182 protein-coding genes, 12 tRNA genes, 1 other RNA gene, 1 pseudogene and 1 riboswitch (1 of these 197 running past the window's edge) are annotated in these 230,686 nt (G+C 72.2%); of the genes and pseudogenes, 115 read left to right on the top strand and 81 right to left on the bottom strand.

Going from position 1 to position 230,686, the window contains the following annotated elements; all coding sequences use genetic code 11:
• Positions 1 to 324: 324 nt before the first annotated feature.
• A complete protein-coding gene (locus tag DTL70_RS14005) occupies positions 325 to 723 on the bottom strand; it encodes an ArsI/CadI family heavy metal resistance metalloenzyme (protein ID WP_114022271.1) in 399 nt (132 codons plus the stop codon).
• Between the two features lie 81 nt (positions 724 to 804).
• Between DTL70_RS14005 and DTL70_RS14000 the strand changes: the two genes are divergently transcribed.
• Both DTL70_RS14000 and arsB read left to right on the top strand, forming a co-directional pair.
• On the top strand, positions 805 to 1,197 hold the full coding sequence (locus DTL70_RS14000; protein WP_114022217.1) for an ArsR/SmtB family transcription factor: 393 nt from the start codon (positions 805 to 807) through the stop codon (positions 1,195 to 1,197).
• Positions 1,194 to 2,363 carry an ACR3 family arsenite efflux transporter gene (gene arsB / locus DTL70_RS13995; protein WP_114022216.1) on the top strand — a complete coding sequence of 390 codons (1,170 nt, stop codon included), beginning with the start codon at positions 1,194 to 1,196 and terminating at the stop codon, positions 2,361 to 2,363. The genes DTL70_RS14000 and arsB overlap by 4 nt, the downstream gene beginning before the upstream one ends.
• A 393-nt stretch (positions 2,364 to 2,756) precedes the next feature.
• Here the strand turns inward: arsB and DTL70_RS13990 are convergent, their stop codons facing one another.
• Positions 2,757 to 3,107, bottom strand: a complete 351-nt coding sequence (locus tag DTL70_RS13990) for a hypothetical protein (protein ID WP_181860919.1) — start codon at positions 3,105 to 3,107, stop codon at positions 2,757 to 2,759.
• A 573-nt stretch (positions 3,108 to 3,680) separates the two neighbouring features.
• A tRNA-Gly gene (locus tag DTL70_RS13985) sits at positions 3,681 to 3,751 on the bottom strand.
• A gap of 649 nt (positions 3,752 to 4,400) precedes the next feature.
• Here DTL70_RS13985 and dcd point away from each other — a divergent pair.
• The 3 genes from dcd (at position 4,401) to DTL70_RS13970 (ending at position 7,273) form a co-directional block, all read left to right on the top strand.
• Complete coding sequence (gene dcd / locus DTL70_RS13980) at positions 4,401 to 4,976, top strand: dCTP deaminase (protein WP_114022215.1); 576 nt, start codon at positions 4,401 to 4,403, stop codon at positions 4,974 to 4,976.
• A 38-nt stretch (positions 4,977 to 5,014) separates the two neighbouring features.
• Positions 5,015 to 5,512 (top strand): phosphoribosyltransferase, encoded by a 498-nt coding sequence (locus DTL70_RS13975; RefSeq protein ID WP_114022214.1) that lies wholly within the window; start codon positions 5,015 to 5,017, stop codon positions 5,510 to 5,512.
• 225 nt (positions 5,513 to 5,737) lie between these two features.
• On the top strand, positions 5,738 to 7,273 hold the full coding sequence (locus tag DTL70_RS13970) for a ricin-type beta-trefoil lectin domain protein (protein WP_114022213.1): 1,536 nt from the start codon (positions 5,738 to 5,740) through the stop codon (positions 7,271 to 7,273).
• A gap of 128 nt (positions 7,274 to 7,401) precedes the next feature.
• Here the strand turns inward: DTL70_RS13970 and DTL70_RS13965 are convergent, their stop codons facing one another.
• From DTL70_RS13965 to DTL70_RS13955, 3 genes are all read right to left on the bottom strand, one after another.
• Complete coding sequence (locus tag DTL70_RS13965) at positions 7,402 to 8,364, bottom strand: Yip1 family protein (RefSeq protein ID WP_114022212.1); 963 nt, start codon at positions 8,362 to 8,364, stop codon at positions 7,402 to 7,404.
• A 160-nt stretch (positions 8,365 to 8,524) separates the two neighbouring features.
• On the bottom strand, positions 8,525 to 8,929 hold the full coding sequence (locus tag DTL70_RS13960) for an ATP-binding protein (protein ID WP_114022211.1): 405 nt from the start codon (positions 8,927 to 8,929) through the stop codon (positions 8,525 to 8,527).
• Between the two features lie 471 nt (positions 8,930 to 9,400).
• Positions 9,401 to 11,722 carry a (Fe-S)-binding protein gene (locus DTL70_RS13955; protein WP_114022210.1) on the bottom strand — a complete coding sequence of 774 codons (2,322 nt, stop codon included), beginning with the start codon at positions 11,720 to 11,722 and terminating at the stop codon, positions 9,401 to 9,403.
• 348 nt (positions 11,723 to 12,070) lie between these two features.
• Between DTL70_RS13955 and dnaK the strand changes: the two genes are divergently transcribed.
• From dnaK to DTL70_RS13935, 4 genes are read left to right on the top strand one after another with little or no spacing between them, the layout of a single operon-like run.
• On the top strand, positions 12,071 to 13,939 hold the full coding sequence (gene dnaK, locus DTL70_RS13950; protein ID WP_114022209.1) for a molecular chaperone DnaK: 1,869 nt from the start codon (positions 12,071 to 12,073) through the stop codon (positions 13,937 to 13,939).
• Positions 13,936 to 14,682, top strand: coding sequence for a nucleotide exchange factor GrpE (gene grpE / locus DTL70_RS13945; protein ID WP_114022208.1), 747 nt, complete (start codon positions 13,936 to 13,938; stop codon positions 14,680 to 14,682). Before dnaK ends, grpE begins: the two co-directional genes overlap by 4 nt.
• Before the next feature lie 27 nt (positions 14,683 to 14,709).
• Positions 14,710 to 15,912, top strand: coding sequence for a molecular chaperone DnaJ (dnaJ, locus tag DTL70_RS13940; protein ID WP_114022207.1), 1,203 nt, complete (start codon positions 14,710 to 14,712; stop codon positions 15,910 to 15,912).
• A 1-nt stretch (position 15,913) separates the two neighbouring features.
• A complete protein-coding gene (locus DTL70_RS13935) occupies positions 15,914 to 16,402 on the top strand; it encodes a heat shock protein transcriptional repressor HspR (RefSeq protein WP_423835459.1) in 489 nt (162 codons plus the stop codon).
• Positions 16,403 to 16,434: 32 nt separating this feature from the next.
• Here the strand turns inward: DTL70_RS13935 and DTL70_RS13930 are convergent, their stop codons facing one another.
• A complete protein-coding gene (locus tag DTL70_RS13930; protein ID WP_114022206.1) occupies positions 16,435 to 17,379 on the bottom strand; it encodes a D-alanyl-D-alanine carboxypeptidase family protein in 945 nt (314 codons plus the stop codon).
• A 189-nt stretch (positions 17,380 to 17,568) separates the two neighbouring features.
• Between DTL70_RS13930 and clpB the strand changes: the two genes are divergently transcribed.
• Complete coding sequence (clpB, locus tag DTL70_RS13925; RefSeq protein ID WP_114022205.1) at positions 17,569 to 20,199, top strand: ATP-dependent chaperone ClpB; 2,631 nt, start codon at positions 17,569 to 17,571, stop codon at positions 20,197 to 20,199.
• Positions 20,200 to 20,430: 231 nt separating this feature from the next.
• The gene (locus tag DTL70_RS13920; RefSeq protein ID WP_114022268.1) at positions 20,431 to 20,967 is read left to right on the top strand and encodes a type III secretion system chaperone family protein; all 537 of its coding nucleotides are present in this window, start codon (positions 20,431 to 20,433) and stop codon (positions 20,965 to 20,967) included.
• 291 nt (positions 20,968 to 21,258) lie between these two features.
• Here the strand turns inward: DTL70_RS13920 and DTL70_RS13915 are convergent, their stop codons facing one another.
• Positions 21,259 to 22,473: a pyridoxal phosphate-dependent aminotransferase gene (locus DTL70_RS13915; protein ID WP_114022204.1), complete on the bottom strand. Its 1,215-nt coding sequence runs from the start codon at positions 22,471 to 22,473 to the stop codon at positions 21,259 to 21,261.
• 511 nt (positions 22,474 to 22,984) lie between these two features.
• Between DTL70_RS13915 and DTL70_RS13905 the strand changes: the two genes are divergently transcribed.
• The 12 genes from DTL70_RS13905 to DTL70_RS13850 all read left to right on the top strand — a co-directional run bounded on the left by DTL70_RS13905 (position 22,985) and on the right by DTL70_RS13850 (position 35,606).
• A complete protein-coding gene (locus tag DTL70_RS13905; protein WP_114022203.1) occupies positions 22,985 to 23,545 on the top strand; it encodes a DUF2617 family protein in 561 nt (186 codons plus the stop codon).
• Between the two features lie 39 nt (positions 23,546 to 23,584).
• Positions 23,585 to 25,165, top strand: a complete 1,581-nt coding sequence (locus DTL70_RS13900) for a polyamine aminopropyltransferase (protein ID WP_114022202.1) — start codon at positions 23,585 to 23,587, stop codon at positions 25,163 to 25,165.
• 150 nt (positions 25,166 to 25,315) lie between these two features.
• Positions 25,316 to 26,374 (top strand): SRPBCC family protein, encoded by a 1,059-nt coding sequence (locus DTL70_RS13895; RefSeq protein ID WP_114022201.1) that lies wholly within the window; start codon positions 25,316 to 25,318, stop codon positions 26,372 to 26,374.
• Between the two features lie 22 nt (positions 26,375 to 26,396).
• Positions 26,397 to 27,248: an aldose epimerase family protein gene (locus DTL70_RS13890; RefSeq protein WP_114022200.1), complete on the top strand. Its 852-nt coding sequence runs from the start codon at positions 26,397 to 26,399 to the stop codon at positions 27,246 to 27,248.
• Positions 27,249 to 27,360: 112 nt separating this feature from the next.
• Positions 27,361 to 27,900 carry an orotate phosphoribosyltransferase gene (pyrE, locus tag DTL70_RS13885; RefSeq protein ID WP_114022199.1) on the top strand — a complete coding sequence of 180 codons (540 nt, stop codon included), beginning with the start codon at positions 27,361 to 27,363 and terminating at the stop codon, positions 27,898 to 27,900.
• A 186-nt stretch (positions 27,901 to 28,086) separates the two neighbouring features.
• Positions 28,087 to 29,118 carry a class II fructose-bisphosphate aldolase gene (gene fbaA, locus DTL70_RS13880; RefSeq protein WP_114022198.1) on the top strand — a complete coding sequence of 344 codons (1,032 nt, stop codon included), beginning with the start codon at positions 28,087 to 28,089 and terminating at the stop codon, positions 29,116 to 29,118.
• A gap of 161 nt (positions 29,119 to 29,279) precedes the next feature.
• On the top strand, positions 29,280 to 30,950 hold the full coding sequence (malX, locus tag DTL70_RS13875) for a maltose/glucose-specific PTS transporter subunit IIBC (RefSeq protein WP_281278682.1): 1,671 nt from the start codon (positions 29,280 to 29,282) through the stop codon (positions 30,948 to 30,950).
• Positions 30,947 to 32,107: a MalY/PatB family protein gene (locus DTL70_RS13870; RefSeq protein WP_114022196.1), complete on the top strand. Its 1,161-nt coding sequence runs from the start codon at positions 30,947 to 30,949 to the stop codon at positions 32,105 to 32,107. The genes malX and DTL70_RS13870 overlap by 4 nt, the downstream gene beginning before the upstream one ends.
• A gap of 71 nt (positions 32,108 to 32,178) precedes the next feature.
• Positions 32,179 to 32,592, top strand: a complete 414-nt coding sequence (locus DTL70_RS13865; RefSeq protein WP_114022195.1) for a DUF3151 domain-containing protein — start codon at positions 32,179 to 32,181, stop codon at positions 32,590 to 32,592.
• Between the two features lie 200 nt (positions 32,593 to 32,792).
• Complete coding sequence (locus tag DTL70_RS13860) at positions 32,793 to 33,614, top strand: tryptophan 2,3-dioxygenase family protein (protein WP_114022194.1); 822 nt, start codon at positions 32,793 to 32,795, stop codon at positions 33,612 to 33,614.
• Positions 33,607 to 34,872, top strand: coding sequence for a kynureninase (kynU, locus tag DTL70_RS13855; protein ID WP_114022193.1), 1,266 nt, complete (start codon positions 33,607 to 33,609; stop codon positions 34,870 to 34,872). The genes DTL70_RS13860 and kynU overlap by 8 nt, the downstream gene beginning before the upstream one ends.
• Positions 34,869 to 35,606, top strand: coding sequence for an alpha/beta fold hydrolase (locus DTL70_RS13850; RefSeq protein WP_114022192.1), 738 nt, complete (start codon positions 34,869 to 34,871; stop codon positions 35,604 to 35,606). Before kynU ends, DTL70_RS13850 begins: the two co-directional genes overlap by 4 nt.
• 114 nt (positions 35,607 to 35,720) lie before the next feature.
• Here DTL70_RS13850 and DTL70_RS33240 read toward each other — a convergent pair whose 3' ends face one another.
• The gene (locus tag DTL70_RS33240) at positions 35,721 to 35,981 is read right to left on the bottom strand and encodes a hypothetical protein (protein WP_147266778.1); all 261 of its coding nucleotides are present in this window, start codon (positions 35,979 to 35,981) and stop codon (positions 35,721 to 35,723) included.
• 206 nt (positions 35,982 to 36,187) lie between these two features.
• Here DTL70_RS33240 and DTL70_RS13840 point away from each other — a divergent pair, with 206 nt between their 5' ends.
• Positions 36,188 to 36,730: an HXXEE domain-containing protein gene (locus tag DTL70_RS13840; protein WP_114022190.1), complete on the top strand. Its 543-nt coding sequence runs from the start codon at positions 36,188 to 36,190 to the stop codon at positions 36,728 to 36,730.
• A gap of 1,251 nt (positions 36,731 to 37,981) precedes the next feature.
• Here DTL70_RS13840 and DTL70_RS13835 read toward each other — a convergent pair.
• Together DTL70_RS13835 and DTL70_RS13830 are read right to left on the bottom strand one after the other, a co-directional pair.
• Positions 37,982 to 38,566, bottom strand: a complete 585-nt coding sequence (locus DTL70_RS13835) for a Uma2 family endonuclease (protein ID WP_114022189.1) — start codon at positions 38,564 to 38,566, stop codon at positions 37,982 to 37,984.
• Positions 38,567 to 38,738: 172 nt separating this feature from the next.
• Positions 38,739 to 40,022, bottom strand: coding sequence for an adenylosuccinate synthase (locus DTL70_RS13830; protein WP_114022188.1), 1,284 nt, complete (start codon positions 40,020 to 40,022; stop codon positions 38,739 to 38,741).
• Positions 40,023 to 40,657: 635 nt separating this feature from the next.
• Between DTL70_RS13830 and DTL70_RS13825 the strand changes: the two genes are divergently transcribed.
• Complete coding sequence (locus DTL70_RS13825) at positions 40,658 to 41,539, top strand: diacylglycerol kinase catalytic domain-containing protein (RefSeq protein ID WP_181860918.1); 882 nt, start codon at positions 40,658 to 40,660, stop codon at positions 41,537 to 41,539.
• 70 nt (positions 41,540 to 41,609) lie between these two features.
• On the opposite strand, the gene DTL70_RS13820 is transcribed toward DTL70_RS13825, so the two are convergent.
• Complete coding sequence (locus DTL70_RS13820; RefSeq protein ID WP_245979359.1) at positions 41,610 to 42,074, bottom strand: GbsR/MarR family transcriptional regulator; 465 nt, start codon at positions 42,072 to 42,074, stop codon at positions 41,610 to 41,612.
• A gap of 249 nt (positions 42,075 to 42,323) precedes the next feature.
• Between DTL70_RS13820 and DTL70_RS13815 the strand changes: the two genes are divergently transcribed.
• Together DTL70_RS13815 and DTL70_RS13810 are read left to right on the top strand one after the other, a co-directional pair.
• Positions 42,324 to 43,397, top strand: a complete 1,074-nt coding sequence (locus DTL70_RS13815; protein WP_114022187.1) for an ABC transporter ATP-binding protein — start codon at positions 42,324 to 42,326, stop codon at positions 43,395 to 43,397.
• Complete coding sequence (locus DTL70_RS13810; RefSeq protein ID WP_114022186.1) at positions 43,394 to 45,115, top strand: ABC transporter permease; 1,722 nt, start codon at positions 43,394 to 43,396, stop codon at positions 45,113 to 45,115. The genes DTL70_RS13815 and DTL70_RS13810 overlap by 4 nt, the downstream gene beginning before the upstream one ends.
• A gap of 76 nt (positions 45,116 to 45,191) precedes the next feature.
• On the opposite strand, the gene DTL70_RS13805 is transcribed toward DTL70_RS13810, so the two are convergent.
• The 3 genes from DTL70_RS13805 to DTL70_RS13795 form a co-directional block, all read right to left on the bottom strand.
• The gene (locus DTL70_RS13805; protein ID WP_114022185.1) at positions 45,192 to 47,270 is read right to left on the bottom strand and encodes a serine/threonine-protein kinase; all 2,079 of its coding nucleotides are present in this window, start codon (positions 47,268 to 47,270) and stop codon (positions 45,192 to 45,194) included.
• A gap of 186 nt (positions 47,271 to 47,456) precedes the next feature.
• Positions 47,457 to 47,939: a MarR family winged helix-turn-helix transcriptional regulator gene (locus DTL70_RS13800; protein WP_425470363.1), complete on the bottom strand. Its 483-nt coding sequence runs from the start codon at positions 47,937 to 47,939 to the stop codon at positions 47,457 to 47,459.
• Between the two features lie 77 nt (positions 47,940 to 48,016).
• Positions 48,017 to 48,601, bottom strand: coding sequence for a DJ-1/PfpI family protein (locus tag DTL70_RS13795; RefSeq protein WP_114022184.1), 585 nt, complete (start codon positions 48,599 to 48,601; stop codon positions 48,017 to 48,019).
• A gap of 146 nt (positions 48,602 to 48,747) precedes the next feature.
• Between DTL70_RS13795 and DTL70_RS13790 the strand changes: the two genes are divergently transcribed.
• Positions 48,748 to 49,494, top strand: a complete 747-nt coding sequence (locus DTL70_RS13790; RefSeq protein WP_114022183.1) for a DUF4956 domain-containing protein — start codon at positions 48,748 to 48,750, stop codon at positions 49,492 to 49,494.
• Positions 49,494 to 50,408 carry a VTC domain-containing protein gene (locus tag DTL70_RS13785; RefSeq protein WP_114022182.1) on the top strand — a complete coding sequence of 305 codons (915 nt, stop codon included), beginning with the start codon at positions 49,494 to 49,496 and terminating at the stop codon, positions 50,406 to 50,408. Before DTL70_RS13790 ends, DTL70_RS13785 begins: the two co-directional genes overlap by 1 nt.
• Before the next feature lie 13 nt (positions 50,409 to 50,421).
• Here DTL70_RS13785 and DTL70_RS13780 read toward each other — a convergent pair whose 3' ends face one another.
• Entirely contained in the window at positions 50,422 to 50,874 is a 453-nt protein-coding gene (locus tag DTL70_RS13780) for an Lrp/AsnC family transcriptional regulator (protein WP_114022181.1), read from the bottom strand.
• 112 nt (positions 50,875 to 50,986) lie between these two features.
• Here DTL70_RS13780 and DTL70_RS13775 point away from each other — a divergent pair, with 112 nt between their 5' ends.
• The gene (locus DTL70_RS13775; RefSeq protein WP_114022180.1) at positions 50,987 to 51,631 is read left to right on the top strand and encodes a LysE family translocator; all 645 of its coding nucleotides are present in this window, start codon (positions 50,987 to 50,989) and stop codon (positions 51,629 to 51,631) included.
• 113 nt (positions 51,632 to 51,744) lie between these two features.
• Here DTL70_RS13775 and DTL70_RS13770 read toward each other — a convergent pair whose 3' ends face one another.
• Positions 51,745 to 53,133, bottom strand: coding sequence for a sensor histidine kinase (locus DTL70_RS13770; RefSeq protein ID WP_114022179.1), 1,389 nt, complete (start codon positions 53,131 to 53,133; stop codon positions 51,745 to 51,747).
• A complete protein-coding gene (locus tag DTL70_RS13765; protein ID WP_245979349.1) occupies positions 53,133 to 53,900 on the bottom strand; it encodes a response regulator transcription factor in 768 nt (255 codons plus the stop codon). The genes DTL70_RS13770 and DTL70_RS13765 overlap by 1 nt, the downstream gene beginning before the upstream one ends.
• Positions 53,901 to 54,030: 130 nt before the next feature.
• Here DTL70_RS13765 and DTL70_RS13760 point away from each other — a divergent pair, with 130 nt between their 5' ends.
• From DTL70_RS13760 to DTL70_RS13745, 4 genes are all read left to right on the top strand, one after another.
• Entirely contained in the window at positions 54,031 to 54,672 is a 642-nt protein-coding gene (locus DTL70_RS13760; RefSeq protein ID WP_114022178.1) for a hypothetical protein, read from the top strand.
• A gap of 149 nt (positions 54,673 to 54,821) precedes the next feature.
• A complete protein-coding gene (locus DTL70_RS13755; protein WP_245979348.1) occupies positions 54,822 to 56,249 on the top strand; it encodes an aspartate aminotransferase family protein in 1,428 nt (475 codons plus the stop codon).
• A complete protein-coding gene (locus DTL70_RS13750; protein ID WP_114022177.1) occupies positions 56,246 to 57,082 on the top strand; it encodes a GntR family transcriptional regulator in 837 nt (278 codons plus the stop codon). The genes DTL70_RS13755 and DTL70_RS13750 overlap by 4 nt, the downstream gene beginning before the upstream one ends.
• 147 nt (positions 57,083 to 57,229) lie before the next feature.
• Entirely contained in the window at positions 57,230 to 57,889 is a 660-nt protein-coding gene (locus DTL70_RS13745) for a hypothetical protein (RefSeq protein ID WP_114022176.1), read from the top strand.
• A gap of 28 nt (positions 57,890 to 57,917) precedes the next feature.
• Here DTL70_RS13745 and DTL70_RS13740 read toward each other — a convergent pair whose 3' ends face one another.
• On the bottom strand, positions 57,918 to 58,613 hold the full coding sequence (locus DTL70_RS13740; protein WP_245979347.1) for an SLATT domain-containing protein: 696 nt from the start codon (positions 58,611 to 58,613) through the stop codon (positions 57,918 to 57,920).
• A gap of 264 nt (positions 58,614 to 58,877) precedes the next feature.
• On the opposite strand from DTL70_RS13740, the gene purD reads away from it, so the two are divergent.
• The 4 genes from purD to DTL70_RS13720 all read left to right on the top strand — a co-directional run bounded on the left by purD (position 58,878) and on the right by DTL70_RS13720 (position 65,648).
• Positions 58,878 to 60,155 carry a phosphoribosylamine--glycine ligase gene (gene purD, locus DTL70_RS13735; protein WP_114022174.1) on the top strand — a complete coding sequence of 426 codons (1,278 nt, stop codon included), beginning with the start codon at positions 58,878 to 58,880 and terminating at the stop codon, positions 60,153 to 60,155.
• A 281-nt stretch (positions 60,156 to 60,436) separates the two neighbouring features.
• The gene (locus DTL70_RS13730) at positions 60,437 to 62,788 is read left to right on the top strand and encodes a hypothetical protein (protein ID WP_425470360.1); all 2,352 of its coding nucleotides are present in this window, start codon (positions 60,437 to 60,439) and stop codon (positions 62,786 to 62,788) included.
• 130 nt (positions 62,789 to 62,918) lie between these two features.
• On the top strand, positions 62,919 to 64,517 hold the full coding sequence (locus DTL70_RS13725; RefSeq protein WP_114022173.1) for a N,N-dimethylformamidase beta subunit family domain-containing protein: 1,599 nt from the start codon (positions 62,919 to 62,921) through the stop codon (positions 64,515 to 64,517).
• Between the two features lie 213 nt (positions 64,518 to 64,730).
• Entirely contained in the window at positions 64,731 to 65,648 is a 918-nt protein-coding gene (locus tag DTL70_RS13720; protein ID WP_114022172.1) for a phosphoribosylaminoimidazolesuccinocarboxamide synthase, read from the top strand.
• 97 nt (positions 65,649 to 65,745) lie between these two features.
• Here DTL70_RS13720 and DTL70_RS13715 read toward each other — a convergent pair.
• The 8 genes from DTL70_RS13715 to DTL70_RS13680 all read right to left on the bottom strand — a co-directional run bounded on the left by DTL70_RS13715 (position 65,746) and on the right by DTL70_RS13680 (position 71,894).
• Positions 65,746 to 65,818, bottom strand: a tRNA-Gly gene (locus DTL70_RS13715).
• An 88-nt stretch (positions 65,819 to 65,906) separates the two neighbouring features.
• Complete coding sequence (locus tag DTL70_RS13710) at positions 65,907 to 66,545, bottom strand: response regulator transcription factor (RefSeq protein ID WP_181860916.1); 639 nt, start codon at positions 66,543 to 66,545, stop codon at positions 65,907 to 65,909.
• Positions 66,538 to 68,145, bottom strand: coding sequence for a sensor histidine kinase (locus DTL70_RS13705; RefSeq protein WP_114022171.1), 1,608 nt, complete (start codon positions 68,143 to 68,145; stop codon positions 66,538 to 66,540). Before DTL70_RS13705 ends, DTL70_RS13710 begins: the two co-directional genes overlap by 8 nt.
• Before the next feature lie 96 nt (positions 68,146 to 68,241).
• Positions 68,242 to 69,066, bottom strand: a complete 825-nt coding sequence (locus DTL70_RS13700; protein ID WP_114022261.1) for an ABC transporter permease — start codon at positions 69,064 to 69,066, stop codon at positions 68,242 to 68,244.
• Complete coding sequence (locus tag DTL70_RS13695; RefSeq protein WP_114022170.1) at positions 69,063 to 70,049, bottom strand: ABC transporter ATP-binding protein; 987 nt, start codon at positions 70,047 to 70,049, stop codon at positions 69,063 to 69,065. The genes DTL70_RS13700 and DTL70_RS13695 overlap by 4 nt, the downstream gene beginning before the upstream one ends.
• Positions 70,050 to 70,239: 190 nt before the next feature.
• Positions 70,240 to 70,312 (bottom strand) — tRNA-Gly (locus tag DTL70_RS13690).
• Between the two features lie 78 nt (positions 70,313 to 70,390).
• Positions 70,391 to 70,462 (bottom strand) — tRNA-Gly (locus tag DTL70_RS13685).
• Positions 70,463 to 71,576: 1,114 nt separating this feature from the next.
• Positions 71,577 to 71,894: a histone-like nucleoid-structuring protein Lsr2 gene (locus tag DTL70_RS13680; protein WP_114013907.1), complete on the bottom strand. Its 318-nt coding sequence runs from the start codon at positions 71,892 to 71,894 to the stop codon at positions 71,577 to 71,579.
• 550 nt (positions 71,895 to 72,444) lie between these two features.
• Between DTL70_RS13680 and purS the strand changes: the two genes are divergently transcribed.
• The 6 genes from purS to purM all read left to right on the top strand — a co-directional run bounded on the left by purS (position 72,445) and on the right by purM (position 80,054).
• A complete protein-coding gene (purS, locus tag DTL70_RS13675; protein ID WP_114022169.1) occupies positions 72,445 to 72,750 on the top strand; it encodes a phosphoribosylformylglycinamidine synthase subunit PurS in 306 nt (101 codons plus the stop codon).
• Entirely contained in the window at positions 72,747 to 73,424 is a 678-nt protein-coding gene (gene purQ, locus DTL70_RS13670) for a phosphoribosylformylglycinamidine synthase subunit PurQ (RefSeq protein WP_114022168.1), read from the top strand. Before purS ends, purQ begins: the two co-directional genes overlap by 4 nt.
• Positions 73,421 to 75,718: a phosphoribosylformylglycinamidine synthase subunit PurL gene (gene purL, locus DTL70_RS13665; RefSeq protein ID WP_114022167.1), complete on the top strand. Its 2,298-nt coding sequence runs from the start codon at positions 73,421 to 73,423 to the stop codon at positions 75,716 to 75,718. Before purQ ends, purL begins: the two co-directional genes overlap by 4 nt.
• 213 nt (positions 75,719 to 75,931) lie before the next feature.
• A complete protein-coding gene (locus tag DTL70_RS13660) occupies positions 75,932 to 76,816 on the top strand; it encodes a sterol carrier family protein (RefSeq protein WP_114022166.1) in 885 nt (294 codons plus the stop codon).
• Between the two features lie 291 nt (positions 76,817 to 77,107).
• On the top strand, positions 77,108 to 78,658 hold the full coding sequence (purF, locus tag DTL70_RS13655; protein ID WP_114022165.1) for an amidophosphoribosyltransferase: 1,551 nt from the start codon (positions 77,108 to 77,110) through the stop codon (positions 78,656 to 78,658).
• Positions 78,659 to 78,986: 328 nt separating this feature from the next.
• Entirely contained in the window at positions 78,987 to 80,054 is a 1,068-nt protein-coding gene (gene purM, locus DTL70_RS13650) for a phosphoribosylformylglycinamidine cyclo-ligase (protein WP_114022164.1), read from the top strand.
• Between the two features lie 78 nt (positions 80,055 to 80,132).
• Here purM and DTL70_RS13645 read toward each other — a convergent pair whose 3' ends face one another.
• Together DTL70_RS13645 and DTL70_RS13640 are read right to left on the bottom strand one after the other, a co-directional pair.
• Positions 80,133 to 80,390 (bottom strand): DUF3073 domain-containing protein, encoded by a 258-nt coding sequence (locus DTL70_RS13645; RefSeq protein WP_114013914.1) that lies wholly within the window; start codon positions 80,388 to 80,390, stop codon positions 80,133 to 80,135.
• Between the two features lie 304 nt (positions 80,391 to 80,694).
• Entirely contained in the window at positions 80,695 to 81,816 is a 1,122-nt protein-coding gene (locus DTL70_RS13640; RefSeq protein WP_425470362.1) for a Leu/Phe/Val dehydrogenase, read from the bottom strand.
• A gap of 225 nt (positions 81,817 to 82,041) precedes the next feature.
• Here DTL70_RS13640 and DTL70_RS13635 point away from each other — a divergent pair, with 225 nt between their 5' ends.
• Both DTL70_RS13635 and bldC read left to right on the top strand, forming a co-directional pair.
• Positions 82,042 to 82,917: a DUF8083 family protein gene (locus DTL70_RS13635; protein ID WP_114022162.1), complete on the top strand. Its 876-nt coding sequence runs from the start codon at positions 82,042 to 82,044 to the stop codon at positions 82,915 to 82,917.
• Between the two features lie 532 nt (positions 82,918 to 83,449).
• Positions 83,450 to 83,656, top strand: a complete 207-nt coding sequence (gene bldC / locus DTL70_RS13630) for a developmental transcriptional regulator BldC (protein WP_003949541.1) — start codon at positions 83,450 to 83,452, stop codon at positions 83,654 to 83,656.
• A 459-nt stretch (positions 83,657 to 84,115) separates the two neighbouring features.
• Here bldC and DTL70_RS33530 read toward each other — a convergent pair whose 3' ends face one another.
• The 3 genes from DTL70_RS33530 to hrpA form a co-directional block, all read right to left on the bottom strand.
• Positions 84,116 to 84,286 carry a DUF6274 family protein gene (locus DTL70_RS33530; RefSeq protein WP_181860915.1) on the bottom strand — a complete coding sequence of 57 codons (171 nt, stop codon included), beginning with the start codon at positions 84,284 to 84,286 and terminating at the stop codon, positions 84,116 to 84,118.
• Positions 84,287 to 84,509: 223 nt separating this feature from the next.
• Positions 84,510 to 84,584 (bottom strand) — tRNA-Asp (locus DTL70_RS13625).
• Positions 84,585 to 84,649: 65 nt separating this feature from the next.
• On the bottom strand, positions 84,650 to 88,762 hold the full coding sequence (gene hrpA, locus DTL70_RS13620) for an ATP-dependent RNA helicase HrpA (RefSeq protein ID WP_114022161.1): 4,113 nt from the start codon (positions 88,760 to 88,762) through the stop codon (positions 84,650 to 84,652).
• 332 nt (positions 88,763 to 89,094) lie between these two features.
• Between hrpA and DTL70_RS13615 the strand changes: the two genes are divergently transcribed.
• The 5 genes and pseudogenes from DTL70_RS13615 (at position 89,095) to DTL70_RS13595 (ending at position 93,688) form a co-directional block, all read left to right on the top strand.
• The gene (locus tag DTL70_RS13615) at positions 89,095 to 89,667 is read left to right on the top strand and encodes a hypothetical protein (protein ID WP_114022160.1); all 573 of its coding nucleotides are present in this window, start codon (positions 89,095 to 89,097) and stop codon (positions 89,665 to 89,667) included.
• 121 nt (positions 89,668 to 89,788) lie between these two features.
• On the top strand, positions 89,789 to 90,292 hold the full coding sequence (locus DTL70_RS13610; RefSeq protein ID WP_114022159.1) for a hypothetical protein: 504 nt from the start codon (positions 89,789 to 89,791) through the stop codon (positions 90,290 to 90,292).
• Positions 90,293 to 90,340: 48 nt separating this feature from the next.
• The gene (locus DTL70_RS13605) at positions 90,341 to 91,195 is read left to right on the top strand and encodes a DsbA family protein (RefSeq protein WP_114022158.1); all 855 of its coding nucleotides are present in this window, start codon (positions 90,341 to 90,343) and stop codon (positions 91,193 to 91,195) included.
• Positions 91,195 to 92,025, top strand: a pseudogene (locus DTL70_RS13600) (cytochrome c biogenesis CcdA family protein); the annotation flags it as partial. The gene DTL70_RS13605 and the pseudogene DTL70_RS13600, both read left to right, overlap by 1 nt.
• Positions 92,026 to 92,575: 550 nt before the next feature.
• Positions 92,576 to 93,688: an ABC transporter permease gene (locus tag DTL70_RS13595; protein ID WP_114022157.1), complete on the top strand. Its 1,113-nt coding sequence runs from the start codon at positions 92,576 to 92,578 to the stop codon at positions 93,686 to 93,688.
• A gap of 94 nt (positions 93,689 to 93,782) precedes the next feature.
• Here DTL70_RS13595 and DTL70_RS13590 read toward each other — a convergent pair whose 3' ends face one another.
• Positions 93,783 to 94,250 (bottom strand): VOC family protein, encoded by a 468-nt coding sequence (locus tag DTL70_RS13590; RefSeq protein WP_114022156.1) that lies wholly within the window; start codon positions 94,248 to 94,250, stop codon positions 93,783 to 93,785.
• A gap of 102 nt (positions 94,251 to 94,352) precedes the next feature.
• Between DTL70_RS13590 and DTL70_RS13585 the strand changes: the two genes are divergently transcribed.
• Entirely contained in the window at positions 94,353 to 95,348 is a 996-nt protein-coding gene (locus DTL70_RS13585; protein ID WP_114022155.1) for a helix-turn-helix transcriptional regulator, read from the top strand.
• A 65-nt stretch (positions 95,349 to 95,413) separates the two neighbouring features.
• Here the strand turns inward: DTL70_RS13585 and DTL70_RS13580 are convergent.
• From DTL70_RS13580 to DTL70_RS13545, 8 genes are all read right to left on the bottom strand, one after another.
• Positions 95,414 to 95,487, bottom strand: a tRNA-Phe gene (locus DTL70_RS13580).
• Between the two features lie 20 nt (positions 95,488 to 95,507).
• Positions 95,508 to 95,582: transfer RNA gene (locus DTL70_RS13575), tRNA-Asp, on the bottom strand.
• 784 nt (positions 95,583 to 96,366) lie between these two features.
• A complete protein-coding gene (locus DTL70_RS13570) occupies positions 96,367 to 97,689 on the bottom strand; it encodes an RNA polymerase subunit sigma-70 (RefSeq protein WP_114022154.1) in 1,323 nt (440 codons plus the stop codon).
• A gap of 13 nt (positions 97,690 to 97,702) precedes the next feature.
• Positions 97,703 to 98,302 carry a hypothetical protein gene (locus DTL70_RS13565; RefSeq protein WP_114022153.1) on the bottom strand — a complete coding sequence of 200 codons (600 nt, stop codon included), beginning with the start codon at positions 98,300 to 98,302 and terminating at the stop codon, positions 97,703 to 97,705.
• Positions 98,299 to 99,978 carry a DEAD/DEAH box helicase family protein gene (locus DTL70_RS13560; RefSeq protein ID WP_114022152.1) on the bottom strand — a complete coding sequence of 560 codons (1,680 nt, stop codon included), beginning with the start codon at positions 99,976 to 99,978 and terminating at the stop codon, positions 98,299 to 98,301. Before DTL70_RS13560 ends, DTL70_RS13565 begins: the two co-directional genes overlap by 4 nt.
• Positions 99,975 to 102,356 carry an ATP-binding protein gene (locus tag DTL70_RS13555; protein WP_181860914.1) on the bottom strand — a complete coding sequence of 794 codons (2,382 nt, stop codon included), beginning with the start codon at positions 102,354 to 102,356 and terminating at the stop codon, positions 99,975 to 99,977. The genes DTL70_RS13560 and DTL70_RS13555 overlap by 4 nt, the downstream gene beginning before the upstream one ends.
• Before the next feature lie 457 nt (positions 102,357 to 102,813).
• A complete protein-coding gene (locus tag DTL70_RS13550; protein ID WP_181860926.1) occupies positions 102,814 to 103,275 on the bottom strand; it encodes a very short patch repair endonuclease in 462 nt (153 codons plus the stop codon).
• Positions 103,276 to 103,607: 332 nt separating this feature from the next.
• Complete coding sequence (locus tag DTL70_RS13545; RefSeq protein ID WP_114022151.1) at positions 103,608 to 104,957, bottom strand: DNA cytosine methyltransferase; 1,350 nt, start codon at positions 104,955 to 104,957, stop codon at positions 103,608 to 103,610.
• 148 nt (positions 104,958 to 105,105) lie between these two features.
• Here DTL70_RS13545 and DTL70_RS13540 point away from each other — a divergent pair, with 148 nt between their 5' ends.
• The gene (locus tag DTL70_RS13540) at positions 105,106 to 105,954 is read left to right on the top strand and encodes a GIY-YIG nuclease family protein (protein ID WP_114022150.1); all 849 of its coding nucleotides are present in this window, start codon (positions 105,106 to 105,108) and stop codon (positions 105,952 to 105,954) included.
• 783 nt (positions 105,955 to 106,737) lie between these two features.
• On the opposite strand, the gene DTL70_RS13535 is transcribed toward DTL70_RS13540, so the two are convergent.
• Both DTL70_RS13535 and DTL70_RS13530 read right to left on the bottom strand, forming a co-directional pair.
• A tRNA-Glu gene (locus tag DTL70_RS13535) sits at positions 106,738 to 106,810 on the bottom strand.
• A 117-nt stretch (positions 106,811 to 106,927) separates the two neighbouring features.
• Positions 106,928 to 108,646 (bottom strand): metallophosphoesterase family protein, encoded by a 1,719-nt coding sequence (locus DTL70_RS13530; protein WP_114022149.1) that lies wholly within the window; start codon positions 108,644 to 108,646, stop codon positions 106,928 to 106,930.
• A 170-nt stretch (positions 108,647 to 108,816) separates the two neighbouring features.
• Here DTL70_RS13530 and DTL70_RS13525 point away from each other — a divergent pair, with 170 nt between their 5' ends.
• From DTL70_RS13525 to DTL70_RS13510, 4 genes are all read left to right on the top strand, one after another.
• Positions 108,817 to 109,173, top strand: coding sequence for a metallopeptidase family protein (locus tag DTL70_RS13525; protein ID WP_114022258.1), 357 nt, complete (start codon positions 108,817 to 108,819; stop codon positions 109,171 to 109,173).
• 225 nt (positions 109,174 to 109,398) lie between these two features.
• The gene (locus DTL70_RS13520; protein ID WP_147266777.1) at positions 109,399 to 110,085 is read left to right on the top strand and encodes a hypothetical protein; all 687 of its coding nucleotides are present in this window, start codon (positions 109,399 to 109,401) and stop codon (positions 110,083 to 110,085) included.
• Positions 110,086 to 110,458: 373 nt separating this feature from the next.
• Positions 110,459 to 112,645, top strand: coding sequence for a DEAD/DEAH box helicase (locus DTL70_RS13515; protein ID WP_114022147.1), 2,187 nt, complete (start codon positions 110,459 to 110,461; stop codon positions 112,643 to 112,645).
• 112 nt (positions 112,646 to 112,757) lie between these two features.
• Positions 112,758 to 112,830, top strand: a tRNA-Lys gene (locus tag DTL70_RS13510).
• Positions 112,831 to 112,975: 145 nt separating this feature from the next.
• Here DTL70_RS13510 and DTL70_RS13505 read toward each other — a convergent pair.
• The gene (locus DTL70_RS13505) at positions 112,976 to 113,362 is read right to left on the bottom strand and encodes a nuclear transport factor 2 family protein (protein WP_114022146.1); all 387 of its coding nucleotides are present in this window, start codon (positions 113,360 to 113,362) and stop codon (positions 112,976 to 112,978) included.
• Between the two features lie 152 nt (positions 113,363 to 113,514).
• On the opposite strand from DTL70_RS13505, the gene DTL70_RS13500 reads away from it, so the two are divergent.
• The 3 genes from DTL70_RS13500 (at position 113,515) to DTL70_RS13485 (ending at position 116,046) form a co-directional block, all read left to right on the top strand.
• A complete protein-coding gene (locus DTL70_RS13500; RefSeq protein ID WP_114022145.1) occupies positions 113,515 to 114,099 on the top strand; it encodes a TetR/AcrR family transcriptional regulator in 585 nt (194 codons plus the stop codon).
• Positions 114,100 to 114,453: 354 nt separating this feature from the next.
• The gene (locus DTL70_RS13490; RefSeq protein WP_245979345.1) at positions 114,454 to 115,026 is read left to right on the top strand and encodes an ABATE domain-containing protein; all 573 of its coding nucleotides are present in this window, start codon (positions 114,454 to 114,456) and stop codon (positions 115,024 to 115,026) included.
• Between the two features lie 216 nt (positions 115,027 to 115,242).
• Positions 115,243 to 116,046, top strand: a complete 804-nt coding sequence (locus DTL70_RS13485) for a DUF4232 domain-containing protein (protein ID WP_114022143.1) — start codon at positions 115,243 to 115,245, stop codon at positions 116,044 to 116,046.
• A 124-nt stretch (positions 116,047 to 116,170) separates the two neighbouring features.
• Here DTL70_RS13485 and DTL70_RS13480 read toward each other — a convergent pair whose 3' ends face one another.
• Entirely contained in the window at positions 116,171 to 117,748 is a 1,578-nt protein-coding gene (locus tag DTL70_RS13480) for a carboxylesterase/lipase family protein (RefSeq protein ID WP_114022142.1), read from the bottom strand.
• A 152-nt stretch (positions 117,749 to 117,900) separates the two neighbouring features.
• Here DTL70_RS13480 and DTL70_RS13475 point away from each other — a divergent pair, with 152 nt between their 5' ends.
• The gene (locus tag DTL70_RS13475; protein ID WP_114022141.1) at positions 117,901 to 118,488 is read left to right on the top strand and encodes a TetR/AcrR family transcriptional regulator; all 588 of its coding nucleotides are present in this window, start codon (positions 117,901 to 117,903) and stop codon (positions 118,486 to 118,488) included.
• A 130-nt stretch (positions 118,489 to 118,618) separates the two neighbouring features.
• Positions 118,619 to 119,092, top strand: coding sequence for a hypothetical protein (locus tag DTL70_RS13470; RefSeq protein ID WP_114022140.1), 474 nt, complete (start codon positions 118,619 to 118,621; stop codon positions 119,090 to 119,092).
• Positions 119,093 to 119,123: 31 nt separating this feature from the next.
• Here the strand turns inward: DTL70_RS13470 and DTL70_RS13465 are convergent, their stop codons facing one another.
• The 3 genes from DTL70_RS13465 to DTL70_RS13455 all read right to left on the bottom strand — a co-directional run bounded on the left by DTL70_RS13465 (position 119,124) and on the right by DTL70_RS13455 (position 122,535).
• Entirely contained in the window at positions 119,124 to 120,899 is a 1,776-nt protein-coding gene (locus tag DTL70_RS13465) for a bifunctional phosphatase PAP2/diacylglycerol kinase family protein (RefSeq protein WP_245979343.1), read from the bottom strand.
• A 72-nt stretch (positions 120,900 to 120,971) separates the two neighbouring features.
• Positions 120,972 to 121,850, bottom strand: a complete 879-nt coding sequence (locus tag DTL70_RS13460) for a phosphatase PAP2 family protein (RefSeq protein ID WP_114022138.1) — start codon at positions 121,848 to 121,850, stop codon at positions 120,972 to 120,974.
• Positions 121,851 to 121,968: 118 nt separating this feature from the next.
• Positions 121,969 to 122,535 carry a rhodanese-like domain-containing protein gene (locus DTL70_RS13455; RefSeq protein ID WP_114022137.1) on the bottom strand — a complete coding sequence of 189 codons (567 nt, stop codon included), beginning with the start codon at positions 122,533 to 122,535 and terminating at the stop codon, positions 121,969 to 121,971.
• An 87-nt stretch (positions 122,536 to 122,622) separates the two neighbouring features.
• Here DTL70_RS13455 and DTL70_RS13450 point away from each other — a divergent pair, with 87 nt between their 5' ends.
• The gene (locus DTL70_RS13450) at positions 122,623 to 122,904 is read left to right on the top strand and encodes a metal-sensitive transcriptional regulator (protein WP_114022136.1); all 282 of its coding nucleotides are present in this window, start codon (positions 122,623 to 122,625) and stop codon (positions 122,902 to 122,904) included.
• Between the two features lie 164 nt (positions 122,905 to 123,068).
• On the opposite strand, the gene DTL70_RS13445 is transcribed toward DTL70_RS13450, so the two are convergent.
• A complete protein-coding gene (locus tag DTL70_RS13445; protein WP_114022135.1) occupies positions 123,069 to 124,445 on the bottom strand; it encodes an MBL fold metallo-hydrolase in 1,377 nt (458 codons plus the stop codon).
• A 293-nt stretch (positions 124,446 to 124,738) separates the two neighbouring features.
• On the opposite strand from DTL70_RS13445, the gene DTL70_RS13440 reads away from it, so the two are divergent.
• The 3 genes from DTL70_RS13440 (at position 124,739) to DTL70_RS13430 (ending at position 128,020) form a co-directional block, all read left to right on the top strand.
• Positions 124,739 to 125,113 carry a helix-turn-helix transcriptional regulator gene (locus tag DTL70_RS13440; RefSeq protein ID WP_220183616.1) on the top strand — a complete coding sequence of 125 codons (375 nt, stop codon included), beginning with the start codon at positions 124,739 to 124,741 and terminating at the stop codon, positions 125,111 to 125,113.
• Between the two features lie 10 nt (positions 125,114 to 125,123).
• A complete protein-coding gene (locus DTL70_RS13435) occupies positions 125,124 to 125,534 on the top strand; it encodes a VOC family protein (RefSeq protein WP_114022134.1) in 411 nt (136 codons plus the stop codon).
• Positions 125,535 to 125,677: 143 nt separating this feature from the next.
• On the top strand, positions 125,678 to 128,020 hold the full coding sequence (locus DTL70_RS13430; RefSeq protein WP_245979355.1) for an ATP-binding cassette domain-containing protein: 2,343 nt from the start codon (positions 125,678 to 125,680) through the stop codon (positions 128,018 to 128,020).
• A gap of 118 nt (positions 128,021 to 128,138) precedes the next feature.
• On the opposite strand, the gene DTL70_RS13425 is transcribed toward DTL70_RS13430, so the two are convergent.
• Positions 128,139 to 128,903, bottom strand: a complete 765-nt coding sequence (locus DTL70_RS13425; protein WP_114022132.1) for a S1 family peptidase — start codon at positions 128,901 to 128,903, stop codon at positions 128,139 to 128,141.
• Positions 128,904 to 129,285: 382 nt separating this feature from the next.
• Between DTL70_RS13425 and DTL70_RS13420 the strand changes: the two genes are divergently transcribed.
• Positions 129,286 to 130,407 carry a hypothetical protein gene (locus DTL70_RS13420; RefSeq protein WP_147266776.1) on the top strand — a complete coding sequence of 374 codons (1,122 nt, stop codon included), beginning with the start codon at positions 129,286 to 129,288 and terminating at the stop codon, positions 130,405 to 130,407.
• Between the two features lie 28 nt (positions 130,408 to 130,435).
• The gene (locus tag DTL70_RS13415) at positions 130,436 to 131,719 is read left to right on the top strand and encodes a hypothetical protein (RefSeq protein ID WP_114022130.1); all 1,284 of its coding nucleotides are present in this window, start codon (positions 130,436 to 130,438) and stop codon (positions 131,717 to 131,719) included.
• A gap of 378 nt (positions 131,720 to 132,097) precedes the next feature.
• Here the strand turns inward: DTL70_RS13415 and DTL70_RS13410 are convergent, their stop codons facing one another.
• Positions 132,098 to 132,562 (bottom strand): DUF4913 domain-containing protein, encoded by a 465-nt coding sequence (locus DTL70_RS13410; protein ID WP_245979341.1) that lies wholly within the window; start codon positions 132,560 to 132,562, stop codon positions 132,098 to 132,100.
• A 193-nt stretch (positions 132,563 to 132,755) separates the two neighbouring features.
• On the opposite strand from DTL70_RS13410, the gene DTL70_RS13405 reads away from it, so the two are divergent.
• Positions 132,756 to 133,391 carry a hypothetical protein gene (locus tag DTL70_RS13405; protein ID WP_114022129.1) on the top strand — a complete coding sequence of 212 codons (636 nt, stop codon included), beginning with the start codon at positions 132,756 to 132,758 and terminating at the stop codon, positions 133,389 to 133,391.
• A gap of 2,110 nt (positions 133,392 to 135,501) precedes the next feature.
• On the opposite strand, the gene DTL70_RS13400 is transcribed toward DTL70_RS13405, so the two are convergent.
• Positions 135,502 to 135,586: transfer RNA gene (locus tag DTL70_RS13400), tRNA-Ser, on the bottom strand.
• Positions 135,587 to 135,693: 107 nt separating this feature from the next.
• On the opposite strand from DTL70_RS13400, the gene ffs reads away from it, so the two are divergent.
• The 9 genes from ffs (at position 135,694) to DTL70_RS13355 (ending at position 145,330) form a co-directional block, all read left to right on the top strand.
• An RNA gene (gene ffs, locus DTL70_RS13395) (signal recognition particle sRNA small type) lies at positions 135,694 to 135,788 on the top strand.
• A gap of 120 nt (positions 135,789 to 135,908) precedes the next feature.
• Positions 135,909 to 138,404 carry a DNA polymerase III subunit gamma and tau gene (locus DTL70_RS13390; protein ID WP_114022255.1) on the top strand — a complete coding sequence of 832 codons (2,496 nt, stop codon included), beginning with the start codon at positions 135,909 to 135,911 and terminating at the stop codon, positions 138,402 to 138,404.
• Positions 138,405 to 138,529: 125 nt separating this feature from the next.
• Positions 138,530 to 138,865, top strand: coding sequence for a YbaB/EbfC family nucleoid-associated protein (locus DTL70_RS13385; RefSeq protein WP_114013962.1), 336 nt, complete (start codon positions 138,530 to 138,532; stop codon positions 138,863 to 138,865).
• A 310-nt stretch (positions 138,866 to 139,175) separates the two neighbouring features.
• Entirely contained in the window at positions 139,176 to 139,775 is a 600-nt protein-coding gene (recR, locus tag DTL70_RS13380) for a recombination mediator RecR (protein ID WP_114013963.1), read from the top strand.
• A 50-nt stretch (positions 139,776 to 139,825) separates the two neighbouring features.
• Positions 139,826 to 140,494, top strand: a complete 669-nt coding sequence (locus DTL70_RS13375) for a DUF5063 domain-containing protein (protein ID WP_114022128.1) — start codon at positions 139,826 to 139,828, stop codon at positions 140,492 to 140,494.
• A gap of 210 nt (positions 140,495 to 140,704) precedes the next feature.
• On the top strand, positions 140,705 to 141,985 hold the full coding sequence (locus DTL70_RS13370) for an aspartate kinase (RefSeq protein WP_114022127.1): 1,281 nt from the start codon (positions 140,705 to 140,707) through the stop codon (positions 141,983 to 141,985).
• A gap of 465 nt (positions 141,986 to 142,450) precedes the next feature.
• Positions 142,451 to 143,026 carry a SigE family RNA polymerase sigma factor gene (locus tag DTL70_RS13365; RefSeq protein ID WP_181856251.1) on the top strand — a complete coding sequence of 192 codons (576 nt, stop codon included), beginning with the start codon at positions 142,451 to 142,453 and terminating at the stop codon, positions 143,024 to 143,026.
• Entirely contained in the window at positions 143,023 to 144,315 is a 1,293-nt protein-coding gene (locus DTL70_RS13360; RefSeq protein WP_181860913.1) for a hypothetical protein, read from the top strand. The genes DTL70_RS13365 and DTL70_RS13360 overlap by 4 nt, the downstream gene beginning before the upstream one ends.
• 61 nt (positions 144,316 to 144,376) lie before the next feature.
• Complete coding sequence (locus tag DTL70_RS13355) at positions 144,377 to 145,330, top strand: SURF1 family protein (RefSeq protein ID WP_114022126.1); 954 nt, start codon at positions 144,377 to 144,379, stop codon at positions 145,328 to 145,330.
• On the opposite strand, the gene DTL70_RS13350 is transcribed toward DTL70_RS13355, so the two are convergent.
• Positions 145,263 to 147,110, bottom strand: coding sequence for a S9 family peptidase (locus tag DTL70_RS13350; protein WP_425470359.1), 1,848 nt, complete (start codon positions 147,108 to 147,110; stop codon positions 145,263 to 145,265). The two genes, DTL70_RS13355 and DTL70_RS13350, sit on opposite strands and share 68 nt — an antisense overlap.
• 93 nt (positions 147,111 to 147,203) lie before the next feature.
• Between DTL70_RS13350 and cbiE the strand changes: the two genes are divergently transcribed.
• Together cbiE and cobM are read left to right on the top strand one after the other, a co-directional pair.
• On the top strand, positions 147,204 to 148,592 hold the full coding sequence (cbiE, locus tag DTL70_RS13345) for a precorrin-6y C5,15-methyltransferase (decarboxylating) subunit CbiE (protein ID WP_114022125.1): 1,389 nt from the start codon (positions 147,204 to 147,206) through the stop codon (positions 148,590 to 148,592).
• Complete coding sequence (cobM, locus tag DTL70_RS13340) at positions 148,589 to 149,338, top strand: precorrin-4 C(11)-methyltransferase (protein WP_114022124.1); 750 nt, start codon at positions 148,589 to 148,591, stop codon at positions 149,336 to 149,338. The genes cbiE and cobM overlap by 4 nt, the downstream gene beginning before the upstream one ends.
• 83 nt (positions 149,339 to 149,421) lie before the next feature.
• Here cobM and DTL70_RS13335 read toward each other — a convergent pair whose 3' ends face one another.
• Positions 149,422 to 150,543, bottom strand: coding sequence for a cobalt-precorrin-5B (C(1))-methyltransferase (locus DTL70_RS13335; protein ID WP_114022123.1), 1,122 nt, complete (start codon positions 150,541 to 150,543; stop codon positions 149,422 to 149,424).
• 128 nt (positions 150,544 to 150,671) lie between these two features.
• On the opposite strand from DTL70_RS13335, the gene DTL70_RS13330 reads away from it, so the two are divergent.
• Positions 150,672 to 151,433 carry a cobalt-precorrin-6A reductase gene (locus DTL70_RS13330; protein WP_114022122.1) on the top strand — a complete coding sequence of 254 codons (762 nt, stop codon included), beginning with the start codon at positions 150,672 to 150,674 and terminating at the stop codon, positions 151,431 to 151,433.
• Between the two features lie 772 nt (positions 151,434 to 152,205).
• Here the strand turns inward: DTL70_RS13330 and DTL70_RS13325 are convergent.
• From DTL70_RS13325 to cobG, 4 genes are all read right to left on the bottom strand, one after another.
• Positions 152,206 to 153,837, bottom strand: a complete 1,632-nt coding sequence (locus DTL70_RS13325; RefSeq protein WP_114022121.1) for a PH domain-containing protein — start codon at positions 153,835 to 153,837, stop codon at positions 152,206 to 152,208.
• Positions 153,838 to 153,940: 103 nt separating this feature from the next.
• Entirely contained in the window at positions 153,941 to 155,506 is a 1,566-nt protein-coding gene (cobJ, locus tag DTL70_RS13320; protein ID WP_245979354.1) for a precorrin-3B C(17)-methyltransferase, read from the bottom strand.
• Between the two features lie 161 nt (positions 155,507 to 155,667).
• A complete protein-coding gene (locus DTL70_RS13315) occupies positions 155,668 to 156,294 on the bottom strand; it encodes a precorrin-8X methylmutase (RefSeq protein WP_114022120.1) in 627 nt (208 codons plus the stop codon).
• Positions 156,295 to 156,328: 34 nt separating this feature from the next.
• Positions 156,329 to 157,861: a precorrin-3B synthase gene (gene cobG, locus DTL70_RS13310; protein WP_425470358.1), complete on the bottom strand. Its 1,533-nt coding sequence runs from the start codon at positions 157,859 to 157,861 to the stop codon at positions 156,329 to 156,331.
• Between the two features lie 95 nt (positions 157,862 to 157,956).
• Positions 157,957 to 158,049, top strand: a riboswitch (cobalamin riboswitch).
• 115 nt (positions 158,050 to 158,164) lie between these two features.
• Between cobG and cobN the strand changes: the two genes are divergently transcribed.
• Positions 158,165 to 162,094 carry a cobaltochelatase subunit CobN gene (gene cobN, locus DTL70_RS13305; RefSeq protein ID WP_114022118.1) on the top strand — a complete coding sequence of 1,310 codons (3,930 nt, stop codon included), beginning with the start codon at positions 158,165 to 158,167 and terminating at the stop codon, positions 162,092 to 162,094.
• 54 nt (positions 162,095 to 162,148) lie between these two features.
• Here cobN and DTL70_RS13300 read toward each other — a convergent pair whose 3' ends face one another.
• Together DTL70_RS13300 and DTL70_RS13295 are read right to left on the bottom strand one after the other, a co-directional pair.
• A complete protein-coding gene (locus DTL70_RS13300) occupies positions 162,149 to 162,805 on the bottom strand; it encodes a response regulator (protein ID WP_114022117.1) in 657 nt (218 codons plus the stop codon).
• Entirely contained in the window at positions 162,802 to 164,292 is a 1,491-nt protein-coding gene (locus DTL70_RS13295; protein WP_114022116.1) for a sensor histidine kinase, read from the bottom strand. Before DTL70_RS13295 ends, DTL70_RS13300 begins: the two co-directional genes overlap by 4 nt.
• 251 nt (positions 164,293 to 164,543) lie before the next feature.
• Here DTL70_RS13295 and DTL70_RS13290 point away from each other — a divergent pair, with 251 nt between their 5' ends.
• Positions 164,544 to 165,377 carry a TetR/AcrR family transcriptional regulator gene (locus DTL70_RS13290; protein WP_181860912.1) on the top strand — a complete coding sequence of 278 codons (834 nt, stop codon included), beginning with the start codon at positions 164,544 to 164,546 and terminating at the stop codon, positions 165,375 to 165,377.
• A gap of 231 nt (positions 165,378 to 165,608) precedes the next feature.
• On the opposite strand, the gene DTL70_RS13285 is transcribed toward DTL70_RS13290, so the two are convergent.
• Positions 165,609 to 166,280, bottom strand: coding sequence for a DUF3159 domain-containing protein (locus DTL70_RS13285; RefSeq protein ID WP_114022115.1), 672 nt, complete (start codon positions 166,278 to 166,280; stop codon positions 165,609 to 165,611).
• A gap of 292 nt (positions 166,281 to 166,572) precedes the next feature.
• Between DTL70_RS13285 and DTL70_RS33525 the strand changes: the two genes are divergently transcribed.
• Positions 166,573 to 166,731: a hypothetical protein gene (locus DTL70_RS33525; protein ID WP_181860911.1), complete on the top strand. Its 159-nt coding sequence runs from the start codon at positions 166,573 to 166,575 to the stop codon at positions 166,729 to 166,731.
• A 214-nt stretch (positions 166,732 to 166,945) separates the two neighbouring features.
• Here the strand turns inward: DTL70_RS33525 and DTL70_RS13275 are convergent, their stop codons facing one another.
• From DTL70_RS13275 to DTL70_RS13265, 3 genes are all read right to left on the bottom strand, one after another.
• Entirely contained in the window at positions 166,946 to 167,665 is a 720-nt protein-coding gene (locus DTL70_RS13275) for a TetR/AcrR family transcriptional regulator (protein ID WP_114022113.1), read from the bottom strand.
• 509 nt (positions 167,666 to 168,174) lie between these two features.
• Positions 168,175 to 168,248: transfer RNA gene (locus tag DTL70_RS13270), tRNA-Pro, on the bottom strand.
• Between the two features lie 81 nt (positions 168,249 to 168,329).
• Positions 168,330 to 169,274: a metallophosphoesterase gene (locus DTL70_RS13265; protein ID WP_114022112.1), complete on the bottom strand. Its 945-nt coding sequence runs from the start codon at positions 169,272 to 169,274 to the stop codon at positions 168,330 to 168,332.
• Positions 169,275 to 169,388: 114 nt separating this feature from the next.
• Between DTL70_RS13265 and DTL70_RS13260 the strand changes: the two genes are divergently transcribed.
• Positions 169,389 to 169,853: a GatB/YqeY domain-containing protein gene (locus DTL70_RS13260; RefSeq protein WP_114022111.1), complete on the top strand. Its 465-nt coding sequence runs from the start codon at positions 169,389 to 169,391 to the stop codon at positions 169,851 to 169,853.
• A gap of 174 nt (positions 169,854 to 170,027) precedes the next feature.
• Here DTL70_RS13260 and DTL70_RS13255 read toward each other — a convergent pair whose 3' ends face one another.
• A complete protein-coding gene (locus DTL70_RS13255) occupies positions 170,028 to 172,340 on the bottom strand; it encodes a transglycosylase domain-containing protein (RefSeq protein WP_114022110.1) in 2,313 nt (770 codons plus the stop codon).
• Between the two features lie 566 nt (positions 172,341 to 172,906).
• On the opposite strand from DTL70_RS13255, the gene DTL70_RS13245 reads away from it, so the two are divergent.
• On the top strand, positions 172,907 to 173,260 hold the full coding sequence (locus tag DTL70_RS13245) for a WhiB family transcriptional regulator (protein ID WP_114022109.1): 354 nt from the start codon (positions 172,907 to 172,909) through the stop codon (positions 173,258 to 173,260).
• 279 nt (positions 173,261 to 173,539) lie between these two features.
• Here the strand turns inward: DTL70_RS13245 and bagB are convergent, their stop codons facing one another.
• Together bagB and bagA are read right to left on the bottom strand one after the other, a co-directional pair.
• Complete coding sequence (bagB, locus tag DTL70_RS13240) at positions 173,540 to 175,051, bottom strand: ATPase BagB (RefSeq protein ID WP_114022108.1); 1,512 nt, start codon at positions 175,049 to 175,051, stop codon at positions 173,540 to 173,542.
• 207 nt (positions 175,052 to 175,258) lie between these two features.
• Positions 175,259 to 176,257 (bottom strand): ATPase BagA, encoded by a 999-nt coding sequence (gene bagA / locus DTL70_RS13235; RefSeq protein WP_114022107.1) that lies wholly within the window; start codon positions 176,255 to 176,257, stop codon positions 175,259 to 175,261.
• A gap of 274 nt (positions 176,258 to 176,531) precedes the next feature.
• On the opposite strand from bagA, the gene sp36 reads away from it, so the two are divergent.
• The 4 genes from sp36 (at position 176,532) to DTL70_RS13215 (ending at position 179,140) form a co-directional block, all read left to right on the top strand.
• Complete coding sequence (gene sp36, locus DTL70_RS13230) at positions 176,532 to 176,693, top strand: Sp36 family protein (RefSeq protein WP_003975360.1); 162 nt, start codon at positions 176,532 to 176,534, stop codon at positions 176,691 to 176,693.
• Positions 176,690 to 177,154, top strand: coding sequence for a RidA family protein (locus DTL70_RS13225; protein ID WP_114022106.1), 465 nt, complete (start codon positions 176,690 to 176,692; stop codon positions 177,152 to 177,154). Before sp36 ends, DTL70_RS13225 begins: the two co-directional genes overlap by 4 nt.
• Positions 177,155 to 177,248: 94 nt before the next feature.
• The gene (locus DTL70_RS13220) at positions 177,249 to 178,313 is read left to right on the top strand and encodes an NUDIX hydrolase (protein ID WP_245979339.1); all 1,065 of its coding nucleotides are present in this window, start codon (positions 177,249 to 177,251) and stop codon (positions 178,311 to 178,313) included.
• A complete protein-coding gene (locus DTL70_RS13215; RefSeq protein ID WP_114022105.1) occupies positions 178,310 to 179,140 on the top strand; it encodes an MBL fold metallo-hydrolase in 831 nt (276 codons plus the stop codon). Before DTL70_RS13220 ends, DTL70_RS13215 begins: the two co-directional genes overlap by 4 nt.
• Before the next feature lie 156 nt (positions 179,141 to 179,296).
• Here DTL70_RS13215 and DTL70_RS13210 read toward each other — a convergent pair whose 3' ends face one another.
• Positions 179,297 to 179,971, bottom strand: a complete 675-nt coding sequence (locus tag DTL70_RS13210; RefSeq protein WP_114022104.1) for a Crp/Fnr family transcriptional regulator — start codon at positions 179,969 to 179,971, stop codon at positions 179,297 to 179,299.
• Positions 179,972 to 180,235: 264 nt separating this feature from the next.
• Between DTL70_RS13210 and nth the strand changes: the two genes are divergently transcribed.
• The 3 genes from nth (at position 180,236) to DTL70_RS13195 (ending at position 183,566) form a co-directional block, all read left to right on the top strand.
• Complete coding sequence (nth, locus tag DTL70_RS13205) at positions 180,236 to 181,453, top strand: endonuclease III (protein WP_114022103.1); 1,218 nt, start codon at positions 180,236 to 180,238, stop codon at positions 181,451 to 181,453.
• Positions 181,454 to 181,560: 107 nt separating this feature from the next.
• The gene (locus DTL70_RS13200) at positions 181,561 to 182,232 is read left to right on the top strand and encodes an NUDIX hydrolase (RefSeq protein ID WP_114022251.1); all 672 of its coding nucleotides are present in this window, start codon (positions 181,561 to 181,563) and stop codon (positions 182,230 to 182,232) included.
• A gap of 134 nt (positions 182,233 to 182,366) precedes the next feature.
• Positions 182,367 to 183,566, top strand: a complete 1,200-nt coding sequence (locus DTL70_RS13195) for a MarP family serine protease (RefSeq protein WP_114022102.1) — start codon at positions 182,367 to 182,369, stop codon at positions 183,564 to 183,566.
• Between the two features lie 48 nt (positions 183,567 to 183,614).
• On the opposite strand, the gene DTL70_RS13190 is transcribed toward DTL70_RS13195, so the two are convergent.
• The 6 genes from DTL70_RS13190 to DTL70_RS13165 form a co-directional block, all read right to left on the bottom strand.
• On the bottom strand, positions 183,615 to 183,773 hold the full coding sequence (locus DTL70_RS13190; RefSeq protein WP_423835464.1) for a hypothetical protein: 159 nt from the start codon (positions 183,771 to 183,773) through the stop codon (positions 183,615 to 183,617).
• Positions 183,774 to 184,036: 263 nt separating this feature from the next.
• A complete protein-coding gene (locus tag DTL70_RS13185) occupies positions 184,037 to 184,972 on the bottom strand; it encodes an alpha/beta fold hydrolase (RefSeq protein ID WP_114022100.1) in 936 nt (311 codons plus the stop codon).
• The gene (locus DTL70_RS13180; RefSeq protein WP_114022099.1) at positions 184,969 to 185,436 is read right to left on the bottom strand and encodes a phage holin family protein; all 468 of its coding nucleotides are present in this window, start codon (positions 185,434 to 185,436) and stop codon (positions 184,969 to 184,971) included. The genes DTL70_RS13185 and DTL70_RS13180 overlap by 4 nt, the downstream gene beginning before the upstream one ends.
• A gap of 226 nt (positions 185,437 to 185,662) precedes the next feature.
• On the bottom strand, positions 185,663 to 187,153 hold the full coding sequence (gene nhaA, locus DTL70_RS13175; protein ID WP_114022098.1) for a Na+/H+ antiporter NhaA: 1,491 nt from the start codon (positions 187,151 to 187,153) through the stop codon (positions 185,663 to 185,665).
• Between the two features lie 251 nt (positions 187,154 to 187,404).
• Positions 187,405 to 189,369, bottom strand: a complete 1,965-nt coding sequence (gene acs, locus DTL70_RS13170) for an acetate--CoA ligase (RefSeq protein ID WP_114022097.1) — start codon at positions 189,367 to 189,369, stop codon at positions 187,405 to 187,407.
• Between the two features lie 165 nt (positions 189,370 to 189,534).
• A complete protein-coding gene (locus DTL70_RS13165; RefSeq protein ID WP_114022096.1) occupies positions 189,535 to 192,444 on the bottom strand; it encodes a bifunctional SulP family inorganic anion transporter/carbonic anhydrase in 2,910 nt (969 codons plus the stop codon).
• Between the two features lie 522 nt (positions 192,445 to 192,966).
• Here DTL70_RS13165 and DTL70_RS13160 point away from each other — a divergent pair.
• Positions 192,967 to 194,208 (top strand): polysaccharide deacetylase family protein, encoded by a 1,242-nt coding sequence (locus tag DTL70_RS13160; RefSeq protein ID WP_114022095.1) that lies wholly within the window; start codon positions 192,967 to 192,969, stop codon positions 194,206 to 194,208.
• Positions 194,209 to 194,465: 257 nt separating this feature from the next.
• Here the strand turns inward: DTL70_RS13160 and DTL70_RS13155 are convergent, their stop codons facing one another.
• On the bottom strand, positions 194,466 to 195,482 hold the full coding sequence (locus DTL70_RS13155) for an ATP-binding protein (RefSeq protein WP_181860910.1): 1,017 nt from the start codon (positions 195,480 to 195,482) through the stop codon (positions 194,466 to 194,468).
• A 106-nt stretch (positions 195,483 to 195,588) separates the two neighbouring features.
• On the opposite strand from DTL70_RS13155, the gene DTL70_RS13150 reads away from it, so the two are divergent.
• Positions 195,589 to 196,452 (top strand): Fic family protein, encoded by an 864-nt coding sequence (locus DTL70_RS13150; protein ID WP_114022094.1) that lies wholly within the window; start codon positions 195,589 to 195,591, stop codon positions 196,450 to 196,452.
• 551 nt (positions 196,453 to 197,003) lie between these two features.
• On the opposite strand, the gene DTL70_RS13145 is transcribed toward DTL70_RS13150, so the two are convergent.
• The gene (locus DTL70_RS13145) at positions 197,004 to 197,855 is read right to left on the bottom strand and encodes an HAD family hydrolase (RefSeq protein WP_114022093.1); all 852 of its coding nucleotides are present in this window, start codon (positions 197,853 to 197,855) and stop codon (positions 197,004 to 197,006) included.
• 452 nt (positions 197,856 to 198,307) lie between these two features.
• Between DTL70_RS13145 and ssd the strand changes: the two genes are divergently transcribed.
• The 7 genes from ssd to DTL70_RS13110 all read left to right on the top strand — a co-directional run bounded on the left by ssd (position 198,308) and on the right by DTL70_RS13110 (position 204,132).
• Positions 198,308 to 199,465 carry a septum site-determining protein Ssd gene (ssd, locus tag DTL70_RS13140; protein ID WP_114022092.1) on the top strand — a complete coding sequence of 386 codons (1,158 nt, stop codon included), beginning with the start codon at positions 198,308 to 198,310 and terminating at the stop codon, positions 199,463 to 199,465.
• Positions 199,462 to 200,889: a TadA family conjugal transfer-associated ATPase gene (locus DTL70_RS13135; protein WP_245979338.1), complete on the top strand. Its 1,428-nt coding sequence runs from the start codon at positions 199,462 to 199,464 to the stop codon at positions 200,887 to 200,889. Before ssd ends, DTL70_RS13135 begins: the two co-directional genes overlap by 4 nt.
• Positions 200,886 to 201,884 carry a type II secretion system F family protein gene (locus tag DTL70_RS13130; RefSeq protein WP_114022091.1) on the top strand — a complete coding sequence of 333 codons (999 nt, stop codon included), beginning with the start codon at positions 200,886 to 200,888 and terminating at the stop codon, positions 201,882 to 201,884. The genes DTL70_RS13135 and DTL70_RS13130 overlap by 4 nt, the downstream gene beginning before the upstream one ends.
• An 11-nt stretch (positions 201,885 to 201,895) precedes the next feature.
• Entirely contained in the window at positions 201,896 to 202,741 is an 846-nt protein-coding gene (locus tag DTL70_RS13125) for a type II secretion system F family protein (RefSeq protein ID WP_181860909.1), read from the top strand.
• Positions 202,742 to 202,839: 98 nt separating this feature from the next.
• The gene (locus tag DTL70_RS13120) at positions 202,840 to 203,073 is read left to right on the top strand and encodes a DUF4244 domain-containing protein (RefSeq protein WP_114022248.1); all 234 of its coding nucleotides are present in this window, start codon (positions 202,840 to 202,842) and stop codon (positions 203,071 to 203,073) included.
• Positions 203,074 to 203,164: 91 nt separating this feature from the next.
• Positions 203,165 to 203,722 (top strand): TadE family type IV pilus minor pilin, encoded by a 558-nt coding sequence (locus DTL70_RS34950; protein ID WP_114022090.1) that lies wholly within the window; start codon positions 203,165 to 203,167, stop codon positions 203,720 to 203,722.
• On the top strand, positions 203,719 to 204,132 hold the full coding sequence (locus DTL70_RS13110) for an Rv3654c family TadE-like protein (RefSeq protein WP_114022089.1): 414 nt from the start codon (positions 203,719 to 203,721) through the stop codon (positions 204,130 to 204,132). The genes DTL70_RS34950 and DTL70_RS13110 overlap by 4 nt, the downstream gene beginning before the upstream one ends.
• A 287-nt stretch (positions 204,133 to 204,419) precedes the next feature.
• Here DTL70_RS13110 and DTL70_RS13105 read toward each other — a convergent pair whose 3' ends face one another.
• Positions 204,420 to 207,230: a DEAD/DEAH box helicase gene (locus DTL70_RS13105; RefSeq protein ID WP_425470357.1), complete on the bottom strand. Its 2,811-nt coding sequence runs from the start codon at positions 207,228 to 207,230 to the stop codon at positions 204,420 to 204,422.
• Between the two features lie 189 nt (positions 207,231 to 207,419).
• On the opposite strand from DTL70_RS13105, the gene bldG reads away from it, so the two are divergent.
• The 5 genes from bldG to DTL70_RS13080 all read left to right on the top strand — a co-directional run bounded on the left by bldG (position 207,420) and on the right by DTL70_RS13080 (position 214,032).
• Entirely contained in the window at positions 207,420 to 207,761 is a 342-nt protein-coding gene (gene bldG, locus DTL70_RS13100) for an anti-sigma factor antagonist BldG (RefSeq protein ID WP_016473000.1), read from the top strand.
• 143 nt (positions 207,762 to 207,904) lie between these two features.
• Positions 207,905 to 208,456, top strand: coding sequence for an ATP-binding protein (locus DTL70_RS13095; RefSeq protein WP_114022087.1), 552 nt, complete (start codon positions 207,905 to 207,907; stop codon positions 208,454 to 208,456).
• A 396-nt stretch (positions 208,457 to 208,852) separates the two neighbouring features.
• Complete coding sequence (locus tag DTL70_RS13090) at positions 208,853 to 211,312, top strand: sodium-translocating pyrophosphatase (protein ID WP_114022086.1); 2,460 nt, start codon at positions 208,853 to 208,855, stop codon at positions 211,310 to 211,312.
• 241 nt (positions 211,313 to 211,553) lie between these two features.
• Positions 211,554 to 212,102, top strand: a complete 549-nt coding sequence (locus DTL70_RS13085) for a small secreted protein (RefSeq protein ID WP_114022085.1) — start codon at positions 211,554 to 211,556, stop codon at positions 212,100 to 212,102.
• Positions 212,103 to 212,481: 379 nt separating this feature from the next.
• A complete protein-coding gene (locus DTL70_RS13080) occupies positions 212,482 to 214,032 on the top strand; it encodes a DUF7059 domain-containing protein (protein WP_484421899.1) in 1,551 nt (516 codons plus the stop codon).
• A gap of 99 nt (positions 214,033 to 214,131) precedes the next feature.
• Here DTL70_RS13080 and DTL70_RS13075 read toward each other — a convergent pair whose 3' ends face one another.
• Complete coding sequence (locus tag DTL70_RS13075; RefSeq protein WP_114022083.1) at positions 214,132 to 214,557, bottom strand: DUF2752 domain-containing protein; 426 nt, start codon at positions 214,555 to 214,557, stop codon at positions 214,132 to 214,134.
• A gap of 55 nt (positions 214,558 to 214,612) precedes the next feature.
• A complete protein-coding gene (locus tag DTL70_RS13070) occupies positions 214,613 to 215,011 on the bottom strand; it encodes a TM2 domain-containing protein (protein ID WP_181860908.1) in 399 nt (132 codons plus the stop codon).
• 206 nt (positions 215,012 to 215,217) lie between these two features.
• Here DTL70_RS13070 and topA point away from each other — a divergent pair, with 206 nt between their 5' ends.
• From topA to DTL70_RS13040, 6 genes are all read left to right on the top strand, one after another.
• A complete protein-coding gene (gene topA, locus DTL70_RS13065; protein ID WP_114022082.1) occupies positions 215,218 to 218,169 on the top strand; it encodes a type I DNA topoisomerase in 2,952 nt (983 codons plus the stop codon).
• Positions 218,170 to 218,265: 96 nt separating this feature from the next.
• A complete protein-coding gene (tmk, locus tag DTL70_RS13060; RefSeq protein WP_245979353.1) occupies positions 218,266 to 221,598 on the top strand; it encodes a dTMP kinase in 3,333 nt (1,110 codons plus the stop codon).
• Between the two features lie 141 nt (positions 221,599 to 221,739).
• Positions 221,740 to 222,951, top strand: coding sequence for a DNA polymerase III subunit delta' (locus tag DTL70_RS13055; protein ID WP_114022080.1), 1,212 nt, complete (start codon positions 221,740 to 221,742; stop codon positions 222,949 to 222,951).
• Positions 222,952 to 223,112: 161 nt separating this feature from the next.
• Complete coding sequence (locus DTL70_RS13050; protein WP_114022079.1) at positions 223,113 to 224,744, top strand: alpha/beta hydrolase; 1,632 nt, start codon at positions 223,113 to 223,115, stop codon at positions 224,742 to 224,744.
• Between the two features lie 80 nt (positions 224,745 to 224,824).
• Positions 224,825 to 224,898, top strand: a tRNA-Thr gene (locus DTL70_RS13045).
• 165 nt (positions 224,899 to 225,063) lie between these two features.
• Positions 225,064 to 225,687 (top strand): hypothetical protein, encoded by a 624-nt coding sequence (locus tag DTL70_RS13040; RefSeq protein WP_181860907.1) that lies wholly within the window; start codon positions 225,064 to 225,066, stop codon positions 225,685 to 225,687.
• A 219-nt stretch (positions 225,688 to 225,906) separates the two neighbouring features.
• On the opposite strand, the gene DTL70_RS13035 is transcribed toward DTL70_RS13040, so the two are convergent.
• On the bottom strand, positions 225,907 to 227,631 hold the full coding sequence (locus DTL70_RS13035; RefSeq protein WP_114022246.1) for a chloride channel protein: 1,725 nt from the start codon (positions 227,629 to 227,631) through the stop codon (positions 225,907 to 225,909).
• A 274-nt stretch (positions 227,632 to 227,905) separates the two neighbouring features.
• Here DTL70_RS13035 and DTL70_RS13030 point away from each other — a divergent pair, with 274 nt between their 5' ends.
• Together DTL70_RS13030 and DTL70_RS13025 are read left to right on the top strand one after the other, a co-directional pair.
• Positions 227,906 to 228,439, top strand: coding sequence for a MarR family winged helix-turn-helix transcriptional regulator (locus DTL70_RS13030; protein WP_114022077.1), 534 nt, complete (start codon positions 227,906 to 227,908; stop codon positions 228,437 to 228,439).
• A 533-nt stretch (positions 228,440 to 228,972) separates the two neighbouring features.
• Positions 228,973 to 230,388 carry an FG-GAP repeat domain-containing protein gene (locus tag DTL70_RS13025; RefSeq protein WP_114022076.1) on the top strand — a complete coding sequence of 472 codons (1,416 nt, stop codon included), beginning with the start codon at positions 228,973 to 228,975 and terminating at the stop codon, positions 230,386 to 230,388.
• Positions 230,389 to 230,432: 44 nt separating this feature from the next.
• Here the strand turns inward: DTL70_RS13025 and DTL70_RS13020 are convergent, their stop codons facing one another.
• A protein-coding gene (locus DTL70_RS13020) for a helix-turn-helix domain-containing protein (RefSeq protein ID WP_245979337.1) crosses the window boundary here: on the bottom strand, positions 230,433 to 230,686 show its end. 616 nt of this gene lie beyond the right edge of the window; the window shows 254 of its 870 coding nt (coding positions 617-870); its start codon lies beyond the right edge, outside the window; the stop codon is at positions 230,433 to 230,435.

The raw sequence follows: 230,686 nt of genomic DNA, 5'->3' as shown, positions 1-230,686 counted from the left end.
GGCCAGGCGCCGGGGGTCCCGCGCCCCGACGCCTTGGAACCCCGCGCCCCGGGCCCCCACCCGGCACGACACCGCCCCGATGACGCGTCGGCCACGTCAAGGCGGGACCCACAGTCGGATCGGCGGCCGTGGGAATCCGTCCGGGAACGACTGACCACCGTGCCGAACCCCGTGCAGGTCAGAGCAGGCCGACTCAGTAGCGCGCGAGGCAGGACAGGACAGACGAGGGCTATCGCACGGTCCGTCAGCCTGTCCTCGTTGTCCTCACTGTCCTCACTGCCCCCACTGCCTTCCTGGGGAGCCTTGCCGACGGTGCCGTCACCGTCATCGTCGACGGTCTGGTCCGTCACTGTCGCCGGCGTCGGCCTTGACGACGTAGACCTCCCAGGGCTCGCGGCCGGGGCCGTGGACCCAGACCTTGTCCTGGAGGGCGTAGCAGCAGGTGGTGTCGTTCTCCTCGAAGGTGGCCAGTCCGGCCTCCTTCAACCTGTCGGTGGCGTTGGTGACCTGCTCGGTGTTCTCGACCTCGACGCCCAGGTGATCCAGACGGGTGTCCTGGCCGGCCTCGCCTTCGATGAGGACCAGTTTCAGCGGTGGCTCGGCGAGGGCGAAGTTGGCGTAGCCGGGGCGGCGCTTGGCGGGTTCGACGCCGAAGAGCTTGGAGTAGAAGGCCACCGATCCTTCCAGGTCAGGAACGTTCAGTGCGAGCTGGAGACGTGACATGGAAACCTTCCCGAACAGGTTGCATCGAGGGATGTCGATGAAGAGCTTGCGCCTCGGATCGAAGAACGTCAACATAGAAGCATGTCGAATCAGGAGCTCAGGGTGCTCGGCCGGGACGTCGAGGAATGTTGCCCGGCGCTGTTGACCGCCCCGCTGGCGGAGGACCAGGCCACGGAGCTGGCGAAGGTGTTCAAGGCTCTGGGCGACCCGATCCGGCTGCGCCTGCTGTCGATGATCGCTTCGCGCGCGGGCGGTGAGGTGTGCGTGTGCGACCTGACGCCGCACTTCGACCTGTCCCAGCCGACCGTGTCCCACCACCTCAAGTTGCTGCGGCAGGCCGGGCTCATCGACTGCGAGCGGCGCGGTACGTGGGTGCACTACCGGCTGATCCCCGAGATGACCGATCGCCTGGCCGGCATCCTCACCCGCCCTTCGGGTACCCCGCTTCCGGAGCGCGCCGAGGCCCGCTCATGACCGCCGAAGGCTCCGCTGACGGATCCGCCGAGGGGACCGTCGAGGTGTCCGCCGCCGGGTCCGTTGACGCGTCCGCTGGAGGGCCGGTGGCCGGGAAGCTGTCGTTCCTCGACCGGTGGCTGGCGGCGTGGATCCTGGGCGCGATGGCGACCGGTTTGGTCCTGGGGCGCCTCGTGCCCGGTATGGGAGACGCACTGGCCAAGGTGACCGTCGCCGGTGTCTCGCTGCCGATCGCGCTGGGACTGCTGACGATGATGTACCCGGTCCTGGCCAAGGTCCGCTACGACCGGTTGGAGACCGTCACCCGGGACCGCCGGCTCCTGCTCCCCTCCCTGTTGCTGAACTGGGTGCTCGGACCCGCGGTGATGTTCGCCCTCGCGTGGGCCTTCCTGCCGGACCTGCCCGAGTACCGCACGGGGCTGATCATCGTGGGGCTGGCCCGCTGCATCGCCATGGTCATCATCTGGAACGACCTGGCCTGCGGAAACCGTGAGGCCGCCGCCGTCCTCGTCGCGCTCAACAGCGTCTTCCAGGTGATCGCTTTCTCCGCGCTGGGCTGGTTCTACCTCTCCGTCCTCCCCGGCTGGCTCGGTCTGCCGCAGACGGCGCTCGACGTGTCGGTGTGGGAGATCGCCCGCAGTGTGCTGATCTTCCTCGGCATCCCGCTGCTCACCGGATACGCCACCCGGCGCCTGGGTGAGAAGGCCAGGGGGCGCGCCTGGTACGAGGCCGAGCTGGTCCCCCGCATCGGACCGTTCGCCTTGTACGGGCTGCTGTTCACCATCGTCGTCCTCTTCGCCCTGCAGGGGGAGGCGATCACCTCCACACCGCTGGACGTCGCCCGGATCGCGCTGCCCCTGCTGGTGTACTTCGCACTCATGTGGACCGGATCGATGGCCCTGGGGCGCGCGGTCGGTCTGGACTACCCGAAAGCGACGACGCTGGCCTTCACCGCGGCGGGAAACAACTTCGAGCTGGCCATCGCGGTCGCCATCGCCACCTTCGGCGCCACCAGCGGCCAGGCCCTCGCCGGAGTCGTCGGCCCCCTCATCGAGGTCCCCGTCCTCATCGGCCTCGTGCACGTCGCCCTCGCCGCCCGCCGCCACTTCCCCCAGTCGGACAACGGAACTCCCGCCGCCGCGCAGGAGGGCCCTACCCGTGTCTGAGCCTCACTCGAACCCGTCGGTGCTGTTCGCGTGCGTCCACGATTCGTGTGCGCCCACGATTCGTGTGCGTCCACGATTCGTGTGCGTCCACGACGGCGCATCCGCGGCCTGTCGGCCCACTCGGCGTCGAGGCCCGTGGCCCGGACATCCCCGGACATGACGGCCGCTGCGGGCGTACGCGTCGCGCCCCTGCCCCGAACACGCCGAACAGGTACTGACGAGCCGCCAACCCGGCATCGACGAGGACGACGCCACCTTCGCATTCCGCGTCAGGCGCCTCCGGCTCGGTGACCGGTGGGCGGCGGTCACTCCGCCCACCAGGGGACGACTGCCGACCGGGAAGGTCAGCGCCCCGTGTTCGGAAATGCAGCCTGTGTGCGGGAGTGCTCGGTGTCAGGAGAAGACGACCGAGCGCAGTTGCAGACGGTCACCCGCACCCTTTCCAGGCGGCAGGACGTAGGAGGCGCCTTCGCAGCCGGCGTTGACGAAGACCGTGGCGGTGGCGTCCGTGCGGTTCTTCGGTGCCCTGGAAGCGGAGCCGGGAGCGGACCCCGGCGCGGGGAGGTCGATGCACTTGCCGCTGTCCGGACGGTTCAGGAAACCGACGGCCTCGTACCCCTCCTCGGTGGTGTACGTGTAGCGGAACTGGCCGGTCGCGGCCGAGGCCGAGCCCGGCAGGGCCATGACGAGAACGAGAGCGCTGGCCGATGCACCGAGGGCCGCGGTGGCAGAACGAAGGAACATGGGAAAGGGACCTCTCGTGAAGAGCGATCTGGTCAACGCCAGCAATGCCCAGTCCTGTTCGTGCTACGCACAATGTCCCCCTAACGGACTTACCGTACGGATGTGTTCCAACATGTGCCCCCCGTAATCGCCGTCTGCTGGCGTGCCGCCATGGCCCTGCCCTGGCCACTCACACGCGTGGTTTCACTGACCCGCGTTCGTACGGCGGCCACGGCACGCGGCACACGGCCAAGCGGTTGCCGACCCCCCCTTGCGGAGTGCGTGAACAACCCGTCGAACGTGGCCGGTTACGCGAGGACGCTCTCCCCGATCAGCAGTCGGCACTGCCTGGCGCCCGCGGGGGGTCGGGCTGGGGCGCGATTGTTGCCGCTGGCGCGCCACCTCAGGCCTTTTGGGGACTCGGGTAATCACGGCGCTGGGGCGCCTCCTCGATCTCGCACACACGGAGAAGTCTCTGGTGCAGCCGAGTGGGACAGAGCTGGCGCATCGGCCTCGCCGACCATCGGGCCCGGGCCACGAACCCGCCCTGACAACAAACAACCCCCGGGCCTCTGGCCTGGGGGTTTGTCTCTGAGCGGGCGACGGGAATCGAACCCGCGCTCTGAGCTTGGGAAGCTCATGTTCTACCATTAAACTACGCCCGCGAGGAGCCGATGAGGGGTTGGCTCTTCGCGAGACAGTGTACCGCATGGGAGGCCCGGGCCGCATATGGCCTGGGCCTTTTTGCTGTTGGCCAGCTGCTGTCCACGCCCCCGGCAGGGGAGTTGAGGGGCGTACGGTGGTGGCGGAGTGCCGACGGTGAGGGCGTCGGACTCATCCCCTAACGTGGCTTTTGTCGTCCACGCATCCACGTAACTGGGGAGAGGGAAGCGATGGAAACCACCGTCGTCCGGTGTGCCGAGGGCCATGTGTTCAGCACCTCGACGTTCCCGATGCAGCATCTCGGATCCTCCCGGATCGGCCCTGGGCGGCTGTTGCGCTGCCCGCGCTGCGGGCGGTTGCGGCAGGCGGTTCCCGTGGGCCGGCAGCGCAAGGGATGAGCGGCTGACCGGTGAGGGGCCGACGGTGGCGGTCGGCGGTCGAGTGCCTGGTGGTGGTCGGCCGTGGCCGCCGTCCCGAGCCTCCCTCACGCCTCACGTGAGGGATCGGACGCTCGGGAGGGGTCCGCGAAGACGGAAGCGAGACGGAAGCAAGACGGAAGCAAGACGGGAGTGGAGGCGGGAGTGAGGTGCTCGCCGCCATCGGGGCCGGTCCGATTGGGCCGGCCCCGACTCGTGCGCGTAGTCTCGGCCCGTGCTTCTCTCAGACAAGGACATCCGGGCCGAGATCGACGCCGGCCGGGTGCGGATCGATCCGTACGATCCGGCCATGGTGCAGCCGTCCAGTATCGATGTGCGGCTGGACCGCTTCTTCCGGGTGTTCGAGAACCACCGCTATCCGCACATCGACCCGGCCGTCGAGCAGCGTGATCTCACGCGTGCGATCGAGGCCGAGGGGGACGAGCCGTTCATCCTGCACCCCGGGGAGTTCGTGCTGGCGTCCACGTACGAGGTGATCTCGCTTCCCGGCGATGTCGCCTCGCGGCTGGAGGGGAAGAGCTCGCTGGGCCGGCTCGGTCTGCTCACGCACTCGACCGCAGGGTTCATCGACCCGGGCTTTTCCGGGCACGTGACGCTGGAGCTGTCGAATGTGGCGACGCTTCCCATGAAGCTGTGGCCGGGGATGAAGATCGGCCAGCTGTGCATGTTCCGGCTGACGTCCCCGGCCGAGTTCCCGTACGGGTCGCCGCAGTACGGCTCCCGTTATCAGAACCAGCGCGGGCCGACGCCCTCCCGTTCGTACCAGAACTTCCACCGGACCCACGTCTGAGCGCCGGGTCCGACAGTGAGCAAGCAAGAGAGATTCCTGTGAGTGACGAGCGCGAGAACCTGACGTACAGCCTCTTCGGCCAGGCCATCCGGGAGCTGGCGCGCAGCGTGGCCGACGACGGGTACGAACCCGACATCATCCTCTCCATCGCCCGTGGTGGTCTCTTCGTGGCGGGCGGGCTCGGTTACGCGCTCGACGTGAAGAATCTCCATGTCATGAACGTGGAGTTTTATACCGGTGTGGGCGAAACGCTCGCTATGCCGGTGATGTTGCCGCCCGTTCCCAACATCGTCGATCTGAGCCGTAAGAAGGTGCTGATCGCCGACGACGTGGCCGACACCGGGAAGACTCTCAAGCTGGTGCAGGACTTCTGTGCGGAGCACGTGGCCGAGGCGCGCAGCGCGGTGATCTACGAGAAGTCGCAGTCGCTGGTGAAGTGCGACTACGTCTGGAAGCGTACCGATCAGTGGATCAACTTCCCGTGGTCGGTCGAGCCCCCGGTCGTCCACCGGGAGGGGCAGGTCCTCGACGCCTGAGAGCGGTGGGGCCGAACGGCACCCCTGAGCCGTACGGGTACCGGCACGGGCCGGGGCCGGTGCCGCGTCCTCGTCCCGTCCATCGGGACGAGGACGTTTGCGCGCTGCGTAGTGATCCCTGCACGGGTGGTTCCCTTTTCGGGTACCAGCCGGTAAGAACCGCTGGTAACAACAAGTTGCCGGCCGTAGGGAGACCACCTCATGGCTCGTGTGAGACCCGCGCTCATGGCTCGTGTGAGACCCGCGACAGCGCTCGCGGCGGCTCTGGTCGTGGTGCTCGGAGGGGCGGGTGCGGCGGCGGCCGCGCCCGTGAGTGGGGGAGACGCGAAGGTGGCGGCGAAGGCGGCTGGTACGCCGTTGCCGCCGGAGCTGGAGGAGATCCGGGCGAAGGAGGCGCAGGAGCTCTACGGCAGTCCGGAGGCTCCGCCGTTGGACGAGCGCAAGGCCGGTGTGATCTCGCTCGGGGACAGTGAGATCTCCGGCGAGGGCGTGGGCACGTACGAGCCGGGGACCGACGGGCCCGACAACTGGTGTCACAGGTCGCCGGATGCGGCCGTGCACCGTACGGGCATCGACGTGGACGTCTCGTACAACGTCGCCTGCTCGGGGGCGAGCACCGAGAACATCCGGATCGGCGGCACCAAGCAGTACCCGGATGAGCTGGTGCAGAGCGACAGCCTGGCCATCAAGGCCCGCAACACGCGGCTCAAGCAGATCGAGCTGGTCGTCGGCGCCAACGACGATCTCCAGTTCGGGCCGGTGATGACGGACTGCGTCACGCGCTACCTGACGCTCCAGGGCCGGTGCGAACCCAAGTACGACGCCGGCTGGGACGCCAGGGTCGACGGGCTCGTGCCCAAGGTCGTGGGCACGATCGACGACCTGCGGACGGTGATGCGCGAGGCGGGGTACGCCGACGACGACTACCAGCTCGTCGTCATGGGCTATCCCAGCCCGATCGGCCCCGACGTCAAGGACAATCCGGATTTCCCCGGCAAGTTGATCGGCGGCTGCGTCGGATACACCAGTGACGCCGCCTGGGGCCGCAACACGGCGGTGCCCAAGTTCGAAAAGGGCATCCGCGAGGCCGCGCAGCGCACCGGGGCGAGCTACCTGGACGCCTCCCGGCTCTTCCACGGGCACGAGGTGTGCATGGAGAACACCTGGGCGCGCGGCCTGTACGTGGACCTGTCCAACCCGATCCCGCCGGACGCCAACTCGGTCCGGCAGTCCTTCCACCCGAACGAGCGGGGCCACGGTGCTTTCGCCACGTGCTTCACGAAGATGTACCAGGCCGGCCGGCAAGGTGCCCGTGAAGCCTCCTGCGCCGACCCGCGGGGCGCGGGGAAGCCCCGGCTGTACGAGCTGGCCTGGGACGACGCCTTCGAGCGGCTGCGCAACGAGGACACCGGCACCTGCCTCGACGCGGACGGCGGCCAGAGCACCGTGGGCACCGACGTACGCGGCTGGTCCTGCAAGCCGGGCCAGCGCAACCAGCTGTGGTGGTACGACGCGGAGGGCGAGTCCCTGTACGCGGGGCAGACCCACGACCGGTGCGTGCAGAGCGAGGGCGAGGCCAGGGACGGGGCCGGGCTGGAGCTCGGCAACTGTTCCGACGCCGCCGCCCAGCGGTTCGTGCGGGACGGCGCGACGCTGCGGCCCGCCTCCGACGCCGGGCTGTGCGTGACACTGGCGGGGCTGGAGGACCGCGCGAAGCTCGCGCCCTGCGACGGGTCGGCGGCTCAGCGTTTCTCCAGCTGAGCCACGCGGTAGCCGAGCCACGCGGCAGCTGAGCCACTCGGTAGCTGAACCACGCGATAGCTGAACCGCTGAACCGTGCGGTCAGGCGGCGGCGCCCCTTCTCACTTCCCGGCGCGCCGCCTGGCCGCTTACAGCGTGCCCAGCTTGATCAGGAAGAGCAGGGCGAGGAGCTGGATGGCGCTGGCGCCCAGGGCGCGGGGCCAGGGGAGGTCGTGCGAGCGGCTGACCATCGAGGTGAACAGGAACCCGGCGAGTACCCAGGTCGCCCAGCCGATGACCTGGACCACGGGCGCCGTTCCGCCCAGGAAGAGGGCGAACAGCAGCCGGGGCGCGTCCGTGAGCGACATGATCAGCATGGCGAGCCCGACGGTGGGCTGCCACGCGCCGTCCCCGCCGAACTGGCGGGCCAGCGTGTGGGTGACGGCGCCGAGGATGAGCCCGGCGATGACGACGGCGATGCCGGTCGTCAGCACGTACGGGATGGCCTGCCCGATCGTCGTGTTGATGACGTCCTCGCGGGCCTGGTCGAGGCCGAAGACCGCGAGCAGCCCGTAGACGAAGGTGACGATCAGCGCGGGGCCCCACACCGGGTAGTCGCGCATCTGCCAGAACGTGGCGTGGGGGCGCGTGACGATTCCGGCCAGCAGGTCCTTCCAGTGCAGCCGGGGCCCGGCGGGCGGGGCCGGGGAGTTGCCCGCGTGGTAGGTGGCGCCGTCGCCGTAGTAGCCGCCGGGGCCGCCCTGGGGGCCGTACGGCTCGTTGACGCTGAACGACTGGGTGTGGCCCGGGTTGTTGGCGCGGGGATCCTGCCCGTGCCACCCCTGCGGCGCGCCGGGTCCGCCGGGGCCCGCGGGGGCGCCGTACGGTGCCCCGTGCTGCGGGTAGGGGCGCGGGGGCTGCGGCTGCGGCTCGCCGAAGTACTCGGGCTCGCCGTGTCCTGGGCCGCCGCCCTGCCAGGCGCCCGGTCCCGCACCGGCGCCGGGGCCGTGGCCCTGTTGCGGGTACGGCGGACCCGAGGGGTGCTGCGGGTACTGCCCATGCTGCTGCGCGTCCCGGGAGCCCCGGCCGCGTCCGCTCCTGAATCCAGCCACGTTCTCGAACGTACCCTCTCACGCCGACCGCGTGCGCCACAGCCGGGTGAGATGGCCGGACATCGCTGCTGAGCTGTGACATCCCCTAGGGGGACCCGGTGGTGCCAGGCCCACCCCGGGGTGGAGCGGGGCCCACCAGGGGGTGGAGCCGGAGGGGTGCTCAGCCCTCGGGGAGCTTGATGGCGAAGGTGACGACGGAGCCCTGTTCTGCCGCGTCGGCGACGGTGAGCCGGTCGGTCACCAGTTTGGCCAGCCACAGCCCGCGGCCGCTGGGGGCGCCGTCGAGGCCGGGGAGCAGTTCGGGGATGACGTCCTCGGTGAATCCCGGTCCCGAGTCGGCGACCTCGCACTCCAGCTCGTTGCCCAGGTTGCGCAGGACGAGGCGGCCGCCGCCGCCCGCGTGTTCGACGGCGTTGGTGGCGACGGCGTCGACCGCGACCACGAACTCGCCGCGGCGCGGCTCGCCGAGTCCCGCGGAGGCCGCGCACGCCTCGACCTCGGCCCGGAGCCGCGGCAGGGTGCGGAGGGTGAAGCGGAGCCGGCACAGGAGTTCGGGACTCAGCATGTGTCCCCCTCCTCCCGGCAGCGGCCCGCCCGGTCTTCCCGGCGGCGCCGCCCGCGGCGCGCGCGAAGCCCGCGGCGCCCGTGGCCCGCGCGCCGCCCATGACACTCGTGAGGCCCGTCCTCGGCCCTGGGTTCCGGGGCCTCGCGGTCCGCCACCTGGTGTTCCTCCTCGCGTTCCGGTCCGCTCCGCGAGCGCGCCCGCGCGTGCTACCGCGTACCGCCGCGCCACGTGCGTGCGCGATGAGGCGAGGCTAGGCCCGGCACGCGGCTATGGGTATACCGCGACAGCGGTTTGGCTCGTGTGGTGCGGTAACTGATCGCATTTGACCACGACTTGCCGGAAAACGCGCAATGGCCGGTCCCGTGGGTACGGGACCGGCCATCGGCAGCCGGGAGGGCGAGGCCGGGGCCGACGCGGGGTCGGCGGGCGGACGATACGGGGTCCGGCCACGGCCCCCGCCCCGTCCGCGGACTACTTCGCGGGTTCCGGTTCGGGCTCCGGGTCCGGGTCGGCCGCGGTCTCGCCGTCGTCGGCGGGCGGGTCGGTCGGCGGCGTCCTGACGGAGTCGAGCAGGAGCTGGGCGACGTCGACGACCTGGAGGTTCTCCTTGGCCTTGCCGCCCGTGGCGGAGTCGTCCTCGGCCGCGCCCTTCTTGCCGTTGACGGAGTCGGTGAGCATGACGAGGCAGAACGGGCAGGCCGTGGAGATGATGTCCGGGTTCAGGGACAACGCCTCGTCCACGCGCTCGTTGTTGATGCGCTTGCCGATGCGCTCCTCCATCCACATGCGCGCACCGCCGGCGCCGCAGCAGAAGCCGCGCTCCTTGTGCCGGTGCATCTCCTCGTTCCGCAGGCCCGGCACGCGCCCGATGATCTCGCGCGGAGGCGTGTAGACCTTGTTGTGGCGGCCCAGGTAGCACGGGTCGTGGTAGGTGATCAGCCCCTCGACGGGGGTGACCGGCACGAGCTTGCCCTCGTCGATGAGGTGCTGGAGCAGCTGGGTGTGGTGGATGACCTCGTAGTGGCCGCCCAGCTGCGGGTACTCCTTGGAGAGCGTGTTGAAGCAGTGCGGGCAGGTGGCGACGATCTTCTTCTTCGACGTCTCCACGGTGACGCCCTCGTCCGCGTCCTCACCGAACGCCGCGTTGAGGTTGGCGACGTTCTCCTCGCCCAGCTGCTGGAAGAGGAACTCGTTGCCCAGGCGGCGGGCCGAGTCGCCGGTGCACTTCTCGTCGCCGCCCATGATCGCGAACTTGACGCCCGCGATGTGCAGCAGTTCGGCGAAGGCCTTGGTGGTCTTCTTGGCGCGGTCCTCCAGGGCGCCGGCGCAGCCGACCCAGTACAGGTACTCGACCTCGGTGAGGTCCTCGACCGTCTTGCCGACGATCGGCACCTCGAAGTCGACCTCCTTGGTCCACTCCAGGCGCTGCTTCTTGGCCAGGCCCCAGGGGTTGCCCTTCTTCTCCAGGTTCTTGAGCATCGTCCCGGCCTCGGAGGGGAACGCGGACTCGATCATCACCTGGTAGCGGCGCATGTCGACGATGTGGTCGACGTGCTCGATGTCGACGGGGCACTGCTCGACGCAGGCGCCGCAGGTGGTGCAGGACCACAGGACGTCCGGGTCGATCACGCCGTTCTCTTCGGCCGTACCGATGAGCGGGCGCTCGGCCTCGTCGAGGGCGGAGCGCGGTACGCCGGCGAGCTGCTCGTCGGTGGCCTTCTCCTCGCCCTCCATCGTCTTGCCGCCGCCGGCCAGCAGGTAGGGGGCCTTGGCGTGCGCGTGGTCGCGCAGCGACATGATCAAAAGCTTCGGGGAGAGCGGCTTGCCGGTGTTCCAGGCGGGGCACTGCGACTGGCAGCGGCCGCACTCGGTGCAGGTGGAGAAGTCGAGGATGCCCTTCCAGGAGAAGTCCTCGACCTGGGAGGCGCCGAAGCGGACCTCTTCCTCGTTGTCGTCGTCCAGGGCGGTCTCGAAGTCGATCTCCTTGCCGCCGGACATCATCGGCTGGAGCGCGCCCAGGGCCGTGCCGCCCTGCGCGTCGCGCTTGAACCAGATGTTGAAGAAGGCCAGGAACCGGTGCCAGGCGACACCCATGTTGGTGTTCAGGCTGACCGTGATCATCCAGATCATGGTGGTGCCGAGCTTGATCAGTGCCCACAGGTAGACGAGCGTCTGGAGAGTGCCGACGTCCAGCCCGTCGAACGCGGCGACCAGCGGGTACGAGACGAAGTACGCCGGCTCGTAGCCGTCCACGTGGTGCAGCGCGCCCTCCAGGCCGCGGAGCACGAGGATGGCCAGGCCGATGACGAAGATGACGTACTCGACGAAGTAGGCCTGCCAGGCCTTCGAGCCGGCGAAGCGGGACTTGCGGCCGGCGCGGGAGGGCAGGCTCAGCAGCCGGATCACCATGAGGACGGCGATGCCGACGGTGGTCGCCGCGCCGATGAACTCGATGTACATCTCGTACGGCAGCCAGCCGCCGATGACGGGCAGCGTCCAGTCGGCCTGGAAGAGCTGGCCGTAGGCGTTGATGATCGTCGGCGGGAGGGTGAGGAAGCCGATCGCCACGAACCAGTGGGCGACGCCCACCACGCCCCACCGGTTCATCCTCGTGTGCCCGAGGAACTCCTTGACGAGGGTGGCCGTTCGCTGCTTGGGACTGTCCTTGCGCGTGCCCGCGGGGAGTGGCTGTCCGAGCTTCACGAAGCGGTAGATCTGCGCGACGGCGCGGGCGATGAGCGCAACGCCGACCGCGCTGAGGACCAGCGTGATGACGATGGCGGCGAGTTGCATATCGGCTCCTCGGAGCACGGAGGTTTTTACTAAGCAGTAACTTATCCAGTCCGTATGAGACTACCCACTCGCCGCGGCTTGCCGCACCGCGTGTCCCGGTGATTTGCGTCGCCCCCGGGACAGGGGCGCCGCGCCCCGGCCTTCCGCCCGTTTCCGCGGGGTCCGCCGCGGGCCCGCACCTGCCCGCCGCGCCCCGCGCGCCTTTCCTCGCAGTCGGCCATGCGCGCACCGTAAGCACAAGCATTGAGTCTGCTCGACTCAGGCTTGTTGACGCGTCGGCTTCCGTGAGGCACTCTTGAGCCAGCTTCACTCAAGACGAAAGTCAGCAGACAGCTGGAGGAAACCGAAATGGCACGTGCGGTCGGCATCGACCTGGGTACGACGAACTCCGTCGTCAGTGTTCTCGAGGGCGGTGAGCCCACCGTCATCACCAATGCCGAGGGCGCCAGGACCACGCCGTCCGTCGTGGCCTTCGCGAAGAACGGCGAGGTCCTCGTCGGTGAGGTGGCCAAGCGCCAGGCCGTCACCAACGTCGACCGGACGATCCGGTCGGTCAAGCGCCACATGGGCACCGACTGGAAGGTCGGGATCGACGAGAAGGACTTCAACCCGCAGCAGATCAGCGCGTTCGTGCTGCAGAAGCTGAAGCGGGACGCCGAGTCCTACCTGGGCGAGAAGGTCGCGGACGCCGTCATCACCGTGCCGGCGTACTTCAACGACGCGGAGCGCCAGTCCACCAAGGAGGCCGGCGAGATCGCCGGCCTCAACGTGCTGCGGATCGTCAACGAGCCGACCGCCGCCGCGCTCGCGTACGGCCTGGAGAAGGAGGACCAGACGATCCTGGTCTTCGACCTCGGTGGCGGTACGTTCGACGTCTCGCTGCTGGAGATCGGCGACGGCGTCGTCGAGGTGAAGGCCACCAACGGTGACAACCAGCTCGGTGGTGACGACTGGGACCAGCGCGTCGTCGACTACCTGGTCAAGCAGTTCCAGTCCGGGCACGGCGTGGACCTGTCCAAGGACAAGATGGCTCTCCAGCGCCTCCGCGAGGCCGCGGAGAAGGCGAAGATCGAGCTGTCCTCGTCCACCGAGACGACGATCAACCTGCCCTACATCACGGCGTCCGCCGAGGGCCCGCTGCACCTGGACGAGAAGCTGACGCGCGCCCAGTTCCAGCAGCTGACCCAGGACCTGCTGGAGCGCTGCAAGACGCCGTTCCACAACGTGATCAAGGACGCGGGCATCCAGCTCAGCCAGATCGACCACGTCGTCCTCGTCGGTGGCTCCACCCGGATGCCGGCCGTCGCGGAGCTGGTCAAGGACCTGACCGGCGGCAAGGACGCCAACAAGAGCGTGAACCCGGACGAGGTCGTGGCCATCGGTGCCAGCCTCCAGGCGGGTGTGCTCAAGGGTGAGGTCAAGGACGTCCTGCTGCTGGACGTGACGCCGCTGTCGCTCGGTATCGAGACCAAGGGCGGCATCATGACCAAGCTGATCGAGCGGAACACCACGATTCCGACGAAGCGCTCGGAGACCTTCACGACGGCCGAGGACAACCAGCCGTCGGTGCAGATCCAGGTCTTCCAGGGCGAGCGGGAGATCGCGGCGTACAACAAGAAGCTGGGCATGTTCGAGCTGACGGGGCTGCCGCCGGCGCCGCGCAACGTGCCGCAGATCGAGGTCACCTTCGACATCGACGCGAACGGCATCATGCACGTCTCGGCGAAGGACCTGGGGACGGGCAAGGAGCAGAAGATGCAGGTCACCGGCGGGTCCAGCCTGCCGAAGGACGACATCGAGCGCATGATGCGCGAGGCCGAGCAGTACGCGGAGGAGGACCACAAGCGCCGCGAGGCCGCCGAGACCCGCAACCAGGCCGAGCAGCTGGTCTACACCACCGAGAAGTTCCTCCAGGACAACGAGGAGAAGGTCCCCGCCGACACCAAGTCGGAGGTCGAGACCTCCCTCACCGACCTGAAGGAGAAGCTCAAGGGAGAGGACACCGCGGCCATCCGCGAGGCGTCCGAGAAGGTCGCGGCCACCAGCCAGAAGCTGGGCCAGGCGCTGTACGCCGACGCGCAGCAGGCCCAGGCCGGCGGCGCCGAGGCGGGTGCCGGCGCGGCGGACGCGGGCAAGCCCGAGGGCGGCGCCGAGGATGACGTCGTGGACGCCGAGATCGTCGACGACGAGCAGAAGCCCAAGGGCGGTGCGGCGTGACGGAGGAGACCGCGGGCGCCGGCAAGAAGCCGACGCCCGACGTCCCCGCCGACGCCGGCGAGCAGACGGCAGCCGGGGCCGCCTCCGAGCAGGAGGCGGCCCCCGGGCCGGCGGCCGGGGACGCCCAGACCCTTGAGAACGCAGAGGGCGATGTGAGCGCGCAGGACATGTCCAAGCCCGAGGACACCACCGAGGAGCAGGGCGCCGAAGGCGCCACCGAGGGCGGCGGCAGCGAGCTGGAGGCCGCCCGTAAGGCGCTGGGCGAGCGCACCCAGGACCTCCAGCGGCTCCAGGCGGAGTTCCAGAACTACCGCCGCAGGGTCGACCGGGACCGGGCCGCGGTCAAGGAGATCGCCGTCGCGAACCTGCTGACCGAGCTGCTGCCGGTGCTCGACGACATCGGCCGGGCGAGGGACCACGGCGAGCTGGTCGGCGGCTTCAAGTCGGTCGCCGAGTCGCTGGAGATGGTCGCCGCCAAGATGGGCCTGATGCAGTTCGGCAAGGAGGGCGAGCCCTTCGACCCGACGGTGCACGAGGCGCTGATGCACTCCTACTCTCCGGATGTCACGGAGACGACGTGCGTGCAGATCCTCCAGCCCGGGTATCGGATCGGCGAGCGGACCATCCGTCCCGCACGGGTCGGCGTCGCCGAGCCGCAGCCGGGCGCGTCGGGCGGCAAGAGCGAGGGCGGATCCGACGCCTCGGCAGCAGAAGAGGAGACCGGTGGCCCGGAAGAGGGCTGACCGCGGACGGGAGGAGGGACGTCGAGGATGAGCACCAAGGACTTCATCGAGAAGGACTACTACAAGGTCCTCGGCGTCCCCAAGGACGCCACCGAAGCCGAGATCAAGAAGGCGTACCGCAAGCTGGCGCGGGAGAACCACCCGGACGCCAACGCCGGCGATCCCAAGGCCGAGGAGCGCTTCAAGGACGCCTCCGAGGCGTATGACGTCCTCGGTGACCCCAAGCGGCGCAAGGAGTACGACGAGGCGCGCACCCTCTTCGGCAGCGGCGGGTTCCGGCCCGGCGGCGCCGGCGGCGCCGCCGGCCAGGGCGGCGCGGGCTCGTTCAACTTCGACCTGGGCGACCTGTTCGGCGGCGGCCAGGGCCAGGGCGGCGGCGCGGGAGGACCCGGCGGCTTCGGCGGCGGCCTCGGCGACGTCTTCGGCGGGCTGTTCAACCGCGGCGGCACCGGCACCCGCACCCAGCCGCGGCGCGGCCAGGACATCGAGTCCGAGGTGACGCTCAGCTTCACCGAGGCGGTCGACGGGGCCACGGTCCCGCTGCGGATGTCCTCCTCCGCGGCGTGCAAGGAGTGCGCCGGTACGGGTGACAAGAACGGCACCCCGCGCGTGTGCCCCACCTGTGTGGGCACCGGGCAGGTCTCGCGCGGTACGGGCGGCGGTTTCTCGCTGACCGACCCGTGCGTGGACTGCAAGGGGCGCGGGCTGATCGCGCAGGACCCCTGCGACACCTGCAAGGGCTCGGGGCGTGCCACCAGCTCGCGGACGATGCAGGTCCGCATCCCCGCCGGCGTCAGCGACGGGCAGCGCATCCGGCTGCGCGGCAAGGGCGCACCGGGTGAGCGGGGCGGTCCTGGCGGCGATCTGTACGTCGTCGTGCACGTGGACAAGCACCCGGTGTTCGGGCGCAAGGGAGACAACCTGACGGTCACCGTGCCGGTGACCTTCGCGGAGGCCGCGCTCGGCGGCGAGGTGAAGGTGCCCACGCTCGGCGGCCCGCCCGTCACCCTCAAGGTTCCGGCGGGCACCCCGTCGGGGCGCACGATGCGGGCGCGCGGCAAGGGCGCGGTCCGCAAGGACGGCACCCGGGGCGATCTGCTGGTGACGGTGGAGGTCACGGTGCCGACGGAGCTGGACGACAAGGCGCGGGACGCGCTGGAGACCTTCCAGGACGCCCTCGCGGACGAGGATCCGCGGGCGGCCTTGTTCAAGGCGGCGAAGGGAGACTGAGGTGGACGGCCGGGACGCACGCAGACGGACATTCGCCGCGGGCGGAGCGCGCGCCTCGCGTGCCGCGGCGTACGAGCTGACTGACGAAACCCCGGTCTACGTCATCTCGGTCGCCGCGCAGCTCTCCGGCCTGCACCCGCAGACCCTGCGGCAGTACGACCGGCTGGGTCTGGTCTCGCCCGACCGCACGGCCGGGCGGGGCCGCCGCTACTCGGCCCGCGACATCGAGCTGCTGCGCGAGGTGCAGCGGCTCAGTCAGGACGAGGGCATCAACCTCGCCGGGATCAAACGCATCATCGAGCTGGAGAACCAGGTCACGGCGCTCCAGTCGCGGGTCGCCGAGCTGTCGGCGGCGGTCGAGGGCGCGGCGGCCGCGATGCGGCAGCGGGAGGCGCAGGTGCACGCCTCCTACCGGCGCGACCTCGTGCCGTACGAGGACGTGCGGCAGTCCAGCGCGCTGGTGGTCTGGCGCCCCACGCCCCGCCAGTAGCCCGCCCCCGGGGTGCGGGGGCGGGCGGGGGATTACTTGGCGAAGCCGTAGTTCAGCAGCTTCTTGGCGTCCTTGGTCCGGTTGGCGGACGAGGTGGAGGCCAGGACGGTACCGATCACGGTCTTGCCGTCGCGCTTCGCGGCGAAGACGAGGCAGTACTTGGCCTCGGGGCCCGAGCCGGTCTTGACGCCGAGCGCTCCGGAGTAGCCGCCCAGCAGCGGATTGGTGTTCGTCCAGTTCATGTAGCGGTAGCCGCCGGAGCGGGTGACGGTCTTCTGCTTGGTGGAGCGGGTCTTCACGATCGAGCGGAAGGTGGTGTTCTTCATGGCGTCCCGGGCGAGCTTCGTCAGGTCGCGCGGGGTCGAGTAGTTGCTGCCCTTGCCGATGCCGTCGAACGAGTCGAAGTGCGTGTTCTTCAGGCCGAGGCTCTTGGCCGAGGCGTTCATCTTGCCGATGAAGGACTTCACCCGGGCGGTGCGCGTGGAGCCGCTGCCGAAGGTGTCGGCCAGCGCGTAGGCGGCGTCGCATCCCGAGGGCAGCATCAGCCCGTACAGCAGCTGGCGGACGGTGACCTTGTCGCCGACGATCAACCGCGCCGAGGAGGCGGTGTTGCGGACGATGTAGTCGCTGTAGGCCTTCTGGATGGTGACCTTGCGGTTCAGGTTCAGGTTCTTCTGGGCCAGCACCACGCGGGCCGTCATGATCTTGGTGGTGGATCCGGTGGACCGCCGGGTGTCGGCGGCCTTGGTGTAGAGGCTCTTGCCCGTGCCGCTGTTCATCACGTAACCGCCCTTGGCGGTGACGGACGGTTTCTTCGCCGCGGCGGCCAGGGCCTGCGCCTGTGCCGGTGCGGCGGCGGTCGCCTGTGCGGGCGTCGAGGCCTGGGCGGGGGCGGTGAGGAGGCCGGTGGTCAGCACGGCCCCGGAGGTGAGGGCGACCGTGGCGACACGACGGGTGCCGGCGATGCCGAGTTTCACTGTCAGCTCCATGTGCCGCCACAGGGCGGCTGGTTGGGCGGGATCCGCGGCCGGGAACGGCCGGGAACTAAGTCGGATAGTAGACCGTTTGGCAGCTTGAGTGGAATAGACTCAACTTGTTGCATGCTGTAGATAGCAAGCGCCGGAGGCAGGGCGCCCGAGGCGGCACCGGAGGAGGAACGCACGACAGTGGACGCGGAGCTGACGAACAAGAGCCGGGAAGCGATCAGCGCGGCCAACGACCGCGCGGTGGCCGGCGGCCACCCCGACATCACCCCTGCCCACCTGCTTCTCGCCCTGCTCACGGGCGAGGAGAACGAGAACATCCAGGACCTCATCGCCGCCGTCGAGGCGGACCAGGCGGCACTGCGTTCGGCGGCCGAGAGCCGGCTCGCGGCACTGCCCACCGTCCAGGGCTCGACGGTCAGCAGGCCGCAGGCCGACCGCGACCTGCTCGCCGTCATCTCCGACGCCGCCCAGCGCGCCAAGGAGCTGGGCGACAGCTACGTCTCCACCGAGCACCTGCTGATCGGCCTGGCCGCCAAGGGCGGAGCGACGGCCGACCTGCTGGCGGAGCAGGGCGCCAGTGACAAGAAGCTGCTGGCCGCCTTCCAGGAGCAGCGCGGCAGCCGCCGGGTCACCAATCCCGACCCCGAGGGCACCTACAAGGCGCTGGAGAAGTTCGGCACCGACCTGACGGCCGCGGCCCGCGAGGGCAAGCTGGATCCGGTCATCGGCCGGGACCACGAGATCCGCCGCGTGGTGCAGGTGCTCTCGCGCCGCACCAAGAACAACCCCGTCCTGATCGGCGAGCCCGGCGTCGGCAAGACCGCCGTCGTCGAGGGCCTGGCCCAGCGCGTGATCAAGGGCGATGTGCCCGAGTCGCTGCGGAACAAGCGCCTCGTGGCGCTCGACCTGGGCGCCATGGTGGCCGGCGCGAAGTACCGCGGCGAGTTCGAGGAACGCCTCAAGACCGTCCTCGCGGAGATCAAGGAGAGCGACGGGCAGATCATCACCTTCATCGACGAGCTGCACACCGTCGTCGGCGCGGGCGCGGGCGGCGACTCGGCGATGGACGCGGGCAACATGCTCAAGCCGATGCTGGCCCGCGGCGAGCTGCGCATGGTGGGCGCCACCACGCTGGACGAGTACCGCGAGCGGATCGAGAAGGATCCGGCGCTGGAGCGGCGCTTCCAGCAGGTGCTGGTCGCCGAACCGACGGTGGAGGACTCCATCGCCATCCTGCGCGGCCTCAAGGGGCGCTACGAGGCGCACCACAAGGTGCAGATCTCCGACAGCGCGCTGGTCGCCGCCGCCTCCCTCTCGGACCGCTACATCACCTCGCGCTTCCTGCCCGACAAGGCCATCGACCTGGTCGACGAGGCGGCCTCCCGGCTCCGCATGGAGATCGACTCCTCGCCCGTCGAGATCGACGAGCTCCAGCGCTCCGTCGACCGGCTCAAGATGGAGGAGCTGGCCCTGGACAAGGAGACCGACCCCGCCTCCGTCGAACGCCTGGAGCGGCTGCGCCGCGAGCTGGCCGACAAGGAGGAGGAGCTGCGCGGTCTCACGGCGCGCTGGGAGAAGGAGAAGCAGGGCCTCAACCGGGTCGGTGAGCTCAAGGAGAAGCTCGACGAGCTGCGCGGCCAGGCCGAGCGCGCCCAGCGCGACGGCGACTTCGACGCGGCCTCCAAGCTGCTGTACGGCGAGATCCCCGCGACCGAGCGGGAGCTGGCGGCCGCCACCGAGGAAGAGGAGGAGGCCAAGAAGGCCGAGCAGGAAGCCGCAGCCGGGCCGGGCGACAAGCGGGACAAGATGGTCAAGGAAGAGGTCGGCTCGGACGACATCGCCGACGTCGTCGCCTCCTGGACCGGCATCCCCGCGGGACGTCTGCTGGAGGGCGAGACGCAGAAGCTGCTGCGCATGGAGGACGAGCTGGGCAAGCGGCTGATCGGCCAGGCCGAGGCTGTGCGCGCCGTCTCCGACGCCGTGCGCCGCACCCGCGCCGGCATCGCCGACCCCAACCGCCCCACGGGCTCCTTCCTCTTCCTGGGCCCCACGGGCGTCGGCAAGACGGAGCTGGCCAAGGCGCTCGCCGACTTCCTCTTCGACGACGAGCGGGCCATGGTCCGCATCGACATGAGCGAGTACGGCGAGAAGCACTCGGTGGCCCGCCTCGTCGGCGCGCCTCCCGGCTACGTCGGCTACGAGGAGGGCGGCCAGCTCACCGAGGCGGTACGGCGGCGCCCGTACAGCGTCGTGCTGCTGGACGAGGTCGAGAAGGCGCACCACGACGTCTTCGACGTGCTGCTCCAGGTGCTCGACGACGGGCGGCTCACCGACGGCCAGGGCCGCACGGTCGACTTCCGCAACACGATCCTCATCCTCACCTCCAACCTGGGCAGCCAGCACCTGACCGACCCCCTGGAGAAGGAGGCGGAGAAGCGGGAACAGGTGCTCGCCGCCGTCCGGGCCGCCTTCCGCCCCGAATTCCTCAACCGCCTCGACGACCTGGTCGTCTTCTCCGCCCTCGCCGGGGACGAGCTGCGGCGCATCGCGCAGCTCCAGGTCGACGCGTTGCAGGCCCGGCTGGCCGAGCGCCGCCTGACGCTGGACGTCACCCCCGCGGCGCTCGACTGGCTGGCCGCCGAGGGCAACGACCCCGCCTACGGGGCCCGGCCCCTGCGCCGCCTCGTCCAGACCGCCATCGGCGACCAGCTCGCGAGGGAGATCCTCGCGGGGGACGTCCGCGACGGTGACGTGGTCCGGGTGGACCACGTCGAAGGCTGGGACGGCTTGGCGGTCGGCTCCGCCGGCTAGTCCCCTTCCCTGCACTCCTCAATCGCCGGAGAGGCTGATTCCAGCCCCTCCGGCGATTGAGGGGCGGGGGTCTGGGTTGGGGGTCCCCCCGGACGGAGTCTGGGGGAGGAGCCCCCAGGAAACGGTGAAGGGGCGGGACCGGGGCCAAACAGGGGGCCGACCTTCCAGGGTTGTCATCGCGGGGGGCCCGTGCGGGAGGATGGCCGAAGCCGTATGAAGGGAAACACCCACGTGAGCATCGACCCGTCCTCGATTCCGAACTTCGGGGGCCAGCCCGAGGAGCCGGAGGGATCTGGTCCCACCGGTCCGATCCTCCCCGACCAGGACCTCGTCAAGCAGCTGCTGGACCAGATGGAGCTGAAGTACGTCGTCGACGACGAGGGAGACCTCGCGGCGCCGTGGGAGGAGTTCCGCACCTATTTCATGTTCCGCGGTGAGGCGGAGCAGCAGGTGTTCTCGGTCCGTACGTTCTACGACCGGCAGCACTCCATCGAGGACAAGCCCAAGCTCCTCGAGGCGATCGACGACTGGAACCGGCGCACGCTGTGGCCGAAGGTCTACAGCCACACCCACGACGACGGCAGTGTCCGCCTGATCGGCGAGGCACAGATGCTGATCGGTACGGGGGTCTCGCTGGAGCACTTCGTCTCCAGCACCGTCAGCTGGGTGCGGGCCTCCATCGAGTTCGACAAGTGGCTGGTGGAGCAGTTCGGCCTGGAGAAGGAGATCGACTCCTCCGAGGGCGACGGTGAGGGCGAGGGCTCCTAGCCCGAGCGCCGTCCCCACCACGGCCGCGGTACGAGGGCCGGGGCGCACGCCCGTACGGCGCGCGCCCCGGCCCTCGTGCGGCTGTGGGTCCCTCGCCGGCGGGCGCCACCCCTGACACCTGTCAGGTACCGGGTGCTCGCCGTTGTGGGAAGACTCGTCGCCAGCAGCGGAGGACCACCGCGCACACGGGGGAAGACGGCCGGACCACGGGGGACCGGCTGACGGGGGAGGGCGGCCGGCCGACGGGGGACGGCCGCCCCTCTCCGTTCTCGCCTTCCGCCTCCGTCCCGCTCAGTTCCCGGAGAGCCCGGCGTGCCCTTGGAGCCGCCTGACCGCTTCCGTCAGGACGTCCTCCCTCTTGCAGAAGGCGAAGCGCACGTAGGGCGCGCCGGCGGGTTCGTGGTCGTAGAAGACCTGGGTGGGCACCGCGACCACGCCCACCCGTTCGGGGAGGGACAGGCAGAAGTTGATGCCGTCGGTGGCGCCGAGGGGGCGGATGTCGGTGGTGATGAAGTAGGTGCCCGCCGGGGCGAAGACGCCGAATCCGGCTTCGCGCAGCCCGGCGGCGAGCAGGTCGCGGCGGGCGCGCAGTCCGTCCCGCAGGCCGGTGTAGTAGTCGTCCGAGAGGGCCAGGGCCTCGGCGACGGCGTACTGGAAGGGCCCGGCGGACACGTACGTCAGGTACTGCTTGGCCGAGCGCACGGCGGTCACCAGAGCGGGGGTGCCGGTGACCCAGCCCACCTTCCACCCCGTCAGCGCGAACGTCTTCCCGCTCGAAGAGAGCGTCACCGTGCGCTCGCGCATGCCGGGGAAGCCCGCGAGCGGGTGGTGGGCGCCGTCGAAGACGAGGTGTTCGTAGACCTCGTCGGTGACGGCGAGCAGGTCGCGCTCGACGCACAGCTCGGCGACGGCGGCCAGCTCGTCGCGGGTCAGGACGGTGCCGGTGGGGTTGTGCGGGGTGTTGAGGAGGATGAGGCGGGTGCGTTCGGTGACCGCGTCGCGCAGCTCGTCCAGGTCGAGGCGGTACGTTCCCGAGGCGGCGTCGGGGCGCAGGGTGACCGGCACCCGGGTGCCGCCCGCCATGGCGATGGAGGCGGCGTAGGAGTCGTAGTACGGCTCCAGCGCGATCACCTCGTCACCGGGTTCGACGAGGGCGAGCAGCGAGGCCGCGATGGCCTCGGTCGCCCCCGCGGTGACCAGCACCTCGGTGTCGGGGTCGTAGCGCAGCCCGTAGAAGCGGTGCTGGTGTTCGGCCACGGCCCGGCGCAGCTCGGGGATGCCGGGTCCCGGCGGATACTGGTTGCCCCGCCCGTCCCGTACGGCGCGCACCGCGGCCTCCCGGACGGCTTCGGGGCCGTCGGTGTCGGGAAAGCCCTGGCCGAGGTTGATCGCGCCGGTCCGTACGGCGAGCGCGGACATCTCGGCGAAGATGGTCGTGCCGAACTCGGCGAGGCGGCGGTTGAGCAGCGGACGCCCGCCCGGGGCAGCAGCGTGGCCAGCAGTCATGGCCGTCATCCTCCGGCAAGCTCTGGTCTTCCTCAACTCCGCTTCGCCCGCGTTCCCCTTCGGCAGGAGATGCCGGAGTGCGCACGATCTGCGGCGGGCGGCGGGGCAGAGCAGCTCCTGTGGTGCTGCAGCCGTGGGCGACGGCACGGCGGGCGGCGACGGCCCCTCCGGCGGTGACCGCCCCTCGTGCGGCGGAAGTTCGTCGTGCGGCGGTGGTTCCTCCTGCGGTGGCGGAGGGGGTGGCCGCGGTGGTGGAGGGGGCGGTGGCTGACCGTCGGCCGGGCGGGGCCGACCCGTCGGCGGGGCAAGAAAGGAACACCTGACCTGTTCTATACCTATGGGATGGAAATCTGGAGAACATGGGTAAAAGCGCTGAGGACGCAGCGCATTCCGTGATTCGGTGAATCGTGAACTGTCGTCCCCGAACACTTCCGGGCTGTCCTGCCCGGTGGTGTCGGGTGATCGAGGGGTGGGCCGGCCCACCCTCCCTGCGTGTTTGCGGAGCCGACGCATGCTCACCACCCTGAAGACCGCCTTCACCGACACCCGCGCACACGAACTCGCCTGGGCGCTCGGCCGCGAGCCCCTGCCCGCGCTCGCCTGCATGGACGTCGAACTGAGCGGAGTCCACGTGCAGTTGAGGCTGCTCGGAGCCTCGCACCAGGTGCTGCTCGACGAGGAGTACGGCAGCTTTTCCGAGACGGTCGCCTGCCTGCCCGGCAGCACCGCTCCCCTCCCGCTGGGTGTCTCCAAGCACTTCGGTGCCTGGGAGTACGAGTTCGCGGCGCGGGTCGAACGGCTCTCGCCCGGCTCGTTCGCGGGGCGCGCGCAGGAGTTGCTCGCGCTGGTCGCCGAGCATCCGCACGGGCTGGCGGGCACCTTCCCCGGCGATCCGTGCGCGTTCACCGCGCTGCTCGTCCAGCGCCACGAGGGGCAGATCCGCTGGCGGACCTGGCACGCCTATCCGCAGGAGGGGTCGCTGGTGGCCACCCGCACCCGTGTGGCCACCAGCGAGCTCGCCGGAAGAGGGGTGGACTGTTCGGGATTGAACGCCGTGGAAGCACCCATGTGAGTGACGGATGGTGTTCGGCGTGTGACGTAACGTGCCTTCATGATCGACCGTTCCCCGCCCGGCGCCCGGACCACCGCGAGCAGTGCGCGGCTGCCCGTCGCCGCCGGGCTCGGACGCGGATTCGTCCTCGCCTCGGTCTTCGTCTGCGCGGCCTGCGGGCTCGTCTACGAACTCGAACTGGTCGCCGTGGCCTCCTCGCTCGTCGGGGACTCGGTCACCCAGGCCTCCGTCGTGCTGTCCGTCATGGTCTTCGCGATGGGGGTCGGCTCGCTGCTCGCCAAGCGGCTGCCCTGCCACGCCGCCGCCGGCTTCGGCTACGTGGAGGCGCTGCTCGCACTCGCCGGCGGCGGCTCGGCGATGGCGCTGTACGCCTGCTTCTCCTGGCTGGGCGAAGCCCGCATCGCGCTCGTCGCCATCTCCTTCACCATCGGGGTGCTGATCGGCGCCGAGATGCCGCTGCTGATGACGCTCATCCAGCGCATCCGCCAGCAGGACGCGGGCGGCGCGCTCGCCGACCTGTTCGCCGCCGACTACGTGGGGGCGCTCGTCGGCGGGCTCACCTTCCCCTTCCTGCTGCTGCCGCTCTTCGGACAGTTGACCGGCGCGCTGCTCACCGGCGTCGTCAACGTGCTGGCCGGCGGCCTGGTCGTCCAGTGGCTCTTCCGCCACGACCTGCCCACCAGGGTGCGGTGGCGGCTGCTGGGCGCCAACGGCTGCGTCCTGGCGCTGCTGTTGTGCGGCACGGCGTTCGTCGCCCCCTTCGAACGCGCCGCGCGGCAGGCCGTCTACGGCGGTGACGTGCGGGTCGCCGTCCGCTCCGGCGAACAGGAACTCGTGCTGACCGGCGGCGCCACCCGCGCCGCCTGGCCCGACGCGGGCGAACTGCGGCTCTTCCGGGACGGCCGGCTGGCCGTCCGCGGGCCACGCGCCCGCGAGCGCCACGAGGCGCTCGCGGGACCCGCCATGGAGAGCGGACCGCACGGGCGGGTGCTGGTCCTCGGCGGCGGCGACGGGCTCAGTGCGCGGGAGGTGCTGCACCACACTGGCGTGGAGCGGGTCACCGTCGTCGAGCCCGACTCCGCGCTCGTCCGGCTGGCCCGGCGCGATCCCGGGCTGCTGGCCCTCAACGACGGGGCGCTGGACGACCCGCGGGTCCGCGTGGTGACCGTCGACGCCTTCGACTGGCTGCGCGACCGCGCCGCCTCCGGCAGGCTCCCCTACGACGTGATCGTCGCCGCGCTGCCCGCCCCCTCCGACGCCGCCACCAGCAAGCTGTACTCGCAGGAGTTCTACGGGCTGGCCGCCCGCGCGCTGTCCGCCGAGGGCCGGCTCGCCGTCCGGGCCGGCTCGCCCGACGCGGACCCGCACGCGTTTTGGACCGTCGACGCCACGCTGCGCGCCGCGGGCCTGACGACGTGCCCGTACGCGCGCGAGGCCGAGGACCGCGGCTACCTGCTGGCCCGGCGGGCCGGCGGCCCGTCCGGGCCCGCGTCCGAAGCCGTGCCCCGGCGGTGCGGTCCGCCGGGGGGACGCTTCACCGCCGGGGCGCGGCTCGCCGAACGCGCCGACGGCGAAGAACTGCCGCCCTCCACGCTGATGCACCCCCGCTATCCGGGCTGACGCACCCGCGCCGCCCGGCGTGGGCCGCGTGGCCGGGCGGTCCGAGGGACGCGCCCGTCAGGCGGGAGAACCTCCTGCGGAGGAGCGAACAGGGGAAAGATCCGGCGCAGTCATATGTGCCGCGGACCGAGGGGTAATAGGCTCCGCCCCATGGAGCACGAGGTGTACGTTCCTTTTTCCGTCGGCTCTGTACGGGCCGCACTGGCCGACAGCGCGCGCGTCGCCCGCTGCGTCCCCGGGTTGCAGCCGGAACGCCCGGAGGACGCCGGGTCGTCCACGGGCGGGGACGCCGGGTCGTCCACGGGCGAGGGTGCCACCCAGCGGGTGGCGGGCCGGCTGAAGGTGCGGATCGGCGGCTCGACCATCACCTACCGCGGCTCTGTCTCGCTCACCCCGCACGCCTCCACCGGCACCGCCGCGGCGCTCGACGGGCTGGAGCGGCTGGAGGTGGAGGGCAGCGGCAGCGAGGCGCGGGGCGAGGGCACCGTCGAACTCGCGCTGAGCGTCGAACCCCGTGCGGCCGATGACGGCGAGGGCACGGCGCTGGTGTGTGTCGGCACCGTGACCGGCACCGGGCGGCTGGCCGGGATCGAGGAGAAGACCGCCTCGTCGGCGGGCGTCAGGATGCTGGATCGTTTCGCCGCGGCGCTCGGCGACAGCATCCGTGACGAGCCGCCACCGGGCAGCCCGGAGGCCGAGGCCGCGGGTGGTGCGGGCGCCGTGTCCGCCGGGGACGGTGGTCCTGGCGGGGGCGCGGAGGAGGACGTGCGGCCCGTCGCGGGCGGTATCGGGGCCCCCGACGACAACGAGCGCGCCATTCCCGGCATCCCGGAGCCGGAGGCCGAGCCCGATCGTGCTTCCGGCCGCGCCGCGCGTGAGGACGAGGCGGAGGCGACGCCGTTGTTCGAGACCGAGATTCCGCCGTCCTCCCTCGGTCGCGACGACGAGGACGAGGCCGCACTGGCCCCGGGCGACGGCGCACCCTCCGGTTCGGGCGCGCTCGGCGCCGAAGCGGCGCACGCCCGGCGCACGATGATCGGGCGCAGCGCGGAGGAGGTCGACCACGCCCCACCGCGCGGGAGGTACGCGCCCGTACCCTCTCCGGAGCCGAACTCCGCCACCGAGACCCTCCGCTGGGCGGCGCCCGCGGCCGCCGTCGCGGTCGCCGGCGCCGTGGTCATCGGCCGGGTCTTGCGGCGGCGCCGTTGAAACCGCCGTTATGGTCGCTGTTATGACTGATCTGCCCACCCCCGCAGAAGCCACGACCGTCGTGCTCAGCGCCCATGGGACCGAGGTGACGATCGAACCCCAGCACGGGTGCCGGCTCGCCTCCCTCCGGGTGGGCGGCACGGAACTCCTGCGCCAAGGGCCGAAATTCGGCTCCTTCGTCATGGCGCCCTGGTGCGGACGCACCGCGCAGGGCCGTTTCCGCAACGGCGGGGAGATGTTCCAACTCCCCGTCGACGGGGGCACCTCCCGGCCGGAGGCCGGGGGAGGGCCGCACGCCATCCACGGCACCGTGCGGGACGCCGCGTGGCAGCAGGCGCCGGGCGCCACCGGGACGAAGGCCGCCTTCACCTACGACCTCACCGACCCCTGGCCCTGGGAGGGCCGCGCCACCCAGGTCGTCGAGCTCAGCGACGACGGCGCCGCGCTCACGCTGAAACTCGCCGTCGAGACCTTCGACGTCTCCTTTCCCGCCCAGGCGGGATGGCACCCGTGGTTCCTGCGCAACCTCGGCCAGGGCGGCGAGGACGTGCGGCTCGACTTCTCGCCCGAGTGGCAGGAGGAGCGCGGCGAGGACCACATCCCCACCGGCAAGCGCGTCGAGCCGCGCCCCGGGCCGTGGGACGACTGCTTCGGGATGCCCGGCGGGGTCGACGTGCGGCTCACCTGGCCCGGTGAGCTGGAGCTGGGGATCTCCTCCCGGGCCGAGTACGTCGTCGTCTTCGACGAGCCCGATGACTACGTGTGCGTCGAGCCGCAGAGTGGGCCGCCCAACGGGTTGAACTCCCATCCCCGGCAGGTGACGCCGATCGATCCGTTGGAGCTCACCACTACGTGGTCCTTCACCCGGTTGTGACACCCCCCTGTCTCTGAGTGGGGCTGCGCCCCTCCCCCCCCCGACATGGTCTACCTCTTCTTTCGTGAGGGTGCCCTCGGCCGTGGTCGGGGGGAACATAGGCTGGGGTCTCATGGATGAGACGCGGGACGTGCTGCTGCGGCAGATCAAGGACAAGGCCGTGGTGCACGGCAGGGTGACGCTCTCCTCGGGTGCGGAGGCCGACTTCTACGTCGACCTGCGCCGTATCACCCTGGACGGCGAGTCCGCACCGCTGGCGGGCCAGGTGATGCTGGACGTGACGGCGGAGCTGGACTTCGACGCCGTGGGCGGTCTGACGCTGGGCGCCGACCCGGTCGCGTCGGCGATGATGCACGCGGCGGCGGCCCGCGGGCGGCGGCTGGACGCGTTCGTCGTCCGCAAGGCGGGCAAGCAGCACGGGCTGCAGCGCCGGATCGAGGGCCCGGACGTGGCGGGCCGGCGGGTGCTGATCGTCGAGGACACGTCGACGACGGGGAACTCGCCGCTGACCGCGGTGGAGGCGGCGCGCCAGGCGGGTGCGGAGGTGGTCGCGGTGGCGACCATCGTGGAGCGGGGCGCTGCCGCGGCCATGGAGCGCGCGGGGGTCCCGTACGTATACGCGTTCGATTTGCAGGATCTCGAGCTCGGTTGACGTCTCCGGATGTTTCACGTGGAACATCCGCGCGTCACCCTCTTGGAGCAACGGCTTAGTGAACTCGTGAACACCCGCGTCGGGAGCACCCGGGCCCGTCTGGGAGGATGGGCCCGACGATGAAGTCGCCGTTGACGTTCCGTTGATCCGCAGCCGGATACCACGCACACCCCGAGGAGCGGTCTGATGCCCATCGCAACCCCCGACGTCTACACCGAGATGCTCGATCGGGCGAAGGAAGGCACGTTCGCCTACCCCGCCATCAACGTCACCTCGACGCAGACGCTGCACGCCGCGCTGCGCGGCTTCGCCGAGGCGGAGAGCGACGGCATCGTGCAGATCTCGACGGGCGGGGCCGAGTTCCTGGGCGGCCAGTACAGCAAGGACATGGTCAGCGGCGCGGTGGCGCTCGCCGAGTTCGCCCACATCGTCGCGAAGAAGTACCCGGTCAACGTCGCCCTGCACACCGACCACTGCCCCAAGGACAAGCTCGACGGCTACGTCCGTCCGCTGATCGCGGTCTCCAGGGAGCGCGTCGAGCGCGGGGAGAACCCGCTGTTCCAGTCGCACATGTGGGACGGCTCGGCCGAGACGCTCAAGGACAACCTGGAGATCGGCCAGGAGCTGCTGGCCGAGGCCGCCGCCGCGAAGATCATTCTCGAGGTCGAGATCACCCCGACCGGTGGCGAGGAGGACGGCGTCACCCACGAGATCAACGACGAGCTGTACACCACGGTCGAGGACGCGGTGCGCACGGCCGAGGCGCTGGGTCTGGGCGAGAAGGGCCGCTACCTGCTGGCCGCCTCGTTCGGCAACGTGCACGGCGTCTACAAGCCGGGCAATGTGGTGCTCCGCCCCGAGCTGCTCAAGGACCTCCAGGCGGGCGTCGCCGAGAAGTTCCAGAAGCCGGCGGGGAGCCGTCCGTTCGACTTCGTCTTCCACGGTGGCTCCGGCTCGACGGAGGAGGAGATCGCCACCGCGCTGCAGAACGGCGTCGTGAAGATGAACCTCGACACCGACACCCAGTACGCCTTCACCCGCCCCGTCGCCGCGCACATGTTCGCGAACTACGACGGTGTGCTGAAGGTGGACGGCGAGGTCGGCAACAAGAAGGTGTACGACCCGCGCAGCTGGGGCAAGGCCGCCGAGAAGGGGATGGCCGAGCGCGTGCAGACCGCCTGCGCCAACCTGCGCTCCACCGGCACCCGCCTGAAGTGACCCGCCCCTGAGCGACCGCGTGCCGTGGTGCCGTGGTGTCGCAAGAGGGGCTCTCGGCCCGGGCCCGCCCCCTGGCAGGGGGCGGGCCCGGGCTTTTCGCTATGCATCCGTAACCCGCTGACCATTGTGTTCGCCCCTGTGCCGCCCCGCAGACTGGGCCGGTGGACAGCACATCATTGCGGAAGAGCAAGGCCGCCGCCTGGGAGTTCCTCCAGGGGCTCGGCAAGACGTTCATGCTGCCGGTCGCCCTGTTGGCGTTCTGCGGCATCATCCTCGGCGTCGGCTCGTCGCTCTCCAGCGACGCCGTCACCGACAACCTGACCTTCCTCAAGGGCGAGGGCTTCCATCTGGTCTTCACCTGGATGGCCAACACGGGGCAGACGGCCTTCACGTTCCTGCCCGTGCTGTTCGCGATGGCCATTCCGCTCGGCCTGGCCCGCGAGGACAAGGGGGTCGCCGCGTTCTCCGGGTTCGTCGGGTACGTGGCGATGAACCTGGCGGTCAACTTCTTCCTCACCGCCAAGGGCGTCGACCTGGAGGACAAGGAGGCGATCGCGCACTACGGCATCGCCGACGTCCTGGGCATCCAGTCGATCGACACCGGGCTGCTGGGGGCCGTCGTGGTCGGCGTCGTCGTCTCGGTGCTGCACCGCCGCTTCCGGACCCAGCGGATGCCGGACGCGCTGGCGTTCTTCGGCGGGCTGCGCTTCGTGCCGATCGTCTCGACGCTGGTGCTGAGCGTGGCCGGGCTGCTCGTCCCGCTGGTGTGGCCGACGTTCAACGGGTGGATCAGGGACCTGGGCGAGGCCATCGGGCACACCGGGGTGTTCGGGCCCTTCTTCTTCGGCGCCGGCGAGGTGCTGCTGCGCCCGGTGGGGCTGCACCACATCCTGGTGGCGATGTTCCGCTTCACCGACGTGGGCGGCGCGGGCACGGTCTGCGGCGAGCACGTCAGCGGCGCGCTCAACCTCTTCTACGCGCAGCTGAACTGCGACGCCGCCGCGAACGGGGACGTGACCTCGGCGACCCACTTCCTCTCGCAGGGCAAGATGGCCGCCTACCTGGGCGGGCTGCCCGGTGCCGCGCTCGCCATGTACCACTGTGCGCGGCGCGCCATGCGCCCCGAGATCAAGGCGCTGCTGATCTCGGGTGTGGTGGCCTGCGTGGTCGGCGGGATCACCGAGCCGCTGGAGTTCCTGTTCCTGTTCATCGCGCCGTGGCTGTACCTCCTGCACGCCGTGCTGGTGGGGCTGGGCTTCCTGACGGCGGCCGTGCTGGGCGTCTTCATCGGCAACACCGACGGCAACGTCATCGACTGGTTCGTCTTCGGGGTGCTCCAGGGCACGACCACCCGGTGGTACCTGGTGCCGGTGATCGCGGCGGTGTGGTTCGCGGTGTACTACTTCCTCTTCCGCTGGGCGATCCGGCGGTTCGACCTCAAGACGCCGGGACGGGAGGCCCCGGACGAGGGAGAGGGCGAGGACGAGGACGAGGGAGCGGACGAGGCAGCGGACGGGGGTGCGGTTGTCCCGGAGCGGGCTGAGGGGGCGGAGCCGGTGGCGGCGAAGCTGGTCGCGGGCCGGTACGATCCCGCGGCGCTGCTGGACGCGATCGGTGGACCCGACAACATACGCACCCTCGACAACTGCATCACCCGGCTGCGGATGACCGTCGAGGACGCCGCACGGCTCGACGAGGCGCGGCTGAAGAAGCTCGGTGCCGTCGGCGTCGTCACCCTCGATCCGCACACCGTGCAGGTCGTCATCGGTCCGCAGGTCCAGTCGGTCAAGGACGCCATCGAGGGGCTGCTCCCCGGCGGGAGGAGCGCGTGAGCGGGGCCTACGACTTCGACCGGGTGGTCGAGCGGCACGGCACCTGGTGCACGCAGTGGGACTACGTGCAGGACCGCTTCGGGGTGCCGGGGCTGCTGCCGTTCACCATCTCCGACATGGACTTCGAGACGGCCCCCGAGGTGCTGGAGGCGCTGCGGCGGCGGCTCGACCACGGGGTGCTGGGCTACTCGCGCTGGCGCCAGTCGGACTTCCTGTCCGCCGTCACCGACTGGTACGCGCGGCGGTACGAGACCGACGTCGACCCCGACTGGGTGGTCTACGGGCCCTCGGTGGTCTACCAGGTCTCGCAGCTGCTGCGGCTGTGGTCCGGGCCCGGGGACGGCGTCGTCGTGCACACCCCCTGCTACGACGCCTTCCCCAAGGTGCTGGCCGCGCACGAGCGGGAGTTGCGCGGCTGCCCCGTCGGGGACGCGGCGGCGCTGGAGCGGCTGCTGGCGCTGCCCGACACCCGGGTGCTGCTGCTGTGCTCCCCGCACAACCCCACGGGCCGGGTGTGGAGGGAAGGGGAGCTGGCGCACATGGCGGAGCTGTGCGCCCGCCACGACGTGGCGGTGATCAGTGACGAGATCCACGCGGACCTCGCCCATCCGCCGCACCGCCACAGGCCCTGGGTCCGCCACGGCGCGGGGCGCTGGGCGGTGCTGAACTCCGCGTCGAAGTCGTTCAACATCCCGGCGCTCACCGGGAGCTACGGCATCGTGCGGGACGAGGCGTCGCGGCAGGCCTACCTGCGGGCGCTCAAGGACGCGGACGGGCTGTCCTCACCTGCCGTGCTCTCCCTCGTGGGGCACATCGCCGCCTACCGCGAGGGCGAGCGGTGGCTGGCACAGCTGCGGGACTACGTGCACGGCAATCTGCGCATGGTCGCCGAGCGCCTGGCCGACGCCTTCCCCGGCCTCGGCTGGGAGCCGCCCGAGGCCGGCTACCTGGCCTGGATCGACCTGCGCGGCCTGAGTACGGCGCCCTTCGACGACGAGGCGCTGCAACGGGAGCTGATCGAGACCGAGAAGGTCGCCGTCATGCCGGGGACGGCGTACGGGGCGCCCGGCTTCGTGCGGCTGAACGTCGGCTGCCCCCGCTCCAAGGCCGAGGCGGGCATCGACGCGTTGGTCGCGGCGCTGCGCCGGGTGTGCTGAGGGACGGCGGGGGTCCGGGGGACGGGGGGAGCCCGCCCTGGACGGGTGCCGGGTGGGGGACACTGGGGCTCATGGCCATTCACGAGAACCTGCTCGGGGGTCCGCCCCCGACCCATCTGCCCGACGATCCCGAGCCCCGCGAGCTGCTCGCCGCCGGGACGGCGCCCGCCGAGGTCGCCGCGCAGTACCCGACGTCGTCGCTGGCGTGGGCGCAGCTCGCCGACGACGCGTTCGAGGCGGGCAACGTCGTCGAGTCGTACGCGTACGCGCGCACCGGCTACCACCGGGGTCTGGACGCGCTGCGCCGCAACGGCTGGAAGGGGCACGGGCCCGTGCCGTTCGAGCACGAGCCGAACCGGGGCTTCCTGCGGGCGCTGCACGCCCTCGCGCGGGCCGCGCAGACGATCGGTGAGCAGGAGGAGTACGAGCGGTGCAGCTCCTTTCTGAAGGAGAGCTCCCCCACGGCGGCCTCCACTCTGGGCTGAGCGCGGCCGGTGCGGCGCGGCCCGTGGTGGGGCGCGCCTGAGCTGGGCCGGTGTGCGGACGGCGGCGGTGACCTTGCCGCCGCCGTCACCTCGCGCGCATGATGCGTGGTGGGCCGCGTGAGGCCCGAGGGGACCGGGGCTCCGACGTCTATCCGGAAGGGGCGGACCGCTACCCGGAAGCACAGCGAGTGGAGACAGCGATGTCACACGACCCCGATGCCCCGGTCCTTGAGTTCGGCGGCACCACGCCCTATGAGGACTACGTACAGGCGGACGTCCTCACCCACCTCCAGCACCCGCTCTCCGACGACCCGGGCGAGATGGCGTTCCTGGTGACCACGCAGGTGATGGAGCTGTGGTTCACCCTCCTGGTGCACGAGTGGCAGACGGCGGCACGCAAGCTGCGGGAGGACGACCTGGAGGCCGCCGCGGCCGCCCTGACGCGCTCGACGTACGCGATGGCCTCGCTCAACGCCTCCTGGGAGCCGCTGGCCCATCTGACCCCCGCCCAGTTCAACTCCTACCGCTCCGCGCTCGGGGACGGGTCGGGGTTCCAGTCCGCGATGTACCGGCGGGTGGAGTTCCTGCTGGGGGAGAAGTCCGCCTCCATGCTGGTGCCGCACCGCGGGTCGCCGCGGGTGCACGCCGAACTGGAGAAGGCCCTGCACGAACCGAGCCTCTACGACGAGGCGCTGCGGTTCCTCGCCCGGCGCGGTGAGGACATCCCCGAAGCGGTCCTCCAGCGCGACCTCACGCGCCGGTACGAGGCCGACCCGGGCGTCGAGGCCGTGTGGGTACGCGTCTACCGGGAGGGCGCGGGGTCGCCCGCGCACCGGCTCGGTGAGGCCCTGACCGAGGTCGCCGAACTGGTGTGGCGCTGGCGCAACGACCACCTCGTCGCCACGCGGCGGGCCATGGGGGCCAAGACGGGGACGGGCGGCACGTCCGGTGTGGCCTGGCTGGAGAAGCGGGCCGCCAAACAGGTCTTCCCCGAGCTGTGGACGGCGCGCAGCCATGTCTGACCTCGCCGCGGGCGAAGCGCGGGACGCGGCGCAGAACGAGGTGGCCGCCTCCCTCGACGCCGCCGACCCCCTCGCGCCGCTGCGTGAGCTGTTCGTGCTCGACGGCGGCACCGTCTATCTCGACGGCAACTCGCTCGGCGCCCTCCCCGCCCGGGTGCCGGGGCGGCTGGCCGAGGTGGTCTCCCGGGAGTGGGGGCAGCTGGGCATCAGGTCGTGGACGGAGGCGGGCTGGTGGGAGATGCCGCAGCGGGTGGGGGAGCTGATCGCCCCGCTGGTCGGTGCGGGACCCGGCCAGGTCGTCGTCGGCGACTCGACGAGCGTGAACGTGCTCAAGGCCGTGGTCGGTGCCGTGCGGATCGCGCGGGAGCGGGATGCCGGGCGTCATCCGGGGCGGGACGAACTCCTGATCGACGAGGCGACGTTCCCGACGGACGGCTACATCGCCGCGTCCGCGGCGCGGCTGACGGGATGCGCGGTACGTCCCGTCGCCGCCGCACAGGTGCCCGAGGCGGTGGGGCCGCGGACCGCCGCCGTGCTGCTCAACCACGTCGACTACCGCACCGGCACCCTCAACGACCTGCCGGCGCTGACGGCGGCCGTGCGGGAGGCGGGCGCCGTCGGCGTGTGGGACCTGTGCCACAGCGCGGGCGCGCTGCCGGTGGGGCTGGACGCGCACGGGGTGGACCTCGCCGTGGGCTGCACCTACAAGTTCCTCAACGGAGGGCCGGGCGCCCCCGCGTTCTTGTACGTGCGCTCCGCGCTCCAGGAGCGGTTCGATTCGCCGCTGCCCGGATGGGCCTCGCACGCCGACCCGTTCGCCATGGACCCGGCGTACACGCCGGCAGCGGGCGCGGCACGCGGCCGGGTCGGCACGCCGGACATCCTGTCGATGGCCGCGCTGGAGGAGGCGCTGACGGTCTGGGACGGGGTGCGGATCGAGGACGTGCGGGCCAAGTCGCTGGCGCTCACGGACTTCTTCCTGCGCTGCGTGGCGGCGTACACGGGCGCGGGCGCCGAGGTCGCGGTGCGGTCGCTGACGCCCGCCGAGCACGCCCGGCGCGGCAGCCAGGTCGCGCTGCTGTGCGACCCGGCGGAGCGGGCCGAGGGGGTGATGGCCGAGCTGATCGGGCGCGGCGTCGTCGGTGACTTCCGGCGCCCGGGTGTCCTGCGCTTCGGGTTCACCCCGCTCTACACTGCGTTCCAGGACGTGGAGCGTGCCGCGCGCGTCCTGGGCGAGGTGATCGGGGGACCACGATGAGCCAGGACGAGTGCAAGGCGCTGCTGGCACTTGCGCCGGCGCCGCCCGAGCGCCAGGTGCGCTACGGGGAACACCCCTCCCAGGTCGTCGACCTCTACGGACAGGGCGCCCCGGGTCCCCGCGTCGTCCTGCTGCACGGCGGATTCTGGCGCGAGGAGTGGGACCGCACCCATCTGTCGCCCTTCGCCGCCGCGCTGGCGGGGCAGGGCATGTCGGTGGCCCTGGTGGAGTACCGCAGGGTCGGCGGGGGCGGCGGCTGGCCCGCCACGGCCGAGGACGTCGACGCGGCGCTCGACCACCTGGGGGCCCCGCCCAGCGTCCTGTTCGGGCACTCCGCGGGCGGCCAGTTGGCGCTGTGGGCCGCGGCGAGGCGGCAGCGGGCCGCGGGCCGTGTCGTCGTGGTCGCCCCGGTGGCCGACCTCGCGCGCGCCCACGAGCTGCGTCTCGACGACGGCGCGGTGGCGTCCTTCCTCGGCGGCCAGGACGCGACCGACAGCGCGACCGACAGCGCGACCGACAGCGCGCTGGACGACGCCGATCCGATGCGGCTGCTGCCGCGCGTCCCGGTGGAGGTGCTGCACGGCACCACCGACGCCGAGGTGCCGATCGAACTGTCGCGGCGGTACGCGAACAATTGGGGCGGCCGGCTGCACCTGATGCCCGGCGTCGGGCACTACGCGCCCGTCACTCCGCGCACCCCGGCGTTCGACGTGGTGGTGCGGTCGCTGCGCTAGCGAAGCTCGGTCGCCTCGCGGCCCCGCCTTCGGCCCCGCACGCCTTCGGCCCCGCCCCAGGCGGGGCCGAAGGCGTGCGCGGCGGTCGGGTCGCGGCCCGAGCGGTGCTCGGCGTCAGTCCAGCTCGAGCTCGCCGATGTTGGCGCCGGTGTTGAAGTTGTCGACCTCGTTGTCCGAGATGTTCGTGTACTTGAACTGCTTGACGACGTTGGTGTCGTTGTCGCTCTTGTTCTCGTGCTTGCTCAGGACGTGGTCGCTGAAGTCGTAGGCGGCCGAGGTCCAGTTGTGGTGGTCGCCGGCGAAGGCGGTGCCCGCCGAGCCGAGGACGGCGGCGGTCGCCAGGACGGCGGCGGCGGTCGCGGTGCGGATGCGCATGAGTGCTCCTTGCGGTCGGGGCGCGCGGTCTCGCGCGGGGTGTGCGCTGTGCGCGAGACCTCTTCCACACCCCGCAGCAAAACGATCATCATTAATCCGCACGTGCCGGTGGCGTACGCCGCACGGGCGCTTCCCGACGAGGCGGGCCGTAGGATGCGGCGGGGGCCACGTGAACCTCGCGGCGCCTGTGGGGCGTCCCCTCCGGTATGGAAGAGCAGCAGCGGACCGGCACGGTCCCGGCCGGTGTCACCCTCGGCCTGTTCGCGGCGTGGGCCCTGCACGACGCGGAGGAGACGGCCATGATGCCGCACTGGATCCGCACGCACGTTCCCGAGCTGCGGAAGTCGGCGCCGCGTGTACCGGAGGCGGTGTGGACGCGGCTGGAGGCGACGGACGGGCGGCGGTTCGCGGCGGCCGTCGGCGCGATGGCCGTCCTCGTGGGAGCGGCCGCCGCGGAAGGACACCGCACGGGCGGACGCAGCGCCACCTACCAGACGGCGCTGGGCGCCTTCGGCGCGCACGGCGTCGTGCACCTCGCGCAGGCCGCCGCCACCCGCAGCCTCACCCCGGGGGCGCTGACCTCACCGCTGGTGGTCATCCCCTTCACCGCCTGGGCCCGCGGAAGGCTGCGCGCGCAGGGGATCCTCCGGCCGACGAGGCCGCGCGACATCGCCGCCGGTGCCCTCGGGGCCGTCGCGGCGCTGGCGGTCTCCCACGGGGTCGCCCAGCTGCTCGTGCGGCGGCGCTGACGGCAGCGGGAACCCCCGGGAGCCGGAGCGCAGCCGGTCCCCCAGCGCGCAGCCGCCGACCGCCACGGCGAGGAACGTCGCCGCGCCCGCCAGCAGCGCCGTCTCGTAGTACCCGCCGCTCGCCACCCGCGCCGCCGCGTACCCGGCGACCGCACCGCCCAGTACGGCACAGCACAGCACCGAGAGCAGACGCCCCGCACCCGTGCCGCTCTCGGCCAGGGTGTCGCGCAGCGCGAGGCCGGCCGCCACCGAACCCAGGACGAGCCCCGCGGCGGCGGCCAGCGCCGGGGTGCCGAAGGTGACGCCGTAGCGGACGGCGAGCGCCGGAGCGAAGAAGAGGACGAGGAACCGGCGCAGGGCGTGGCCGAGGAAGACGACGGCGGGCCCGGGGGGCGCGCCTGCTCCCGGTCCGGGGTCCGTGCTCGCCCCCGGCCCGGGGGCGGTGCGGGCCGCCCACCGCCGGTCGCCCAGGCGGCACGCGGCGAGCACCGCCGCGCAGGCGGCGGCGAGCGGCAGCCGGTCGTCCAGCCGGCCCAGGTTGTAGAGCAGCAGCGTGTCGTAGGCGAGCAGGACGAGCCCGCCGAAGGCGGCGAGGGAGCCGAGGAACAGCAGCAGGCGCACCGCCGGCAGCGGGGGCGGCGGTGCCGCACCGGCGGGCCCCCAGCGGCGGGCCAGGGCCGCCAGCGCGGGCGGGGTCACCAGCGCGGAGGCGCAGCGCACGGCCAGGTCGTCGAGGGTGTAGGGGTTGTGCAGGTCCCATTCGACGGCGCAGAAGACGGCGGTGTAGGCGAGCGCGGCCACCACCAGCAGGGGCGAGCGCAGTACCCGGCGGCACAGCGGCGGGTCGAGCCAGCGCAGCACCACGGCGAACGCCAGCAGCACGAGCGGCAGTTCCAGGGCCGCCTGGACGCGCAGCACGCAGACGGCGAGGGCGTGCGGCCAGGGCCAGTGGGTGACGAGCCATCCCAACGGGCCGCCACCGTCCGGCAGGTCGAACCAGCCGGGCGGCAGGTAGCGCGCCACGAAGGCGGGGTCGCCGCCCCGGACACGCTCCATGTACACCACGACGGCCACCTGGTTGACCAGCACGAGACCGGTCACCATCCCCAGCCATGCGAGCGGCCCGGGCAGTCGGCGCCCCGCTGCCCCGGGGCCGACCGGCGGCCCCGGCCGCCGGTCCCGGACCGCGAGGGCGAGCGCCAGTACGACGGAGATGAGGACGGCGCCGTCCACGGTTGCCTGCATGGCGGCTCAGCGTACGTAGTTCTTCAAGACCTCGGTGTCCAGACGGATGCCGACGGGCTCGGGGAGGGCGACCTGTTCACCGAACGCGGCGGTGTGCAGATCGCGGTAGCGTCCGGCGTTCGGGTCGGGGTTCGTGTGCACGACGACCTCGCCCGCGCCCCGGTCGACCAGGAGGTAGACCGGGATGCCGACAGCGGCGTAGGCGGCCGGTTTCTCCTGCCGGTCGCGCTGGTTGGTGTCCGAGTCGTACGACGTGACCTCGACGGTCATCAGTACGCCGTCGGGGTCGGCCCATTCGCCCTGCCCGGCGAAGTGGGCGATGGGCGCGAGCGAGCCGTCCGGACGCACTCTTCCCTTGCGGTAGCCACCGGCCTTCAACCCTTGCGTGGGGTGCAGGTCGAGATCCGGGCGCGCCTGCATGCACTGCCTGAGCAGCCACATGGTGATCGTCTCGTGATCTCCGTCTGCCACGACCTTCTCCCCGATCCGTCCGCCGATGAACTCCAACGTGACGGTCTCGGGAGTGGTGGACGCGATCCGTTCGAAGTCCTCCACCGACATGTGAGACGTGCGCTCGGCCATAACCGTCATGCTGCCCCTCCTTCCAGGCGAAAGCCAGTGTCAGCCGTGAGGCGGCGGGGCGGCGGGGGTTTCCGGCGGATACACCCACACGGGTGAGGTCGGTCGCCCTGGTATGCGCGTAGCCGCACGGTCGGGCGGACCGTGCGGCTACGGGCGGGCGGGGCCCGGGAAGGGCGGGGGCTCAGAGGAAGGAGTTGACCTGGATCGTCTCGTCGCGGCCCGGGCCGACGCCGATGGCGGAGATCGGGGCGCCCGACATCTCCTCCAGGGTCTTCACATACGCTTGCGCGTTCTTGGGCAGGTCGGCGAAGGTCTTGGCCTTGGTGATGTCCTCGCTCCAGCCGGGCAGGTACTCGTAGACCGGCTCGGCGTGGTGGAAGTCGCTCTGGTTGTAGGGCAGTTCCGTGGTGCGCTCGCCGTCGATGTCGTAGGCGACGCAGACGGGGATCTGCTCCCAGCCGGTGAGCACGTCGAGCTTGGTGAGGAAGAAGTCGGTGAGCCCGTTGACGCGGGTGGCGTAGCGGGCGATGACCGCGTCGAACCAGCCGCAGCGCCGGTTGCGGCCCGTGGTGACGCCGAACTCGCCGCCGATGGTGCGCAGTGCCTCGCCGTCGTCGTCGAACAGCTCGGTGGGGAAGGGGCCCGCGCCGACGCGGGTCGTGTACGCCTTGAGGATGCCGATGACCCGGTTGATCTTCGTCGGCCCGACGCCGGAACCGGTGCAGGCGCCGCCCGCTGTCGGGTTGGAGGAGGTGACGAACGGGTACGTGCCGTGGTCGACGTCCAGCAGGGTGCCCTGCCCGCCTTCGAAGAGGACGACCTTGCCCTCGTCGATCGCGTCGTTGAGGACCAGTGTGGTGTCGGCGACGAAGCCCTTGAGGTGCTCGGCGTAGCCGAGCAGCTCCTCGACGACCTGCTCGGCCGAGATCGCGCGGCGGTTGTAGAGCTTGGCCAGCACCTGGTTCTTGAAGTCGAGCGCCGCCTCGACCTTCTGCAACAGGATCGACTCGTCGAACAGGTCCTGGACCCGGATGCCGACGCGGTTGATCTTGTCGGCGTAGCTCGGGCCGATGCCGCGCCCTGTGGTGCCGATGCGCCGCTTGCCCAGGAACCGCTCGGTCGTCTTGTCGAGCGTCTCGTGGTACGGCGTGATCAGGTGGGCGTTGCCGCTGACCAGCAGCTTGGAGGTGTCGACACCGCGCTCGTTCAGTCCGCTCAGCTCGGAGAGCAGGACCGAGGGGTCGACGACGACGCCGTTGCCGATGACCGGGGTGCAGCCGGGGGAGAGGATCCCGGACGGGAGCAGGTGGAGCGCGTACTTCTGGTCGCCGACGACGACCGTGTGGCCGGCGTTGTTGCCGCCCTGGTAGCGCACCACATAGTCCACGGAGCCGCCGAGCAGGTCGGTGGCCTTTCCCTTGCCCTCGTCACCCCACTGAGCACCGAGCAGCACAAGTGCGGGCACAGGCGTACACCCCTTTCGGGTGGGGCATGTCCCACGTGCGTGGCGCGTATCGCCATCGCGAGAGCCGCAGGTCGGTACCCCGGATAGAGGAAGCCCCTGGCGCAACAGCGACAGGGGCTCTTGCACCGAGAGATTACCGAACAATTCTCCCGGGTGACGAACAGGGGAGTGCACCGACTCGGACGGACGTACGAACGCGTACCACCTCAGCACACGCCGGAAGCTTCCGGAAACCGGGGTCGACCCCCCGGTCCCGGGCCCGGTCCTCCGGAGCCCCGGCCCCGGGGCCGGGGCTCCGGAGGACCGGTTCGGTTCAGGAACGCACGGACTCACCCGTACGCACGGATTCACGAGGAAGGATCGTGGTGTCGGCTCCAGATCCCGCGAGGCCTCCGGCGCACCCCCGCGCCCCGTCGCCGTCCCCCGCGCAACCCGCCCCAAGACCGCCCGGACGGCCCCCGGCACGCCCGCCCGCCCCCTCGGCGGAGCGTCGCCGGACGAGAGGCCCGGGGACGAGCCCCGCGGCGGGGGAGACGGGGACGAGCCCGGCGGCCGGAGGCCCGACGCCGCGCCACCCGCGGACCGACGGGCGCGGCGCCCCGCAGGCGGACGGGGCGGCGGCCGCTCCGCTGCTCGTGGTCGTCGACCCCGTCGCCCGCAGCACGGACGGCGAGTCCGTACGGATCGCCCGCGACGTGCTGCGGGCCGGAAGCCCCGGGATGAAACTGAGCCTGCCCGAAGGGCCCGACGCGGTGGCGCGGGCCCTGGCCCGGCGCGGCGGGCGCAGACCCGTCCTCGTCGGCAACGACCGCGCCCTGCTGCGCGCCGTGCGGCTCCTGCACCACGAACGGGCGCTGGAGCGGACGGCGCTGTCGGTGGTGCCGGTCGGCAACGGCCCCTCGATCGCCCTCGCCCGGAGCCTGGGGCTGCCGCTCGACGCGGTCTCGGCCGCGCGGACGGTGCTGCGCGGGACCGCGCGGGCGCTGGACCTCCTGGTGGACGACGAGGACGAGGTCGTTCTCGGAGGGCTGCGCCTCGAACGGGGCGCCGCACCCGCCGCGCCGGCCCCGCCCGCCGCCGCGGCGACCTCCCCGAGCGGGACGGTGCCGCTCCCGCCGCCCTGGCGGCGGCTGTGCCACTCCCTGGCGCGCACGGTCCTCGCCGGGGGCGCCCGCGCCGCTGGCGGGCCGCACCAGGCGGCGGACGGGCCGGGCGCCGCGCCCCTCCCCCACCGGCTGCGCGTGGTGGCCGACGAGACGTTGCTGACCGGTCCCGACCGGCCGGTGACGGAGCTGGCGGTGCGTACGGAGCAGGGCACCGGGTGGGCGGAGGTCGTCGTCCAGCCCGCCCACGCGGGGGTGCCCGCGCGGGCGCGGGCGCGCACCGTCACGGTGGCGGCGCCCGGCGGCGAGGGCTTCCGCTACCGCCCCGACACCCAGCCGCCGAGCGCGCCCGTCCCCGCCCGCACCTGGACGCTCAGCCCCGGAGCCTGGCACCTGGTCCTGCCGGCGGACTGATGCGGACTGACGCGGACTGCCGGCGGACCGACGGCTCGAGCGGTCGCCGTCCGCCGGGGCACGGGGAGCGTCAGTCCCGCTGCCGCTCGTGCCAGCGCTGCAACATCTCCTCCAGCTCCCGCTGCATGAACCGGAGGAACTCGGCGCTCTCTGCCAGGCGGCGGCCGCCGGGGGAGTCGCCGCCGAGGGCGTCGGCGCCGGTGGTCAGGGTGGTCTGCCAGCGGTTGAGGAGGTTGTCGCGGCTGAGCAGGCTCGTGTACCAGACGTCGTGGTGCAGCAGGTAGCGCTCGCGCCGCGAGCCGGGGTCGCGCTGCCGGCTGACCATCCCGACCTGGGAGAGGTAGCGCACGGCGCCGGAGATGGCGGCCGGGCTGGCCTGGAGCCGCCGGCCCAGTTCGGCGGAGGTGAGGGCGCCCTCCTCGGAGGCGAGGAGGCAGGCGAAGGCGCGGGAGGCCATGCGCTGCATGCCCGCCTCGGTGAGGTCGGCGGCGAACCGTTCGACGAACGGGGAGGCCCGCTCCTCGTAGTCCCGCAGCCGGGAGCCGGTCTCCTCGCCACCGGTCTCCTCGCTTCCGGTCTGCCGGGTGCCGGCCTCGCCGGCTTCCTGTGTGCCGTTCTCCCGGGTGCGGGTGCCGGTCTCGTCCCTCGCGTCGTCAGCCACGTCGGTCAGCTTCTCCCACCATGCGTGCCCAGCTGCTTGTCCGCCCTGGTCAGCGGTTCCTCCCGAAGACCCTAACGCTTCCTTAACTTCACAAATTTGTGAAGTGAGCGTAGTTTCCGAAACATGACCGCCGCTACCACCGTGACCGCGCCCGCCACCACGGCGCTCTCCGTGTCCGGGCTCGTCAAGACCTTCGGCGCGACCCGCGCCCTCGACGGGCTCGACCTCCAGGTCGCCACCGGTGAGGTGCACGGCTTCCTCGGCCCGAACGGCGCCGGGAAGTCGACCACCCTGCGCATCCTGTTGGGCCTCCTGCGCGCCGACACCGGAACCGCCAGGCTGCTGGGCGCCGACCCCTGGGACGACGCCGTCGCCCTGCACCGGCGCCTCGCCTACGTCCCCGGCGACGTCGAACTGTGGCCGGGCCTCACCGGCGGTGAGGCCATCGACCTGCTGGCGCGGCTGCGCGGCGGCATCGACGCGGCCAGGCGCGCCGAGTTGGTCGAGCGCTTCGACCTCGACCCGACCAAGAAGGGCCGCACCTACTCCAAGGGCAACCGGCAGAAGGTCGCCCTCATCGCCGCGCTCGCCTCCGACGCGGAGTTGCTGTTGCTGGACGAGCCGACGGCGGGCCTCGATCCGCTGATGGAGGTCGTCTTCCAGGACCTCGTCCTCCAGGCCAGGAACGAGGGGCGCACCGTCCTGCTCTCCAGCCACATCCTGTCCCAGGTGGAGAAGGTGTGCGACAGGGTGAGCATCGTCCGGCTCGGCAGGGTCGTCCAGTCCGGGACGCTCAGCGAGATGCGGCACCTGACCCGTACGACCATCGAGGCCGAGATCGATCCGACCCGGCACCGGGAAGGGGGCGCCCACCCCGCTTCCGGGCTGGCCCGCCTGCCCGGCGTCCACGATCTGCGGACGGAGGGCGCCCGCGTGCGCTTCTCCGTGGACGGCGCCCATCTGGAAGCGGCGGTGCGCCATCTCGGCGACCTCGGCGTCCGCAGCCTCAACAGCCATCCGCCGACGCTGGAGGAGCTGATGCTGCGCCACTACGGCGACGAACTGGCCGCCACCGGGCACGGCACCACCACGGACGGGACCACCACCCCGGACGTCTCCCGCACGGACACCGCCCGCACGGACGCCTCCGCGGACCTGGGCCGCACGGACGCCGGTACGGAGGGCGGCTCGCGATGAGTGCCGTCACCGACGCCGCCCCGCGCGACGAAGGGCTCCGCCGCCGGGAAGCGGGCGGGACGCCCGGCGGCAACGCGCTCGCGGGCACCGGCGTCCTCTTCCGCTTCGCGCTCCGCCGCGACCGGCTCCGCCTCCCCGCCTGGGTCCTGGCCGCCCTCCTCGTGACCCTGTCGGGCGTCCGGAAGGCGGCCGATCTGGCGCCGGACGCCGCGGCCTTGGGGCACCAGGTGCCCCCGGAGGCCGCCGACATGAGCGAGACGCTGCGCGGACCCGCCATGCTCGCCATGACGGGGCCCGAGCACTACCTGACGCACTTCACCCCGGCCTCGGTGCTCAGCATGCTGATGATCGGCTACGGGGCGCTCCTCGTCGGGCTGATGAGCGTGCTCACCGTCGTGCGGCACACCCGCGCCGACGAGGAGAGGGGCATCGCCGAACTGCTGCGCTCCGGCGTCGTGGGACGGCACGCCACCCTCAGCGCGGCCCTCGCCGCGGCGGCCGTGGCCGACGTGGCGCTGGGCGCGCTGTTCGCCCTCGTGCTCCCCGCCGTCGGACCGGCCGGCGTCACCGGCGGCGGCGCGCTGCTGTACGGGGCCGCGCACGCGGCCGTGGGGCTGGTCTTCGCCGGGGTCGCCGCCGTCACCGTGCAACTGTCCGCACACGCCAGGGCGGCCGGCGGCATGGCGCTCGCCGTCCTGGGCGCCGCGTACGCGCTGCGCGCGGCGGGGGACGTGGGCTCAGGAACCGTCTCGTGGCTGTCGCCGATCGGCTGGGCCCAGCGCACCTACCCGTTCGTCGACGACCGCTGGTGGCCGCTGCTGCCCGCGCTCGCGCTGGCCCTCGCCACGGCCGCCGCCGGATACGTGCTCTCCACCCGGCGCGACGTGGGGGCCGGCGTGCTGGCCGCCCGGCCGGGCCGGCCGGGCGCCTCCGCCGCGCTCGCCCGGCCCCTCGGCTTCGCCCTGCGGCTGCACCGCGGGCTGCTGGCCGGATTCTGCGCCGCGCTGCTGCTGCTCGGCGCCATGTACGGCTCCCTGTTCGGCGGCGTCGACGACATGCTCAAGGACCTGGACGACGTCAGGGAGGCCATCACCAGGGGGGCGCCTGACGGGCGGAGGCGGGGAGAGGGCGGTTCCCTCGTCGAGGCCTTCGCATCCACGATCATGCTGGTGGTCGCCGTCGTCGCCTCCCTGCACGTGGTGATGGCCGCGCTGCGGCCCCGCGCGGAGGAGACGGCGGGCCGTGCCGAGCCGCTGCTGGCCACCGGACTGTCCCGTACCCGCTGGTTCGGCTCGCATCTGGCCCTCGCGCTCGGGGGCGGCACCGTGGTGCTGCTGGCCGGCTCCCTCGGACTCGGCCTGGCGGGGAGCGCCTCCGCGGGGGACAGCGGCCTGGTCTGGCGGCTGCTGGGCGCCGGGCTCGGCTACGCGCCCGCGCTGTGGGTCACCGGCGGTGTCGCCGCCCTCCTCTTCGGCTGGGCTCCGCGGGCGACGGCGCTGGCCTGGGCCGTACCGGCCTACGGCTTCGCCGTCGGCTACCTCGGCAAGCTCCTCGACCTGCCCGGCCGGCTGAACGACCTCTCCCCCTTCGGGCACGTCCCCCAACTGCCGTCCGCCGACATGCGCTGGACACCCGTCGTGCTGTTGACCCTGGTGGCCGCGGTCTTGGTCGCGGCGGGCCTGGCGGGCTTCCGCCGCCGCGACCTCGACACGAAGTAGCACACCGGCCGCACCGCACCGCCGGGGCCGGGCGCACCGCCCGGCCCCGGCGGCGCCGGGCGGGCGCGGGGGCCGTTCAACCCTGCCGTACGTAACGCATGATCACGCCTTGGGGGAACTCGCGGAGCAGGGAGCCGCCTTCGAAGCGCAGGGTGGAGGAGTCGCCGACCTCGCAGGCGCCGCGCGACGCGGAGCGGTCCACGTCGGGGGGCCCGATGCGGGTCGGCCCCCGCTCGTCGCCCATGGCGAAGAGGTCCACTCGCGCCTCGCAGTGCTCCGCGCCCTCGGAGACCATGCTCAGGCCGCGGTCCTCGGAGTCGTCGGCGCCGATGGACAGCGTCTGGGTGCCGCCGTCGGACAGCGGCCTGCCCCACTGGCCGATCAGGTCCTCGGGGACCCGCTCGGGGGTGGCGACCTTGTGCAGCGTCGCGGTACGGCCCGCGGCCCGCCACCGCAGCGTGCCGTTTGAGGCGGCCTTCAGCGTGTGGACGCCGATCGCCGAACAGCGCCCCTCGGGAACGCTCTTGACCACCTTGGTGTCCAGCCGGATGCCCGCCTCGTCACCGCCGTCGGCGCCGCCCTGCGGGGAGGCCGCCTTGGCGAGTTTGCCGTCGCTCTTGCACTCGTAGTCGGCGCCGAGGCTGGTGCTGTTGGCGACGACCTCGCCCTCCTTGCCCTTGGTGATGTGGAAGCGGCGGTGCTGGCCGTTGGGCTTACCGTCCCGTTCGACGGCGCCGACCCAGGTGCCCAGGTAGGCGTCGGGAACCTCGAAGGCCGCCCGGTCGCTGCCGCCCCGGCCGCCGCTGTCGGACGATCCGAGCCCGGCGCTCGCGGCGGCGATCCCCGCCCCCGCCAGGACGAGTGCCGCGGCGGCGGCGACCAGTACGCGGCGCCCGCGCCGCACGCGGCGGGGCGGCGCGCCCTCGCCCGTGCGACCCGCCTGCGACAGTACGGACGTCTCCGGCTCAGCGGCCTGCGGCCCCGCTGCTGCGGGCCGCGTCACCGCGCCTGTGCCGGTGACCTGCTCCGTGCCCGTGACCTGCTCCGTGCCCGTGGCCGGCTCCGGGCCCGTGCGGCCCGCACCCCGGCCCGCCGGTCCCGACGGCGGCTCCGGCGCCGATGCCGGATCAGGCGCGCCGCCGCCGTGCACGCCCGAGCCGGCCGGCGGCGTGTCCGTGTCCAGCAGCCGCACGGCCTCCCGGCCCAGTTCGGCCAGCAGTCCGGCGGGCAGCCACGGCGGCGCCGAGGCGCCGACCGCCACCGGCTGCACCCGGGAGACGATCTCCTCGGGGGCCGGCCGGGCGGCGGGGTCCTTGGCGAGGCAGTCGGCGATCAGCTCCCTGAGCCGCGCGCCGTCTCCCGCCGGGCCCTCGCCCGGGCCGCCGTCCCCGCCCAGGCCCGCCAGGTCGGGTTCCTCGGAGGCGATACGGAACATCACCGCGTGCACCCCGCCCGCACCGCCGCTCCCGCCGAAGGGCGGGCGGCCCGTCGCCGCGTAGGCCAGGACGGCGCCCAGGCAGAACACGTCGCTGGCCGGGCTCAGCCGGCCGCCGGTGATCTGCTCGGGCGACATGAAGCTGGGGGAACCGACGACCATGCCCGTGCTGGTCAGAGTCGACTCGGGCACCTCGTCCAGGGCGCGCGCGATCCCGAAGTCGATCACCCGGGGGCCGTCGATCGTCAGCAGGACGTTCGAGGGTTTCAGGTCGCGGTGGACGATGCCCACGCCGTGGATGTCGAGCAGCGCGGAGGCCAGCCCGTAGGCCAGGACGCGGACGGACTCGTGCGGCAGCGGCCCGTGCCCCTGCCGGGCCGGCTCCGGCGAGCCCTCCTGCGCTCCGGCGGAGACCACCTGGTCGAGGCCGGGCCCGGCGATGTAGCCGGTCGCCACCCAGGGGGTGTCCGCCTCGGTGTCGGCGTCCAGCACGGGCGCCGTCCACCGGGCGCCGACCCGCCGCGCGGCCTCGACCTCCAGGCGGAACCTGGCGCGGAACGAGGGGTCGGCCGCCAGTTCGGACTTCACCAGCTTGACGGTCACGGTGCGGCCTCCGGACGAGCGCCCCAGGTACACCCGGCCCATGCCGCCCGCACCCAGTCTTCTCAACAGCCGGTAGCCGCCGATACCGACCGGGTCCTGTGGCAACAGGTCCGCCATACGCCGCCCGCCCCCTGTAACTGATAGGTCGTGGTGACCGATGGGTCGCCGTGAGGCGATGGCCGTCCGTCTGTGGCTGGTCGTCTCCGACTTCACTCTCGCCCACGAAGGTCACGGCCGGGCTGCCGATGGGCTTCGCTTTGATGTGGCGGGCCACGCGCGGGCTCCCGTCGAGCTCCGCGGGGCTCACCGTCTCACAGGGAGGGCTTCCATCGCCTCCGAGAGCCGCCGCAGTGCTTCGGCGACGCGGGCGAACTCGGCCTCGCCGCCGAGTGCCTCGCACAGGTCTTCGGCCAGTTCCTGGTGCCCGTGCGTGGTGCGGGTGACGGCTGCGCGGCCCTCCGCCGTGGGGGTGAGGAGCTTGGCGCGGCGGTGGGCCGGGTTGGGTTCGTAGGCGGCGAGCCGGCGCTCGACCAGGAGGTCGGCGACGCGCTGGACGCTCTGTCGGGTGAGGCCCATGGCCCGGGCTATGGAGGAGACGGGGAGCGGTTCACGCAGGACGGCGCCGAGGACCTGCCACCACGCCGCGGTCAGTCCCACCGGGCGGGCGATCGTTTCGGAGGCGGCGAGGAACTGGCCGCCCAGCCGGAAGACGGCCGGCGCGGTGTCGCTCAGCAGCTGGGCCACGGTCCTGCTCGGCGGCTCCGCCTCACGGGGGGCCGCGCTCACGCCGTCGATGTCCCGGCCGTCGCCCGTGCCTTCCCCGCCGCCCGCACCTCGGCCGTCGCTCACGCCCGTGCCGTCGCTCACGCCCGTGCCGCCGCGAAGACGGCGTACGCCTCGGGGTCCGAGTGCTGGTACAGCCGGAAGAAGGCGTCCACGACGGGTGCGTCGAAGGTGCCCAGGCGGGTGAGGACCTCCCGGGCGAAGGCGACGGGTTCGGTCGGTCCCGCGGTGATCAGGTCGCCGTCGGTGACGGCGTCGGCGTCGCGGTAGTGGGCCGCGCCCCGGTAGCCGTTGGCCGCCTGGAGGAACTCGGGTGCCGCGCTGGTGTGCGCCCGTTCGTCGAGCAGTCCCTCGTCGGCGAGTCCGAGGACCGCTCCGCAGATCGCGGCGACGGGCACGCCCTCGTGCAGGAACTCCCGTGCCGTGTAGGCGAAGTCGGCCAGCTCGCCGCCGCTCCAGCCGTCGGCCCCGGGCAGGATCAGCATCCTGCTGTCGGCCGGGCGGAGGGTGTCGAGGGTCATGTCGGGCTGCACGCGCAGCCCGCCCCTGGTCACCACGGGAGCGCCGGTGAGGGCGACGGTGCGTACCTCGCCCGGGAGGTGGGCGACGGCGTGGCCGTACTCCCAGTCGGCGAGGGTGTCGTACACGGCGAGGTGGACGGTCATGGCGGCCTCCGCGGGCGCTCCGTAGGGATGACAGCACCCTGTCGTCATGTCAGCATGCTGTCAAGAGTTCGCCGTGGTGGGCGGACCCCTGATCCTTAACGTCGCGAGGAAGCCGCTTTAACCCACCCGTCCGTACGTTCACCGGCATGGATTCGCTCAGCCAGTTCCTCGGCCACCTCGCGCTCGACCTCGCGGCGGTGGCCGTCCTGACGTTCGCGGTGTACTTCCCCAGGCACCGGCGGCGCGACCTGCTCCCCGCCTACCTCGCGCTCAACGTCGCCCTCTTCGCCGTCGTCGCGGCGCTCGCCCGGGTCGGCGGCGACGGCGGTATGGCGCTGGGCTTCGGGCTCTTCGGCGTGCTGTCGATGATCCGGCTGCGCTCGGAGTCCATCCGGCACGAGGAGGTGGCCTACTACTTCACGACGCTCGTCATCGGCCTCGTCGCGGGCCTGCCCCACCTGCCGTTCGGCCTCGCCGTCGTCCTGTGCCTGCTGCCGGTGGCCGTCCTGTACGCCGTCGACCACCCGCGGCTGTTCGCCCGTACGCGGCGCACCGTCGTCACGCTCGACGCGGCCGTCACCGACCCCGACGGCGTCCGCGCCCACGTCCGCGCACGGCTGGGCGAACCGCTGGCGTGGAAGGTCGGCGAGGTCGACTACGTGCGCGACCTGACGGTCCTGGACGTGCGGTACCGCGAGGTTGCCGCCCCGGCGGGACGGGAACGGGAACGAACGACGGCCCCCGCTCGTCACCGCGGCAGCGACCCCGGCGAGGCGTGCCCGCGCGGCCACCACGCGAGCGCCGCGGCGCCGGGAGCCGTCGGCGACAGCGACACCGCTGCGACGTTCCCGCACCCGCCTGCCACTGCCGCTCACCCGAGGGAGACCGCCTGATGTCCGCGCTCACCACCCCCGCAGGACCCCACGCGCCGCACGCCGCCGCCCCGGCCTGCTCGGGCCGCGCCCGCGTCGCCCCGTCCGTCCGCGCGCTCGCCCGCGCCGCGCTGGCCGCGCACCCCATCGGCCTCGACGCCGTCAACGAGCGCGCCCGGCTGCTGGACAGGTACGACCGCTGCTACCTCGTGCGGGCCGCCACCTTCCAGGACATCGCGGCGCACCTGACCGATCCGCACCGCGACGAGCCCTTCCGCGCCCTGTCCATCGGCGGCCGGCGCTGGTTCCGCTACCACTCGGTCTACTACGACACGCCCGGCCTGCGGGCCTACCACGACCACCGGCGGGGCCACCGCAGGCGTTGCAAAATCCGCGAGCGGCTGTACCAGGACACGGGCGAGCGGCAGTTCGAGATCAAGGTCAAGGGCGGGCGCGGCCAGACGCTCAAGTACCGCCGCCGCCTCGCCGAGCGCGCCCACGCGCTGGAGGACGCCTCCCGCACCTTCCTCGCCCGGACGCTCCAGGACGCCTACGGCTCCGACTTCGAGATCCCGGGGGACCTGACGCCGAGCCTGGTCACCGACTACACCCGCGCCACCTTCGTGGCCGAGGGGCAGCGCATCACCGCCGACGCGGCCATGGTCTGCCGTGGCGCCGACGGCAACGAGGTGCGCGGCGCCCGCGACCTCCTCCTCGTCGAGACCAAGTCGCACGGCCACCTCACGGAGGCCGACCTCCTCCTGCACGAGCACGGCCTGCGCGCCGCGGACTTCACCAAGTACGCCTCCCTGGCGGCCCTCGACCCGGCCCTTCCGGCCAACCGGTGGCTGCGGTCGCTGAAGGAGACGTTCCCCGGGGAGACGTTCCCGGGCGAGACGCTTTCGGCGCCAGTGACCACCCCGGCCGTGCCGTGAGAGAGGGAAGCGCTCAAGCGGGCAGCGGGCGTGCGTGGACGACGTGTTTCATCACGAGGGTCGAGCTCAGGCGCTGGACGCCGGGGAGCGTGGCGAGTTTCTCGTCGTAGAGGCGCTGGAAGGCGGCGAGGTCGGCGGTGACGACGCGCAGGAGGTAGTCGGGGTCGCCGAAGAGGCGCTGGGCCTGGATGACCTGGGGGAGGTCGAAGAGGGCCTGTTCGAAGGCGGAGATGGTGGTGCGGTCCTCCTGGCGCATCGTGACGAAGACGAGGGCGTCGAAGGTGAGGCCGACGGCCGCGGCGTCGACCACGGCCCGGTAACCGCGGATCGCTCCGCCGCGCTCCAGCTCGCGCAGTCTGCGGTGGCACGGGGAGAGGCTGAGCCCGACCCGTGCCGCCAGCTCCGTCACGGTCAGGCGGCCGTCGGCCTGTAGCTCGGCAAGAATCTGCCGGTCCATGTCGTCCATGGGGAAGATTCTTCCACTGAGCGGTGGCTGGGCGACTCGGTGAGGGAACACCTTTGGGGCATTTCTTCGTATTCTTTCTCTCCGAACCCGTTCGAGAGGAAGAACCGTCCCCATGGCTGCCAGCTCCATAGCCGCCTTCGCCGCCGTCTCCTTCCTCCTGGTCCTCGTACCGGGAGCGGACTGGGCGTACGCGATCACCTCAGGCCTGCGCGACCGGTCCGTGGTCCCCGCGGTCGGCGGACTGATGCTGGGATACGTGGGACTCACGGCCGTCGTCGTGGCGGGTGTGGCCGCGGTGGTGGCGCAGACCCCCGGCGTGCTGACCGCGCTGACCGTGCTGGGCGCCGGCTACCTCGTCTGGCTCGGGGTGACGACGCTGATCGGGGCGAAGGACGCCGGGTCTCCGGGCGCGGGTGACGGCGCTGTGGGCGCCGACGATCCCACCGGAGCTCTCGCCCGCTCGCGTGTTCTCAAGGGCGCCGGAGTCAGCGGCCTCAACCCCAAGGCGCTGCTGCTGTACGTGGCGCTCCTGCCCCAGTTCGCCGACCAGCACGGCAACTGGCCGCTCGCGTTGCAGATCGGGCTGCTGGGGCTGCTGCACATGTGCACGGCCGGAGCCGTCTACCTCGGCGTCGGCTCGCTCGCCCGCACGGTGCTGCGGGCCCGGCCGACGGCGGCCCGGCTGATCACCCGGCTCTCCGGCGCCGCGATGATCGTGCTCGGCGGTGTGCTGCTGGTGGAGCAGATCCCGCACTGAGCCGGAATCCGGTGCGAAACCCGCACCGGAGGGGGCGTGGGGCCACGTGCCGGGCCGCGTCCTGTGCGGGGGCCACGTCCGCGTGTTGGGCCACGGCTGCGTGCCGAGCCGGTTCACGGTCGGGTCGCGGCGCCGAAGCGGCAGGTCACCGAGGCGCCGCCGTGGTCGGGCGAGGTTCCCAGCGTGACGCCGCCGCCCGAGTCCTCCGCCGTCGTGCGGGCGATGTCGAGGCCCAGGCCCGTCGAGCCCGCCCCGCTCGTACCGCGCGCGCCCACGTCCGCTGCGCCCTCGCCGCCGCCGGCGAACCCCGGGCCGTCGTCCTCGACGGTGAGAACCCCGAAGGCGCCGTCGGCACCGGCCGCGACCGTGAGCCACAGCCCGGTGCCCTCGGGCGTGTGGTCCAGGACGTTGCCGATCAGCGTGTCCAGCACGGCGGTCAAATCCTCCGCCGACACCCGTACGAGGGCGGGGCGGGGTGCGAGGACGGTGACCGCGCGCCCCTGGTCCTCGGCGAGCGGCACCCAGAACGCGGCGCGCTCCCGTACGAGTTCGGCCAGGTCGCACCGCCGGCTGCCGGGAGCGGCCCCGGCCCGCCTGGCCGCGCGGATGACGCTGTCGACACTGCGCTCCAGCGCGGCGACCGAGTCGCCGATCCGGGCGGCCTCGTCCGCGTCGCGCAGCCCTTCCGCGTCGAGCCGCAGCGCGGCGACAGGCGTGCGCAGGCGGTGCGCGAGATCGGCGCCGCGTTCGCGTTCGGCGGTGACGAGACCGTCGATGCGCTCGCCCAACTCGTTGAGGCGCCCGGCGAGCTGGCGCAGTTCGCGGGGGCCCACCGGTTCGGCGCGGGCGGTCAGCTCCCCGGCGGCCAGCCGGTCGGAGACGGTCGCGAGCTGCCGGGTGGCGCGGACGATGCGTGCGGCCAGCCGGTCCGCGAAGGCGAGCCCGAGGAGCATCAGCGCCACGCCGAGCCCGAAGACGGCGAGCCACGAGGGCAGGACCCCCGCGTGCAGCCGGTCCTCGCCGACGGAGACCTGGACGACGGTCGCGGAGCGGCCACCGGCGTCCGCACCCTGGCCCGGGCCGGATGACGCGCCTCCGCCCTGGGCGCCGAGCACCGGCACCAGCACGACCCGGCCGCCCCCTCGCGCCTGCCCGGGCGCGTAGGTGAAGGCGCGGCCGTGCCGGGCGAGCGCCAGCGCGTCGTCGCTGACCGCGACGGGCCGTGGCCCGAGCACCGTGTCGTCCGCGAGCACGACGCTGGTGCGCGGCTGTTCCTTGCCGTTGAGCCCGTCGAGCACCCCGGCGACGACCTCGCGCCCGCTGCTGCCCCCTCTGCCCAGCGAGCCTCCGACCACCGCCGCGACGGACTGCGCCCGCTCGGTCGCGTCCGTCATGGCCCGGTCCTCGGCGTGGCTGCGCACGAGCAGGGCGAGGGGGACGAGCAGGACGGCGAGGACGACGGCCGTGGTCGTGCCGATGAGCGCGAGGAGCTGGCGGCGCATCAGCCCCGGTCCCCGGCACCGGCGTCGTGCGGGTCCTGCGTGCTGTCCGGGCTCGCGGCGCCTTCGGCGGTCCCCGCGCCTTCGGGTGCGGCGAGTTTCACCCCCACCGTTCGTACGGTGTGCAGGTAGCGGGGTCTGTGGGCGGTCTCCCCCAGCTTCCTGCGCAGCCAGGACAGGTGGACGTCCACCGTCTTGTCGGCTCCGCCCAGCGGCTGCTGCCACACCTCGGCCAGCAGCTCGCGCCGCGATATCACCTGGCCCTGGCGCCGTGCCAGGTAGCACAGCAGGTCGAACTCGCGCGGTGTCAGCTCCAGCGGTTCGCCGTCCAGCGTCACCTCGCGGGCGGACGGCGCGAGGTGCAGCCCGCCGACCTCGACGGGCGGCTCGGGCTCGTCGGGCTCGCCGCTGCCGAGCCGCCGCAGCACGGCCTTGATGCGGGCGTCCAGCTGCCCGGAGCCGAACGGTTTGACGAGGTAGTCGTCGGCGCCGTCCTCCAGCGCCGCGACGATCTCGGGTTCGTCGTCGCGCGCCGTGGCGACGATGACCGGCACGTCACTGACGGAGCGCAGCATCCGCAGGACCTGGCCGCCGTCGACGTCCGGCAGCCCCAGGTCCAGCACGACCAGGTCGGGCCTGTGGGTGACGGCCGCGTCGAGCCCGGCCATGCCGGAAGAGGCCGTCGCGACGGCGTGCCCGCGGTCGCGCAGCGCCCTGACGAGGGCCGCGCGGAGCTGGGGGTCGTCCTCGACGACAAGTAGATGCGCCATACACGAACATTAGCCACCGGGATCGGGACGGGCCCGGCGGGTGCCGGTGCCCGTACGGCTTGTACTGGCCCGCAGCCGGATTGTCCATTCCTTAACGCGGCGTTAGGAAAGGGAACGGCAGACTGCGAGGGTGAACGACGAGGCGGACGACGAGCAGCAGCGGGACCCGGCCACGGCCCGGACCCGCACGCCCACCGACCCCCGGAGCGAGAGGCGTCGCCGCCGCCTGGCCGCGGCCGGGTGGCTGTGCGCGGTCGCCGCGGCCTTCCTGCTCGGGGCGTGGTCCTTCTCGCACGCCGACCCCGGCGGCCAGTACAGCCGCCCGGAACCGCTCTCCGACGACGGCGTGCGGCACGAACTGACCCAGGCCCGGCAGCGGGCCGGCTCCGCCACCCCTGACCCCGACCCCTCGTCCTCGCACTCCACCCCTTCCGCTGCCCCGCCCTCGCAGCCCCACCGGAGTCCGACCGCGTCGCCCTCCCGCTCCGCGTCCCCCGTCACCCGCACCGTGCGCTTCCCCGAAGGACTGGGCACCGCGCTCGCCCAGTGCCGCACCGACGCGCGCACCGTCAAGCTGCTGAGCTGGACCCCCGCAGAGGGCTACAGCGCCGACGACGTCGAGCCGGGACCGGCCAGGACGGCCACCGTCGAGCTCGAACCCGCCGACGACGACGCGAGCGATCTCGTCGTCAGCCTCCGCTGCGCCGACGGGAGACCCCACGCCACGGTCAGGAAGGAGGCGGACGACGGGGACGACGGGGACGACGACTGACGTCGTCCCCGCGCCGGATGCGGGGCGCCGTCCGGCCGTCCCCCCAGGTCCGCGCCCTCGCGCACGCAGGTGAGGCGGGCGACACTACGCTGGCTGTCACCCTCATGGGGGGTCCTCCCGCAACACGCGAGCGAACCGAGGTACCGATCGTGACGACGCACCACTCCTCTTCCCAAGCCACCTCCGGCGGCGCCGCCGCCCCCGTGCCGCCCGACCCGGCGGCGGGCCGGGCCGTGCACGCCACCGACCGGGCGCACGTGTTCCACTCCTGGTCGGCCCAGGGGCAGATCGACCCGCCGGCGATCGCGGGCGCGGAGGGCTCCTCCTTCTGGGACTACGAGGGGAAGCGGTACCTCGACTTCACCAGCGGGCTCGTCTTCACCAACATCGGCTACGCGCACCCCAAGGTCGTCGCGGCGATCCAGGAGCAGGCGGCGAAGATGTGCACCTTCGCACCGGCCTTCGCGATCGAGGCGCGCTCGGAGGCGGCCCGGCTGATCGCCGAGCGGACGCCCGGCGACCTCGACAAGATCTTCTTCACCAACGGCGGCGCCGACGCCGTCGAGCACGCGATCCGCATGGCCCGCGTCCACACCGGCAGGCCCAAGGTGCTGTCCGCCTACCGCTCCTACCACGGCGGCACCGAGCAGGCGATCAACCTCACCGGTGACCCGCGCCGCTGGGCGTCCGACACCGGTACGGCCGGGGTCGTCCACTTCCACGCGCCGCACCTGTACCGCACGCAGTTCTACGCGCAGACCGAGGAACAGGAGTGCGAGCGCGCGCTGGCCCACCTGGAGCAGACGCTCGTCTACGAGGGCCCGCACACCGTCGCCGCCGTCATCCTGGAGACCATCCCCGGCACCGCCGGGATCATGATGCCGCCGCCCGGCTACCTGGCCGGTGTCCGCGCGCTCTGCGACAAGTACGGCCTCGTCTTCGTCCTCGACGAGGTGATGGCCGGATTCGGCCGCACCGGCACCTGGTTCGCCGCCGACCTCTACGACGCCGTACCGGACCTGATGACCTTCGCCAAGGGCGTCAACTCCGGCTACGTGCCGCTCGGCGGCGTCGCGATCTGCGAAAAGATCGCCGCAACGTTCGAGAACCGCCCCTACCCCGGTGGCCTCACCTACTCGGGACACCCGCTCGCCTGCGGCGCCGCCGTCGCCACCCTCCAGGTGATGGCCGAGGAGGGCATCGTCGAGCACGCCGCCCACCTCGGCGAGAACGTCATCGGCCCCGCACTGCGCGACATGGCCGCACGCCACCCCTCCATCGGCGAGGTGCGCGGCACCGGCGTGTTCTGGGCGCTCGACCTGGTGCGCGACCAGGAGACCCGCGAACCGCTCGTCCCCTACAACGCCACCGGGGCGGACAACGCCCCCATGGCCGACTTCGCCGCCGCCGCCAAGCGGGGCGGCCTGTGGCCCTTCGTCAACATGAACCGCACCCACGTCGTGCCGCCGTGCACCATCACCGAGGCCGAACTCAAGGAGGGCCTCACCGTGCTGGACGAGGCCCTGACCGCGGCCGACGCCCACACCACCGCCGGGCCCGGGGGCGCGGGCGCGTGATACGACGCAGCACCCTGCGCTCGCAGATCGCCGCCGCGCTGCGCGACGAGATCCTGGCCGGACGGCTCGCCACGGGCCGCGACTTCACGGTCAAGGAGATCGCCGAGCAGTACGGCGTCTCCGCGACACCCGTACGCGAGGCGCTGGTCGATCTCGCGGCGCAGGGGCTGCTCGACGTCGAACAGCACCGCGGTTTCCGCGTCCACGAGTTCACGCTCGCCGACTACCGTGCGATGTGCGAGGCACGGCAACTGGTCGTGGACGGCCTCTTCCACCGCGCCCCCACCGCCCGCCCGCCCGGCCCGGGGCCCGGCGACACGGATACCGATACCGGAGCCGGAGCCGGAGCCGATGCCGAAGCAGCCTCTGACGACGGCGCCGACGCAGGACCGGCGAGCACCGAGGCCGGGGCCACCGCGGGGCGTCCGCTCACCGCGGGGTCGGCGGCGGCCCGCCGCGCGCTGGGCGGGCTGCGGCCCGAGGTCCTGGCGTCCGTACGCCGCCGCGCGGACGCCGCGGAACGCGCCGCACGCGCCGGGGACCTCGACGTGCTCATCGCCTACGACCTGCGCTTCTGGCGGGAGCTGAGCGGCCTGCTCGGCAACCCCTACGTCTGCGACTTCCTCGAACGGCTCCGCGTCCAGTGCTGGGTCTTCGCCGTCCCCGTCCTGCGCGCGCAGGCCACCCTGCGCGGCCGCCTGTGGTCGGGCCACAACGCCCTGCTCGACGCCGTCGAGCGAGGCGACGCGCGCGCCGCCCGCGACGTCCTGGCCACCTACAACCAGCACGCGCTGGCACAGGTGGGCGTCACGGACACGGAGGAACCGGCCTGAACCCCACCCCCTGACCGCCCCTGCCCGCTCCTGTCCGACTGAGGGCGGCCCCGCGCGGGTATCCCGCCTCGGCAGAGGCAGGGCGCGGTGCTGTGGGGAGCACTACGCTGTGCGCACTGCAGGTCCCTGACGGTATAGGAGCGCCCCTTGGCCTGTGACCTCTGGCTGGTACCCCTCGTCGACGTGCTCTGCCACAGTCCCGACAACCCCTTCTCCGAAGAGATCGCCACCTACGACAGGGTGCTCACCGAAGCCGGACTGCCCACGGTCCCCGTCTTCGGCTACATGCCGGGGCTCTCCGGCGACGTCGCCCCCGCCGCCGGATTCGACTACGAGGCACTGCACTACCTGCGCCGCGCCTACCTGCTGCTGGCCGCCGGGTTGGAGGTCACGCCCGTGGGCGAGCTGGGCAGCGACTACGAGCAGCTGCTGGAGATGTTCGAGCAGACGGCGCAGCAGTCGCACCTGGTGTGGCACTACGACCACGCCGGCACCTACATCCCGGTGGACTTCCCCGCCCCGCTGTGCGACGACGAACTGCTGGAGGGAGGCGGCCCGCTGGGCTCCAGCCACGGCCTGCTGCGCGAACTGAGCCTGGTGGCACCGCACCTGGGCATCGACCCCGACAACCCGCCCCCGGCGCCCGCGGCACCGCTGCGCCCCACGGAACTGGACGAGCCGGCCGCCTCCGCCGCGATCGGCTACGAGGACGGCACCTCCTTCGGCCGGGAGCGCCACGTGTGGCTCGGCCTGCACGCCGCCGCGACCCGCAGCCTCGCCCAGGGCTCCATGATCGTCTTCGGTTGACCCCGCCCCCGCCGGGTCGGCCGGCCGGTCACCCGGCCGGTGGCCGCTGGCGCGGCATGGTGGGCCGGCCGCCTCCCGGCGGGCCCGCCGGGGGAAGGCGGCGCGGCGGCGTGCGCCACAGGCCCGGGGAACCGCCGGAGGCGTTCATGGCCAGTGGCGCTCCCGTGGTGCGGAAGGCGACCATCCAGTCGGTCGTCTCGGCGCGCAGCGTCTCGTTGACGTCGTCCGAGAAGCGGCGGAGGACGGCCAAGGAACGCTCGGCGGCCTCGCCCGCCGTCCCCTCGGCGGGACCGAGGACCTCCCGTACGTTCTCCGCCGCCCACTCGTAGCGCAGCGTCTCCAGTCTGCGGTGCACGGCCAGCGCGGCGGCCACGTCCCGCATCCACCCCGAGGTCACACCCAGCCACCGGTCGGCGAGGGCGCACCCCGCGGCGCACAGCAGCGCCACGTAGCCCAGGTATCCGGCGTTCGCATGCGGGAGAGGCAGTCCCGCCAGGTCGGCGAGCGGCAGCAGCGCCCCGAGCCCCGTGCCGGCCACCATGCCGCCCCGCAGCGCCCGCGCCCACCTGCGCTTGCGTGTCCGGTCCGCGAGGTACCAGTCGACGACGCGCATCGCCTCCTGTTCCACCCACCGGTAGAGCTCCTCCAAACGTTCCGCGGGCTCGTCCCAGTCCCCGGACGGGAACCCCCTCCCCAGCAGATCCGGCTGCTTCACCCGCTTCACGCGCACTCCCTCGGCTGCCTTGTCGGCGTATCCGGCGCCCCGCATTCCCGAGGCCCGGTGCGCTCTTCCTACCGCCAGAAGGGGGACCACGCCGACGATCCGCGCCGAAATCCCCCCAGAAGTGGCGCACGGTCGGGTATAAGACACCGGCCCGTCACCCGTACGGACCGCGTGACCGGGACCCCTCCACAGCTGTGGTGCGGGCGAACGGGGCGCTCCCACGCTCGTGGCGGGCGCCGCCGGTGCGGCCGTTAGGGTGGCGGCGTGAGGATTCTGGTCATTGGCGGCGGTGCCCGCGAACACGCAATCTGTCGCTCGCTCTCCCTCGACCCCGAGGTCGACGCCGTGCACTGCGCGCCGGGTAACGCCGGGATCGGCGAAGTGGCCACGCAGCACGCGGTGGACGTGCTGGACGGCGAGGCCGTCGCCGCGCTGGCCGCCTCCGAGCAGGTCGCCGCCGACCTCGTCGTCGTCGGCCCCGAGGCACCGCTGGTGGCCGGTGTCGCGGACGCGGTCCGCGCGCACGGCATCCCCGTCTTCGGCCCGTCGGCCCAAGCGGCCGTACTGGAGGGCTCCAAGGCGTTCGCCAAGGAGGTCATGGCGCACGCGGGCGTGCCGACGGCCCGCAGCTACGTGTGCACGACGCCCGAGGAGGCGGACTCCGCGCTGGCCGCGTTCGGCCCGCCGTACGTCGTCAAGGACGACGGACTGGCCGCGGGCAAGGGCGTCGTGGTGACCGACGACCTCGCACAGGCGCGCGCCCACGCGCAGGCCTGCGGCGGCGCCGTCGTCATCGAGGAGTTCCTGGACGGCCCTGAGGTCTCCCTCTTCGCGGTGACCGACGGTCAGACCGTCGTCCCCCTGCAGCCCGCGCAGGACTTCAAGCGCGCCCTCGACGCCGACGAGGGCCCCAACACGGGCGGCATGGGCGCCTACTCGCCGCTGCCGTGGGCCGATCCCAAGCTCGTCGACGAGATCACCACGTCGGTCCTGGAGCCCACCGTCCGCGAACTGCACCGGCGCGGCACACCCTTCTCCGGGCTGCTGTACGCGGGCCTGGCCCTCACCTCACGCGGGCTGCGCGTCATCGAGTTCAACGCCCGGTTCGGCGACCCGGAGACGCAGGCGGTCCTCGCGCGGCTCCGTACGCCGCTGGGCGGGCTGCTGTACGCGGCGGCCACCGGAACCCTCGCCGACTTCCCGGCGCTGCGCTGGAGCGCCGGCGCCGCCGTCACCGTGGTGGTCGCGGCGCAGGGATACCCCGCGGCACCCCGTAAGGGTGACGTCGTCGAGGGCCTGGCCGAGGTCGCGCGCGAGGACGGTCCCGAGGCCTACGTCCTGCACGCGGGCACGCGGGCGGACGCCGACGGCACCGTGCGCAGCGCGGGCGGCCGCGTCCTGTCGGTGACCGCGACGGGCGCGGACCTGAGCGAGGCGCGCGCCCGTGCCTACACGGCGGTCGGCCGCGTCCGGCTGGAGGGCTCGCACCACCGCTCGGACATCGCCGAGCGCGCCGTCGAGCGCGCCGTCGCCGGGGACTGACGGGCCCGCATATACCCCTGGGGCCTCCGGGGCAAGAGCTCTACCCAAAGCCATTCCATCGAGTGACGAGGGCCTTGTACGGCTGACGCCCGCCAGGGCCCCAACTAGGGTGCCGCACAAGTGCCGTGAGGCCGTCACCTGGCACCTCGCGGCCGCGGGCGGGCGAGGTCCGTCGACTGGCTCAGCGCACATTGCGGTGTCAGAACGCGGTGACAGAGTGGGGAGAAGCCGGAGATTCCGGCTGCGGTCCCCAGCGGTCCCGAACGGAGCGGGGGTGAGACGTGAGCTCTTCCGGTGGTGCGAACCTCGCCGGCGGTACCGGCCGGCGCGCCGTCGCGCGCTCGGCGCGCGACCATGCCCTCGCCGTGCTCCGGGTGCGCAGCACGGCGCTCGCCTTCGCCCTGCTGCCCGCCGCCGCCGCGGTGATCCTGTGGGTGGGGCGTTCTACAGGCCAGTTCGGCCTCGGCCCCTCACCCGGCTGGGACGCCGCGCGCTGGGCGGTGACGGCCCTGGCCGTGCTGGCACTCGGCTGCGCCGCGGTCGCAGGGCTGGTGATCGCGCGGGGCCGCCCCGCCGTCTCCCCCACGGTGCCGCTCGACGAGCGCGCGGCGCCCGGCCTGCACGCCATGGTCCGGGATCTCGCCGAACGGCTCGAGGTCCCGGCACCCTCCGCGATCGCGCTGACCCCGGACTGCGACAGCTGGCTGGAGGACCGTACCCACGACGGGCCACCCGCAGGCACGCACAGCGCCGAGGGCGACGGTGCGCGGGGCGCACGCGGCGGTACGCACGAGAGAGCGAACGACCGTCCGCACGAGAGCGCGAGCCGCGGTACGCACGAGGGTGCGCATGCCGCGTTCGAGTGTGCGAACGGTGAGGCGCACCCGGGCGCACGCGGTGACGCGCGCCACGGCGCGGACGTCGCCGGGTCGGACCGCGGCGCGGCGAGAAGCGGCTCCGGCGCGTCCGGCGGCTCGGGGCGCGGCACCGGCACCGCCCCGGTCCTGGTCATCGGCTCCCCCTTCCTATGGTGGATGCGGGTGGCCGAACTGCGCGCCCTGCTGGCCCCCGTCGTCGCCGGCACGGGTCCGTCCGCGCATCCGGACATAGCCGCCGCCCGCCGCTTCGTCCGCGGCCTGGACGCCGCGGTCGCCGGAAGCGAGCACGCCCCGCTGCCCGGCCTCGCGGGGGAGTGGGGGCCCGGCCACGGGGGCGACGGAGGCCCTGGCCCGCCCGGCCGCGGCACCGGGGCGCCGGTGCCCGCCGTGCTGCGCCGGATCGTGCACCGCCTGGTCGCGCGCCTCGCCCGCCGACTGCTGCGCTCGGTGGGCCCGCACGCCGCCGAGATGGAGCGCGGGGTCGCCGCCGCGGCGGCCGAGCGGGCGCACGCCGTCGACTACGGGCTGCGGGTGGCCGCGCAGGAGCAGGTCGGTCTCGCGTACGCCGGATGGGACCGGCTGCTCACCCGGGTCGCGTTGCCGGCCTGGCGGCTGGGGCTGTGGCCCACCCGGCTCGACGCGGGCGTGGTCTCCGCGCTCACGGAGCTCTCCCGCCGCGACCGGCTCGCCGAAGGCTTCACCTCCCGCCTGGGAGAGCGCCCGGCGTGCGATCTGCTGGTGGAGCCGGGCAGCGTGGACGGCGCCGTCTCCCTCCTCGCGGCCCGCCTCTTCCTGGGGCCGTACCCGCCGCTGCCCCCTGGCGGTGAGCCCGCCGCCGGGGCCGGTGCCGGTGCCCGTTCGGGTCGCGGCGGTGCCGATTCGGGTCGCGGCGGTGCCGATTCCGGTCGGGGCGAGGCCGACTCCGAGCGCGGCGGGGACGGAGGCGGTCTCGGCGCGGTCGACGCCGCGGACGAGGGGCAGAACGTGCCGGAGTGGACGCCGGTGGAGTGGTCGGCCTACCCCGAGGAGGTCGTCGACCGCATCTGGCGCGCGGAGGCGTCCCGCCTCTTCGACGCGCTCGACGTCCTCGACCCCGCGGCACCGGCCGAGGACGGAAGGACGGAGGGCGCACCCCCGCCGTACGCCCCTGTAGCGCAGCCCGCGGGGACGGCCTCGCCCGGGCAGCGTCCGGTGGCCGTCAGCCCGGCTGCGGTGGCCCCGAGTGGTTCCGGCGGGCCGGAGCACGAGCCCGAGGGGAGACCGGAGGGCCCCGCGAGCCCCCCGTTGGCGGGGCCGACGCTGGCGCGGGTGCTGGACCGCTTCACGGCGCCAGGGGGGACGGACGCGCTGGCCGCGCGTCTGACCGCTCAGGTGGCGCGCGCGGAGGCTGCCCGCGCTCCCGGGGGCGTCGGTGCGAGCCCCGGCGCGGAGCTGTCGGCCGGCGCCGGGGATCCGCGTCCCGCGCCCCCGGTGCCGCCGGCGCCCATGGGCCTGCCTCTCCAGCCGCCGCGCAGCGGCGGGGAGTTGCTGGCCGATCACGTCACGGCGGCCGTCTGCTGCGCCGCGGTCGACACGGCGGGGGCCGCTCCGGGGCTGGACTGGCTCGACGGGCCCGCGCTGTTGGTGGACGGCGAGCGTGCGGGAGAGCTCGCCGGGCTGGTGCTGGCGCTCGTCGAGGACGGGGAGGCGGAGGGGCTGCGGGACTGGCTGGCGAGGGTCGGGGTGCGCCCTGAGAAGCCCGTGCGACTCGTCTGAAGATCATCTCCAGCGATAGAGCGACGAAGGGTGATAGCGCCCTTGCATAGTGTGATGTGCTGTTCGCCGTCACCCACGCGGCACAGCGGCACAGCGGAGGCGGAGCGAGGCGACGGGGAGGGAGCAGCACATGGGGATCGAGCAGGTCGAGCGGACCGGACCGAGCGAGCACCCCGCGGGCGCGGCCGGACCGCAGCAGCTGAGGCGCTGGGAGTCGGGAGCGCTCGCCCACGCGGTGACCGACCCCTTCGGCCAGGGGCCACTGCCCTGGCTGCGGGTGAGTGAGAACTACTTCGAGAACGGCCGCCTCGTCCCCTGGTACGTCGACTGCGTCGACCAGGCACCCGGCCAGACCTCCCGCACCCCCGAACTCGTCCGCGAGTTGGCGGGCGGTGGGCAGACCGTCCCCAAGCCCCGTACGCGCGGCCTGTCCAGCAGCGCCCCGCCCACCGCGGACGACGTGCGCTGCCAGATCAAGGGGTTCGCCTCCGTGGCGGGCGGTACGCCGCCGGGGGAGTCCCTCGACTTCCGCATCACCGTCAACCCGCCGCAGGACTTCAGCGTCGACATCTACCGCATCGGCCACTACGGCGGTGCGGGCGCCACCAAGATCGCCACGAGTCCGCGGCTGTCCGGCATCATGCAGCCCGCGCCGATGGCCGCCGACCGCACCGTCTCCTGCCACCACTGGTGGCTCTCCTGGCGGCTGCAGATCCCCGACTACTGGTCCACCGGTGCCTACGTCGCCGTCCTGACCACCGCGGACGGGCACCGCTCCCACATCCCCTTCACCGTCCGCGACCGCGACCCGGGGGATCTGCTGCTCCTGATGCCGGACGTGACGTGGCAGGCCTACAACCTCTTCCCCGAGGACGGCCGCACCGGCGCCAGCCTGTACCACGCGTGGGACGACGACGGGCGGCTGCTGGGCGAGGGCGAGGCGGCGATGACCGTCTCGTTCGACCGCCCCTACGCGGGCTCCGGCCTGCCGCTGCACGTCGGCCACGCGTACGACTTCATCCGCTGGGCCGAGCGGTACGGCTACGACCTGGCGTACGCCGACACCCGCGACCTGCACGCGGGGCGCATCGACCCCACGCGCTACCGGGGCCTGGTCTTCCCCGGACACGACGAGTACTGGACGGTGCCGATGCGCCGCGCCGCCGAACAGGCCCGCGACAGCGGCACCGCGCTGGTCTTCCTCTCCGCCAACACCATGTACTGGCAGGTCGAACTCGACGCGCTGCCCTCCGGGGCCCCCGACCGCCTGCTGACCTGCCGCAAACGGCGCGGCCCCGGGCGCCCCGCGCTCTGGCGCGAGCAGGGCGACCCCGAGCAGGCGCTGCTGGGCATCCAGTACGCGGGCCAGGTCGCGGAGCCCTACCCGCTCGTCGTCCGCAATGCCGAGCACTGGCTGTGGGAGGCCACCGGCGCGGTGGAGGGCGACGAACTGCCGGGCCTCGTCGCCGGGGAGGCCGACCGCTACTTCCCGCGCACCGTGCTGCCCGAGCACACCGACCGCATCCTCCTCGCCCACTCTCCCTACCGCGACCGCGCCGGCACCCCCCGCCACCAGGAGACCTCCCTCTACCGCGCCCCCTCCGGCGCCCTCGTCTTCTCCTCCGGCACCTTCGCCTGGTCGCCCGCCCTGGACCGGCCCGGCTACGTCGACACACGCGTCCAGCGCGCCACCAGCAACCTGCTCGACCGCATCTGCAAACGGGACTGACCCGTCCCAGGCCCGCGGCAGTGTCTGGGGGTCTGCCCCGGCGACGGCGCAGGGCCGACCACGCTGCCGGCGCCGGCGTCACCGCCTGAACCGGTGACGCCGCCTCGACCGGTGACACCGCCCGGGTCGGCCCGACAGGCACCCCGTCCGGGTGGCAGGGGAGAATCGGGGCACTCGCCGTGTCGTGTCGGCTGCCCCCAGGGAGGAAAGAACGTGACGGGATTCGTCAAAAAACCCGAGGCCGCCCAGGTCCCCGGCCTGGTGCACCTGCACACGGGCAAGGTGCGCGACCTCTACCGGAACGCGGACGGCGCTCTGGTGATGGTCGCCAGCGACCGGATCTCCGCGTTCGACTGGGTGCTGCCCACCGCGATCCCCGACAAGGGCCGCGTCCTCACCCGGCTCTCCCTGTGGTGGTTCGAACAGCTCGAAGACCTGCCCAACCACGTGCTCAGCACGGACGTACCCGCCGGCGCCCCCGCCGACTGGGAGGGCCGCACGATGGTGTGCCGCCCGCTGCGCATGATCCCCGTCGAGTGCGTGGCCCGCGGCTACCTGGCAGGCTCTGGACTGGCCGAGTACGAGAAGGACCAGACCGTCTGCGGCCTCGCCCTGCCGCCCGGTCTGGAGAACGGCTCCGAGCTGCCCGGCTCCGTCTTCACCCCCGCCACCAAGGCCGAGGTGGGGGAGCACGACGAGAACGTCAGCTACGAGGAGATGGCCCGCCAGGTCGGCCCCGAGGCCGCGACGACACTGCGCCAGCGCACCCTCGCCGCCTACGACCGCGCCCGCGACATCGCCCGCGAACGCGGCATCATCCTGGCCGACACCAAGTTCGAGTTCGGCTGGGACGAGACGGGCGAGGCCGGCAGCGAGCCCGTGCTCACCCTCGCGGACGAGGTGCTCACCCCCGACTCCTCCCGCTTCTGGCCCGCCGACACCTGGCAGCCGGGCCGCTCGCAGCCGTCCTTCGACAAGCAGTACGTCCGCGACTGGCTCACCTCGCCCGCCTCCGGCTGGGACCGCAACGGCGAGCAGCCCCCGCCCGCCCTCCCCGACGAGGTCGTCGAGGCCACCCGCGCCCGCTACATCGAGGCCTACGAACGACTCACCGGCGTGCCCTGGAGCTGACCCGCGCAGCGCGGTCGACACACGGCGAAGGCCCCGGTCGAGACGACCGGGGCCTTCTTCCCGTTACTCCTCGCTGCTCGCGGCACTCTCTGCGCTGAGCGGACGACGAGGCTCGAACTCGCGACCTCAACCTTGGCAAGGTTGCGCTCTACCAACTGAGCTACGTCCGCGCGCCCACCCTCGGCCCGGCCCGGACCTGAGTGGTGCGCGGCCCAGTATAGCCGTACTTTTCCGGGCCCGCGGCCTCCGCTCGGCCGCTCAGATCCACCCCCGCTCGCGGGCCATGCGGACCGCGGCGTGCCGGTTCTCCGCGCCCAGCTTCGCCGCGGCCGCCGACAGGTAGTTACGGACGGTGCCCTGGGTCAGCGATGCCCGGCTCGCGATGTCCGCCACCGGCGCACCGTCCGCGGCCAGCTCCAGCAGCTCGGCCTCCCGCGCCGACAGCGGAGAGTCCCCCGCGCTGATGGCGTCCGCCGCCAGCTGCGGATCCACGTAGCGGTTGCCGCCGTGCACGGTACGGATGATCTCCGCGAGCTGTTCGGCCGACGCGGTCTTCGGCACGAAGCCGCGTACGCCCGCGGCCAGCGCCCGTTTGAGGTGACCCGGCCTGCCGTGACTCGTCACGATCATCGTCCGGCACCCGGGCACCGACTCGCGCAGCGTCGCCGCGACCCGCACCCCGTCCGCGCCCGGCATCTGCAGGTCGAGCACCGCCACATCCGGGCGGTGCGCGGTGGCCATGGCCGTCGCCTCGGTCCCCGAAGCCGCCTCCGCGACGATCGTCAGGTCGTCCTCCAACGCCAGCAGCGCCGCCAGCGCCCCACGGATCAGGTGCTCGTCATCCGCGAGCAGCACCCGGATGGCGCCGCCCTCCGGTGCTGCGGCCTCCTCAGCCACGCGGTCCTCCTCCGGACGTCACACCGCCGCGGGCCAGCGCACGCCGCAGCAGCCCACCCGGTCTGTCCACCTGTACCTGCCCTTGCCCTTGCCCTTGTCCCCGGCCTTGGCCTTGGGCTTGGCCCTGTGCCTGTTCCCGCACCTGTCTTTGTCCCTCGCCGGGGGCCGGGCGGTGCTCGTCCGGGCTCGCGCCCCGGCTCGTGTCCGTGTCCGGGCCCGCCACAGCCAGTCGGCCACCGCCGCCGACCTGCCCCTCCTCGAACGTCTCCGACCCCGCCGCCGCGCCCGACGCCTCACCGTCCCCACGCGCGGAACCGGAGGCGTCGTCCGCGTGCGGGGGGCCGGACGCGTCGTCCCCGGAGACCTCCCCGGGGTCCTCTGCGTGCAGCGGGACCTCGGCGTGCAACCGGAAGACCCCCTCGGCGTCCGCCCCGGCCCGCACCAAGGTGCCGCCGAGAACGGCGAGGCGCTCGGCGAGACCGGTGAGGCCCGAACCGCGGTCGGCAGCGCCCGGCTCGGCACCGTCGTTCTCCATCAGCAGGGCCACCGTGCCCGGGGCGCCCGTCGTCAGACTGATCAGGCAGCGGGCGGCGTCCGCGTGCCGCAGGACGTTGGTGGCGCCTTCCCGCACGACCCAGCCCAGCGCGGACTGCACGCTGCGGTCCATCTCCGGTGCCGTGGACTCGACACGGCAGTCCACCCCGGCGGCCCGCAGGACCCCGCGCGCACCGGCCAGTTCGGTCTCCAGCCCGGCCTCGCGGTAACCGCGTACGACCTCCCGGACCTCGGTCTGCGACTCCCTGGCCAGCCGCTGCACCTGAAGCATCTGCTCGATGGCCGAGTCGGCGCCCCGCCGCGCGAGCTGGGTGGCCAGCTCGCTCTTGAGCGCGATGACCGACAGGTTGCGGCCCATCACGTCGTGCAGGTCGCGACTGAACCGCAGCCGCTCCTCCGCGACCGCGAGCCGCGACTGCGCCTCCTTGGCCTCGTCGAGCTCCCGCATCACGGCCAGGTACCAGGCGGTGCCCCGCACCGAGAACGCCCCGCACAAGCTGCCGAAGACCAGCACGAGGAAGGTACCCAGCAGGCTCGGCCACGCCATGCCCGCCAGCGCGAAGGCCGCCAGCACCAGGGCGCTGACCACCAACGGGACGACCACCGCACGCCGCCGCGACACCGTCAGCGCGTACAGCCCCGAAAGGCTCGGCACGACCGCGAACAGCGCCAACGCGGGCGCGGCCGCAGTCCCCGCCCAACCGCGGACGAGCATCACGACGAGAACAGCCGTCTCGAGGGCGAAGACCGCCAGCACCGCGGCCAGCAGACGGCGCGGCGCCTCGGCACCGCCCAGATAGCACTCCATGGCCACCCGCAGCCCGCGTACGCTCAGACCGCCCTGCACCAACGCCAGCACGGCCACCGTGGCGCCGAGCGACATGGGCAGCCGGTCAGGGGAGATGTCGGCGAAGAACCCGGGCATGCCCCCCAGGTAGTAGATGGCCGGCGTCAGCAGCAGCAGCCAGCGCGTCGACACCTCGACCTGCGCCAGTCTGCTGCGCTTCTCCCAGTCGTGCCGCTTCTGCCGGCCCCAGCGGAGCATCGACGACCGCCTCCTGTCCCCGTTCCGCCTCGCCTACGGTCCTCACACGGTACGTGCCGCCACGGGCCGGGGCCCCGTCACCAGGGCCCAGCGGGCTCAGCGCCGTGGCTCCCAGCGGAAGCGCTTGCGCAGCGCGTAGCCGCCGAGCACCGTCCAGCCGACGGCGACCGCCAGCGCCCGCAGCGTCTCCATGCCGCTCAGCTGCTCCGTCCAGGCGCCCCGCAGCAGATCCGTCACCGGGGTCATCGGAAGCCAGCGGCACACCTCCGCGAGCGTGTCGGGAAAGACCTCGAGCGGCACGAAGAGCCCCGAACCGGCGAACGTCGCCAGCATCAGCGGCATCGGCGTGAGCTGCGCCAGCTCCGCGGTGCGGGTGACGGCGGCCGAAGCGGCGGCCAGCGTCACCATCATCAGCGTGCCCAGGAGCAGGCCGGCCACCAGCAGGTCGGGGCGGGAAGGAACCCCCGTATCGAGCAGCAGCGCACCGCCGATCAGCAGCACGGCCGACTGTATGAGCCCGATGGCAACGGAAGGCAGCGCCGCAGCGCCGAGGATCTCCACATCGTTGGCCTCACCCGTGCGCAGCCGCTTGAGCACCAACTCCTCACGACGGGCGACATAGACGCCCACGAGATTGCTGTAGACGGCGAACAGCAGCACCATCCCCACGGAGCCCGGCAGCACGGCCGTCCCCACCGAGAGCCCCGTGCCGGACAGGTCGGCCTGCTCGGCGGCCGTCTTGGTGGAGAACGTCAGAACGATCGGCAGCAGCAGCGCCACGAAGAGCGACGCCCTGTTGCGCACCAGCAGCGTCAGCTCCGCGCGCGCCAGCGCCCGTATACGCCGCGGCGAGAGCGTGCTCGCCCGGCCGCCACCGGCCGGCTTCAGCGGATTGGCCGTCGTCGCGCTCGTCGTACTCATGCCCATACCCCCGTCACCGCGTCCGTGCTCATGTGTGCGCTCGTGTCCCCGCCGTCCTCCGGCCGGTGGCCCGCCTGGGCTATCTCCAAGAACGCCTCCTCCAGCGACGCGGACCGTGCCTGCAGGCTTTCCAGGCGCACGCCCGCCTCCCGGGCCCACAGCAACAGCTCCGTCAGCACCGGCTGGAGCTCGTGCGTACGTATCGAGACCCTGCGTCCGTCCACGGCCGCCGGAACACTCAGCGGAAGCTCCCTCGCGTGCAAGTCGGCCGGCATCCGGAACGAGATCCGCGACGGCCGCTCCGCCACCACCTGCTCCGTCGTCCCCGCCGCCACGACCCTCCCGGCCTGCATGATCGCCAGCCGGTCGGCCAACTGCTCGGCCTCTTCCAGGTAGTGCGTCGTCAGCAGCACCGTCGTGCCCTCGGCGCGCAGCTCGCGCACCAACGCGGCCATGTCCCGCCGCCCCTCGGGGTCCATGCCGGTCGTCGGCTCGTCCAAGAAGAGCACCTCGGGCCGCCCGATCAGCGCCAACGCCAGGTCCAGCCGCCGCCGTTCACCACCCGACAACTGCTTGACGCGGACGTCGCACCGCGTGCCCAACCCGACCAGTTCGAGCACCTCACGCGGCGGCCGGGCCTCACTGGTGACCCCCGCCCACATCGTCGCCGTCTCGACGACCGACAGCTCCGAGGGGAACCCGCCCTCCTGCAACATGACGCCGGTGCGCGGCCGCACGTACGCACGTTGCGTGAACGGGTCGAATCCCAGCACCCGCACCGTGCCCGCCGTCGGCCTCGCCAGCCCCTCCAGCACCTCCACCGTGGAGGTCTTGCCCGCTCCGTTGGTGCCCAGCAGCGCGAATATCTCCCCCTCGCGCACAGAGAACGACACGCCACGCACAGCCTCGAACCCGCTGCCCGACGTGCCCCCGCCCGCCGCCTCGTAGCGGCGCCTCAGCCCTTCGACCTCTATCGCGTCCATATCCTCAGACTCCCGCCGGGACAGGCCGCAATCGAGTGCGGACCGTCATGGGTGCTGATGACGAATGTCATCCGGAGCCGGGACCATGCGGTGCGCGACACCATGCGAGGCGACGCCATGTGCGCGACACCATGCGCGCGACGCCATGCGAAAGGGCCCCGGTCCGAAGACCGGGGCCCTTTCTGCGCTGAGCGGACGACGAGGCTCGAACTCGCGACCTCAACCTTGGCAAGGTTGCGCTCTACCAACTGAGCTACGTCCGCATGCCTCCACTCGGCTTTCACCGAGCGGCGCGACCACTACTCTACCTGATCGTTTCCGACCGGCAGTCCGTAACGGAGAGCGGGTGACAGGGATCGCACACTGCGCCTCCCTCTTGGAAAGAGGGCGCTCTACTACTGAGCTACACCCGCACGCTTGCCGGTTCCCCCCTTTCGGGGTTCCCCTCGCGGCGTGCCTTGACTCTATCCGATCACCCGCCCCCTCTGGCAAGTCGCCCACTCCACCCGCCACCTGACCCCCGTTCCGCCCCGGACAGGACCGGACAGGACCGGAGGCGAGGAGCGCGGGAAGGGGGCCGCCACGAGCGTCCCCTCCCCGGGGGGGGCCGGGCCGGTCACGCGGGGAAGGGTTCCCGTGCCGGGCCGGCGGCCCGCGTAGCGATTCCGACCGCCCTTGCGGGCTCGTCCCCGAGAGAGCCTGTGCGGCGGCGGACCGGCTGCTTTGGAGGGGCGTCCCGGCAGCCCGGGGGCAGCTGGTCACGCGCGGCGTGGCCGGTCAGGCGCGGCGTGGCCGGTCAGGCGAGGGGACGGGCTTGGGAAAGCCCACGGGACCGTCCCGGTGCGGTGCCGCGCCGGTCACGTGAGGTGCACCCGTGATGCGTCGAGTCGGAAGCTTCGGACTGGCTGCCGTACGGGAACGCCTCGGGGCGCAAGGGAGCGCTTCGGTCCCCAGAGGCGGGCCCCCCGCGGGCGGGAGCGGTTGCCCGGCGTCGGCTGGGTGGGCCCACGGGGCGGCCGCGGGCCCGCACGGGAGCGTTTGCGCTACGCGAGGTGCGGCCCAAGCATCGGGCCGGCTGCCCCCGGCAGACCGCGTGAGACTGATGACACACCGCGTGAGGAAGCCCGGCCTCCCGCGAGGAGCCCGGCCTCCTGCGAGGAGGGGCTCGACGCTCGGGCCGCCCCACAGGAACCCCGGCGTCGGAGGGGAGAGGGACCGAGGAGCCGTCCCGAAAAGGCGTAAGGGCCGACCGTCACCCGACGGCCGACCCGCGACGTGCACCGCCGACGGTCCCGTATCCGCACGCCCCGCCAGCACACGGCGCCGGACCGCACGGGCACGGGCATGGGCATGGGCATGGGCATGGGCCCAGTCACCCCAAGGCCCTGTACCCGTACGCCCGCGCCACCCCGCCGGGCTCCGTCGCCGGACCGGCACGAGGCTCCGCAACCGAAAGGCTCCGCAACTCGAAAGGCTCCGGCACCGAAAGGCGCGGTCACCAGGCGGTGCCGTCGCCAGACGGCACCGTCAGCGCGCGGCGTGGAACGCCTCGTACACCTTCTTCGGGATGCGGCCTCGCGCGGGCACGTCGAAGCCGTTCGACTCGGCCCAGGCGCGGACCGCGCGGGGGTCGGGGTCGATGGAGGTGCGCCGGTAGGCCTTGCCGGACTTCGCCCGCTTGCGTCCTGCTTCGACGAAGGGGGCGAGCTCGGTGCGGAGCCGCTTCGCATTGTCGGGGTTCAGGTCGATCTCGTAGGTTTTGCCGTCGAGTCCGAAGGTGACCGTCTCCGCCGCTTCTCCGCCGTCGATGTCATCGGAGAGCATCACCACTACGCGTTGTGCCACGGATATCGGTCCTTCCCTCAGGATCGCGAAAGGGGTCGCCCTGCTTTCCCCGGGCGGTTGGCGACCGGGGCCCCGCCGTGCGGCGGGTGCGGGGGCGAGCCCGGATAGGAGACGGGTTCTTATTCAGCTGGATGCTGTGCGCTGCCGCTCGGCGACGAGTGTGCGCACAAAGGTCGCGGCCGGCACACAAACATTATGGCCCGGAATTCGGATCGGGTTCCGGCCGCAATCGGGACCCTACTTATTTCCGCTCGGTTTTTACAGTGCTTCGCGAAGTCCTGCCGGGATCGTCACGTGGATCTTCGGGAACAGCCGGCGAAGGACCGGCGTGGAGCCGACGAAGAAGCAGCGTGGAACCGACGAAGAAGCGGCGAAGAACGGCGTGGAACCGGCAAGAACTGGCGTGGGGTCGGCGGAGAGCTGGGGAAGAGGCCCGGGGGGAGGGGTCCCGTTCGGGCTCCGGAGCGAACTCCCCGCATATCAACGCGCGTAGATTCTCGTGCCGGGTACGCTGGCCAGCGCAGCGCCCCGCTAAGCACTAGGAGTACCTGTGGCTCGCGTCGTCGTCGACGTCATGCTGAAGCCGGAGATTCTCGACCCCCAGGGACAGGCGGTGCAGCGTGCACTGCCTCGCCTGGGTTTCGAGGGGATCTCCGATGTCCGCCAGGGCAAGCGCTTCGAGCTCGAAGTGGAGGGCCCCGTCGACGGGAGCGCCCTCGCCCGCATCCGTGAACTGGCCGAGACGTTCCTGGCCAACACCGTGATCGAGGACTTCACGGTGAAGGTCAGGGAGACCGACGGCACCGAGCGCACCGTCGCCGGCTCCGATGTCCCGTCCGAAGGAGCCCCGGCGTGACCACCCGTATCGGCGTCGTCACCTTTCCGGGTTCCCTCGACGACAGCGACGCGCGCCGCGCGATCGGCCTCGCGGGCGGTGACCCCGTCGCGCTGTGGCACCGCGACAAGGACCTGCGCCAGGTCGACGCCGTGGTGCTGCCCGGCGGATTCAGTTACGGCGACTATCTGCGGTGCGGCGCAATTGCCCGCTTCTCGCCGGTCATGGCGACGGTGATCGAACAGGCGAAGGCCGGAATGCCGGTGCTCGGCATCTGCAACGGTTTCCAGGTCCTGTGCGAATCCCACCTGCTGCCGGGCGCGTTGACGCGCAACGACCACCTGCACTTCGTCTGCCGTGACCAGCGTCTGCGCGTCGAGAGCGCGGACACCGCGTGGACGTCGGACTACGAGCGCGGCCAGGAGATCACCGTTCCGCTCAAGAACGGTGAGGGCGGTTACGTCGCCGACGAGCGGACTCTGGACGAACTGGAGGCCGAAGGTCGCGTGGCCTTCCGTTATCTGGGGGGCAACCCGAACGGCTCGCGCCGCGACATCGCCGGAATCACCAACGAGGCCGGGAACGTGGTCGGTCTCATGCCGCACCCCGAGCACGCCGTCGAGGCCCTGACGGGGCCGACGACCGACGGGCTCGGGTTCTTCACCTCGGCCGTCAAGAAGCTGGTCACCTCATGAGCGCCCCCCTGGACACCGTCAAGCACGCGGAAGAGACCCCGAAGGCAGATCTTCCCTGGGCGGAGCTCGGTCTCAAGGAGGACGAGTACGCCCGCATCCGCGACATCCTGGGCCGCCGCCCCACCGGCGCCGAGCTGGCGATGTACTCCGTGATGTGGTCCGAGCACTGCTCCTACAAGAGCAGCAAGGTCCATCTGCGGCAGTTCGGCGAGAAGGCGCCGACGGAGGGTCCCGGCGCCGAGGCGATGCTCGTCGGTATCGGTGAGCAGGCCGGTGTCGTGGACGTCGGCCAGGGCTACGCGGTCACCTTCAAGGTCGAGTCGCACAACCATCCTTCGTACGTGGAGCCGTACCAGGGCGCGGCCACCGGTATCGGCGGCATCGTCCGCGACATCATCGCCATGGGTGCCCGTCCGGTCGCCGTCATGGACCCGCTGCGCTTCGGTGCGGCCGACCATCCGGACACCAAGCGCGTTCTGCCGGGCGTCGTCGCGGGCATCGGCGGCTACGGCAACTGCCTCGGGCTGCCCAACATCGGCGGCGAGGTCGTCTTCGACGCCTGCTACCAGGGAAACCCGCTGGTCAACGCCCTGTGTGTGGGGGTGATGAAGCACGAGGACATCCACCTCGCGAAGGCCGCGGGCACCGGCAACAAGGTGATCCTCTACGGCGCCCGCACGGGCGGCGACGGCATCGGCGGCGCCTCCATCCTGGCCTCCGAGACCTTCGAGACCGTGTCCGACAGTGGCTCCGCCACGGGCGTCGGGAAGCCCGCCAAGCGCCCAGCCGTGCAGGTCGGCGACCCCTTCCAGGAGAAGCTGCTCATCGAGTGCACCCTGGAGGCCTTCCACGCCGGTCTCGTGGTCGGCATCCAGGACCTCGGTGCGGCCGGGCTGTCGTGCGCGACCAGTGAGCTGGCCTCCAACGGCTCCGGCGGCATGCGCGTCGAACTGGACGACGTACCGCTGCGCGACTCCTCGCTCTCGCCGGAGGAGATCCTGATGAGCGAGTCGCAGGAGCGCATGTGCGCCGTGGTCGAACCCGGCAACGTCGAGCGCTTCCTCGCGATCTGCGAGAAGTGGGAGGTCACGGCCACCGTCGTCGGTGAGGTCACCGACGGCGACCGGCTGGAGATCTTCTGGCACGGCGAGAAGATCGTCGACGTCGACCCGAAGACCGTCGCCCACGAGGGCCCCGTCTACGAGCGTCCCTACGCCCGCCCCGACTGGCAGGACGACCTCCAGGCCGACGACCCGGCCAAGCTGCCCCGCCCCGCGGACGGCGACGAACTGCGCGCCGCGGTGCTCGCCCTGGTCTCCTCCCCGAACCAGGCCGCCAAGTCCTGGGTCACCGACCAGTACGACCGGTACGTGCTCGGGGACACCGTCCTCGCGCAGCCCGAGGACGGCGGCATGATCCGCATCGACGCCGGGACCGGTCTCGGTGTCGCCGTCTCCACCGACGGCAACAGCCGGTACGCCAAACTCGACCCGTACGAGGGAGCGCGGCTCGCGCTGGCCGAGTCGTACCGCAACGTGGCCGCCACCGGTGCGCGCCCGCTCGCCGTCACCGACTGCCTCAACTTCGGCTCCCCCGAGGACCCGGCGGCCATGTGGCAGTTCGCTCAGGCCACCCGCGGCCTCGCCGACGCCTGCCTGGAGCTGGGCACGCCGGTGACCGGCGGGAACGTCTCGCTCTACAACCAGACGGGCGGGGCCGCGATCCACCCCACGCCGGTCGTCGGTGTCCTCGGCGTCATCGACGACGTCGCGCGCCGCACCCCGATGGCGTTCCGCGAGGAGGGCCACCTGATCTACCTGCTGGGGGAGACCCGGGAGGAGCTGGGCGGCTCGGCGTGGTCCCAGGTCGCCCACGGCCACCTGGGCGGACGCCCGCCCCGGGTCGATCTGGAGCGGGAGCGGCTCCTGGCGGACATCCTCATCTCCGCGTCCCGCGACGGGATGGTGGATGCGGCCCACGACGTCTCCGACGGCGGTGTCATCCAGGCCCTCGCCGAGTCCTGCCTCAAGGGTGGAAACGGCGCCCGCGTCGTCGTGCCCGACGGGCTCGACCCCTTCGTCTTCCTCTTCTCGGAGTCGCAGGGGCGGGCGCTGGTGGCTGTCCCGCGCAGCGAGGAGCTCCGGTTCGCGGACATGTGCGCGGTCCGCGGGCTGCCCGCGGCGCGGGTGGGCGTCGTCGACGGTGAGGCGCTGGAGGTGCAGGGCCAGTTCGCGCTTCCGCTGGACGAGCTGCGCCGGGCCCACGAGCGCACCCTCCCGGAGCTGTTCGCCTGACGGGTACTGACCTCGGGGCTCCGCCCCGCACTTCCACCGGCCTGCGAGGCCCGGGGCGTGCGGGTCGGGGCCCCCGCGCGTGGGGCGCGCCCCTGTGGGCGGGGCACGCCTCGTGCGTGGGGCGGGGCACGCCCCGTGCGTGGGGCGCGGGACAAGCCCCCTCGGCGGAGGGGCTGCCCGCGCGGCGGGGCCGGGGCGGCTAGTCTCCCGAACATGCCGCCCACCCCCTCCGGAAGAGACCGGCGTACATACGACCCGAACCGCACCCGCAGGGCCCTCATCCAGCAGGTGGAAGCCGTCACGGACGCCGCACACCGCCTGACTCCGGCTCAGCACGCCCTGCCGTCCGGGCTGCCCGGATGGGATGTACACCACCTCCTGGTGCACATCGCCCAGCAGATCGACGCGATCCCCCGCCAGCTGGGCAGGCCGGAGACGGACGTCTCCGGCCTGCCACCGTCCGCGCGGGCGCCACAGCCTCCACGGGCCGCACAGGGCCTGCGCGCCCCGCAGCCCTCGCAGGCAGCGCAGGTGTCGCTGTCCCGGTGGGCCCTGTCCACGGCGGCCTGCGCCGAGCGGTCGGATGCGGCGACGCGCGAGGAGGCGGCGGCGGTCGTGGACGGTCCCGGCCGGGTGGACCAGGCCGTCGCCGATCTGGAGCCGGTCATCGAGTCGGCGGTGCGGGAGGACCTGCTGGTCCCGCTGGAGGCCGGGCCGATGCGGATGCTGGATTTCACGGTGTCCCGGCTGGTGGAGCTGGTGGTGCACAGCGACGATCTGGCGCGGGCCACCGGGGTCCGCGTCCCGCTGGACCGGCAGGCGACGGCGGCCACCGTCCGGGTGCTCGCGGACGCGCTGGCCGCCAAGGCGCCGGGCGGTGCCGTCGAGGTGCGGGTGCCGCCCTTCGCCGTCGTGCAGGCGGTGGAGGGCCCGCGGCACACCCGCGGTACCCCGCCGAACGTGGTGGAGACCGACCCGTTGTCCTGGATCAGGCTGGCGACGGGCCGACTGGCCTGGGGCGAGGCGCTGGAGGGCGGCCGGCTGCGGGCCGGTGGCGAGCGTTCCGACCTGTCGGGCGAGCTGCCCGTACTGGGGTGAGGGGCGCACGGTGGGGTGGAGCGGCTGATGGGGGCGCAGTGGGGTATCTCACCAGCGTGCGGGCCTGTCCGGGTGGGGGCGCGGGGTCCTGAAGGCGCGGGCAGCGGCCCGGAAGGGCGCTGTCGGCGCGTGCGCGGCTACGGGAAGCGGTGCGGCGGCTACCGTACGTCTCTGTCGGGGCGGTCGGCGGCGTGTGTGTGACGGTCCGCGCCTTCGCCGTCAAGACCCCTGCGGACCGGCGGGGCGTTCCCCGGTTCGGCGGAGTCCGGGTGCTGGCCTAGACTCGAAGACGTGCCACGTGGTGACGGAAAGCTCAGCCACGACCTCCTCCCCGGCGAGAAGGGCCCCCAGGACGCCTGCGGCGTCTTCGGTGTCTGGGCGCCCGGTGAAGAGGTCGCGAAGCTCACGTATTTCGGCCTGTACGCCCTGCAACACCGCGGTCAGGAGTCCGCGGGTATCGCGGTGAGCAACGGCTCCCAGATCCTGGTTTTCAAGGACATGGGCCTGGTCTCACAGGTCTTCGACGAAACTTCCCTAGGTTCTTTGCGCGGCCACATCGCCGTGGGTCACGCGCGCTACTCGACGACCGGCGCCTCGGTGTGGGAGAACGCCCAGCCGACCTTCCGCGCCACCGCTCACGGCTCGATCGCCCTGGGTCACAACGGCAACCTGGTCAACACAGCGCAGCTGGCGGAGCTGGTCGCCAAGCAGGCCTCGGCGGGCAACGGGCGCGCCACGCAGGTCGCGGCGACCAACGACACCGACCTGGTCACGGCCCTGTTGGCGGGCCAGACCGACGACGGGGGCAGGCCGCTCACCGTCGAGGAGGCGGCGCCGCTCGTGCTGCCCCAGGTGCGGGGCGCGTTCTCGATGGTCTTCATGGACGAGAACACGCTGTACGCGGCGCGGGATCCGCAGGGGGTCAGGCCGCTGGTCCTGGGCCGGCTGGAGCGCGGCTGGGTCGTGGCGAGTGAGACGTCGGCGCTCGACATCGTCGGCGCCAGCTTCATCCGGGAGATCGAGCCGGGCGAGCTCGTCGCCATCGACGCGGACGGGCTGCGCAGTTCACGGTTTGCTGAGGCGAAGCCGCGGGGCTGTGTGTTCGAGTACGTCTACCTGGCGCGCCCCGACACGGACATCGCGGGCCGCAACGTCTACCTCTCGCGCGTCGAGATGGGCCGCAAGCTGGCGGCCGAGGCCCCGGCCGATGCCGACCTGGTGATAGCGACACCGGAGTCGGGCACGCCGGCCGCGGTCGGTTACGCCGAGGCGAGCGGGATTCCGTACGGCTCGGGGCTGGTCAAGAACTCCTACGTGGGCCGCACCTTCATCCAGCCCTCGCAGACGATCCGGCAGCTGGGTATCCGGCTCAAGCTGAACCCGCTCAAGGAGGTCATCCGCGGCAAGCGGCTGGTCGTCGTGGACGACTCGATCGTGCGCGGCAACACCCAGCGCGCGCTGGTGCGGATGCTGCGCGAGGCCGGGGCGGCAGAGGTGCACGTGCGGATCTCCTCGCCGCCGATCAAGTGGCCGTGCTTCTTCGGCATCGACTTCGCGACCAGGGCCGAGCTGATCGCCAACGGGCTGTCGACCGAGGAGATCGGCACGTCGCTGGGTGCCGACTCGCTCGCCTACATCTCGATCGACGGCATGACCGACGCGACGACCATCCCCAAGCGGGAGCTGTGCCGGGCCTGTTTCGACGGGGAGTATCCGATGGAGCTTCCCGAGCCCGAGCTGCTCGGAAAGCACCTGCTGGAGGCGGAGGCCTCGGCCGACGTCGACGGGGTCGGCACGCTCGCCTCCGGCGTGGGCGCGGCGGACGCCCTCAAGCGCCCGTAGGCCTTGCGCCCCGGCCCTCCCACGGACTCCCGTCCGGGGGACCCCTCCTTCACCGTTTCCCCAGTGGCTCCGCCCCCGGACCCCCGGTCCTCAAGCTCCCCCGGACCTCGTCCGGGAGGTGCCCGCAGACAGGCTGAATCTCGGCCTGCCCCCGGGCCTGGGCCGGGAGATGCCCCCAGGCGCTCGAGGACGAGCGAAGCGACTCAGGGGGATGCGGGGCACTCCCGCGGAACGGTGAAGGCGGGGTCCTCCTGGACGGAGTCCGGGGGAGGCCGGGGGCCACGTCACCACGCCGGCTCCCACGCATGTAAAGGACGTACACGGACCGATGACAAACACTGAAGGCGCCAGTTACGCGGACGCCGGGGTCGACATCGAGGCGGGCGACCGCGCGGTGACGCTGATGAAGGAGTGGGTGGCCAGGACCCAGCGGCCCGAGTCGGTCGGCTCGCTGGGCGGCTTCGCCGGGCTCTTCGACGCGTCGCGGCTCAAGGAGTACGCCCGCCCGCTGCTGGCCTCGGCCACCGACGGGGTGGGCACCAAGGTGGCGCTGGCGCAGCGGATGGACGTGCACGACACGATCGGGCACGACCTGGTGGCGATGGTCGTGGACGACCTGGTGGTCTGCGGCGCCGAGCCGCTGTTCATGACGGACTACATCTGCGTGGGCAAGGTCGTTCCCGAGCGGGTGGCGCAGATCGTGAAGGGGATCGCCGAGGGGTGCGTGCTGGCCGGCTGCTCGCTGGTGGGCGGCGAGACGGCGGAGCATCCGGGGCTGCTCGGCCCCGACGAGTACGACGTGGCGGGCGCGGGCACGGGCGTGGTGGAGGCCGACGCCGTGCTGGGCCCGGATCGTATCCGTTCGGGGGACGCGGTGGTGGCGATGGCGTCCTCGGGTCTTCACTCGAACGGGTACTCGCTGGTGCGGCACGTGGTGTTCGACCGGGCGGGCTGGACGCTGGAGCGCCAGGTGCCGGAGTTCGGCCGCACGCTCGGCGAGGAGCTGCTGGAGCCCACGAAGATCTACTCGCTGGACTGCCTGGAGCTCGCCCGGACGAGTGAGGTGCACGCGTTCTCGCACGTGACGGGCGGCGGGCTGGCCAGCAACCTGGCCCGCGTGGTGCCCGAGGGGCTGCACGCGCGGGTGGACAGGGCGACGTGGGCGCCCGGGGCGGTCTTCGACGTGGTCGGCGGCGCGGGGAAGGTCGCGCGGGCCGAGCTGGAGAAGACGCTGAACATGGGCGTCGGCATGATCGCCGTCGTACCGCAGGGGTCCGTCGACGCGACGCTGGCGACGCTGGGCGACCGCGGTGTGGACGCGTGGGTCGCCGGCGAGATCTCCGAGCGGGGTGACCGCGAGGAGGCCGTCACACTGACGGGTGACTATGCGCGCTGACGTCGGCGCGGTACGTCAGAACCCGGTCCGGCGGGAGCCGGACCGGGTCTGTACCGGTGATGAATGTCAGGCTGAACGTCAGGCGCCGCGGCGCTTCGACTGGTGGTCGGACGACTCCGGCGAACCGTTGTCGTCCTCCTCCTGGTCGTCGTACAGATCCGCGTACCGTGCGTACGGGTCCTGCTCATCGTCTTCGAAAGGGTCGCCGTTCGGCGACTCGTTCGATGTCGATGCGCCCAGCTCCTCGGCCAGGCGCGAGAGGTCTGTCCCGCCAGTGTTGTACTTCAGCTGGCGGGCGACCTTCGTCTGCTTGGCCTTGGCCCGGCCGCGCCCCATGGCTCGACCCCCTCAACGACGGGGCTCGACGGCCCCAGAGTCTTGACACGCGTTCATGGTTCATAGCGGCCTCTCGGGGGAGAGACCGGTGCTCAGGGCTTCAACGGTACCTGCTTCCGCCGCCGTACGGTACGTCGCCCGCACGACACGGCCGCCGTCCGACGCGCCCGTTGACCGTCCTGGTGCTGGTCAGTGCTGATTTTACCTTCCTGTAGCGGAGAGACCCGCCGCGGGGTGGTGAGACCACTGTCACGGATCTCTCCGCCGCTGTTCACGCGGTGCTGAGCCGGCGCTTACCGAGCTGTCACAGCCCCATGCGCTGCTCGGCGAGCCGGTCGGCGGCGGCCGCCGGCGGCACGCCGTCCGCGGCGGCGCGCTCGAAAATCGACGTCGTGGTGTCGAGGATTTGCGCTGCCTTTGCCTTCGCGCGTGTGAAGTCGAAGCCGTTGAACTCGTCGGCGACCTGGATCACGCCGCCCGCGTTCACGACATAGTCGGGGGCGTAGAGAATGCCGCGGTCGGCCAGGTCCTTCTCCACCCCGGGGTGGGCGAGCTGGTTGTTGGCGGCCCCGCACACGATCCTGGCGCTCAGCGCCGCGACGGTCTCGTCGTCCAGCGCGCCGCCGAGGGCGCAGGGCGCGTACACGTCCAGACCCTCGGTGCGCAGCAGGGTCGGGGTGTCGGCGGCGGCGGTCAGCGGCGCGCCGGGATGGGCCGCCAGCACCGCGCGCACGGACTCCTCGCGCACGTCCGTGACCACGACCCGGGCTCCGTCCTGCAGCAGGTGGTCGACCAGGTGCTTGCCCACCTTGCCGACACCGGCGACGCCGACGAGCCTGCCGCGCAGCGTGGGGGCGCCCCACAGGTGCTGGGCGCTGGCCCGCATCCCCTGGAAGACGCCGAAGGCGGTGAGCACGGAGGAGTCGCCCGCGCCCCCGTTCTCGGGCGAGCGTCCCGTGGTCCAGCGGCACTCCTGGGCCACCACGTCCATGTCCTGTACGTAGGTGCCCACGTCGCACGCCGTGACGTAGCGGCCGCCCAGCGAGGCGACGAAGCGCCCGTAGGCGCGCAGCAGTGCCTCGCTCTTGAGCTGCTCGGGGTCGCCGATGATCACGGCCTTGCCGCCGCCGTGGTCGAGCCCGGCCAGCGCGTTCTTGTACGACATGCCGCGCGCGAGGTTGAGCGCGTCGAGCACCGCGGACTGCTCGGGGTCGGCCGAGCCCGCGTAGGCGTGGAAGCGGGTGCCGCCCAGGGCGGGGCCGAGCGCGGTGGAGTGCAGCGCGATGACGGCTTTGAGCCCGCTGGGGCGGTCCTGGCAGAGCAGCACCTGCTCGTGGCCGCCCTGGTCGGAGTGGAAGAGGGCGGCGGTGACCGGGTTCCCCGCGGGGAGGCCGGCCGGAACGCTTGCAGAAGGTGATACCTCGATCACGGTAGTGACTCCTGGAATCGCGTCGTAGCCCCTCGCACGGGGGCCGCTTGTGGCGGTGGGTGCCCTGCGGGGGCCGGTCCGCAAGCAGCGTACGACCCCCGTGCCCCGGGCACGTTGCGGTCCCACGATCGGGGTAGTCAACTGTCTTCCAGGTTCGTTCCACAACGCATCCGGACCGCTCACCAGGGGCCGGACGGTTGCGTCAGAGCTTGGAGGCAGTGCGTGGCTGAGAAAGCCCCGGTCATCGTCCCGTACGCGGCGTACCTGCGGGTCTATGAACCGCTGGCAGCCTTTCCCGAGCCGGAGCGCTCGCACTGGATCGCGTATGCGAAGGAGGAGCGCTTTCCCACCGCGCAGGACGAAATCCGCCGGGCTCTGGCCGACTTGGTGCCGGTGCCGCCCGTGGTGGTGCCGGTGCGGGAGAGCGCCGAGGCGTTCGTGACGGACGTGGACGGCGTGACCTGTGTGTGCCCCTGGCGCACCCGGCTGCGCGGCTGGCAGGCGCTCAGCGCACTGACCCAGGCCGCGGGCAACCGCGAACTCGACCTGCCGCAGACGGTGCTGGACGCGGCGGTGCCGCCGGTCGTGCGCCGGCAGGCCGCGGCCGACTACGAACAGTGGCGGGAGGGCAACCCGGACGCCCGCCCCTGGATCCGCACCGCGCTGTGGCACGTGCCCGTGCGGTGGTTCGTTCTTTTCGTCGACGAAGAAAGGGAGTTTGCGAAGCCGGAATCGGGTCAGGAGAGCGGACAGCAGTTCGTTCTCCGCTATCGCACTCCCATGGTGGAGGCGAGGCGTCGCCTCGCCCGCGGCCTGAAGGTGCTCCGCGAAGAGCTGGAGGAGGGGCCGCTCGTCGAGGGACTGATCGACGTGGGCCGCTGGCTGGAGGAGTTCCATCCGCGGTCCCTCGTCGAACTGGACTACGGCGGGCTGGCCCACGCGATCCCCGAGGAGCAGCTCGCGGGAGACCACTCCGCCGCCGACGTCGCGGAGGGCCTGACCGCACTGCGCGCCGGCGACGGTGAGCGGGCGGGTGCGGCGTACGAGCGGCTGACGGAGCGCTGGAGGGCGGTCCGGCAGCTCCAGTACGCGAACTGAGGCGCCACCCACCCGCCGCACAGGGGGAGGGCTGTCACCGGGCCCTCTCCCGGCGCCGGCCGGGAGCCCGCGCAGGCGGGGGAGGAGTGGGACCTACGTCCCGAACCGGGTCTTTGCCTCAAGCGTGATGGATTGCACTTAAACGGGTCTTGCTCTCAGAGCTACCCCTCGTGTCAAAATAGGACAAGGAGTTCGCACGGGACTCCTTCCGCCCAACTATGGGTGGATACATCGGTATTGCGCTCCTTGGTGGGTCTGGTGACCCCTGCTCCCGTTGTGACTGATTGTCATGGTGGGATGACTGTCCGCTATGGGACGGTCCATTGGCTTCCGCCGAGGTTGAACACCTGAGAGGGCAATTCCATCGGTTTGGCCGACGTGGCTGGACAGATGGTGTAGTTGTAGTGCCGAGGACAAGCCGTTCGTCCTATAACCGACTCGGCTCGCGTCCGCCATATCGGGCAACGCGGGTCAAGGTGCAGAATTTAGAGGAAAGAACCGTGATGGTTCGGTTCTCCCGAGGAGGCCGCTCATGACCGCTCGCACCCCTGATGCCGAGCCGCTGTTGACCCCGGCTGAGGTTGCCACGATGTTCCGCGTGGACCCCAAGACGGTCACGCGCTGGGCAAAGGCGGGCAAGCTCACGTCCATCCGCACGCTCGGAGGACACCGCCGCTACCGCGAGGCGGAGGTTCGCGCTCTGCTGGCGGGTATCCCGCAGCAGCGCAGCGAGGCCTGATCAGGCTTCTGACCAGGCACGACAGCACCACAGAAGGGCATTTTTGGGGCCCCCTCCCCGAAACGGTGCCCAGCAGCACCAGCACGACCAGCACCACCAGCACCACCAGCCACATCAGGCCAGGCCGCTGCCCCAACAGCGCTTCGCCGTCGATCGCGCTGGACTCCGCCGGGTCCAGCGCGATCTTTTTTGTGCCACCGCACGCGCTCCCGCTGGGGGTTGGTGCGCGCTGCTGAGCGGTTCTGGGGCCGCCTGTGCGGGTACCGGTGAGGGTTTCCGGGGCGGTGGGCCGCCCATGGGTGGGAAGACAGTGCAATTGCACATATTAAATTGACGGTGTCTGAGGGTGCCTCATGTTCCCGATGAGTACGGCGAAGTTGAGTGACACCCGCCACACCGGGCGGGTCTTGAGATGATCGGCACCCGTGCGATATTGCGCCAACAGGGTGGTGGGGCCCGTCACTTGCCCTCGCGATGGGCCGTGCGCGGGGATCTCAGCGCCAGGCGCAGCAGCCGATGGCAGTGCGGGCAGTGCCGGGTCGCGTGCCGCCGGCGCCCCACACCGGCCAGATGCGTCCGCAGGAGCGCGCGCGCCTCCCGCCGGGCCGCGTCGCCGAACCCCGCCGCCATCGCCGTCACCTCCACGGCTAGGAGTACCCACGCAGCAGGTAGCCGTCAACACGGATGACTCTTTCGGCTACGGACGATCCCCGGCCCGGCCGGGCTCCTGGAGGGCACGCGACCCGGGGGGCGGGGTGGCGACGGGATGGCGGAACACCGCGAAAGGTGACGGGAGTGCGAGCAGCGCGAAAAGGGCCCGGGTAACAACCGTTACCCGGGCCCTTCGGTAGTGCGGTCCTGACGGGATTTGAACCCGCGGCCTCCACCTTGACAGGGTGGCGAGCACTCCAAGCTGCTCCACAGGACCTCGCGAGATGGAACTCTACAGCAGCCCTGCCCCGCGAAGCGAACTCACTCACCGCGCACAACTGCTCACGGAGCGGCGGCATCCACCGCCTTCACGATCCGCTTGTCCGAGACGGGATAGGCGGTGCCGAGAGCGTGCGCGAAGTAGCTGACGCGCAGCTCCTCGAGCATCCAGCGGATGTCCCGCGCGGCCTGCGGCACCGGGCGGCCCGGCGGGAACTGCTCCAGCAGCCACAGGTACTCGTCCCGCATCTCGTGCACCTTGGCCATCCGGGTGCGGTCCCGTTCGACGTGGTGCGGAAGCTGCTGGAGGCGCCGGTCGGCGGCGACGAGATAGCGCATCAGGTCGGGCAGCCGTCCGGCGCCGTGCTCGGTCACGAAGCCGGGCTTGACCAGGTCGGCGAGCTGCCCGCGGACGTCGGCGACCGAGTCGGCGAGCACCGGGCTGGTCGTCGCCCGCAGCCGCCCTTCGCACGAGTGCCAGGCCGCCAGCACCTCCTGCACCTGGCGGACCGTGCGCAGCGTGGCGTCGACCAGGTCGGCCCGTACGGCGTCGAACAGCTTGCGGAAGGACTCCTCGTCCCAGGCGGGGCCGCCGCGCCCCGCGACCAGCTGGTCGACGGTCGCCGCGACACAGTCCTCGAACAGGGCCTGCACGCTGCCGTGGGGGGAGCGGGAGAGCGCCAGCTTCTGCCGGTTGTCCAGCTTCGACTGCGCGAACTTCGCCGGGTCGGAGGGGAGGTTGAGCAGGATGAGGCGCCTGGTGCCGCGCCACATGGCGGTGCGCTGCTCCGCCTCCGTGTCGTAGAGCCGCACCCCGACCGAGGCGCCCTCGTCCGCGAGCGCCGGATACGCCTTGACCGGCTGGCCCGCGCGCCGCGTCTCGAACGTGCGCGGCAGGCTGCCGACCGTCCAGCTCGTCAGCCCTGAACGCTGGAAGGAGGGGGCAGGCGCGGCGGCTGCCGCGTCCGTGCCGGACTCCGGTCCCTGCGGCGTCCCCCCGGCGCCCTGAGCGGCCTTGCGGGCCTTCTTGTGCGCCGCACGCGCCGAGGAGTCGAACGCCTTGGAGATCGCCGTCTGCGTCTGCGACCTGAGCTGGACCTGGAGCCGTTCGACGTCCTTGCTCTCCGCCAGCTTGCGGCGCCGCTCGTCCGTCACCCGGAAGGTGATCTTCAGGTGGTCGGGGACCTTCGACCAGTCGAAGTCCTGGGCCGCGACCGGCACCCCGACCATCCGCTTGAGCTCCCGCGCCAGCGTGTACGTGAGCGGCTCCTGCCCTGGAGCGGCCCGGCGCAGGAACTCCTTGGCGAAGTTCGGCGCGGGCACGTAGTGGCGGCGGACGGCCTTGGGCAGCGACCTGATCAGCTCGGTGACCAGGTCCTCGCGCAGCCCCGGGATCTGCCAGTCGAAGCCCTCCGCTGTGACCTGGTTGAGCACCTGGAGCGGCACGTGGACGGTCACACCGTCGGCGTCCGCGCCCGGCTCGAACTGGTAGGTCACCGGGAGCGCCAGGCCGCCCTGCCGCCACACGTCCGGGTAGTCGGAGGCGGAGATCTCCTCGGCGCGGTCGCTGATGAGCATCGACTTCTCGAAGTTGAGCAGGTCGGGCTCGTCGCGCCGCTTCTTCTTCCACCACGCGTCGAAGTGCGCGCCCGAGACCACGTGTTCGGGCACGCGCTGGTCGTAGAAGTCGTACAGCGTCTCGTCGTCGACGAGGATGCCGCGGCGCCGCGCCCGGTGCTCCAGCTCCTCCACCTCGTCGAGCAGCTTGCGGTTGTCGTGGAAGAACTGGTGGTGGGTGCGCCAGTCGCCCTCCACCAGCGCGTTGCGCAGGAACAGGTCCCGCGAGGTCTCCGCGTCGATCCGGCCGTAGTTGACCTTCCGCTGCGCGACGATCGGCACCCCGTACAGCGTCACCCGCTCGAACGCCACCACCGCCGCCTGCTTCTGTTCCCAGTGCGGCTCGCTGTACGTGCGCTTGACCAGGTGCTGGGCCAGCGGCTCGATCCACTCCGGGTCGATCCTCGCGTTGACCCGCGCCCACAGCCGCGACGTCTCCACCAGCTCGGCCGACATCACCCAGCGCGGCGGCTTCTTGAAGAGCGCCGAGCCGGGGAAGACCGCGAACTTGGCACTGCGCGCACCCAAATACTCGTTCTTCTCGGTGTCCTTGAGGCCGATGTGCGACAACAGCCCGGCCAGCAGCGACTGGTGCACGGCGTCCGGCGACGGCTCGCTGCCGTCCGAGCCGCCCGTGTCGCCCGAGCCGCCCGTCTCGCCCGATCCGTCCGAGCCGCCGCGGCCGCCCGGCTCGGACGGCCGGATCTTCATCGTTCTCGCGACCTGCCGCAGCTGGCTGTAGATGTCCTGCCACTCGCGTATGCGCAGGTAGTTGAGGAACTCGGACTTGCACAGCCGGCGGAAGGCGGACGAGGACAGCTCCCGCTGCTGCTCCCGCACATAGCGCCACAGGTTCAGGAACGCGAGGAAGTCGCTGGTCTCGTCCTTGAAGCGGGCGTGCTGCTGGTCGGCCTGCTGCTGCTTGTCGGCGGGGCGTTCGCGAGGGTCCTGGATGGAGAGCGCCGCCGCGATCACCATGACCTCGTGCGCGCAGCCGTTCCGGTCGGCCTCCAGCACCATCCGGGCCAGCCGCGGGTCGACGGGCAGCTGGGCGAGGCTGCGGCCCGTCCTCGTCAGCTTCCGCGCCTGCTGTGTCTGCTGGGCCTGCTGTGTCTGTCGGGTCTCCTGAGACTCCTGAGTCCGCTGCGTCTGCCGGGTCTCCAGTGCGCCCAGCTCCTCCAGCAGCTGCACGCCCGCCTTGATGGAACGGTGGTCCGGAGGGTCGATGAAGGGGAACTTCTCGATGTCCCCGAGCCCGGCGGCCGTCATCTGGAGAATGACCGAGGCCAGGTTGGTGCGCAGGATCTCCGGATCGGTGAACTCCGGCCGGGAGAGGAAGTCCTCCTCCGAGTACAGCCGGATGCAGATGCCCTCGGACGTACGACCCGAACGCCCCTTGCGCTGGTTGGCGCTCGCCTGGCTGACCGGCTCGATCGGCAGCCGCTGCACCTTCGTACGGTGGCTGTAGCGCGAGATGCGGGCGGTCCCCGGGTCGATGACGTACTTGATGCCGGGCACCGTCAGCGACGTCTCCGCCACGTTGGTCGCCAGCACGACGCGGCGGCCGGAGTGCGCCTGGAAGACCCGGTGCTGCTCCTGGTGCGACAACCGCGCGTACAGGGGCAGGATCTCCACGTCGGCGCGGCCCGGCTGATGGCCCTGGGCCCGTCTGAACTTCTTCTCCAGCGCGTCCGCCGTGTCGCGGATCTCCCGCTCCCCCGAGAGGAACACCAGGATGCCGCCGGGGCCCTCGGCGTGCAGCTCGTCCACCGCGTCCGAGATCGCGGTGACCTGGTCGCGGTCCGGAGCCTCGGACTCCTCCTCCAGGAGCGGCCGGTAACGCACCTCCACCGGATACGTACGGCCGCTGACCTCCACGATCGGCGCGTTGCCGAAGTGCCGGGAAAAACGCTCGGGATCGATCGTCGCCGACGTGATGACGACCTTCAGATCGGGCCGCTTGGGCAGCAGCTGCGCCAGATACCCCAGCAGGAAGTCGATGTTGAGCGAGCGCTCGTGCGCCTCGTCGATGATGAGCGTGTCGTACTGGCGCAGCTCGCGGTCCTGCTGGATCTCCGCCAGCAGAATGCCGTCCGTCATCAGCTTGACCAGCGTGTGGTCCTTCACCTGGTCGGTGAAGCGCACCTTCCAGCCGACGGCCTCGCCCAGCTGCGACCCCAGCTCCTCGGCCACCCGCTCGGCGACCGTACGCGCCGCGATCCGGCGCGGCTGCGTGTGACCGATCACCCCGTGGATGCCGCGTCCCAGCTCCATGCAGATCTTCGGGATCTGCGTCGTCTTGCCCGAGCCCGTCTCACCCGCCACGATCACCACCTGGTGGTCGCGGACGGCCTCGAGGATCGCGTCCTTCTTCTGGCTGACCGGCAGCTGCTCGGGATAGGTGATCCGCGGGACCGCCTCGCGGCGGGCGGCCACCCGCAGCTCGGAGGCGTCCATCGCGGCGGAGATCTCCGCGAGGACGGCCGCGCGGGCCTCCCCCTTGCGGATCTTCCGGGCACCCGCCAGCCGGCGGGCCAGCCGGTCCTGGTCACCGAGCATGAGAGCGGGGAGGCGAGCCGTCAGCTCGTGCGGGCTCGCCGCCTGCTGCGGTGCCGTCCGGCGCGACGCCGCCGGCCGGCGTGCCGTCTGCTGCGGTGCCGTCTGCTGCCGTGCCGCCGGCTCGTGCGGGGAGGGAGTGGGAGTCGACATACCGTGCCCCAGGATCTCACCCCCGGGGACGGTATGGCGAACAGTTTGCCCGCGGCACGGGTCCAGGGAGGCGGGGACCGGCGTGCGGGCCCCGGCAGGCGCCGTGCACTCCGGTGACGCACCGGACCGGTCACCGGGCCGGTACCGGCCTGCGGGGCAGCGGCACCGTTAGGGTGGGCGGCATGATCGGTGGCGGGCAGACAGCACGGGCGCGGCAGGTCGCCGCCGTGCTCGGCGGCCCCCTGCTCGTCCTGATGGCCGCGCTGCTGCTCGGACTGTGCGGGCCGGCTTCCGCGTCGGCCGGTGCGGCCCCCACGACGACCCCGGCCCCCACGACGGCCTCGACACCGGCGTCGGTGTCGACACCGGCGTCGGTTTCGACACCGGCCTCGGCCTCGGCCGCTTCCGCGGTTCCGGCCCCGCCCGCTGTCCCGGCTTCCGCCTCCTCCGTGACGCCGCACTCCGGACCGGCCCCGTACGGCGACGCCTCAACGCGCCGCACCGCGGGTTTTGACGATCACCTCGTCGCGGACGACGCGGGCTCCTCGCGCTGCCACAAGTCGCGCGGCGAGGGCGGCGGACTTCCGGCCGCGCCCTCGGCGGCCGCGCAGCAGACACTTCCCCTCGCGCTCCCGCTCTGCCCCACCCCCGAGTCGCACGCCGCCATCGGGGCGGCGCACGAGCGGCCCCCCGTGCGCGGTCCCGCTCCCGCACCACCCCCCACCCCCGTCGAACTCTCCGTCCTGCGCGTGTAGAGGCGCCGGCCGACGCCGAGCGCCCGTACCCGGACACCTCCGCGAGAAGCGCTCCGTCGGCCCGAACGCGCCCCTGTGCCACTCCATGTGTCACTCCGCGTAACCGACAGGAGACGTATCCATGGTTCCGCTCGCTCTGCGCGCGGCCGCGTCCTGGCCCGCGCGACGCTGGGGTGCGGCGGCCGCCGCCGCCGTGCTGACCGCGCTCGTCGTGGGAGTGCCCACGGCCGTCATCCCGACCCCGCTGTTCAGCCGCGCCGTCGCCACCCCGTGGTGGGCCTGGCCGACGCTCGCCCTGACCGCGCTCCTCGCGGGGCTGCTGCTGGCGACGTATGTCCGCGCGCCGGCTGCTGCGGCCTCCGCCGCGGAGGCCGCCACCCAGTGGCCCTCCACCCGGCGGTCCTCCACCCGTCTGGGCACGGTCGGTGGGGCGCTGAGCTTCTTCGCCGTCGGCTGCCCCGTCTGCAACAAGCTGGTGCTGCTCGCGCTCGGGACCTCCGGCGCGCTCACCGTCTGGCAGCCGCTGCAACCGGTGCTGGCCCTCGCGTCGTTGACGCTGCTCGCCGTGGCGACGGTACGGCGCTTGGCGGGCGAGGCCGCCTGCCCGGTCGCGCCCGCCGCCTGAGCGCCCACCCCTCCCCTCCTTCCTCAGCCTCCCTCCAGGAGTTCCCCCATGCCTTCCACGAAGCCCCCGTCCAAGCCCGCCCCCAAGTCCTCCTCCTCCGCCTCTTCGGCCTCCTCCTCCCGTTCCCGCAAGGGCCTCGTCATCGGCGCCCTGATCGCCGTCGCCGCGCTGCTGGCCGGATGGCTGTCGCAGTACGTGACCGGCGACGGATCCGCAGGATCGGGCGGGGGCGGCTCCGAGAAGAGCAACACCGCCGTCGACAAGGGCCGGTCCGACAACACGGCCGCCGGAGACCCCGCGCTGATGAAGCTCGCGCGCCGCGACGCCGACGACCCCTTCGCACGCGGAGACGCCGACGCTCCCGTCGTGATGATCGAGTACGCCGACTTCGGCTGCTCGTTCTGCGGCAAATTCGCCCGCGACACGGAACCGGAACTGGTCGACAAGTACGTCGAGAAGGGGCTGCTGCGCATCGAGTGGCGCAACTTCCCCGTCTTCGGCAAGGGCTCCGAACGGGCCGCCCTCGCCAGCTACGCGGCGGGTGAGCAGGGCCGGTTCTGGCAGTTCTACGACGCCGTCTACGCCGACAAGGGCAACGAGAAGAACGACTTCACCGACGCGCACCTGCACGAGATCGCCGAACAGGCGGGCGTCGAGGACCTCGACCGCTTCGACCGCGACCGCGCAGGCGAGGCCGCACGGAAACTGCTCGACAAGGACCGCACCGAGGCGTACTCGCTCGGCGCCAGCGCCACGCCCGCCTTCCTCGTCAACGGACAGCCCATCGCGGGCGCCCAGCCCGACGAAGTGTTCACCGACGCGATCGAGCGTGCCGCGGCGGCGGCGAAGAAGGACGGCGCCGGCACGAAGAACGACACCGGCAAGGGGGCGGAGCGGGACTGATGGACGTCGGATACCTGGCCGCCTTCCTCGGCGGCCTCCTCGCCCTGCTCAGCCCGTGCAGCGCCCTCCTGCTGCCCGCCTTCTTCGCATACTCGATCGACTCGAAGGGCAGGCTGCTCGCCCGCACCGGCATCTTCTACCTGGGCCTCGCCACGACGCTGGTGCCGCTGGGCGCCGCGGGCTCGTACGCGGGACGGCTCTTCTACGGCCACCGCGATCTGCTCGTCTCGACGGGCGGCTGGCTGATCATCGCGCTCGGCGCCGCACAGATCGTGGGGCTCGGCTTCGCCCCGCGCCGCCTCGCGGAGGCCTCGGGCCGCATCCGGCCGACCACAGCCCTGTCCGTCTACGCCCTCGGCGCGGTCTACGGGCTGGCCGGATTCTGCGCCGGGCCGATCCTCGGCAGCGTACTGACGGTCGCCGCCGTGAGCGGCAACCCCGTCTACGGCGGGATGCTGCTGGCCGTGTACGCGCTGGGCATGGCCGTCCCCCTGTTCCTCCTCGCGCTGCTGTGGGACCGCTTCGAACTGGGGCGGCGGCGGTGGCTGCGCGGGCGGGAGATCGCTCTCGGCGGCCGGTTCCGGCTGCACACCACCTCGCTGCTCTCCGGCCTCTTCTTCGTCCTGCTGGGCGCCCTCTTCCTCGCCTTCGACGGGGCGGCCGGACTCCCCGGACTGACCGACGTGGACGGCGCCTTCGCGGCGGAGAACTGGGCCCGGCGGGTGGGAGACGCGGTGCCGGACGCGGTACTGCTCGCCGTGCTGGCCGCGGTGGTGTGCGCCGCGGCGCTCGTCGGCGTCCTGCGCGGACGCCGACAGAACCGGGGCCGCCTGACCCCGGCCCAGGCCCCGGCCCCGGATCCGGACCCGGCCCCGGATCCGACGCCCGGGGCTGCCCCCGGCCCGGGATCGGCTCCCGCCTCGGACCCCGGCCCGGGGTCGGCTTCTCCCTCGGTCCCGGTCCCGGGGTCGGGTTCGGCCTCCGGCCCGGGGGCGGCTGCGAGCTCCGGTTCCGGCCCCGACGAGGGCCCCGCGGACGCGTCCGCCGACGCGGACGTGAACCCGGACACCCGCGCGGGCACCTGACCCCGGGACCCGGGACCCGGAACCCGGAACCCGGAACCCGGGACCCGCGCCCCGAGCTGTGGCTCCGGAGCCCTGGCTCGGGGCAGGCTCCGGGGCCCGGCCCGCGAGGGCTCGGCCTTCGGTGTGTACGTGGGCCCTACCCGGCCGGAGCGGCGGTCGCCCGGTGGGCCCTGCCCGGCTGGGGCGGCGGTCGCCCGCTGCGGTCACCCGGCCGGGGCGGCAGTACCGGCCGGGCCCGCGGGTGCTGCGGATTGCCTGACCGTTATGCGGCTTATGTCCGCATAGTGTGACAGGTATGAGCGAGGAACCCGAGTGGTCCGAGCACCGCGCGGACCCGACACCGCCGTCCCGCGCCCACGGTCGGCACGGCAGCCGGCGCAGCCCCTCCGACCTGTGGCGGGACTTCAAGGACTCGCCGTTCCTCCCGGCGACCGTCCTGGTGCTGATTCTCGCCGCGGGCGCGGGCCTCTTCGCCGGTTCGTACACGTACGCGATGGCGAACCCCACTCCGCACCATGTGCCGGTCGCCGTCGTCGGCAAACCGGACAGCGCGAAGGACCGCAGCGCGTTCGTCGCCGGGATGGAGAAGGCGCTCGGCTCCTCCCTGGAGCTGCGGCACTTCCGTACGCAGCAGAACGCGCGCCATGCCATCGAGGCGCAGCAGGTGTTCGCGGTCATGCGGGTGGAGCGGCCCGAGGGGGTGGAGCTGGACGTCTCCAGTGCGTCGGGAGCCTCCGTCGCACAACTGTTCCAGCAGGCGGGGCCGAAGGTCGGCAAGAAGATCGGCGTCCCCGTCCAGGTGCGCGACCTCAAGCCGCTGAACAAGGGTGACCCGCGCGGCTTGGCGATCTTCTACATCTCGCTGGCCGCCGTGATCATCGGCTTCGTCGGCGCCATCCAGCTCAGCGTCCACGCCCGCCGCCTCAACCCGCCCGAACGCATCGCCTACACCATCGCCTACGCCCTCCTGGGCGGCTTCGTCATCGCCGCCGTCGTCGACTGGGGGCTCGGCGCGCTGGAGCTCCCCTTCGTCCACTCGTGGCTGATCCTGGCCCTGACGATGTTCACCAGCGGCATGGTCTTCACCATGTTCAACACCCTCATCGGCCGCTGGGCCATGCTGCCCACCTGGGGCGTGATGGTGCTGTTGGGCAACCCCTCGTCGGGCGGCGCCGTCTCCTGGCCGCTGCTGCCCTCCGTGCTCGGCGAGATCGGCCGCTGGCTCCCGCCCGGCGCCTCCGTGAACGCCCAGCACACCGCCGTCTACTTCCCCGACCACCGGCTGTTCCAGCCGTACCTGGTGCTCGCCGTCTGGGCCCTGGTCTCCTGCGCCGTCTTCTGGACCTGGCGCCACCGCCACCCCGGCGGCCGCGACCGCACCGCGGCCCACGCCGCCGCCCCGGGCTGAACCGGCGCCCTTCCGCCTTCCGGAGCGGGGCCGGGGACGGGGCCGGGGCCGGGCGGGCGCTCCCGCGCCCGCCCGGCCCCGGCGGTGAGGTGGCTTACCGCGCCTGGTCGGCGGCGGCGACGTCCAGAGTCCAGGTGACGCCGAAGCGGTCGGTGAGCATGCCGAAGCCCGCGCTCCACGCCGAGGCGGCCAGGGGTTCGACGATCGAGGAGCCGGCGGACAGCTTCTCCCAGTACGCCTCGACCTCCTCGAACGTCTCCCCGCGCACCGAGACGAAGAACGGCTGCGTGGTGACCGTGGTGCCGTTCTCCCGGCGGGTCGAGCCCGCCTCGCCGGCCGGACCACCGAAGGGGCCGGGGATGTCATAGGCCATGACGCGGAACCCCTCGGCGGTCTCGACCTGGCCGAAGACCACTCCGTCGGCGCCCGGGAGGTCCTTGTCCATACCGAGATCGCCGTACGTGGCGGAGGTGACCTCGCCACCGAAGACGCTCCGGTAGAACTCCAGGGCCTCGCGGGCCTCGCCGCGGAAGTTGAGGTGGGGGGTCGTCTGGATGCTCACAACTGCTCCTTCTGCACACGGTGTTCGGGCTTGCCCCGACACCGCCGACCCTCGCAGCCGTCCAGGACAGTTTCTGTCCTCGACCGGGGTTACCGTCGAAAAATGGCGACCACCACTTCCCGGCTGCTCCACCTGCTGTCACTGCTGCAGACCCGGCGCGACTGGCCGGGCACCGTGCTGGCCGAGCGACTGGACGTCAGCCACCGCACGGTGCGGCGGGACATCGACCGGCTGCGCGAGATGGGCTACCGCATCCGGACGGCCATGGGCCCGGACGGCGGCTACCGGCTCGACGCCGGCACGGAAGCGCCCCCGCTGCTGTTCGACGACGAGCAGGTGGTCGCCCTGACCGTGGCGCTGCAAGCTGCAGCCGTGACCGGAGCGGGTGTCGAGGACGCGGCCCTGCGGGCGCTTACCACCGTCCGCCAGGTCATGCCCGCACGCCTGCGGCACCGGGCCGACCAGCTCGCCTTCACCGCCGTCCCCCGCCCGGGCGACGGGCCCGCCGCCCCCCTCTCCCCCCACGTGCTCGTCACCCTCTCCGCCGCCGTCCGCGCCCGCGAGGTGCTCCGGTTCGACTACGCCTCCGACCGGCCGGACGGCGACGAACCCGGGCCACCGCGTCGCGTCGAACCCCACCATCTGGTGACGTCCCGCGGCCGCTGGTACCTGGTGGCGTGGGACCTCGGGCGCGGCGACTGGCGCCTCTTCCGCGCCGACCGCATCTCCCCGCGCACCCCCGCAGGGCCGCGCTTCGCGCCACGGGAGATCCCCGGCGGCAGCGCCGAGGCCTACGTCTCGGCGCGCTTCACAGGATCCGACTCCGACCAGGCCGGCACCTGGCCCTGCGTGGGCACCGTCCTCCTGGAGCGGCCCGCCCGCGCCGTCCTTCCGTTCGCCGGCGACGCCCTCGTGGACGACCTCGGCCCCCACCGATGCCGCTGCACCGCCGGATCATGGTCCTGGATCGCGCTGGCCGCCTTCCTCAACCGCTTCGACACCGCCGTCACGGTCATCGGCCCACCGCAACTCACCGAGGCGTTCGCCGCACTCGCGGCCCGCAACACGGCGACGGCAACCGGCGCACCGCCCTCGTGACCGATACGGAAAACGGCCCCGTCGAAGATCTTCGACGGGGCCGTTCGCCCTGTTCAGGGCTGCGGTGGCTGGGGCCGGGGTCGAACCGGCGACCTTCCGCTTTTCAGGCGGACGCTCGTACCAACTGAGCTACCCAGCCACGCATCTCGAAAGATGCGGCGGTCCTGACGGGATTTGAACCCGCGGCCTCCACCTTGACAGGGTGGCGAGCACTCCAAACTGCTCCACAGGACCAAGCGTTCGTGCGAGCTCCAGTCTCGCACAGTGCGACGTGTGCTCCCAACCGGCTTTCACCGGCCTCGCGGGCGCTTCCCACCAGGGGTGACGTCGCCGGAAAAGAGTAACAGACCCGAAGGGTCGCGCCGTACCAACCGCTCCTGGTGGGACCGGGCGGGACAAGGGGCGGGGCAAACAGAAAGCCCCTGGCCGATGCGGAGTGGCCAAGGGCTGTGCGGAGGGTGGTGCGATGGTGCGAATGGTGCCCCCAACGGGATTCGAACCCGAAAGTGTCACCTCGCTGACCTGCGGCTTTGCCGCAGAACAGGATGAATACCTCCGTTTCCATCCCTCTGAATCCGGCTTGGTCCGCCTCGCCTCCGGGTCCGTGCTGGCATGTCCGCACGGACCCGGAGGCGATTGCACTCGCAACGCAAGCAGATCAGGCGTGGCTGTTCCCTGACTCAGGGCAGGGCAGCCTGTCCAGGTCCAGGATGTAGGCCAGCCCGCGGTTACCCAACGACACTGCCCAGCTGAGACAGCAAAGGCCGCTCCCGCGTGTAGCTGTGGGCGTCACCGAAGGATCCGATGCTTGTGGCGATGCCAGAGGCCTCATGTGTTCGGCGAGCTTGGATCTCGGGTACGGGGGAGATTGATCGGTCTTTACAGCACTGGTTTGTTGGAATGGGCGTGGCTGCTCCGCGGCATCCTCAGCTGGTGTTCGCCAGCCGAGGATGCCGCATCACAGTCCGCCGTGCCGCGGCATCGGCCCATGCCTCGGGGACGTCCGCCTTCACCTCGCTCATGAAGGGGCCTCCACCGCACGGCAGTACTGTCGAGCACAAGCGTGCTCAATGCGGGCGGTCGAATCGTCCCTACGGAGAAAGAGAACGAACTCGCAGCCCCCGACCATCCCGTTCTCCTTCGCCAGTACCCGCAGACTGGAGAGCTGGGCCCCACTCGTCGCCCTCTTTAGGGTGATCGGTGTCGGGTGACCCGCGATAGAAAACGTCCTGGTCACGGGAGCCTGTCGCATGCCGAGCTGCCACGTAAGCCAGCTACTGACGATGATGCCGCTGCCGCGCAGGATGTCCTTGTCCACCGTCAGCCGGACCCCGAATACATTGCTGGCGGGGTCGGCGGCCATCGTGTCCGGTTGTGCCGGTTCGCTCTCCTCGATCGGATCGGCCCCGCGCGCGACAAGGTCGATTGAACCACTTTCTGTCATGCCCACCCTGTCGTCCAGCAGGCACTGCTGGAGGCGCCACAGCGTCACGGGGTACCGCTCGCCAACCTTTACGAAAAGGGCTTCCTTCGGTAGAGGGCCCAGCTCGGCCAGCACGGCGACGAATGCCTCTACCGCGTTCGGGTATGGAGTCACGTTCAAGTGGGGCCATTCGGCCAGTGCCCACTTCCCCTCCAGCCGGAGCTGGACGAACCTCTCGTCCCGCCTGAGTGCTTCGGCGACGGCGGGCTTCCGCTTGATCCCAGTCGGTTCGAGCAGGTCCTCGGCCGGGCAGGGCTCGCCAGTGGCTAGCAGATAGAGGTAGGCCGCGTCTCTGCCGCGGGCGCGACGACGTAGCCAAGAGCCCTCGACGCCGGGCACAAGCGGGCTCTTCGAGTGCCCAAGCAACTCCTGCAACGGAACGTCGTCCGGTACACCGGCCGACGCGAAGGTGACCGCCACGTCCTCCCCACGCAGCGGCGCTTCCTCCACTCCAGATCGCAGCAGAACCTCCAAGGCGGTCGGATTGCGCGTCCACCAGCCGTGCAGGCGACCAGCCCACGTCAACGGAGGCTCAGCCCCAACAGCCTGGACAAGAAGCCCCACACCAACGTGTTCGCGCACACCCAGCGCCGCTGCCAGTTCGGACTCAGGTACCGCCGGACTCACGGTGAGAGCCATGAGCTGATCACGCCAGTCATCGCCGAAGGCGTCGGCGTAAAAGCAGAGTTGCTCCTGCGCCATCACGAGCAACTGACGGACCCTCTCACCGCTCATCTCATGGCGCTGTCCGATACTCCCGAGGGTTTCGCCACGGGCACGGTCCTCGATCACGCGACGCGACCGGAGGGGGAGGAGACACCAAGCGGCGCTAAGCCAGTCGTCGTCGACTCCGGTCATCGCACCATCCCCGTCAGCCATCGGTGACATGCGCGCTGGTCAGGCCGAGCCGGTGCACGATCCGCTCGTTGGTCGCCTTCTGCTTCGGGGTGATCTTCCGAACGAAGGAATCCACCGTGCAGATGACCCAGGGCAGCGCGTCGCCATCAGCCTGTGCCGCGATGGCCGCCCATGCCAGGTGCTTGAAGTCGCGCATCGGGGCCCAGGCGAAGCGCTGCTCCGTCTCCTCGTCGTCCTCGTGGCGAATCCTCACGCGGAGCGGCTTGATGGCGAGGGTCTCAAGGTCGACTTCCCAGCCGGGACCGAGAGCCCGCACGACAAGCTCGCTGACCGGGGTGGAGGGGGTGGTCACGAGCGGGGCCCACTTCCCCACCCCGTACGTGGCCCGGATGTACTCCTTCATGGGCCTGTCCTTGAGCCACGGCCGAATGTTCTCGGTCTTCCCGATAAACGGCAGAAGCCGTCCTCCGATCGCCGGATCGGACGTCCACTCCACGTAATGACGGGTGCGGTCGGCATCCGGCAGGTAGATCCAGTTAAGGTCGGCCATCCTCTTGTAGAGGAGGCGCACGACTTCTTCCTCCAGGTCCTTGGGGATCGCGTACTTGCTCATTCGATTCCTCTCGTCAAAGGGAACTGCAGGCGGACCTCGTCCGCCTTGGTCTCAAGGTCTGCCGCGTCCTGAATCCAGTGGTCCATTAGGGACCCGACGGTCGCGTCACTGAACTGGATTCGGGAGGCGTGCGGCATACGTACACGTAGGTGCTCGCTCTCCTGAGCGTCCTGAGCCTCCAGCGATCGTCGAAGTTCCAGGGTCGCCGCTACCCTGCGGATGTCGGTCACGAAGTCGAGGACACGCAGCGCGACCTTGCCGAGGCTCAGCCGAAGCCCACGTCCGAGTTGCTGGACGAAGATTCGCCGGCTGTGCGTGACCCGCAAGAACGCGATGAGATTGACGTCCGGGACGTCGACTCCTTCGTTGAAGACGTCGACGCACGTGATCACTGGTACCCGGCCGAGCCGGAACTCGTTGAGCAGGACTTGGCGCCGCTGCCGCGGGAGTGCGCTGTGGAGGAAGGACGCGTTGCACCACGCCGAGTCGGAGGCGGCGAACAACCGGGCCATGTGCTCTGCGTGTTCGATGGTCTGACAGAAGACGATGGCCCTTGGATCGACCGTCGTTCGCCAGGCCTCGCGAAAGTGCTCGACGATCTCCTCGTCGCGTTGCGGCAGGAACAAGGACTTGTTGAGGTCCTTGATCGACTGGTCGTGCACGCTGGCGTCCCTGACCGCGTCCCAGTCGACATTGTCGACGTACAGCCGGTAGTCGATGGCGGAGAGGTAGCCGGCGGCCATGCCTTCCGCGATACCCATCTTGAAGCTCGGGTACCCGAAGCGGGAAGTGATGTCAAACTTGTCGCCACGCCAGGGCGTCGCCGTCACTCCGAACTGCTCTGCATCTCCACACAGATCGAGCAATTCCGCAAACCTGCCGGTCTCGGCCACGTGATGGGTCTCGTCAATCATGACCAAGTCCGGCCGGTAGCCCAGACGTACGGCACCCAGAACGGACTCAACTGTTCCGACGACGACTCCGTCGAGACTTTCGGGTCGACGTTCTCCAGTGAGTAGGCGCGTGGGGACGGACTTGGGGATGTGCCGCCACATCGCCTTCTCGAGCTGCGCGACGAGCTCCTTCATGTGCGCCACGACGAGGATCCTCGCGTTCGGATCGGTTCTGAGGCGACGGCTGATGATCTCCCCACCCGCCACCGTCTTACCGAGCCCCGTCGCGAGTACGAGCAGGGCGGTGCCGTTCGCGTCGAGGTCGCGGATCACCGCCTCCACCGCCTCCGCCTGGTAGGGGCGCAACGCGTATTTCGCGGGGACGGTTTCGGGCATCTGGTCACCGATGGATCCCAGAGTCGCGCCATGCCAGAGCGTGATCGGAACGCCGACACCGTTGAGCGCCGCGATGCGAGCCGCCGCCGCCCCGTTGATGTCGGTGTTGGTCACCAGGACAGCCTTGTCGGCGCGGTAGCGCGCGTGGGCCCTCTCCAAGTCGTCCACGCCGCTGCGGTCGATCTTCCCGCCCGCCTTCCACTTGCACTGGAAGACCCACTGCTCTCGACCGCGCACGGCCAATAGGTCCGCGCCGTGGTCGCCCGCGCCGTCGATGACGCGCACGTCGTTGAAGCCGAGGTGCCAGAGGGCCCGCTCGGTGGCGTGCGTGAGCCCTGCGGGGCCTCCCCTCAGCAGTTCCTCCGCCGCGAGGAAGACGGCGCTCACTTCTCCTCCGTCAGGTCGTCGGCCAACAGGCGGATACTCAGCCTTGTACGAAGCAGCTGATTCGGGAGGCTGGCCCCCGCGAAGGTCGCCTGGGTGGCCACGTCGGAGAGGTAGCCGACCGTGCGGGCCAGGCTGAGTCGACGCGCGGAAGCGGAGGCGACGCCCTCATACACCCCTTGGAAGACACGGTTGTCCATGAACGCCGACGGCAGCGACTCGACGAGACGGACCAGGAACAGTGCCGGCACATGCAGCAGGAACTCACCGCTGGTACCGAGGTCGATGGTACGGGTCACCTTGCCATTGGCGATCATGGCGTGCTCGGTCGCCGTGAGTTCGTCCGGCGAGAGGAAGTGATACGCCTTCTCCGCCTCGCCGGTACGGTCCAGCTCCGACACCATGCGGTGACGGATCTCGGCCAGAAGTTCCTGCGCCTCGGCGCTGATCAACTGGGCGTCCAGAGCGGTGGCGGGCAGAGACTCGACACGGATCGCCGCGATGAGTTCGGAGTGGCTCCACTCCGTCTCCGCCCGCACCCTGAGCAGCACGGCGATCTCGGCGAGCAGGAGGTCCGCCGGATCAGCGCCGAACTTCTGGAAGATCGGGTGCTCGAGGTCGAGGAACGCCACGAGGCTGTTGCCGGCACGCTGATCGAGCAGGATGGGGGTGCGATGCAGGTTCTCGTCGGTAAGGCCACCCGTCGTCAGTTGACGCGTCTCGACCTCGACGAATCCGACACGCGGGTGACCGAAGGAGCGGCTGAGCGTCGGGTAAGTGGTGGAGTTCTCCATGAAGCGCGTGATGCGCTCCTGCCTGGTCTCCGGACGCTGCGTCGAGGCTGACACGGAGGAATTGGACAGGCCGCCGTCCTTCGGCGGCCCGTCCTCAGTGTCGCGCTTCGCCCCGCCTGTCTCGTCGTTCGCGGGAAGGGTCGGCTCGGAGGTGTCCGCTCCATTGAAGCCGAGCGCTTCCATCACAGCTGTCTCGTCCGGCTTCCCTGGGGTGGCGGCGGCCGCCTTGGCGTTCTTGCCCCTGCTCTTGGCCGCCTCGTGATCCTCGACCGCCTGCCACCAGCGCTCATCGGTCTGGTAGTGGGGGTTACCCCGGTGAAACTCCTGTCCCCACCGGCGGGTGTCGTCATGGATCGGCTTACGTCCGTCACCCGGGACCAGGTATCGGAGGCCGGCGTCGTTGCGGCGGAACGCCTTGAAGAGGAGCGCGAGCGGGCTGGTGTTCTCCTCGTAGCCCATGTCCGCCGCACGCCTCGGTAGCAGCGGAGCGACCCCTCTCACGATTTCGACCGCCGAGCGCCAACTCCGGTCGCCGTACTCGAAGGCGTCCTTCTGGTAGGTGACCGGAACATGATCGAGGTGGATCTCTCCGATGATGCGGCCACCCTGATGGGCGAGGTCCACCGGATACTCCGGCTCCTCATTGCCCGCTGCCCCGTCAGGGTTACGCCAGGTGAACAGCTGCTTGTCCCAGCGCAGGATCTTGCGTCCGTTCCGCAGGAAGTCGATCCCGTAGTCGTTCTTATGCATGTACCGCTGAATGCCGAGCCATCCGTGCACACGGCGCTCGCGAGCGGTGAGTCGGCTACTCCCGCAGTCTTCGCAGGCGTCGCGATCGGTGAGCTGCCACTGTCCGCAGTCACCGCAGGCGAGACCGTTTTCCAGCCTCTGGTCGATCTCGATGTATGCGGGGATGCGCTCCTTGTTGTTGTAGAGAACCGAGCGGTCGTCTCCCCAGCGGCAATGGCGCACGGGCTTCACCTGGAAGCCGCCGACCCACAGCTCGAACGGACGCTCCAGGAGCAGCCAGGAGTAGACCTGCCCCAAGATGTTGCGCAGAGCCGGGCCGTTCTTTCGTAGCCAGCCAGCGCGCGTCGGATGCAGGCGGTTGATGACGATGCGGGTGCCGTGTTCGTTGGGGTCAGCCTTCGGCTCGGTGATGTCCTCCGCCTCGAAGTCGTCTCCGATGCGGTCCAGGTCGATCTCCACACCGATCCACTCGCTGTCGCCCTGCCGCGTCGACAGGACGCGCGTGCGCTTCCCGAGCCGGGCTGTCGAGACGTTGAATCCCATGCCGAAGAGACCGAGCTTGTCGTGCATGTCGTTGCCCGACCAGCCGGCCCTTACCGCCCGTTCCAGCCGGTCGTACGTCATGCCTCGCCCCGTGTCAGTGATGACGAGCTGCCCCTGAGCCGAGTCGGGAAGCTCGACGCTGACCCGGTACCCGCCCGCCCAGGGGGTCCCGGAGCGATGGATCTCGGTGAAGTCGTCGAAGGCGTTGTCGATCAACTCCGCGATGCACTGCCACTCGTCGAACTCAATCTCACCCAGCATGCGCAGCACGCGTGCGGAAGGAGTGATCTTCATGGGTGGATGGACCCCCTGTCCTCGTCTCGCGTGGGCACGCCGAAGAGAGCCCTACCGCAGGCCGCGTTTCGACGCGCGGCCCGGGGCGAGCCGTACGCGTGATGAAGAGAATAGAGGGTTGCACTGACAACGCGCGCCAGGTTTCGCTCCACTACACCTACGTGAGAGAGCGAGGACGCTCTCCGCGATGCGATGGAAGGATCATCGCAAGCGCACCCGCACCGCGGTTCAGCGGAGCCGGGAGCGGACGTCGACGACGTCCTACAGACTCATCCGTGCTACGTAGGCCCGTTGCGGGCACCTGTAGAGCCCTATGGGTGCGTCGAACTGTCTTTCGGGCTGCTGACCGAGGCTGGCATCAGCATTGGGAGGGGACCTGATCGCGTTCAGCGACGGAGATAAGCGCATCGTCCTCTGCTGCGCGTCAGACGCGATCAACGGCCTCTCACCTTCTGGGTCATGGGACGGTGTGGCCGTCCTGTCCCGCAAAGCCACGAACGGCCGCGGCGACTCGACGCGCCGCTCGCAAAGGATCTTCGTGCTCCCAAATTCTGATCACCCGCCATCCCGCGTCCGCCAGAAGCCGATCGGTCTGAGCGTCCCTGGCCCGATTCCCGTCGATTTTCGCGCGCCAGAAGTCGCTGTTGGTTCGGGCGGGTCGACAATGGTCCGGGCAGCCGTGCCAGAAGCACCCGTCGACGAAGACGGCGACTCGCGCCCGACTGAAGACCAGGTCGGCGGTTCGCCTCACGCCGGGCAGCGGTCGAGTGGACACGTGGTAGCGCAGGCCCTCCTGGTGCAGCAACGAGCGGATCCGAAGTTCAGGCGCCGTGTCTCGGCCCCGGTTCCCGCGCATCACCGACCGTGTGGCCGACGACGACGCCCATGAGTCTTCGGGGACGGGCCGCTTACCGACCATGCCCCGGTCCTTCGCGATCTTCCATGCCTGGTCTAGGTTCGCCGCTCGCGTCGAGTGCTCGACCTCACCGACATAGAGAGCAGGCGATCGGCCACTCTCCGACCAGCGGAGATAGGCTCGGATACGGCGAGTGCTGGGCAACACCTTCAACGTGATCGAGCCCAGCGCGTACTCCCCATCCTCGCGCTTGACGTAACGCTCCTCGCGGCTTCCCGCGGCACGATCTTGCTCAGCGCTGATTGCCTTCCTGGTCCGCCCCTTACGGCCTCGCCATGCCCTCTCGGGCGGCGGCTTGTCCTTCCAGCCCTCTTGACGGGACGCGTTGGCGTCGTTCACGAACGCCGCTCAGCGTCATCGAGGGCCTTCGCGACGGCGCTGGTGAAGATCTCGCCCAGCTTCACGGGAACGGCGTTTCCAAGCTGCCGCATACGCTCACCGCGCGGCCCCGCCATGCTCCAGCCGTCAGCGAATGTCATGACCCTGGCGGTCTCGCGCACCGTCATGTACCGATGCTCTGGGCGCCTCTGCCCGGTCTCCTCATCGACGACCAGGTTGTCGAGCTGCATGACCGACTCCCCGCCAGGCACACCATGCACCCCAGCCTTGACCGTTTTGGCCGGCCGGTCGAGTTCGTTGGGCGTGTGCCCGTGATAGATCCGGGCTCCCGGCCATCCGATGTGATCGGGCACGCCTTGCTGCTCCGTCGTCTTGTCCAGCATTCGGGTGTCGATCTTGGGAAGTCCCAATACCGCGTCCCGGAGGGTGAGCCACGGTTCTAGCTCGTCATCACCACTCTCGAACGTCAGCTGCTCGTTCTCGTAACGCGACGTCACCAGGTCGATGACGCGTTGCGGGATCTTGGCGCCCTTCTCCTTGTGCCGGCGCCAGTAGGAGCCACCGAGGATCGTCCGCGTGAGGGCCGCACGGGAGTGCGTGTGCGCCACAGCGCGCTCGACCAGATCCGAGTCCACGCCTAGGTCGGCGCGAAAGGCCAGGAGGATCACTCGGTTGCGGATCTGGGGCACCCCGTAGTCGGCGGCGTTCACCTCATGTTGGGTGACCTTGTACGTCTCCGCCGGATCCGTGTCCTTCGCCTCGATCCGCTCACGCAACGCACGGTCGTGCTCCTGCCACGTGGCGCCGTACCGGCGCCGCACGAACGGCAGAGTGAGCTCACGCTGGATGTAGTCGAAGTATGGCTTGAAGGACGGACGGAGAAGTCCCCGGACGTTCTCACAGATGACGGCCTTGGGTCGGATCTCGCGAACCGCCCGGAACATCTCCGGGAACATGTTCCGGGCGTCCTCGTCGCCCTTCGCGACCCCGCCAAGGCTGAACGGCTGGCACGGGGGTCCGCCAGCCAAGAGATCGACCTTCCGCTCCCGGAGAAAGGTCATGTCCAACCGTCGGACGTCTCCAGTGACCAACGGAGGGTAGAGAGGGCGCTCTCCCGCGTCAGCGACCCAGGAGCCCCGCTCGCGTTGCTCATCGAGCCCATCCAGCCACTTGGCCAGCACGTCAGGCGCGGTGCCCTCGGGGAACGTGTCGAAGTGGTTCCCCTCAAGTGTCTCGCACGCCCTCTTGGCGGACTCGTTGAGCAGCAGGTGACGGAACCCGGTCTTCGCGCTGGCCTGGACCAGCCCGCCTCCGCCAGCGAAGAGCTCTACCGACGTTCGTTCCATGGTCTACCCACTCCCTGCAGTTCAATGCAACGGAAACCATACCGCGGAGTAGTGGCAGTAGTTATCGATAGGTCAGAAGAAACATCTGTGATGTCGTAGCCTCCACACCGGTATCACCGAACGAATCACGAGTTGGGCGGCGGGGGTCATGGCAGCGACAGCGGGGCGCTCGGGAAGCGCAACGTTCCACCGGAGCTTCACCCTCAGCATCACGAAGGCGCTTGGCGATCAGCTCGCGACGGATCTCGCCACGCTGGCTAGAGCCCCGCTGAGCGACGCGAGCATCGGCCAGCTGCTGGAGCGCCCTGGCGTCTACCAGCTCTACCTGCACGACGACTTCGTCTATGTAGGCAAAGCCGACAAGTCCCTTCCCGTGAGACTTCGACAGCACCTCAAGAAGATCTCGGGCCGCCGCGGAATCGTGCCGAGCGACATGACCTTCTCGTGCCTGTACGTAGCGGAGGACTTCTCGGCCCTGGCGCCGGAACAGCTGCTCATCAACCACCACAAGGATCTGGGTGAGATCCCGTGGAACAACAACGGCTTCGGCAACAGGGATCCCGGTCGGCAGCGAGACCACACCGTTCTCAAGCCCAACCACTTCGACGTGCTGTATCCGATCGATCTCGCGCGGCCGGCCGAGGGCCTCACGGCCGGCGAGACAAACGTCCTGGACCTGCTGGAAGCGCTCAAGGCATCGCTTCCTTACAACATCCGGTACGCGAAGTCGGGTGATCTGAGGAGTGCCAACCTGGTCATCCCGGATGTGCAGCTTTCGGTCGACGATCTCCTCAAGAGGATCTCAGAAGCGGCCTCAAGCGGTTGGCAGATCACGGCGCTTGGGGGTTACATCGTCATGTACGAGGAGGGCCCCGCCGAATACGCGAGCGCCTCGCGGTATTACCGCGGTGGGCAGGCGATCGACAGCGTCCCGCTCTCCGCCTCGGAGGATGAGACGGCGGTGGACAGCGGTTCCCCCGCCCGGGGCGCTCCCTGACAAGCCCTGCGTTTCACAGCACGGCGGCTACAGCGACGGCGGCGCGGAAGGCGGCCCCTCGGGTGCCGTGACCGCGTCGTGTGCCGCATGGGACCGCGTCACGTCAGAGTAAGGACGGTTCGGCGCTCGGTCTCGGCGGGTCTGGCAGCGTGCGGCGTAGGCAGGCTCGCGATAGCGTCGCGCGAATGGGCCCCGGACGGCTTCCTACGGCAGTTCTGTGAGGGTCACGCGCTCCTCGGTGCCGTTCTCGATCCCGGGGGAGGCCGGCGGAGGCGCGGTAGGGGTCCGTACACGGAAGCTAGCTTGCTCGGTGCTAAGACCCTGGGACTCGTGGCCGGTGATCACGCGTCCGAGGGTAAGGCCGCCCTGCGGGAGGTCGTCGGGGTCGCCGCGTTCGAAGACGTGACGGTGGCCGTCGGATCAGCAGGGGTCTCGCGCGGGAGCGGACGGAGCTCACTGGTCAGGAACCGCATCAGTCATGTGCTGACGTGTGAGCAATGAAGCCTCTGAAAGGCTGATTGCCGCCAGCGATGGTCTTTGCTGGCGCAAAGGAGTGGGGATGTCCCTGACGTCATACTGTCAGGGGCATCCCCATGACAGTGGCTGGGCCGGGATCGAACTGGCGACCTACCGCTTTTCAAATGATCGCTCGTATCGACTGGCCACCCAACCGCGTGCTTCACCGAAGTGATCCGCAAGCCGTCCAGGGTGGTGAGCACTCCAAACCGCTCCACCCCATCAGGCTTACGCATGCAAACAAGTTCGCATGCGTAACGTTCTGCGTGCCCCCAACGGGATTCGAACCCGTGCTACCGCCTTGAAAGGGCGGCGTCCTGGGCCACTAGACGATGAGGGCGAGTGGCTTCGCCAAGCGCCTGAACAGCGCCATGGCAGGCTCCGGCAGCATATGGGATGCGTGGACGGTTCGCCAAAACATATGCGAGCGGCACAGGGGCCACCGCCGCACCGCAGCTCAGCGGCCGGTCGCGGGACTGTTGCCGGTCGGCTTGGACGACGGCGACGGCGGCGACACCCCCGACGACCGCGACGACGGTGACGAGGGCGACGGCGACGAAGGTGACGTGGACGACGGAGACGGCGAGAGGGGCGGGGACGGGGGTGCGCCCGGCTTCACCTCTTCGGGAAGGTGGCGGGAGACCTCGGCCTTGGACAGGCCGAGACCGCCCAGGGTGATCGCGTCCCACGCCTGGAGCCGGTCGGTGTCCCTGTCCAGGTAGAGGACGGACGCCTGCACCTTGTCGGGCTCGTCCCCCTCGACGGCGCGCAGTCCGCTGCCGCCGGTCGAGCCCTGGGTCATCAGCCGGGTGTCGTGCGGCAGTACCCGGGTCTTCCGGTTGTGCGTGTGCCCGGCGAGCGCGAGCGGGACGAGCCCGTCGGTCTGCTCGGCCAGTACCGGGTTGTGTCCGACGGCGATGTCGACCGGGGTGCCGGCCGCCCGCTGGGCCCGCAGCGAGGCGGCCAGTCTGCGGCCCCGGTCCCGTTCGGCGGGGTCGCCCTCGGGTGCGACGGAGCGGTCCGGGGTGAACTGCGGATCGCCCCAGCCGGCGAGGCGCAGGCCCGCCACGTTCACCGGCGTCCCCGAGTCGAGCACGTGGACCTGGGCGCCGTCCTTGCCGGCCAGTTCCTCGACGGCCTTCTGCGTGGCGGCGGAGTCGTGGTTGCCGCGTACCCACACGTAGGGGGCTCCGAGGCCGGTGATCGGATCGAGGAAACCGTTCTCGGCGGCCGTGCCGTGGTCCATGGTGTCGCCGCTGTCGATGATCACGTCGATGTCGTACTGCTCGACCAGGGAGCGGACGATGTGCCAGGCGGCCGGGTTGAGGTGGATGTCGGAGACGTGCAGCACCCGCGTCGTCGAGGGGTCGGGCTGGTACGCGGGCAGGGTGGACGTCGCGTCGTAGAGCTTGGTGACGTTCGTCACCAGGCGGGCCAACTCCTTCTGGTAGACGTCGAACTCGGTCGCGATGCTGCGCGCGTTGCCCACCACCTGCGGCGCGCTCGCCAGCAGCCCGGAGAACCGCGGCTCCAGCACCGACTTCGGGTTCCACGTCGCCGCCGCCGTCCCGGCCGAGGCGACCAGCAGGGCGAGGGAGAGTCCGCCCGCGCGCAGCGCCGTGCCCGGACGGCGGTAGACGGCCAGCGCGAGCGCGCACGAGCCGGTCAGTACCGCGACGGCCGAGCGCAGCCCGAGGTCGAGCGCCCCCGCCTGGACGTCCTGGCCGATCTCGTCGTCCAGTCCCTCGATCCGCTCCGGGTGGTTGATGAGGGCCGCGGAGCGCTCCGGGTCGAGCTGGTCGACGTCCACGTCCAGCCGCAGTGGCGCGGTATGGCTGCGCAGCTCCAGCGCGCCCAGCGGTGAGACGTTCACCTTGGTGCCCCCGGTGAGGGAGGGCCGCAGCGTCATCGTCGTGTCGACGGGGCCGACCGGCGTGCGGACGTTCCCGACGACCAGGAGCCCCAGCCAGCCACCGAGCAGTGTCACGACGACGAGGCCCGCGGCGCGCCGGTACGGGTGCGTTCGCGTGCGCCGGTGCTCCGCGGGCGGGGGCACGCGCGGGGTCGAGCGTGGGGACGGGTGGCGGTGACGGGCGAGGCGGGCGTTCAGGTGGGCGGCGAGCTGTCTGTACAAGCCCGCCGCGGCACGCAACGGCTTGGTGGCAACGCTGGCCATGTCGGCCGGTATGCCCCTTGTGGGGGGTGCGTATGCCGTTCCGGCCGCCGGTGCCGCGTGCGGGTGCCCGCCGAGGGAGGGCACCCGCGTCCACTGGGGGGAGCGCGGGGAAGTCCACCCGGGGGAGGGCGTCGGCGGGCCGGCTGGCCGACAATGGGGGCGTGCTGGAGATGACGCGTGAGGAGTTCGAAGAGCTGGTCGCCGAGGCGCTCGACCGGATACCGCCCGAGTTGACCCGGCTCATGGACAACGTCGCGGTGTTCGTCGAGGACGAGCCCCCGGCGGACGACCCCGAGCTGCTCGGGCTGTACGAGGGCACGCCGCTGACCGAGCGCGGCGAGTGGTACGCGGGCGTCCTGCCCGACCGCATCACGGTCTACCGGGGGCCCACCCTGCGGATGGTCGAACGCGAGGACGGAGGGGGCCGGGAGGGCGTCGTGGAGGAGGTCGAGATCACCGTCGTACACGAGATCGCCCACCACTTCGGTATCGACGACGAGAGGCTGCACGCACTGGGATACGGGTGACGTCGCGGAGTGCGCGGAGTGCGCGGGATTACGGGGGCGTGGGGGAGTCGCTGGGCCCTGGTTTATCCGGGGGCGCGGGTGGCCGGGCACGCGCCGGGCGGGGCGTGTGAGCGCCGGATGGCGCGCCGCGTGCGCTTCGGCGTGTGCGCGGTGAGGCGTGACCTGTTGGGGTGACGGGCAGTTGAGCACGGCACCCGCCGAAACCCCCGCGCAGGAGGTCCCACCGTGCGCCGATCCCGTCCCGCTGCCCGTACCGGCCATACCGCTTCCCCCACGGGTACGGGCGGTGCACACTCCACAGGCCGCGCCGCCCGCTCCACGACGGTCGGCGCGCTCATGCTCGCGGCGGTCTCCACGCTCAGCGGCTGCATGACGGTGCAGGGCGCCGACGACGTGGGCGAGGGCGGTACGACCCCCGTGGGGAGCCGCTCCGACGACCACGGCGGCGCGACCGAACCGGAGGGCGGTCTCGACGGCGCCGGCTACCGCAAGGGCCGCGTGGCCGGGGACGACCGTGAGGCCGGTGGCCGGGACGGGGACCACGGGCGGTCCACGGGCGGTCGGCACGGCAAGCAGGACGAGGGCGGCGAGCGCGGCAAGGACGACGACGCCGGGCGTTCCGCCGACGCGGGCGGCGCGCACAGTGGTGGCGCGGGCGGCGACGACGCCTCCGGCGGTGACTCCGGCTCCTCCGGCGGTGACCGCAACCACCCCCGCCCCCAGCCGACCGGTGGCACGGGCGGTTCGGGAGGCTCAGGGGGCGGGCCGGGCGGTGACGATCCGGGCTCTCCGACGACCTCGCCCAGCCCCACCCCGAGCAAGCCCGATCCGGAACCGTCGCCGACCCGGACGACGGCCTCCCCCAGCGGCTCCGACACCTACTCCCGCCAGATCCGGCCCCACCTCGCCTGAGCGCTGTTCGGGCCTGCCCGGCGTGCTTCGGGGCGGGCCCCGTGACACTCGTCACCGAGTGGGATGGCCCCCGCCACGGCGGGGTGCCCGCCGCGGGGGCGCCGGTCACCGCGGGGGTGCCGGTCACCGCGGGGGTGCCGGTCACCGCGGGGGTGCCGGTCACCGCGTGGCCGGGCAGCCAGACCCCGTTTGCGTCGCGGCGTATCGGCCGCGTATGCTGGTAGATCGTTTGATCCCATTTGCCCGGCGCCATCTCGCAGCGCGCCGTGTGGCGCGTTCTCTCCCTGCCGTGGCTGACCGCATCGAGGCGGTTCCTTGCGAATTCACGGAGTTATGGGCGCGTGCCAGTGACTCCGGAAGGTTCTCATTTCGCATGTCTGTAACCACCCATGACGCCGTCGAGCCCGCCCACGCGGACGACGCGGCGGAAGGCACCGTAGAGACGGCCGTGACCGTGGAAACGGCCACCGGGACCGTCGAAGCGACCGAGACCGAGTCCGCTGAAGCGGCGGTCGCGGTCGCGGAAGCGGTGACCGCGACCGCGGAGACGTCGGTGACCGACGCCGCGGAGGCGGAGGAGGCGGCGGCCGAGCCCACGCCCACGTTCGCCGACCTCGGGCTGCCCGAGGCCGTCGTCCGCAAGCTCGCCCAGAACGGTGTGACCGCGCCGTTCCCGATCCAGGCCGCCACCATCCCGGACGCGCTCGCCGGCATGGACGTGCTGGGCCGGGGCCGTACCGGCTCGGGCAAGACCCTCTCCTTCGGGCTGCCGCTGCTGGCCCGCCTGACGGGCGGCCGTACGGAGCGCAAGCGCCCCCGCGGCGTCATCCTCACGCCGACCCGCGAGCTGGCGATGCAGGTCTCCGACGCGCTCCAGCCGTACGGCGACACGCTCGGCCTCAGGCTGAAGGTGGTGTGCGGTGGCACGTCGATGGCCAACCAGATCTCCGCGCTGGAGCGGGGCGTCGACATCCTCGTCGCCACGCCCGGTCGGCTGCGCGACCTGATCAACCGCGGGTCCTGCTCCCTGGACGACGTCAAGACGGCCATCCTCGACGAGGCCGACCAGATGGCCGACCTGGGCTTCCTGCCCGAGGTGACCGAGATCCTCGACCTCGTCCCCGAGGGCGGCCAGCGGATGCTGTTCTCCGCCACCATGGAGAAGGAGATCGACTCCCTGGTGCGGCGCTACCTCGTCGACCCCGTCTCCCACGAGGTGGACGCGGCGCAGGGCGCGGTGACGACGATGACGCACCACGTGCTCATCGTGAAGCCGCGCGACAAGGCGCCGGTGACGGCCGCCATCGCCGGCCGCAAGGGCCGCACGATCGTCTTCGTCCGTACGCAGCTCGGCGCCGACCGGGTGGCCGAACAGCTGTGTGAGTCCGGGGTGCGCGCCGACGCGCTGCACGGCGGCATGACGCAGGGCGCCCGCACCCGCACGCTGGCGGACTTCAAGGACGGCAAGGTCAACACGCTCGTCGCCACGGACGTCGCGGCCCGCGGTATCCACGTCGACGGCATCGACCTCGTCCTCAACGTCGACCCCGCGGGCGACCACAAGGACTACCTGCACCGCTCGGGCCGTACCGCGCGGGCCGGCGAGTCCGGGACCGTCGTCTCCCTGGCCCTGCCCCACCAGCGCCGGCAGATCTTCCGGCTCATGGAGGACGCCGGGGTGGACGCCTCCCGGCACCTCATCGGCCGGGGTGACGTCTTCGATGAGGAAGTGGCCCGCATCGTCGGCGCCCGCTCCCTCACCGAGGTGCAGGCCGAGTCGGCCGTCAACACCGCCCGCCAGGCCGAGCGGGAGGCCAGGAAGCTCAACCGCCAGCTGGAGAAGGCCCAGCAGCGCGCGGCCGAGCTGCGCGAGGAGGCCACGCTGCTGATCGCGCGGGCCGCCCGCGAGCGTGGTGAGGACGCGGACGCCGCCGTCGCGGCCGCCGCGGAGGTGGAGGCCGAGCAGGCCGCCGAAGAGGCGCGTGCGGAGGCCGCCCGCCAGGCGAAGGCCGAGGCGGAGCGCCGCGAGCGGGAGCGCGCCGAGCGCGACCGCGACCGTGGCGAGCGCGGCGGCCGCCCGTCCTACGACCGCAAGAACCGCGACCGGGACCGCGGTGACCGCTCGTACGGCAACCGCGACCGTGGCGACCGTTCCTACGGCCGCGACGGCGACCGCGACCGCGGCGACCGGCGTTCCTCCGACCGCGGTACCGACCGGGGCGGTTTCCGTCGCGACCGTGACCGCGACAGGGGCCGCGACGAGCGCCCATACGGCAACGGCAACGGCAACCGCGACCGCGACCGGGACCGTCGGGACGGTGGCAGGGACAGCGGTGACGGCGGCGCCCGCGGCGGTTACCGCCGCGACGGTGGCGACCGCGCCTTCCGCCGTGACGGCTTCCGCGGCGGCGACCGCCCCTACCGCCGTGACAGCCGCGACGAGCGCCGGCCGCACGGCCGCAGCGGCGACAGCCGCTCCACGTCCCACGGCCCGGGCCGTGGCGGCCCGCGCACCCCGGACCGCCGCGCCGACAAGCCGCGCTGGAAGCGCAACAGCTGACGGCTCGTGACCAGCTGACGTCTGCCACACGCACGTTCGAGCGCGGTCCGAGGGCACGCAACGGGGAATGCCTTCGAACCGCGCCGGACGGCCGGGCTATGCTGCTCGGTGCGGGCCGTTAGCTCAATTGGCAGAGCAGTGGACTTTTAATCCATTGGTTGTGGGTTCGAGTCCCACACGGCCTACCGCGAGCGGGGCGGGCTTAGTCCCCTGACCTGCGACGAAGCGCCCGGACCGGGAGACCGGTCCGGGCGCTTCGTCGTTTCGGGGTGCTCGGCGCGGCTCGGCTTCGTCGGCCATGACCCCCTCGGTCTCGGCCAGTTGGACACGTCAGACGAAGAAGGCGTTCATTCCGGGCACGTCGGAGAGGTAGGTCTCGATGGCCGCGATCTTTCCGTCGCGGAGCCGGCAGACCGTGGCCAGGTACTCGTCCAGTACGGCGTCCTCCCGGCGCGCGGTGTTGTGCAGGGAGAGCGCCATGTTCTCTCCGCTGACCAGGATGTGCAGCAGCTCGAAGTCGAGACCGTACGAGGCGATCAGCTGAGCGCGCTCCACCACCGCGTCGGCGCCGTCGACTGTTCCGGAGATGGCGTTGTCGCCGGGCAGGGTCCAGGTGGCGTCGTCGTGCAGCAGGGCCCGGATGCCGTCCCAGTCACCTGAGACGAGGGCTTGGTGGAAGCTGCGCCCGAGGGCGAGGGGGGCTTCGTTGGTGGACATGGCATTCCTTTCACAGCACACACAGCACTCAGCACACACAGCACTCAGCACTCAGCACTCAGCACGCGAGCACTAAAGCGGTGGTCTCCGCTTTAGTGCGACTGTAGGCACGCCGCCAGTTAAGGCGCAACTCTTTGCTTTAGAGTGGAGGGGTGAACGCTGACGCATCGACGAAGCGACCCGGCGGCCGCAGCGCCCGCGTCCGCTCCGCCGTACACGACGCCGCGGTCGCACTGGTGGGCGAGCGCGGCGCCGACCACGTGACCCTGCCCGCCGTGGCCGAGCGCGCGGGGGTCAACTCCAGCACGCTCTACCGGCGCTGGGGCACGCTCGCGGCGCTCCTGGCCGACGTCGCCCGAGACCGCGGCGATGCGAGTGCGCCCCCGCTCGTCGGCGACCTGCGCGCCGACCTGGAGAACCAGGCCGTCTGGACACTGGCGGAACTCTCCCGGCCCGGTGGCATCGCCTTCTTTCGCGCGGAGGTGGCGCCCGATATCGACGAGCGGCACGACGGGCTGCGGGAGTGTCTGCACCGGGTCAGCGAGCGCTTCCGCCCGGTGCTCGACACGGCGCGGGAGCGCGGCGGCACACCCCCGCCCCCGTCCCTGGAGCAGGTTTTGGACCGCATCGTCGCGCCGCTGTACTTCCGGGTGGTCTTCTCGATCCCCGATACGGACGAGGCGTACGTCCGCGCACTCGTCGCGGGGCTCGTCGGGGAGCCCCCGCCTGCGCCCTGACCGGGGGCCGGCTCCTCGCTGAGGCGGAACGCGCGCGCCCGCGACTCGAACAGGGCTGTTGGCACGACGGCCAGTGCCAAGAGGCCGCAGGTGAGGGTCAGGAAGGGGTAGTCGGCCGGCGCCAGCGCGGCAGCCGCGTAGGCGGTACCGGAGAGGAGGAACGGCCCGGCCAGGCGGGGAACGCCGAGATCGCTCGCGGGCGCGGCGAGGTCGGGGCCGGCCACGCCGCCGAGGGCGGTGGCGACCAGCACCGTGGACACGGCGCGGGCGCGGTGCTCGGAGGCCGCCAAGTCGGCGCCGGCGTAGCGGGCCAGCAGGTTCGTGGCCGTACCTGTGCCGTAGACGAACATCGCGGTGAACAGCAGTACGGTGCTGTCGGTGAGGGCGGCGACGGGGGCGCCCGACAACAGCGCTCTCGCGCTCCCCGGAGGGCACTTCCTCGATCTCCTCGGCACCGCTGAGGCCACGAACCGATGGCTCAGCCGACACGGCCTCGCACCGGAGGACGCGGGGGTGCGGGAGATGAGCGCGACGCAGCTGCGCTCTCTGCGCGAGCGCCTCAGGTCCTTGTTCGCCGCCCACGTCGCCGGGCTGCCCGCCCTGCCCGCGGCGCTGGCCGCCGTCAACGGCGCACTGGGCAGAGCCCCCACGGCCGCGCTGCTGTACTGGGACGAGAAGACCGGTCCCTACCGCGCGGCGCCGTGTCCCACCAACGAGGTCCTCGACCGCGCTCTCGCGGCGCTCGCCGCCAACGCCGCCGACCTCCTGACCGGGGCGGACGCCGGCCGCCTCACGGCCTGCGATTCCGCGCCCTGCAACCGCTACCTGCTCCGGCACGGGCGCCGCCACTGGTGCTCCACCCGCTGCGGCGACCGCGCTCGCGCCGCCCGCGCGTACGCCCGGCGTATTCGGCCGACGACGGACTGACGGGCTCCGTGCCGACCACCAGCGCGGCGCCGGACTCACGAGCGCGGCGCCGGACTCACGAGCGTGGCGCCGGAATCAGGAGCGTGGCGCCGGACTCGGGGAGCGCGGCCCGTGAGGAACGTGGGGCCGCTCGTGAACCTTTTCGCCTGACCCGCCATCGAACTCCGTGTACAGCCCAGAAGCGGGGGAGCACGGAGCAGGGAGTTGACGGCGGCCATGGCAGCGGAGCAGAACATCGTGACCGGGCAGGACGAGCGGGCGGTCGCCGGTGGGGGCGGGGCGCCGCGGCGGACGCGGCGTGGTCTCGCCCGTCCGGCCAGGATCGCGACGGCCGCGGCCGCTCTGGTGGCGGCCGGCGGTCTGCTGACGGCGTGCGGCGGGCAGGGCGGGGACGCGGCCGGGGCCCACAAGGCCGGTGCGGCGGCACCGGCGGGTGCCGTCCAGAGCGAGGGCGGCACAGGCGGTACAGGCGGCTCGGGAAGTGGGGGCAGCGGCGGGACCGGGGGGTCTGGCGGGTCCGGGAGCAGCAGCGGGGGTTCGGGGGCCGGTGTGGTCTCCACCGAGAGCGGCGAGGGCGGCGCGCACCAGGTGTCGAGCGCTGCGGGGCAGTGCACCAGTGCGGACCTGTCGGCGAAGATCGGCCCGAACCATCCGGGGGCCGGGCAGGAGAACTTCGCGCTCGTCCTGACCAACACCTCGGGCAGCAACTGCACGGTGTACGGGTTCCCCGGCTTCGCCTTCGTCGACAGCGACGGCGACCAGGTGTCGCTGGACCCCGAGCGCAAGGGCGACAGCGGCGAGACGATCAAGCTGACTCCGGGCAGCAGCGCCTGGGCGCCGCTGTCGTTCAGCAATCCGGAGATGACCGGGGTGCCGACGGTCACCCCGGACGCGGCGCTGATCACGCCGCCCGATCAGCGCTCCTCCCTCAAGGTCGACTGGACCGGCGGCCCCGTGTCGGCCACGGGCAAGGCGTCCGTCCCGACGATCGGTGCGCTCACCCCGGGGTCCGGCGCCTGAGAGACCGAGGGAAAAGGGGAGTAGGGGGCAGGGGGAACAGGGGGTTCGGCCCCGGTGCGCACGGGAAGTGACCGTGCGCTCCGGGGCCGATGTGTGTGCGGTGCCCGCGGGCCGGGGCGGAGCGTCAGCCCTTGTGCGAGGACCAGAAGCGGTAGTGGTGCTCTTCGGCGAAGTCGGCGCGCTTCCAGGGGCCGTCGGTCAGGGACTGCACGTGCCGGCCGGCCCGGCCTCGGCTGTCGTTCAGGCGCGGCCACGCCGTCTCGCCGCCGCCGTTCGGGTCGCCGGTGGCGGCGAAGCGCGTCCAGGCTCCGATCATCCGCTGTCCCAGGGCCGCCTGCTCGGGCGTCAGTTCCTCGAACAGGTCCAGGTCGAACAGGTAGGGAAGTTCCGCCATGTGCTGGGCCGCGGCCGGGAAGCTGAGCGTCTCGGTGTTCGCGTACCAGGGGGTGTCCTGTGCGGCGAACTCGTACATCCGGGTGGGGGTCCAGCGGGACAGCGCGCGTGCGGTGTCCAGGGTCGGTGCCGCCCAGACCGCGTCGGTCTTCACCTTCGCCCACGTCCGGCCCGCCGAGGCGCCCAGCGGGTAGCGCCGCAGGACGGCTCGTGCCCGTTTGCCGTACTCCTCCTCGACGGCCGGCTTGTAGGCGTCGGCCTTCATGGGGGTTCCGGTCGCCAGCTCCTGGCCGAGGACCATGCCGTTCTCCTCGTCGTGGTTGACGCCGATGAGGACGGGGACGCGGTTGAACCGGCCGGTGCGCAACGCTCGGTCGACGGGCAGCGGCAGGGTGCGGGTGCCGCTGACGGGGCGCGGTTCGCGGTCGGAGCCGTAGGCCTTCAGCAGGTCCTCGATCGGGAGCTTGCGCAGGCAGTCGCCCACGTCGGACGCGGTGGCGCAGCGCGTCTTCTTGATGACCTTCCGGCTCTCCTCCCGGGCCTGGGTTCGTGTGTGGGAGGCGTTGCCGGGGGTGCCGCACGGCGCGCTCTGGATGATCGCCCGGTGGAAGAGGCCCGCGGACGCGGGGGAGGCGAGGTGTCCGCAGACGGAGAAGCCGCCGCCGGACTGGCCCATGAGCGTCACGTTGGACGGGTCGCCGCCGAAGGCCTCGATGTTCCGGTTCACCCAGCGCAGTGCGGCGCGTTGGTCGTCCAGTGCCAGGCCGCCGGACTCCTTCAGTGAGGGGTGGGTGAGGAAGGAGGTGGCGCCGAGCCGGTAGTTCATCGACACGACGACCGCGCCGTCGGCCGTGAGCCGGTCGGGGCCGTACAGGTCGCCCATCCCGACCGTCATGCTGCCGCCGTGCACCCACACGATCACCGGTCGTTTCCCGCTTTTGCCGCGCGGGGTGGTGACGTTGAGGTTGAGGCAGTCCTCGTCGGTGCTGGGCTTGCCGATGGGGGGCCCGGCGGGCTGCGCGCACACCTTGCCCGGCCGGGTGGCGTCCCGTACGCCGTTCCACGGGTCGGCGGGGCGGGGTGCGGCGAAGCGGGCCGCGGTGGCGTACGGGATGCCCTGGAAGCACCGGACACGGGGGCCGACCGTGCCGCGCACGGCGCCGGCGGCCGTGGTCACGACCGCCGCGTCGGAGCGCGGGGTGGCCCGGGCCGTGCCGTCGGAGGCCGGGGTGGCGGCAGTGGCCTGCGCGGGCGTCGCCAATGCCGTCAGCAGCGCGAGGCCGAGGCCTGCCAGGACTGTTCTGTTCATGGGGTCTCCCCGTGATCGGTCGAGTCGGTGGGCAGGACCATAGCCGTGATTTGCGCGATCGCGCAAAACGTCTGTGTGAGTCGTTCGCGTAAGGCGAATGCATGACACGAACGCCTCACTCGGTCGTGCAAGTGGCTGGTAGGGTGCCGCGCATGGGAAACCGCGACGACCTCCTCGCCGGCGCCAAGCGGTGTCTGCGGGAGAAGGGCTACGACCGCACCAGCGTCCGCGACATCGCCACGGCGGCCGGTGTGAGCACCGCCGCGATCGGCTACCACTACGGCTCCCGTGAAGCGCTGCTGACCCAAGCACTGTTCGAACTGCTGGACGAGTGGGGGGACAGCCTCGGCCGCGCGCTGGCGCCCGGATCCGGTGACGACGCGGGCACCGGTTTCCGGCGCATGTGGGAAGGGCTCCTCACGCAGTTCCGCGACCATCCGGACCTGTGGCTCGCTACCGTGGAGCTGTTCTTGCAGGCCCAGCGGCAGCCCGAGCTGAGCGCCCGGCTGAGCGGCGGCGTGGCCGAGGGATGGCGGGGGATGGCCGCGATCCTGGGCAGCGAGCCGGAGGACGCCGTCTCCGACCGCTCCGCCCGCACGCTCGGCATGATGCAGACGGCGCTGATGACGGGGGTGATGATCCAGAGCCTCAGCGACCCGGCGCACGCGCCCACGGCGGACGAGGTGCTGGAAGGGCTGGGGGCGCTCGGGCGGCTGGCGGACTCCGCGTCGCCTTCCTGACGCGGGCGGGCCTCGGGTGCGGGGTTTCCAGCCAACGGGACGTTCCCGGAAGTCCCGCACCCGGGTGCGGGACTTCCGGCGTGCGGAGCGGCGGGGTTTCCGAGGTGCGGGGCTGGGAACCGCGCCGGGCATGATGCGTCACACTCTGGCCGGGGCCGCGGCGGGTGCCGCCGGTACCACGGCGCTCAACGCCGTCACCTACCTGGACATGGTGCTGCGCGGCCGGGGCGGCAGCTCGGCGCCCGAGCAGCTGGTGGACGAGGCCAGCGACCTGACCCACGTGCCCGTGCCCGGTCAGGGGGAGACCCGGCGCAACCGGGTGTCGGGTTTGGGGGCCGTACTCGGCATGGTCACGGGCGTCGGGGTCGGAGCGCTCTACGGTGCGGCCCGCGCCCTCCCCTGGCGGCCCGCCGTGCCGGTGGCCGGCCTGGTGACGGGGGTGGCGGCGATGGCGGGCTCCGACGTGCCGATGGCCACGTTGAAGGTGTCGGACCCGCGGACCTGGCAGGCCGCCGACTGGCTCGCCGACCTCGTACCCCACCTGACGTACGGGATGGTCACAGCGGCGGTCTACGAGATGACGGCGCCTCCCGCGCGGGCGTGACGGAGCCGCGCGGGAGGGGACGGCGCGGCGGTCAGGACAGCGGTGTGCCGCTCAGCCAGGCCGGCAGCGGCCGGTAGACGGTCAGGGGGGTGGCGGGCTTGTCGACGAGCAGCGCCGAGGGGGAGGGCGCCGTCTCACCGTCGTACGAGCACAGCGTGCCCTCGGGGACACCGGCCAGGTGCAGGCGGCGTCCGCGCGCGGCCGCGTGCACGGGGGAGCGGTGGAGCACGCCCGTCAGCGCGGAGGCCACCAGGCGGGTACGGGCCCAGCGCCCCGCCTTGACCAGGTGGATGTCGAGCATGCCGTCGGCGAGGTTGAAGCGCCGCGCACCACCGGGGCCGCCGCCGACGGTGTGGTACGAGCAGTTGCCGACGAACAGCAGCCACAGCGAGCGCGTACGCCCGTTCACGCGCGCCTCGAACGGACGCGAGTGCCGCAGCACGTGCACCGCGGCGACCAGTCCGGCCGCCCACGGGCCGATCCGCTGCCGCCAGTGGTCGCGGACCTCCACCAGGTCGCCGTACGCGCCCAGGCTGAAGGTGTTCACGAAGTAGCCGGGGTCTCCCGCGTCGCCGCCGGGCTCCCCCGCGTTCCCGCCGTGGCCGACCGCACCGCGCGGCGGCGCGAAGCGGGCCATGTCGACGGCGATGGCGTGCCCTTCGGACACGGCGCTCGCCAGGTCGGCGCAGGTGCCGATGCCCAGATCGAGGGCCAGGTGGTTGTGGGTGCCGCCGGGCAGCACCGCGAGGGGGACGCCGTGCTGGAGCGCGGCGCGTGCGGCGGCGTTGACGGTGCCGTCACCGCCGAAGACGCCCAGCGCGCCGCCCTCTTCGGCGGCGCGCTGCGCCTCCTTCGACAGCAGCTCGGGCAGCGCGCACGCGTCCGGGTCCCAGCGCGTCACCCGCGCGGCGGGCAGCGCCTCGGCGACCTCGTCGACGAAGGCCGCGGAACCCGAACCCGGATTGGCCACCACCGACAGCCCCCTCCCCTCGGGCAGCGTCGGCGCCTCGACCAGCGGCTGGGCCGGCGGAACCCGGCGCCGCGCGTCCAGGACGGCGCGCACCCCGAAGGCGGCGGCCACGCCCAGCGTGGCGCCCACCAGCACGTCGCTCGGATAGTGGACGCCGGTGTAGACGCGGGAGAACGCCACCGAGGCCGCCACGGGGGCGACCGCCGCGCCCCAGCCGCGCGACTCCAGCGCCACCCCGGTCGCGAACGCGGCGGCCGAGGCCGCGTGTCCCGACGGGAAGGAGGTGCTGGTCGGCAGCCGCTTGAGCCGCCGTATCACCGGGACGTCGTCCAGCACCGGGCGGCTGCGCCCGAAGGCACCCTTGCCGAGGGTGTTGACCACGGCCGAGGTCACCGCCACCGACGCCAGCCCGCGCAGCGCCCCGCGCCGGGCACGGGGCCCGCCCGCGCCCGACAGCGCGATCGCCGCGGCTGCGCCCGTCCACAGTTTGCTGTGGTCGGCGGCGCGGCTCAGCCGGGGCAGCACGCCTTCCGCGCGCGGCCAGTCGGTGACGGCGACGTGGCGGAAGAGGGAGCGGTCCCAGGCGCTGAGCCGGTTGCGGACGGCGGCCCGTACCCCTTCGGCGCCCGCGGCCACCGGGCCGCCGCCGGCACCCGTGCCCCGCTGGGATGCGGTACGTGGGTCCAGGACCCGGCCCACCAGGGCTCGGGCGGGCCATGGCCGCCGGTGCTTCTCCATCGGTGCCCCCTCTTCTCCGTCGTGTGCGCCGTCGCGGGTGTCCGCCGTACGGCGCGGGCATGCCGCCTCGGCGGGTCCTGCCTCGGCAGGATCTCTCATGCCCGGCGCCGCGGGGGCCACACAGGCGGCGGAGCGACGGGAATCACGCGCTGGTGCCCGTGTGCGCGCCGGTCACGGGCGACGGGCGTGGGGATGCCCGGCGCGCAGCGCGTACACCGTGACGACGGCCAGCGGCACTGACGCCCCCAACACCAGGCCCGCCACCACGTCGGTGGGCCAGTGCACGCCCAGATAGAGGCGGCTGAGCCCGGCCAGCACACTCAGCACCCCCGCGCCCGCCCACAGCGCGACCCGCGCCGGACGGGAGGCGATCCGGGCCGTGAGGACGTACGCCAGGATCAGCAGTACGGCCGTGGCGATCACCGTGTGCCGCGACGGGTAGCAGAAGCCGTCCTCCTGGACGGCCCACAGTGTCGCGGGAGGCATGCTCCTGTCGGTGACCTCCTTGACGACGGTCGCCGCCGCGACGGCCAGCGCCCCCGTGGCACCGACCAGCGCCACCGGCACCCACGACGCCTGCCGCCAGGACAGCCACAGCGCCACCAGCACGGAGGCGGCGAGCAGGGGCACCTTCGACGCGTGCGTCGCGACCGTGATCGGCCCGTCCAGCGCCGCGAGGCGGTGCCGCACCACCTCGCCGAGCACCGGCCGGTCCACGAAGCCCGCGCCCACGCCCAGCGCCAGGTAGGTCACCCCGGCGAACAGCACCAGGCCGGCGAGCAGGCCGACCACCAGGGGGAGCGGGCGCGCCCGCCGGGGGTCTCCGCCCGCCCGCCGCACCTCGCTCCCCGCCGGGACCGGCACCGTCACCGGCGCCAGCTGCCGGAGCAGCCCGCGCGGGTCGAGCGCCTCGGAGGCGTCGCCGGTAGCGTTGCCGGTCGCGCCGTCGGTCGTGTTGCCGGTTGCGCCGTCGGTCGTGTCGCCCGTCGCGTTGCCGGTTGCGCCGTCTGGTGTGGAGTGCGGAGATCCCGGAGTCGACCGCCCGCTCATCAGTGGGCTCCTTCGGCAGCGTGGGCCATCACCTCGGAACCTCAGTAGAGCGGCGCCCGGCCTTCCGTGCGAGCGGGACGCCGCCGGGCGGGTGGCACGGGCGCGGCCGGGCGAGGTGTCAGCCGGCCAGGGCGGCGAGGGTGGCGCGCAGGTCGCCGGTGTGCGGCCGGTTGTGGGGGAGGCGGGCCAGGACCCGGGCCATGCCGCAGGTGTCGGTCAGGGCGGAGAAGACCAGTCCGCCGGCGACGCCCGCCGATATCCACCGCGCGCTGGGCAGACGGCGCCCGGTCAGCAGCCCCGCCAGCACGAGGGACCCGGCGGCGAGGCGGACCTGGCGTTCCATGGCCCACGCGGTGCGGGCGCCGGCGGGCTGGTCGAGGCCGTGTCCCAGCCGGCTCCAGGCCGCCGTACCGCCGGTGAGGGTGGCGGCGTCGAGGCCGTGCTCGGCCAGGCGCCGGACGGCCTGCGCCGCACGGTTCCCCGAGGCGCAGACCACGAGCAGGTCGCGGCGTGCGGCGGCCGCCGTGAGCGCGTCGAGGGCGGCGTCCAGGTGGTCGAGGGGAACGTTGTGGGCGCCGGGCAGATGCCCGGACGCGTACTCGCCCGGTGTGCGGACATCGATCACGGTCAGCTCGTCCAGGCGGGCGTGGGTCTGCTCAGGGGTGAGGGCGGTGGTGGCGGTCACGCGGATCTTTCCTTTCCGTCTCGGGGCGTCCCGCGCGGGTAGGATACCCGCAGGGGTATGCCCGGTGTGATGGCGAGGGGAGTCGTTGTGGAACTGACGATGGCGGCCGAGGAGCTGAAGACGGCGGTCAACCGCCTGCGCAGAGCGCAGGGGCAGATCGCCGGAGTGATCAAGATGATCGAGGACGGGCGGGACTGCGAGGAGGTGGTCACGCAGCTGGCGGCCGCCTCCAGAGCGCTGGACAAGGCCGGGTTCGCGATCATCGCCACCGGCCTCCAGCACTGCCTCGCGGACGCGGACAGCGCGGCTGCGGGCGACCGGGACGAGATGCGGGCCCGCCTGGAGAAACTGTTCCTCTCCCTGGCCTGAGCGGGACCCCGGCCTGAGCGGTCCGGTTCCCTGCCTGAGCGGTCCGGTTCCCTGCCTGAGCGGTTTCCGGCCTGCACGGTCCGGTCCCCGGCCTGAGCGGCGTCCGGTCCCCCCGGCCTCAGCCGAGCCCGGTCCCCGGCCGTGAACGGCCCGGTGCGGGTCGTTCACGCGGAGCTTCCGGGGCGGACGAGGGGGAGCCCGGCCTCGGCGGCGGCGTCGAAGCCGTCGTCGACGGCGACCACCTCGCGTCCGACCGCGTCCAGCAGCGAGGCGGCGATCGCCGCCCGCATCCCGCCGGCGCAGTGCACCCACACCCGACCGTGCGGCACCTCCCCGAGGCGGTCGGGCAACTGGTGGACGGGGAGGTGCACCGACCCCTCCACGTGCCCGCCCGCGCGCTCGGCATCCCGCCGTACGTCGAGCACGACGGGCGCGCCGCCGCGGGCGCGCTCCTCGGCCAGGTCGGCGAAGCGGGCACGGGGGAAGGAGGCGAGGCGGTCGCCGTCCCGTACCCAGCTGGGCGGTGCGCCGGTGGCGGCGGCGGCCGGCCTGTCGATGCCGACCCGGGCCAGCTCCCGCTGCGCGTCGGCGACCTGCTCGGGCGTGTCGGCCAGCAGGGTGACGGGCTTGCCCCACGGGATCAGCCACGCCAGATAGGTGGCCGGCTTGCCGTCGCCTTCGAAGTTGAACGACCCGGCCACGTGGCCCTCGGCGAAGGCGACCCGGTTGCGCAGGTCCACCACCCACTCCCCGGCCGCGAGCCGTTCGGCGATCTCGTCGGCGTCGGCCCGCCGGGGCGGGGTGAGGTCGAGGGGCGCGGGCCCCGCGGCGTTGGCCGGGCTCATGTGCGTGTAGTACGCGGGCACGTCGTCCAGCCCGGCGAGCAGCGCGGCGACGAAGGTGTCCACGTCCTGTGTCAGCGCCGCGTTCGTCCGGCGTTCGGCACCGATGGTGCTGGTGTCCCCCTCGCTCTGGGAACCGGCGCAGAAGCTGCCGAACCCGTGGGTGGGCAGCACCCGCACCTCCTCGTCCAGCTCGCCGGCCAGCCGGTGCGCGGAGGCGTGCTGGGCCCGGGCCAGCGGCTCGGTCAGCCGGGGCTCGACCAGGTCGGGGCGCCCCACCGTGCCGATCAGCAGCGACCCTCCGGTGAAGACCGCCACGGCCTGCCCTTCCTGCTCCAGCACGTAGGAGGTGTGGTGCGGGGTGTGGCCGGGGGTGGCCACCGCACGCAGGGCCACGCCGTCGTCCACGGTGACGGTGTCGCCGTCGGCGACGGCGACACGGGCGAAGGAGACCGCGGCGCCCGCCGGCACCAGGTAGTGGGCTCCCGTGACGCGGGCGAGCTCCAGTCCGCCGGACACGTAGTCGTTGTGCAGGTGTGTCTCGGCGACGTGGGTGACGCGCACGCCGCGGCGCGCCGCGGCGGCGATGACCCGGTCGATGTCACGGGGCGGGTCCACGGCTACGGCGCCGGCCGGCCCTCCGGCCAGGTAGCTGCGGTTTCCCAGCCCCTCGTACTCCAGCGTGTCGACGAAGAACACGGGGTGTACCTCCCTACGACGGCGATGCGACGGCCGGCGCTGTGCTGCGCGGCGGCCTTTTACCCCGGGGGGTATTTCTGGTCACCGTAACAGGGATACGGGCGGGGGTATTCCGGGGCGGTCGGCCGGGAAGGCGGGAGACCCCGCCCGAAGTGCTGCGCACCGCGGCGCGCCGTGGCACGCTCGCGTACGTGAGCAGCAGACCCACCCCGGCGGCGCCACGGCCGCAGGCGGCGCCCCCCGCGGCGCAGCGCCTCGGCGACCTCGCGCGGTTGCGCCGCGTCCGCGACCGGATGGACAGGGAGTACGCGCAGCCCCTGGACGTCGAGGCGCTCGCGCGCGACGCGCACATGTCGGCAGGGCACCTCAGCCGCCAGTTCAAGGCCGCCTACGGCGAGTCCCCGTACGCCTACCTGATGACGCGGCGCATCGAGCGCGCCATGGCCCTGCTGCGCCGGGGCGACCTCAGCGTCACGGAGGTCTGCTTCGCCGTCGGCTGCTCCTCCCTGGGCACTTTCAGCACCCGCTTCACCGAACTGGTCGGCGTGCCGCCCAGCGTCTACCGGCAGCAGGTGGCGCACGCGGCGGCCGGGATGCCGTCCTGCGTGGCGAAACAGGTGACCAGACCGGTCAGGAATCGAGAAGCGCCGCCCCCCGCCCCCGCCTAGCGTTGCGGCCATGGACCTCACTCTTCACACGACCGTTCTCCCGCACGACGACCCGGAGGCCTCCGTGGCCTTCTACCGCGACGTCCTCGGCTTCGAGGTGCGCACCGATGTCGGCAGCGGAAAGATGCGCTGGATCACCGTCGGCCCCGTCGGCCAGCCCGGCATCTCCCTCCTCCTGGCCCCGCCGGCCGCCGACCCCGGCATCACCGAGGACGAGCGCCGCACCATCGTGGAGATGATGGCCAAGGGCACCTACGGCTGGATCCTGCTGGCCACCCCGGACCTCGACGGCACGTTCGAGAAGGTGCAGGCAGGCGACGTGGAGGTCGTCCAGGAGCCGACCGAGCAGCCGTACGGCGTCCGCGACTGCGCCTTCCGCGACCCCGCGGGCAACATGGTCCGCATCCAGGAGACGCGCTGAGGCCGGCCACCGCCCCCGTACCGCGGCTTCCGGCCGGGCCCACCGATGGAGACACCATGAGCGAGACCTCCGAAACGACCACGCATACGAGCGCGGGCACGGGCGCGGCCGCGCAGCACCCGGCCGCCGCCGACAGCCACGAAATGATCCGGGTGCACGGCGCGCGGGAGAACAACCTGCGGGACGTCACCATCGAGATCCCGAAGCGCCGGCTGACGGTGTTCACCGGCGTCTCCGGCTCCGGCAAGAGCTCACTGGTGTTCCACACGATCGCCGCCGAGTCGCAACGGCTGATCAACGAGACCTACAGCTCGTTCGTCCAGGGCTTCATGCCGACGACGGCGCGGCCCGAGGTCGACGTCCTCGACGGGCTGACGACCGCGATCATCGTCGACCAGCAGCCGATGGGCGCCGACCCGCGCTCCACCGTCGGCACCGCCACCGACGCCAACGCGATGCTCCGCATCCTCTTCAGCCGGCTCGGGCAGCCGCACATCGGCTCGCCCAACGCGTTCGCCTTCAACGTCCCCACGGTCCGTGCGAGCGGCGCGATCACCGTCGAGCGCGGCACCAAGAAGACGGTGAAGCAGACCTTCTCGCGCACCGGCGGCATGTGCACCCGCTGCGAGGGCCGCGGAACCGTCACCGACATCGACCTCACCCAGCTCTTCGACGACTCCAAGGCGATCTCCCAGGGGGCGTTCACCATCCCAGGGTGGAAGTCGGACAGCTGGTGGACGGTGCGGACGTACGCCGAGTCGGGCTTCCTCGACCCCGACAAGCCGATCCGCGAGTTCACCGACAAGGAGATGCACGACTTCCTCCACCGGGAACCGGTCAAGGTGAAGGTCGAGGGGGTCAACCTCACCTACGAGGGGCTGCTCCCCAAGATCCGCAAGTCGTTCCTGTCCAAGGACCGGGAAGCGATGCAGCCGCACATCCGGGAGTTCGTGGACCGCGCGGTCACCTTCACCGACTGCCCCGAGTGCGAGGGCACCCGGCTCAGCGAGGCGGCCAGGTCCTCGCGCATCGGCGGCACCAACATCGCCGACGCCTGCGCGATGCAGATCAGCGACCTGGCGGCCTGGGTACGCGACCGCGACGAACCGTCCGTGGCGCCGCTGCTGGCCACGCTGCGCCGGACGCTCGACTCGTTCGTCGAGATCGGCCTCGGCTACCTCTCACTCGACCGCCCCTCGGGGACGCTGTCGGGCGGCGAGGCCCAGCGCGTCAAGATGATCCGCCACCTCGGCTCCTCGCTCACCGACGTCACCTACGTCTTCGACGAACCCACCATCGGACTGCACCCCCACGACATCCAGCGGATGAACAACCTGCTGCTGCGGCTGCGGGACAAGGGCAACACGGTGCTCGTCGTCGAGCACAAGCCGGAGACCATCGCGATCGCCGACCACGTCGTCGACCTCGGCCCCGGCGCGGGAACGGCGGGCGGCACCGTCTGCTTCGAGGGAACCGTCGAGGGGCTGCGGGCCGGTGACACCCTCACAGGCCGCCACCTCGACGACCGTGCCACCCTCAAGGAGACGGTGCGGACGCCCACCGGAAAGCTGCCGATCCGCGGCGCGACGACACACAACCTGCGCGACGTCGACGTCGACATCCCCCTCGGCGTGCTCGTCGTCGTCACCGGCGTCGCGGGCTCCGGCAAGAGCTCGCTCCTCCACGGCTCGCTGGTCACGACGGATCAGGCCGCCGAGGCCGGTGTCGTCGCGATCGACCAGGGCGCCATCCGCGGCTCCCGGCGCAGCAACCCCGCGACCTACACCGGGCTCCTCGACCCGATCCGCAAGGCGTTCGCCAAGGCCAACGGCGTGAAGCCGGGACTCTTCAGCTCCAACTCCGAGGGTGCCTGCCCCCACTGCAACGGCACCGGCGTCGTCTACACCGACCTGGCGATGATGGCCGGCGTCGCCACCACCTGCGAGGAGTGCGAGGGCAAACGGTTCCACGCCTCCGTGCTGGAACACCGCCTCGGCGGCCGCGACATCAGCGAGGTGCTCGCGATGCCGGTCACCGAGGCCGCCGCGTTCTTCGCCACCGGTGACGCCCGCACCCCCGCCGCGACCCGCGTCCTCGACCGGCTCGCCGACGTCGGCCTCGGCTACCTCGGCCTCGGCCAGCCGCTCACCACCCTGTCCGGCGGCGAACGGCAACGGCTCAAGCTGGCCACCCGCATGGGAGAGAAGGGCGGCGTCTACCTCCTCGACGAGCCGACCACGGGCCTCCACCTCGCCGACGTCCAGCAGCTGCTCGGCCTCCTCGACCGGCTCGTCGACTCCGGCAAGTCGGTCATCGTCACCGAGCACCACCAGGCGGTCATGGCCCACGCCGACTGGATCATCGACCTCGGGCCCGGCGCGGGACACGACGGCGGCCGGGTCGTCTTCGAGGGCACCCCCGCCGACCTCGTCGCCGACCGCTCCACCCTCACCGGCCGGCACCTCGCCGACTACGTCGGCGGCTGACCGCCTGCCCCACCGCGGGGCCTGCCCCACCGCGGGACCCGGGCCACTGGACGCGGCAGGCGCGACGCGGAGCGGCAGGCGCGACGCGGGGGCGGCAGGTGGGCGGGGCCGTCGCCGGTCACTTCGCGGTGGCCCGCTCGATCCAGTCGCGGTGGGCGGTCAGATCGGTGTAGATACCGGGCCCCGTCGCGCACTTCGGGTCGGCGTCGCCGTCCCGGCTGGTCGCCCCGAGCAGTTCCCAGTGCCCGGGGCGGCCCTTGATCAGCGGCCCGCCGGAGTCGAGTATGCACGCCTGCGCGTTCTCGGTCGGGCTGTCCGTGCACAGCTCGTTGTCCCGGTGGTAGTTCTCGCCGCACCGGTTGTCGGCGACGACCTTGGTGTCCAGCTCCTGCAACCGGATCGGCGGGTCCGGGCACTCGCTGCCGTCCTCGCACGTCATCCCCCAGCCGAGGATCCGCCCTTCGGTCCCCGCCGGCGCGGACTCGGCCGCCAACTTGATGGGCTTCGCGTTCACGGGGCGGTCCAGCTTCATGACGGCCACGTCGTTGCGGAACGGCTCGTAGGAGAAGTCCGGGTGCGCGACGACCTTGGTGACCTTCGCCTCTGCGCCCTTCCTGCGATCCTGGTCGCCGACCCGCACCGACAGCTGCCCGGGCTTGACGTTCACCGAGCAGTGCCCCGCGGTGACGATCCAGTCCCGCTTGATCAGCGAGGCCCCGCAGTAGTGGTGGCCGTCCTTCTGCACGCTCACCATGAACGGGTACTCAGAGGTGGAGTCGTGCCCCCCGATGATGGCCGACGCCGACGGCGCGACCGTCAGGCTGAGCCCGAGCGCCCCCGCCACCGCCGCCGCACACAGTGCCGCCTTGCCGCGCCTGTTCATCTCTCCTCCTGTGCCTGGTCCGTGGCTCGTGCCCGACCGGGCACGGCACCGCCGATCTTGGCCCGGCCGGTACTCCCGGCACATCGCTCTGACCTCTCACCCGGACCTGGCCCGCAGGTCGTACGGCACGGCGGCCGGATCATGCTGCGGGACCACGGCGAGGTGGCCACGAGGGAGGAAATCGCCCACGTCCGGCGGGGCTCGGCCCTGCCCACGTGCCCGAACACGCGTTCAAGGTGGGTAGTCTCCTCGGACCGTCGCCGTCGCAGCCCGCCGCTCCCTCGGAGGGGCGGCGTAGGCCTGGCCTCACAGGACGGGGACGGGGAGGGGGACCGGGGCGGCAACGAAGAACGGGTACGGGACGACGGGGAAGGGGAGCGGCGTGGGGCAGAGCACGCGGACACCTCGGCGCCGTGTGCTGCTGGTACTGGTACTGGTGCTGGCGCTCGCTGTGCTGGGCGGTGGTGCGACGCTGGCGACGCGGTCCGGGGTGTTCGCCGACGAGAGCTACTGCTGGGGCGCCTGGGCCGAGGACAGCGGCCCGCGCGTGCTCGGTGACGACTTCGCACGGGTCGCCGAGGAGTCCGGCTCACCGGAACGGGGCGAGCGGGCTACCTGCGTCGTGGCGTTCGGCGTGCCGGGGACCGAGGAGATGCAGTCCCCCGACACCAGCCCGCACGGCCGCACACCACGGGCGGGGGAGGGGAGCGGCGGTCACCGGCTGGTGGCCCGCGTCGGGCCGCCGCCCCGCTCGACGGGCCGCGCGCGCCAGACGTGGCTGGCCGAGGCGCTGCACGGAAGCGCCGCACCCCTGCCCGACGGACTCCCCGGCGTCGTGGGCCCGGACCGCGGCACGCTCGTGCTGCCCGAGGAGTGCGACAGCGGGGACGTGCCCACGGTGGTCACCGTGCGGTCGGAGGGCGACGTGTCGTACCTCGACTCGGAGCGGGAGGCCGCCGAACTGCTGCTGTCCCTGGCCGAGACGGCCCAGCGCGAGGCGGGCTGCGCCGCGGGGCGGCCCGCACGGATCACGGCCCCCGTACGGACGGCACCGGGCGAGGAGACCTACACCGGGGGACGGCCGGCGTGCCGTGTCCCCGGGATGCGTCTCGCGCCGCGGCGCGGTGAACTCGCCGGCTACGCGAGCGCCGCCGACGACCGCCTCCACTCCTGTTCCCTCGAACTGACCGGCGAGGACGGGGAAGCCGACGCACGCGGGCAGTTCGTGGTGACGTCACTGCCCAGACTGGTGACGCTCTTCGCGGGGGTGGAGGGCGCGGACTCGCCGCGGGCTCCGGGCGCCGGCTGGCGGGGCAAGGGCCGGATCGACGGCGGGGGCGGACTGGTCACCGCCGAGTGCCGGGGCCGCCCCACCGTCTTCTTCCTGCACCTGGACGGCCCGCTGGCCCGTGCCGCAGCGCCGGACACACCAGGTGTGTTCGCGGGGTCCGCCAACTCCGTAGCCGAACGCCTCGGTTGCCCGGCCGTGGGGCCGCGCGGATGACCGGGGAGAACCCAAGGAAAAGAGCGACATGAACACCAACTCCGAGGGCCCCGAGGATCACGAGGCCCCCGAGGACCACGAGAGTCCCAAGGACCACAAGGACCCCGACGGCCCCCACGACCCCGCGACCGCCGCACCGCCTTCCGAACCCGGCCCCCCGGGCCGCCTGCGCCGGACCGCCCGCAGCCGGGGCGGCATCGCCGTCGTCGGCGCGCTGGTCGGCGCCTTGCTCGGCACCGGCTTCATGAGCTGGCGCGCCGGAGACCTGCCCTTCGCACCACGGGACATGTGCTGGGGAGCGCTCTCCCCCGACGTCGCGGAGGCCCTGTTCACCGACACGGACGTCCGCAGCGACGAGTTGCCGCTGCGCCGCGCGACGCAGGACAGCATGCACACGGAATGCAGCATGCAGGGCTTCGGCTCCGACGAACTGGAGTCCGAGGTCACCGCTTCGGTGCGGACACTGGGCGAGCTGAAGGGCGCGCAGGCGTGGGACTGGACGCGGCAGTACCTCTCCTCCCGTATGACACCGCTGGGCGACGGGATCACCGGCATGGCGTCCTCCCAGCGCGCCTGGGTGGCGCTCCCCACCAGCTGCCACGAACGGTCCTACGAGCCGGGTGAGAAACCGCCGTTGCGCGTGGTCACGCTCGCCTCGGGCGCCTCCGACCCCGACTCCGTGAACGAGGTCGACGCGCGGCGGGGCCTCGACGCGATGTCCCGCGCGGTCGTCCGGCTGGCGAACGGGGTCATGGACAGGTACGGCTGCGAGGGCCGGTACCCGGACCCGCCGAAGCTGCCAGGGCCCCCGGAGGGGAAGAGCGTCAAGGCACTGGACAACGAACGGCTGTGCGGCGTGCACGGCGTGGAACTGCCCGGCTGGGCGCGCGGCGAAGACGTGTCCGCGGCGCGCACCACCCCGGGCACGAAACCGGACGGGCCCGTCACCGGCGGCGTCCGCTCCTGCGACGTGGGGCGGCCCTTCGCCCTGAACAGGATCCGCCTGACGACCGTCGCTGACCCGCAGCTGGCGGATGTCGTCTCCCGCGTACTCGGCGACCGGGCCGACCCTCTCGGCGGCGACGGCAAGGGCGCCCACGCGGGCGGCCTCGCCGTCTACACGGCCGACTGCCAGCGGGGCCGCGCCGCGTTCGTGGCCTGGGAGCCAAACCCCGCGGACGAGACGGACGACACGGCACGGGACCGCAGGTCCCTGGCCCTCACCGTGCTCCCCTCCTACGTCAAAACCGAGGCGAAGCGCGCGGGCTGCGGCGAGGTGAACGTCAACGTCCCAAACCTCCCCACGACGTGAGACACCCCGCAACGACGTGGGGCTCCACCGCCGGAGCGGTGGGGCCCCACGTTCAGCCCGGTAAACGCTGGGCGGAGTACACGAGATGCGGACCCGAGGCATGGTTCGGCCTGATCGAGGTCGGCAGCAGGCCCGGCGTCCGGTGAGATGAACCGCCGCGCGGCCCGCTCCGTAGCAGGGGGAACCGCTATACGCCGAGGTCGCCGGGCACGGCCTCTTGTGACCAGTGGAACGTCAGGAAGTGGTGCACATGAGCGAGGCCGGAGAAGCACGGTCGTCAGGTGGATCGCCCGATGGTCCTCCCCCCTGCGAGGTGGTCATCACCGGCGCCGGCCGCGCCGAGCAGCCGGCGCCCGCCCTGACGAACCGGTCGGCCGCTCAGCCGTCGGCGGCCACGAAGGGCGACTCCATCTGCGGGACGTCCTTCGGCCGGTGGTTGCCTGGCTTGCATCCGGCGAAGGGCCCCATGGGGTCGCGCAGGGTGGCCATCACGGGGCCCAGGAAGTCGCGGTGCCACGCGGCCGGGCCCGTCATGTCCTGCGCCGGGTTGGAAAGTTCCGCCCAGGCCAGCCACAGGCCGTGGAGCTGTGCGACCGCCTCCGGGTGCTCCCACCAGCGCGAGCACCACAGCGCTGTGGAGGTGACCTCCCTGCCGTAGACGGGCAGCAGCACGTTGTGCGTCCACTCCACCAGTTGGAAGAGCGCGTCCTCGTAGTCGTGCCCGCCCAGATAGAGGATGAACTCGGGCTGGGGGGCCGGCGGTGCGCCCTCTTCCGTACCGGAGTTCTCTTCGGGCTCGGATTCGGGCTCGAGCATCGTCTGTTCTCCCGCCGCTGTCGTCATGGAAGTCTCCACGCCACCACCACGTGCGCGCGGGGGGCTCGGTTCACTGCCGGCCCCGCCCCGCCCCCGGGCAGGGACACCGGGACACAGGGCCGCCACGCAGCCCTGTTCGGGCCCTCCGCCGGTCACCGCCCAGCCGCCGCGGCCTCCGCCGTACCGCTGTCCACGCCGCACCCGACCGAAGGACGCGACCATGTCCGAACCCACCGACCGGCTCGACCCCTACGAGCTGGCCCATGAGCTCGCCGTGGCCGACCAGCTCGCGGCCCAGCAGATCAGCGCCGACCGTGACGGGGCGCGCGCTATGGCCGCACGGGACCAGGCGGCGGCCAGACGGCAGGGCCGCCCCGCCCCGCCGCGGGCCAGTACCGAACGCCGGCGCAGCGGCGCCGCGAGCCGGATGGTCCGCGCCGTGCGCGAGCTGCGGGTCATGCTGCGCGGCGCCGACGGTGAGGAGCACCGTCCCGGGCCGCCCGAGCAGAGGCACACGCAACAGGCTGTGCACCAGCCAGACCAGCGGTCCGCCTTCGAAACGTCGCCGGAGCGCTGGCGCCCCGCCTCGGCCGTCCGTACCGACGAGGCGACGTCGAAGCGCGGCTTGGAGAGCGAGCCGAACGCGCGCCGCGCCTCGTTGGCGAGTACGGACGCGCTCGTGGCCGGCCGGCCCGGCCCGCCGGGTTTCGACCAGAACGCCGTCTCGGCCGCCGCACGGATCTCCCGCGCGGCGGGACCGAAGCCCAACGGCAACCCCCCACGCAGCCGGCCCCCGAAGCGGCACTGGGAGGCGGCGGCCTCGCAGAAGCAGACTCAGTCCAGAGGGATGAAGTGACAGCGTGCCGGCTCCGGCACCGGCACCGGCCAGCACCGTGAACCACCGGGGTCCAACCGCCGTAGTAAGGAGGTGAACCTCATGCAGAGGACGGAGAGCACACCATGACAACCCCTCCGGACCGACGCGGCCGGCGCCGTCGTGAGCCCGACCCCGAACGTGGCGAATCCCGATCGCCCTCACCCCCACCCGCGGAATACCAGTCGGATACGTGGTACAACGCCGCGTACAACATGGTGCACCAAATCCGCGGATCCGAGCTTCTGACCTCCACGCTCGACAGTGCGGGACGGGCGGGGCGGTGGATGGTCAACACGGCGCCCGACGTCGTGGACACGGCTGTCGACTCCCTGGATCCCGCCGGGCTGGCCCTACAGGCCACCGGCACCGCCCGAGACGATGCGGACCAGGGCTGGACTTCCACCTACAACTGGGGCGTCGCTCTCACTGGCGGCTCCGGAGTGCGGACGGTCTTCCTGGAGGGTCGCAGGGCGCTGCGGCCTCACCCCAACGATCCGCCGAACATCTTCGCCGCCGCACTCGGTGCCGCAAGGGCCGCCGGTGCGGGAATGTACGCGTTCGGCCGCGACCCCGCGACCAGGTCGGCCGGTGCCACGCTGCAAGGCGTGGCAATGGCCGGCGACTACGCCAGGGTTCGTTACAACGCCAGTCAGGCCCGTGCGGCGGAGGCCGAGCGCGCGCGTCGCGCGGAGGAGCGTGCGGCGGAGCCGGCGCCGCAGCTCGAACGCCCGAGTTTCGGTGATCCGTTCGACGGTTCTTACGAGATGTCTGGGCGGGAACGCACCAGCGGATCCGACCGGGGCCGGGGCTCTGAGGGCAGCGAGTTGCGCAGGCGTGCGCCGGAGGAGCGCGAGCGGCGCAGGCGGGATTCCAGCCTTGCGCCGGAGGAGCGGCGTTCCCGGCGGGAGTCAAGCCGGGCTCCCGAAAGTGAGCGGCGTTCCCGGCGGGAGTCAAGCCGGGCTCCCGAGGGCGAGCGGCGCAGGCGGGATTCGAGTGCGGCTCCGCAGGAGCGGCCCCGCGCGGTGCGGCCTCCCCGTGCGGAGCGCGACCGCCGCCCGCCGCCGAGTTGGAACGGTACTCTTCCGCAGTCTGCGGCTCCCCGGTCGATGAGCGGTTCCAGCAGTTCGTCCGAGGAACGTCGCTCCCGGCGTGAGTCCAGTCGTGCGCCGGACGGTGAGCGTCGCTCCCGGCGCGAGTCCAGCCGTGCGCCGGAGGGTGAGCGGCGGCGTTCCGGGCGTGAGTCCAGTCGTGCGCCGGAGGAGCGGCGTTCCCGGCGTGAGTCCAGCCGTGCGCCGGAGGAGCGGCGTGAGCGGCGTTCCAGCCGGGCTCCCGAGGCGCGGCTGTCCCGCCCCGATCCGGTCGCGAACCCGACCATGAGCATGCCCGTCCGCTCGCGGCAACCCGCCGGCGAGGGACCGCCGCGGGCCAGTGACAGCCGCCCGTCCCTGCGCCGCTCCGACACGAGCGGTATGTCCTACGGCAACAACCAGGAAAACACCACGCGCAGGCGTGGTGGTAAGAAGTAGCGAGCGCCCCGCGGAGGTGGCCCGTTGCCTCCGCGCCTGCCGGTACGGGGCGTTCGCCGGATGAGTGCCGCTGAGATCAGCTGACCCGGGCCGCTGGCCGCCTCCCCCGGAGGAGGCGGCCAGCGGCCCGGACGGCGTTCCGTGTTCCGTGTCCGGACACCGCCGGCCCGAGTCGGACGTGTCACCTGATGTGCGGGGCCGAGGCACAGGTGAACGCCGCTTCTGAGGTGAGCAGCCCCCGGCCGCCGTCACCAGGCCGTCCGTCGGGGCTCCGGGGCTGACGAACCCGACCTGGCGCACGCCCCGTACCGCTGCCGGTGCCCGCGCACGCTCCCGGGGGCGAGGAGGCGGACCAGGCCCGGAGTGACGGACCCGGCCGTCCGGCCCCCCGCCAAGAGGCGGCGCAGAACATGCCGGACCGCCACCTCCGCCTCGTACCCCACCGGGCCCCGTTACGGCCCGGCCGTGGTCTTCTTGCCGGTCAGCCCAACTGCAACCACGAACGACGTAGGGCCCCACCGCCGGAGCGGTGGGGCCCTACGTTCAGCCCGGTGAAGGCTGGGCGGAGGATACGAGATTCGAACTCGTGAGGGGTTGCCCCCAACACGCTTTCCAAGCGTGCGCCCTAGGCCACTAGGCGAATCCTCCGCCGCAAACAATACAAGACGTTGAGGGGTGCTCGCGAACCCGTACCCGGAGGTGGAGTGGGCGGGTGGGGAGGTCGTCGGTGGGGCGGGGGATCAGGTAGGCTGGCGTCAGCCCCTCACGTGGCGCTATCTGACTGAACTCCCCCAGGGCCGGAAGGCAGCAAGGGTAGGTTGGCTCTGGCGGGTGCGTGGGGGGCGTTTGCGTGCCGGGCCGGGCTTGGACCCGGAGTGGCGCGCGGGGCCGTGCCCGTCGGGGCCGGGGCTCTCGTGTGAGGTGGGCCACTTGGCGCCGCTTGTCGGTGGTCGCCTATATCGTCGGGGGTGTGTCGTCCCTCGCCCTGTACCGCCGCTACCGCCCCGAGACCTTCGCGGAGGTCATCGGGCAACAGCACGTGACCGACCCGCTGCAGCAGGCGCTGCGCAACAACCGTGTCAACCACGCGTATCTCTTCAGCGGCCCGCGCGGCTGCGGGAAGACGACGAGCGCGCGCATCCTGGCCCGCTGTCTCAACTGCGAGCAGGGCCCGACGCCGACGCCGTGCGGTCAGTGCCAGTCCTGCCTGGACCTGGCGCGGAACGGGCCGGGATCGATCGACGTCATCGAGATCGACGCCGCCTCGCACGGCGGTGTGGACGACGCCCGTGAGCTGAGGGAGAAGGCGTTCTTCGGGCCGGCCTTGAGCCGGTACAAGATCTACATCGTCGACGAGGCGCACATGGTGACCCCCGCGGGGTTCAACGCGCTGCTCAAGGTCGTCGAAGAGCCGCCCGAGCACCTGAAGTTCATCTTCGCGACGACGGAGCCCGAGAAGGTGATCGGGACCATCCGTTCGCGCACCCACCACTATCCGTTCCGCCTCGTTCCGCCGGGAACGCTGCGCGACTACCTGGCCGAGGTGTGCGAGCGCGAGCGGATCCCCGTCCAGGAGACGGTCCTGCCCCTGGCCGTACGGGCCGGGGCGGGATCCGTGCGGGACTCGATGTCGGTGATGGACCAGCTCCTCGCCGGCGCGGGCGACGACGGTGTGACCTATGCCATGGCCACCGCCCTGCTCGGCTACACCGACAGCGCGCTGCTGGACGAGGTCGTGGACGCCTTCGCCGCGGGCGACGGCGCGCGGGCTTTCGAGATCGTCGACCGGGTCATCGAGGGCGGCCACGATCCGCGTCGCTTCGTCACCGACCTGTTGGAGCGGCTGCGGGACCTGGTGATTCTCGCGGCCGTCCCGGACGCGGTCGAGAAGGCGCTGATCGACGCGCCTGGCGATGTCATCGAGCGGATGCGGGCCCAGGCCTCGGTCTTCGGCGCCGCGGAGCTCAGCCGCGCCGCGGATCTCGTCAACACGGGGCTGACGGAGATGCGGGGCGCCACCTCGCCCCGCCTCCAGCTGGAGTTGATCTGCGCGCGGGTGCTGCTGCCCGCGACCTACGGGGACGAGCGCTCCGTACAGGCCCGGCTGGACCGCCTGGAGCGCGGCATCGCGCTGGGGGCCGCCGCCCCCGCACCGGCCCCCACCGCCGCCCCCGCACCGGCCCCCACCGCTGCGCCCGCGCCGGCGCCCGCAGCGCCCGCGCCCGTGTCGGCCCCCGCCCCCGCACCGGCCCCCACCGCCGTGGGGCCGCACCCCGGTTCCGCATCCGGTTCCGCGTCTGGTTTCGCATCCGGTTCCGGTTACGACGAGTCCGGCCCCCCGGGCGGCGGCGCGGAGGCCTCGTCTCCCGCCGACGCGGGGCCGGGGCCCGCGCCCGGGCCCGGCGCCGCACCGGCGTCCACCCCGGCGGCCGAGCCTCCGCGCCGCCCAGGTGCCTGGCCCGGCGGGACGGGATCCGGCGGGACGGGATCCGGGGACGGGGGAGGTGCCGGTGCGGGCACCGGCGAGCCCGCGCGGCGTCCGGGAGCGTGGCCCGGGGCGGCCGTACCGGGCGGCGGTGCGCCGTCGGCACCGGCGGCGACGAGCGGAGGCCCGACGGGAACGGCTCCGGCGCAAGGACACGAACAGGGGCAGGGACAGGCATCGGCGCCGGCCCCCGACCCCGGCGCCCGGCCGGGAGGCGGCCCCGCCAACGGTGGCGGCCCCACGCACGGAGGCGGTCCCGCCAACGGCGGTGGCGCCCCCGGCGGGGGCGGCGATCCGGCGCAGATCCGTCAGATGTGGCCGCAGATCCTGGAGGCGGTCAAGAACCGGCGCAGGTTCACCTGGATCCTGCTCAGCCAGAACGCACAGGTCGTCGGCTTCGACGGCAAGACGCTCCAGATCGGCTTCCCGAACGCCGGTGCGCGGGACAGCTTCGCGGGCGGCGGCAGCGACGAGGTGCTGCGGCAGGCGCTCACCGACGCGCTCGGCGTGCAGTGGCAGGTCGAAGCGCTGGTCGATCCCTCCGGCGGGGCGGGCGGCGGCAGCGGCGGTGGTCCGGGGGGCCCTAATGGGCCGGGCTCCGGGTACGGCGCGGGGTCCGGCTCGAACGGCGGAGGGGGCGCCCGCGGTGCGATGGCGGCGCCGGCGCAGGCGGGGCCGCCCCAGCAGTGGTCGGCTGCCCCGCCGCAGCAGTCGGCTCCGGGCGGGGCGGGCTGGTCCGCCGGGCCCGCGTCGGCTCCGGCGCCGCCGTCGGCTCCGGTTCCCTCTCCGGCTTCCGAGCCCGAGGCCTCGAGTCCTTCTTCTCCGCCGCCGTCCGCTCCCGCGTCCTCGCCGGGTGCCGGGCTGGAGGAGGACATGCCCGCCGAGGACGACCCCGATCTGGACGACTCGGCTCTCTCCGGTCACGACCTGATCGTCCGCGAGCTCGGTGCGACGGTGATAGAGGAGTTCCAGCACGAGTGACCGGTGGGCGGCACGGGCGTGGGGTGCCTTCGGCGGTTGTCCGGGGCGGGGCGCCCGCGTGGAGTGGAGCACGTAGGCTCGGGGACGTTCAGTACGGCGTCTAGTGAGCCAGGAGCGATCCGATCGTGATTCCCGGTGGTGGGCAGCCCGACATGCAGCAGTTGCTGCAGCAGGCGCAGAAGATGCAGCAGGATCTGGCCTCGGCGCAGCAGGAGCTGGCCGAGACGGCCGTGGAGGGTTCGGCGGGCGGTGGCCTGGTCAAGGCGACGGTCAGTGGTTCCGGGGAGCTCCAGGGCCTGGTCATCGACCCGAAGGCCGTGGACCCCGAGGACACGGAGACCCTCGCCGATCTGGTTCTCGCGGCCGTCCGTGACGCGAACGGCGCGGCTGCCGAGTTGCAGCAGCAGAAGCTCGGTCCCCTCGCGCAGGGCATGGGCGGGATGCCGGGTCTTCCGTTCTGACGGAAAACCGGGCCCGGGCCGGGGGCCGGAGTCACCGTGGCCGGTGCCGGCTGGACTCACGGCGCGCTGTGGGTTCCGGTCCGCGGTCCGTCGCCTCGGCCGTCGACCGCGGGTACGCGTGCCCGCCGGCCAAGCACCGGCCGGTCCACGTGCCCGTCGGCCCAGGTACGGGTCGGCCCACGTGCTCGCCGGCCCACGTGCCCGCCGGCAGTGGCTAGTGGTGGCCCGTACGGGCCACTAACGTACTCAGAGAACAAGACCTGCTCGGGATGGGAGAAGCCCGGGCGGCGAGTGCAGGCGGGAGCCATCCGTGTACGAAGGCGTGGTCCAGGACCTGATCGACGAGTTGGGCAGGCTGCCCGGCGTCGGTCCCAAGAGCGCGCAGCGGATCGCTTTCCACATCCTGCAGGCCGAGCCCGCCGACGTGCGGCGGCTCGCCGGCGCGCTGACCGAGGTCAAGGAGAAGGTCAGGTTCTGCGCGGTGTGCGGCAACGTCGCGCAGGAGGAGCAGTGCCGGGTCTGTCTCGATCCGCGCCGTGACCCGTCGGTCATCTGCGTGGTCGAGGAGCCCAAGGACGTCGTCGCGATCGAGCGGACCCGCGAGTTCCGCGGCCGGTACCACGTGCTGGGCGGGGCGATCAGTCCGATCGAGGGTGTCGGGCCCGACGACCTGCGGATCCGGGAGCTGCTGTCCCGCCTCGCGGACGGGACGGTCACCGAGCTGATCCTGGCGACGGACCCGAACCTGGAGGGCGAGGCGACGGCCACCTATCTGGCGCGGATGGTCTCCGCGATGGGACTGAAGGTGACGCGGCTGGCGAGCGGGCTGCCCGTCGGGGGCGACCTGGAGTACGCGGACGAGGTCACCCTGGGGAGGGCCTTCGAGGGAAGGCGGCTCCTCGACGTGTGAGCTCCGACCGTGTGAGCTTTCGAAGTGCGAGCGCAGGGAGAGGTTGCCCGATGTCGGATGCGACGCTGAACGCCATCACCCAGGACCCCGACGACTTCGCGGTCCAGATCAGCGACCAGGTCCACAGCTTCATCGTCTCGGTCGCGGAGGTCGCCAAGGGCGACGAGCCGGACAGCGCCGTGCCCTATCTCCTGCTGGAGGTCTCGCAGCTTCTCCTCGCGGGCGGCCGGCTGGGCGCGCACGAGGACATCGTCCCGGACGAGCGGTACGAGCCGGACGTGGGTCCCGAGCCGGACGTGGACGAGCTGCGGGAGCGGCTCGCCACGCTGCTGGACCCGGTGGACGTCTACTCCGAGGTCTTCGACCCGTACGTGCCGCGCTCGGCGCCCGTCGCGTGCCGGATCTCCGACGACCTCGCCGACATCATCACCGATCTGCGGCACGGGATGGCGCACTACCGCGCGGGCCGGGTGAGCGAGGCCCTGTGGTGGTGGCAGTTCTCCTACCTGTCGAACTGGGGACCGACCGCCTCCGCCGCGCTGCGCGCGCTCCAGTCCCTGGTGGCTCACGTACGGCTGGACAAGCCGCTGGACGAGCTGGACGGTCTGGACACCGACAGCACCGCCGCCGACGAGGACGGCGACGGCTCCCTCGAGGCGGAGGCGGGCGAGGTGATGGCCGCCGAGATCGGCGTCCCCCTGGGCCTCAAGAACGCCTGAGCCGACAGGGCGCGTGCTCGCACGACGGGCCGCGCATCGTGAACAGAGTCACGTTTCCGTGTCATCCGTGGTGCGGCGGGCAGGGGATTCCGCGGACGGGTGTGGAACCTGTCCGGTCGTTACACTGAGCCGATCAGTGGATCCCTTCATTCCGGGCAGCGTCGCGCGGAGCGCCGGGGTCCCGGGAATTGATTCGAGGAGCGAGCACACGTGGGCCTTGTCGTGCAGAAGTACGGCGGCTCCTCCGTTGCCGATGCCGAGGGCATCAAGCGCGTTGCCAAGCGGGTCGTCGAAGCCAAGAAGAACGGCAACCAGGTTGTCGTCGTGGTATCGGCGATGGGTGACACGACGGACGAGCTGATCGACCTCGCCTCAGAGGTGTCTCCGGTCGCCTCCGGGCGCGAGTTCGACATGCTGCTGACCGCCGGAGAGCGGATTTCCATGGCCCTGCTGGCGATGGCGATCAAATCCGCCGGCCACGAGGCGCAGTCGTTCACCGGCAGCCAGGCGGGTCTGATCACCGACTCCGCGCACAACAAGGCGCGGATCATCGACGTCACCCCGGGCCGCATCAAGGACTCGGTGGACGAGGGCAACATCGCCATCGTCGCCGGTTTCCAGGGCGTCTCCCAGGACAGCAAGGACATCACCACGCTGGGCCGCGGTGGTTCGGACACCACCGCTGTGGCGCTGGCGGCGGCGCTGAACGCCGAGGTGTGCGAGATCTACACGGACGTCGACGGTGTCTTCACCGCCGACCCGCGGGTCGTGAAGAAGGCGAAGAAGATCGACCAGATCTCCTTCGAGGACATGCTGGAGCTGGCCTCGTCCGGCTCCAAGGTGCTGCTGCACCGCTGCGTGGAGTACGCGCGCCGCTACAACATCCCGATCCACGTGCGGTCGTCCTTCTCCGGCCTGAAGGGCACGTGGGTCACGACCGAGCAGCCGGACGGGCAAGGGGAAGAGTCGATGGAGCAGGCGATCATCTCGGGTGTGGCACACGACACGTCCGAGGCGAAGGTCACGGTCGTCGGGGTGCCGGACAAGCCGGGCGAGGCCGCGGCGCTCTTCCGCGCCGTCGCGGAGGCGGAGATCAATCTCGACATGGTCGTGCAGAACGTCTCCGCGGCCTCCACCGGGCTGACGGACATCTCCTTCACGCTGCCCAAGGCGGAGGGCAAGAGGGCGATCTCGGCGCTGGAGAAGGCGCAGGGCACCGTCGGCTACGACTCGCTGCGCTACGACGACCAGATCGCGAAGATCTCGCTCGTCGGTGCGGGCATGAAGACCAACCCGGGTGTGACGGCGACGTTCTTCGAGGCGCTGTCCGACGCCGGGGTGAACATCGAGCTGATCTCCACCTCGGAGATCCGCATCTCGGTGGTGACGCGCGAGGAGTCCGTGGGCGACGCCGTCTGCGCCGTCCACTCGGCCTTCGGGCTGGACAGTGACACGGACGAGGCCGTGGTCTACGGCGGCACGGGACGCTGACCGCTGTGGCTGTGGCCTGTCCGGGGGTCTCGCCGGGTAGGGGCTGTCCCTGACCGTGCGTCGCAGGCTGCGGGTGCTCCGTGGCGTGGCGCCCAGTTCCCCGCGCCCCTTCGGGGCGCGCCCCCCCTGGCCACGGCGGCATCCGCTGACGGAGAATGACGCTCCCCGTCCCCTGCAACCGGCAGGCGGCGGGGAGCGTCTTTGTTCCCTCCGGGCCGCGTCACGGCCGCACTGGGGGCGTGCGGCAGGCGGTCGGGAGAACCGGAGGCGGACGGGGTGTACTTGACGACCGAGAGATGTATGTATGACGGCATGTGGTGTGTTTTCCCGCACAGTGCCTGTCGCGTACAACCCTGACGGGGGGAAACGTGTCAAACAGGCGTGGCAGAGGTACTCGGAATCGCAACGGCCCCTGGTCGACCCGGACCCACACCGCGCGCCGCTGGGCTGCCGGTGGGCGGAGGCATGCCGGTGATCGCGCCCTGGCCTGCCGCGCGGCCCGCACGCCCGCTCGCCCAGCGTGGGGACGCTGACGAGGCAATGGCACCGGGCACCACAGTCGATCACCTGACCGAGACCTACCGCGCCCACTACAAGTCCCTGCTCGGGCTCGCGGCGCTCCTGCTCGATGACACCGCCTCCTGCGAGGACGTCGTGCAGGAGGCGTTCATCCGCGTGCACTCCGCGCGCAAACGCGTCCGCGACCCCGAGAAGACCCTCGCCTACCTCAGGCAGACGGTCGTGAACCTCTCCCGCTCCGCGCTGCGCCGCCGCATCCTCGGGCTGAAGCTGCTCTCCAAGCCGATGCCCGACATGGCGAGCGCCGAGGAGGGGGCTTACGAACAGCTCGAACGGGATCAGTTGATACAGGCGATGCGCGGCTTGCAGCGGCGCCAGCGTGAGGTGCTGGTGCTGCGGTACTTCGCCGACATGACCGAGGCTCAGGTGGCCGAGGTGCTCGGACTCTCGCTCGGCTCGGTGAAGGCGTACGGTTCGCGCGGTATCGCCGCGCTGCGCACCGCCATGGAGGCGGCGTCATGAGTGAGGGCAGGGAGCCCCGCGAGGAGAGAACGCCCGGGCAGGACACGCCTTCGGGGGAGCAGGCCTCCTCCGAGGAGCGGGCCTTCCCGGGAGGGCAGTCGTCCCCGGAGGGGAAGTCCTCTCCGGAGGGGCACTCGTCTCCGGCGGAGAAGGCGTCACCAGGAGAGCAGGCTTCCCCCGGTGAGGGGGCGGCGTCCGGAAAAGGGGCTACCGGGGCCGCCGGAGCCGGCGACGCCGGTCAGGGCGGACCGCCGGGGGACGAGGAAGCGCTGCGCCGCCTCCTGCAGGCCAGCGTCCGCGATCTCGACCCCTCTTCCGAGAGCCTCGACCGCACCCTCGACCACCTGCGTCATGCCGTACCCGCGCGGCGGGCGCACCGCCGTCAGGCGTGGGTCGGCGGGGTGGCGGCGGCGCTGGTCGCCGCGGTCGGCGTGCCCGCGCTCTTCTACGGCGGTGTCGTCCCCGGCGGTGGTGACGACGACCATCCGGTGACCGCGGCCAGTACCCACGGCCAGACGCGGGGGCCCGAGGCCGGTACGGGTTCGGGAGGCGGCAAGGGCGGCGAGAAGCACGGCGGCGGCGAGGACAGGGACGAGGACGAGAGCGGGAAGGGCGGCGGAAGCGCCCACCCCTCACCCTCGGGGCCCGGCACCAGCGGCCCGGGGCCCGACGAGACGCTGAGCGCCAGCGCGCCGGTCTGCGGCAGCGATCAGCTCGGGCGGGGCTCCGCGCGGTCGGGGGCGCCCGACGGCGCGGGCACCATCTACGGCAGCTTCCGCGTGTCCAACGTCTCCAAGGACACCTGCACGGTGGAGGGCGAGGGCTTCGTCGGTGCCTCCGTGCAGGGCGGCGCGCGGGGCCGGGTGACGGTCGTCGATCACACGAGTGGCGACGCGGCACCCGGGCTGGGCGATCCGGCTGTCGCGCGCGACGAGGTGGTGCTCCAGCCAGGGCAGGCGTACGTGGTGAAGTTCGCGTTCGTGCCCGGCGGCGGCTGCGGGGGCGGTACCCCGACACCGCAGGGCGGGCGGTACGAGGGCGATCCCTCGGGCGGTCCCGACGCGGGCCCTGGCGACGGCGGCCAGGGCAACGGCGGCGGTGACGGCGGCGGTGGCGGTACCGGGACGCCCGGCGAGGGCGACGGCGGTGGCGGTGACACCGGCGGGGGCGGCAGCGACGTCGTCGTCTCCCACACGCCCGAGGGCGGTGCTCCCATAGCCAACACCCGTCTCGCCGACACGTGCGCGGGCGGCACGCTCTACCGCACGGGCGTCATCCCCCAGAGCTGAGCCGGTCTGCTTCGGCCCCCTCCCCGAACGGGCGTGTTCCGCCGGGGCGTACCGTGAGGGGGTGTACCGGTTCCTGCTGACCCCGCGCTGGTGGGGGATCAACATCTTCGCCGTTCTGGCGATTCCGGTGTGTCTGTTCATGGGCAGCTGGCAGCTGAGCCGGTTCGACGACCGGGTGGACCGCCACCACGAGCAGCAGGAGCAGTCGCGCAGCGCCGCGCACGCCAAGGCGCGTCCGCTCGCCTCCCTGCTGCCGGTGACGGAGGACACCGTCGGGCACACCGCGAAGGTGACGGGGCGGTTCGACGCGGAGCACCCGCTGCTCGTCCCGGACCGTACCGTCAAGGGCGAGCGGGGCTTCTACGTGCTCTCGCTGCTGCGTACCGACGACACCGAGGACGGCAAGGCGCTCCCGGTGGTGCGGGGCTGGCTTCCGGGCAGCCCGGATCCCGCGCGGGTGCCGGCGCCGCCGAAGGGCGAGGTGACCGTCCGCGGCGCGCTCCAGGCGTCCGAGTCCCAGAACGACGCGGGTGACCGGGCCTCGGGGGCGCTCCCGCGCAACCAGCTCGGTTTCATCAACGCCTCCGCGCTCGTCAACATCGTGCCGTACGGCGTGGAGGGGGCCTGGCTCACCGAGCAGCGGACGCTGAAGCCGCTGAAGCCGGTGCCGCCGGCCGCGCCCGCGGGCACGGGGCTCGACATGAAGGCGTTCCAGAACCTGGGCTACACGGCGCAGTGGTTCGTCTTCGCCGGGTTCGTGGTCTTCATGTGGTTCCGCTTCTTCCGGCGCGAGGCGGAGATGGCCAAGGACGCGGCCCTCGGCCTCCTCCCGGAGGGGGAGTCCCCCCAGGAGGAGACCGGCCCCCAGGAGGAGACCGGCCCGGCCGACGGAGACGACCGGGCCGACGGCGATGGCCGGGACGGCGGGGACGACCCCGCCGACGGGGTCACGCGGGCCGGAACCCCGGCGTCGTCGCCGGAAGGTGCCGGGTCGCGAAGTCGATCTCCAGCCTGACCTGTTTGATCCGCTCCTCGACGACGAGCGAGCCGTGCCCCGCGTCGTAGCGGTACACCTCGTGCGGGTGGTCGCGCTCCTCCAGCCTTCCCACGTAGTTCTCGACCTGCCGGATGGGGCAGCGGGGGTCGTTGACCCCGGCGGAGATGTAGACGGGCGCGCGGACCTTCTCGACGTACGTCAGCGGTGAGGACGCCTCGAACCGCTCGGGGACCTCCTCGGGGGTGCCGCCGAGCAGTGTGCGGTCCATCGACTTCAGCGCCTCCATCTCGTCGTGGTAGGCGGTGACGTAGTCGGCCACGGGGACGGCGGCCAGGCCGAGCGCCCACACCTCCGGCTGCGTACCGAGCCCGAGCAGGGTGAGGTAGCCGCCCCAGGAGCCGCCGGCCAGCACGAGCCTGTCGGGGTCGGCGAGACCGGAGTCGACGGCCCAGGCCCGTACCGCGTCGACGTCCTCCAGCTCGATCAGGCCGACCCGGTGCTTGAGCGCGTCGGTCCACGCCCGGCCGTAGCCCGTGGAGCCGCGGTAGTTGACCCGTACGACGGCGAAGCCGTGGTCGACCCAGGCGGCGGGCTGGCCGGCGAAGGAGTCCGTGTCGTGGTGGGTGGGCCCGCCGTGCACCTCGAAGACGGTGGGGAAGGGGCCCTGCCCCGCCGGCTTCTGGACGAGGGCGTGGACGGTCCCGCCAGGGCCCTCCACCCAGGCGTCCTCGACGGGGACGGACCCCGGTGCCTTCGTCCCGGGCGGGTCGAGCACCCTCGCGCCGCTGGTGGAGCGGACCTGCGGCGGCTGGGCGGCCGACGACCACAGGAACTCGACGGTGCCGTCGGGACGCGCGGTGGCGCCCATCACGGAGCCCGCCGGGGTGTCGATGCGGGTGCGCTCGCCGCTTGCCAGGTCGTACCTGAACAGTTCGTCGCGGGCCTGGTGGCTGTGCACGACCAGCAGCGCCGAGGCGTCCGGATACCACTCGGCGGAGAGGTCTCCGGGCAGGTCGAGGGTGAGCTCGCGGGTGGTGCCGGCCGACGGGTCCCAGATCATCGGCTCCCACCGGCCGTGCCGCTGGTGGCCGATCAGGAGCCGGGAGTCGCCGTCCACGGGGGCGAACCCGAGCACGGTGAGGCCGAGTTCCTTCGTGCCGCCCTCGCTGTCGTCGAGCTCGGCGACGGTCGAGCCGTCGGGGCGCACGACGCGCAGCGCCGAGTGCATGGCGTCCCCGTGCTCGGTGTGCTCGATGACCAGCAGGGTGCCGTCGTGCGAGAGGTCGCCGACACCGGCGGACTCGCTGTGCCGGTAGATCTCGACGGGGGCGGGGGAGCCGGGGCGCTGGAGGTGGATCGTGGAGCCGTCCTCGTCGGTGGAGCGGCCGACGGCGACGGTGCCGTCCCTGCCGAGGGCCAGCCCCGCCGGGTAGGAGGGGTCGAGTCCCTCGACGGCGCGGGTGTCGGGGCCGCCGGCGAAGGGCTGGCGCATCCAGACGCCGAACTCGTCGCCGTCGGTGTCGGAGAACCACCAGATCCACGCGCCGTCCGGCGTCAGGGTGCCGTCGGTCGTCCCGTTGGGGCGGTCGGTGACCTGCCGCTGTTCGCCGGTGGTCCGGTCCCAGGCGTACAGCTCGAACGTGCCTGTCGCGTTCGAGATGAACAGCGACCGTTCCGGTGCGTCCTCGGCCCACTCGGGCAGCGAGACGCGCGGCGCCCGGAACCGCTTCTCCCAGTCGGGCATGGCCTGGTCAGGCGTGTCCTGGGCGGACTGGTCGGGCGATGCGTTTCGATCCATGCGCTCCATTGTGGACCGGGCCCCGCGGCCGCGGTGCGGGGAGCGGACAGTAGGGTGCCAGCCGTCCCCTGTTCGAAAGACCGAGGTGCCGTCGTGACGTCCCCCACCGCCCCCCGCGACGTCGCCGCGCCCTCCGCGTTGACGGTCGTCGGGATCGGCGCCGACGGGTGGGCCGGGCTGCCCGAGCTCTCCCGTGAGGCGCTGCGCGGGGCCGAGGTGCTGATCGGCGGCGCCCGGCAGCTGGCGCTGCTGCCCGCCGTGTGCGCGGGGGAGCGGGTGCCGTGGCCGTCGCCGCTGCGCACCGGTGTGCCCGGGCTGCTGGCCGCGCACGCGGGGCGCCGCGTCGCGGTGCCGGCGAGCGGCGACCCGACCTTCTACGGCATCGCCCGCACCCTGCGCGAGGTCCTCGGCACGGTTCCCCGCGTGCTGCCGCATCCCTCCTCCGTGGCGTACGCCTGCGCCCGGCTGGGCTGGGCGCAGGAGGAGTGCGAGGTCGTCAGCGCGGTGGGCCGCCCGCTGGCACGCCTGTCGGCGCTACTGCACCACGGGCGGCGCCTGCTGGTGCTCAGCGCGGGGGCGCACACGCCCGGCGAGGTCGCGGCGCTGCTGCGGGAGCGGGGGTTCGGCGCCAGCCCGGTGCGGGTGCTCGAACAGCTCGGTGGGGACGGCGAACGCGTGGTCGAGGGGACGGCGCTGACCTGGTCGGCTCCGCCCGGCGACCCCCTCAACGTCGTCGCGGTCGAGTGCGTCCGCGGCCCCGGCGACGGCGCCTCGGGCGTGCCCAGGCTCGGCGCCGTACCCGGGCTGCCGGACGAGGCGTACGAGCACGACGGGCAGCTCACCAAGCGCCATGTGCGCGCGGCGACACTCGCCGCGCTGGCGCCCGCACCCGGCGAACTCCTGTGGGACGTGGGCGGCGGCGCAGGCTCGATCGCGGTGGAGTGGATGCGCGCCCACCCGGCGTGCCGCGCGGTCACCGTGGAGCGGAACGCGGCGCGCGCGGACCGGATAGCCCGCAACGCCGAGCGGCTCGGGGTGCCCGGGCTGCGGGTCGTGACCGGGGCCGCCCCCTCCGCGCTCGCCGCACTGCCCGCCCCCGACGCGGTGTTCATCGGCGGCGGCCTGACCGCGCCGGGCCTGCTGGAGTCCTGCTGGCGCGCGTTGCCGCCGGGCGGGCGGCTGGTCGCCAACACCGTCACCCTCGAATCCGAGGCACTGCTGGTGGACTGGTACCGCAGGCACGGCGGCGAGCTGGTGCGCCTCGGCGTCTCGCACGGGGTGCCGGTCGGCGGCTTCACCGGGTGGCGGCAGGCGATGCCGGTGACGCAGTGGGCGGTGTGCAAGCCCTCCGGCGGCGAGGGGGCGGGCGCGGCACCCGATGTCGCGAGTGCCGACGTGTCCGCAGCTGCGGCGGACACGTCCGATGTGGTGGAACGCACGTCTGATGTGCGGGGAGGCGATGTGGTGGGAGACAAGAGATGACCGTGTACTTCATCGGCGCGGGACCCGGCGCCGCCGACCTGATCACGGTGCGCGGCGCCCGCACGCTCGCCGCCTGCGGGGTGTGCCTGTACGCGGGCAGCCTGGTGCCGCGCGAACTGCTCGCCGAGTGCCCGCCACACGCGCGGCTGGTCGACACCGCCGAGCTCGACCTGGACGCCATCACCGGCGAAATGGCCGCGGCACACGCCGCAGGGCACGACGTGGCGCGGCTGCACTCGGGCGACCCGTCCGTCTTCAGCGCCGTCGCCGAGCAGATGCGCCGGCTGGACGCGGCCGGGGTGGACTACCAGGTCGTGCCCGGAGTGCCCGCGTTCGCGGCGGCGGCCGCCGCGCTGGGCCGCGAGCTGACCGTGCCGACCGTCGGGCAGACGGTGGTGCTCACCCGCATCGCGCGGCAGGCCACGCCCATGCCGGACGGCGAGGACCTGGCCACACTCGGCCGCAGCGGCGCGCTGCTCGTGCTGCACCTGGCGGCGCGGTACGCCGAGGAGGTCGTCGCCGAACTCGTGCCGCACTACGGCTCCGACTGCCCGGCGGCTGTGGTCGCCTTCGCCAGCCGCCCCGACGAGCTGGTACTGCGGGGCACGCTGGCGGACATCGCCGAGCAGGTGAGGGCGGCGGGCGTCAGCAGGACGGCCGTCATCCTCGTGGGCCGTACGCTCGCCGCCGCGCACTTCCGCGACAGCCACCTGTACTCGGCGGAGCGGGACCGGCACGTGTGCTGACCGACCGGGCGGCGACGGCGACACGGGGGCCCGCACGGAGGAGCGTGCGGGTACGGGTGCCGGGGGGTGCGGCGCCGCGGGGATCAGCGGACGGTGCTGCGTCCCACCACGGTCCCCGCGCGGTCGATGCAGACGACGTCGACCCGTACCGGGGCGCCGCGCAGCACCGCGAGCGCCTCCTCGCGTGCAGTCCGCGCCACCAGGTCGCCGAGGGGGACCCCGGCCGCCTCGCACGAACGCAGCGCCGCCAGTCCCGTGTTGGCCTCGGCGACCTCGCGGGCGAGTTCCTCGTCCCCGCCGCCTTGCCGGGCCAGCTCGGCGAGGAAGCCCTTGTCCACCTGGGAGCGTTTGGAGTGCAGATCCAGGTGCCCGGCAGCCAGCTTGGAGAGTTTGGCGAAGCCGCCGCAGAGCGTGAGCCGGTCCACCGGGTGGCGGCGCACGTACTTCAGGACGGCGCCGGCGAAGTCGCCCATGTCCAGCAGCGCGTCGTCGGGCAGCCCGTACTCGGCGACCACCGTGCGCTCCGACGTCGACCCCGTGCACCCGGCCACATGGGTGCGGCCCGCGGCCCGCGCCACGTCCACCCCGCGCCGGATCGAGTCGATCCACGCCGAGCACGAGTACGGCACCACGATGCCCGTGGTCCCCAGGATGGACAGCCCGCCGAGGATGCCCAGCCGCGGGTTCCAGGTGGAGCGGGCGATCTCCTCGCCGCCTTCGACCGCGAGGGTGATCTCCACATCGCCGCTGCCGCCGTGTTCCGCCGCCACCCGGGCCGCGTGCTCCCGCATCAACTGCCGCGGTACGGGGTTGACGGCGGGCTCGCCCACCTCCAGGGGGAGTCCCGGGCGGGTGACGGTGCCCACCCCGGGGCCCGCCCGGAAGACGACGCCCGCCCCGGCGGGCAGCGCGCGGACGGTGGCGCGGACGACGGCGCCGTGGGTGACGTCCGGATCGTCGCCCGCGTCCTTGACCACGGCGGCCGTCGCCCACTCACCGCCCGTGTCCAGCTGTTCGTACGCCAGGGCGAACGCAGGGCGCTCGCCCTTGGGGAGAGTGATCGTCACCGGGTCGGGGAAGTCGCCGGTGAGCAGCGCGGTGCAGGCGGCCGTCGTCGCCGCCGTCGCACAGGCGCCGGTCGTCCAGCCGGGCCGCAGCCCCGTCCGTTCCAGCTGGGCGCCGCGCCCGCCCTTCGCCTCGCCCATGTCGCCTCGCTACTCACCGAAGTCGTCGTTCCCTCAGATCACCGCCGCGGCGGGTGCCGCCCACACGAGACGGCACCCGCACCCGCGTCACCCGCACCCCGCGTCACCCACCCGAGGAGCCCTTCCCCGTGCACGTACTGATTCTGGGCGGTACGACCGAGGGCAGGCGGCTGGCGGAGCTGCTGCACACCGCGCGGCCGCGGGCCCGGGTCACCAGCTCGCTGGCGGGCCGGGTGGCGGGGCCCCGGCTGCCGGGCGGCGGCGCGGTGCGGATCGGCGGCTTCGGAGGCGTCGAGGGGCTGACGGCGTGGCTGCGGGACCACCGTGTCGACCTCCTCATCGACGCCACCCATCCCTTCGCCGAGACGATCAGTTTCCACGCGGCCGAGGCCGCGGCCGCAGCCCATGTTCCCCTGCTCGCCCTCCGCCGCCCCGGCTGGGTCCCCACCGCGGGCGACGACTGGCACGAGGCCGCCTCGCTGAAGGCCGCCGCCGCCACCCTCCCGCGCCTGGGGCGGCGCGTGTTCCTGACGACCGGACGGCTGGGCCTGAGCAGCTTCGCCGGCCCCGGCACCGACCGGCTGTGGTTCCTGGCCCGCTCCGTGGACCCGCCCGCGCCGGGGACGCCCCTCCCGGCGCGGACACACCTGCTCCTCGAGCGCGGACCCTTCACGCTGGAAGGCGAACGCGAGGTGCTCCGCAGCCACCGCATCGACGTCCTGGTGACGAAGGACAGCGGCGGCGCCGCGACGGCGCCGAAACTGGCGGCGGCACGGGAGAGGGGCATCCCGGTCGTCGTGGTCCGCCGCCCGCCCGTGCCGGACGGCGTGCGGGTGGTGAGCAGCCCCGAACAGGCCGTGGAGGCGGTCCCGGTTCCCGGTTCCCGGTGAGGCGCCGGGGCGTGTGACGCGTAGGGGCACGGCGCCCTGGGCGGTGAAGGGAGGGGCTGCGCCGGGACGGACGTGGCGCACGGCGGGGCGGCACCGCCCGTGACGGCGGTGCCGGGAGGAACGGTGTTGCCGGGTGTGACGGCGGTGCCGCGGATGTGGCGGCGGAGACGCCGCTGGAGACCTGAGGGAGGCGGCGGGTCAGCTGCCCGGTGCCGGTGCCGGTGCCGGTGCCGGTGCCGGGTGCCGACGCGCCCCAGTGCCGTTCCGTCTTCTCGTCCAGTGCCGCTCGCGGGCTGTCCTCCGCCACCAGGGCGCCCCTCGGCGGCCGCCGGGTGCAGCGCGGTGGGTGTGCCGTGCGGGTAGGGGCGGAGGACGAACCGTCCGTCATGCCAGTAGCAGGTGAGGGCAGCGAGAACGGCGACAGCGCATGAGCGCTCCGGAGGGCGGGCGCGGAACAGGGCCGGGCCCTGGAGGTTGCCCGGCCCTGTTCCGCCGCTCACCTGGCGTGGTACCACCACCAGATGAAGGGGCACTTGGTGTCCCGGGCGCGGTCGGCCCGGACCACCGCCTCGGCGTTCAGGGAGATCTTCCGCGTCGCACGTCACCTCCCTTCCTTCTCTCTTGTCCGCTTTGTTCTCCGCGGGAGGCGTCTCGAAAAGGCCAACCGGCCGAAATCAGTCGAACCAGTGGGACGGAGGTGAGAGCGCGTGTGCGGCGCGTGCGGGGCGCGGAGGGAGCGGGGGTTGCGCGTACGGGGGCGCGACGAGAGGCCCTAGCCGACCCCGGGCGCTCCCGTTCCGGTCATCCGGCCCCTGTCCGCCGTCAGTTCGCGGACGAGGCGTGCCAGGTCGGCCGGGGCGGCGGCGAGGCGCACAGGCGTGCCCGCGTCGTCCAGCTCGGCGACGTGCCAGCCGCGGGGCACCGTGTCGCCGTCGTCGCCCCGCGCCCGCCGCACCCTCGTGACGGCGAGCCGCTCGACGGGGATGTTCTTCGCCGCGAACCGGCCGGGGCCCGAGTGCGGCGTCACCGCGGGCGGGCCGCCATCCCCGAGGGCGATGTGCGTGCCGAAGTGGTGCGGGTTGTAGTCGGTGTGCTCCAGGAACCGCGCGGCCAGGAACACGTCGCCGGACTCGCTGCGCCTGTTTCCTTGACCCCCTTCGTTCTCTTCACCCGTCTCCTCCGGGCTCCGGGTGCGGGTCGCCCGCCATGCCCAGGCGAACAGGGCCGACGTGACCAGGAAGCCGGCCGCCGCCCACGCCAGCGCCTCCGGAGCGAACGGGGATGTCGGGTGGAGGTAGCAGAGCGGCAGCAGCCACAGGGCCGTGCCGCACAGCGCGCCCACGAATGGGGCGACCGAGGGCAGGACGTCGTCGTCGGGCAGCCGGCGCGCGCGCAGGCGCAGCAGTACCCGGGCGGCGGGCCAGCCCGCGGCCAGGGCGAACGCGGCCGCGACGACGGCCACGTCCTTGGCGGGCGTGACGTGCTCACGCCACACCTCGTGCTCTCCTGCGACCTCCCGTATCTCGCGGTGCCACAGGGTCACTTCGACCTCGTCCCCCGGTTCGAAGCCCGTGGCGGCCTCCCGCGAGACGGCCAGCCGCTGCACGGGGCGGTCGTCGGCGAAGTACAGCCAGCTGTGCTGCCGGGGCCGGTGCGCCTCGGTCCGGTCGATGACGGCCGGCACCGTGGTCAGGCACGCGGCACGCTCGGCGGCGGGCGTCGTGGAGGTGCACGCGACGGCCGACGTCCAGTCCTGTTCGTGCGAGGCGGTCGCCGGCACCCACCACGCGGCCACGCCGGCACAGGCGAGCAGCACCGCGCACAGCGCCACCGATCCGGCCACCGGGTGCCCCGCGGTGCGCTGCGAGACGACGGGGAGGTGGCTCGTCGCGGGGGTGCCGAAACGGTGGTGCAGCGCGCGCAGTGCTTCCAGCGTCGCGTCGAAGTCCGCGGTGCCGGACGTGCCGTCGGTGCTGCCGGTGTCACCGGCCCCGCCGGCGTACGGCAGGGGGAGGAGCCGCTTGCGGCCGTCGTGCAGTACCAGGCCGACCCGGCGGATGTCCCGGTACCGGTGGTTGCCCTGGTACTTCAGCCGCACGTGCAGGTCGGCGATGTCGCTCCACGGCACACTGCGGCGCCGCAGCAGCGTGCGGGAGTGCAGGCCGTACGCGTCGGCGCGCAGCCGGGCGGTCGCCCCGTGGAGGGCCGGGAGGCCCACCAGCGCCAACAGCAGGCCGGCGGCGCCGAGCCACACGGCCATGGCCTCGCTCAGCAGCGTGCCCCCGTACCCCAGGTACACCACGGCCGAGACCGCCCCCACCGCCCCCACCGCGCCCAGGCCGGCGAAGAACCACAGGGCGCGCTCGTGGGGAGGGCGGCAGAACACCTCCCGCGTTTCACTCATACCCGGCATCATGCCGTCGCCGGGGCTTGAGCGCTTGTGCGGTGTGCGGCAACGTACGGGCCCCTGTCGTTGCCGAGGCCGCACCACAGGGGGCGCGCGGCGCTCACGCCTCCGCGTGCTGCTCGGGTTCCGGGTAGCGGCGCGGGGTCCACACGCTCGTCCGCGCCCCGTCCGTCCGCGCCCCGTCCGTCCGCTGCCCGTCCGTCCGCTGCCCGTCCGTCCGCGCCCGCGTCTGCGAGGAACCGACGATCAGCAGGGTGCGCATGTCGACCTGCGCGGGGTCGAGTTCCGCCAGGCGCACGACGTGCACCCGCTCCCCCTCGCCGCCCACGTCGCGGGCGACGACGACCGGCGTGTCCGGTGCCCGGTGCTCCAGCAGCACCTCGCGCGCCTTGCCGACCTGCCAGGTACGGTCTCTGGACCCCGGGTTGTAGAGGGCGACCACCAGATCGGCCGCGGCGGCGGCCCGCAGGCGCTCCGCGATGACCTCCCACGGCTTGAGCCGGTCCGAGAGGGAGAGGACGGCGTAGTCGTGGCCCAGCGGCGCACCCACGCGGGCCGCCGCCGCGTTGGCGGCCGTCACACCCGGCAGCACGCGTACCGGCACCTCGGTGTACGGCGCCTCGGAGGCCGCCTCCACCACCGCCGTCGCCATGGCGAACACTCCCGGGTCACCGCCCGAGACGACGGCCACCCGACGTCCCCGCCGGGCCAGTTCCAGGGCGAACTCGGCGCGCTCGGCCTCCACCCGGTTGTCGGAACCGTGGCGGCGCTGGCCGTCGTGGCGGGGGATCCGGTCGAGGTAGGTGGTGTAGCCGACGAGGTCGTCGGCGGCGGCCAGCGCGCCCCGCGTCTCGGGCGTCAGCCACAGCGGCCCGGCGGGTCCGGTACCGACGACCACGACCTCACCGGCCGCGCCGACGCCCTCGGCTTCGCCTCCCCCAGCGGCATCGGCTTCGGTCTCGGCTTCGGCTTCGGCTTCGGCAGCACGGGACGCGTGCGCGCCCACCTTGCTGGGGAGGACCGCCACCGAGAAGTACGGCACCGAGTCGGCGTCCACGTCCGCCACCAGCCCGGTGCGCTCCCCCTCCATGGTGGCGCGCTCGACGTAGCGGGCCTCGGCCAGCCGGCCCGAACGCTCCAGTGCCCGCCGCACCTTGGGGAAGGTACGGCCCAGTTTCATCACGGCCACCGCGTCGCTGGAGGCGAGCCGTGCGGTCAGTTCCTCCTCGGGCAGCGTGCCCGGCAGGACGGTCAGCGCCTCCTCGGCCTCCGACAGCGGCGTGCCGAGACGGGCCGCCGCCGCGCTGACGGAGGTCACGCCAGGGATGACCTCCGTCGGGAAGCGGTGGGCCAGCCGCTTGTGCATGTGCATGTAGGAGCCGTAGAAGAGGGGATCGCCCTCGGCCAGCACGGCGACGGTCCGTCCCGCCTCCAGGTGCGCGGCCAGCCGTGCGGAGGCCTCCGCGTAGAACTCCTCCAGCGCGCCCCGGTATCCGCCCGGGTGGTCGGTGGACTCGGTCGTGACCGGGTAGACCAGCGCCTCCTCCACCTGGCCGGCGCGCAGGTACCGGGAGGCGATGGACCGGGCGATCGAGCGGCCGTGCCGGGCACTGTGGTAGGCGACGACGTCCGCTTCGGCGATCGCCTCGACGGCCCGTACGGTCATCAACGACGGGTCGCCGGGGCCGAGTCCGACGCCGAGCAGCCGCCCGGTGCCGGCGGCGTGTGCGCCGCTCGTCTTGCCGTTCCCGGCTTCCGGCGGCGCTGTCGGCGCCGCGTGCGGCGGGGCGGGCTCCTGGCGGGGGTCGTCCGGGCTCGTCACCGGGCTCACTCCTCCTCGCTGGCGATGGCGTTCAGCGCGGCCACGGCCAGGGCGCTGCCGCCCCGCCGTCCGTGCACGATCAGGTGGTCGAGCCCCGAGGGATGCTCGGCCAGTGCCTGCTTCGACTCGACCGCGCCGACGAAGCCGACGGGCACCCCGATCACCGCGGCGGGCCGCGGTGCGCCCTCCGCGACCATCTCCAGGAGCCTGAACAGCGCGGTGGGCGCGTTGCCGACGGCGACGACCGAGCCCTCCAGTCTGTCCCGCCACAGTTCGAGGGCCGCCGCGGTGCGTGTCGTGCCCAGCTCGGCCGCGAGAGCGGGGACGCGCGGATCGGCGAGGGTGCAGACCACCTCGTTGTCGGCCGGCAGCCGCCTGCGGGTGACACCACTGGCGATCATGGCGACGTCGCACAGGATGGGCGCTCCCGCGCGCAGCGCGGCGCGGGCCCGTGCGACGGCCTCGGGCGTGTGGGCGAGGTCGCGTACGAGGTCGACCATGCCGCAGGCGTGGATCATGCGCACCGCGACCTGGGCGACGTCGGCGGGCAGCCCCGCCAGATCCGCCTCGGCGCGGATGGTGGCAAAGGACTGCCGGTAGATGGCAGCGCCGTCCTTCTCGTACTCGAACACTGTTGGTCTGCTCTCGCTCATCGGGTCGCGTCACTCATCGGGTCGCGTCGCTCGTCGGTTCGTCGGGGCGGGGCGGGGCGGGGCGGGGCGGGGCGGGGCGTGCACGGGTGTGGCCACGGGCCGTCGCCACGGCGGCGGCGAGTTGTGTGCGCGCGTCGTCGTAGGGGACGCAGGGCGCGGGCGGGGTGGACGCCGGCTTCTGTGCGGGGTCCGCGGGGACGGTCGTCACCCGGTACCCTTCGGCCTCCGCGACCACGTCCACGTGGTCGCCTCGCGGGCGGCCGCACCGCCGCGCGCAGCCCGACCAGTAGACGGGCAGCTCATCCCTGTGACCCGAAGCATCGCCCGTGGTGTGGGCGGCCGCTTGTGCCACGCCGGCGGCCGCGTCCGTGCGGACGTCCGCCAGCGCCTTGCCGCATCCCGGCCGCCCGGTGCAGGCCCCCACTCCCCGCCACGGGGAGGCGGGCCGCGTCACCAGTCCGGCGTCGCCCAGCGCCGCCAGCGCGGCCTCCGCGGCCTCGTCCGCGACCCCGGGGACGACGACGCCGCGCCACGGTGTCACCCGTAGCTCCCCGGTGCCCGCGTGGCGGGCCGTACGTGCCAACAGCCGCCACTGGTCACCGTCCAGACGCCCCAGTGGTGCCAGTACGGACAGGGCGACGCCGTGGCCCGCGGCGGCACCGGAGCCGTCGACCGCTCTGACGAGGCCCGGTGCGGGCCCCTCCGGCGGGGCGGCCGCCGAACGCGCCGGGGACGGCGGAAAGGGGACGGTACGGGCGGCCGGCCCGACGCGTTCCGCCGTGCGGCGCAGCACGCTGCCACGGGCCTCCGGCGGGAGATCGCCGATCCGCCAGGCCCGTTCTCCGTACGCGCGTACGGCGTCGACGAAGGCCTCGGCGGCGGCGAGCGCGGCGAGGGGAGCGAGAGCGTCGGGAACGTGCAGCGCGTCCCCCTCACCGGCCGCGCGCTCGCCCTCGTGGCCGTGCCCGTGACCGCCCGGGCGCAGGAGCGCGGCCCCGTCGTCCAGCGCGAGCAACGTCACGTCCGCGCCCAGTGACGAGACGTCCCCGCGCCCGTCGTCCAGGGCGAACAGGAACCGCCCCGACAGTTCGCTCGCGTCTTCGCTCGCGCACAGAAGCCGGTCCAACTCGACGAGCCAGGGGCGTACGTCGCGGCGGCCTCCGCCGTCCAGTCCCGACAGCGGCGAGGCCACGATGTTGCGTACCCGCTCGTGTGGGGCGGAGGGCAGCAGCCGCGCGGCCTCCAGCAGGCGCCCCAACTCTTCGGCGGACCGCGCCTCCAGGCCGCGGAGTTGCAGGTTTCCGCGCGAGGTCAGGTGCAGTGCGCCGTCACCGAGGTGCAGTGCGGCAGCGGCAAGCGCCTCCGCCTGTGCGGCGTCCAGCACCCCGCCCGGCACCCGGACGCGTGCCAGCGCCCCGTCGTCCGCGTGGTGCAGCCGCAGCGCTCCCGGGCACGCGTCCCCGCGCGCACGGGGCGCCGCGCAACGTGTTGCACCAGCAACTGTCGCGGCGTCCTGGACGGACGGAGGGGAGGGGGTCACGGACATGGCCGCGAGCATACCCACCGGCAAGGGTGCCCTCCCGCACGGAGCCGAACCCCCGTACGATGCCTGCTGAGCGCGTACCACCCGGTCCGCGCTCATCGCCGGCGACGGCGACTGGGGAGGAAGCCGGTGGAAATCCGGCGCGGTCCCGCCACTGTGAGCCCGGCCACGGCCGGGTGAGTCAGGAACTCCCTTCCCCGAGCTCTCGGCTCCTGCCCGGCCTCCGGCCGGCGGGGTGTCCGCGGGCAGGGGAGACCCATACCGACACCCGGGGCGTGGACACCCCGAGGAAGGGCCGACCGCAGCATGCTGCTCTCGTCACGCGACGCCGCTCAGGGGGACGTCACCCCGCGGGTGATCCTCCTCCTCTCGACCTCCGACACGGACCTCCTCAGCGCTCGCGCGGCGAACGAGAGCGCGTCCGCCGCCGAGGCGGCGGCCTCTTCCCCGGCCGCGAACCCCCTTTCCTACCGGTACGCCAACCCGACCCGGCTGTCCGAAGGGGCGCTCCAGGAGGAGCTCGGCGCGCTCCTCGACGGTGTCGACCTCGTCGTCGTCCGCCTGCTGGGCGGTATCCGCGCCTGGCAGCAGGGTGTCGACCTGCTCCGCGAGAGCGGCCGTCCGCTCGTCGTCCTGACGGGCGAACAGGCCCCGGACGCCCAGCTGATGGCCGCCTCGACGGTGCCGATCGGTGTGGCCGCCGAGGCACACGCCTACCTGGCACACGGCGGCCCGGCGAACCTCACGCAGCTGGCCGGGTTCCTCTCGGACACGGTCCTGCTGACCGGGCACGGCTTCGAGCCGCCCGCCCCGGCGCCCTCGTGGGGCGCGCTGCGGCGGGATCCAGGACCGCACGCGGCCGCGTTGCCCGCCGACGCGCCGACCGTGGCGGTGCTCTACTACCGTGCGCACCACATGAGCGGGAACACGGCGTTCGCCGCGGCGCTGTGCGACGCGATCGAGGCGGCGGGCGGCAGGGCGCTTCCGCTGTACGTGGCGTCCCTGCGCACGCCGGAGCCGGAGCTCGTCGAGGAGCTGCGTGCGGCGGATGTGATCGTCACGACCGTGCTGGCGGCGGGTGGCGCGGGTGGCACCAAGCCGGCCGACGCCCAGGCGGGCGGCGACGACGAGGCGTGGGACGCGGGCGCGCTCACCGGCCTGGACGTGCCGATCATCCAGGCGCTGTGTCTGACGGCCCCCCGCTCGGACTGGGAGCGCAACGACGAGGGCGTCTCACCGCTCGACGCGGCGAGCCAGATCGCGGTGCCGGAGTTCGACGGCCGTCTGATCACCGTGCCGTTCTCCTTCAAGGAGATCGACGAGGACGGTCTGCCCTCGTACGTCGCCGACCCGGAGCGGGCGGCGCGGGTCGCGGGCATCGCGGTGCGGCACGCCAGGCTGCGGCACATTCCGGCGGGCGAGAAGCGGCTCGCGCTCGTGTTGTCGGCGTATCCGACCAAGCACGCGCGGATCGGCAACGCGGTGGGTCTGGACACTCCGGCCAGTGCGATGGCGCTGCTGCGGCGCCTGGTGGCGGAGGGCTACGACTTCGGCCCGCCCGAGGACATCCCGGGCCTCGTACCCGGGGCCGACGCCGCACCCGCATCCGCACCCGCACCCGCACCCGCACAGAAGGGGGGTAGTGGTGGAACCGTCACCCCCCAAGGTGGTGACGCGCGCGCAACACCCCCCGGGCCGGCCCACGGAACACCCCCCGGGCAAGCCGCCGCCGAAGGCCACGAAGCGGACGCCGGTGAAGGCGAGGCCGACGGCAGTGGCGAGCACGAGGGCGACGCGCTCATCAGGGCGCTCATCGACGCGGGCGGTCACGATCAGGACTGGCTGACCGAGGAGCAACTGGCCCGCAACCCGGTCCGTATCCCGGCGGCGGACTACCGCCGCTGGTACGCCACGCTCCCGCGGGAACTGCGGGACGCGGTCGAGGAGCACTGGGGTCCTCCGCCCGGCGAGATGTTCGTCGACCGTACGCACAACCCCGAGGGCGACATCGTGCTGGCGGCGCTGCGCCGCGGCAACCTGCTCGTCCTCATCCAGCCGCCCCGCGGCTTCGGCGAGAACCCCATCGCCATCTACCACGACCCCGACCTGCCGCCTTCACACCACTACCTGGCCGCCTACCGCTGGATCGCCGCCCCGCGAGCGGAGGGCGGCTTCGGCGCGGACGCGATGATCCACCTGGGCAAGCACGGCAACCTGGAGTGGCTGCCGGGCAAGAACGCGGGCCTGTCCGCCGCCTGCGCGCCCGACGCGGCGCTGGGCGACCTCCCGCTGGTCTACCCGTTCCTGGTCAACGACCCGGGAGAGGGCACGCAGGCCAAGCGCCGGGTGCACGCCACACTCGTCGACCACCTCGTCCCGCCGATGGCGCGCGCCGACTCCTACGGCGACATCGCCCGGCTGGAACAACTGCTGGACGAGTACGCGCAGATCTCCTCGATGGACCCGGCGAAGCTGCCGGCGATCCGGGCGCAGATCTGGACGCTGATCCAGGCGGCGAAGCTCGACCACGACCTCGGCATGGAGGAGCGCCCCGACGACGAGGGCTTCGACGACTTCCTGCTGCACGTCGACGGCTGGCTGTGCGAGGTGAAGGACGCCCAGATCCGCGACGGTCTGCACGTGCTGGGTACCGCGCCCGGCGGCGAGGACCGGGTGAACCTCGTCCTGGCCATCCTGCGCGCCCGCCAGATCTGGGGCGGCGCACACACGCTGCCGGGCCTGCGGGAGGCACTGGGCCTGGACGAATCGGCGGCGACCCGCACGGCCTCCGACGCGGCGGAGGCACGGGCGCGCGCACTGGTCGAGGAGATGGAGGCGGCCGGATGGGACCCGGCCGCGGTCGACGCGGTGGCGGCGGAACAGCCCCCGCGGGTCGCCGACATCCTCACCTTCGCCGCCCGCGAAGTGGTGCCCCGGCTGGACGCGACCACCGACGAACTCGACCACACCGTGCACGCGTTGGCGGGCGGCTTCGTCCCCGCGGGGCCCTCGGGGTCGCCGCTGCGCGGACTGGTCAACGTCCTGCCGACGGGCCGCAACTTCTACTCCGTCGACCCGAAGGCCGTCCCCTCCCGGCTCGCGTGGGAGACGGGCCAGGCACTGGCCGACTCCCTCCTGGAGCGCTACCGCGGCGACAACGGCGCCTGGCCCACCTCCGTCGGCCTGTCCCTGTGGGGGACGAGCGCCATGCGCACCGCGGGCGACGACATCGCCGAGGCCCTGGCCCTGCTGGGCGTCCGCCCCGTGTGGGACGACGCCTCGCGCCGGGTGACGGGGCTCGAACCCGTTCCACACGAGGAACTGGGGCGCCCGCGCATCGACGTGACGCTGCGCATCTCCGGGTTCTTCCGCGACGCGTTCCCGCACACGGTGGGGCTGCTGGACGACGCGGTGCGCCTGGCCGCGGGGCTGGACGAGCCGGACGAGATCAACTTCGTGCGCGCCCACACCCGCCAGGACCTGGCCGAGCACGGGGACGAACGCCGGGCCACCACCCGCATCTTCGGCTCCCGCCCCGGCACGTACGGCGCGGGCCTCCTGCAACTGATCGACTCCCGCGACTGGCGCACCGACGCCGACCTCGCCGAGGTCTACACCGTCTGGGGCGGATACGCCTACGGGCGGGAACTGGACGGCCGTCCGGCCCGCGAGGAGATGGAGACCGCCTACAAGCGGATCGCGGTGGCCGCCAAGAACACCGACACCCGCGAGCACGACATCGCCGACTCGGACGACTACTTCCAGTACCACGGTGGCATGGTCGCCACCGTGCGCGCCCTGCGCGGCACCGCACCCGAGGCCTACATCGGCGACTCCACCCGCCCCGAGACGGTGCGCACCCGCACCCTGGTGGAGGAGACGTCCCGCGTCTTCCGGGCCCGCGTCGTCAACCCCAAGTGGATCGAGGCGATGCGCCGCCACGGCTACAAGGGCGCCTTCGAACTGGCGGCGACGGTCGACTACCTCTTCGGCTACGACGCCACCACCGGCGTGGTGGCCGACTGGATGTACGACAAGCTCACCGAGGCCTACGTCATGGACGAGGCCACCCGCGGCTTCCTCCAGGACGCCAACCCCTGGGCGCTGCACGGCATCGCGGAACGCCTCCTGGAGGCCGAGTCCCGCGGCATGTGGTCGAAACCCGATCCGGCCGCACTCGACGCGCTGCGCCAGATCTACCTGGAGACGGAAGGGGAGCTGGAGGGCGACGAGTGACGCCCCGGGCCTGGGCGGAACCCCTCCGCCCGGTGCCCCTCCCTTCCCCGGCGCTCACCCGCCCGGCGTCACCAGGCCCACCTCGAAGGCGAACACCGCCGCCTGCGTACGGTCCCGCAGCCCCAGCTTGACCAGGATCCGGCTCACGTGGGTCTTGACCGTGGACTCCGCCACGATCAGGTGCTCGGCGATCTCCCCGTTGGAGAACCCCTGGGCGACCAGCGCCAGCACCTCGGTCTCCCGCTCGGTCAGCTCCTCCACGCGCTCGGGGGCCTGCGGGCGCGGGCCCCCGAGCCGGGAGAACTCGGTGATCAGCCGCTTGGTCACCGTCGGCGCGAGCAGCGCCTCGCCCGAGGCCACCACCCGGACCCCCTCGGCGAGCTGACCTGTGGAGGCGTCCTTCAGCAGGAAGCCGCTGGCTCCGGCGCGCAGCGCCTGGTAGACGTACTCGTCCAGGTCGAAGGTGGTGAGGATCAGCACCTTCGTGCCGGAGTCGAGGGCGGCGATCTCCTTCGTGGCCTCAAGCCCGTTCATGCCGGGCATGCGGATGTCCATCAGCACCACGTCGGGCCGCAGTTCGGCCACCTTCGCGACCGCCTCCTCACCCCCGGCCGCCTCCCCCGTGACCTCGATGTCCGGCATGGCCCCCAGCAGCACGGAGAACCCCTCGCGGACCATGGCCTGGTCGTCGACGATCAGTACCCGGATCACGCCGCGCCCTCCCCGAGGCCGTCACCCGCGGCAGGCCGCGCCGGGCCCGCCGCCGGGCCGGAGCCGGCCGCCGCTCGCCCGGACCCCGCCGAGCCCGCCGAGCCCGCCGAGCCCGCCGCCTCGGTCGGCGTCGCCGTACCGGCGGGCAGGAAGACCGCCACCTCGAAGCCGCCCTCCGGCGTGCCGGACGCGGTCATCTCGCCGCCGAGCACCTGCACCCGCTCCCGCATGCCGAGCAGCCCGTGCCCGCCACCGCCCCGCGGGGGCGGGGCCGCGGCCCGTGCCCCGCCTCCGGGCCCCGAAGGCCGTTGCTCCGGGGGCCCGTTGACCACCCGTACGCCCAGTCCGCCGAGCACGTAGGACAGCTCCACCCGGGCCGGTGCGCCGGGGGAGTGGCGCAACGCGTTGCTCAGCGCCTCCTGCACGATGCGGTACGCGGACAGCTCCACCCCCTGCGACAGCGGCGCGACCGCGCCGGTGACCACGCTGTCGACCTCCAGACCCGCGGAGCGCACGCTCGCGTACAGCGCGTCGAGGTCGGCGAGGGTGGGCTGCGGGGCCTGCGGCGCGTCGTCGGCGTACGCGTCGGGGTCCTCGGCCCGTACGACACCCAGGATGCGGCGCAGCTCGGTCAGCGCGGCCACGGCGTTCTCCCGGATGGTGGCGAACGACGTCGCCAGCTCGGGCGGGGGCTCCGCCACCCGGTAGGGGGCGGCCTCCGCCTGGATGGCGATGACGGACATGTGGTGGGCGAGCACGTCGTGCAGCTCCCGGGCGATGGTGTTGCGCTCCTCCAGCAGCGTACGGCGGGACCGTTCGCGCGCGGTGACCGTCTCCGTCTCCACCACGTGCTGCCGCTCCTGCCGCCACGCCCGAATGGCCGCGGCGGTCACCAGCGCCACGGCGGCGAACGTCGCGATCGAGGGCAGGGCCGTCATGACGCCGCCGGTCAGCGCCGCGAGCAGCGTGCTGACCGCCACCGTGACCAGCCACATCTCCGCCGCGACCCGGGGCCGGGTACGCAGCACCACGAGCACCATCACGAACAGGTGCCCCGCCATCGCGATCTCGGTGCGCGGCTCGGTGAACGAGTACAGCGACGTCGGCAGACTGAGCACCACGGCGCACAGCGACATCCAGTACGCCCCCACGGGGCGGAACACCACCATGCCCACGGACATCGACACCAGCACGGTGAACACCAGGTCGAACAGCGCACCGGAGGCGCGGAACTCCACGGTCTTGGTCGTGGAGACGAGGAAGAACAGCACCGCGGCGGCCAGCACAGCACCGTGCGGCAGCCACCGCACGTACCGGCCCAGCCCACCGGGCAGCCGCTTCTCCCAGCGGGCCACCCACCCGGCTCGGAGCGGAGGCAGCGGATCGTATCCGAACGGATCCGACAGCAGGTCCCCGCGCAGGTTCGCGAACCCGTGCCGGGCGAACCTGGCCTCCGGGCGGGCATCGGTGTGGTGCGTCTGCGTCATACCGACACGCTATGCAGCCGCCGGCCCCGGGTCGTCCGCACAGAAGATGATCCGCGCGGCTCCGTCTCAAGTACTACCCCGGGTACACGGGCAGCTCGCCCACCGCCGCCGTCGCCTCCCCTCCTGCGAGACGGGCAGGCCGGCGTAGCGGGGATACGAGCCGCCACCTCCCAGAATCAGGGAGCGCTCCCCACTCGGGCCGACGATAGCATCACGCCGGGGAGGACTCCCCGTTTCCACCGGAGGTGACGATGACCGAGGACAGGCGCGGCGGCCACGCAGGGGCGAAGGGGAGTGGCCGCCACGGCGACCACGACGCGCGCGGCGGTCGCGGCGACCACGACGCGCGCGGCGGTCGCGGCGGGCGCCCGCCGGCCGGTGAGGGCCCGCCCCCCGCCTCGCCCGCGGCATCCCCCCGCCGGCGCCGCGACGCACGCCGCAACAGGGAACTCCTCACCGACGCCGCCCACGAGGTCTTCACCGAGCAGGGACTGGAAGCGCCCTTCGACGTGATCGCCCGACGAGCCGGCATCGGCAACGCCACGCTCTACCGCCACTTCCCCACCCGCGCCGCCCTCGTGGACGCCGTCTTCCGCGACCTGCTGACGCACACGATGACCGTCGGCGAACAGGCCCGAACCGCCGAGGACGCGTGGTCGGGACTGTGCGACTACCTCGCGGAGATCTTCACCGTCCTGGCCACCGACCGCGGCGCGAACGACCTGATGACCACCCACCTCGAAGGCGTCGAGACGCTGGAGACGGTGCACGCGCACAACCGCGAGACGGTCGAGATCCTGCTGCGACGAGGGCACGCGGAAGCCACCATCCGTGCCGATGTCACCACCGAGGACCTCCTGTTCAGCTTCGCGGCCCTGGGCCGCGCCGTCCCCGCACTCACCGCCGCCACGACCCCCGACGCCTGGCGCCGCCCCCTCACCCTCTTCCTCGACGCCCTCCGCGCCCCCACCCTCTCCCCGTCCCCCCTCCCCACCCCGCCCCTCACCCCACCCCAACTGGCCACCACCCTCCACCAACTGGGCCCCGACCGGGGCCCGCACCCGGGCCCGCACGAAAAAAGGTGACGCACGGGCGACACGTCCCCAGCCGGGGACGCCGCGTACGGGTCTCAGATCGTGGCCGCGTCCAGCCAGGCCGTGCGGAGCGCGGGCCTGGCTGCTGAGCGCGAAGCGGTTGCTCACTTGCACGGATTCACCTCTTCCTTCGGCCGGGGGACGAAGACGTCGTTCAGCTGTGGCTGCGCCGACGAAGGGTGGGCGGCCCGTCCGGTACGGACGAGGAACAAAAGCCGCCGGTCAGGTCTGCTCGGTGGGCAGCAGTCCTACGGCCTTCAGCCGGTTGTCGGAAGCTCGGACGGCCCAGGCGACGGCCAGGAGGCCGACGGCGAGGAGCGGATAGCCCATGGCGATCTTGGCGAAGCCCAGTGAGCCGACCTCGTCGGCCTGGTAGAGGTACTGCTGGACGGCGAACCGGGCGCCGAAGAGGGCGGCCAGCACCAGGGTGGCGACGTCGTAGTAGATCCGCGAACGCTTGTCCGCCCGCCAGACGGTGCCCTTGCCGGTCGTCGAGTTCCAGATCAGGCCCGCCAGGGGCCAGCGCAGCGCCACGGAGAGGACGAAGGCGACGGCGCCGGCCAGGCTCGCCCAGATACCGATGAGGAAGAAGTCCTTGGCGGATCCCGTGTACCAGGAGACGCCGGCGGCGATGGCCACGCCGAAGACGCCGCCGAGGGCGGGCTGGATCGACTCCCTGCGCATCAGCCTCTGCACCGCGATGCCGCAGGCGACGAGGAGAGCGGCGAGGATGCCGACCTTGAGCCCGCCGGCGCTGTTGGCGACGACGAACACCAGGGCGGGCAGCGCCGAGTAGACGACCCCCTTGACGCCGCCCGCCTGGTCGAGGGCCGACTTCTTCCGGTCTGCCGTCTGCACGGCGGTCGCCGTCTCCTGGGGACTGGTGATCTGCATGGTGATCCGTCCTTCCGGGGTGGTCTTGAGGGCGGAAAGTTTCGTCACTGAGGGACATGTTGTCACTAAGTGACGATCGAAGCCACCCCGTGCGGTGTGCCCTGGGCCACACCTCGGCGAACTCCCCGCCCAGCGGGTCGCCCGTCCTCCGGTAGGGCGAGCACGGCCTCGCCGACGGTTCGGCGCTCGCTGTCGACCTCCCCCGCGTCAGCCGTCTCGCTCAGTCCGCCGCCGACTCCTCGTGGAGGTCGCGGCCGTCGCGGACGTCGCAACCCCTGGTGCGGTACAGGGTGTGCTGCCGCGCACGGTGCGCGGCTCCGCCGCGATGCGCGACGTGCTGGCCGACTCCGCACCGGAGGGGCCCTACCGGAGGGCTCCGGCGGAGCATCCGCACGCCGAGGCCGACGCCGTCTTCCTGGCACGAGCCTCGCCCGCCGCGGATCGGGCTTGAGCGGACAGTGCCCTACCTGCGCCGGCTACGGCAGGACCACCCGGACCTGGCTGACCTGCACGCGAACACCCCGAAGGGGCAAGAACGCACCGGAGAGGCCATGCTCTGGGGACCTCGCGTGTTGAGGTGGCGTGCACGGTGCAGGCAGCAGCGGACGGCTCCGCTCCCGCGTCCGTGGCTGAGGCCGCCGGAGTGTGCCGCTCAGGGGCGCCGCTCAGATCCCCTGTCGGTCAGCAGCGGCCTCGTCCGGCTCGGCGGGTGCCCCGTCGACGTGGACCGGGTCGCCCACGGCGCCTCCGGTGGCCGTGCGGACGGCGTCCGCGATGAAAGCGAAGTTCTCGTCACCGAGCTCTCGTGGATCGGCGCCGTCCAGAAGGCCGGCGCCGACGTACTCGTTGATGACGCGCAGGGAGGCCCCGGTGGCGGCGGCGTGCAGACGTACCTCGAGGTCGTCGGGCTTGCGTCCGAGGCGAGTCGCGATGACCCCGGCGAGTTCGTGTTCCACCTGGTCGCAGGCCATCAGCCAGGCCGTGCGCAGGGCCGGTTCGGTCTCGGCCAAGCGCATCATCTTGACGCCCAGCCCGGCGTCGGCCTGCTCCAGCGGGCTGATCTCGTTGACAAACCGCTTCGCCTCCGTGGCGAAGTGCTCCTCCAGGGAGCGGTGCAGTGGCCAACTGCGCAGAGAGGTCAGTTCCCACTCCACGCTCTGCGCCACGATCGGCTCCGCACAGCTCTCCTTGCTGCGGAAATGCCGCCAGATGGTGCGGGTCGACAGACCCACCGCCTCCGCGATCTGGTCACCGCTCGTGCCGTCGACGCCCTGCGCCCAGAATAGGCGTGCCGCCTCCCGCGAGATCTCCAGACGTACGCGACGGCGCCGCTGCTCACTCATCCCGCCACGGCTGCGTTCGGTCGCTGCCACGTCGTCGGCCATCGTGCGCCACCCTTCACCCTCACGTTCACTGAGTGCCATTTTGGCATTAAGTGACGCAATGTGCCAGCTGTGCGCTCCGCTTCGGAGGCTCGCCGGGAGTCCCTTGCCACCCCGTGTCACTTAGTTACCCTGCCGCTAAGTGACACGGGGTGGTCGGTGCTGTGCACTTCTGATCTTGCTCTTTGTCGGAGGCGGTTTCTTCGCGGCGGCAGCACGTACCACTGATTCGCCCTGGCTCCAGGTGGTCCTTGCGGTATCCGGCGGCGGCCTGACGTGTGGTCTGCTGTCCGACGCCTTCCTTGGTCTCCGTGAGTGCATGCCGGGTCAGGCGCACGAGTGGCAGGGAGAGCCTGAGCTCATAGAGGCGGAGTCGATCTTCGCGCTCGTGACGTCGAGGGTTCTCGCGCGTCTGGAGGCGGAGTGGTGCGATCCACGGAGCTATAGTCACTCACGACGCAACCAGGGCCCACCTTCCGCATGGAAGACGGGCCCTGGTTGCTGTTTCTCTGTCGGGGTGGCGGGATTTGAACCCACGACCTCTTCGTCCCGAACGAAGCGCGCTGCCAAGCTGCGCTACACCCCGAAGCAACGAGGACTACTTTAGCTCAGGGGAGCGCTGAGGTGAAATCGGGTTTCCCGGGGTCGGCCGCGGGGGTCCCGCGGGTCAGGACTCGCGGGGGTGGAGGGTGAGGAGGGTGGCCTCCGGGGGGCAGGCGAAGCGGACCGGGGTGTAGCGGTTGGTGCCGCAGCCCGCGCTGACGTGGAGGTACGACTCGTGTCCGCCGGCCCGGTGGGTGGAGAGCCCCTTGACCCGCTCGGTGTCGAGGTCGCAGTTGGTGACCAGGGCGCCGTAGAAGGGGACGCAGAGCTGGCCGCCGTGGGTGTGCCCGGCGAGGATCAGGGGGTAGCGGTCCGCGGTGAACGCGTCGAGTACGCGCAGGTACGGAGCGTGTACGACGGCGAGGGAGAAGTCCGCGTCCTCCTCGGGGCCGCCGGCCACCTCGCCGTACCGGTCGCGCTTGATGTGCGGGTCGTCCAGGCCGGTCAGCGCGATCTCCTGGCCGCCGTCCAGTTTGAGGCGGCCCCTGGTGTTGGTCAGGCCGATCCAGCCGGCGGCGTCGAAGGCGTCGCGCAGCTCCTCCCACGGGTTGTGGATGGCGCCGACGGCGGGTGCGTTGCCGTTCAGGCCGTGCCGGCCGCTGGCCTTCTCCCGCAGATACTTCGCGGGGTTGCGCGGCTTCGGTCCGTAGTAGTCGTTCGAGCCGAAGACGTACGCGCCCGGGTACTCCATCAACGGGCCCAGGGCGTCGAGGACTTCGGGGACGCCCTCGGTGTCGGACAGGTTGTCCCCTGTGTTGATCACGAAGTCGGGCCGCAGGGCCGCCAGCTCGCGCAGCCACCGCTGCTTCTTGCGCTGGCCGCAGACCATGTGGATGTCGGAGACCTGGAGGACGCGCAGCGGGTGCATACCGGGCGGCAGGACGGGCACGGAGACCCGGCGCAGGCGGAACGAGCGGGCTTCGACGCCCGCCGCGTATCCCACGCAGGCCGCGCCGAACGCGGTGAGGCCGACGGCTGTCTTGAGGGGGATCCGGTATCGCGCGCGCATGGCCCCATGGTTGCAGATCCGGGCTCGTACGCGGAGGCGCGCGGTGATCACGTGGGCCGGTGCGGGCCCTCATATGCCGGGCGTCAGGTACACGGCGGGTGGCACACTGACCTCATGACCACGCTCAAGTCCCGGCTGCAGGACGACCTGACCGCAGCGATCAAGGAGCGCGACGAGCTGCGCTCCGCCACGCTTCGGATGACCCTTTCCGCGATCACGAAGGAGGAGGTCGCGGGCACCAGCGCGCGCGAGCTCTCCGACGACGAGGTGCAGAAGGTCATCACCCGTGAGGCGAAGAAGCGGCGCGAGGCGGCCGAGGCGTTCGCGGGCGGCGGCCGGACGGAGCAGGCCGAGCGGGAGCGGGCCGAGGGGGAGGTTCTGGCGGACTACCTGCCCCAGCAGCTCTCCGACGAGGAACTGGCGACGCTCGTCGCCGAGGCCGTGGAGGAGGCCCGGGCCGCCGGTGCCGAGGGTCCCAGGGCGATGGGGGCCGTCATGAAGATCGTCAACCCGAGGGTCGGGGACCGGGCGGAGGGCGGCCGTGTCGCCGCTGCCGTCAAGAAGCGCCTCGCGCAGTAGCCCTTCCGGCCCGCCTGGCGCAGTATTCCTTCCGGCCTGCCTCGCCGGGTTGCCGTGCGGGACAGCCGGACAGCCGGACATTCGAACGTCCGGATATCCATTGCCGGTGCCGGCGGGCCTACGTGCGAGAGGGTCGGGCGCCGGTGTCGGCACCGGGCCCGGCCCCCGGGCCGGTTACGGCCAGCCGCCACCGCCGCCCACGTCCCATCCGCCGCCCCCGTTGCCGTTGCCGTTTCCGCCGGGCCAGCCGCCTCCGGGGCCTCCGCCGATACCGCCGCCGTTGTCGCCGCCTCCGACGAGGTCCGGCGGCACCGTCACGTCAGGCCAGGGGTCCGAGGGTGGGCCGCCGCCCCCGTCGTCGGCGTCGTCGTCCGGCGGGGGCGTGTTCGCGGGCGGCTCGGGGGGCGGCGACTGGGGTTTCTTGCCGCCCTTGCCGTCGCGGATCGGCACGCGGTGGAAGTCGGGCGCGTCCTCGTCCTTGAGTGCGCCCGTCATCGCGTCGCGCCAGATCGGTCCGGGCACCTCGCCGCCGAAGACCTTGGGGTAGGTGTGGCCACCGATGCTGATGTCGACCATCCTGGTGCGGTGCGCGGGGTCGCCGACCCACACAGCGCCGGACATGTTCGGGGTGTAGCCGACGAACCAGGCGGCGTACCGCTGGTCGGTCGTGCCCGTCTTGCCCGCGCTGTCGCGGCCGCTCAGCCCGGCCTTCTTGCCGGTGCCGTCCTCGACCACGCCGCGCAGCAGCGTGTTGACCGTGTCGGCGGTCTTCGTCTTCATGGCGCGCTTGCACTCGGTCTTCGGCACGTCGAGCTTCTTGCCCTGCGCGTCGGTGATCGACTCGATGGCGACGGGGGTGCAGTGCACGCCGCGGTTGGCGAAGGTGGCGTAGCCCTCGGCCATCGTCAGCGGTGACATCTCCTGCGTGCCGAGCGAGATCGAGGGGACCTGGTCGATCTTCTTCCCGTCGGCGCGCTCGATGCCCATCTTCTTGGCCATGTCGGTCACCGGGCAGATGCCGGTGTCCCCTATCAGCGAGACGAAGTAGGTGTTGACCGACTTCGCGATCGCCTCCTTCATCCGGTAGGGGCCGACCTCGCTGGAGTTCTCGTTCTCGACCGGTGCCTTGCCGCTCCACTTGCCCTTGCAGGTGTCGACGGGCGACGGGTACTGCATGCGGTAGGGGGAGGGGTACGACTTGTAGGGGGTGACGCCCTTGTCGAGCGCGGCCGCGGCGATCACCGGCTTGAAGGTGGAGCCGGGCTGGTAGCCGGCTCCGCCGCCCATGTCGTCGTCCACCGAGAGGTTTATCTGGGTCTCGTTGTTCTGCGCGTTGAAGCCGTAGGGGCGCGACTGGCCCATGCCCAGGATCTTTCCCGTGCCCGGCTGCACGATGGCCGCGGCGGTCGCGACCTTGTCGGACTGGTTGACGTGGGACCGGATCGAGTTCTGGACGGACTTCTGCGCCTTCGGATCGAGCGTGGTCTTGATGGTGAGACCGCCGCGGTTCCACCGCTTGGCCCGCTCCTTGCGGGTGTCGCCGAACGTCTCGCTGTTCAGGAAGACCCGCCGCACGTAGTCGCAGAAGAAGCCGGCGCCCATGGTCGAGGTGATGCAGCCGTTCTTCGGGCTGCTCACATCCAGGCCGAGCGGCTTCTCCTGGGCCTTCTTCGCCTCGGCGCGGGAGATGTGGTGGCGCACGGCCATCCGGTCGAGCACGACGTTGCGCCGCTTGAGGGCCTCGTCCTCGTGGACGACGGGGTCGTAGCGGGTCGGGGACTGGACGAGGCCCGCGATCAGGGCCGCCTCGTCCAGGTCCAGCTCCTTGGCCGACTTGGAGAAGTAGCGCTGGGCCGCCGCCTCGACGCCGTAGGCCTGCTGCCCGAAGAACGCGATGTTGAGGTAGTTCTCCAGGATCTGCTTCTTGCCCAGCTCCTCCTCGACCTGGATCGCGTACTTCAGCTCGCGGATCTTCCGGCCGATGGTCTGCTGGGTGGCCTGGGCGACCTTGTCGGGGTCGTTGCCGGCCTCCTCGACGAAGACGTTCTTCACGTACTGCTGGGTGAGGGTGGAGGCGCCCTGCGAGACCTCGCCGGAGCGCGCGTTGCGGTTCAGCGCCCGCAGGACGCCCTTGAGGTCGACGGCTCCGTGCTTGTAGAAGCGCGCGTCCTCGATGTCGACGATCGCCTTGCGTACGTACGGCGACATGTCGTCCAGGTCCACGACCGTGCGGTCACGGGAGTAGACCTTGGCGATCTCGCCGCCCTCGTTGTCGAGGATGGTGGTGCGCTGGCTGAGCGGGGGCCGTTTCATGTTGGCCGGCAGTTCGTCGAAGCCCTCGACCGTGCCCTTGGCCGCCAGGCCGAGCGTTCCGACGGCGGGCAGCGCGAGCCCGGCCATCACCGTCCCCGCCAGCACACTGACGCCGACGAACTTGGCGATCTGCTGGGGTCGGCTGACTCCGCGGCCCGCGCGCTTCTTAGCCATGAAGAAGAGCCTACGACGCCGCCGGCGCGGGGAACCCGCGGGGAAGCGTGGCAAACGCCGGACAGTGCCGTGATCCTCGCCTAGTCTGAGCCCGTCGTCACTCCGGTACCGCCGCTCACTTCCGCCTCACGAGCACCTCACCTTCGCCTCACGAGCACCTCTCCCCGCCTCGTGAGCACCTCACCTCCGCCTCACGAGCACCCTCGGTTCGTCTCATGAGCACATGCGGTTCGTCTCACGAGTACGGCGGTGGCGGTGTCGGGGACGGTGCCGGGAGATCCCGACGGGTCAGGATCTGGCCGGTTTCCGGCCCTGCCGGGCCGACCGTGGCCGGTTCCCGGTCGGTTCCCCCTCGCCCCGCCTGCGACGCTGTCCCCTACGGCACCTCTTCGTCACTCCGTTGGGTGATGTGACAGGCACGCATAGTCCGTTCGGGCCATGCAAGATTGGGCCCGAAGGGGGTGTTGCGTCCGGACTTCTCTTCCGTAACGTCCTCAACTGGCAACGGTGAATATGCCGTTCACCGCCGTGGGGGAGCCTCGATTCGGGAGAGGACGGCACCGGCAATGAGCTGGGTTACAGATTGGAGCGCGCAGGCGGCCTGCCGCTCTACGGATCCGGACGAACTGTTCGTGCAGGGGGCCGCGCAGAACCGCGCGAAAGCCGTGTGCACGGGCTGCCCGGTCCGCACGGAATGTCTCGCCGACGCTCTGGACAACCGCGTGGAGTTCGGAGTCTGGGGAGGAATGACCGAGCGCGAGCGGAGAGCGTTGCTGCGCCGCCGCCCCACGGTCACGTCCTGGCGGCGACTACTGGAGACCGCGCGCTCGGAGTACGAGCGCAGCAGCGGCATCATGCTGCCAGTCGAGGTGCAACTCGACGCGGCCGAGAACGAACCGCGGTACGCCGCTGTGGGCTGAGCCCTCGCGAGACGCGTGCTGCGTGCGGCCTGCTGCATGCCGCCTGCCGCCTGCTACGAGAGGCGTTCTGGGAGACGTGCTGCTGAGCGCGGGAGAACCAGGCGAAACGGTCCTGCTGCCGGCTCCGGCGAAACGGTCCTGCTGCTCGTTCAGCAGAAACGGTCCTGCCAGGGCTCGGCGCGGTAGGGCGGTAGGTTCGTCCCTCGCGGACTCCTCGCGGACTCCTCGCGGACTCCTCGCGGACTCCTCGCGGACTCCTCGCGGGCAGACGCGGGCGGCTCAGCGGGAGTCGGCCGGACGGTGTGAGGCGGGAGTCTCCTCCGCGTGCTGGTGGGCCAGGCGTTCTCCGATGGTGCGCAGTCCTGTCAGGTCGTGGACGTCACCGGGGAGCGCGGGGACTTCGGCCAGCGCCACCTCCGGGTGGAGCGTGGTGAAGCGGTCGCGGGTGCGCCGCTCGCGTGCCAGCAGGCGCATGCGCTCCGCGTGCAGCCGCAGGAGCCCCGCCGCCAGTCCGACGGCGTCGTCCGTCGCGGTCGTCTCCGCCGTGTCCGCGTCGGACGGGTGCGGGCCGGAGCCCGCCGGGGAGTCCGAGGCGGGGGAGCCGTCCTCGGCAGCCACGGCGGCTTGGGGAGCCGGGGCAGCTTCGGAAGCCACGGGGACTTCGGGTGTCTCGGGCGCCACGGAGGCCGCGCTGTCTGCGCGGGATGCGGGGTCTTCGGGGGGCACGGAAGTCTGGGGAGCCTCGTGCGCCTCCAGGGCTTCCGCGTCGGCCGCCGGAGCGCTCCGCACGACACTCTTCCCTGGGCGGTGATCGACAATGCCGTCGATTTCAAGATTTTCAGCAGTGAGCGTCTCCGCTGCGGCCAGGGCCCGCTCAGCGCTCAGCCCGGCCGCGGCGCCGCCGTGCATCCGGTTGAGTACGAGTCCTGCCAGCGGCATCCGGTCGGCGGCCAGGCGTTCCACGAAGTACGCGGCTTCGCGCAGCGCGTCCCGTTCGGGTGCGGCGACGACGAGGAAGGCGGTGCCCGGCGCCTGGAGCAGCTGGTAGGTCGCGTCGGCGCGGGCGCGGAAGCCGCCGAACATGGTGTCCATCGCGGCCACGAACGTCTGCACGTCGCGCAGCAGCCCCGCGCCCAGCAGTTTGTCGAGGGCGCCGGTGACCATGGACAGGCCGGCCATGGACAGGTTCACGACCTTCATCCCGGCGCGCCCGCCGACCCTCGCGGGGGCCATCAGCATGCGGATGAGCTTCCCGTCGAGGAAGGAGCCGAGTCGCTTGGGGGCGTCGAGGAAATCCAGGGCGGAACGGGAGGGCGGGGTGTCGACGACGATCAGGTCCCACTCGTCTCCGGCGCGCAGCTGGCCGAGTTTCTCCATCGCCATGTATTCCTGCGTGCCGGCGAAGCCCGCCGAAAGCGACTGGTAGAAGGGGTTCTCCAGGATCGCCCTGGCGCGGTCGGGGTCGGCGTGCGCCTCGACGACCTCGTCGAACGTCCGCTTCATGTCGAGCATCATCGCGTGGAGTTCACCGCCCGCCGAGGTGTCGATGCCGGGCACCTCGCGGGGGACGTTGTCCAGCTCGGTGAGGCCCATCGACTGGGCGAGCCGCCGTGCGGGGTCGATGGTCAGCACGACGGTCCTGCGGCCGCGTTCCGCCGCGCGGACGCCCAGCGCGGCGGCCGTGGTGGTCTTGCCGACGCCTCCGGACCCGCAGCAGACGACGATCCGCGTCGCGGGATCGTCGAGAAGGGGGTCGACGTCCAGCACGTCGGTGGCCGGCGGCGTGCTCATGGAAGCCTCTCCTTGCGGTGGGCGGAATCGGGTTCCCCGAGCCGGGCGGGTTTCGCGGCTCGCGCCCGCGTAACGGCTCGTGTCGGCGCGACGGTCTGCGCCGGTGCAACGGCTCGGGCCGGTTCCACGGCTCGCGCCCGCGTAACGGCTCGCGTCGGCTCCACGGCTCGCGTCGGATCCGCCGCGTTCACGGGTGTCGTCCTGCGCTCACGCGGGTTCTCCCGTGTGCCACCGGTCGTGCAATGCGGTGGCGAGCCCGTAGAGGCCGGGCAGGTCCACGCCCTCGCTCAGCCGGCCGAGTTCCCGCACGGGCAGCCCCTGCGCGCGCAGTTCGGTGCGCAGTCCGCGTTCGAGGGCGACGCGTTCGGCGTGCTCCCGGCCCTGCTCCAGCAGCGGCGCGACGAGCCGCTCGGCGTGTCCGCCGCCCCCCGCGGTGCCGAGTCCGGCCTGGGAGAAGGCCCGGGCGAGGGCGCCGGTGAGCTCGTCGGTGTGCCGGTGCGGGGCGAGGAGCTGGTCCTCGCCGGGGAGGCCCGCGCGCACCATGTTGACCACGACGGAGGCGGCCGGGAGTCCGGCGGCCCGCAGCTCGGCGATGCCGTCGACGGTCTCCTGGACCGGCATCTCCTCCAGCAGCGTCACCAGGTGCACCGCGGTCTGGGGCGACTTGAGGACGCGCATCACGGCCTGGGCCTGGTTGTGGACGGGGCCGACCTTGGCGAGCCCCGCGACCTCCTCGTTGACGCCGAGGAAGCGGGTGATGCGGCCGGTGGGCGGGGCGTCCATGACGACGGCGTCGTAGACGGGGCGCTGTCGCTTGTCCCTGCGCCGGACGGCCTCGCACGCCTTTCCGGTCAGCAGCACGTCGCGCAGTCCGGGGGCGATCGTCGTCGCGAAGTCGATGGCCCCCAGCCGCTTGAGGGCGCGGCCGGCGCTGCCGAGTTTGTAGAACATCTGGAGGTAGTCGAGGAGGGCCCGCTCGGCGTCGATGGCGAGCGCGTGGACCTCGCCGTCCCCGTGCGAGACGGCGATCTTGCGCTCCTCGTAGGGCAGCGGCGCGGTCTCGAAGAGCTGTGCGATGCCCTGGCGGCCCTCCACCTCGACGAGCAGCGTCCGCTTTCCGCCGCGCGCCAGAGCCAGCGCGAGAGCGGCGGCGACCGTCGTCTTGCCGGTGCCGCCCTTGCCGGTCACTACGTGAAGCCTGCCCACGGCTGGGAGCCTAATTCTTCGCCGTCGGCCCGGCGAGACCCGGCCGGGAACCCGGAAGCGGACGGGGTCGGGCGGGCAGCCGCTTTCCGGGCGTGACGGGACGGGACGGGACGGGCGCCGGCGGCCGGTTCCGGTGGCCGGTTCCGGTGGTCTGGGGCGCTGTTCCCCCTACCTGAGGCGCCGTTCACATGCCGTGGGTATGGCCGCTCAGTGCCGGGGGATGGCCGTTCCCGGGGCGTGGGGGAGGAGGCCGCGCGTTCGTTAGGGTCTTCCCATGACGAAGTGGGAATACGCGACCGTGCCGCTGTTGGTGCACGCGACCAAGCAGATTCTGGACACCTGGGGCGAGGACGGCTGGGAGCTCGTCCAGGTCGTGCCAGGGCCGAACAACCCCGAGCAGCTCGTGGCCTACCTGAAGCGGGAGAAGCAGGCGTGAGTGCGGTCGAGGACAGGATCGCGCAGCTGGGACTGTCCCTGCCCGAGACCGCCACCCCGGCCGGCGTCTACGTCCCGGCCGTACGCACCGGTCGGTACGTGTACACCGCGGGGCAGCTTCCGCTGGTGTCGGGCACGCTGCCGACGACCGGCAAGGTCGGTGCGGAGGTCACGCCGGAAGAGGCGAAGGACCTGGCGCGCACCGCCGCGCTGAACGCGCTGTCGGCCGTGAAGTCCGTCGCCGGGGACCTGGACAACGTCGCACGTGTCGTCAAGGTCACCGGTTTCGTCGCGTCCGCACCCGACTTCACCGGTCAGCCGGGCGTCGTCAACGGCGCCAGCGAGCTGCTCGGTGAGGTGCTGGGCGACAAGGGCGTGCACGCGCGCAGCGCGGTCGGCGTGGCCGTCCTGCCGCTGGACGCCCCCGTCGAGGTCGAGATCCAGGTCGAACTGACCGACTGAGACGCCTGACCGGCACGTCCGCTCCGGTCACCATCGCGGTGCTCGCGGCCCGCCGCCTCTCGAACATCGAAGCGGCGGGCCGTAGCATCCGCCCATGTCGTCCACCTCCTCCACCTCGTCCGCCTCGCCCTCCGGGAGCCGTCGGCCCCGCACGGGGCCGGGTCAGGAGCCTGCCGGGTCGGGTCGGGAGTCCGCCGAGTCGGGTCAGGAGTCCGCAGGGGCGGGCCAGACGTCCGCAGGGGCCGTGCCGGGCCAGGGGCCCGCCGGGGCCGGGCAGCAGCCCGCAGAGACCGGCCAGGAGCCTGCCGGGAGAGGCCAGTGGTACCCGCCCGAGTGGCCCGAGCGCATCCGTGCGCTGGCCGCCGGCGAGCTCACCCCGGTGACCCCGCGTACCGCCGCCACCGTCATGCTCCTGCGGGACACCGCGGAGGGCCCCGTCGTCCACATGCTGCGCCGCCGCACCTCGATGGCCTTCGCGGGTGGTGCGTACGCCTACCCCGGCGGCTCCGTCGATCCGCGGGACGCCCGCGGGGCCGACACGGCGGGGCCCACCCCCGCGCAGTGGGCGGAACGGCTGGGCACCGACGAGGCGACGGCACACGCGATCGTCTGCGCCGCCGTGAGGGAGACGTTCGAGGAGGCCGGCGTGCTGCTGGCCGGACCCGACCCGCACACCGTCGTCGCCGACACCACGGGGGACGACTGGGAGGCCGACCGCGCGGCCCTGGTCGCACACGAGCTGTCCTTCGCCGACTTCCTCGACCGCCGGGGACTCGTCCTGCGGGGCGACCTGCTGGGCGCCTGGGCCCGCTGGATCACACCCGAGTTCGAGAAGCGGCGCTACGACACGTACTTCTTCGTCGCCGCCCTCCCCGAAGGGCAGCGCACCCGCAACGCCTCCACCGAGGCAGACCGCACCGTCTGGGTACGCCCCCAGGAGGCCGCAGCCGGGTACGACAGGGGCGACCTGCTGATGATGCCGCCCACCATCGCGACCCTGCGGGCGCTCGCGCCGTACACGGGCGTGGCGGACGCGCTGGCCGGATCCGCCGCACGCGATCTGACACCTGTTCTCGCGCGGGCCCGCCTGGACGGCGGGGAGATCGTGCTCAGCTGGCCCGGACACGACGAGTTCACCAAGAGGATCGATCCCGCATGACCGACACCGCGGCACTCCCAGGGCAGCCTCGCTCAGGCGACATCACCGGCTGGGCGAGCACCCGCGCGTACTGCGTCCTGGCGCCCAACCCCTCGCCCATGACGCTCGACGGCACCAACACCTGGATCGTGGCCGAGCCCGACTCCGACCTGGCCGTCGTCATCGACCCGGGACCGCTGGACGACACGCACCTGCGGAACGTCGTCGCCACCGTCGAGCGGCAGGGCAGACGGGTGGCGCTCACGCTGCTCACCCACGGCCACCCGGACCACGCGGAGGGCGCGGCGCGCTTCGCCGAGCTGACGGGCACGCCCGTACGCGCCCTCGACCCGGCGCTCCGCCTGGGCGAGGAGGGGCTGGCCGGCGGGGACGTCGTCACGACGGGCGGCCTCGAACTGCGCGTCGTGCCCACCCCGGGACACACCGCCGACTCGCTCTCCTTCCACCTGCCCGCCGACGCCGCCGTGCTCACGGGCGACACGGTGCTCGGGCGCGGCACCACCGTCGTCGCCCACCCGGACGGCGGGCTCGGGGACTACCTCGACTCCCTGCGCGCCCTGCGCTCCCTGACGGTCGACGACGGCGTCAGCCACGTCCTCCCCGGGCACGGCCCCGTCCTCGCCGACGCGCAGGGAGCCCTCGACCACTACCTGGCCCACCGCGCCAAACGGCTCGCCCAGGTGGAGGCCGCCGTCGAGGCAGGGCACCGCAGCGCGCACGAGGTCGTCGCCCACGTCTACGCGGACGTCGACAGATCGCTGTGGCCGGCGGCGCAGCTGTCCGTACGGGCACAGCTCGACTACCTCGCGGAGCGCGGGGTGGTGTGACGGTGGCTGACCACGTGTGAGGCCAGCGTGTGAGCACGTCTGCGTGCGAGCGCAGGTAAGGGGCGTCCTCCATGGAGAACGCCCCTTACACGACGTACTGACGCACGGACGTACTGACGCACATGAGGTGCGGGAAGGGCGCGACGGCGAGGCCGGTCAGCGGGAGCGCTTGGCCAGCCGCTCGATGTCCAGCAGGATCACGGCACGGGCCTCCAGCCGCAGCCAACCGCGCCCCGCGAAGTCGGCCAGCGCCTTGTTGACCGTCTCGCGGGAGGCACCCACCAGCTGCGCCAGCTCCTCCTGCGTGAGGTCGTGCACGACGTGGATGCCCTCTTCGGACTGCACCCCGAACCGCCGGGACAGGTCGAGCAGCTGCTTGGCCACGCGCCCCGGCACGTCAGAGAAGACCAGGTCGGACATGGAGTCGTTGGTGCGCCGCAGCCGCCGGGCGATCGCCCGCAGCAGGGCCGAGGCCACCTCGGGGCGGGCGTTCAGCCAGGGCTGCAGGTCGCCGTGGCCCAGGCCCAGCAGCTTGACCTCGGTCAACGCCGAGGCCGTCGCCGTACGCGGACCCGGGTCGAACAGGGACAGCTCGCCGATCAGCTCGCCCGGGCCCAGGACCGCGAGCATGTTCTCCCGGCCGTCGGGCGAGGTGCGGTGCAGCTTCACCTTGCCCTCGGTCACCACGTAGAGGCGGTCACCCGGGTCACCCTCGTGGAAGAGGGCCTCACTGCGAGCCAGCGTCGTCTCCGTCATGGAGGCGCGCAGCTCAGCAGCCTGCTCCTCATCGAGCGCCGCGAAGAGCGGGGCGCGCCGTAGAACGTCGTCCACGAGTTCTCTCCTTGTCGACCTGCCCATGGGGTCCGTGGATCCCATGATGCCGGACGGTGAAACCATGCGATCAGTCACAGCAATCAGTCCCAAGTTTGACGCACTCATGCCGTGGGCCCCAACGCGGGGCGCGCTAGGGCCTCGGATCGGCTGCGTGAGCCACGAATGTCGGTGGGCGCCCTTACGCTGGCCGAGTGTCCCCCGGCCACGGAGTGAATCGACGGGCGGGGGCCTGGACGGGTGACGGTGACGGAGGATTCCGCTGTGAGCGAACACGAGTCCCCCAAGGGGACGACGGGCCGGACGACGACGGGCGAGAAGGCCGCCCCGGAGCCCGGGAAGGCCGCTCCGAAGAAGGCGTCCCCCGAGAAGGCGGCCACCAAGCGTGCCGCCACCAAAACGGCCCCCACGGCGTCCAGCGGCGCCACCGGAGCGAAGAAGACGGCCTCGGGGAAGAAGGCCGCCGCCTCGCAGAAGACAGCCACGTCGAAGAAGGCAGCCGCCACGAAAACAGCGGCCTCCAAGACAGCGGCTTCCAAGACAGCGGCTTCCAAGACGACGGCTTCCAAGACGACGGCTTCCAAGACAGCCGCCACTAAGACAGCGGCCAAGAAGGGCACCGCCTCCAAGCGGGGGGCGGCGGGGAAGAAGGCCACTGCCGCCAAGCAGGCGGCCGGCACGAGGCCGGAGTCGCAGGAGTCCAAGGCGAAACGGGCGGCGCGGATCAACGACGCGCTGGCTGAGGTGTACTACTACGCGCACCCGGAACTCGATTTCGAGAATCCGTTCGAATTGCTGGTGGCGACCGTTCTCTCCGCCCAGACGACCGACCTGCGCGTCAACCAGACGACACCCGCCCTCTTCGCCGCGTACCCCACCCCTGAGGACATGGCCGCCGCCAACCCGGAGGAGCTCGAGGAGCTGATCCGTCCCACCGGGTTCTTCCGCTCGAAGGCGAAGTCGCTGCTGGGGCTCTCGGCCGCCCTGCGGGACGACTTCGGGGGCGAGGTTCCCGGCACCGTCGAGGAGCTGGTGAAGCTGCCCGGTGTCGGCCGCAAGACGGCGTTCGTGGTGATGGGCAACGCGTTCGGCCTCCCAGGACTGACCGTCGACACCCACTTCGGGCGCCTTGTGCGCCGCTGGAAGCTCACCGAGCAGACGGACGCCGTGAAGGTCGAGCAGGAGATCGACGACCTGCTGCCGGAGAGCGAGTGGACGATGTTCTCGCACCGCACGATCTTCCACGGCCGCCGCATCTGTCACTCACGCAAGCCGGCCTGCGGTGCCTGCCCCATCGCCGAGCTGTGCCCCTCGTACGGGGAGGGCGAGACCGACCCGGAGAAGGCGAAGAAGCTGCTCAAGTACGAGATGGGCGGTCAGCCGGGCCAGCGTCTCAAGCCGCCGGCCGACTATCCGGGACAGCCCGCGCCGCCGCTGCCCTCGCGCGCGGCGCCCGAGGGCGGCAGCGGAGCCGCCCGGTGACGCCTGCCAGGCACCACTCCCAGCAGTCCCACCACACCCCTCAGTCCCACGCCTCCGAGCCGGCCCGGCACCTCCGGCCCTCCCCGTCCCCGTCGCCGGCTGGCGGTCTGCCGTCGGTGGAGGTCAGCGGGCGCGGCCTGCCCGACTGGCTGGCGCCCGTACGGGACGCCGCCGAGACGGTGGAGGCGAGCCAGCTCAGCCGTTTCCTGCCGCCGCCCGACGGCGGTGGCCGTCCCTCCGCCGTCCTCGTGCTGTTCGGCGAGGGCAAGGAGGGGCCGGAGCTGCTGTTGATCCAGCGGGCCTCCAGCCTGCGTTCGCACGCCGGTCAGCCGTCCTTCCCCGGTGGCTCGCTCGATCCGGAGGACGGCGATCCGCAGGGGGACGGAAGGCTGCGTGCGGCGCTCCGCGAGGCGGAGGAGGAGACAGGACTCGATCCCTCCGGCGTGCAGGTGTTCGGAGTGCTGCCGAGCCTGTACATCCCGGTCAGCGGCTTCGTCGTCACGCCCGTGCTCGGCTGGTGGCACCGCCCCAGCCCGGTGGCGCCCGTTGATCCGGCGGAGACGGCCCGCGTGTTCACCGTCCCCGTCACCGAGCTCACCGACCCGGCCAACCGCGCCATGGCCGTCCACCCGGCCGGGCACGTGGGCCCTGCCTTCATGGTCGGATCCGCGCTGGTGTGGGGGTTCACCGCGGGGGTCATCGACCGGCTCCTGCACTACGCCGGCTGGGAGCGCCCCTGGGACCACGACCGCCGGGTGCCCCTCGACTGGCACGCGTGATTCTCGCTCCCCGCCCCCGTGAGACGGTGTCTTTCCCGTCCCCCGTAGGTTCCCCACGGAACGTTCCGCACGGAGCGCCCTTCGGGGAAGGCGGGCGGGGCAGGTCGAAGTGAACCCGAGGCGAGGATGATTCGGTGAACGTGCTGGACGTACTGCTGATCGTGGCAGCCGTGTGGTTCGCGATCGTCGGATACCGCCAGGGCTTCGTCGTCGGCATCCTGTCCGTCCTCGGCTTCCTCGGCGGCGGCCTGGTGGCGCTGCTCGTGCTGCCTCTCCTGTGGGACCAGTTCACCGACGGCAGCCGGCCCGGTCCCGGCATGGCGATCGGCGCCGTCGTCGTCGTGATCGTCTGCGCCTCGGTCGGGCAGGCGCTCACCACCCACCTGGGCAACAAGCTGCGGCAGTACATCACCTGGTCGCCCGCGCGTGCGCTGGACGCGACCGGGGGTGCGCTCGTCAACGTCCTCGCGATGCTGTTCGTCGCCTGGCTGCTGGGCACGGCGCTGGCCGGCACCTCCCTGACGACGCCCGGCAAGGAAGTGCGCGGCTCGGCGATCCTGCACGGCGTCGACCAGGTCATGCCGGAGCAGAGCAACCGCTGGTTCGACGACTTCGCCTCGCTGCTGGCCGAGAACGGCTACCCGCAGGTCTTCTCGCCGTTCTCCGACGAGCCGATCCGCGACGTCTCCCCGCCCGACCCGAAGCTGGCGGGCAGCCCCGTGTCCGAGCGCGCCAGACGCAGCATCGTCAAGGTCGTCGGTACGGCGCCCGGCTGCGGCAAGGAGCTGGAGGGCACCGGATTCGTCTTCTCGCCCGGCAAGGTGATGACGAACGCGCACGTCGTCGGCGGCGTCGAGCACCCGACCGTGCAGGTCGGCGGCGAGGGAGCGCGCCACGAGGGCCGCGTCGTGCTCTACGACTGGAAGCGCGACATCGCCGTCATCGACGTCCCCGGGCTGCGCGCGCCCGTGCTGCGCTTCGCCGAGCAGGACGCCGACAGCGGGGACGGCGCCATCGTCGCCGGCTTCCCGGAGAACGGCGGCTACGACGTACGTTCCGCGCGAGTACGCGGCCGCGTCCACGCCAAAGGCCCCGACATCTACCACCGGGGCACCGTCAACCGCGACGTCTACTCCCTCTACGCCATGATCCGGCAGGGCAACTCCGGCGGCCCGCTGCTCACGCCCGACGGCCGGGTCTACGGCGTCGTGTTCGCCAAGTCCCTGGACGACGACCGCACCGGCTACGCGCTGAGCATCGACGAGATCCGCGACGACATCGTCCGGGGCCGCACGGCGCAGCTTCCGGTCGACACCCAGGGCTGCGCGCTCTGAGGCGTACCCCGCGCTCCGCGGCGCCGTGGCGTCGAAGCCGCGGAGGTGTCAGGTGCGGGTGTGCCGCAGTCTGGCGCCCACCCAGCGCGCACGGCGGCGCAGGATGCGTGGAATGCCCAGCTCGGCGTGCGCGGGATGCGGCGGGGCGGCGGCACGGGGGGAGAACTGGCCGCGCTGTCCCCTCAGATGCCCGCGGTTACGTGCCACGTCACCAAAGTCGTGCGTCAAGCCCATACCGGCTCCCTGCCCCTGGCTCATGGTCAGTAATCGCCCGTACGCCCCTCATTCGGCCTATGCGGCGGGCATGTGTACGAGGCGGAGGGGAAGCGGACGGAAAGCGCAGGGGAAGCGGAGGGGAAGTGTGACCCGCGCGGGGCCCCGCGGCCCGGCAGGCCGCTGCACCCGCGCGTCACGGCGCCCGCGCGCCCCTGTGTCACGGCGCCCGCGCGTCACGGCGCCCCCGCAGTGGTTCAGCGGTCCGGTTCCGGGTCGCTGAGCCAGTGCACCAGTTCGCTGGTGAAGGTCTGCGGGTCCTCCTCGTGCGGCCAGTGCCCCAGCCCGTCGAAGAGGCGCCAGCGGTACGGGGCCTCGACGTACTCCCCCGACCCCGCGGCGCTGCGCGTGCGCGCCACCGGATCGAGTGAACCGTGCAGATGCAGCGTCGGCACCCGCACAGGGCGCTTCATCCTGCGGTAGAACTGCACCCCGTCAGGACGGGCCAGCGACCGCACCAGCCACCGGTACGGCTCCACCGAGCAGTGCGCAGTGGAGGGCACGCACATCGCGCGCCGGTAGTTCTCGACCGCGGCGTCCTCTGTCGGGCCCGCCAGCTTCGGACCCGCCCATTCCCTGATCAGCTTTCCCACCAAGGCGCCCTCGTCCGCGACGAGTTGACGCTCGGGCACCCAGGGGCGCTGAAAGCCCCAGATGTGGGAGCTGGCCGCCGTCTGGCGCACGTCGGCCAGCATGGCGGCCCGCCAGCGGCGGGGGTGGGGCATCGAGACGGCCACGAGCCGGCGGATCAGCTTGGGCCGCATCACCGCAGCCGTCCATGCCAGGTAGCCGCCCAGGTCGTGTCCGACCAGCGCCGCGTCCGGCTCGCCCAGGGAGCGGATGACCCCGGTCACGTCGAGCGCGAGGTTGGCCGGGTCGTAGCCGCGCGGCGTACGGTCGCTGCCGCCGACCCCGCGCAGGTCCATCGCCACAGCGCGGTAACCGGCGTCCGCGAGCGCGGGGAGCTGGTGCCGCCACGCCCACCAGTACTGCGGGAAGCCGTGCAGCAGCAGCACCAGCGGCCCCTCACCCATTTCGGTGATGTGGAAGCGTGCTCCGTTGGCGGCCACGTCCCGGTGAATCCAGGGGCCCTCGGGACGGATCACGGCCGCGGGACTGTCTGCGAGCGTCATACGGACGAGCGTGTCACACCCTGCAACTGCGGGCGCTCCTTGCCTCCGTTGTCCGCACGGGGGTGCGGCTTGGCGTGCGAGAGCACGGACGCGCTCTGCTTGGCCGAGGCCACCGACTTCTGCGGGCTCTTGCTCTTGGCCACCCTCTTGAACTTGGCCAGCGCCAGCAGCAGGAGGATCAGCGCGAGCAGGATGAAGGCGCCGCCCACGATCAGAAACGACCAGGCGAGGCCGAGCCCCAGGTTGTGGATGCCGAAGGCGGCGGCGAAGCTCAGCACCGGCAGGGCGAAGAGCAGCAGGACACCGGCGACCACGGCGGCGCCGCTGCCCAGCACCCCGCGCTTGACGTCCTGCCGCAGTTCGACCTTGGCCAGCGCGATCTCGTCGTGCACCAGTGCGGACATCTCCGCAGTGGCCGCCGCGACCAACTGGCCGAGGCTGCGGCCGTCGTCGGCTGCGCTCATCGCTGTGTCTCCCTTGCTCCTCGTACGGGCCCGCGGCGTACGGGCTCGCGCTCTGCGGTCCCGCGGCGTGCAGGCCCGCGTGTGCGGACCCGCCGTGTGCGGGGCCGCGGTGTGCGGTCCCGCCGTGTGCGGGGCCGTGGCGTGCGGGCGGGCCCGTGGGTGCGGGCCCGGGGCTTCCCTGGCTAGTGCCCGGATTACCGACCGGTCAACATGCCGTGGGCTCCGATCATGCCGGACCATCGTCCGTCACGTCCCGGCCCCTGGCCACCTCGGCGAGCCTGCGGTGCTCGTCCGCTCTCGCCTCGTACAGCGCCGCCATCCGCAGATGGAAGTCCGGGTCGTGCTCCTCGTACACGTCAGGGACGCCGTCGCCGTCCTCGTCGCGGTCCTCGGCCTCCAGCAGCGAACGGTGTCTGCGGGCCCGGAGCTTGAGCAGCACGCCCGCCACGAGCGCGGCCAGCAGCGAACCGGTCAGCACGGCGGCCTTCGCCTCGTCGGCGAGGGCCCCCGCCCCGCCCGCGAACGCCAGGTCACTGATCAGGAGAGAGACGGTGAAACCGATACCGGAAAGAGTGGCGACGGCCAGCACGTCGGCCCACGCCAGGTCCCGGTTCAGCTCCGCCCTGGTGAAGCGCGCCGCCGCCCAGGCGCCACCGAACACGCCGAGCGTCTTGCCCACCAGCAGCCCGAGCACCACCCCCAGGGTCTCCGGCTTGGTGAACACGTCCGTCATCGCGCCGCCCGAGACGGCGACACCCGCCGCGAACAGCGCGAAGAGCGGCACGGCGAGCCCGGCCGACAACGGCCTGACCAGGTGTTCGATGTGCGCCGCCGGAGAGGTCCGTTCCCCCTCCCGGACCGTGCAGCGCAACATCAGCCCCATCGCCACCCCCGCCACCGTGGCGTGCACCCCGCTGGCGTGCATCAGCCCCCAGACGACGACCGCGAGCGGCACGTACACATACCAGCCCCGCACACCCCTGTGGTGCAGGAACCAGAACACCGCCAGCCCCGCGACCGCCCCCGCCAGCGCGCCGAAGCTGATGCCCGCCGAGTAGAAGACGGCGATGATCACGATGGCGCCCAGGTCGTCCACCACCGCGAGCGTCAGCAGGAAGGCGCGCAGCGACGAGGGCAGCCCCGTGCCGAGTACGGCCAGCACGCCCAGCGCGAACGCGATGTCCGTCGCCATCGGGATCGCCCAGCCCCGCGGGTCGCCGCCGCCGGCCGCCGCCGAGGCCACGTAGAACAGCGCCGGAACCGCCATCCCGCACACCGCGGAGACGATCGGCAGCGCCGCCGCCCGCGGATCGCGCAGCTCACCCGCGACCAGCTCGCGTTTGAGTTCGATCCCGGCGACGAAGAAGAAGAGCGTCAGCAGACCGTCCTTGGCCCAGTCCGCCACCGACAGGTGCAGGTGCAGTGCCTCGGGCCCGAGGTGGAAGTCCCTGACGCTCTCGTAGAAGCCGCTGAGGCCGGTGTTGGCCAGCAGCAGCGCCAGCACGGCGGCGACCAGCAGGAGCGTGCCGCCCACGGTCTCGGTGCGCAGCGCGTCCGCGAGGTACTTCCGTTCCCCCAGCGGCAGCCTGCCGAGAAAGACGGAGACCTTCCTGCGCGGAGGGGATCCGGGTGCCTCGGGCGAGCGGGGTGACCCGGCGGGTGGGATCGGCTGGGCGGGTGGGGGCTGCGGGGCGTGTGGGTCGGTCGGCGGAGTCATGCTGGCCAGGCCTCCAGGGCTGGTCGCGGACACACCTGCGGTGTGTGCCGACCAGACTTCCCGGCTCGCCCCTCGTCCTTGGCACGTTCTTTACGCGCCTCCACCAGGGTAACCAACACGAGCGAGGGGGCGGCCGGGCGTGTCGCCGGCCGCCCCCTCGCGCGGTCCCGGTGGTTCCGCTCCGCGTCGGAAGGTGCGCTTCCCCAGCGGGCGGGCCCGCCCGGGACCGGGGCGGGTCAGTCCCCGCTGAGTCAGTCCTCGCTGGGCGCGCTCGGCAGCTTGGACTGGATGAGATCCATCACCGAGGAGTCGGTGAGCGTCTGGGTGTCACCCAGCGTCCGGTTCTCCGCGACGTCCCGCAGCAGACGGCGCATGATCTTGCCGGAACGCGTCTTGGGAAGCTCGGCGACCGGCAGGATCCGCTTCGGCTTGGCGATCGGGCCGAGCTGCTTGGCCACATGGTTGCGCAACTCGTCGACCAGCGCGTCGTCCTCCTCCGCACCGCCACGCAGAATGACGAACGCGCAGATCGCCTGCGTCGTCTGCGGGTCGGTGGCGCCGACGACCGCCGCCTCGGCGACCTTCGGGTGCGAGACCAGCGCCGACTCCACCTCCGTGGTGGAGATGTTGTGGCCCGAGACGAGCATCACATCGTCCACACGGCCCAGCAGCCACACGTCGCCGTCGTCGTCCTTCTTGGCGCCGTCCCCGGCGAAGTACTTGTCCGGGAACCGCGACCAGTAGGTGTCCAGGAACCGCTGGTCGTCGCCCCAGATCGTGCGCAGCATCGACGGCCACGGCTCGGTCAGCACCAGGTAGCCGCCGGAGCCGTTGGACACCTCCTGCGCCTCGTCGTCCACGACCGTCGCGGCGATGCCCGGCAGCGGCACCTGGGCCGAGCCGGGCTTCGTCTCCGTGACGCCGGGCAGCGGGCTGATCATGATGCCGCCGGTCTCGGTCTGCCACCAGGTGTCGACCACCGGCGTACGGTCGGCCCCGATGTGGTGCCGATACCACATCCACGCCTCCGGGTTGATGGGCTCACCCACCGAACCGAGGATGCGCAGCGACGACAGGTCGAACTTCGCCGGGATGTCGTCGCCCCACTTCATGCAGGCGCGGATCGCGGTCGGCGCCGTGTAGAGGATCGTGACGCCGTACTTCTGCACGATCTCCCACCAGCGGCCCTTGTGCGGCGAGTCCGGCGTCCCCTCGTACAGCACCTCCGTCGCACCGTTGGCCAGCGGCCCGTAGACGATGTACGAGTGTCCGGTCACCCAGCCGACGTCGGCGGTGCACCAGAACACGTCGCTCTCCGGCTTGAGGTCGAAGACCGCGTGGTGGGTGTAGGCGACCTGCGTCAGGTAACCACCCGTGGTGTGCAGGATGCCCTTCGGCTTACCCGTGGTGCCGGAGGTGTACAGGATGAACAGCGGGTGCTCGGCGTCGAAGTCCTGCGGCGTGTGCCGCTCGGACTGGCGGCCGACGATCTCGTGCCACCACACGTCCCGCCCCTCGGTCCAGGAGATGTCCTCCTGGCCGGTCCTGCGCACGACGAGGACGCTGCGCACCTTCTCGGTCCCCGGACGGGTCAGCGCCTCGTCGACGGCCGGCTTGAGCGCCGAGGGCGCGCCCTTGCGGTAGCCGCCGTCGGAGGTGATGACGACGCGCGCGTCGGCGTCCTCGATCCGGGTCGCCAGCGCGTCCGCCGAGAAGCCGCCGAAGACCACCGAGTGCGGGGCGCCGATGCGGGCGCACGCCAGCATCGCGACCGCCGTTTCCGGGATCATCGGCATGTAGATCGCCACCCGGTCGCCGGCCTCGACGCCCAGTTCCGTCAGCGCGTTCGCCGCCTGCGAGACCTCACGCTGGAGGTCGGCGTAGGTGAGCGTGCGGGTGTCGCCGGGCTCGCCCTCGAAGTTGATGGCCACCCGGTCGCCGTGACCGGCCTCCACGTGGCGGTCCACGCAGTTGTAGGCGACGTTGAGCTTGCCGTCCTTGAACCACTTGGCGAACGGCGGGTTCGACCAGTCGAGCGTCTCGGTCGGCTCGGTGCCCCAGCTCAGACGGCGCGCCTGCTCGGCCCAGAAACCCAGCCGGTCGGCCTTCGCCTGCTCGTACGCCGCAGCGGTGACATTGGCATGCGCGGCAAGGTCGGCGGGCGGGGCGAACCTCCGCTCTTCCTTGAGCAGGTTGGAGAGGGAAGACTCGCTCATTTTTCCCCCTCCTCCTTGAGCAGATTGGCCAGGCTTTCGTTGCTCACGGCATCTCCCTTTCCCGGGGTGTGCGCTGTGTCCCGGCCCATAGCTCATCAGCCGCCCCACCCCCATGACAAGGGCCGTCGCCGAAATTGGTGTAGACCTGTCAGATGTCGTTGCCCTCTACACCTGGCGGGCGGGTTCGCGAGCGGAACACGAAGGCGAGACCGCTGCGCCGGGCGGCGACGACGTGGAGGTACCGGGAACGGGGAAGTCGGCGCCGACGGCCCGGAACACGGGGCCCGAGGCGCCTTCGCCCTGCCCCTCCCGGCCGCCGCCCTGCCCCTCCCACACGTAGGCCTGGGCCTCCCCGACGTGGAAATACATACCCTGCAACTCCAGCGTCCCCTCGCGCAGTCGCCGGGCGACGCACTCGTGCGCGGCCAAGTGCTCCAACTGCTGCACGATGTTGACCAGACAGAGGGCTTCGAGCTCGTCAGCCGTCGCCCGGTCGGCCAGGCGAGGCACGGCGGCGTCCCTCGTGGCGCCGTCGCGCCTCGCCGCCCTGAACCGCTCAAGGCCCGGACGTCCGTACCGCAGCCACCGTGCGAGCGGTGTCGCGGCCCTTGCGGGGCCGGCGGTCCCAGAGCGGTCGGCGGTCTCCGGGCAGGCGGCGGTTCCCTCGACGCCAGCGGTACCTTCGACGGCAGCGGTCTCCTCGTGGCGCAGGGCCTGCATGGCACCGCAGCCCGAGTGCCCGCACACGGTCACCGACGAGACCCTCAGCACCTCGACGGCGTACTCGATCGCCGCGGCCACCGACGCGTCACCGCCCTGCTCGCCCGGCGGCGGCACCAAATTGCCGATGTTGCGCACGGTGAACAGATCCCCTGGACCACTGGAGGTGATCATGCTGGTGACGACCCGCGAGTCGGCGCAGGTGACGAAGAGCTGGGAGGGCTGCTGCCCCTCCCTCGCCAACCGCGCGAGCTCTTCCCGTACGAGTGGAGCCGTGGACCGCTGGAAATTGCGCACCCCGCCGAGCAGCTGACCCCGGGGCGAGAACGTACCGACCGGGACGGCCGCGGGGACTGAGCGGCCGACCGGAGAGGGGAGGCCTTTCCCGCCCGGCGGGCTGTCCCCGCGCGTCGCGCTCCCCCTTCCCTCGCCCGTTCCGGGCCGGGCCGTCCTCTTCCTTTCCTTCTCCTCGCCGCGGTCCTTCGTTCCGTCCTCCTGACCGCTCGCGTTCGTACCGCCTTGCGGACCGTTTCCGCTCGTGCTGTTCACGCTGTGCGTGCCGCTCGGGCTGCTCGTCCCACTGTGCTGGCCGCTCTCGGCCGAGGGCCGTGTGCACTGGTGGTTGCGCCAAGGGGTCCAGGGGCGGCACGTGTGCGCGGCCGGAAGCTCCGCGAGCTCTTGACCGGCACGCCCTCTCAACTCGGCCTCGCCGCCGGAAGCCGTGTGGGCGGCACGCCAGTCCTCCAGCGCCTCGAACGCCGCGTGGTCCATGAACGATCCCTTCAGCTCGACACTCGCCCTCGCCCCTTCGGGCACCTCCGCCAGAGCACGGCTCAGCCGTGGCACCGCCAGGAATGTCAACGAACCGCGCACCCGGATCAGGTACGCCTCGCTCCGCCCACCCGGATGAACCTTGTGACGCACGTTCGACCGCGTATCGCCGCGCCGGGCCGCCCCGGCGCTGACGTCTCCGCCACTGTGGCCGGGTGAGGCGCCGGCCCTTGCGCTTACCTGGGAGCGCGGCTCGTCCGCTTCTTCGGCACGTGGCTCGTCCGTCCCCACCCGCTCCACGACGATCCGTGTCCGTGCCAGTCGGTGCAGTGCGACGGCCACCGCCACCGCGATGCCCGTCCCCACGCCCTCCAGCACCCCCCACAGCACCACGGTGACCGCCGTGACACCGAACACCAGTGCCTCGCGGTGCTTCGTCACCGTCCGGATGTGGCCCGGATTGACCATCCGTACGCCGACGACCATCACGAGCGCGCCCAGCGCGGGCAGTGGGATCAGCTCCAGCGCGCCGGCCAGGAGCCCCGCGGCGAGCAAGAGCCACACGCCCTGCAAGAGCGCGGAGTGACGGCTCACAGCACCTGCCGCGATGTTCGCGGAGCTGCGCACCGCGACGCCGGTGACCGGCAGCCCGCCCAGCGCTCCCGAGAACATGTTGGCGATCCCGTGCGCCCGCAGTTCCCGGTCCAGATCGCTGCGAGGTACCCGGTCACCGGCCGGGCGCGCCGCCGCGAGCTTGTCGGCGGCGACTGCCGACAACAGGCCCTGCACCGTGGCGACCAGGGTGAGCGTCACCACCGCCGCGCCGAGCCCGGGCAGGGAGCCCTCGGGGAGCCGGGGAAGGGCGTGGGCGCTCCAGGACGGCAGGTCGACACGGGGCAGGCGCATGTCTCCCAGCGCGGCCGCGAGCGTGGCCACCCCGACGGCGGCCAGCGCGGCCGGCACCCTCCCCGCGGCCGCTCCGAGCGGCCCGCCGTGCGTCTTCAGCCGTGGCCACGCCAGGAGTACGACGACCGTCAGCACGCTGACGGACAGGGCGGCCGGCTGCAGCGACACCAGTTGTCCGGGCAGTTGACGCGCGTTGGTGAGCGGCGAACTGTCCGGGTCGCCACCCAGCATCACGTGGAGCTGCGCCAGGGCGATGGTGACCCCGATACCCGCCAGCATGCCGTGCACGATCGCGGGACTCACGGCGAGTGCGGAGCGTGCGACCCGCAGGAAGCCGAGCCCGATCTGCACGAGCCCCGCCGCGATCGTCACCGCGCAGGTGGCCCGCCAGCCGTACGTCTGGATGAGGTCGGCCGTGATCACCGTCAGCCCTGCCGCCGGGCCGGTGATCTGCAAGGGAGCGCCGCCGAGTCGGCCGCAGACCAGCCCGCCGACCGCGCCGGCCACCAGGCCTGCCTGGAGCGGGGCTCCGGCGGCCAGCGCGATCCCGAGGGAGAGCGGCAGCGCGATCAGAAAGACCGTGAGGGAGGCGGACAGGTCCGCCGACCAGCGCTGACGTGCGGTGGAGCGCTTCGAGTGGCCACAGGGGCCGCTCCACAAAGGGGTGCGGTGAGACATCGAGCCTCCTCTCGATGAGGGCCGGGCAGCGGCGCTGCGCGGCGCGAGCGGTGTGGTGAGCAGTGCGAGCGATGAGGCGGGGGTGAGGGCCGCGCGGGGTCGGTCCCGGCCCGGGGTGATGGCTGATCGGTGGGGGAGCCGGCCGGTGGTGGCTTCGCCGGTGCTGTCGAGGCCGGCGCCGGCCGGGGCGGTGGCGACGCGCAGCGCGGGGGCTTTTGTGGTGACGCCATGGCAGTGGTGAGGCCGCGTCAGGGGTGGTGATGCGGCGAGGAGTCCGGTGCCGCGGTGACCTTCCGGCTTCTCCCAAGTGCGAGTAAATGAAATGTAATCCCAAGTAAAGCCTTGGTGAAGCACGGAGTGGGCTCTGGCGGCCCGTGTTCCACCCATCGAGTGAAAGCCGCCTAAAAAGCAGCTTGTCCTATTTGTCTGATTAACGTCTCGTGTCACTTTTGTCACGCATGGCGACGACGCCGGTCGCGCCCGGTGACCGACGAGACAAGGCGAGAGGACGAGGTGAGCCCGATGGCAGCCACGCGAAGACGACCCGCTCTCACCACCGCGGTCCTGGCGGCTCTGGCGCTGTCCGTGGCGGCCGCCGGATGCTCCGGTGGCAACAGCCCCCAGCGGACCGAGGAGGCACCGGGCGGGGCGCCGAAGGCCAATCCGCAGGGCAAGGTCCAGCTACTGGGGGACGGTTCGACGTCGTTGACGGGGCACCAGCCGTTCCAGCCCACGCCGCACAAGCTCAAGCCGGGTCAGAAGCCGCCGCAGTTCGTCGTCTTCTCGTGGGACGGCGCCGGAGAGGACAGCAAGAAGCTCTTCTCCCGCTTCCGTGAGGCCGGCAAGAAGTACGGGGCGGCGCAGACCTACTTCCTCAGCGGTATCTACACGCTGCCGGAAGACGAGGCGAAACGTTACTCCCCGCCCGGGCACGCCGCCGGAGCCTCCGACATCGGCTACCTGAAGGACAAGAACGTCCGGGCCACGCTCAAGCAGGTCCGCAAGGCCTGGCTGGACGGCAGCGAGATCGGCACCCACTTCAACGGACACTTCTGCGGCCCGAGCGGTGTGGACTCCTGGTCCGTCGACCAGTGGAAGAGCGAGATCAAGCAGGCACGCTGGTTCGTCGAACACTGGAAGACGACCACCGGCTTCGAGGCGGCCAAAGCGCTGCCCTTCGACTACACCCGGGAGCTGGTCGGCGGCCGCACCCCCTGCCTCGAGGGCCAGGAGAACCTGCTGAAGGCGGCGAGCCAGATGGGCTTCCGCTACGACTCGAGCGGCAACGGCACCCAGGTCTGGCCGGACAAGCGCAAGGGCCTGTGGGACCTGCCCCTGCAGCAGGTACCCGTGCCCGGCAGGAAGTTCGAGACCCTCTCGATGGACTACAACTTCCTGGCCAACCAGTCCGGGACGGTCGACGGGCCGGTGGAGAAGCGACCGGCCTGGAAGCGCCAGATGCGCGACGGCCTCCTCCAGGGCTTCGAGCGCGCCTACAACGGCAACCGCGCACCGATGATCATCGGCAACCACTTCGAGGACTGGAACGGCGGCATCTACATGGACGCCGTGGAGCACGTCATGAAGACGGTCTGCCGCAAGGAGGGCGTCCGCTGCGTCTCGTTCCGGCAACTCGCCGACTGGCTGGACGCTCAGGACCCCCGCCTGCTGGCCAAGTTGCGCACCCTGGAGGTGGGAGAGAAGCCGGCCGGGGGATGGCGTTCCTTCCTCCGTCCGAGCGCGACGGCGGCCCGGGCCGGGTGACGGAACGGACGTTGGGTGAGTGACAGGACCGCTCCCGGCCGAGTGACAGGACCGCTCCCGGCCGAGTGACGGGAACGCTCCCGGCCGAGTGACAGGACGGATCTCCGCTGCGTCCCTCTGACGACGGAGCGGAGATCCGCCGGGTTCGACGGCTTGGGCGCGAGTCGCACACGGACAGGGTGCCTGCCGGCAATGCGGGCCTGCGACAAGGGAGCAGCACAGCCGGTCGCGGGCCGGAGGGGGCCGAAGGGCCTCCGTCAGGCGGGCTGCGGCGCGGACTGTGACGACTGCGGTACGACTGCTTCCTGCCGCTGCTCGCCCAGCACGAAGGACGGGTCCACCTGTGCGGCGAGGTCCGCACCCGTCTTCTCGTTGCCCCAGCTCTCGGCGTTGCGCAGGTGGAAGTGCACCATCTGGCGGGTGTATCGCTCCCAGTCCCGGGCGTCGTACACGGCGTCCACGGCCTGAAAGAGGGCATGGAGAGCACGCGAGTTGCTCTCCTCCAGCTCCGCGAAGGGCCGGGGGCGGCCCTTCTCCATGGCGCGCACCCAGTCGGAGTGGCCCACGGTCACCAGCAGGTCCTCGCCCACCTCTTGGCGCAGGAAGTCGAGGTCGTCCTCCCCCTGCACCTTGTTCCCGACGACCTTGAGCGGGACGTCGTAGTCCCGCGCGTACTCCTTGTACTGGCGGTACACCGAGACGCCCTTGCGTGTCGGCTCGGCGACCAGGAAAGTCATGTCGAATCGGGTGAACATACCGGAGGCGAAGGAGTCACTGCCGGCCGTCATGTCGACGACCATGCATTCCTCCCGGCCGTCCACCAGATGGTTGAGCAGCAGCTCCACCGCGCCCGTCTTGGAGTGGTAGCAGGCCACCCCCAGGTCGGACTCGGTGAAGGGCCCGGTGGCCAGGAGCCGGATGCCTGCGCCGTCCAGTGCGACCTCTCGCGCACAGGCGTCGTAGATCGGGTTGTCCTCCTGCAGCCGCAGCAGTCGGGAGCCCTCGCCGGGTGGCGTCGTCTTGATCATCGTTTCGGCGGACGCGATCCGCGGGTTGCTGCCGCGCAGGTGTTCCTTGATGAGCGGCAGGTGCGCCCCCAGCGCGGGCAGCGCTGCCGTCTCCGGGTCGTCGAGCCCCAGTGCGGCGCCCAGGTGCTGGTTGATGTCGGCGTCGACGGCCACGACGGGCGTGCCGCGGAAGGCGAGGTGGCGGATGAACAGCGAGGACAGTGTCGTCTTGCCGCTGCCGCCCTTCCCTACGAAAGCGATCTTCATGTTCAACAGCGTAAGGCGGCAGGGGTACTGCTCCGGCAGGCGTGAGTGAAGAAGACCACTCGATCGTGGGGTTGGGCCGCCCGGCCGGGTGCGTAGGGTCGTACGCATGAGTAGCACCGCCGGCTCCAACGGCCGCGCCCCGGCGCCCGGGGCCCCCGCCGCCGATCCGCTCGCCCCCCTCGCCGCGCTGCCGGGCGTTCCCGAAGCCGTGGACTCCGTGCGGACCTCGGTGGACCGCGCCTACGGGCACCGGATCATGCGCCGTCGCAGCAGCGAGGTGAGCGCGGAGGCAGCTTTGCGTGGAGCCCGCGCCTCCGCCGCGGTGGAGGGCACCGACTGGGCGCTGGAAGAGGTGCGGCGCCGCAGCGACTTCGGTACCGAGGCCGAAGCCCGCACCGTCGGCGCGGCGCTGCGGGTGACGGCGGAAGCGGGACAGCTGCTCGACATCTGGGAGCAGTCACCGCTGCGCGTCCTCGCCCGGCTGCACCTCGTGGCGGCCTCCGGGGCGGCACCGGACGAGAGCGTCGGGCGGCCCAGGAGGCCGGGAGAGCCGGTGGAAGGGCCCGAGATCGGCCTGCAGCCGCCCGGCGCCGACGAGGTCGCGGCCCGGCTGGACGGCCTGGCACAGCTGGTCACCGGCAGCACCTCCGTGCCGGCGCTCGTTCTGGCCGCTGTGGTGCACGGCGAACTGCAGACGCTGTGCCCCTTCGGCTCCTGCAACGGCGTCGTCGCCCGCGCCGCCGAGCGGATCGTGCTGGTCGGCAGCGGACTCGACCCGAAGGCCATCTGCCCGGCCGAGGTCGGCCACGCCGAGCTGGGCCGTGACGCCTACCGCGCGGCTCTGGCGGGCTACGCCTCAGGAACACCCGAAGGGATGACCGCGTGGATCACTCACTGTGGACGCGCCGTCGAACTGGGCGTACGGGAGAGCACGGCCGTCTGCGAGGCGATGCAGCGCGGAGCGGCCTGACGGGCAGCGCGCGCCGTCGCGCCACGGGACGCCTGCGACACTCCGGCAACGATCAAGCGCGGCGGCAACGATCAAGCGCGGCGTTCGGCGACCAAGCCCGGTGTTGCGTAACCACAAGCCCGGTGTTTCGTCCGAGCGCGGCGTTCCGCGACCGCCCGCGTCCCGAACAATGCGGTGGCCCCGCCTCGGGCGGGGCCACCGCTGGCATGTCCACCGGGTTACCAGTGCGTGCTCCACTTGTGTGTCCGAACATCAGGGCGGATGCTTTGCCCTTCCCTGGTGGGACCTGCCCCGTCGCGGGCTGTGCGTCGCGTGGGTGCCCGGTATTCATGCGTCCGGTCCGTGGGGCCTTGAGCTGAACGGGATCCTCTCGGATGCCGCTGGTCTCGCGGGCCGTTGTCTCCTTTGTACCCCCGGCGCGGCGGCAGCGGAACCCTTCTGCGCAAAACTTTACTTTCCGTATCAAATGCGGACGAATGCACCGAATACAAGGAATCGGGCAGAACGGTTGCAAGGGGACGCTAGGCCGCACTCGTCGAAGGGGTCGGGGCTCAAAAGAGGCGGAAGCGCGGATGCCGCGGGGCCTGGCGCCGGTTGTTGAACCAGACGAATCCGGCCGTCGCGGCCGCGGCTGTGACCGCGACGGCCGTCAGTGCCAGCGCCGGCCGCGACGGCATCGACAGGGAGGGGATGCGCTGCTTGAGCCGGACCGGCCTGGAGAACGTCAGCACGGGCCACTCACGGGCGAGGGCCTCCTTGCGCAGCGCCCTGTCCGGGTTGACGGCGTGCGGATGGCCCACCGCCTCGAGCATGGGCAGGTCCGTGGCCGAGTCGCTGTAGGCGTAGCAGCGCGCCAGGTCGTACCCCTCCGAGGCGGCCAGCTCGCGCATCGCCTCGGCCTTCGTGGGGCCGTAGGCGTAGTACTCGATCTCTCCCGAGAAGCGGCCTTCCTCCACGACCATCCGCGTGGCGACCACCCGGTCGGCGCCGATCATCCTGCCGATGGGTTCGACGACCTCGGCGCCCGAGGTCGAGACGATGACCACGTCGCGGCCTGCCAGGTGGTGCTTCTCGATGAGGGAGGCGGCCTCGTCGTAGATGATGGGGTCGATCAGGTCGTGGATGGTCTCGGCGACGATCTCTTTGACCTGCTCGACGTCCCAGCCGCGGGCGAGAGCCGAGAGGTACTCGCGCATCCGCTCCATCTGGTCGTGGTCGGCGCCGCCGAGGAGATATACGAACTGCGCGTAAGCAGTCCGCAGCACTGCGCGGCGATTGATCAGGCCACCTTGATAGAAGGACTTGCCGAAGGTGAGCGTGCTCGACTTCGCAATGACCGTCTTGTCCAGGTCGAAGAAGGCGGCTGTGCGGGGCAACGCGAGATTTTCCACGCCACCGAGCATAGGCGCCCACCATTCGGCGTAAGCTGGGGCGCGTGGGTTTGCCTGAGAAGGCTCTCGGGTACACCATGGAAGTCACGGATCGTTCGCGACCGTGCTAACCCGGCCCGACTCCTCCCCCCCCGAGTCGGCCGTGGAGACGACCCCCGCTCTCCCCCCCGGCGGGGGTCGTCGCATGTCCGGAGGTATTTTCCCACCCCGGCCCGTCGCGGCCGGGGTTTTTTCGATCTTCGCGGAGCGGAGTCAGTGATTCCTCCGAGCTGTGACCCAGCGTAATCGTCAGGCTGCTCTCCGGCAGTCACCGGTTTGGGTGAGGAAGTTATTCACAGCCTCTCGGTTGTCCACAGTTTTCGACCAAGATCCACAAGTTTTTCCGGTTCGCCGCACCGTGAATCCCGTCGGCGTCCGCAGCCGTTTGCGGACGCGAGTGCCCGATGGGCAGGGAGGTTCGGACCATGGCCGAAAACATTCTGATTGTCACCGAGGACGCGGAACTCCTCGATGACCTACTGCGACTGTGCGCAGCCGCCGGGACGCCCGAACCCCAGGTGGCGCACGGCGGTCCCTCCAGCGCGGTGGGCTGGGCGGCCTGGAGCGGCGCCACCCAGTGGGAGAGGGCTCCCCTCGTGCTCGTCGGGGACGACTGCGCCGCCGCCTCCGGCTTCGGAGAGCCGCCAGGCCCGGGCGCTCCGGGCGGAGGCCCAGCGGTGCCGCGCAGGCCGGGAGTCCTCCTCGTGGGGCGGGACTGGGACGACCCGGGTGTGTGGGAACGCGGCGTCCGCGTTGGCGCCGAGAGCGTCGTCCTGCTGCCCGACGCGGAGGCCTGGCTGACCGACCGGATCGCCGACGCCGTGGAGGGGGTGGGGCAGTCGGCCCTGACCATCGGAGTGGTCGGGGGGCGCGGCGGTGCGGGAGCCTCCACGCTCGCCTGCGCCCTCGCCGTCACGGCGGCACGCGCCGGTGAGCGGACCATGCTCATCGACGCGGATCCGCTCGGTGGCGGACTGGACATCCTGCTCGGCGCCGAGCGGACCACGGGGCTGCGCTGGCCCGACCTCGCACAGGCCCGCGGCCGGGTCGGCGGCTCGGCACTCGCCGATTCCCTGCCACGCTCCCACGAACTGCACGTGCTCAGCTGGGACCGGGGCGAGCACGCGGTGGTCCCCGCCGACGCGATGCGCTCCGTACTCGGCGCCGCGAGGCGACGCGGCGGTGTGGTCGTCGTCGACCTGCCACGGCAGGTGGACGAGACCGTCGCCGAAGTCCTCGTCCAGCTCGATCTCGGACTGGCGGTCGTCCCCGCCGAGCTGCGCGCGGTCGCCGCCGCGCACCGCGTCGCCGACCGGATGCGACTCGGCGTGCGCGACCTGCGCGCGGTAGTGCGCTCGCCCGGCGGCCCCCGCACGGAGCGCGGTGACGACTCGGGACTGGACGACACCGAAGTCGCCCGCCTGCTGGGGCTGCCGCTGGCCGGAGAACTGCCGTGGGAGCGCGGACTGCTCGAAGGCGTCGACCGGGGGACACCCCCCGGCCTCGCCAAGGACGGCGCCCTGGCCCGCTTCTGCGGCCGGTTCTGGGAGCGGGCGCTCAGCGGGGGAGGGGTGGCCGTATGAGCGCGGACCAGGTCTCGTGGCGCGCCCCGGCGGCGACGCGGGCACCAGCGGTCGCCCGAGCGGGGGCCGAAGCCACCGCGGACGCGGCGGCCGGGGACCGGCTGCTGGACCGGGTGCGGCGCAGCCTCGCCGAGACGGGAGCAGAGCCCACGCCCGCACGCGTGGCGGCGGTGCTGCGCTCCCAGGGAAGGCTGATGGGGGACAGCGCGGTGCTGGGCGTCGTCGAGGCGCTGCGCTCCGAGCTGGTCGGCACGGGTCCGCTGGAACCGCTGCTCGCCGACCCGGAGGTCACCGACGTGCTGGTCACGGCGCCTGACCAGGTGTGGATCGACCGCGGGCGCGGGCTGGAACGCGCGCGGGTGTCCTTCCGTGACGCCGCCGCCGTGCGCAGGCTCGCCCAGCGGCTGGCGACCTCGGCGGGGCGGCGGCTCGACGACGCCCGCCCCTGGGTCGACGCCCGGCTTGCGGACGGCACCCGGCTCCACGCGGTCCTGCCTCCCGTAGCGGTCGGATCGACCTGCCTCTCCCTGCGGGTGGTACGGCCCCGCGCGTTCAGCCTCGCGGAACTGGTCGCCGCGGGGACGGTGCCCCAGGGCGGGGAGTGGCTGCTGCGAGAAGTGCTGGAGGCGCGCCTGTCCTTCGTCGTCAGCGGCGGCACGGGCTCCGGCAAGACGACGCTGCTCTCCACCCTGCTGGGGCTGGTCGGGCCTCACGAACGCATCGTCCTGGCAGAGGACTCGGCCGAGCTGCGCCCCGACCATCCGCACGTCGTCCGCTTGGAGGCGCGCCCCGCCAACCAGGAGGGCGTGGGCAGCGTGGACCTCCGCGACCTCGTGCGGCAAGCCCTGCGGATGAGGCCGGACAGGCTGGTCGTCGGTGAGGTCCGCGGAGCGGAAGTGACGGACCTGCTGGCCGCGCTGAACACCGGACACGAGGGCGGGTGCGGAACGGTACACGCGAACGCCGCCGCCGACGTCCCCGCACGTCTCGAGGCCCTCGGGACGACGGCCGGACTCGACAGGGCCGCCCTGCACAGCCAGTTGGCGGCCGCACTCGACGTCATCCTGCATTTGGTGCGGGGACGGGACGGACAGCGGCGCATCGCCCAGATCCACGTACTGGAGCGGGACGCCGCAGGGCTGGTGACGACAGTGCCGGCCGCGGTGTGGAGCGGCCGGTGCGACGCCCGACGCACAGGAACGGCTACGGCAGGCGGCGGATTCGCCCGCGGCCCCGGGTGGAACCGGCTGCGCACCCTGTGTGCCAGGTCACTTGGTGAGGACGCAGGAACCCTCGCCCCCGGCTGGGCCGAGCCAGGAGGTCGCCCCGCGGGTTCCCAGAACCGCACGCCCGAAGGGCGAGCCCTTCCCCTCAGGCCGGACGGTGGGGCTCGTGCGGGCTCCCCGGTGAGGAGCACGTCATGACGGGTGCGGTGACTACGGCGGCGGCCGGCGCGGAGGCCACGGGCACCCCTGCGGTGTACGCCGCGATGGTGTGCGCGGGCGCTGCGGTCTGGCTGATGACAGGACGGAACGGCGGAGCTCAGCGGGCCCGACTGCTGCTGGCCGGCGAAGGAGAACCGGTCGGGCGGGGCAGGCCCTTCGCGCCTCCCGTCCGGTGGCGGAAGGCCACCGATAGGGCACGGCGTCAGCTGGCTGCTCGCCTCGGTCCGGCCGGCTGGTGCCTGCCGGCCGGAATGCTGGTCGCGCTGCTGGGACAGTCCTGGATTCCGCTCGCGGCGGGGTTCCTGGCGGTGCCCGCGGTGCGCGGATGGCTCGGTCGACGGAGCGCCGACCGGCTCGCCCGCTCCAGGGAGGCCGCCGCGGTGGAGCTCTGCGCGAGCGTGGCAGGAGAACTGCGCGCCGGAAGGCAGCCGGGCGCGGCGGTGCTCGCCGCGGACCGGGCCGTGCTGGAGCGGTTCGGGGACGCGGGCGCGGCCGTGCTCGCAGCGGCCCGCTTCGGTGGCGACGTGGCGGCAGCGCTGCGCGAGGCCGCCACGCTCCCGGGCGCGGGCGGACTCTCGGGGGCCGCCGCCTGCTGGCAGGTCGCGGTCGACGGCGGGGCAGGTCTGGCGGACGGACTCGGACGGGTGGCTGCCTCCCTGCGGGCCGGACAGGAACAGCGGGAGGAGCTGAGAGCCCAGTTGGCAGGGCCGCGCTCCACCGCGCTGGTGCTCGCCCTTCTCCCGGTCTTCGGACTGGTGCTGGGCTCAGCTATGGAGGCGGACCCGCTGGAGATCCTGTTGCACACCCCCGCCGGATTCGCCTGCCTGGTGGTGGGCCTGGCGCTGGAGTGGGCCGGCCTTGCCTGGGTCGCTCGCATCGTGCGCTCCGCGGAGGGAGCCGGCCGGCCACGGCGGACGGCGGCGACCACGGGAGGACGGCCCCCTTGCGCGCCCGTAGGGAGCCGGTCGAGGTGAGGGGCGAATGGATGGTGGTTGTCCCCAGGCTGTGGATGTGGGCGCTCGCGAGCGCGGCGCTGCTGGGTGCGGCCGGATGCGTGACGGGGGTCGTCGATGTGACGCGGCGCGAGGGGCGTGTCCGGCAACGGGCGTGGTCGGCGTGCGGTCACGAGACGGAGGGCCAGACAGGTGGCCGGTTGAAGGGCGGCCCTGACCAGCGCGGCTCGGTGCTGCTGCCGAGCATCAGGCGGGCGGGGCACCAGGCGCTGCTGTCCCGGCGGGTGCGGGAGCGGGTGGGGATGGCCGGGGCGGGGGTCGTGGCGCTCCTCCTGATCGGCGGCCAGGTCGGATGGCTCGCGGGCGGTGCCGCGGCGTGGGGCATGCGCTGGTGGTTGCGGCGGGGCGCCGGGGAGGACGCTTCGCGGAGCGCGGAGGACCGCGCGGCTGAGGAGCAACTCCCCCTGGCGGCCGATCTCATGGCGGCCTGTCTGGCGGCCGGCGCGGGACCCGAGCGCGCTGCCGAAGCCGTGGGCGGATCCGTCGGCGGTCCGCTGGGAGAACGGCTGGTCAAGGCGTCCACGGAGCTGCGGCTCGGCGCGGAGCCGGCTCTTGTCTGGGGGCGGTTCGCGGAGCGGCCCTGGGGAGTGGAGTTCGCGCGGTGCATGGAGCGGGCCGCGGACGCCGGAGTCCCGGCCGTCGAGTCAGTGGCCCGGCTCGCAGCCGAGTTGCGAGCCAGGTGGACCCGTGCGGCGAACGGCCGGGCGAGACGAGCGGCGGTGCTGGTCACCGGCCCTCTCGGGCTCTGTTTCCTGCCCGCGTTCCTGGCCATCGGGGTGGCGCCCGTGCTGCTGGGGCTCGCCCGAACGCTGTGGTGAGCCGCAGCCGCAGCCGCAGCTGCACGGCACGCACAGGAAGGACAACAGTGGCGACCGGCGCCGCGAGGCGTGCGTTCCGCCGGAGAAGGGTGCAGACGATGACCGAATGCAAGGGAGGCAGCGCGGTGTTGACGAAGGTGCGGCGGTTCTTGAAGAGGGTACGCACGGCACACGAGCTGAGCGGCGACCGGGGAATGAGCACAGCCGAGTACGCGATCGGCACGCTGGCGGCGGTGGCCCTGGCGGCGGTTCTCTACAAGGTCGTCAACAGCGGCCCGGTGGGCGAACAGTTGCAACAGCTGATCGAGCGGGCACTCCGTGGCCCGTTCTGAGTCCGCAGTGCGCGGTGAAGGACGCGCCAGTGGCCCGTGCGCCACGGCACGCCGCGGACCGCCACGACGCAAGACCCGCACATCCTGTCTGTTGGGCCGGATTCGTACGGGCCGTACGGCCCGTACGGCCCGCAGGGACTGGTGCGCGGGCTATGTGACCGCCGAGGCCGCCGTGGTGATTCCGGCGCTGGTCCTGCTGGTGGCCGGACTGCTGTGGGGGCTCATGGCGGCGGTGACCCGCATCCAGTGCGTCGACGCCGCCCGCGCCGGGGCCCGGGCGGCGGCACGCGGAGAAACCGGGGACGGCGTGGCGCGCGCCGTCCGGTCGGCGGCGCCGCCGGGAGCCCGGCTGAAAGTGACGAAAGACGGAGAGTTGGTGCGAGTCGCCGTAAGGGCCCGGACGGTGGGGCCGGGCCCGCTGACGGTGGAGCTGCGGTCCGAGGCGGTCGCCATGGACGAGGCAAGGGCTGAGACCGGGGACGACGCGGGCGGAGCCGGCACTGGCCGGAGTCAGGGCCGGAGCCACGGCCGAACCCCTGCAACCGGCAGTCGCGGCAGTCCCGGCAGTCCCGGCAGTCCCGGCAGTCCTGGCAGTGCCGGCAGTCCCGGACTGGACGACGCGCGAGGGACGGAGGGGAAGGAGGAATGACGGCGAACCTGTCACAGCTCCGCAGCGACCGCGGGTCGGCGTCCGTGTGGGTGGCACTGAGCGCGGTGGTGCTGTGCGGGGTGTTCGCGGCGGTGCTCGGCTTCGGCCAAGCGGTCCACGTCCGCCATCGCGCGGGCGCCGTGGCCGATCTGGCGGCGCTCGCGGCGGCCGACCGGGCGCTCGAGGGCCGGGCCGACGCCTGCGCGGCGGCGCGCGGAGTGGCGCGGGCCCAGGGCGCGCAGGTGGTCAGGTGCACGGTGCGGGGAGAGATCGCTGATCTGGACGCGCGAGTGCGGTGGGGCCCGTACGACGCCCAGGCGCGCGCCCGCGCCGGCCCGGTCGGATCGGCGGCACCGGAAGCCGCACGTGGTTCCCGGCCGCCACCCCGCCGCGCCGACCAGGCCGGGTAGCCGTGCGGAGCGAGCCGGTCGCCGGCCCACGGGCCAGACACCGGCGGGTGGAGCCGACCGGACCACCGGCCGGACGAGCCGGGCAGCAGACGGGGGAGCCGACCGGTCCACGGTCGGACGAGCCGGGGTGAAGCGGACCGGCCCACTGCCGGAAGGTCCAAGCAGCAGCCGGGGGAGCGGACCGGCCCACGGTCGGACGGTCCAGCACCAGTCGGGTGGAGTCGATGGGCCCACCGTCGAACGAGCCGGGCACCCGTTTGGAGCAGTCGGCCAACAGCCGGGGGAGGTCAGACAGCGGAGCGGAGGAGTTCCGTCAGGAGGCGGACGGCGCCGCGCTTGTGTAGCGGGTCGTTGGCGTTGCCGCACTTGGGTGACTGGATGCAGGAGGGGCAGCCCGCCTCGCACTCGCAGGAGGCGATCGCGTCCCGGGTGGCGGTCAGCCACGCCCGGGCGGTGTGGAAGGCACGTTCGGCGAAGCCCGCCCCGCCGGGCTGGCCGTCGTAGACGAAGACGGTGGGAAGGAGTGTGTCGGGATGCAGGGCGATGGAGACGCCGCCGATGTCCCAGCGGTCGCAGGTCGCGAACAGCGGAAGGATCCCGATGGCAGCGTGCTCGGCGGCGTGCAGCGAGCCCGCCAGGATCTCGGGCGTGATGCGGGCGGCGTCGAGCTGGTCTTCGGTGACCGTCCACCACACGGCGCGGGTTCGCAGGGTGCGGGGCGGAAGATCCAGCTTGGACTCGCCCAGGACCTCGCCGGTGATCACACGGCGGCGCAGGTAGGAGACCACCTGGTTGGTGACCTCCACCGAGCCGAAGCACAGCCGGGCATCGCCCCAGGGCACCTCGGCCTCGGTCTCCAGAACGGCCAGCGAGGTGGTGTCGCGGGCCATGGTCGTCCACGGGGGGCTGGCTTCCTCGACGAGGGCGGCGGAGTCCTCCAGGTCGAGGCTGCGCACCACGTACGTGCGGCCCTGGTGGAGGTGGACGGCGCCTTCGTGGACGGTGGTGTGCGCGGCTGCGGCGTCCACGGTGCCCAGCAGCCGGCCGGTGCCCTCTTCCACGACCTGTACGGGTCGCCCGCCGCTGCCGCGGATGTCGGTGAGGTCGGCAGCCCGCTCCTTGCGGGTCCAGTGCCAGCCGGAGGAACGGCGACGGAGCAGCTTGCGCTCTTCGAGCTTGCGCAGCAGCTGACCGGTCTCCGGCCCGAAGAGAGGGAAGTCGGCTTCGGTGAGCGGTATCTCGGCTGCGGCTGCACACAGGTGGGGTGCGAGGACGTAGGGGTTGTGCGGGTCCAGGACGGTGGATTCGACGGGCGTGGCGAAGATGGATTCGGGGTGGTGGACGAGATAGGTGTCCAGCGGTTCGTCCCGGGCGATCATGATGGCGAGCGCGCCCTGACCGGCCCGCCCGGCGCGGCCCGCCTGCTGCCAGAGAGAGGCGCGGGTGCCGGGGTAGCCGGTGATGAGGACCGCGTCGAGGCCGGAGATGTCGATGCCGAGTTCGAGGGCGTTGGTGGCGGCGAGCCCCAGCAGTTCGCCGGTGTGCAGGGCCCGCTCCAGGGCGCGTCGCTCTTCGGGGAGATAGCCGCCGCGGTAGGCGGCGATCCGGGAGGAGAGCCCGCCACGTCGTCCCGCGCCGGGCACCGGTCCGCCTGCGACGCCCCCTCCCGAGACCACCCCCGTATCCGCGCCCCCCACGGAGGCGTCCCGCGCGGAGGCGCCCCCCGTATCCGCGCCCCCCACGGAGGCGTCCCGCGCGGAGGCGCCCCCCGTATCCGCGCCCTCCACGGAGGCGTCCAGCGAGGCGTCCCGCACGGAGGCGTCCCGCACCGACGCACCGCCCGACGACGCACCGCCCGACGACGCATCCCCCGACGACGCATCCCCCGTCGACGAGCCCACCGCCGCGGCGCCCGCCTCCTGGAGACCGCGGAGGTCCGGAACCTCCCGGAGCTCCTGGAGACCGTGGATGTCGCCGTCGCCATCGCCCGGCGCAGCGGCGGGGTGCCGGGCACGGGCGGTCGCCGGGGCGGGGCCCCGTGGGGCCGGGACCGCGGCGAGGCGGTCCTGGGCGATGAGGGAGATCAGCTCGGCGCCTCGCCGGGAGCGGACGAAGGCGACGGTGCGTACGCCCTGGGCGGCCAGGTCGGTCAGCAGCTCGGCGGACTCGGCGGTCGCGGTGCGGCGGACGGGGGCGCCGCGCTCGCCTTCGTACTCGGTCAGTGGCGGTTCCCACAGTGCGAAGACCGTCTCGCCGCGTGGGGAGGTGTCCTCGGTGATCTCGACGGGCCGCACGCCGGTGAGCCGGGCCGCGCCGTCGCCGGGGGAGGCGGCGGTGGCGGAGGCGAGCAGGAAGACGGGTTCGGCGCCGTAGCGGGCGCAGACCCGGCGCAGCCGCCGCAGGACCTGGGCGACGTGGGAGCCGAAGACGCCGCGGTAGGTGTGGCACTCGTCGATGACGACGTAGCGCAGCGCGCGCAGGAAGGAGGACCAGCGGGTGTGTCCGGGCAGCAGGCCGCGGTGGAGCATGTCCGGGTTGGTGAGCACGTAGTTGGCGTACTGGCGCACCCATTCGCGCTCTTCGAAGGGGGTGTCCCCGTCGAAGACGGCGGGCCGTACCGCCGTGCCGAGTGGGGCGGCCAGGTCGGTGACGGCGCGGCGCTGGTCGGCCGCGAGTGCTTTGGTGGGGGCGAGGTACAGCGCGGTGGTGCCGCGTCCGTTGGGGGCCTCGGCGCCGTCCAGCAGGGTGCTGAGGACGGGAGTGAGGTAGGAGAGTGATTTTCCGGAGGCGGTGCCCGTGGCGATGATCACGGAGTCGCCGTCGAGGGCGTGGGCGGCGGCGCGGGCCTGGTGTTCCCAGGGGCGGTCGATGCCCGCTCGGCGCACGGCCGCGATCACTTCCGGCCGGATCCGGTCGGGCCATTGCGCATGGCGACCGTTTCGCGGGGGCAAGTGCTCCGTATGGGTGACACGCCCGGCGCGGTCGGTACCCCTGGTGAGACGAGCGAGCACGTCGCGAGGGTCGCCGTGGGGAGCCGAGCGGTCGGGCTCGGCTCGCGGGCGTACGCGCGCGGACCGGGTGTGCTGTTCGTTGGCCATCGGTACCGAGTGTGTCACTGGCGAGGCGGACAATGGCCGCAAGGCGTCGTCCTCGCCTGCTGGTAAGTGATTGAATGCTTCTGCGGCTGCCGATCCGTCCCCTGCCTTTGGGGGTACCTCCCTCCGTCAGGGCAGGGGGAGGGAGAACCGAGGGGGCTGACCGCTCGATAGCAAGGTGCTGGAGGATCCGTGGACCTGTCCCTGTCGACCCGTACCGTCGGCGATCGCACGATCGTCGAGGTCGGTGGCGAGATTGATGTATACACCGCGCCCAAGCTGCGTGAGCAGCTGGTCGAGCTTGTGAACGACGGCAGCTACCACCTCGTCGTGGACATGGAGGGTGTCGACTTTCTCGACTCCACCGGGCTCGGCGTGCTTGTGGGCGGGCTCAAGCGGGTGCGTGCGCACGAGGGCTCGCTGCGTCTTGTCTGCAACCAGGAGCGCATTCTCAAGATCTTCCGGATCACTGGCCTCACCAAGGTCTTCCCGATCCACTCCTCCGTCGACGAGGCCGTAGCGGCCACTGACTGACGCGTTCGGGCCGTCGGACCGCCCCCACCTCGGTGCGGGCGGTCCGGCGGCCTCCCGCTTGACTGGCAGGCGGGGTCGCCGGGGTCCGGCTCCAAGAGCCCTGGAAGCCCCGTCAAGACTCACCGAAGACCGAGGGGGATGGCATGGCCACCGTGGAGCTGCTCTTCAGTGCGCTGCCGGAGCACGTCCGTACGGCGCGGCTGGTGGCTGCCGCCGTGGCGCGGCGGGCCGGGGTCGACGAAGCGGTGCTCGACGAGGTGCGGCTGGCCGTCGGCGAGGCGTGCACGCGGGCCGTCGGCCTGCACATGAGCCACGGTCTCAACAGCCCCGTGCGGGTCTCCCTGATCGAGGACGAGAAGAAGTTCTCCATCGAGGTGGGTGACGACGCGCCGCACCGGCGTTTCTCGCTGCCTGGTGGCACGCTGGGCGCGTCCGCGTCCGCCGCTCCCTCGGCCAACGGTGACGGGGGCGGCAAGGGTGGCGGTCCGGGTGGCGGGCTCGTCGAGGCCGAGGGCGCGTTGTTGCCGGGGGCGCGGGACGAGATTCCCGAGCCGGTCGCCGAGGAGGACGAGGGCGACGGAGAGATGGGGCTCGCGGTGATCAGCGGTCTCGTGGACGACGTCGAGGTCACGACCGACGAGCACGGCGGTGTGATCCGTATGAGCTGGCCCACGATCGAGCCGGTTCTCCCCTGAGCCTCCATTGCCCCACCCGTCCCGTTTGTCCTGTGCCCGCCGCCTTCGCGGCGGGCTTTTCGGTTGCTCGGGGCCCCTCGCGTGGATCTTCTCTGCCGAGCATCGGACGATCAACGGAGTTATTGCGACCGCCACTGACCAGGGTCTAAACGAGTCAGCGAGGCTTTTCCCCGTCACTCGATAGATCATTTTTCGGGCGTCAGTTGAATTTGCTCGTTCCCTCATGCGAGCGAATTGACCGGCTCGTAAGCGGCTGATCTTCGCCGTTCCCAGCGAATTCCCGCTGCTGCGCTCTGTTTTGATCTAGTGGCGCTCCCTACAATCCGTCCACATCTTTGCAGCAGGACGCCTGAGCGTGCTTGCGCGCGCCCATGTGCCAAACGTCAAGGAGGACGAATGGCGGGGCAACTCAGCCCACTTCACCACCCTCAGCACCTCGCTGACGCCGCAGAGCTGACAAGTGGCAACCGGGGACTCGCGATCGTGATCGCGGTTGTCGCGCTCGCAGCGCTCGGCGTCGCTCTGGTGCTGGTACGACAAGTGCTCGCCGCGGGCGAGGGCACCGACAGCATGAAGAAGATCGCCTCGGCCGTGCAGGAGGGGGCGAACGCCTATCTGGCGCGGCAGCTGCGCACCCTCGGGGTCTTCGCGGTGGTCGTCTTCTTCCTGCTCATGCTGTTGCCGGCCGATGATATGAAACAGCGGATCGGCCGTTCGTTGTTCTTCCTGGTCGGTGCGGCTTTCTCGGCGGCGACCGGCTATATCGGTATGTGGCTCGCGGTGCGCAGTAATGTGCGCGTGGCCGCTGCGGCGCGTGAGGCGACTCCGGTCACCCCCTCGGGTGTACCGGCGCCGGCTGGGGGCTCGGCGGCGAAGGGCGACCCGGGAGAAATTCCGGTCGATCTCACGGCCGTCTCGCACAAGGCCATGAAGATCGCTTTCCGTACCGGTGGCGTCGTCGGAATGTTCACCGTCGGCCTCGGTCTGCTGGGCGCCGCGTGCGTGGTGCTGGTCTACGCGGCGGACGCGCCCAAGGTGCTGGAGGGCTTCGGGCTCGGTGCGGCGCTGATCGCGATGTTCATGCGGGTCGGCGGCGGCATTTTCACCAAGGCGGCGGACGTCGGCGCCGACCTCGTCGGCAAGGTCGAGCAGGGCATCCCCGAGGACGACCCGCGCAACGCCGCCACCATCGCGGACAACGTGGGCGACAACGTCGGCGACTGCGCCGGCATGGCGGCCGACCTGTTCGAGAGCTACGCGGTAACGCTGGTGGCCGCGCTGATCCTGGGCACCGCCGTCTTCGGCAACGACGGGCTGGTCTTCCCGCTGCTCGTTCCCGCCATCGGGGTGCTCACCGCGATGATCGGCGTGTTCGCCGTGGCTCCGCGCCGCTCCGACCGCAGCGGCATGACGGCGATCAACCGCGGCTTCTTCATCTCCGCGGTGATCTCGCTGGTGCTGGTGGCCATCGCCGCGTTCGTGTACCTGCCTTCCAGCTACGCGGACCTCAAGGGCGTCTCGGGGGACGACGCGAACGAGATCCTCGGCCACAGCGGCGACCCGCGGGTGCTGGCCATCGTGGCCGTGGCGATCGGCATCGTGCTGGCCGCCCTCATCCAGCAGCTGACCGGCTACTTCACCGAGACCACCCGCAAGCCGGTTCGGGACATCGGCAGGACGTCGCTGACGGGGCCCGCGACGGTGGTGCTCTCCGGCATCTCCATCGGCCTCGAATCGGCCGTCTACACGGCCCTGTTGATCGGGCTGAGCGTCTACGGCGCCTTCCTGCTGGGTGGCGGAACGGTGATGCTGGCGCTGTTCGCCGTGGCGCTGGCGGGTACCGGGTTGCTGACCACGGTCGGGGTGATCGTGGCCATGGACACCTTCGGTCCCGTCTCCGACAACGCGCAGGGCATCGCCGAGATGTCCGGTGACGTCGAGGGCGCCGGGGCGCAGGTGCTGACCGACCTGGACGCGGTGGGCAACACCACCAAGGCGATCACCAAGGGCATCGCCATCGCCACGGCGGTGCTCGCCGCGGCGGCGCTCTTCGGCTCGTACCGCACCGAGCTGGGCAAGGCCCTGACCGAGGCGGACCAGAACGCGGGCAAGATGCTGGAGCTGGTGGACATCGCGCAGCCCAGCACGCTGGTCGGGCTGATGTTCGGTGCCGCGGTGGTCTTCCTCTTCTCCGGGCTCGCCATCAACGCGGTCTCCCGTTCGGCCGGTTCGGTCGTCTTCGAGGTCCGGCGGCAGTTCCGTGAGAAGCCGGGCATCATGGACTACTCGCAGACGCCGGAGTACGGCCGTGTCGTGGACATCTGCACCAAGGACGCGCTGCGCGAGCTGACGACGCCGGGGCTGCTGGCGGTGATGTCCCCCATCCTGGTGGGCTTCACCTTCGGTGTCGGTGCGCTGGCGGCGTTCCTGGCCGGCGCGATCGGCGCCGGCACCCTGATGGCCGTCTTCCTCGCGAACTCCGGGGGCGCCTGGGACAACGCCAAGAAGCTGGTGGAGGACGGCCACCACGGCGGCAAGGGCAGCGAGGCGCACGAGGCGACCATCATCGGTGACACGGTCGGCGACCCCTTCAAGGACACCGCGGGTCCGGCGATCAACCCCCTGCTGAAGGTCATGAACCTGGTGGCCCTGCTGATCGCGCCCGCCGTGGTGAAGTTCAGCTACGGCGCGGACAAGAGCGCGGGCGCCCGCGTCGTCGTGGCCGCGGTCGCGGTGGCCGTCGTCGTCGGCACCGTCTACCTCTCCAAGCGGCGCGGTATCGCCGTGGGTGAGGAGGACAACACCGATCGGTCGGCGAAGCCCTCGGATCCGGTGGATCCGGTGGCCGCCTCCTAGCGGCGACTCAACCGAGGGGCGGGCGGGACGCGTTGGTGTCCCGTCCGCCCTTGTGTGTGTTTCGTCTCAGCGCCGCCGGACCGGCTGTACGCGGCCCTGTGGGCCCACGCGTGTCCGTGATGTCGCAGACCTGCGTTGGTGCAAACGGCTGCAATAGTAGACATAGGGGTCTTCCGGCTCGCCGCCACTCCCTCCGTGGCGTGTATGTTCCGGGCCGAACAGCCATGAAGGGACCGATCCGGTGAACAAGAAGCTCACGGCGGCACTGTCCGGCGGCGCCGTACTCGTACTCGCGCTGACCGGCTGCAGTGACGACAGCGGCAAGACGGACGAGTGGGCCAAGAGCGTCTGCGACGACCTCCAGCCGCAGCTGACGAAGGTCAGGCAGGCCAACGCCGCCATCGCGGAGGCCTCCCAGGCGAACAAGTCCCCCGAAGAGGTCAAGAAGGCCGACTCGGCCGGCTTCAAGAAGGTTTCCGACGCGTACAAGGCCATGGCGCGGGCGGTCAAGAGCGCGGGCGCCCCGCCCGTCGACGACGGCGAGAAGATGCAGAAGAACGCCATCAAGGAGCTCAACGGCATCGCCGGCCAGTACAACGACCTCCAGACTTCCGTCGACAAGCTCCCCACCGGTGACAAGTTCGACGAGGGGCTCGACAGTGTGGCCGCCAAGCTGAAGACGCTCGGGCAGCGTGGTGACGAGGCGCTGCACAAGCTGTCGACCGGTGACGTGGGCAAGGCGATGGCCAACCAGGAGAGCTGCAAGAAGACCGGCGTGACCGACAAGTGAGCCGGCCCGCTCGGCCCGCGGTGCGGGTAGCGGCGTGCGCGGTGCGGGTGGCGGTGCGCGCCGCCATCGCGAGCCGACCGGCCCGCGGGTCGGCGGCCGGGACGGTCCGCGGCCCCTCCCGGGCGGCCCGCCGTCCCCGTCGGAGGGCGCGCCCCTCGTCCCGCGCTGCTCGCCGCCCGTTGGGAGCGGTTGGCGGTCCGTTCCGCGCTGCTCGCCGCCCGTTGGGAGCGGTTGGCGGACCGTTCCGCGCTGCTCGCCGCCCGTTGGGGGCGGCCGGCGGACCGTTCCGTCCTGCCCGCCGTCCGTTGGGGGCGGTTGGTGGTCTGTTCCGGACGGGCCCGGTCGTGGGTGTGGGCGTATGCGAAGGAGAATGGCGCGGGTGAGAACTGACGCACTGCCCGAGCCCACGCCCGAGAGCACCCGAACGTTGCGGGAGGCGCTGGCCGCGGCCGGGTTCACCGCCGATGGGCTGCTCGATCTGCTGGGCGCCCCCGCCTACGCGGCTCTCGCCCGGGGTGAGACCGTTCCGGCACTCCGTGCCACGCGCGGTGGGGAGCCGCTGGAGACGCTGGTACGGCTCTTCCTGCTCCAGCGGCCTGTCTCCCGTGAACGTGCCGGGGCCGTACTGCCGTTGGACGAGGTGCTGGCCGACCGGTGGCTGGAGCGGGTCACGGACCCGGCCCCGGGCCCGGACCCCGGTCCGGCGGAGCACGTCCGCGCCACCGTGGACGTACGCCCCTACAGTGGTCCGGACGGCGAGGACTGGTGGGTCGTCAGCGATCTGGGCCGCGCGGTAAGCGGGGCGGGTGGCGTGGGCGCCTCGGCGGAGTCCGCCCAGGACGTCGTGCTGGGAGTGGGCGGTGCCTCGACCACGCTGGCCGGGCTCATGGTGACCGCCCCCGTCGCCAGGGCGCTCGACCTGGGGACGGGTTCGGGGATCCAGGCGCTGCACGCCGCCCGCTTCGCCTCCCACGTCACCGCCACCGACCTCAACCCGCGCGCGCTGCGTTGCGCCCGCCTGACCATGGCGCTGTCGGGCGTGCCCGAGCCGGAGGTGCGCCAAGGGTCGCTGTTCGAGCCGGTGGCGGACGCGGAGCCGTACGACCTGATCGTCTCCAACCCGCCGTTCGTGATCTCTCCGGGTGCCCGCCTGACCTACCGGGACGGCGGCATGGCGGGCGACGACCTGTGCCGGTCTCTCGTCGAGCAGGCGGCCGGCCGTCTGGCCCCGGGCGGCTACTGCCAGCTGCTGGCCAACTGGGAGCACCGTGAGGGCCGGGACTGGCGGGAGCGGGTGGCGGCGTGGGTGCCGCCGGGGTGCGACGCGTGGATCGTGCAGCGGGAGACGCAGGACGTCACGCAGTACGCGGAGCTGTGGCTGCGGGACGCGGGTGATCACCGCGGCGATCCGGCCGTGTACGAGGAGCGCTACGACGCCTGGCTGGAGGAGTTCGCGGCGCGCGGTACGCAGGCTGTCGGGTTCGGCTGGATCACGCTGCGCCGCAGTGGCGCCGAGCGGCCCTCGGTGCTGGCCGAGGAGTGGCCGCACCCGGTCGAGCAGCCGCTGGGCGAGGTGATCCGCGCGCACTTCGCACGGCAGGACTTCCTGCGCCTCACGAACGACGCGGCGCTGCTGGAGCACCGGTACGTGCTCGCGGACGAGGTCGTGCAGGAGGAGATCGGCGAGCCGGGCGCGGAGGACCCGCAGTATGTGGTGCTGCGGCAGAACCGCGGGATGCGGCGCGCGATGACGGTGGACACGGTGGGTGCCGGGTTCGCGGGGGTGTGCGACGGCACGCTGAGCGCCGGGCGCATCCTGGAGGCCATCGGGGAGCTGCTCGGAGAGGACGTGGGCGAGCTGCGTGCCCGTACGCCGGAGTCGCTGCGGCTGCTGGTGGAGCGGGGCTTTGTGACACCGGTCGCGGACTGAGACCGCCACTGTCACCGAAGCGGTGCCGGGTGTCGAGGTGACGCCCTGGCGTCAGTGGCGTCGGGTACCTGGCGTCCTGGTGCCGGCCGGCGCCGGGGCCTACAGCAGGTTGCGGGTCACCGTCCAGGCGACGGCGGCGCTCAGGACGGCGACCGTGCCCCGGGTGCTCATCCGGGGCGCCCAGCGGCGGCCGCGGAGACCTTCCCACAGCCAGCGCGCCGAGAGGTATCCGGCGACGGGCAGGCCGACCGTCAGCAGGGCCGCGTTGTCGTGCAGCGCCGTCGTGAGGTCGCCGTGCAGGAGGTCGTAGACCATGCGGGTGCCGCCGCAGGCCGGGCAGAGCAGTCCGGTGGCCCAGTTGAAGGGGCAGCGCGGTAGCAGGCCGCCGGGTTCGTGCGGGTCGGTGTCCCACAGGTAGCAGGCGCCGACGAGGCCGGCCGCCGCTGTCGCCAGCGGCGGGGCGGCCGGGTGGGAGAGGGCGGCGCGGAGTCGGCCCACAGCATCAGGGACGTTGGTGTTCGCCATGTGGCCGGTGCCTCCCCTCGTGTCGCGCAGCCCTCCCCCTGGGCTCGCGCCGGTCTCAGCCACGCAGGATGCGGCCGTCGCTGTCGGTCCGGTCGTCGCTGGTCAGGAAGAGGATCCCGTCGATCAGGGCCCAGATGCCGAAGCCGCCGCAGGTGAAGAGCTGGGCTATGCCCATGCCGACGTGGCCGGTGTAGAAGCGGCCGATGCCCAGGCCGCCGACGAAGAGCTGGAGCACGCCGGCGACGATCTTCGACTTGTGCGAGAGCGGCCGTCCGTACGGGTCGTAGCCGTACGGGGCGTTCGGGTCGCCGGCGTACTGGCCTGGCATGGGGGCCATCGGCTGCTGCTGCGGGTAGCCGTAACCGGGCGCTCCCGGCTGTCCCGGCGGCTGGTTGTAGGGGTTCTGGCCCGGCTGCTGGGGATAGCCGTAACCGGGCTGGTTGGGATTGGACACAAGACCTCCGAGGTCGAGCGGTACCTGGTGATGTGCCCCCGACATGTTGCCAGAGCCGTCGGGCGGCGCCACGGCTGGTTGTCGGGTTACCGTTCGAGTGGCGTTGCCGACTTTTCCCGTTTGACATGGGGGCGGGAGGTACCGTCACACTCCGCAGCGATACCGATGCGATACAGATAGCAGCCGACCGGAGAGAAGAGCAGAAGTTGTCCCCGACCCACGAGACAGCAAACGGCGGGCGCCGACTCGTGATCGTCGAGTCGCCTGCCAAGGCCAAGACGATCAAGGGCTATCTCGGCCCTGGTTACGTCGTCGAGGCCAGCGTCGGGCACATCCGTGACCTCCCCGGCGGTGCGGCCGAGGTTCCCGCGAAGTACAAGGGTGAGCCCTGGGCCCGGCTCGGTGTCAACGTCGACCACGACTTCGAACCCCTCTATGTCGTCAACAGCGACAAGAAGGACCAGGTCAAGAAGCTCAAGGAGCTGCTGGCCGACTCCGACGAGCTCTACCTCGCCACTGACGAGGACCGCGAGGGCGAGGCCATCGCCTGGCATCTGCAAGAGGTGCTCAAGCCGAAGGTCCCGGTCAAGCGGATGGTCTTCCACGAGATCACCAAGGACGCGATCCAAAACGCCGTCCGCAATCCGCGCGCGCTCAACCAGCGGCTGGTGGACGCGCAGGAGACGCGGCGGATCCTCGACCGGTTGTACGGGTACGAGGTCTCTCCGGTGCTGTGGAAGAAGGTCATGCCGCGGCTGTCGGCGGGCCGCGTGCAGTCCGTGGCCACCCGGCTGGTCGTCGAGCGGGAGCGGGAGCGCATGGCGTTCCGTTCCGCCGAGTACTGGGATCTGACCGGCACGTTCGCGGCGGGGCAGGCGGGGGATGCCTCGACGGGAGCGGGCCGCGGCGCGGCCGGGGATCCGGGGACGTTCGGTGCCCGGCTGACCACCGTGGACGGCCGCCGTGTCGCCCAGGGCCGCGACTTCGGCTCGGACGGGCAGCTCAAGGACCCGGCCGCGGTGCTGCACCTGGACGAGGAGGGTGCGGGCGCCCTGGCCGCGGCGCTGGAGGACACGGACTTCTCGGTCCGTTCCGTGGAGTCCAAGCCCTACCGCCGCTCGCCGTACGCGCCTTTCCGTACGACCACCCTCCAGCAGGAGGCGAGCCGCAAGCTGGGCTTCGGCGCGAAGTCCACCATGCAGGTGGCGCAGAAGCTGTACGAGAACGGCTTCATCACGTACATGCGTACGGACTCCATCACGCTCTCCGACACCGCCGTGTCCGCGGCGCGCGCCCAGGTCACCCAGCTGTACGGCGCCGACTACCTGCCGGACAAGCCGCGCACCTACGCGGGCAAGGTCAAGAACGCGCAGGAGGCGCACGAGGCGATCCGCCCCTCGGGGGACCGCTTCCGCACCCCCGCGGAGACGGGTCTGACCGGCGACCAGTTCAAGCTGTACGAGCTGATCTGGAAGCGGACCGTCGCCTCCCAGATGAAGGACGCCGTCGGGCAGTCCGTCACCGTCAAGGTCGGCGGCCGGTCGGCCGACGGGCGGGACGCCGAGTTCAGCGCCACCGGCAAGATCATCACCTTCCACGGTTTCCTCAAGGCCTACGTCGAGGGCGCCGACGACCCCAACGCCGAGCTCGACGACCGTGAGCGGCGGCTGCCCCAGGTATCCGAGGGCGACCCGCTGCGCGCCGAAGAGATGTCGGTGGACGGCCACGCCACCAAGCCGCCGGCCCGCTACACGGAGGCGACGCTCGTCAAGGAACTGGAGGAGCGCGAGATCGGCCGCCCCTCCACCTACGCCTCGATCATCAGCACGATCCTGGACCGGCGCTACGTCTTCAAGAAGGGCACCGCGCTGGTGCCGTCCTTCCTGAGCTTCGCCGTCGTCGGGCTCCTGGAGAAGCACTTCGGCCGGCTGGTCGACTACGACTTCACCGCCAGGATGGAGGACGACCTCGACCGCATCGCCGCCGGGAACGCGGAGGCGATCCCGTGGCTGCGGCGCTTCTACTTCGGTGAAGGTAGCGACGGCGGCGACGGCCAGTCCGCCACGGCCACCGGCGAGGCCGCCGCGGCAGGCAACGGTGACGGCGACCACCTAGGCGGTCTCAAGGAGCTCGTCTCCGACCTCGGCGCCATCGACGCCAAGGGCGTCTCCTCCTTCCCCGTCGGAGAGGGCATCACCCTGCGGGTGGGCCGCTACGGCCCGTACGTGGAGGGCCCCAGCCAGCAGGAGGGCGAGCCGGGCCAGCGCGCCGACGTGCCCGACGACCTGCCGCCGGACGAGCTGACCGTCGAGTACGCCAAGGAGCTGCTGGCCAAGCCCAGTGGCGACTTCGAACTCGGCACGGACCCGGAGACGGGCCGGCCCGTCGTCGCCCGCGACGGCCGCTACGGCCCCTACGTCACCGAGGTGCTGCCCGAGGGCACGCCGAAGACCGGCAAGAACGCGGTCAAGCCGCGCACCGCGTCGCTCTTGCGTTCCATGACGCTGGACACCGTCACGCTGGAGCAGGCGCTCAGGCTGCTGTCGCTGCCCCGGGTCGTCGGTGTGGACCCGGAGTCGGGCAACGAGATCACGGCCCAGAACGGCCGGTACGGCCCCTACATGAAGAAGGGGACGGACTCGCGCTCGCTGGAGAGCGAGGAACAGATCTTCACGATCACGCTGGAGCAGGCGCTGGAGATCTACTCCAAGCCCAAGCAGCGCGGCCGTGCGGCGGCCAAGCCGCCGCTGAAGGAACTGGGCAACGACCCGACCACGGAGCGCCCCGTCGTGGTCAAGGACGGCCGCTTCGGCCCGTACGTGACCGACGGCGAGACCAACGCGACGCTGCGGCGTGACGACGAGGTCGAGTCGATCACCCCGGAGCGGGGCTTCGAGCTGCTGGCGGAGAAGCGGGCGAAGGGCCCGGCGAAGAAGTCTGCCGCGAAGAAGTCCTCGGCGAAGAAGACGGCGGCGAAGAAGTCGCCTGCCAAGAAGGCGACGGGGAAGACGGCCGCGAAGAAGACGGCGACCAAGACGGCCGCTGCCAAGACGGCGACGAAGAAGACGGCGGCGAAGAAGACGGCGGGCAAGAAGGCCGCCGCTTCCCAGGGCGCGGCTTCCGGAAGCGCGGCGAAGGGGACGTCCCCCGAGGAGTAGGACGCGGGGGAGGCGTTCGGGGAACCGGCCGGTGTTCACACGGATGTTCGGGTACGCATCCGGTTGGCGGCGCCCTCCCTATACGCTGGCGGGATGATGTCTTCGCCCCCAACCGCTCCGGACGACTCCCTCGCCGCGGAATCCCGCGAGGGCGCCGTGACCGCGCTGTTGCGTTTCCCGCCGCTGAGGCGGCTGTGGACGGCGCAGTTCACCAGTGGGATCGGCGACATGCTGGCCCTTCTGGTGCTGCTGTTGTTGGCGATGCAGGCGGCGGCCGTGCGCGGCGTCGCGGGAGACCCGGTCTTCGGCGGCGGATACCGCGGCATGGCGTTCGTCGTCGCGGTCGTCTTCGGGCTGCGGCTGCTGTCCACGCTGCTGTTCGGCGCCGTCCTGCTGGGCCCCGTCTCCGCGCTGGTGAGCGGCGTCGTCGGCAAGGGCGGCGCCAAGCGCGTGGCAGGCCCCGGCGGGGCTGCGGACTCCGCTGAGAAGGACACCACCGGGACAGCGGCAGCGCGCGACAAGGACGCACCGAAGCAGGACGGTGACGCGCCGAAGAAGGACGACACGCCGAAAAAGGACGACGCGCCGAAGAAGGTCCTCGACCGGCGCTGGACGCTGTTCGGCGCCGACGTCCTGCGGGCGATCGCCCTGGTCATCGCGCCGCTGTGGATCGACTGGACGCCCGGCAACGCCTTCCTCATCCTGCTGATCACCGTCTTCGTGGCGGGCACCGCCGAGCGGCTGTCCACCGTGACGCGGGACAGCGCGGCCCCGGCCCTCCTGCCGGCGGCGCCCGTGGAGGGCGCTGCCGTGCGGCCGCTGCCCGACCACCACGACGCGCTGCGCCGCCTGTGGCTGCGCACCGGCTTCGTGGCCCTGCCGCTGGCGGCCGCCGGGCTGGTGGTCGTCACGCTCGTCAGCAACCTGCTCGGCACGGGCATCGACTGGTTCGGCTCGCACCAGGCCGCGCTCGCCTCGTACGTGGCGGCGGGCCTGTTCGCCGCCGCGGCGGCCGTCGGCTACTTCCTCGAACTCCCGGACACCCGCACCCCGCGCCCCCGTTCCCCGCTGGAGGGGCTGCGCCGGCCCAGCACCGGATCGGGTACCGACAAGGGCCGTACGGGCGCCGTGCCGCTGCTGGTCCTCGCGGGCGCCGCCGTCAGCGGGGCGATCGCCGCGGCCGTCGCGCTCGCTCCGCTGCACGCCGCCGACCTGGGCGGCGGGCCCGTCGCGTTCGGGCTGCTGGCGCTGATGCTGACCGGTGGCACCGCCGCCGGCATCAGGCTCGCCCCGCACACGCTGCCGTCGCTCTCCCGCCGCCGCCTGCTCGCGCTCGTCACCGGTCTGACCGGTGTCGCGCTCCTCGCGGCCGGGCTGGTCTCCGACACCGCGACCGTCATCGGCCTCGCACTGCTCGCCGGACTGGGCGGCGGCATCGCGGCCAACACCCTGCACACCCTGCTCGACCAGGAGACCGAGGACTTCCGCCGCACCCGCACCACCGAGCACCTGCAGGCCGTCGTACGGCTGTCGCTCGCGCTGTGCGCCCTGATCGCGCCCGTCGTGGCCGCGCTCATCGGGCCGCACCGGGTGGAGGACGGCGCCTTCGTCTTCGACCACGGAGGCGCCTCGTTCACCCTGATGCTCGTCGGCGCGCTGCTGCTGCCCGTCGGCGCGATCCTGCTGGGACGGACCGACGACCGGCAGGGCGTACCGCTGCGCCGCGACCTCGTGGAGGCGTTCGGCGGCGCCCGTCCCCGGCAGGCACCCGCGGCCGACGGCTTCTTCCTCGTCCTGGAGGGCGGCGACGGCGCCGGCAAGTCCACCCAGGTCGAGGCGCTGGCCGAGTGGATCAGGGCGAAGGGCCACGAGGTCGTCGTCACCAAGGAGCCCGGCTCCACACCCGTCGGCAAGCGGCTGCGCTCCATCCTGCTGGACGTCTCCTCCTCCGGGCTCTCGCACCGCGCGGAGGCACTGCTGTACGCGGCGGACCGTGCCGAGCACATCGCCACCGTCGTGCGCCCCGCGCTGGAGCGCGGCGCCGTGGTCCTCTCCGACCGGTACGTCGACTCCTCCGTCGCCTACCAGGGCGCCGGGCGCGACCTGTCGCCGACCGAGATCGCCCGTATCTCCCGCTGGGCCACCGAGGGCCTGGTGCCGCACCTGACCGCGCTGCTCGACATCGCACCCGAGACGGCACGGGAGCGCTTCACCGAGGCTCCCGACCGGCTGGAGTCCGAACCGGCCGAGTTCCACCAGCGGGTGCGCTCCGGCTTCCTCACCCTCGCCGCGGCCGACCCCGCCCGCTACCTCGTCGTCGACGCCGGACAGGAGCCCGAGGCCGTCACGACGGTCATCCGCCACCGCCTCGACCAGGTGCTTCCGCTCTCCGAAGCCGAGAAGAAGGCCCAGGAGGAGGCGCGCAAGCGCGCCGAGGAGGAAGCCCGCAGGAAGGCCGAGGAAGAGGCCCGCCGCAAGGCGGAAGAGGAGCGCAAGGAACGCGAGCGCCAGGAACAGCTGGAGAAGCTGCGCCGCGAGGAGGAGGAGCGCAAGCGCCGCGAGGCCGAACTGGAACGCCAGCGCGAGGAGGCGCGGCGCGCCGAGGAGGCACGCAAGCAGGCCGAGGAGGCCCGCCGCATCGCCGAGGAGGAACGCGAGCGCCGCGAGGCCGAACAGCGTGCCTACGAGGAGGAACAGGAGCGGCTGCGCAAGCGCGCCGAGGAGGAGAAGCGGCTCCGCGCCGAGGCGGAGGAGCGGCGCCGCGAGCGCCAGCGCAAGGCGGAGGAGGCCTTGCTGCGGGCGGAGGAGACGCGCCGCGCCGCGGAGGCGGAGGCCGCGGCCAAGGCACAGGCCAAGGCGAAGGCGGACGCCGAAGCGGAGGCCGCGGCCAAGGCCGCATCCCGGACCGAGGCGGGGACGGCGTCCGAGGCGAAGGCCCCCGCGAAGGCGGACGCCGACGAGACGACCGCGACGACACCGGTCCAGCCCGCTTCCGCGCCTGACGGCTCCGAGGCCGACACCGCACAGATTCCGCAGGTGTCCGACCGGGGCGAACCCTCCGCCGCGCAGCCGGACGCCGAGGACACGGCGCAGCTGCCGCGCCCCGCGGTGGCGCCCTCCGCGGGGGACGAGACGACGGTGCCGCCGAAGGTGTCCGAGGACGAGACGACGGTGCTGCCGAAGGTGTCCGAGGACGAGACCACCGTGCTGCCGAAGGTCTCCGAGGACGCGGGGGAGGACCGTACGCGCGAACTCCCCCAGGTCGAGGAGAACGGCCGCCCACGTCCCTCCTGGGCTGAGGACACCCCCATGGACGACGCCCCCACGCTGGCGGACAAACTCCTGGGTCCGCACGACGACCACGACGCCCACAACGCTCAGGACGAACAGGGCGACCAGGACGCAGACGGTCACCAGCGCCGCCGATGACGCTCCCGCCGGCTCCCGCGCCGCGCTGAACCCGGACCGCCGTCCGACAGCGCGGCACTGCGGGAGCCGGCGCAGCCACCCCGCGGCGTGACGGTGGTGGACGGTGCCCGGGTGTCACCGGCATCCGGGACAATGGTCCGTATGGCGGTGTGGGACGACCTGGTCGGACAGGACAGGGCGGTGGGGCAGCTGACGGCTGCCGCACGGGACGCCGACGCGTACGTGACGGCGGAAGCCGCGGAGGGCGGGTCGGCCGACCTCTCCGGCTCCGCGATGACCCATGCCTGGCTCTTCACGGGGCCGCCGGGCGCGGGCCGCTCACAGGCGGCTCGCGCGTTCGCCGGGGCGCTCCAGTGCGTCAGCCCGGACAGGGCGCTGGGCGGCAGCCCGGGGTGCGGTTTCTGCGAGGGCTGCCACACGACGATGGTCGGCACCCACGCGGACGTGACCGTCGTCCGTACGGACCTGCTGTCCATCGGCGTGAAGGAGACCCGCGCGCTGGTGCGGGAGGCACAGCTGTCGCCGGCGGGCGGCCGCTGGCAGGTGATCGTCCTGGAGGACGCCGACCGCCTCACCGAGGGCGCAGGCAACGTCCTGCTGAAGGCCGTCGAGGAGCCCGCGCCGCGCACGGTGTGGCTGCTGTGCGCGCCGTCCACCGAGGACGTGCTGCCGACGATCCGGTCCCGCTGCCGCCACCTGGCGCTGCGCACACCCCCGGTGGACGCGGTCGCGGACCTGCTGATGCGGCGGGACGGCATCGACCCCGACCTGGCCAGGTTCGCCGCACGGGCCACCCAGGGCCACATCGACCGTGCGCTGCGGCTGGCCACGGACGAGCGGGCCCGCGCCCGACGCCAGGCGGTGCTGAAACTGCCGGCCCGTGTCGAGGAGGTGGGCAGCGCGCTGCGGGCCGCGCAGGAACTGCTCGACGACGCCGCCGAGGACGCCAAACAGGTGGCGGAGGAGCTGGACGCCAAGGAGACCGAGGAGCTGCGCACCGCACTCGGCGCCGCGGAGGGCAAGCGGCTGCCGCGCGGCACGGCGGGTGCGATGAAGGAGCTGGAGGACAAGCAGAAGCGGCGTGCGACCCGAACCCAGCGCGACTCCCTCGACCTGGCGCTCACGGATCTGACGGCCTTCTACCGTGACGTGCTGGCCCGCCAGTTGGGCTCTGCGGTCGCTCTCGCACACGACGATCCCTCGGCGCCCGTCGACCGGCTCGTCACCACCTCGCGTCCGGAGCAGACGCTGCGCCGTATCGATGCGGTATTGGAGTGCCGCCGGGCGCTCGACCGCAACGTGGCGCCCCTGCTGGCGGTCGAGGCGATGACGATGGCACTGAGAGCGGGCTGACGGCGTCGGGGGCGGCGCGGAGCGGGCTGACGGCGTCAGGGCCGGCGCGTCAGCCCTTTGGTGCGCCAGGGGCTGACGCGCCAGGTGGGCCCGGCGGGCGGACGGCACGACAGCACAGTGGGTAGGCTCGCGTGGACGTGCCGCCAGCGGAGGGATGCCCGATGAGTCAGCAGCCACCCGGCCCCCGAGCCCGTACCGCGCGGGGTCCCCGTCGGGTGGCCGCGGCCGTCCTGGCGGTGACGGCTCTGATGTTGTCGGGCTGCTCGTCCGAGGACGGCTCCGACAGTCCCGGTTCCGACCCCTCGGGCGCGCACGCGGGCGCAGACGCCCCGCCACTCAAGCCGCTCTCGGAGTCGATTCCGGACAACCTGCGCCCGTACTACGACCAGAAGCTGTCGTGGCGCAAGTGCGGAATCGAAGGCTTCGAGTGCGCGTCGCTGCGGGTGCCGCTGGACTACGACGAACCCGGCGACGGCCCCGACGACACCGGGCACAGCGTGCGCCTGGCCGTCACCCGGTCCGAGCCGCAGGGCGGCGGGGGCAAGCCGAAGGGCGGGTCGCTGCACGTCAACCCGGGCGGTCCTGGCGGCTCGGCGATCGACTACGTGCAGCAGGCGGCGGGCCTCGCGTACCCGCCGAAGGTGCGCGACCACTACACGCTGGTCGGCATGGACCCGCGCGGCGTCGGCCACAGCGAGCCGGTCGAATGCCTGAGCGACAAGCAGATGGACTCCTACACGCGCGTCGACCAGACCCCGGACTCCGAGAAGGAGACGGACGCCCTCACCGCCGCCTACGAGCGCTTCGCCAAGGGCTGTGAGAAGCGCTCGGGCAAGCTGCTGGGCCACGTCTCGACGACGGAGGCCGCCCGCGACATGGACGTCCTGCGCGGCGTACTCGGCGACAAGAAGCTCAACTACGTCGGAGCCTCCTACGGCACCTACCTCGGCGCCACCTACGCGGGCCTGTTCCCGAAGCGCTCCGGCCGCCTGGTGCTGGACGGCGCCATGGACCCGTCGCTGTCCGCGCGCCGCGTCAACAAGGAGCAGACCGCCGGCTTCGAGACGGCGTTCAAGGCCTTCGCCAAGGACTGCGTCGGCCAGTCCGACTGCCCCCTGGGCACCGGCAGCGTCAGCGAGGCGGGCGAAGAGCTGGGCGACTTCTTCGAGAAGGTCGACCGCAAGCCACTCAAGACCGGCTCCTCCCGCCCGCTGACCGAGTCGCTGGCCACCACGGGAGTGATTCGCGCCATGTACGACGAGGGCTCCTGGCCCCAGCTGCGCGAGGCACTGGCGGCCGGCAAGAAGGGCGACGGGGCACCGCTCCTCGCCCTCTCCGACGACTACTACGAGCGCGGCCCCGACGGCGAGTACAGCAACATCATGTACGCCAACCCGGCCGTCAACTGCCTCGACGCACCCCCCGCCTTCTCCGACGCGGCCGCGGCCCGCAAGGCGGTCCCCTCCTTCGAGAAGGCCAGCCCCGTCTTCGGCCGCAACTTCGCCTGGGCGGCGCTGAACTGCGCTCAGTGGCCGGTGAAGCCCACGGGCGAACCGCACCGGATCGCCGCCAAGGGCGCCGACCCGATCGTCGTCGTCGGCACCACCCGCGACCCGGCCACCCCCTACCGCTGGGCCCAGGGCCTGGCGGGCCAGCTCTCCTCGGCCCGCCTGGTCACCTACGAGGGCGACGGCCACACCGCCTACCTGCGCGGCAGCGACTGCGTCGACTCCGCCGTCACCTCCTACCTCGTCCAGGGCAAGCCCCCCAAGAACGGCACCACCTGCCACTGACCCCGGCCCCCGTCCCGACCACCCCCACAAACCCTGTAGACTTGTCGCCGCAGCGGCCCCCACACTGGTCGCACGCACCCGCCGCCTTAGCTCAGTCGGCCAGAGCGACGCACTCGTAATGCGTAGGTCAGGGGTTCGACTCCCCTAGGCGGCTCATCTGAAGCCCAGGTCACATGCCCCGTGACCTGGGCTTTGTTGTGAGCTGGGCGCATGCGGGCCGTCAGTGAGGGATGCATGTCATGAACGGGTGGAACACCGCGGTCGGGGAGGTTGGGCTCGGCGCGGCAGCACCTTGCGTACGGGGCGAACGGGGGAGCGCATGATGTCCGGAACAGAGTTGCCTGGTGCACAGGGGCAGGCGCAGCCGCGTGCGGCAGGGCGGCCTCTTTCGTCTGCCCAGCGGAAGAAGGCGGGGATCGCCGCGTTCTTCGCCGTGCTGGCGTTGGTGTCCGGCGTCGGGCTGCTCAAGACGGACTACCTCGATGTGAAGAGCGTCGTCGAGGAGGCGAAGCCGGGCGTCTTCACCCTGGACCGGTGCGAGCACAGCGGAGGCACCGACCAGGGTCCCAGTACCTTCTGCTACGGAGACTTCCGCTCCAGTGACGGGGAGTTGGAGCTGACGGACGTCCCGTTGAAGGAGAGTCACGACGCCGAGGGGACGGAGGCCGGCGAGGCCTTCCCGGCACATGCCCTGCGGCCGGACGTGGGCCCCGCCGAGGTGTTCCGCACCGATGACCAAGGCGAGAGCGACTTGGCGATGCGGGGCATCGGCGCACTGGGACTGGCGCTCCTCGGCGTGATGCTGGGCGGTTTCGCGGGGCGGATGATGATGGGGCCGGGACCGGCGCGATCCCGGCTCGGTGCCTGGCTGGGCTTCGGCACGGTGGTGTCCTTGCTGCTGTGGCTGATCGGGAGGGGCACCGGGGGCGGGTTCTGGGCCTGAGGTGTTTCGCGGATCGTGCTCAGGTCTGGCCGGCGCCGGTACGGCTCGAGGGTTTGGCTGTTGGTGCCGGGAGTGTTCTCCAGCACCTGTGGGGTCTCCGTGGTCCCTCAACCCGTCAGTGCGCTCTGGGCTCCCGACCGAGCCCCGTTCCCTCTTCCTGCCAGGCGGCACAGCCTGCACCGTTCGCATGCATGGGCTGCCCCGTTGGGAGGGCGACAGTCACTCGTGGGCCGGCTGTGCCTGGGACGGCGCGTGGAGTGCCCGTAGTGCGCTTTGGTGGGTGAGCCACCCGACGAGGCGGGTGTGGTCGGCTCCGAGGACGGGCAGGCCCGTGCTCGGAGAGTTGACCAGGGCGTGTAGGGCGTTGCCCAGTCGCATGTCGGCGGTGACGGGGCCGGGGAGCTCGGCCACGTCCTGCGCGGTGGCCGCGGGGTGTGATGCCTCGTCGCCGGGCTTGGAGAGGGCCTCGGTGACGGTACGGGCGGTGAGGACACCCAGGTAGCGTTCATCGGTGTCGAGTACGGGCAGCACGCCGTGCTCGGAGGACCTGAGTTGGTCGGCCGCCTCCGCCAGTTCCGTCGATCCCTTGAGCGGGGTCGGCACCGGCTCCATCACCGAGGAGACGAGTTGGTTGCCCAGCTTCGCGCCCGGAGCCGACCCGGGGGCGTGCATGTCGACACCGCGCCGTGTCAGCTTGAGCGTGTAGACGGTGTCTCGGCTGAGGAGCCGCGAGGTCAGGGTGGCCAGCACGATGGCGAGCATCAGCGGCAGAATGATCGAGTACTCGCCGGTCAGTTCGAAGAGGATGACCACTGCCGTGATGGGTGCGCGGGCCGCGCCCGCGAAGGTGGCACCCATGCCGACCAGGGCGTATGCGCCGACGGCGCCCGCGAGGCCGGGCAGCGCGTTGTGCGTCACGATGCCGTACGCGGCGCCCAGCATCGCGCCGATGAAGAGGCTCGGGGCGAAGACACCGCCGGAGCCGCCGATGCCGATGGTAAGGCTGGTGGCCAGGATCTTGCCGGCGAGGAGGAGCAGCAGGAAGCCGATGACGTACGTGCCCTCGGTCGCCCGCTCCAGGACGGGGTAGCCCACTCCGTACATCTGCGGGAGAGCCAGCAGGAGCCCGCCCAGCAGCAGTCCGCCCGCGGCCGGGCGCAGCCACTCGGGGCCGCGGAGCTTGCTCCAGACCCAGTCGCAGATGTCCTCGACGAGGTAGAGGATCCGGGTGAAACCCACGCCGACCGCGCCGGCGACGACGCCGAGGAAGGCGAAGAGGCCGTACTGCGCGAGGTGGTCGAGGTGGAAGGGCGGCAGGGTGAGGAAGGCGGTGTCACCGAAGGCGGCGCGGCCGATCACGCTGGCGGTGACGCTTGCCAGGACGGCCGCGCCGAACGCCTCGACGCTGAAGGCGCCCAGAATCAACTCCATGGCGAAGAAGACGCCGGCCAGCGGGGCGTTGAAGGTTGCGGCGATGCCGCCCGCCGCGCCGCAGGCGACCAGCAGTACGTGCCGCTCCTCGGGGAGCCTGACGATCCGGCCGAGCGTGGAACCGAGTGCTGAGCCCACCTGGACGATGGGCCCCTCGCGCCCGACGGAACCGCCGGAGCCGATGGTCAGTGCGGAGGCCAGCGACTTGACGACTGCGACGCGTGCGTTGATACGGCCGCCGCGCTGCGCGACCGCCAGCATCACCTCGGGGACGCCGTGGCCGCGGGCCTCCTTCGCGAAGCGGTCCACGAGCGGCCCGTACAGCAGTCCGCCGACGACGGGCGCGAGGACGACGAAGAAGGCGCCGAGCCAGGGTATGTGCGGGTTGCCGTGGTGGGCCGTGGCGGAGTAGTCGGCGTGCCCGGAGAAGAGTCCGGTGAAGAACTGGATCAGCCACCGGAACACGATCGAGCCCAGCCCTGCTCCGGCTCCGACGGCCACGGCCATCACCATGACGGCCCAGGGGGCCGCGCGGAGCCGAGCCATGGGCGGCCAACGCCTGGCCACGTCGACGGGCCCTGGTGCGGCGGCACTGTCACCGCCGGTGGCTGCTGTCTTCGTCGTGTGGTGCGTGGTGCGGTCCTCCGTCACCTGTTCCACGGTCGTGGCGTCTCCCTTCCGGATGGGGTCTTTCGCCTATCTTATATTTGCACAAGGCAAAACGTGTACAGGGCAAAGGTTGCGCCCGGAGGCGCGGACCGTCCGCGATCCGAGATAGAAAGAGGGCATGGCGACAGGTGACAGGGCGGGGCTCGAGCCGGGCGCGCGCGATGCCGACGCGGTGACGAACGCCGTCATGACCGCGTCCCGGCTGCTGGTGGCGGTATCCGCACGCTCACTGGCGGCTGTTCAGGACCAGGTGACGCTGCCGCAGTTCCGGCTGCTCGTCATGCTGGAGCAGCGCGGGCCGGGCAAGCTCGTGGGACTGGCCCAACAGCTGGGCGTCAATCCGTCCACCGCCACCCGCATGATCGATCGCCTCTATGCGAGCGGCTTCGTCGACCGGCAAGCCAATCCCGGCAACCGGCGTGAGAACCTGTTGGCGCTCACCGAAGCCGGCCACCGGATCGTCAGCGAGGTCACCGCACGCCGCCGCGCCGAGATCGACGCGATCGTCTCCCGGATGGAACCGGGGCAGCGTAGCGCTCTCGTCGAGGCACTCACGGCCTTCTCCGAGGCAAGCGAGGACGCCCCCGTCCGCACCCACGGCCGCGACCTGTACCCGCTCGGCTGGTCCGAGACGCCACCCGTGGAGACGTAGCCGGCGCGGGCCACCGACCGAACGGAGCGTGCGCCGGCGACCGAGCACAGCGTGCGCCAGGCGGCGAGGCCGCCCCGGCCCTCTGCGGCTGAGCCGCTCTTGCGTGAGCTGTGAGTGCCGGTGTCTCGCGGCCTGCCGAGCCCGGATGCCACCGGTCAGCGACGAGGCGTACCGGATCGGCTCAGGCGGACGGGCGTTGCCGTGTCCCGCGAAGGGCGACGGGACGAGGTACGGCGAACCGCCTTCCTCGCTGTGCCACACAAGGGCCGATTTTCGTGAACCTCTTGCGGTCGCACGGCATCTCATCTGGTGTAGCGGACCAGCGGACTCGATGGGCTCTCCCCTCGGCGAAGAGGAACTACTCGGCTCGGGGGGAGAGCCGTTGAGGCTTGCGACCGTACGTGCCGTAGAACCGTCCCGGTATGCGAAGGAAGCAGCGCATGAGTCATAGAAGACGCCTGGCCGAGCGTGGTGGGGTTCGGCCCCGCGGAATATCGGCGGCCCGCCTCACGACCATCGGGGCCGCCCTTGTGATGGCGACCGTCGGGGGGCTGACCACCGGGGTGTTCGCGCACCCGCAGCAGGCGAGTGCGACGGAGCAGGGAGAACAGCCGTCCGCGAAGAAGGCGGATGTGGCGGAGGACCTCAACGGGGACGGTTACGCGGACCTGGTGAGCGGCGCTCCCGGGGGGACCGTCAGCGGCAAGGCGAAGGCCGGGTATGTGGCTGTCACCTACGGTTCGGCCAAGGGTCTCGACACCTCGAACAAGCGGTTGGTGAGCCGTTCGACGAGCGGAGTGCCCGGGTCGGCCACTGCCAAGCAGGAGTTCGGGAAGTCCTTCAGCAAGGGGGACCTGGACGGTGACGGTTACGCCGACCTGGTCGTCGGGTCGGCGGATGCTTCGTCCGGCAGTGTCATCCTGTGGGGTTCGGCCAAGGGGCTCACCGGGGGGACGGCCATACCCGGGTTCGGGACGACGCCGCAGATCGGCGACTTCGACGGCGACAAGAAGGCCGACCTCGCCCTGCTGGGCGACCCGGGGTCGAGCGGTGACGACCCGGTCAAGCAGCCTGCGGCCCTGTGGAAGGGGCCTGTCACCCGGTCCGGGACGCCCGCCGAGAAGCTCGACTTCCTGGACAGGTCCGAGTGGGACGACGAGAACAACAGCGCCACCTCGATCAGCGGCCCCTCGACGGTGCGTGGCGTGGCCGACGTCAATGGTGACGGCCGGCAGGACCTCACCTTCCGGCGCTACGAGGGCGACGGCGTGTACAGCAGTGACGCCCTTCTCGGCAGCCCGTCCGGCTTCACCGTGTCCACCGGTCCGGACGACGGTGGCGGGGACCTGGACGCGGGTGATGTGGACGGCGACGGCTACGACGATCTCGTGGTGAGTGGCGGCAGTGACCTGTTCGACGAGGTCACGGTCGTCTTCGGTGCGAAGGACGGCCTGTCCGACAGCCGTCGGCAGACGTTCGACCAGAGTCTCGAGGGCTTCCCCGGCGAGGCGCCCTCGGACGGTGAGATGCTCGGCTCCTGCGTCTCGGTCGCGGACGTGACCGGCGACGGCCGCGCCGAGGTCGCCCTGGGTATCCGCTGGAAGGACAGCGGGGACAAGACCGACGCGGGCGCGGTCGCCCTGCTGCACGGCTCCGAGGCGGGGGTGACGGGCCGAGGCAGCCAGCTGTTCGACCAGGACACCGCGGGAGTGCCCGGGGTCGCCGAGGAGAACGACGAGTTCGGCGCGGCCTGCGCCCTGCTCGACGTCGACGGTGACGGACACCGCGACCTCAACGTGTCCTCGACGGAGGAGAACGACTCTTCCGGCGCGGTGTGGTCGCTCCGTGGCACGGCCACGGGCCTGACGACGGACAACGCCACCTCGTTCGGGCCGAGCGATCTCGGCGCGCCCGTGGACGGGGCACAGCTCGGAAGCTCGATTCGCTGAACCGGTTGCGCCGGGCGTCCGCCCGGCGCAACCGCCGCCACGGGTCAGCCGAGCCGCGGTACGTGGTCGGCCCACGCGAGGTCGTCGGGGGGTACCAGGGTGAGGCCGGCGAGGCGGGAGGGGGTCACGCCGGAGAACGCCACCACGTCGCGGTGCAGGTGGGACTGGTCGGTGTAGCCGCAGTCGGCCGCGACCCGGGCCGCCTCCTGTCCTTGGGCCAGGAGGGTGGCGGCCCGGTCGAAGCGGACGAGGCGTACCGCGCGCTTGGGCGGGAGCCCGATCCGCGCGTGGAAGCGGG

This window comes from Streptomyces diacarni (genome assembly GCF_003323715.1).
GTDB classification, from domain to species: Bacteria; Actinomycetota; Actinomycetes; order Streptomycetales; family Streptomycetaceae; genus Streptomyces; species Streptomyces diacarni.
The sequence above is the reverse complement of the archived record's forward strand: the minus strand, read 5'-3'. Positions and strand labels throughout refer to the sequence as shown.

Excerpts from the sequence above, each read along its gene's own strand:
- DTL70_RS13460 (WP_114022138.1), bottom strand. The coding sequence starts at position 121,850 with ATGAGCGGGCGGTCGACTCCGGGATCTCCGCACTCCACACCAGACGGC.
- acs (WP_114022097.1), bottom strand. The coding sequence starts at position 189,369 with ATGAGCGAGTCTTCCCTCTCCAACCTGCTCAAGGAAGAGCGGAGGTTC.
- purL (WP_114022167.1), top strand. The coding sequence starts at position 73,421 with ATGAGCGCCCCCCTGGACACCGTCAAGCACGCGGAAGAGACCCCGAAG.
- DTL70_RS13525 (WP_114022258.1), top strand. The coding sequence starts at position 108,817 with ATGACGCGTGAGGAGTTCGAAGAGCTGGTCGCCGAGGCGCTCGACCGG.
- cobJ (WP_245979354.1), bottom strand. The coding sequence starts at position 155,506 with ATGACCGTACGGGCCGTCGAGGCGATCGCCGAAGCGGACGTCGTCGCC.
- DTL70_RS13440 (WP_220183616.1), top strand. The coding sequence starts at position 124,739 with ATGGACAGGGAGTACGCGCAGCCCCTGGACGTCGAGGCGCTCGCGCGC.
- DTL70_RS13335 (WP_114022123.1), bottom strand. The coding sequence starts at position 150,543 with ATGGGCGAGGCGAAGGGCGGGCGCGGCGCCCAGCTGGAACGGACGGGG.
- DTL70_RS13055 (WP_114022080.1), top strand. The coding sequence starts at position 221,740 with ATGGCGGTGTGGGACGACCTGGTCGGACAGGACAGGGCGGTGGGGCAG.
- DTL70_RS13275 (WP_114022113.1), bottom strand. The coding sequence starts at position 167,665 with ATGGCCGACGACGTGGCAGCGACCGAACGCAGCCGTGGCGGGATGAGT.
- DTL70_RS13770 (WP_114022179.1), bottom strand. The coding sequence starts at position 53,133 with ATGCGCCGCCAGCTCCTCGCGCTCATCGGCACGACCACGGCCGTCGTC.
- DTL70_RS13890 (WP_114022200.1), top strand. The coding sequence starts at position 26,397 with ATGACTGATCTGCCCACCCCCGCAGAAGCCACGACCGTCGTGCTCAGC.
- DTL70_RS13260 (WP_114022111.1), top strand. The coding sequence starts at position 169,389 with ATGACCACGCTCAAGTCCCGGCTGCAGGACGACCTGACCGCAGCGATC.
- DTL70_RS13790 (WP_114022183.1), top strand. The coding sequence starts at position 48,748 with ATGGATTCGCTCAGCCAGTTCCTCGGCCACCTCGCGCTCGACCTCGCG.
- DTL70_RS13030 (WP_114022077.1), top strand. The coding sequence starts at position 227,906 with ATGGCGACAGGTGACAGGGCGGGGCTCGAGCCGGGCGCGCGCGATGCC.
- DTL70_RS13285 (WP_114022115.1), bottom strand. The coding sequence starts at position 166,280 with ATGCAGATCACCAGTCCCCAGGAGACGGCGACCGCCGTGCAGACGGCA.
- cobM (WP_114022124.1), top strand. The coding sequence starts at position 148,589 with ATGACCGTGTACTTCATCGGCGCGGGACCCGGCGCCGCCGACCTGATC.
- DTL70_RS13325 (WP_114022121.1), bottom strand. The coding sequence starts at position 153,837 with ATGAGTGAAACGCGGGAGGTGTTCTGCCGCCCTCCCCACGAGCGCGCC.
- fbaA (WP_114022198.1), top strand. The coding sequence starts at position 28,087 with ATGCCCATCGCAACCCCCGACGTCTACACCGAGATGCTCGATCGGGCG.
- DTL70_RS13805 (WP_114022185.1), bottom strand. The coding sequence starts at position 47,270 with ATGGCGGACCTGTTGCCACAGGACCCGGTCGGTATCGGCGGCTACCGG.
- tmk (WP_245979353.1), top strand. The coding sequence starts at position 218,266 with ATGTCTTCGCCCCCAACCGCTCCGGACGACTCCCTCGCCGCGGAATCC.
- DTL70_RS13660 (WP_114022166.1), top strand. The coding sequence starts at position 75,932 with ATGCCGCCCACCCCCTCCGGAAGAGACCGGCGTACATACGACCCGAAC.
- DTL70_RS13410 (WP_245979341.1), bottom strand. The coding sequence starts at position 132,562 with ATGACGACAGCGGCGGGAGAACAGACGATGCTCGAGCCCGAATCCGAG.
- sp36 (WP_003975360.1), top strand. The coding sequence starts at position 176,532 with ATGACGAAGTGGGAATACGCGACCGTGCCGCTGTTGGTGCACGCGACC.
- DTL70_RS13795 (WP_114022184.1), bottom strand. The coding sequence starts at position 48,601 with ATGACCGTCCACCTCGCCGTGTACGACACCCTCGCCGACTGGGAGTAC.
- DTL70_RS13840 (WP_114022190.1), top strand. The coding sequence starts at position 36,188 with ATGGAAGAGCAGCAGCGGACCGGCACGGTCCCGGCCGGTGTCACCCTC.
- DTL70_RS13475 (WP_114022141.1), top strand. The coding sequence starts at position 117,901 with ATGGGAAACCGCGACGACCTCCTCGCCGGCGCCAAGCGGTGTCTGCGG.
- pyrE (WP_114022199.1), top strand. The coding sequence starts at position 27,361 with ATGGATGAGACGCGGGACGTGCTGCTGCGGCAGATCAAGGACAAGGCC.
- DTL70_RS13040 (WP_181860907.1), top strand. The coding sequence starts at position 225,064 with ATGATGTCCGGAACAGAGTTGCCTGGTGCACAGGGGCAGGCGCAGCCG.
- DTL70_RS13765 (WP_245979349.1), bottom strand. The coding sequence starts at position 53,900 with ATGGCGCATCTACTTGTCGTCGAGGACGACCCCCAGCTCCGCGCGGCC.
- DTL70_RS13960 (WP_114022211.1), bottom strand. The coding sequence starts at position 8,929 with ATGCTGAGTCCCGAACTCCTGTGCCGGCTCCGCTTCACCCTCCGCACC.
- DTL70_RS13705 (WP_114022171.1), bottom strand. The coding sequence starts at position 68,145 with ATGCTCCGCTGGGGCCGGCAGAAGCGGCACGACTGGGAGAAGCGCAGC.
- DTL70_RS13900 (WP_114022202.1), top strand. The coding sequence starts at position 23,585 with ATGATCGACCGTTCCCCGCCCGGCGCCCGGACCACCGCGAGCAGTGCG.
- DTL70_RS13570 (WP_114022154.1), bottom strand. The coding sequence starts at position 97,689 with ATGACCGGAGTCGACGACGACTGGCTTAGCGCCGCTTGGTGTCTCCTC.
- DTL70_RS13595 (WP_114022157.1), top strand. The coding sequence starts at position 92,576 with ATGAGCGAGGAACCCGAGTGGTCCGAGCACCGCGCGGACCCGACACCG.
- DTL70_RS13130 (WP_114022091.1), top strand. The coding sequence starts at position 200,886 with ATGACGGGTGCGGTGACTACGGCGGCGGCCGGCGCGGAGGCCACGGGC.
- DTL70_RS13360 (WP_181860913.1), top strand. The coding sequence starts at position 143,023 with ATGAGTGAGGGCAGGGAGCCCCGCGAGGAGAGAACGCCCGGGCAGGAC.
- DTL70_RS13545 (WP_114022151.1), bottom strand. The coding sequence starts at position 104,957 with ATGGAACGAACGTCGGTAGAGCTCTTCGCTGGCGGAGGCGGGCTGGTC.
- purM (WP_114022164.1), top strand. The coding sequence starts at position 78,987 with ATGACAAACACTGAAGGCGCCAGTTACGCGGACGCCGGGGTCGACATC.
- DTL70_RS13050 (WP_114022079.1), top strand. The coding sequence starts at position 223,113 with ATGAGTCAGCAGCCACCCGGCCCCCGAGCCCGTACCGCGCGGGGTCCC.
- DTL70_RS13905 (WP_114022203.1), top strand. The coding sequence starts at position 22,985 with ATGCTCACCACCCTGAAGACCGCCTTCACCGACACCCGCGCACACGAA.
- DTL70_RS13180 (WP_114022099.1), bottom strand. The coding sequence starts at position 185,436 with ATGAGCGCAGCCGACGACGGCCGCAGCCTCGGCCAGTTGGTCGCGGCG.
- DTL70_RS13365 (WP_181856251.1), top strand. The coding sequence starts at position 142,451 with ATGCCGGTGATCGCGCCCTGGCCTGCCGCGCGGCCCGCACGCCCGCTC.
- DTL70_RS13150 (WP_114022094.1), top strand. The coding sequence starts at position 195,589 with ATGAGTAGCACCGCCGGCTCCAACGGCCGCGCCCCGGCGCCCGGGGCC.
- DTL70_RS13430 (WP_245979355.1), top strand. The coding sequence starts at position 125,678 with ATGATCCGGGTGCACGGCGCGCGGGAGAACAACCTGCGGGACGTCACC.
- DTL70_RS13090 (WP_114022086.1), top strand. The coding sequence starts at position 208,853 with ATGGCGGGGCAACTCAGCCCACTTCACCACCCTCAGCACCTCGCTGAC.
- DTL70_RS13515 (WP_114022147.1), top strand. The coding sequence starts at position 110,459 with ATGTCTGTAACCACCCATGACGCCGTCGAGCCCGCCCACGCGGACGAC.
- DTL70_RS13165 (WP_114022096.1), bottom strand. The coding sequence starts at position 192,444 with ATGTCTCACCGCACCCCTTTGTGGAGCGGCCCCTGTGGCCACTCGAAG.
- DTL70_RS13585 (WP_114022155.1), top strand. The coding sequence starts at position 94,353 with ATGGCGACCACCACTTCCCGGCTGCTCCACCTGCTGTCACTGCTGCAG.
- DTL70_RS13075 (WP_114022083.1), bottom strand. The coding sequence starts at position 214,557 with ATGGCGAACACCAACGTCCCTGATGCTGTGGGCCGACTCCGCGCCGCC.
- DTL70_RS13550 (WP_181860926.1), bottom strand. The coding sequence starts at position 103,275 with ATGGTCGGTAAGCGGCCCGTCCCCGAAGACTCATGGGCGTCGTCGTCG.
- DTL70_RS13785 (WP_114022182.1), top strand. The coding sequence starts at position 49,494 with ATGTCCGCGCTCACCACCCCCGCAGGACCCCACGCGCCGCACGCCGCC.
- DTL70_RS13295 (WP_114022116.1), bottom strand. The coding sequence starts at position 164,292 with ATGACGCAGACGCACCACACCGATGCCCGCCCGGAGGCCAGGTTCGCC.
- DTL70_RS13120 (WP_114022248.1), top strand. The coding sequence starts at position 202,840 with ATGACCGAATGCAAGGGAGGCAGCGCGGTGTTGACGAAGGTGCGGCGG.
- DTL70_RS13095 (WP_114022087.1), top strand. The coding sequence starts at position 207,905 with ATGGCCACCGTGGAGCTGCTCTTCAGTGCGCTGCCGGAGCACGTCCGT.
- dnaK (WP_114022209.1), top strand. The coding sequence starts at position 12,071 with ATGGCACGTGCGGTCGGCATCGACCTGGGTACGACGAACTCCGTCGTC.
- DTL70_RS13465 (WP_245979343.1), bottom strand. The coding sequence starts at position 120,899 with ATGAGAGATCCTGCCGAGGCAGGACCCGCCGAGGCGGCATGCCCGCGC.
- DTL70_RS13505 (WP_114022146.1), bottom strand. The coding sequence starts at position 113,362 with ATGTCCACCAACGAAGCCCCCCTCGCCCTCGGGCGCAGCTTCCACCAA.
- DTL70_RS13160 (WP_114022095.1), top strand. The coding sequence starts at position 192,967 with ATGGCAGCCACGCGAAGACGACCCGCTCTCACCACCGCGGTCCTGGCG.
- DTL70_RS13220 (WP_245979339.1), top strand. The coding sequence starts at position 177,249 with ATGTCGTCCACCTCCTCCACCTCGTCCGCCTCGCCCTCCGGGAGCCGT.
- dnaJ (WP_114022207.1), top strand. The coding sequence starts at position 14,710 with ATGAGCACCAAGGACTTCATCGAGAAGGACTACTACAAGGTCCTCGGC.
- bagB (WP_114022108.1), bottom strand. The coding sequence starts at position 175,051 with ATGAGCACGCCGCCGGCCACCGACGTGCTGGACGTCGACCCCCTTCTC.
- DTL70_RS13105 (WP_425470357.1), bottom strand. The coding sequence starts at position 207,230 with ATGGCCAACGAACAGCACACCCGGTCCGCGCGCGTACGCCCGCGAGCC.
- DTL70_RS13415 (WP_114022130.1), top strand. The coding sequence starts at position 130,436 with ATGAACACCAACTCCGAGGGCCCCGAGGATCACGAGGCCCCCGAGGAC.
- arsB (WP_114022216.1), top strand. The coding sequence starts at position 1,194 with ATGACCGCCGAAGGCTCCGCTGACGGATCCGCCGAGGGGACCGTCGAG.
- DTL70_RS13255 (WP_114022110.1), bottom strand. The coding sequence starts at position 172,340 with ATGGCTAAGAAGCGCGCGGGCCGCGGAGTCAGCCGACCCCAGCAGATC.
- DTL70_RS13215 (WP_114022105.1), top strand. The coding sequence starts at position 178,310 with ATGACCGACACCGCGGCACTCCCAGGGCAGCCTCGCTCAGGCGACATC.
- DTL70_RS13375 (WP_114022128.1), top strand. The coding sequence starts at position 139,826 with ATGTCGGATGCGACGCTGAACGCCATCACCCAGGACCCCGACGACTTC.
- DTL70_RS13970 (WP_114022213.1), top strand. The coding sequence starts at position 5,738 with ATGGCTCGTGTGAGACCCGCGACAGCGCTCGCGGCGGCTCTGGTCGTG.
- DTL70_RS13035 (WP_114022246.1), bottom strand. The coding sequence starts at position 227,631 with ATGGTGATGGCCGTGGCCGTCGGAGCCGGAGCAGGGCTGGGCTCGATC.
- DTL70_RS13470 (WP_114022140.1), top strand. The coding sequence starts at position 118,619 with ATGATGCGTCACACTCTGGCCGGGGCCGCGGCGGGTGCCGCCGGTACC.
- DTL70_RS13835 (WP_114022189.1), bottom strand. The coding sequence starts at position 38,566 with ATGACGGTTATGGCCGAGCGCACGTCTCACATGTCGGTGGAGGACTTC.
- DTL70_RS13290 (WP_181860912.1), top strand. The coding sequence starts at position 164,544 with ATGACCGAGGACAGGCGCGGCGGCCACGCAGGGGCGAAGGGGAGTGGC.
- DTL70_RS33240 (WP_147266778.1), bottom strand. The coding sequence starts at position 35,981 with ATGCGCATCCGCACCGCGACCGCCGCCGCCGTCCTGGCGACCGCCGCC.
- DTL70_RS13915 (WP_114022204.1), bottom strand. The coding sequence starts at position 22,473 with ATGACTGCTGGCCACGCTGCTGCCCCGGGCGGGCGTCCGCTGCTCAAC.
- DTL70_RS13155 (WP_181860910.1), bottom strand. The coding sequence starts at position 195,482 with ATGAAGATCGCTTTCGTAGGGAAGGGCGGCAGCGGCAAGACGACACTG.
- DTL70_RS13185 (WP_114022100.1), bottom strand. The coding sequence starts at position 184,972 with ATGACGCTCGCAGACAGTCCCGCGGCCGTGATCCGTCCCGAGGGCCCC.
- nhaA (WP_114022098.1), bottom strand. The coding sequence starts at position 187,153 with ATGACTCCGCCGACCGACCCACACGCCCCGCAGCCCCCACCCGCCCAG.
- DTL70_RS13265 (WP_114022112.1), bottom strand. The coding sequence starts at position 169,274 with ATGCGCGCGCGATACCGGATCCCCCTCAAGACAGCCGTCGGCCTCACC.
- kynU (WP_114022193.1), top strand. The coding sequence starts at position 33,607 with ATGTCTGACCTCGCCGCGGGCGAAGCGCGGGACGCGGCGCAGAACGAG.
- DTL70_RS13695 (WP_114022170.1), bottom strand. The coding sequence starts at position 70,049 with ATGGACGCGATAGAGGTCGAAGGGCTGAGGCGCCGCTACGAGGCGGCG.
- DTL70_RS13700 (WP_114022261.1), bottom strand. The coding sequence starts at position 69,066 with ATGAGTACGACGAGCGCGACGACGGCCAATCCGCTGAAGCCGGCCGGT.
- DTL70_RS14005 (WP_114022271.1), bottom strand. The coding sequence starts at position 723 with ATGTCACGTCTCCAGCTCGCACTGAACGTTCCTGACCTGGAAGGATCG.
- DTL70_RS13725 (WP_114022173.1), top strand. The coding sequence starts at position 62,919 with ATGGGGATCGAGCAGGTCGAGCGGACCGGACCGAGCGAGCACCCCGCG.
- DTL70_RS13425 (WP_114022132.1), bottom strand. The coding sequence starts at position 128,903 with ATGAACAGGCGCGGCAAGGCGGCACTGTGTGCGGCGGCGGTGGCGGGG.
- DTL70_RS14000 (WP_114022217.1), top strand. The coding sequence starts at position 805 with ATGTCGAATCAGGAGCTCAGGGTGCTCGGCCGGGACGTCGAGGAATGT.
- DTL70_RS13025 (WP_114022076.1), top strand. The coding sequence starts at position 228,973 with ATGGCGACCGTCGGGGGGCTGACCACCGGGGTGTTCGCGCACCCGCAG.
- ssd (WP_114022092.1), top strand. The coding sequence starts at position 198,308 with ATGGCCGAAAACATTCTGATTGTCACCGAGGACGCGGAACTCCTCGAT.
- cobG (WP_425470358.1), bottom strand. The coding sequence starts at position 157,861 with ATGTCCGTGACCCCCTCCCCTCCGTCCGTCCAGGACGCCGCGACAGTT.
- DTL70_RS13565 (WP_114022153.1), bottom strand. The coding sequence starts at position 98,302 with ATGAGCAAGTACGCGATCCCCAAGGACCTGGAGGAAGAAGTCGTGCGC.
- hrpA (WP_114022161.1), bottom strand. The coding sequence starts at position 88,762 with ATGCTCGGTGACCAGGACCGGCTGGCCCGCCGGCTGGCGGGTGCCCGG.
- DTL70_RS13110 (WP_114022089.1), top strand. The coding sequence starts at position 203,719 with ATGACGGCGAACCTGTCACAGCTCCGCAGCGACCGCGGGTCGGCGTCC.
- DTL70_RS13775 (WP_114022180.1), top strand. The coding sequence starts at position 50,987 with ATGGCTGCCAGCTCCATAGCCGCCTTCGCCGCCGTCTCCTTCCTCCTG.
- DTL70_RS13245 (WP_114022109.1), top strand. The coding sequence starts at position 172,907 with ATGAGCTGGGTTACAGATTGGAGCGCGCAGGCGGCCTGCCGCTCTACG.
- DTL70_RS13955 (WP_114022210.1), bottom strand. The coding sequence starts at position 11,722 with ATGCAACTCGCCGCCATCGTCATCACGCTGGTCCTCAGCGCGGTCGGC.
- DTL70_RS13605 (WP_114022158.1), top strand. The coding sequence starts at position 90,341 with ATGCCTTCCACGAAGCCCCCGTCCAAGCCCGCCCCCAAGTCCTCCTCC.
- DTL70_RS13610 (WP_114022159.1), top strand. The coding sequence starts at position 89,789 with ATGGTTCCGCTCGCTCTGCGCGCGGCCGCGTCCTGGCCCGCGCGACGC.
- DTL70_RS13815 (WP_114022187.1), top strand. The coding sequence starts at position 42,324 with ATGACCGCCGCTACCACCGTGACCGCGCCCGCCACCACGGCGCTCTCC.
- DTL70_RS13135 (WP_245979338.1), top strand. The coding sequence starts at position 199,462 with ATGAGCGCGGACCAGGTCTCGTGGCGCGCCCCGGCGGCGACGCGGGCA.
- bldC (WP_003949541.1), top strand. The coding sequence starts at position 83,450 with ATGACCGCTCGCACCCCTGATGCCGAGCCGCTGTTGACCCCGGCTGAG.
- DTL70_RS13350 (WP_425470359.1), bottom strand. The coding sequence starts at position 147,110 with ATGGATCGAAACGCATCGCCCGACCAGTCCGCCCAGGACACGCCTGAC.
- DTL70_RS13895 (WP_114022201.1), top strand. The coding sequence starts at position 25,316 with ATGGAGCACGAGGTGTACGTTCCTTTTTCCGTCGGCTCTGTACGGGCC.
- DTL70_RS13530 (WP_114022149.1), bottom strand. The coding sequence starts at position 108,646 with ATGGCCAGCGTTGCCACCAAGCCGTTGCGTGCCGCGGCGGGCTTGTAC.
- DTL70_RS13540 (WP_114022150.1), top strand. The coding sequence starts at position 105,106 with ATGGCAGCGACAGCGGGGCGCTCGGGAAGCGCAACGTTCCACCGGAGC.
- DTL70_RS13485 (WP_114022143.1), top strand. The coding sequence starts at position 115,243 with ATGGCAGCGGAGCAGAACATCGTGACCGGGCAGGACGAGCGGGCGGTC.
- DTL70_RS13860 (WP_114022194.1), top strand. The coding sequence starts at position 32,793 with ATGTCACACGACCCCGATGCCCCGGTCCTTGAGTTCGGCGGCACCACG.
- DTL70_RS13850 (WP_114022192.1), top strand. The coding sequence starts at position 34,869 with ATGAGCCAGGACGAGTGCAAGGCGCTGCTGGCACTTGCGCCGGCGCCG.
- DTL70_RS13810 (WP_114022186.1), top strand. The coding sequence starts at position 43,394 with ATGAGTGCCGTCACCGACGCCGCCCCGCGCGACGAAGGGCTCCGCCGC.
- DTL70_RS33530 (WP_181860915.1), bottom strand. The coding sequence starts at position 84,286 with ATGGCGGCGGGGTTCGGCGACGCGGCCCGGCGGGAGGCGCGCGCGCTC.
- DTL70_RS13480 (WP_114022142.1), bottom strand. The coding sequence starts at position 117,748 with ATGAACAGAACAGTCCTGGCAGGCCTCGGCCTCGCGCTGCTGACGGCA.
- DTL70_RS13405 (WP_114022129.1), top strand. The coding sequence starts at position 132,756 with ATGTCCGAACCCACCGACCGGCTCGACCCCTACGAGCTGGCCCATGAG.
- DTL70_RS13435 (WP_114022134.1), top strand. The coding sequence starts at position 125,124 with ATGGACCTCACTCTTCACACGACCGTTCTCCCGCACGACGACCCGGAG.
- DTL70_RS13645 (WP_114013914.1), bottom strand. The coding sequence starts at position 80,390 with ATGGGGCGCGGCCGGGCCAAGGCCAAGCAGACGAAGGTCGCCCGCCAG.
- DTL70_RS13145 (WP_114022093.1), bottom strand. The coding sequence starts at position 197,855 with ATGCTCGGTGGCGTGGAAAATCTCGCGTTGCCCCGCACAGCCGCCTTC.
- DTL70_RS13780 (WP_114022181.1), bottom strand. The coding sequence starts at position 50,874 with ATGGACGACATGGACCGGCAGATTCTTGCCGAGCTACAGGCCGACGGC.
- DTL70_RS13125 (WP_181860909.1), top strand. The coding sequence starts at position 201,896 with ATGGTGGTTGTCCCCAGGCTGTGGATGTGGGCGCTCGCGAGCGCGGCG.
- DTL70_RS13990 (WP_181860919.1), bottom strand. The coding sequence starts at position 3,107 with ATGTTCCTTCGTTCTGCCACCGCGGCCCTCGGTGCATCGGCCAGCGCT.
- DTL70_RS13555 (WP_181860914.1), bottom strand. The coding sequence starts at position 102,356 with ATGAAGATCACTCCTTCCGCACGCGTGCTGCGCATGCTGGGTGAGATT.
- DTL70_RS13865 (WP_114022195.1), top strand. The coding sequence starts at position 32,179 with ATGGCCATTCACGAGAACCTGCTCGGGGGTCCGCCCCCGACCCATCTG.
- cobN (WP_114022118.1), top strand. The coding sequence starts at position 158,165 with ATGCTGCTCTCGTCACGCGACGCCGCTCAGGGGGACGTCACCCCGCGG.
- DTL70_RS13615 (WP_114022160.1), top strand. The coding sequence starts at position 89,095 with ATGATCGGTGGCGGGCAGACAGCACGGGCGCGGCAGGTCGCCGCCGTG.